The sequence below is a fragment of the Sinorhizobium sp. GQ132 genome (genome assembly GCF_059758575.1).
Genome location: NZ_JCAXDX010000001.1, coordinates 738871 through 905801, shown reverse-complemented (window position 1 = coordinate 905801; position 166931 = coordinate 738871). Strand labels below are relative to the sequence as shown.

Annotated in this window: 151 protein-coding genes, 1 riboswitch and 1 other annotated feature; of the genes, 72 read left to right on the top strand and 79 right to left on the bottom strand. The window is 63.0% G+C overall.

The window, feature by feature from the left end; translation table 11 throughout:
- Positions 1 to 249: 249 nt before the first annotated feature.
- A complete protein-coding gene (locus AC6CIG_RS04090) occupies positions 250 to 891 on the top strand; it encodes a hypothetical protein (RefSeq protein ID WP_498322416.1) in 642 nt (213 codons plus the stop codon).
- Between the two features lie 113 nt (positions 892 to 1004).
- Here AC6CIG_RS04090 and AC6CIG_RS04085 read toward each other — a convergent pair whose 3' ends face one another.
- On the bottom strand, positions 1005 to 2063 hold the full coding sequence (locus tag AC6CIG_RS04085; RefSeq protein WP_102763846.1) for a quinoprotein relay system zinc metallohydrolase 2: 1059 nt from the start codon (positions 2061 to 2063) through the stop codon (positions 1005 to 1007).
- A gap of 173 nt (positions 2064 to 2236) precedes the next feature.
- Here AC6CIG_RS04085 and AC6CIG_RS04080 point away from each other — a divergent pair, with 173 nt between their 5' ends.
- The gene (locus tag AC6CIG_RS04080; protein WP_498322414.1) at positions 2237 to 3049 is read left to right on the top strand and encodes a quinoprotein dehydrogenase-associated SoxYZ-like carrier; all 813 of its coding nucleotides are present in this window, start codon (positions 2237 to 2239) and stop codon (positions 3047 to 3049) included.
- A 72-nt stretch (positions 3050 to 3121) separates the two neighbouring features.
- Here AC6CIG_RS04080 and AC6CIG_RS04075 read toward each other — a convergent pair whose 3' ends face one another.
- The 8 genes from AC6CIG_RS04075 to AC6CIG_RS04040 form a co-directional block, all read right to left on the bottom strand.
- The gene (locus AC6CIG_RS04075) at positions 3122 to 3475 is read right to left on the bottom strand and encodes a hypothetical protein (RefSeq protein ID WP_018095879.1); all 354 of its coding nucleotides are present in this window, start codon (positions 3473 to 3475) and stop codon (positions 3122 to 3124) included.
- Positions 3472 to 4146 carry a hypothetical protein gene (locus AC6CIG_RS04070; RefSeq protein ID WP_018095880.1) on the bottom strand — a complete coding sequence of 225 codons (675 nt, stop codon included), beginning with the start codon at positions 4144 to 4146 and terminating at the stop codon, positions 3472 to 3474. The genes AC6CIG_RS04075 and AC6CIG_RS04070 overlap by 4 nt, the downstream gene beginning before the upstream one ends.
- Before the next feature lie 106 nt (positions 4147 to 4252).
- The gene (locus AC6CIG_RS04065) at positions 4253 to 6496 is read right to left on the bottom strand and encodes a PAS domain-containing hybrid sensor histidine kinase/response regulator (protein ID WP_498322413.1); all 2244 of its coding nucleotides are present in this window, start codon (positions 6494 to 6496) and stop codon (positions 4253 to 4255) included.
- Positions 6493 to 7662, bottom strand: coding sequence for an FIST N-terminal domain-containing protein (locus tag AC6CIG_RS04060; protein WP_498322412.1), 1170 nt, complete (start codon positions 7660 to 7662; stop codon positions 6493 to 6495). The genes AC6CIG_RS04065 and AC6CIG_RS04060 overlap by 4 nt, the downstream gene beginning before the upstream one ends.
- Before the next feature lie 43 nt (positions 7663 to 7705).
- Positions 7706 to 8395: a response regulator gene (locus AC6CIG_RS04055; RefSeq protein ID WP_498322410.1), complete on the bottom strand. Its 690-nt coding sequence runs from the start codon at positions 8393 to 8395 to the stop codon at positions 7706 to 7708.
- Positions 8396 to 8618: 223 nt separating this feature from the next.
- Positions 8619 to 8828 carry a hypothetical protein gene (locus tag AC6CIG_RS04050; RefSeq protein WP_498322409.1) on the bottom strand — a complete coding sequence of 70 codons (210 nt, stop codon included), beginning with the start codon at positions 8826 to 8828 and terminating at the stop codon, positions 8619 to 8621.
- 278 nt (positions 8829 to 9106) lie between these two features.
- Positions 9107 to 9961 carry a MurR/RpiR family transcriptional regulator gene (locus AC6CIG_RS04045; RefSeq protein ID WP_100670828.1) on the bottom strand — a complete coding sequence of 285 codons (855 nt, stop codon included), beginning with the start codon at positions 9959 to 9961 and terminating at the stop codon, positions 9107 to 9109.
- Between the two features lie 49 nt (positions 9962 to 10010).
- On the bottom strand, positions 10011 to 11036 hold the full coding sequence (locus AC6CIG_RS04040) for a polyamine ABC transporter substrate-binding protein (protein WP_498322437.1): 1026 nt from the start codon (positions 11034 to 11036) through the stop codon (positions 10011 to 10013).
- 199 nt (positions 11037 to 11235) lie between these two features.
- Here AC6CIG_RS04040 and AC6CIG_RS04035 point away from each other — a divergent pair, with 199 nt between their 5' ends.
- The 6 genes from AC6CIG_RS04035 to AC6CIG_RS04010 all read left to right on the top strand — a co-directional run bounded on the left by AC6CIG_RS04035 (position 11236) and on the right by AC6CIG_RS04010 (position 17296).
- On the top strand, positions 11236 to 12318 hold the full coding sequence (locus AC6CIG_RS04035) for an ABC transporter ATP-binding protein (protein ID WP_498322408.1): 1083 nt from the start codon (positions 11236 to 11238) through the stop codon (positions 12316 to 12318).
- 1 nt (position 12319) lies between these two features.
- Positions 12320 to 13222 (top strand): ABC transporter permease, encoded by a 903-nt coding sequence (locus tag AC6CIG_RS04030; protein ID WP_498322406.1) that lies wholly within the window; start codon positions 12320 to 12322, stop codon positions 13220 to 13222.
- A gap of 10 nt (positions 13223 to 13232) precedes the next feature.
- Positions 13233 to 14063, top strand: a complete 831-nt coding sequence (locus AC6CIG_RS04025; protein WP_498322404.1) for an ABC transporter permease — start codon at positions 13233 to 13235, stop codon at positions 14061 to 14063.
- 1 nt (position 14064) lies between these two features.
- On the top strand, positions 14065 to 15192 hold the full coding sequence (locus AC6CIG_RS04020) for a DmpA family aminopeptidase (RefSeq protein WP_498322403.1): 1128 nt from the start codon (positions 14065 to 14067) through the stop codon (positions 15190 to 15192).
- A gap of 367 nt (positions 15193 to 15559) precedes the next feature.
- Entirely contained in the window at positions 15560 to 16591 is a 1032-nt protein-coding gene (locus AC6CIG_RS04015) for a four-carbon acid sugar kinase family protein (RefSeq protein ID WP_498322401.1), read from the top strand.
- 3 nt (positions 16592 to 16594) lie between these two features.
- The gene (locus tag AC6CIG_RS04010) at positions 16595 to 17296 is read left to right on the top strand and encodes a FadR/GntR family transcriptional regulator (protein ID WP_003532059.1); all 702 of its coding nucleotides are present in this window, start codon (positions 16595 to 16597) and stop codon (positions 17294 to 17296) included.
- 59 nt (positions 17297 to 17355) lie between these two features.
- On the opposite strand, the gene AC6CIG_RS04005 is transcribed toward AC6CIG_RS04010, so the two are convergent.
- Genes AC6CIG_RS04005 through AC6CIG_RS03995 form a run of 3 tightly spaced genes read right to left on the bottom strand, consistent with a single transcriptional unit; the run spans position 17356 to position 20611 of the window.
- Complete coding sequence (locus AC6CIG_RS04005; RefSeq protein WP_498322399.1) at positions 17356 to 18462, bottom strand: iron-containing alcohol dehydrogenase family protein; 1107 nt, start codon at positions 18460 to 18462, stop codon at positions 17356 to 17358.
- Positions 18459 to 19424 (bottom strand): 4-hydroxythreonine-4-phosphate dehydrogenase PdxA, encoded by a 966-nt coding sequence (gene pdxA, locus AC6CIG_RS04000; RefSeq protein WP_102763839.1) that lies wholly within the window; start codon positions 19422 to 19424, stop codon positions 18459 to 18461. The genes AC6CIG_RS04005 and pdxA overlap by 4 nt, the downstream gene beginning before the upstream one ends.
- A complete protein-coding gene (locus AC6CIG_RS03995) occupies positions 19424 to 20611 on the bottom strand; it encodes a sialidase family protein (protein ID WP_498322398.1) in 1188 nt (395 codons plus the stop codon). The genes pdxA and AC6CIG_RS03995 overlap by 1 nt, the downstream gene beginning before the upstream one ends.
- A 316-nt stretch (positions 20612 to 20927) precedes the next feature.
- Between AC6CIG_RS03995 and AC6CIG_RS03990 the strand changes: the two genes are divergently transcribed.
- From AC6CIG_RS03990 to AC6CIG_RS03970, 5 genes are all read left to right on the top strand, one after another.
- A complete protein-coding gene (locus tag AC6CIG_RS03990; RefSeq protein WP_498322396.1) occupies positions 20928 to 22427 on the top strand; it encodes an ABC transporter substrate-binding protein in 1500 nt (499 codons plus the stop codon).
- 83 nt (positions 22428 to 22510) lie between these two features.
- Positions 22511 to 23425 (top strand): ABC transporter permease, encoded by a 915-nt coding sequence (locus tag AC6CIG_RS03985; protein ID WP_003532054.1) that lies wholly within the window; start codon positions 22511 to 22513, stop codon positions 23423 to 23425.
- A 14-nt stretch (positions 23426 to 23439) separates the two neighbouring features.
- On the top strand, positions 23440 to 24363 hold the full coding sequence (locus tag AC6CIG_RS03980) for an ABC transporter permease (RefSeq protein ID WP_018095901.1): 924 nt from the start codon (positions 23440 to 23442) through the stop codon (positions 24361 to 24363).
- Positions 24356 to 26002: an ABC transporter ATP-binding protein gene (locus tag AC6CIG_RS03975; protein WP_498322395.1), complete on the top strand. Its 1647-nt coding sequence runs from the start codon at positions 24356 to 24358 to the stop codon at positions 26000 to 26002. Before AC6CIG_RS03980 ends, AC6CIG_RS03975 begins: the two co-directional genes overlap by 8 nt.
- Positions 26002 to 26883 carry a dihydrodipicolinate synthase family protein gene (locus AC6CIG_RS03970; protein ID WP_498322394.1) on the top strand — a complete coding sequence of 294 codons (882 nt, stop codon included), beginning with the start codon at positions 26002 to 26004 and terminating at the stop codon, positions 26881 to 26883. Before AC6CIG_RS03975 ends, AC6CIG_RS03970 begins: the two co-directional genes overlap by 1 nt.
- Positions 26884 to 26898: 15 nt before the next feature.
- On the opposite strand, the gene AC6CIG_RS03965 is transcribed toward AC6CIG_RS03970, so the two are convergent.
- Positions 26899 to 27393, bottom strand: a complete 495-nt coding sequence (locus AC6CIG_RS03965) for a DUF2243 domain-containing protein (protein WP_498322393.1) — start codon at positions 27391 to 27393, stop codon at positions 26899 to 26901.
- Positions 27394 to 27704: 311 nt separating this feature from the next.
- On the opposite strand from AC6CIG_RS03965, the gene AC6CIG_RS03960 reads away from it, so the two are divergent.
- The 5 genes from AC6CIG_RS03960 to AC6CIG_RS03940 all read left to right on the top strand — a co-directional run bounded on the left by AC6CIG_RS03960 (position 27705) and on the right by AC6CIG_RS03940 (position 33259).
- Complete coding sequence (locus AC6CIG_RS03960) at positions 27705 to 28631, top strand: amidohydrolase family protein (RefSeq protein ID WP_018095905.1); 927 nt, start codon at positions 27705 to 27707, stop codon at positions 28629 to 28631.
- 39 nt (positions 28632 to 28670) lie between these two features.
- Entirely contained in the window at positions 28671 to 29612 is a 942-nt protein-coding gene (locus tag AC6CIG_RS03955; RefSeq protein ID WP_018095906.1) for an amidohydrolase family protein, read from the top strand.
- A 140-nt stretch (positions 29613 to 29752) separates the two neighbouring features.
- A complete protein-coding gene (locus AC6CIG_RS03950; RefSeq protein ID WP_498322391.1) occupies positions 29753 to 31126 on the top strand; it encodes a UbiD family decarboxylase in 1374 nt (457 codons plus the stop codon).
- A 30-nt stretch (positions 31127 to 31156) separates the two neighbouring features.
- Complete coding sequence (locus tag AC6CIG_RS03945) at positions 31157 to 31789, top strand: UbiX family flavin prenyltransferase (RefSeq protein ID WP_498322389.1); 633 nt, start codon at positions 31157 to 31159, stop codon at positions 31787 to 31789.
- A gap of 78 nt (positions 31790 to 31867) precedes the next feature.
- Positions 31868 to 33259 carry a nucleobase:cation symporter-2 family protein gene (locus AC6CIG_RS03940; protein WP_338284173.1) on the top strand — a complete coding sequence of 464 codons (1392 nt, stop codon included), beginning with the start codon at positions 31868 to 31870 and terminating at the stop codon, positions 33257 to 33259.
- 209 nt (positions 33260 to 33468) lie between these two features.
- Here the strand turns inward: AC6CIG_RS03940 and AC6CIG_RS03935 are convergent, their stop codons facing one another.
- From AC6CIG_RS03935 to AC6CIG_RS03915, 5 genes are read right to left on the bottom strand one after another with little or no spacing between them, the layout of a single operon-like run.
- Positions 33469 to 34518: a CobW family GTP-binding protein gene (locus tag AC6CIG_RS03935; RefSeq protein ID WP_127708450.1), complete on the bottom strand. Its 1050-nt coding sequence runs from the start codon at positions 34516 to 34518 to the stop codon at positions 33469 to 33471.
- On the bottom strand, positions 34518 to 36836 hold the full coding sequence (locus AC6CIG_RS03930) for a xanthine dehydrogenase family protein molybdopterin-binding subunit (RefSeq protein ID WP_498322387.1): 2319 nt from the start codon (positions 36834 to 36836) through the stop codon (positions 34518 to 34520). Before AC6CIG_RS03930 ends, AC6CIG_RS03935 begins: the two co-directional genes overlap by 1 nt.
- A complete protein-coding gene (locus tag AC6CIG_RS03925) occupies positions 36833 to 37318 on the bottom strand; it encodes a (2Fe-2S)-binding protein (protein ID WP_498322385.1) in 486 nt (161 codons plus the stop codon). The genes AC6CIG_RS03930 and AC6CIG_RS03925 overlap by 4 nt, the downstream gene beginning before the upstream one ends.
- Positions 37315 to 38178 (bottom strand): FAD binding domain-containing protein, encoded by an 864-nt coding sequence (locus tag AC6CIG_RS03920; RefSeq protein WP_498322383.1) that lies wholly within the window; start codon positions 38176 to 38178, stop codon positions 37315 to 37317. The genes AC6CIG_RS03925 and AC6CIG_RS03920 overlap by 4 nt, the downstream gene beginning before the upstream one ends.
- A 49-nt stretch (positions 38179 to 38227) precedes the next feature.
- The gene (locus AC6CIG_RS03915; protein ID WP_498322382.1) at positions 38228 to 39007 is read right to left on the bottom strand and encodes a GntR family transcriptional regulator; all 780 of its coding nucleotides are present in this window, start codon (positions 39005 to 39007) and stop codon (positions 38228 to 38230) included.
- 461 nt (positions 39008 to 39468) lie between these two features.
- Here AC6CIG_RS03915 and AC6CIG_RS03910 point away from each other — a divergent pair, with 461 nt between their 5' ends.
- The 11 genes from AC6CIG_RS03910 to AC6CIG_RS03860 all read left to right on the top strand — a co-directional run bounded on the left by AC6CIG_RS03910 (position 39469) and on the right by AC6CIG_RS03860 (position 53820).
- The gene (locus AC6CIG_RS03910) at positions 39469 to 40767 is read left to right on the top strand and encodes an amidohydrolase family protein (protein WP_498322381.1); all 1299 of its coding nucleotides are present in this window, start codon (positions 39469 to 39471) and stop codon (positions 40765 to 40767) included.
- 52 nt (positions 40768 to 40819) lie between these two features.
- Positions 40820 to 41803 (top strand): BMP family protein, encoded by a 984-nt coding sequence (locus AC6CIG_RS03905; RefSeq protein ID WP_437407424.1) that lies wholly within the window; start codon positions 40820 to 40822, stop codon positions 41801 to 41803.
- Positions 41804 to 41952: 149 nt separating this feature from the next.
- The gene (locus tag AC6CIG_RS03900; protein WP_498322379.1) at positions 41953 to 43050 is read left to right on the top strand and encodes an ABC transporter permease; all 1098 of its coding nucleotides are present in this window, start codon (positions 41953 to 41955) and stop codon (positions 43048 to 43050) included.
- An 8-nt stretch (positions 43051 to 43058) separates the two neighbouring features.
- Positions 43059 to 43991, top strand: a complete 933-nt coding sequence (locus AC6CIG_RS03895) for an ABC transporter permease (protein ID WP_102763827.1) — start codon at positions 43059 to 43061, stop codon at positions 43989 to 43991.
- Between the two features lie 9 nt (positions 43992 to 44000).
- Positions 44001 to 45527 (top strand): ABC transporter ATP-binding protein, encoded by a 1527-nt coding sequence (locus tag AC6CIG_RS03890; protein WP_498322378.1) that lies wholly within the window; start codon positions 44001 to 44003, stop codon positions 45525 to 45527.
- A gap of 121 nt (positions 45528 to 45648) precedes the next feature.
- Positions 45649 to 46545, top strand: coding sequence for a LysR family transcriptional regulator (locus tag AC6CIG_RS03885; RefSeq protein WP_013850166.1), 897 nt, complete (start codon positions 45649 to 45651; stop codon positions 46543 to 46545).
- A gap of 299 nt (positions 46546 to 46844) precedes the next feature.
- Complete coding sequence (locus AC6CIG_RS03880) at positions 46845 to 47945, top strand: glycosyltransferase family 4 protein (protein WP_437416595.1); 1101 nt, start codon at positions 46845 to 46847, stop codon at positions 47943 to 47945.
- 128 nt (positions 47946 to 48073) lie between these two features.
- Positions 48074 to 50278: an amylo-alpha-1,6-glucosidase gene (locus AC6CIG_RS03875; protein WP_498322376.1), complete on the top strand. Its 2205-nt coding sequence runs from the start codon at positions 48074 to 48076 to the stop codon at positions 50276 to 50278.
- A gap of 134 nt (positions 50279 to 50412) precedes the next feature.
- Positions 50413 to 52134 carry an L-arabinonate dehydratase gene (araD, locus tag AC6CIG_RS03870; RefSeq protein ID WP_026168690.1) on the top strand — a complete coding sequence of 574 codons (1722 nt, stop codon included), beginning with the start codon at positions 50413 to 50415 and terminating at the stop codon, positions 52132 to 52134.
- Positions 52135 to 52159: 25 nt separating this feature from the next.
- Positions 52160 to 52885, top strand: a complete 726-nt coding sequence (locus AC6CIG_RS03865; RefSeq protein WP_018095924.1) for a ribonuclease activity regulator RraA — start codon at positions 52160 to 52162, stop codon at positions 52883 to 52885.
- 2 nt (positions 52886 to 52887) lie between these two features.
- A complete protein-coding gene (locus tag AC6CIG_RS03860) occupies positions 52888 to 53820 on the top strand; it encodes a 2-hydroxyacid dehydrogenase (RefSeq protein ID WP_018095925.1) in 933 nt (310 codons plus the stop codon).
- An 82-nt stretch (positions 53821 to 53902) separates the two neighbouring features.
- Here the strand turns inward: AC6CIG_RS03860 and AC6CIG_RS03855 are convergent, their stop codons facing one another.
- The 7 genes from AC6CIG_RS03855 to AC6CIG_RS03825 all read right to left on the bottom strand — a co-directional run bounded on the left by AC6CIG_RS03855 (position 53903) and on the right by AC6CIG_RS03825 (position 61751).
- Positions 53903 to 54790, bottom strand: a complete 888-nt coding sequence (locus AC6CIG_RS03855; RefSeq protein WP_018095926.1) for a DMT family transporter — start codon at positions 54788 to 54790, stop codon at positions 53903 to 53905.
- Complete coding sequence (locus AC6CIG_RS03850; protein WP_018095927.1) at positions 54787 to 56427, bottom strand: ABC transporter ATP-binding protein; 1641 nt, start codon at positions 56425 to 56427, stop codon at positions 54787 to 54789. Before AC6CIG_RS03850 ends, AC6CIG_RS03855 begins: the two co-directional genes overlap by 4 nt.
- On the bottom strand, positions 56424 to 57356 hold the full coding sequence (locus AC6CIG_RS03845) for an ABC transporter permease (RefSeq protein WP_026168691.1): 933 nt from the start codon (positions 57354 to 57356) through the stop codon (positions 56424 to 56426). Before AC6CIG_RS03845 ends, AC6CIG_RS03850 begins: the two co-directional genes overlap by 4 nt.
- An 11-nt stretch (positions 57357 to 57367) precedes the next feature.
- The gene (locus AC6CIG_RS03840) at positions 57368 to 58291 is read right to left on the bottom strand and encodes an ABC transporter permease (RefSeq protein WP_498322372.1); all 924 of its coding nucleotides are present in this window, start codon (positions 58289 to 58291) and stop codon (positions 57368 to 57370) included.
- Between the two features lie 72 nt (positions 58292 to 58363).
- Positions 58364 to 59872: an ABC transporter substrate-binding protein gene (locus tag AC6CIG_RS03835; RefSeq protein WP_498322371.1), complete on the bottom strand. Its 1509-nt coding sequence runs from the start codon at positions 59870 to 59872 to the stop codon at positions 58364 to 58366.
- A gap of 123 nt (positions 59873 to 59995) precedes the next feature.
- Positions 59996 to 60967 carry a dihydrodipicolinate synthase family protein gene (locus AC6CIG_RS03830; RefSeq protein WP_164866749.1) on the bottom strand — a complete coding sequence of 324 codons (972 nt, stop codon included), beginning with the start codon at positions 60965 to 60967 and terminating at the stop codon, positions 59996 to 59998.
- Positions 60968 to 61019: 52 nt separating this feature from the next.
- Positions 61020 to 61751 carry a FadR/GntR family transcriptional regulator gene (locus AC6CIG_RS03825; RefSeq protein ID WP_100670902.1) on the bottom strand — a complete coding sequence of 244 codons (732 nt, stop codon included), beginning with the start codon at positions 61749 to 61751 and terminating at the stop codon, positions 61020 to 61022.
- Between the two features lie 103 nt (positions 61752 to 61854).
- Here AC6CIG_RS03825 and AC6CIG_RS03820 point away from each other — a divergent pair, with 103 nt between their 5' ends.
- Together AC6CIG_RS03820 and AC6CIG_RS03815 are read left to right on the top strand one after the other, a co-directional pair.
- Entirely contained in the window at positions 61855 to 62559 is a 705-nt protein-coding gene (locus AC6CIG_RS03820; protein ID WP_102761455.1) for a GntR family transcriptional regulator, read from the top strand.
- 100 nt (positions 62560 to 62659) lie between these two features.
- Positions 62660 to 63418: a sulfite exporter TauE/SafE family protein gene (locus AC6CIG_RS03815; RefSeq protein WP_102763862.1), complete on the top strand. Its 759-nt coding sequence runs from the start codon at positions 62660 to 62662 to the stop codon at positions 63416 to 63418.
- A 94-nt stretch (positions 63419 to 63512) separates the two neighbouring features.
- On the opposite strand, the gene AC6CIG_RS03810 is transcribed toward AC6CIG_RS03815, so the two are convergent.
- The 9 genes from AC6CIG_RS03810 to AC6CIG_RS03770 all read right to left on the bottom strand — a co-directional run bounded on the left by AC6CIG_RS03810 (position 63513) and on the right by AC6CIG_RS03770 (position 75523).
- On the bottom strand, positions 63513 to 65315 hold the full coding sequence (locus AC6CIG_RS03810; protein WP_498322370.1) for an NAD(P)/FAD-dependent oxidoreductase: 1803 nt from the start codon (positions 65313 to 65315) through the stop codon (positions 63513 to 63515).
- Between the two features lie 305 nt (positions 65316 to 65620).
- Positions 65621 to 67504, bottom strand: a complete 1884-nt coding sequence (locus tag AC6CIG_RS03805; RefSeq protein WP_498322368.1) for a sigma-54-dependent Fis family transcriptional regulator — start codon at positions 67502 to 67504, stop codon at positions 65621 to 65623.
- A gap of 87 nt (positions 67505 to 67591) precedes the next feature.
- A complete protein-coding gene (gene lhgD, locus AC6CIG_RS03800; protein WP_018095936.1) occupies positions 67592 to 68812 on the bottom strand; it encodes an L-2-hydroxyglutarate dehydrogenase in 1221 nt (406 codons plus the stop codon).
- A 106-nt stretch (positions 68813 to 68918) separates the two neighbouring features.
- Positions 68919 to 69890 carry a TIGR03885 family FMN-dependent LLM class oxidoreductase gene (locus tag AC6CIG_RS03795; RefSeq protein ID WP_018095937.1) on the bottom strand — a complete coding sequence of 324 codons (972 nt, stop codon included), beginning with the start codon at positions 69888 to 69890 and terminating at the stop codon, positions 68919 to 68921.
- Position 69891: 1 nt separating this feature from the next.
- Entirely contained in the window at positions 69892 to 71526 is a 1635-nt protein-coding gene (locus AC6CIG_RS03790) for an alpha-amylase family protein (RefSeq protein ID WP_018095938.1), read from the bottom strand.
- Positions 71523 to 71918: a sensory rhodopsin transducer gene (locus AC6CIG_RS03785; protein ID WP_018095939.1), complete on the bottom strand. Its 396-nt coding sequence runs from the start codon at positions 71916 to 71918 to the stop codon at positions 71523 to 71525. Before AC6CIG_RS03785 ends, AC6CIG_RS03790 begins: the two co-directional genes overlap by 4 nt.
- 102 nt (positions 71919 to 72020) lie before the next feature.
- Positions 72021 to 73250: a D-arabinono-1,4-lactone oxidase gene (locus AC6CIG_RS03780; protein ID WP_018095940.1), complete on the bottom strand. Its 1230-nt coding sequence runs from the start codon at positions 73248 to 73250 to the stop codon at positions 72021 to 72023.
- Position 73251: 1 nt separating this feature from the next.
- Positions 73252 to 73629, bottom strand: a complete 378-nt coding sequence (locus AC6CIG_RS03775) for a sensory rhodopsin transducer (protein WP_018095941.1) — start codon at positions 73627 to 73629, stop codon at positions 73252 to 73254.
- A gap of 76 nt (positions 73630 to 73705) precedes the next feature.
- Positions 73706 to 75523: a thiamine pyrophosphate-dependent enzyme gene (locus AC6CIG_RS03770; protein WP_498322365.1), complete on the bottom strand. Its 1818-nt coding sequence runs from the start codon at positions 75521 to 75523 to the stop codon at positions 73706 to 73708.
- Positions 75524 to 75667: 144 nt separating this feature from the next.
- Here AC6CIG_RS03770 and AC6CIG_RS03765 point away from each other — a divergent pair, with 144 nt between their 5' ends.
- The gene (locus AC6CIG_RS03765; protein WP_102763815.1) at positions 75668 to 77320 is read left to right on the top strand and encodes a phospholipase D-like domain-containing protein; all 1653 of its coding nucleotides are present in this window, start codon (positions 75668 to 75670) and stop codon (positions 77318 to 77320) included.
- On the opposite strand, the gene AC6CIG_RS03760 is transcribed toward AC6CIG_RS03765, so the two are convergent.
- Positions 77215 to 78156: a putative bifunctional lysylphosphatidylglycerol flippase/synthetase gene (locus AC6CIG_RS03760; protein WP_498322363.1), complete on the bottom strand. Its 942-nt coding sequence runs from the start codon at positions 78154 to 78156 to the stop codon at positions 77215 to 77217. The two genes, AC6CIG_RS03765 and AC6CIG_RS03760, sit on opposite strands and share 106 nt — an antisense overlap.
- 10 nt (positions 78157 to 78166) lie before the next feature.
- On the opposite strand from AC6CIG_RS03760, the gene AC6CIG_RS03755 reads away from it, so the two are divergent.
- On the top strand, positions 78167 to 78964 hold the full coding sequence (locus AC6CIG_RS03755; RefSeq protein WP_498322362.1) for an endonuclease/exonuclease/phosphatase family protein: 798 nt from the start codon (positions 78167 to 78169) through the stop codon (positions 78962 to 78964).
- 74 nt (positions 78965 to 79038) lie between these two features.
- Here the strand turns inward: AC6CIG_RS03755 and AC6CIG_RS03750 are convergent, their stop codons facing one another.
- Positions 79039 to 79545, bottom strand: a complete 507-nt coding sequence (locus tag AC6CIG_RS03750; RefSeq protein ID WP_100670916.1) for a ferritin-like domain-containing protein — start codon at positions 79543 to 79545, stop codon at positions 79039 to 79041.
- A gap of 175 nt (positions 79546 to 79720) precedes the next feature.
- Here AC6CIG_RS03750 and AC6CIG_RS03745 point away from each other — a divergent pair, with 175 nt between their 5' ends.
- Entirely contained in the window at positions 79721 to 79852 is a 132-nt protein-coding gene (locus AC6CIG_RS03745) for a hypothetical protein (RefSeq protein WP_280951567.1), read from the top strand.
- A 3-nt stretch (positions 79853 to 79855) separates the two neighbouring features.
- Entirely contained in the window at positions 79856 to 80179 is a 324-nt protein-coding gene (locus AC6CIG_RS03740; protein WP_018095948.1) for a hypothetical protein, read from the top strand.
- Positions 80180 to 80195: 16 nt separating this feature from the next.
- Here AC6CIG_RS03740 and AC6CIG_RS03735 read toward each other — a convergent pair whose 3' ends face one another.
- The 3 genes from AC6CIG_RS03735 to AC6CIG_RS03725 form a co-directional block, all read right to left on the bottom strand.
- A complete protein-coding gene (locus AC6CIG_RS03735) occupies positions 80196 to 82172 on the bottom strand; it encodes a protein-L-isoaspartate(D-aspartate) O-methyltransferase (protein WP_498322359.1) in 1977 nt (658 codons plus the stop codon).
- A 160-nt stretch (positions 82173 to 82332) separates the two neighbouring features.
- Complete coding sequence (locus tag AC6CIG_RS03730) at positions 82333 to 82938, bottom strand: hypothetical protein (protein WP_498322358.1); 606 nt, start codon at positions 82936 to 82938, stop codon at positions 82333 to 82335.
- A gap of 18 nt (positions 82939 to 82956) precedes the next feature.
- Positions 82957 to 83259, bottom strand: coding sequence for a PepSY domain-containing protein (locus tag AC6CIG_RS03725; protein ID WP_498322356.1), 303 nt, complete (start codon positions 83257 to 83259; stop codon positions 82957 to 82959).
- Between the two features lie 195 nt (positions 83260 to 83454).
- Between AC6CIG_RS03725 and AC6CIG_RS03720 the strand changes: the two genes are divergently transcribed.
- Entirely contained in the window at positions 83455 to 83601 is a 147-nt protein-coding gene (locus tag AC6CIG_RS03720) for a hypothetical protein (protein WP_100671595.1), read from the top strand.
- Between the two features lie 51 nt (positions 83602 to 83652).
- A complete protein-coding gene (locus tag AC6CIG_RS03715; protein ID WP_102761467.1) occupies positions 83653 to 83826 on the top strand; it encodes a DUF1328 domain-containing protein in 174 nt (57 codons plus the stop codon).
- Positions 83827 to 84153: 327 nt separating this feature from the next.
- On the opposite strand, the gene AC6CIG_RS03710 is transcribed toward AC6CIG_RS03715, so the two are convergent.
- Positions 84154 to 84393: a hypothetical protein gene (locus AC6CIG_RS03710; RefSeq protein WP_018095954.1), complete on the bottom strand. Its 240-nt coding sequence runs from the start codon at positions 84391 to 84393 to the stop codon at positions 84154 to 84156.
- Positions 84394 to 84600: 207 nt separating this feature from the next.
- On the opposite strand from AC6CIG_RS03710, the gene AC6CIG_RS03705 reads away from it, so the two are divergent.
- Both AC6CIG_RS03705 and AC6CIG_RS03700 read left to right on the top strand, forming a co-directional pair.
- Positions 84601 to 85503 carry a hypothetical protein gene (locus AC6CIG_RS03705; RefSeq protein ID WP_018095955.1) on the top strand — a complete coding sequence of 301 codons (903 nt, stop codon included), beginning with the start codon at positions 84601 to 84603 and terminating at the stop codon, positions 85501 to 85503.
- Positions 85500 to 86210: a metallophosphoesterase family protein gene (locus AC6CIG_RS03700; protein WP_018095956.1), complete on the top strand. Its 711-nt coding sequence runs from the start codon at positions 85500 to 85502 to the stop codon at positions 86208 to 86210. Before AC6CIG_RS03705 ends, AC6CIG_RS03700 begins: the two co-directional genes overlap by 4 nt.
- 73 nt (positions 86211 to 86283) lie before the next feature.
- On the opposite strand, the gene AC6CIG_RS03695 is transcribed toward AC6CIG_RS03700, so the two are convergent.
- Together AC6CIG_RS03695 and AC6CIG_RS03690 are read right to left on the bottom strand one after the other, a co-directional pair.
- A complete protein-coding gene (locus tag AC6CIG_RS03695) occupies positions 86284 to 87453 on the bottom strand; it encodes a zinc-dependent alcohol dehydrogenase (protein ID WP_275599586.1) in 1170 nt (389 codons plus the stop codon).
- A 112-nt stretch (positions 87454 to 87565) separates the two neighbouring features.
- Entirely contained in the window at positions 87566 to 90784 is a 3219-nt protein-coding gene (locus AC6CIG_RS03690) for a beta strand repeat-containing protein (protein ID WP_498322353.1), read from the bottom strand.
- 1019 nt (positions 90785 to 91803) lie between these two features.
- Between AC6CIG_RS03690 and AC6CIG_RS03685 the strand changes: the two genes are divergently transcribed.
- Positions 91804 to 91992 (top strand): hypothetical protein, encoded by a 189-nt coding sequence (locus AC6CIG_RS03685; RefSeq protein ID WP_018095960.1) that lies wholly within the window; start codon positions 91804 to 91806, stop codon positions 91990 to 91992.
- A gap of 246 nt (positions 91993 to 92238) precedes the next feature.
- On the opposite strand, the gene AC6CIG_RS03680 is transcribed toward AC6CIG_RS03685, so the two are convergent.
- From AC6CIG_RS03680 to AC6CIG_RS03660, 5 genes are all read right to left on the bottom strand, one after another.
- The gene (locus AC6CIG_RS03680) at positions 92239 to 92874 is read right to left on the bottom strand and encodes a response regulator (protein WP_018095961.1); all 636 of its coding nucleotides are present in this window, start codon (positions 92872 to 92874) and stop codon (positions 92239 to 92241) included.
- Positions 92874 to 94538 carry a sensor histidine kinase gene (locus AC6CIG_RS03675; protein WP_102761470.1) on the bottom strand — a complete coding sequence of 555 codons (1665 nt, stop codon included), beginning with the start codon at positions 94536 to 94538 and terminating at the stop codon, positions 92874 to 92876. Before AC6CIG_RS03675 ends, AC6CIG_RS03680 begins: the two co-directional genes overlap by 1 nt.
- Before the next feature lie 99 nt (positions 94539 to 94637).
- A complete protein-coding gene (locus AC6CIG_RS03670) occupies positions 94638 to 95654 on the bottom strand; it encodes an SDR family oxidoreductase (RefSeq protein WP_498322350.1) in 1017 nt (338 codons plus the stop codon).
- A 107-nt stretch (positions 95655 to 95761) separates the two neighbouring features.
- The gene (locus AC6CIG_RS03665) at positions 95762 to 95953 is read right to left on the bottom strand and encodes a hypothetical protein (protein WP_003532118.1); all 192 of its coding nucleotides are present in this window, start codon (positions 95951 to 95953) and stop codon (positions 95762 to 95764) included.
- 55 nt (positions 95954 to 96008) lie between these two features.
- Positions 96009 to 96251: a hypothetical protein gene (locus tag AC6CIG_RS03660; protein ID WP_498322349.1), complete on the bottom strand. Its 243-nt coding sequence runs from the start codon at positions 96249 to 96251 to the stop codon at positions 96009 to 96011.
- A gap of 195 nt (positions 96252 to 96446) precedes the next feature.
- Here AC6CIG_RS03660 and AC6CIG_RS03655 point away from each other — a divergent pair, with 195 nt between their 5' ends.
- From AC6CIG_RS03655 to AC6CIG_RS03640, 4 genes are all read left to right on the top strand, one after another.
- A complete protein-coding gene (locus AC6CIG_RS03655) occupies positions 96447 to 97304 on the top strand; it encodes an SDR family oxidoreductase (RefSeq protein WP_275599580.1) in 858 nt (285 codons plus the stop codon).
- A gap of 127 nt (positions 97305 to 97431) precedes the next feature.
- Positions 97432 to 98361: a substrate-binding domain-containing protein gene (locus AC6CIG_RS03650; RefSeq protein WP_498322347.1), complete on the top strand. Its 930-nt coding sequence runs from the start codon at positions 97432 to 97434 to the stop codon at positions 98359 to 98361.
- Positions 98362 to 98670: 309 nt separating this feature from the next.
- The gene (locus AC6CIG_RS03645; RefSeq protein WP_018095968.1) at positions 98671 to 99864 is read left to right on the top strand and encodes an MFS transporter; all 1194 of its coding nucleotides are present in this window, start codon (positions 98671 to 98673) and stop codon (positions 99862 to 99864) included.
- A gap of 94 nt (positions 99865 to 99958) precedes the next feature.
- Positions 99959 to 100014, top strand: a sequence feature (sul1 is cis-regulatory element that is thought to sense ions involved in sulfur or methionine metabolism; They are found in Alphaproteobacteria).
- A 67-nt stretch (positions 100015 to 100081) separates the two neighbouring features.
- Positions 100082 to 101569, top strand: coding sequence for a SulP family inorganic anion transporter (locus AC6CIG_RS03640; RefSeq protein ID WP_498322346.1), 1488 nt, complete (start codon positions 100082 to 100084; stop codon positions 101567 to 101569).
- Positions 101570 to 101713: 144 nt separating this feature from the next.
- Here AC6CIG_RS03640 and AC6CIG_RS03635 read toward each other — a convergent pair whose 3' ends face one another.
- Entirely contained in the window at positions 101714 to 102478 is a 765-nt protein-coding gene (locus AC6CIG_RS03635; protein ID WP_498322345.1) for an IclR family transcriptional regulator, read from the bottom strand.
- 243 nt (positions 102479 to 102721) lie between these two features.
- Here AC6CIG_RS03635 and AC6CIG_RS03630 point away from each other — a divergent pair, with 243 nt between their 5' ends.
- The 7 genes from AC6CIG_RS03630 (at position 102722) to AC6CIG_RS03600 (ending at position 111064) form a co-directional block, all read left to right on the top strand.
- A complete protein-coding gene (locus AC6CIG_RS03630) occupies positions 102722 to 103663 on the top strand; it encodes an ABC transporter permease (protein WP_498322344.1) in 942 nt (313 codons plus the stop codon).
- Positions 103660 to 104541, top strand: a complete 882-nt coding sequence (locus tag AC6CIG_RS03625; RefSeq protein ID WP_498322342.1) for an ABC transporter permease — start codon at positions 103660 to 103662, stop codon at positions 104539 to 104541. The genes AC6CIG_RS03630 and AC6CIG_RS03625 overlap by 4 nt, the downstream gene beginning before the upstream one ends.
- Positions 104541 to 106313, top strand: coding sequence for an ABC transporter ATP-binding protein (locus AC6CIG_RS03620; RefSeq protein ID WP_498322340.1), 1773 nt, complete (start codon positions 104541 to 104543; stop codon positions 106311 to 106313). The genes AC6CIG_RS03625 and AC6CIG_RS03620 overlap by 1 nt, the downstream gene beginning before the upstream one ends.
- 25 nt (positions 106314 to 106338) lie before the next feature.
- On the top strand, positions 106339 to 107706 hold the full coding sequence (locus AC6CIG_RS03615; protein ID WP_498322339.1) for an MmgE/PrpD family protein: 1368 nt from the start codon (positions 106339 to 106341) through the stop codon (positions 107704 to 107706).
- Positions 107703 to 109268 (top strand): ABC transporter substrate-binding protein, encoded by a 1566-nt coding sequence (locus AC6CIG_RS03610; RefSeq protein ID WP_338282254.1) that lies wholly within the window; start codon positions 107703 to 107705, stop codon positions 109266 to 109268. Before AC6CIG_RS03615 ends, AC6CIG_RS03610 begins: the two co-directional genes overlap by 4 nt.
- Positions 109269 to 109322: 54 nt before the next feature.
- Positions 109323 to 110618 carry an NAD(P)/FAD-dependent oxidoreductase gene (locus AC6CIG_RS03605; RefSeq protein ID WP_498322337.1) on the top strand — a complete coding sequence of 432 codons (1296 nt, stop codon included), beginning with the start codon at positions 109323 to 109325 and terminating at the stop codon, positions 110616 to 110618.
- Between the two features lie 77 nt (positions 110619 to 110695).
- The gene (locus tag AC6CIG_RS03600; protein WP_100670960.1) at positions 110696 to 111064 is read left to right on the top strand and encodes a RidA family protein; all 369 of its coding nucleotides are present in this window, start codon (positions 110696 to 110698) and stop codon (positions 111062 to 111064) included.
- A 60-nt stretch (positions 111065 to 111124) separates the two neighbouring features.
- Here the strand turns inward: AC6CIG_RS03600 and AC6CIG_RS03595 are convergent, their stop codons facing one another.
- Both AC6CIG_RS03595 and AC6CIG_RS03590 read right to left on the bottom strand, forming a co-directional pair.
- Positions 111125 to 112504: an alanine/glycine:cation symporter family protein gene (locus AC6CIG_RS03595; protein WP_102761481.1), complete on the bottom strand. Its 1380-nt coding sequence runs from the start codon at positions 112502 to 112504 to the stop codon at positions 111125 to 111127.
- Between the two features lie 522 nt (positions 112505 to 113026).
- Positions 113027 to 113236 carry a dodecin gene (locus AC6CIG_RS03590; RefSeq protein WP_018095980.1) on the bottom strand — a complete coding sequence of 70 codons (210 nt, stop codon included), beginning with the start codon at positions 113234 to 113236 and terminating at the stop codon, positions 113027 to 113029.
- A gap of 264 nt (positions 113237 to 113500) precedes the next feature.
- Between AC6CIG_RS03590 and AC6CIG_RS03585 the strand changes: the two genes are divergently transcribed.
- Positions 113501 to 114079, top strand: coding sequence for a dioxygenase family protein (locus AC6CIG_RS03585; protein WP_026168700.1), 579 nt, complete (start codon positions 113501 to 113503; stop codon positions 114077 to 114079).
- 103 nt (positions 114080 to 114182) lie between these two features.
- Entirely contained in the window at positions 114183 to 114629 is a 447-nt protein-coding gene (locus tag AC6CIG_RS03580) for a PPC domain-containing DNA-binding protein (protein WP_498322334.1), read from the top strand.
- Positions 114630 to 114816: 187 nt separating this feature from the next.
- On the opposite strand, the gene AC6CIG_RS03575 is transcribed toward AC6CIG_RS03580, so the two are convergent.
- Positions 114817 to 115215 carry a hypothetical protein gene (locus tag AC6CIG_RS03575; RefSeq protein ID WP_010974988.1) on the bottom strand — a complete coding sequence of 133 codons (399 nt, stop codon included), beginning with the start codon at positions 115213 to 115215 and terminating at the stop codon, positions 114817 to 114819.
- A gap of 423 nt (positions 115216 to 115638) precedes the next feature.
- Between AC6CIG_RS03575 and AC6CIG_RS03570 the strand changes: the two genes are divergently transcribed.
- A complete protein-coding gene (locus AC6CIG_RS03570; RefSeq protein WP_498322330.1) occupies positions 115639 to 115776 on the top strand; it encodes a hypothetical protein in 138 nt (45 codons plus the stop codon).
- On the opposite strand, the gene AC6CIG_RS03565 is transcribed toward AC6CIG_RS03570, so the two are convergent.
- The 9 genes from AC6CIG_RS03565 to AC6CIG_RS03525 all read right to left on the bottom strand — a co-directional run bounded on the left by AC6CIG_RS03565 (position 115768) and on the right by AC6CIG_RS03525 (position 125775).
- Positions 115768 to 116556, bottom strand: coding sequence for a class I SAM-dependent methyltransferase (locus AC6CIG_RS03565; RefSeq protein ID WP_498322329.1), 789 nt, complete (start codon positions 116554 to 116556; stop codon positions 115768 to 115770). The two genes, AC6CIG_RS03570 and AC6CIG_RS03565, sit on opposite strands and share 9 nt — an antisense overlap.
- Before the next feature lie 3 nt (positions 116557 to 116559).
- Positions 116560 to 117360, bottom strand: a complete 801-nt coding sequence (locus AC6CIG_RS03560) for an ABC transporter ATP-binding protein (RefSeq protein ID WP_324764401.1) — start codon at positions 117358 to 117360, stop codon at positions 116560 to 116562.
- Positions 117357 to 118400 (bottom strand): FecCD family ABC transporter permease, encoded by a 1044-nt coding sequence (locus AC6CIG_RS03555; RefSeq protein WP_498322327.1) that lies wholly within the window; start codon positions 118398 to 118400, stop codon positions 117357 to 117359. The genes AC6CIG_RS03560 and AC6CIG_RS03555 overlap by 4 nt, the downstream gene beginning before the upstream one ends.
- The gene (locus AC6CIG_RS03550; RefSeq protein ID WP_498322325.1) at positions 118397 to 119464 is read right to left on the bottom strand and encodes an ABC transporter substrate-binding protein; all 1068 of its coding nucleotides are present in this window, start codon (positions 119462 to 119464) and stop codon (positions 118397 to 118399) included. Before AC6CIG_RS03550 ends, AC6CIG_RS03555 begins: the two co-directional genes overlap by 4 nt.
- A gap of 169 nt (positions 119465 to 119633) precedes the next feature.
- Positions 119634 to 119863, bottom strand: a riboswitch (cobalamin riboswitch).
- A 162-nt stretch (positions 119864 to 120025) separates the two neighbouring features.
- On the bottom strand, positions 120026 to 120400 hold the full coding sequence (locus AC6CIG_RS03545; RefSeq protein WP_018095989.1) for a DUF1850 domain-containing protein: 375 nt from the start codon (positions 120398 to 120400) through the stop codon (positions 120026 to 120028).
- Positions 120397 to 122511, bottom strand: coding sequence for a TRAP transporter permease (locus AC6CIG_RS03540; RefSeq protein ID WP_498322324.1), 2115 nt, complete (start codon positions 122509 to 122511; stop codon positions 120397 to 120399). Before AC6CIG_RS03540 ends, AC6CIG_RS03545 begins: the two co-directional genes overlap by 4 nt.
- A gap of 111 nt (positions 122512 to 122622) precedes the next feature.
- Complete coding sequence (locus AC6CIG_RS03535) at positions 122623 to 123567, bottom strand: TAXI family TRAP transporter solute-binding subunit (RefSeq protein ID WP_018095991.1); 945 nt, start codon at positions 123565 to 123567, stop codon at positions 122623 to 122625.
- A 275-nt stretch (positions 123568 to 123842) separates the two neighbouring features.
- Positions 123843 to 124238, bottom strand: a complete 396-nt coding sequence (locus AC6CIG_RS03530; RefSeq protein WP_498322322.1) for a hypothetical protein — start codon at positions 124236 to 124238, stop codon at positions 123843 to 123845.
- Between the two features lie 547 nt (positions 124239 to 124785).
- Complete coding sequence (locus AC6CIG_RS03525) at positions 124786 to 125775, bottom strand: GlxA family transcriptional regulator (RefSeq protein WP_018095993.1); 990 nt, start codon at positions 125773 to 125775, stop codon at positions 124786 to 124788.
- A 148-nt stretch (positions 125776 to 125923) separates the two neighbouring features.
- On the opposite strand from AC6CIG_RS03525, the gene AC6CIG_RS03520 reads away from it, so the two are divergent.
- Together AC6CIG_RS03520 and AC6CIG_RS03515 are read left to right on the top strand one after the other, a co-directional pair.
- The gene (locus AC6CIG_RS03520; protein ID WP_102761748.1) at positions 125924 to 126751 is read left to right on the top strand and encodes an alpha/beta fold hydrolase; all 828 of its coding nucleotides are present in this window, start codon (positions 125924 to 125926) and stop codon (positions 126749 to 126751) included.
- Between the two features lie 77 nt (positions 126752 to 126828).
- Positions 126829 to 127356 (top strand): hypothetical protein, encoded by a 528-nt coding sequence (locus AC6CIG_RS03515; protein ID WP_498322320.1) that lies wholly within the window; start codon positions 126829 to 126831, stop codon positions 127354 to 127356.
- Positions 127357 to 127485: 129 nt separating this feature from the next.
- Here AC6CIG_RS03515 and AC6CIG_RS03510 read toward each other — a convergent pair whose 3' ends face one another.
- Both AC6CIG_RS03510 and hutC read right to left on the bottom strand, forming a co-directional pair.
- Complete coding sequence (locus tag AC6CIG_RS03510; RefSeq protein WP_498322318.1) at positions 127486 to 129447, bottom strand: elongation factor G; 1962 nt, start codon at positions 129445 to 129447, stop codon at positions 127486 to 127488.
- A gap of 118 nt (positions 129448 to 129565) precedes the next feature.
- A complete protein-coding gene (gene hutC / locus AC6CIG_RS03505) occupies positions 129566 to 130273 on the bottom strand; it encodes a histidine utilization transcriptional repressor HutC (protein ID WP_498322436.1) in 708 nt (235 codons plus the stop codon).
- A gap of 721 nt (positions 130274 to 130994) precedes the next feature.
- On the opposite strand from hutC, the gene AC6CIG_RS03500 reads away from it, so the two are divergent.
- The 3 genes from AC6CIG_RS03500 (at position 130995) to AC6CIG_RS03490 (ending at position 134327) form a co-directional block, all read left to right on the top strand.
- Positions 130995 to 132203 carry an MHYT domain-containing protein gene (locus AC6CIG_RS03500; RefSeq protein ID WP_498322316.1) on the top strand — a complete coding sequence of 403 codons (1209 nt, stop codon included), beginning with the start codon at positions 130995 to 130997 and terminating at the stop codon, positions 132201 to 132203.
- Positions 132204 to 132401: 198 nt separating this feature from the next.
- Entirely contained in the window at positions 132402 to 132764 is a 363-nt protein-coding gene (locus AC6CIG_RS03495) for a hypothetical protein (protein WP_498322315.1), read from the top strand.
- 828 nt (positions 132765 to 133592) lie between these two features.
- Positions 133593 to 134327 (top strand): helix-turn-helix domain-containing protein, encoded by a 735-nt coding sequence (locus AC6CIG_RS03490; protein ID WP_498322314.1) that lies wholly within the window; start codon positions 133593 to 133595, stop codon positions 134325 to 134327.
- 123 nt (positions 134328 to 134450) lie between these two features.
- On the opposite strand, the gene AC6CIG_RS03485 is transcribed toward AC6CIG_RS03490, so the two are convergent.
- Entirely contained in the window at positions 134451 to 134897 is a 447-nt protein-coding gene (locus AC6CIG_RS03485) for a hypothetical protein (protein WP_498322312.1), read from the bottom strand.
- A gap of 176 nt (positions 134898 to 135073) precedes the next feature.
- Here AC6CIG_RS03485 and AC6CIG_RS03480 point away from each other — a divergent pair, with 176 nt between their 5' ends.
- The 8 genes from AC6CIG_RS03480 (at position 135074) to repC (ending at position 146243) form a co-directional block, all read left to right on the top strand.
- Positions 135074 to 139759 carry a YadA-like family protein gene (locus tag AC6CIG_RS03480; RefSeq protein WP_498322311.1) on the top strand — a complete coding sequence of 1562 codons (4686 nt, stop codon included), beginning with the start codon at positions 135074 to 135076 and terminating at the stop codon, positions 139757 to 139759.
- A gap of 7 nt (positions 139760 to 139766) precedes the next feature.
- Positions 139767 to 140342: an invasion associated locus B family protein gene (locus tag AC6CIG_RS03475; protein WP_437405581.1), complete on the top strand. Its 576-nt coding sequence runs from the start codon at positions 139767 to 139769 to the stop codon at positions 140340 to 140342.
- Between the two features lie 15 nt (positions 140343 to 140357).
- Positions 140358 to 141035, top strand: coding sequence for a hypothetical protein (locus AC6CIG_RS03470; RefSeq protein ID WP_437407447.1), 678 nt, complete (start codon positions 140358 to 140360; stop codon positions 141033 to 141035).
- Between the two features lie 11 nt (positions 141036 to 141046).
- Positions 141047 to 141523, top strand: a complete 477-nt coding sequence (locus AC6CIG_RS03465) for a DUF4189 domain-containing protein (RefSeq protein ID WP_437407448.1) — start codon at positions 141047 to 141049, stop codon at positions 141521 to 141523.
- Positions 141520 to 142056 (top strand): invasion associated locus B family protein, encoded by a 537-nt coding sequence (locus tag AC6CIG_RS03460; RefSeq protein WP_018096007.1) that lies wholly within the window; start codon positions 141520 to 141522, stop codon positions 142054 to 142056. The genes AC6CIG_RS03465 and AC6CIG_RS03460 overlap by 4 nt, the downstream gene beginning before the upstream one ends.
- A 522-nt stretch (positions 142057 to 142578) precedes the next feature.
- Positions 142579 to 143772, top strand: a complete 1194-nt coding sequence (gene repA / locus AC6CIG_RS03455; RefSeq protein WP_498322434.1) for a plasmid partitioning protein RepA — start codon at positions 142579 to 142581, stop codon at positions 143770 to 143772.
- 3 nt (positions 143773 to 143775) lie between these two features.
- The gene (repB, locus tag AC6CIG_RS03450) at positions 143776 to 144780 is read left to right on the top strand and encodes a plasmid partitioning protein RepB (protein WP_498322309.1); all 1005 of its coding nucleotides are present in this window, start codon (positions 143776 to 143778) and stop codon (positions 144778 to 144780) included.
- Positions 144781 to 144935: 155 nt separating this feature from the next.
- Positions 144936 to 146243 (top strand): plasmid replication protein RepC, encoded by a 1308-nt coding sequence (repC, locus tag AC6CIG_RS03445; RefSeq protein WP_498322433.1) that lies wholly within the window; start codon positions 144936 to 144938, stop codon positions 146241 to 146243.
- 458 nt (positions 146244 to 146701) lie between these two features.
- Here repC and AC6CIG_RS03440 read toward each other — a convergent pair whose 3' ends face one another.
- Positions 146702 to 147541, bottom strand: coding sequence for a glycosyl transferase (locus AC6CIG_RS03440; RefSeq protein ID WP_102763785.1), 840 nt, complete (start codon positions 147539 to 147541; stop codon positions 146702 to 146704).
- A gap of 374 nt (positions 147542 to 147915) precedes the next feature.
- Between AC6CIG_RS03440 and AC6CIG_RS03435 the strand changes: the two genes are divergently transcribed.
- On the top strand, positions 147916 to 149073 hold the full coding sequence (locus tag AC6CIG_RS03435; RefSeq protein ID WP_498322307.1) for an RHE_PE00001 family protein: 1158 nt from the start codon (positions 147916 to 147918) through the stop codon (positions 149071 to 149073).
- 23 nt (positions 149074 to 149096) lie between these two features.
- Here the strand turns inward: AC6CIG_RS03435 and AC6CIG_RS03430 are convergent, their stop codons facing one another.
- Positions 149097 to 149627 carry a hypothetical protein gene (locus AC6CIG_RS03430; protein WP_411926443.1) on the bottom strand — a complete coding sequence of 177 codons (531 nt, stop codon included), beginning with the start codon at positions 149625 to 149627 and terminating at the stop codon, positions 149097 to 149099.
- Between the two features lie 188 nt (positions 149628 to 149815).
- Positions 149816 to 150676, bottom strand: a complete 861-nt coding sequence (locus tag AC6CIG_RS03425) for a DMT family transporter (RefSeq protein ID WP_498322305.1) — start codon at positions 150674 to 150676, stop codon at positions 149816 to 149818.
- A gap of 81 nt (positions 150677 to 150757) precedes the next feature.
- On the opposite strand from AC6CIG_RS03425, the gene AC6CIG_RS03420 reads away from it, so the two are divergent.
- Positions 150758 to 152182 (top strand): aminotransferase-like domain-containing protein, encoded by a 1425-nt coding sequence (locus AC6CIG_RS03420; RefSeq protein WP_498322304.1) that lies wholly within the window; start codon positions 150758 to 150760, stop codon positions 152180 to 152182.
- Between the two features lie 143 nt (positions 152183 to 152325).
- Here the strand turns inward: AC6CIG_RS03420 and AC6CIG_RS03415 are convergent, their stop codons facing one another.
- Together AC6CIG_RS03415 and AC6CIG_RS03410 are read right to left on the bottom strand one after the other, a co-directional pair.
- Positions 152326 to 153045, bottom strand: a complete 720-nt coding sequence (locus tag AC6CIG_RS03415) for a cytochrome c biogenesis CcdA family protein (protein ID WP_102761502.1) — start codon at positions 153043 to 153045, stop codon at positions 152326 to 152328.
- A 3-nt stretch (positions 153046 to 153048) separates the two neighbouring features.
- Positions 153049 to 153450, bottom strand: a complete 402-nt coding sequence (locus AC6CIG_RS03410) for a thioredoxin family protein (protein ID WP_245425066.1) — start codon at positions 153448 to 153450, stop codon at positions 153049 to 153051.
- A 211-nt stretch (positions 153451 to 153661) separates the two neighbouring features.
- On the opposite strand from AC6CIG_RS03410, the gene AC6CIG_RS03405 reads away from it, so the two are divergent.
- Positions 153662 to 154114: a YHS domain-containing (seleno)protein gene (locus tag AC6CIG_RS03405; RefSeq protein WP_102761504.1), complete on the top strand. Its 453-nt coding sequence runs from the start codon at positions 153662 to 153664 to the stop codon at positions 154112 to 154114.
- 15 nt (positions 154115 to 154129) lie between these two features.
- On the opposite strand, the gene AC6CIG_RS03400 is transcribed toward AC6CIG_RS03405, so the two are convergent.
- The 3 genes from AC6CIG_RS03400 to AC6CIG_RS03390 are packed head-to-tail and all read right to left on the bottom strand — an operon-like array spanning position 154130 to position 158189.
- Positions 154130 to 155413: a CaiB/BaiF CoA transferase family protein gene (locus AC6CIG_RS03400; RefSeq protein ID WP_018096018.1), complete on the bottom strand. Its 1284-nt coding sequence runs from the start codon at positions 155411 to 155413 to the stop codon at positions 154130 to 154132.
- A 9-nt stretch (positions 155414 to 155422) separates the two neighbouring features.
- On the bottom strand, positions 155423 to 156580 hold the full coding sequence (locus tag AC6CIG_RS03395; RefSeq protein WP_102761750.1) for an OpgC family protein: 1158 nt from the start codon (positions 156578 to 156580) through the stop codon (positions 155423 to 155425).
- Positions 156558 to 158189 carry a thiamine pyrophosphate-binding protein gene (locus AC6CIG_RS03390; RefSeq protein ID WP_102761505.1) on the bottom strand — a complete coding sequence of 544 codons (1632 nt, stop codon included), beginning with the start codon at positions 158187 to 158189 and terminating at the stop codon, positions 156558 to 156560. The genes AC6CIG_RS03395 and AC6CIG_RS03390 overlap by 23 nt, the downstream gene beginning before the upstream one ends.
- 100 nt (positions 158190 to 158289) lie before the next feature.
- Between AC6CIG_RS03390 and AC6CIG_RS03385 the strand changes: the two genes are divergently transcribed.
- Positions 158290 to 159087, top strand: a complete 798-nt coding sequence (locus AC6CIG_RS03385) for a CE1 family esterase (RefSeq protein ID WP_102761506.1) — start codon at positions 158290 to 158292, stop codon at positions 159085 to 159087.
- A 17-nt stretch (positions 159088 to 159104) separates the two neighbouring features.
- Here the strand turns inward: AC6CIG_RS03385 and AC6CIG_RS03380 are convergent, their stop codons facing one another.
- The 8 genes from AC6CIG_RS03380 to AC6CIG_RS03345 all read right to left on the bottom strand — a co-directional run bounded on the left by AC6CIG_RS03380 (position 159105) and on the right by AC6CIG_RS03345 (position 165932).
- The gene (locus AC6CIG_RS03380) at positions 159105 to 159584 is read right to left on the bottom strand and encodes a hypothetical protein (protein ID WP_180980711.1); all 480 of its coding nucleotides are present in this window, start codon (positions 159582 to 159584) and stop codon (positions 159105 to 159107) included.
- 65 nt (positions 159585 to 159649) lie between these two features.
- Positions 159650 to 160966, bottom strand: a complete 1317-nt coding sequence (locus AC6CIG_RS03375) for a tetratricopeptide repeat protein (RefSeq protein WP_102761507.1) — start codon at positions 160964 to 160966, stop codon at positions 159650 to 159652.
- The gene (locus AC6CIG_RS03370) at positions 160963 to 161214 is read right to left on the bottom strand and encodes a hypothetical protein (RefSeq protein WP_018096024.1); all 252 of its coding nucleotides are present in this window, start codon (positions 161212 to 161214) and stop codon (positions 160963 to 160965) included. Before AC6CIG_RS03370 ends, AC6CIG_RS03375 begins: the two co-directional genes overlap by 4 nt.
- 81 nt (positions 161215 to 161295) lie before the next feature.
- Positions 161296 to 161874: a sigma-70 family RNA polymerase sigma factor gene (locus AC6CIG_RS03365; RefSeq protein WP_180980705.1), complete on the bottom strand. Its 579-nt coding sequence runs from the start codon at positions 161872 to 161874 to the stop codon at positions 161296 to 161298.
- Positions 161875 to 162057: 183 nt separating this feature from the next.
- Positions 162058 to 162918 (bottom strand): shikimate dehydrogenase, encoded by an 861-nt coding sequence (locus tag AC6CIG_RS03360; protein WP_102761509.1) that lies wholly within the window; start codon positions 162916 to 162918, stop codon positions 162058 to 162060.
- Between the two features lie 82 nt (positions 162919 to 163000).
- On the bottom strand, positions 163001 to 164017 hold the full coding sequence (locus AC6CIG_RS03355; RefSeq protein ID WP_102761510.1) for a TRAP transporter substrate-binding protein: 1017 nt from the start codon (positions 164015 to 164017) through the stop codon (positions 163001 to 163003).
- Positions 164018 to 164077: 60 nt separating this feature from the next.
- Positions 164078 to 165358: a TRAP transporter large permease subunit gene (locus tag AC6CIG_RS03350; protein ID WP_102761511.1), complete on the bottom strand. Its 1281-nt coding sequence runs from the start codon at positions 165356 to 165358 to the stop codon at positions 164078 to 164080.
- Between the two features lie 10 nt (positions 165359 to 165368).
- Positions 165369 to 165932: a TRAP transporter small permease gene (locus AC6CIG_RS03345; RefSeq protein ID WP_102761512.1), complete on the bottom strand. Its 564-nt coding sequence runs from the start codon at positions 165930 to 165932 to the stop codon at positions 165369 to 165371.
- 296 nt (positions 165933 to 166228) lie between these two features.
- Between AC6CIG_RS03345 and AC6CIG_RS03340 the strand changes: the two genes are divergently transcribed.
- The gene (locus tag AC6CIG_RS03340) at positions 166229 to 166891 is read left to right on the top strand and encodes a TetR/AcrR family transcriptional regulator (protein ID WP_102761513.1); all 663 of its coding nucleotides are present in this window, start codon (positions 166229 to 166231) and stop codon (positions 166889 to 166891) included.
- Positions 166892 to 166931: the final 40 nt, after the last annotated feature.

The window sequence follows — 166931 nt, the reverse complement described above, 5'->3', positions numbered from 1 at the left end:
TCCGGGGGCCTTCGAGCTCGACTTCGGTCACGACAAGGGGTTTTCCGGCCTGAACGGCCAGAGCAGCGCGAGTGCGCATGGATTCCTCCGGTACTACGTTATGTAAGGGACCCTTATGAGGGCTTGTACACAGATTACAGACGGGCCAAAGCACAAAGACAATTGCGACCTTAGTGTGTAAAACGCGACCTTTGGCTTCGTCCCCGGTCACCCTATACTGGCGCCCGTGAGAACACGGAGACATCAAGAATGAGAGTCGCCTGTCACGCGCTTCGCCGGATGCGCGGCTTGCCGCTCAAGCTGGCGATCGGTCTGGCGCTTTGCCTGACGCAAGCCCCCGGCATCGCAGCAGCAATGGATTTTTCCGATCCCGACTGGCCCTGTATCCAGCGCAAGGTCGAGAACCTGTCGGCGAGCCTGATGTGGCCCGCGCCGGTGACCCGCACGCCTCTTTCGCCCGAAGCAAACGATCTCGTGGAAGCCTTATCGCTTCGCCGGGTCAGCCTGGACGAGGCCGACGCGCATGTCAGGGCCTTTGTGGAGCGGAACAAGCAGGTCGACGGTCAACTGCTCGGCAACATCTTCTACGGCGTGTTCGACAATATCGCCGCGACCCGCCAGCGGCTGATCACGGGGATAGCCCGCTATTCCCGCAGCCAAATCGCGCTCTCGTCCCGCATCGAGGAGGCGCGCGTCGAGATGGCGAAGCTTTCGCGGGAGAAAAGCCCCGACTTCGACCGTATCGACAAGCTGGAGGAACAGATCGACTGGGATGAGCGCATCTATCGCGATCGCTCGCAGGCGCTCACCTATGTGTGCGAAACACCGGTGCTTCTGGAAAAACGCGCCTATGCCATCGCACAGATGCTGCTGAAGCATATGCCGGACTGACGCCTGAACGCATCGGATCCGCGCATCGTGCCTTCCGAGAAGCGATTCCGCCTTTCTCACCCCACGCTTTGAATCTGGTCACTTCCGCCCTACGCACTTTTCCTGAGAGTGCTCTAAGGATCCCACTCCATCTCCGTATAGGCGGACGTGGCGTTTTGCGGGTTCAAGAGGTCGAACAGGCGCCATCGCTCCGATTCGCTTTGACCGATGACCTCGCTTGCTTCCCCGAGCGCCAGGCCGTCGTCGAGCGCTTTCTTCGTATCGGACTCCAGAACACGGAGATAGCGTTCGAGCGGCGCGGCGGCCTCAGGCCAGTCGAGCAGCGGCCCTCCATGGCCCGGTACGACCTTCCGCGCGCCCAGCCCCTTCATTTCGGAAAGAGCGGCGAGCCAGCCGCGCAGCGATCCGTCGAGGGCCGGCGCGTGCCTGTCGAACAGCAGATCGCCGGCGAAAAGAATGCCGGACGTCCGGTCGAAGACGGTGAGGTCGGTAGAGGTGTGCGCCGTCGGCCAGGTGCGCAGCTCCAGCACCCTGCCGCCGAGGTCGATCGCCTCCTGCTGCGCTATCGCCCGATCCGGTGCGACTATGCGGCTGCCCAGGAAAGCCGCCTCGCCGATCCGCCGGGCGTAGCTTGCGCGATAGTTTTCGGCGCGGTCGGCGAGCGCACGCGGCAAATTGGCCTGGCCAATCACTGCCGCTCCTGCCTCGCGGAGCGGCTCGGCGCCGAAGACGTGGTCCGGGTGCATGTGCGTCAGGATCAGGTGACTGATCGGCAGGCGACTTCGTTCGCGGATCGCCAGATAGATCTCTTCTCCGAGCTTGCGCGCGCCGCCGGAATCGATCACGGCAACGCTGCGCGACCCCACGACGAAGCCGAAGTTGGACATGTCGCCGCCGTTTTCCGCATCCGGCTCCGCCACCCGGCCGCGATGCAGGAAGACCCCTGGGGCCGCCTCGCTGAAGGAGAGGGCCGAGCTGGGCCTCGGGGCACAAAATGGCGGCTTCTCGGTCCAGTCGCCCGGCTTGCGCGTGACGGAATGCAGCGCATGCTCGCACCCCGCTTTCGTCTCCGCCGCAAAGCCGGGCAGCAGTGCCACCCGGCAGATCTCGCTCGGCGGCGCGTCAGGTGCTGCTGCAGCAAGGATGCACATCGTCACGAATGCTTCGAACACCTTGAGCCCCCGGCATTCTCGAAAAAGTGGGCGTTACCCAAACCCGGCAATCACCAAGATTGCGGCCGCCGGTCGCGTCAGACAACATATCCGAAAGGCTCGCTTCTGCTCCCGGGCATCTCGTTCTATGCTATAAGATACTCGCAGCCTGTCCAAAAAGGGGGCTTTGAACCATGAAGCTCATTCTCGCGCTTGTTCCCGCCATGCTATCGGCAAGCCTCGCACTTGCCGAGCCGGAGAAGCCGAACAACCCGCTAGCAGACGGCGCGACATGGCAAGATTTGAAGGGCGACGTCGTCGGCGAAGCGCCCATTCTCGACGGCGCCGCCCTGTTCTCCGTCACCGCGCCCTACCGCGCCAACGACGCCGCGACGGTGCCGATCACGATCGAGCAGACGGACGCCGCGGCGGATCCGATCGAATCCCTCAAGCTGGTGATCGACGAGAACCCGGCGCCGGTGGCCGCCGAAATCGTCTTCGGCCCCGCGATGGCACCGCTGAAATTCGAAACCCGCGTGCGCGTCAACCAATATTCCAACGTCCGGGCGATCGCCGATACGCCGCGGGGCATTTTCATGAATGGCCGCTTCGTCAAGGCATCCGGCGGCTGCTCGGCGCCCGCCACAAAGGACCCGGTCGCGGCGCTGAAGGATATGGGACAGATGCGGCTGAAGCTCTTCGACGGCAAGGGGGACGGACAGAAAGCCCGCCGCGAGGCGCAGATCATGATCCGCCATCCGAACTATTCCGGTCTCCAGCGCGACCAGATCACCCAGCTCTTCGTCGGTGCGAAATTCATCACGGAATTGGTCGTGAAGCAGGGAGACGAGCTTCTGTTCTCGCTCGACGGCGGGATATCGATCAGTGAAAATCCGGTGTTCCGCTTCAGCTATACCGATAATGGTGCCCCGGACTTCACGGTCCATGCGGTCGATACGGACGGCAATGTCTTCGACCGCGTCCTGCCGAAGACGCCGCCCGCCTGAATGCGTGCTGAATTAGCCTGAGGTCACGCACTTCCGGACGGAAAACCGTTACACACTTTTCCTGGAAGTGCTCTAGAAGCACAGCATCTCCGCCTCCGCCTGGGCGCGTCTCAGATCCGCGACCATGGTGCGTGGCACGACCGCCGACTTGAACATGGCCAGCTGTTCACCGCTCCCCTGCTGGAGAGACAGCACCGTTTCAGCCTGGACATATTTGTCATAGGGCAGGATCGATGCGATCACATCGATCGAGCAGGCGCATTTGCTCAAGACTTCCCGGCTCTGGCCGTTGGCGGCCATGCAGCCGAACACATAGTCCGCCCGGACCTCGGTGGGGTAATCGTTGAGGCGCTCGGACATGCTCTGTCCGCGTGCGGGGATTGCCGCCGTCGCGATTGCGAGCGCTGTCAGGGCGGCGCGCATCATGGCCGGCCGCCCTCCGCAGCTTCTTTCAAGGTGATCGCGTGGGAATAGCCGGCCTCGGCCCCGCCCGCCGCCGAAGGAACGGTGGCCACCAGCGCATAATACCAGCCGGGAATCTCTTCCGACACGGTGACGGCGAGCGACAACTGCGAGATCCGCCCCATTTGCGCGCGCGCCTTGTCGTGTTCGAACGGCCGGATCGTCACCTCGCGCGCGGCGATTTCACGGTCGTGATAGCGCAGCGATACCGGCTCGATCTGCGCATCCCGCAGCAGGGCTTCCTTGACGCGGTTGCGCATGTAGAAGGGACTGCCGCCGGATTGTGCCGCAAGATCGGAAAGCACGCTTTCGAGAAAATACATGATCAGCGGATTGCCGACCGAGGCTGGATAGTTGCCGAGCCCCCGGGACTGGCTGCCCTGATGGAGCGTCATCGCGACGTTGTCGCCAACCTTGAGGCCGATCGTGAAGCTGCCGGCTCTCTGCCCTGCATCGGCCCCCGACACGACCTTGTCGTAGAGGAGCGAACTCTGCTCGTCTCCGGAACCGTCCTTCGCCGCGGCGAGCCCTTTCAACGCCGCCGAATGGAAGAGGAGCTCGTAGGTCTCCGCAGCAGCCGCGGGTCCGTGCCCCTGCCCCAGCAGGAATAGAGCGATCAGGAGAAAAATACGCATCGCAGATCCACCGTCCGATTGTGGCCCGTTCCGAGGCTCCGTTTACCGGCTTCGAGCCTAGCAGCGGCCCCGGCAATGTCATCGGATACCTTTGTCTATGTTTGTCTCACGCCACGCGGGCCCGGGTCTTCCAGTCGATCAGCGCCCTGAGCCGCACCAGCTGCACCGGCTTGGTGAGCACGGCGAAGGACATTTCGTTACAGAGCTGCAGGAATTGCCGCTGCCGGTTGGCGGAAATGATGATCGCCGGTATTTCGGCTCCCGCGAGCGCGCGCAGCGTATGGATGGTTTCTATGCCGTTGTCCTCTTCGTCGAGCTGATAATCGACCAGCAAGATGTCGGGGGCCGTGCCGATTTCCTGCATCAGCGCCGCCGCATCTGCAGTCGAGTCCGCCGCCAGAACGCTGGCTCCCCAGCTTTCCAGAACCTGAGTCATCGCGTGCAGCTCGTCGGCATCGTTTTCGACGATCATCACGATCAGATCGAGGCTGCCGTCGAGCATCGGCTCCATCCTCGGATCCTCGCTGACGCTGGCATGGCCGGGCGCGGCCAGCGGCACTTCGATCGAGAAGACGGAGCCCCGGCCCGGCTGCGATGCCAGCCGGATGGGGTGATCGAGATGCCTGCATGCCCGCTCGACGATCGACAGACCAAGTCCCATGCCCGGACCTTTTGCCGCGCCGCTTGCCCGGGTGAACTCCTTGAATATCCGTGTCCGGTCTTCCTCGGATATTCCGAGGCCGGTGTCCCACACTTCTATTCGCACGGCATCGCCCGTCAGCCGGCAACCGACCAGGACACGGCCGCGCTCCGTGTATTGAATGGCGTTCACGACAAGGTTCTGGACGCAGCGCATCAGGTAGCGCTGATCGCTGCTGATCCAGCGTGAGGAAGGCACGATCCGAAGGTCGATCCCCCTTTCCGTTGCCAGGGGCGCCAGATCCTCGGCCACGCCCTGCAGCAGGTTGCCGAGATTGAACGAGGTGACGTTGAACTCGGCTCCCGAACTGTCGAGGCGCGAAATGTCGAGAAGCGCCTGCAGGAGCGACTCGATCGAGGTGAAGGATCGCTTCAGGCGCCTGACCACCTCCTCCGTGCCCGGCTGCCCCCCCTTGTCCGTCAGCATCGACAGATAGAGTTTCGCGGCGTTGATCGGCTGAAGGAGATCATGACTGGCAGCCGCCAGAAAGCGGGTCTTGGACGTGTGGGCTGCCTCGGCAGCCTCCTTGGCGTGCCGAAGCGCCGCCTCGATCTTGGTCTGCTCGTCGGCGTGTATCTGCAGCAGGCGATTGGCCTCGGTCAATTCGGCCGTGCGCTCCTGCACCCGTTGCTCCAGAAGCGCCGAGGCCTGCGTCTCTGCCGTCACGTCCATGATCGAAACGATGAAACCGTCATCGGGCAGGGAATGGATGCGGATGTCGAGGCTCATGCCGTCGCGCCGGCGGAAGCGCTCCTGCACCGCCTCGCCGCGGCGCACCGCCTTGAACCAGCCGGCGACCCTGGATCGGCGCCCTTCCCGGTCGAGAATCTCGTGGCGCTCGACATGTTCGACGATGCGCTGAAAGGGACTTCCCTTTTTCAGAAGCGCAAGCGGCACGCCGAGAAGCTCACCGAAGCGCTCGTTGCGTACCAGCAATTCGCCGCCTGACGAAAACGTGCAGACGCCGAGCGACATGTGATCGAAGGCCGCCTGCAGCAGATGGGACTGCTGGTCGATCAGGCGGTTCTTCTCGCGCCGGTTCTCCCGCACGATGTCGGTGATTTCGGTCTGAAGCACCGTGATATTGCCGGAACTGGTCTGCCGATAGGAAATCTGGAACCAGCGATCGTTCCGCAGCACCATCACGAAGGACGAAAAGCGCTGGCCGGATCCCTGCCCCTTCGCCACCGGCTGAGGCCGGCCCGCCAGGCCATTCTCCTCCCGGTTCAGATACTTGCTTGCGTTGACCGCTGCCAGATAGTCGTCGAAACCGAGGCCGGGCTTGATCAGCGGCTCCACGTCGGGCAGCAAATTGCGGAACTGCGCATTGCACGCCTGCAGTCGTTCCTCGGAAAAAAGTGCGAAGCCGTCCTCCATCGCCACCATGGCATCGGCGAGATTTCTCTGAATCCGCTCCTGCGCCTGGTAGGCGACCTCGAGCTCGCTCGAGGCCCGGTCGAGCGTATCGAGAGCCTTTTCGAGATCCTTGGTCTTTTCCCAGACCTCCGCCTGAAGGGCGATGGCGGATTCGAACAGCGAATAGGCGGAGCCCCCGACTTCGTGGCCGCGCTCGGCCCGGTTGACCAGCGCCTCGATGATCCTTGCCTGCTTGGCGATCTGAAGTTCGTAGGGCTCGTTCGGATCGATCATAGCGGCGCTCCCGCCTTCGGCCGGAAAAAGGCGACGCCGACAAAGGTCTGGTTCACGTGCACGCCGAGATGCTGTTCTCCATAGGTGTTGAAGCCGACGACCCGGCGCTGCCGCAACTGCTCGGAAACCTCGCTGTCCAGACCTTTGCGCTCGATCTCGAGCTTGCGCAGATAACAATCGAAACCGAGGATGAAATCCGGGGCCTCGCCGTCATGGCCATTGACCGCCAGCCCCGTCTCGAGCGTTCGGATGATTTCCTTGCCGCGGCCGAGGCGCAACAGCAGACCATCGTCGATCGCCGACAGGAAGGTGAGCCCGTGCTCGCCTTGAATCTGCTGGATCGCCCGCACGTGATAGAGATTGCCGTTGCGCACCAGTACCGGATTCTCGGCGAAGACCATCGGCGACAATTCGCCGACCGGCACCTTGACCAGCCGGGCATATTCCTCCGCGGCCGGCGAACCGTTGATCTCCAGGACCAGCCGTTCCTCGGGGACCGCGCGGGTAACCACCATGCGCTTGTCGGTGGGCTGAAAATGATCGAAGCCGAGACCGCTGAACTCCAGATCCGTTTCGAGCAGAAGGAGGAGCGCGGCATTGCTGTGGAATTCACCGTTGCGAAGCACTTGGGTGCGCTGGAACCGCAGCCCGTCGCCGGCCGAACCGCCAAAGACGGGAATGTCCTTCAGCCCTGCCTCCAGGGCCGCCACCAGAATATCCTCCTGCTTGGACAGTCCGTCGGCGAAGATCAGCGCCAGCCGCTTGCGGCCCGGCGTCACGCGGAACTGTGTGGCGAGCCGCTCCGTCTGCGAAACGACATCGGCAATAGAGACCGGGGAGATCGGTTGGAACAGGATCGAGGCCACCCGAAAATGATGCCGCTGGAAGGCGACCGCCAGCAGAGTATCGTTTTCATAGCCGCGCGGCGTGATCTGGCCGGCTGTTGTGCAGCCGAAGACGACCGTGTTCGGCAGCGACTTTCTGAGCGCAGCGGCGAGGTCTTCCGGCTGCAGCCGGTCAGGCACGAACAGAAAGATGAAGCTCGGCCTCGCCGTGGCGAGCTGCCGTCTGATTTCAGCGAGGGCGGTGAACGCATCATCGGCGCGTGATGTCGCGAGCCGCACCGCCTCGGCGGGTTTGCGGTCAAGATCGTCGACAGCCGTCATGCACCGTCACCCTCCAACTCCATCCCGGCAGGCCGGGCACACCTCACTGCAGGCTGTGGCGGATCGTTACTTCGCGTACCAGCATCGCCGCCTGGGTGCGATTGTGGACGCCCAACCGGCGCAGAAGCGCTGTGATATGCGCCTTGACGGTCGCCTCGGCCAGTTGCATTTCGTAGGCGATCAGCTTGTTCGGCATGCCTTCGCAGATCAGGCTCAGAATGCGGGTCTGCTGCTGCGACAGATGGGCGATCTTGCGCGAGATCGTCTCCACAGACTGGTCCGTCGCGGTCGCGCGCGCCGGCACCGCATAGCCCGGCGGCACATAGGTCTTGCCGTTCCAGATATCCTGCATCGCTTCCTGGAAATTATGACGGTCGATGTCCTTGGGGATGAACCCCGCGGCACCGGCGGCGATGACCGATTGAACCACGTCCTTCGACGTGAAGGCGGAGATCACGATGACCGGAATATCGGGCATCTTCTCCTTGATTTTCAGAAAACCGCTCAGGCCGGATGCATCGGGTAGGTTCAGATCCAGCATGATCAGATCGGGCGAGAAGCGCATCCTGAGCTGCTGCAACGCTTCGCTCAGCGACGTCGCCGTTCTGATACGGCGCGTATTGAAGGTGCTTTCCATCGTCGCGGCCAGAGCATCGCAATAGAGCGGATGATCATCGATCACCAGGGCCGACTTTATCGAAAGCGAATGAACGGGCAAGGCTGTCCGCGGCATGGCTCTCCTCCCGAGATACTTCCAAGCCAACAGAGCGACTCAAAGCCACTCCGAGTTCACCGAGAATATCTCTCTCCCAGGCCGTCGTACTCTCCCCAGCACGACGCGAATCGTTGTCGCACAGTTTTCCACCCCGGGCAATTCCGAGATTTGCCATGCGACGCTACACTGTCGGCGATACCCTTACGACATTCAAGCGCCTCGTTCCGGGGTGCCCAGGCACTCAGACGGGGCGACTCGCATCCGCAACCCTGCATCGCCACTTCTTGACGCGAAGCGCCGGATGCTGCTCGGACCATTCGGCGATGTACACCGCAGACTGGAACATGCATTGATTCAACGACGTCAGGTCCTGAAACTGCAGTGTTTCCTCGCGGCACTTTTCGGGTGCCGTTGCAAGGCATACGGTCAGTACGAGCGTCACCGGCTCCATGACTTCTCCCGTTCGGATGAAGTTTACGCACGGGCTAATATAACCGTCCACCCGTGAATGCGCCAGCTGCCGGCCACGCACGAGCGTGGCCAAGTCGCCGTGCCGAAGGCGATGATCCCGGGATTGGTCGAGTATGGCGCGCATGACCCTTGCGTTCGCCGGCAAAGACCGCCTCCTTCCTCACTCTCGCACCATCCGATTTTGCATACGCACGCAATATTGCACCCGTGTTCACAGTCAGGCCCGTTCAGCAATCGCAATCTTCTGATCATGCGCGCTCAATTCTCGAAATCGCCGAAGATGTCTTGCAGGCGGGTGAGCGTGTCGACCCGCTCGCTCACCTCCTCGCCGAGCACGACAATGACGTTGCTCAACATGAGGTCCATGACCGCGGTCATGGTCGCGGCGCCGTCCCAAAGCGGTCCGTGGGAACCGGGGACGACGAGACAGACATCGGAAACGTCCTTGCCCCAAGGGCAGAATTCGTCGGTCAGGAGGACAACCTTGACGCCGGCGCGGCGCGCTTCGAGGGCGAGCGGCTTCGCCTTTGAAGCGAAGCGGCGGACATCGTGGAGGAACAGCAAACGCCCCTCGACCGAGCCGTCCAGCAATTCGGCGTAGGTACCGTTGAGGCCGTCGACGAATTGCACGCGGGGCCGCGTGTACGAGAGCTGGCTCGCGAAATATTGTGCAATGCCGCGCACGTTCTGGTAGGCGGCGACATAGACCTCGCTGGCGCCGACAAGCGCCTCGATCGTCTGTTGCCATTCCGGCGCGCTGGTAAGTTCGTATATCTGACCGAGATTGTCGATCTGCTGCTGGATGAGGCGGGCAAGGAGTTTGCCCTCTCTCCGGTCCTCTTCCAACCGATCGACCTGCGCCTTGACCTGCCAGGCCGGGTTCGACCGGCCGCGGCGCAGCTCGCCCTTGAGCTCATCCAGCCCGTCGAAGCCCATGCGGCGCAGGTAACGGCCCACCGTCATGGGCGAGAGTTCCAGTCTCTGAGCAATCGAACGCGCTGTCTCGAAAGGCAGATCGGCGATGTTGCGCTCGATATAGTTGGCGATCAGCTTGTCGGATTTGGACCGTCTGAGGTCGTCGGACTGAACGAGCTTCAGAATTCGTTTCGACACGTCGCCCTCTTCCAAAGGACCGCCCGTCCAAAAACGGGCGGGTACGCCATCACTGCGCCGTCTTCACCCGCGTCCAGGCGCGATCGAACTGACGGAGCGCCGGCCCGAGATCCTCGAAAATCTGCAGGCGCGCCATCGTATCGGCCGGCGGATAGATTTCCTTGCTATTCTTGATCTGCTCGGGGGTCAATTGCCGCGCGGGGACATTGGCGGTGCCGTTGGTCTGCTGCGCCACGTTGAGCGCCGCCACCTCCGGGCGCGTGTAGAACTGGAGGAACTTGATGGCATTCTCCTTGTTCGGCGCGCTTTTCAGGACACAGACATCTTCCTGGTACATGGTCGCCCCTTCCTCGGGGATCACGTAGCCGAGGTCCTTCTGATTGCCGAAGACGTCGACCATGGCTCCGACGAAGAAATGACCGGCTGCGACGTCGCCGGATTGAACCATCGGCCGCGTGTCGTAGGTGAAGGCAGCCACATAAGGCTTCATTTCAATGATCGTGTCGGCCGCCTGCTGGAGCTGCGCCGGGTCGGCCGAGTTGACCTTGTGCCCGTTGAGCATGAGTCCTACCGCGAGCACCTCACACATGTCGTCGAGAAGTGTGAACTTCAGCCCTTTCTCCTTGACTGTGGCGATCAGGTCCTTCCAGCCGGTGATGTCCTTGCCGAGCACTTTGCGGTTGTAAAAAATGCCAACCGATCCCCAGGCATACGGCAGGCAGTATTCGCCGTCCGGATCGCTCTTGGCCCGCAGGAAGGAAGGATCGATATTCTTGAAGCCCTCGTAGCGGCCAATGTCCGTTTTCTCCAGGAGGTCGAGCTTGGCCATGATGTCGTGCATGTGCACGGAGGGAAAGACGATGTCGTAACCCGTCGCGCCGCCCTGGATTTTCGCGAGCATTTCCTCGTTGGAGGAATAGGTCGACAGGTTGACCTTGATCGAGGTCTCCTCCTCGAATTTCTTGAGCACCTCCGGATTGATGTACTCACCCCAGTTGTAGATGTTCAGTTCTGCGGCACATGCCAGGCCGGTCGTCGCCAGAAATGCGGCAAGGGAAAACACAGTGCCGCGCATCCATGCGCGGAGTCCGGATGTGCCGGCGCGATCATTCGTTGTCATCGAAATTCTCCTCTGAAGTTTCGGTGCGCCCGTGCGTTCCCTGCACCGGCTTTTCCCGCCACGACTTCTTCCGGCCGTTGACTTGGATGCACAAATGGTATCCATATATCCTAATCGCACAAGCGTTATTTTAATAACATTTTGGGGAACGATGATGCGAGAATCCATAGTCTGCCTGGAGAAGGCGGCGAAAACCTTCGCCGCGCCTGAAGGTCATAGCGTGACGGCGCTTGAGGCAATCGACCTCAGCGTCCGCCGGAACGAATTCCTCACTCTGCTCGGTCCCTCCGGTTGCGGAAAGACAACCCTTCTGCAGGCGATCAGCGGTTTCGTGGAACTCGATTCCGGCCGGATCATGATCGATGGTGACGATATGACGGAGCGGCCGCCCTATCGGCGCCCGGTCAACACCGTTTTCCAGAATTACGCGCTCTTTCCCCACATGAGCGTTGCGGAGAATACGGGCTACGCGCTCGAAGTGGCGGGGGTGGCGAAAGCGGAGCGCGCCAAGCGCGTGGCCGAGGCGCTGCACTTGGTTGGCCTGGAGGGTCTGGAACGCCGCATGCCACGCCAACTCTCCGGCGGCCAGCAACAGCGTGTGGCACTCGCCCGCGCCATCATCGCCCGCCCCAAGCTTCTCCTTCTCGACGAACCACTCTCCGCGCTCGACAAGAACCTGCGCCAGGCCATGCAGATCGAACTCAAGACATTACAGCACGAGCTCGGCATTTCCTTCATCTTCGTCACCCACGACCAGCAGGAAGCGCTCACCATGTCCGACCGCGTCGCCGTGCTTTCCGGCGGGCGCATCCAGCAGATCGATACGCCGCGCGCTGTCTACGACCGACCGAAGAGCAGCTTCGTGGCAACCTTCGTCGGCGCGAGCAACCTTTTCGAAGGACATGCAGACGGGGTGCAATTCGTGACCGATGACGGGATCGCCATTTCCCATGCGCTGCCGGGCTCCACGGGGCCGGCAACGGCACTTATACGGCCGGAACAGTTCTTCCTGGCAGGTCCCGGCGAAGGCTTCCCGAGTGTTGACGTTGACCTCGAACAGATCGTCTTCGTCGGCTCGGTGTTCGAAATCTTCGGCCGCACGCCGACCGGGCGGCGCGTCATCGCGGAAATTCCGGCCGCGCGCCGCAGTCTCATAGGCGAGATCGAACAATCGCGCCGCGCACGCCTCGCCTACGACCCCTCAGCCGTCCATCTGATCCCCGCCGAGGCGGCCTGACATGTCGTCGATCGCGCTGCGCCGCCGCACTCAGCTCGCCGTCCTGATCGGTCCGGTCTCGATTTTCCTCGCCGTCTTCTTCCTTGGGCCGCTTGGGATCATGATCGTCACGAGTTTCCTTGCGCCCGGCCTTTACGGCGGCGTGGAATGGACATGGTACCCGCACAACTACGGCCGCATTCTCGGATTCGCCGATCCGATGTTCGAAGATTTCGACCCGGTCTACATTTCCATCTTCTTTCGCTCCCTGAAGATCGCCGCGCTGACGGTGGTCGCGACACTTCTCGTCTGTTATCCGGCTGCCTTTTGCATCAGCCGGCTTTCGGAACGCTGGAAGAATTTCTGCCTCTTCCTGATCACCCTGCCCTTTTTCACCAGCCTTATCGTCCGGCTGTTCATCTGGGTGCTGATCCTGCGACAGACCGGCCTCGTCAACGGCGTACTGCTCGGCACGGGTGTCATTGCCCGGCCGCTGGACCTCATATATACCGACGGCGCGATCATCCTCGGCATGGTCTACATCTTCATTCCCTTCATGTTCATGCCGGTCTATGCGAGCGTGGAAAAGCTTGACTGGACGCTCGTCCGCGCCTCCCTCGATCTTGGTGCCGGGCCGGTCCGCACTTTCCTGCGCATCATCCTGCCGCTGACGGCGCCCGGGATCGCCGGCGGCGCGCTGATCGTCTTCATCCCGGCGCTCGGCAACTTCGTCGTTCCCGCGGTTCTCGGCGGGGCCAAGGTGATGATGCTGGGCAATCTCATCGAGCAACAGTTCCTTTCGGCGCGGAACTGGCCCTTCGGATCAGCGCTCGCGATGATGGTCATGAGCGTCATGCTCGCCCTGCTGTTCGTCCATGTGATCCTGTCCGGCCGCCGCGGGATCGATGCCGCGACCGGCCGCTGAAGGAGGTGCAATGAAAATCCTCGCTACCCTCGGACGCGGCAGCCTGATCGCATATACCGCGCTGTTCTTCGCCTTCATCTACATCCCGCTGGTCTTGATCGGCGTCTATTCGTTCAACTCCAACCCCGTGAACATGATGACGTGGACGGGGTTCACCACCGAGTGGTACGCACAGGTTCTCGGCTTCAAGACGACGGTCTCGGAGAACGCGCTCTATATCGAATCGACCGACCAGCTGGTTCAAGCCGTCTGGAACAGCCTGGTCATCGCCGCCTCGACGACGGCCATCGCCACGATCCTCGGAACCGCGATCGCGATCGGGCTCTACCGCTTCGATTTCTTCGGCCGGCGCCTCTACAGGGCCGTCATGTTCATGCCGATGCTGATGCCGGATATCGTGCTCGGCATTGCGCTCCTGATCTTTTTCGTGAATGCCGGCGCGAACCTCGGGCTGAAGACGATCATCATCGGTCAGTGCACCTTCCTGATCTCCTATGTCTTCATCGTCGTCTCTGCCCGCCTCGCCGGCATGGACCGCACGCTGGAGCATGCTTCGGCCGATCTCGGCGCGAAGGAATGGACGACCTTCCGGAAGGTGACATTCCCGCAGCTCCTGCCCGGCATCGTCGGCGGCGCTCTCCTCGCCTTCATCATCTCGATGGACGACCTGGTCATCACCTATTTTATCGCCGGCGTCGACGTGACGACGCTGCCAATGTTCATTTTCGCCATGCTCCGGCGCGGCATCAAGCCGGAGATAAACGCAATCGCCGTGATGATGCTGACCTTCTCCTTCGTCGTCGCCTCGCTCGGCCTCTACCTCCGTTCCCGGCAGAAGTAACATGAATCAGACTCCCAAGACCAAAGTCCGCGCTCGGGATCTCGGCCTGGCTTTCTTCGGACCTACGGGACCCAACAATGCCATTACCGACGTGGAAGGCGTCGCCGTAGGCTTCCGCACGATCCGCGAGGAGACGCCGCGGCCCGGCCGCAACCTGCCGGTGCGCACGGGTGTGACCGCGATCCTCCCGCATGCGCAAAGCGATACACCTGTCCCGGTCTATGCCGGCGTGCATCGCTTCAACGGCAATGGCGAGATGACCGGAACGCACTGGATCGAAGACGGCGGCACGTTCCTGGGGCCGGTGATGATCACCAACACCCACGCGGTCGGCATCACGCATCATACGACCGTCCGGTGGATGCTGGAGCGCTACGCCTCGACTTACGAAACCGGTGACTTCCTCTGGCTCATGCCGGTGATCGCGGAGACCTATGACGGGGTGCTGAACGACATCAACGGCATGCCGGTCTCTGAAGCGGATGTGCGTGCCGCCCTCGCGGCGCTTGCCCGCGGGCCCGTGGCCGAAGGGAATTGCGGCGGCGGGACCGGCATGATCGCTTACGGCTTCAAGGGCGGCACGGGCACGGCCTCGCGCATTCTCTCCTTCGGTGGCCGGGACTACACGATCGGCACGCTCGTGCAGGCAAATCATGGTCAGCGGGACTGGTTGACGATTTGCGGCGTGCCGGTCGGCAAGCATTTCCGGGACAACACGCCTCAAAGCCAGTTGCAGGAGCGCGGATCCATCATCGTCGTGATCGCCACGGACCTGCCCATGGCGCCTCACCAGCTCAAGCGGGTCGCACGCCGCGCCGCTATCGGCATCGGCCGCAATGGGACGCCTGGCGGCAACAATTCCGGAGATATCTTTCTCGCCTTCTCCACCGCCAATAAGCAGCCGATGCTTCATCGCGCGCCACCTTTGCTGCCCCTGCAGATTGTCAATGACGAACAACTCGACCCGATCTACGCGGCGACGGTGGACAGCGTCGAAGAAGCCGTCGTCAATGCAATGCTGGCGGCGGAGGACTGCGGCGGCACGCCACATGACCGTCTGAAGATCGACGCGATTCCTCATGACGCGCTGGTCGACCTGCTCGGACGGCACGGCCGCCTTGCAGTGTGAAGCCGCAGATCAACCTTTCCGGGCGGAGTGATTTCACAACGGTGAGAGCGCCGTGCCGTCCGTCGGTTCTCCCGAACTTAAGGTCACATGAGACGGGCTGCGTCCGAAGCCCGGCAGAACTCCTGAACCCGCGACAGATCGGCCACTGTCACGATCGAGACGCCGCCTCTCTCTGGTGTCGGAAGGCGAACATGCGCTACATCGTCGGCCGGCTCGTGGCCGTACGGGGCCACATAGCCTTCATCCCAGAAGGCAATCAGCAGCTTACGCGGCGGCATATTTGTAAATTTAAATTTGCAAATCCTTGCAATACATGTAGAAAATACGGCACGTAAGATAACAACAATCGGATTTGCAGCGTCTCCCCATGCTTGTCATTCTCGCCGATGATCTGACGGGTGCCCTTGATTCAGCTGCCCCGTTTGCGGGCCGCGGCCTTCATACGGAAGTCGCTCTCGCCCTGGACTCCGTGGATGCTGCACTGGCGGACGGACCGGACATCCTCGTCGTCAACGTGAAGTGCCGCGAGGTTTCCCCGGATGAGGCGCGCAAGGCGACATCCGACTTCCTGAAGCACGTCCCCGAAGATGCGCGGATTTTCAAGAAGGTCGACTCGAGGCTGAAGGGCAATATCGAGGCCGAACTCGACGCTACCCCTTTTTCGCGCGCCCTTGTCGCGCCGGCCATCCCCGATTTCGGCCGTATCGTGGTCGACGGCCAAGTCCGGGGGTTCGGTGTGGAGGCGCCTATCCCGGTCGCTCAGAGGCTCGGCCGGCATGCGGCTCGCGCATTGATCCCCGATACCATGTCGCGCAAGGACATGCTCGCCGCATTGGCGAGCGCCGAGACGGCCGGCTGCGATCTCATGATCGGCGCGAGAGGCCTTGCCGATGCACTTGCCCACCGGATGACGGATAGCGAAACGCTGCCGCTGATCCCGCTGCCCCGCAAGCCTATATTGATCGTCGTCGGATCGCGCGACCCGATCACCGTCGAGCAGGTCGACGTGCTGCGCGATAACCGCCCCGCCGAGTATATCCCGGCGGTCGGAGGCAGGGTGCTGAAGCCCGGCACCCCGGTGACCGGAGCGGTGACGATCATTCAGGCGGTCGAAGGCGAGACGCCGCTCAGCCCGGCCGAGGTCTCCGCCAACCTGGCCGACAGCGTCGTTCCGGCCTTCACCGGCGCGGCCACGACCCTGCTTCTTACCGGTGGCGCAACGGCCGAGGCCGTGCTGGCAAGAATGGGCGTTTCCCGTTTCCGCCTCCTCGGCGAATGCATGCCCGGAATGGCGCTGGCCTTCGCCGACGGCCGATATATCATCACCAAGTCCGGCGGCTTCGGCGGGCCGGATACGCTGAGCGACATCGCAAGGCAAATCACGGGGGAGGCGAGATAGACGATGGGACTGCAGGAAGGGACCCCCCGCAAGGGCCTGCCCGACATCGTGTTCGAAAGAATGCACCGCGCGATCAAGTCCGGCGCCTATAAGCCGGACGAGCGTCTGCCGACGGAGCATGAGCTGGCGACGGAGTTCGAGGTATCCCGGCCGATCGTCCGGGAGGCGCTGAAGCGCCTCAGGGACCAGGGGCTCATCTATTCCCGGCGTGGCGCGGGCAGTTTCGTGAGAGCCGTGGGCCTTCGCGAGCCGCTCGGTTTCGGCCAGCTCGAAAACGTCGCCGATCTCCTGAACTGCTATGAATTCCGGCTGACGCTGGAGCCTGCGGCTGCGGCCGCGGCAGCGCTCCGGCACGACGAGACGAGCCTCGCATCGATCCGCCGGGCACTCGAACTGCTGCGCGACGCCACCAACCGGCAATCCCACCGGGAGGATGCCGACTTCCAGTTCCATCTTGCGATCGCCCGTGCGGCCCAGAACAGCTACTTCTCGACCGCCATGGAGGCGCTGAAGGAGCACATCGCCGTGGGCATGAAGTTCCATGGCATCTCGGTGAAGCGAGAGGCCAGCGGCCTCTCCAGGGTTTTCGCCGAGCACGAGGCGATTGCCGATGCCATCGCCGCGGGCAGTGCGGAGGAGGCCCGCATGCTGATGCTGAAGCATCTGACCGGATCGCGCGACCGTCTGTTCCTGGCCTCACAGTAGAGGCAGAACCGGCCGGGGAAGGCGAAGGGAGAGAAGCATCTCCCCAGTCGCAACAGGCCTTAGAACGCCGCCCGATAGATCTCCAGCACATCCGCCTCGCTCATGTCGACCGGATTGTTGTCCATCAGCCGTCGGATCGCATGCGCATCGGCGGCAAAGCGCGGCAGGTCGGACTCCTTCGCGCCATTGGCGGCCAGAGACATCTCTATGCCGAGGCTGGCGCAGAAACCTTTCGCGGCCGAGAGCAGATCACGTTGCGAGAGATCTTTGCCAAGCCCCAGGGCATCCGCGACTTCCGCCGTCTTTGCCACGACGGCCGGCTGGTTGAAGGCGAGCACATGCGGAAAGATGATCGCATTGGCGAGGCCGTGCGGCAGATGCAGCAGCGTGCCGAGCGGATAGGATATGGCGTGCCCGGCTGCCGTGTTGACGGGACCGAGACATATGCCGCCGTAATAGGATGCCAGCATCATCCCCTCGCGCGCTTCGGTATCTTCGCCGTCGCGCACGGCACGGGCGAGATATTTGCCGACGAGGTTGAACCCCATGCGGGCGAAGCCGTCGATCATCGTATGGGCCTTGCGGTTGGTGAAAGCCTCGACGCAGTGGGCCATGGCATCCACGCCGGTCGCCGCGGTGACGGCAGGCGGCACGCTGTAGGTGAGTTGCGGATCGAGCACGGCGAGATCGGCGATCATGTGCGGACTTTCGACCGCGATCTTGATGCCCTTGTCCGGGTCGGTGATCAGCGAACGGATCCCGGCCTCAGAACCCGTGCCGGCGGTCGTCGCGACCTGCGCAAGGCGCGTGTTGCGGCCGGCCACGCGATTGGGCCCGGCGACATCGGCGAGCGATTGCCCGGAGTCCCAGAGCACCGCGACCAGCTTGGCGACATCCATCACCGAGCCGCCGCCAAGACCGACGATCAGGTCCGGGCGCGCTTTCCGCGCGGCATCCAGCGCCGCCTCGAGTGTCGCGATATCCGGTTCGCCGGGGATCGCGTCGAATAAGTCGACCTCGCCCGAGAGCTTCAGGCTGTCGGCAAATCCGGACGTGACCGGCGTCGCGATGACCAGGGTGGAGCCGACCTGACCGGCCCAGGCGCCGACTTCCCCGATGCTTCCGGCGCCGACGACGAGTCGGCGCGGCTGATGGATCGTGATCATGACGCTGCCTTTCTGCCTGCCTTGCCGGCCACGAGTTTGCGCGCATAGGCGATCGCGGAATTCAGGTTGCCGTGATTGGCGATACCCTTTCCGGCGATATCGAAGGCAGTCCCATGATCGACGGAGGTGCGGTCGATCGGAAGATCTACGGAAACATTGACCGCCGTATCGAAGGCGACCAGTTTGATCGGGATATGACCCTGGTCGTGATATTGCGCGACGACCAGATCGAAGCCTCCCGAATAGGCGCGATGGAACACGGTATCGGCGGAGATAGGCCCCTGCACATCGATGCCTTCTTCACGCGCGGCCGCCACTGCGGGCCCGATCTGATCATCGTCTTCCGTGCCGAACAGGCCGTTCTCGCCGCAATGGGGATTGATGCCGGCGACCGCGATGCGCGGGTGCTCGTAGCCGATGCGCTTCAGATGCGCGTTGCCGGCGCGGATCGTGGCAAGAACCCGCTCGGTGGTGGCGCGGCCGATCGCCTCCTTGAGCGACACATGGGTGGAGACGTGGATGACCTTGAGTCGCTCGGAGGCAAGCAGCATATAGGCGGCGCTCGATCCGGTCAGGCTGCGCAGCATGCCGGTATGGCCGTCGTAATGATGGCCCGCCATGTTAAGTGCTTCCTTGTTGATCGGCGCCGTGACGATGCAGCCGATGTCGCCTGCCTGGGCATCGCGGACCGCGCGCTCGATGAACCGGAAGGCTGCGTCGCCTGCCACTGCCGAAAGGCTTCCCCATGTGAGCGGCGCGCCCTCGACCGGAAGGTCGACGACATAGGGCTGAAGATCGACCGAGAGGCCAAGCGCCTCCCTTGCAGCCTCAAGCGTCGCAAGGTTGCCGTAGATGCGGGTCGCCTCCCGGTCCGCAGCCGACATCTCAGCAAGCGACCGGACCGTGATCTCCGGTCCGACGCCACAGGGATCGCCCATGGTGATGCCGATAATCTTGCTCATCAGTTTCTCCCCTCGTCGGCCCACCCGGGCGGCAGACGGACATATTTGATTGCGCGCCGATGGTAGGTGTAGGCGACGTGCAGACTGCCGTCGTCCCCTTCCAGGAGCCACGGATAGGACATTTCCTTGTTGTGTCCGTCGGTCGAATTGTTGGAAAGGCAGGTCCCCGGACCGTCCTCGATCACGATACGGTCGGGGAAGGTGCGCCCGCCGTCGGCCGACAGGCAGACGCTCACCGGCGCCCGCGGCACGCCCCAGATCGGCACGCATCCGCCTGAAGGATCGGCATCGGGCCGGCCGTCGTCGTCTCCGAGCTCGTCGTAAAGCGATGCGCGCCGGTCGGCCGAAAGGGCCGCATTCACCGGATTGCAGATCATCGCCAACCGGCCGTCCCCGAGCCGGACGACGGCGATCGAGGAATTGTTGTTGGGTACGTCGGTCGGCGCCGGGAGGCTCCACGTCCGCCCGCCGTCGACGCTCTCGACGCGGTAGACCTGGTCCGCCTGGCGGCGGCGGAAGAAAGCCGCGTAGCGGGTGTCGCCGACAGCCACCGGGCTCATGTGCACGCAACCGATCGAACCGGCGAGGTCGGCGAGTTGCCAGCTTCGGCCGCCATCGGTCGAAATGCCGACGGCCGCATTGTCGTGACTGCCGTTCCACTTCTGACCGGGGCGCTGGATGCAGCGAAAGATCGGCAGCAGCCAAGCCCCGTCATCTCTGATGACGAGCGGCGCGCGGATGAAGCAGCCGCGCGGCAGGTCGAGATAGCGCCCCTCGGAAGCGGCAAGCCTGGCCGGATCAGCGGCATCCCTCTCGATTGCGGCCATCCGGATGCGGCATTCGTCCTGATTGCCCGAGGGCTGCGACGTGTGGAAAAGCCAGAGCCGCCCGTCGGGCGCCGTGAACAGCACCGGGTTCTGCTCGGAGTGCTCGGCATCGAAACTCAGCCGCTGCGGCTCGCCCCAGTGCGCGGCGCCGGGGGCGAGCACCGACGCGAAGATCGAAATGTCGGATTTTCCCTCGAGCGTCCCGCCGAACCAGGCACAGACGAGACTTCCGTCCTCGAGCCTGTGCAGAAAGGCTGCGTGGTTCTGCACCATGGGCGAGGGCAGGAGCGATTCCAATCGCCCTCCCCCGGTCTCCCGGAGCTTGCCGGTCATTGCGTTTGCGATTTCGTCAGGCGTCATGAAAGCCTCCTCATACATCGGACAATCGCGGAATTTCGCAAGTTGTCAAGTTTTCTATTTTCGTATGGCGCTATCGAACTCGAGCATTGATGTCGATAAACATCTGTTTTTATGTGATATTTTCTGTTGTAAAATTTTTCATTTCAGGATGGAGGCGAAAACAATTTGACAAACTTGATAAGAAATCGGATGGTCTGGTCAATTCGGCGGCAGAAGGGCGCTTAGCGGCGAGGAGGCTGATTGCCGCAGCCTGCATGGAGAGAGGCGGACGAAGTCGCCGCGCCACACACGAGATCCTAGAGGGAGGAGAATGCAAATGAAAAGAACACTGATTATGGGAGCCCTGATGCTGGGCTCCGCGCTCGCCCCGGCCTTCGCGGCATCCGGGCCGGTCAAGATCGTTCTGCCGGAAGAGGCGGACCTGCTCGAACCCTGCATGGCTACGCGCTCCAATATCGGCCGCATCATCATGCAAAACGTCAGCGAGACCCTGACCGAGCTCGACCTTCGCGAGGGCAAGGGCCTGATGCCACGCCTTGCCGAGAGCTGGGAGCAGAAGGAGGATGGGAGCTGGCGCTTTCACCTGCGCAAGGGCGTGAAGTTCTCCGACGGCACCGACTTCAACGCCAAGGACGTCAAGTACAGCTTCGACCGCGTGATGAGCGACAAGAATGCCTGTGAGTCGCGCCGCTATTTCGGCGGCATGAACATCAAGATCGACGTCGTCGACGACACGACCGTCGATTTCACGGTCGATCCGGTTCAGCCGATCCTGCCGCTGCTCCTGTCGCTGCTGACGATCGTGCCGGAAGAGACGCCGATGGAATTCGTGCGCGAACCCGTCGGCACCGGCCCCTACAAGCTGACCGACTGGACGCCCGGACAGCAGATCGTGCTTTCCGCGCGCGACGACTACTGGGGCGAAAAGCCAGAGGTTACCGAGGCGACTTATCTGTTCCGCGCCGATCCTGCGGTCCGCGCCGCCATGGTCCAGACGGGTGAGGCCGATCTGTCGCCGTCCATCTCGCAGACCGAGGCGACCAACCCGGCCACCGACTTCTCCTATCTCGACAGCGAGACCGTCTATCTGCGCATCGACCATAATATCGAGCCGTTGAACGACGTCCGCATCCGTCGCGCTCTGAACCTTGCAATCGACCGCGAAGCCTTCCTCGGTACGCTGGTGCCCGACAGCGCCGTCCTCGCCACCGCGATCGTTCCGCCGCCGACGCTCGGCTGGAACCCCGACGTGAAGGTCTTCCCCTACGATCCGGAGCAGGCCAAGAAGCTCATCGAAGAGGCCAAGGCCGATGGCGTCAAGGTAGACACGCCGATCACCATCATCGCGCGCACCGCGAACTTCCCGAACGTGACCGAGATCATGGAGGCCATCCAGGCGCAGCTGCAGGAGGTCGGGCTCAAGGTCGAGCTCAAATTCGTAGAAGTCGCCGAGCACGAAGTCTATTATTCGAAGCCCTTCAAGGAAGGACGCGGTCCGCAGCTGGTTGCCGCGATGCACGACAACTCGAAGGGCGACCCCTCCTTCTCGATGTTCTTCAAATACGACTCCGAAGGCACGCAGTCGGGCTTTTCCGATCCGAAGGTCGACGACCTGATCGCCCGTGCCTCGGCTGCCGTCGGAGACGAACGCGCCAAGCTCTGGTCCGAGCTCATCGCCTACGTCCATGACGAGGTGGTGGCAGATGTGCTGCTGTTCCACATGGTCGGTTTCTCGCGGGTGTCCGAGCGACTGGACTTCAAGCCCACGATGGCGACGAATTCCATGCTGCAGCTCTCCGAGATCAAGATCAAATGATCTGAACCGCGGACGAGCGGCCATTCGAAATGAAACTTCCGGCGGCGGGACCCCCGCCGCCTCATGCAAAATCGAGGGCTGCCATGCTCAGATTCATCCGCCAACGTGCGCTCGCAAGCCTGATCTCGCTCATCGGCCTGATCGTCATGGTATTCTTCCTGTCCCGGATGACCGGCGACCCGGCAGCCCTGTTTCTGCCCGTCGAAGCATCCGCCGAGATGAAGGAGCAGTTCCGCGAGCTGCACGGACTGAACGATCCGATCCTCGTCCAGTTCGCCCGTTATGTGGGTGATGTCGTCACCGGCGATCTCGGCGAGTCCCTGCGCAAGGCCCGCCCGGCGCTCGATGTCGTCCTCGAAGCCTTCACCTGGACTCTCTGGCTTGCCGTCATCACGATGACGCTCGTCACGGGAGCGGCGATCGTCGTCGGCTCGCTGGGTGCCTTCCGCTCCGGCGGTTTCTTCGACCGGCTGTCGTCGATGGTCTCGCTCATCGGCGCGTCGGTTCCGGATTTCTGGCTGGCGATCGTCGCCATCGTCATCTTCTCGATCAACTTCGCGATCCTGCCGACATCCGGCACCGGATCGGTCGTGCACTGGATCCTGCCGATCGCGGTTCTCTTCGTCCGCCCCTTCGGCATCATCGTCCAGGTGGTGCGCGGCTCCATGGTCAGCGCGCTGTCCTCGGCCTATGTGAAGACCGCACGGGCAAAGGGCGTGAAGTCCGGGCCGATCATCTTCATCCACGCTCTGCGCAATGCGATGCTGCCCGTCATCACCGTGGTCGGAGACCAGGCGGCAAGCTTGCTTAACGGCGCGGTCGTGGTCGAGACGATCTTCGGCTTTCCCGGCGTCGGCAAGCTCATGATCGATTCCATCCTGCAGCGCGATTTCAACGTGGTGCTGGCGGCGATCCTCGTCACGGCCATTGCGATCTTCCTCATGAACGTGCTGATCGATCTCGCCTATGCGCTGCTCGATCCTCGCATCCGGCACTGAGGAGGCGACGGACCATGACCCTGGCAACCACCGACAATGTCATCGCCGCAGAGCCGTCCTTCCCGGTCCGCATGTTGCGCATGCTGCTGGCGGACAAGTTCGCGCTTTGCGCGGCGATCTTCCTTCTCGTCATCCTCGTCATAGCCGTCATCGGCCCGGCCTGGCTGGGCGACCTGGCGACGAAGCAGAACCTGCGCGGCCGCAATCTGCCGCCATTCGACTGGACCCGCGCCTGGGTCTGGTGGATGGGCGCCGACGCGCTCGGCCGTCCGCTCTTTGCCCGAATCATCGTTGCGGCCCAGAACACCCTGATGGTCGCCGCCGGCGCCGTGATCCTGTCCTCGGTGATCGGCACCGTTCTCGGCCTCATCGCCGGCTTTTCCTCGCCGCGCATGAGCCAGATCATCATGCGTCTCGCCGACGTGATCATGTCCTTCCCGTCTCTGCTGATCGCGGTGATTGTGCTCTATGTGCTCGGCTCCTCGATCCTCAACCTCATGCTGGTGCTCGCCATCACCCGCATTCCGGTCTATCTGCGCACCACGCGGGCCGAAGTGCTGGAGATCCGTGAGCGCATGTTCGTGCAGGCGGCACGGGTCATGGGCGCCTCCAGCAAGCGCATCCTCTTCCGCCACATCCTGCCGGTCGTGCTGCCGACGCTGACGACGCTCGCCACCCTCGATTTCGCCTATGTCATGCTGGCGGAGAGCGCGCTGTCCTTCCTCGGCATCGGCATCCAGCCGCCGGAAATCACCTGGGGCCTGATGATCTCGCAGGGCCGGCAATATCTCACCAATGCCTGGTGGCTCTCCTTCTGGCCCGGCCTGGCCATCATTCTCACCACCATGTCGCTCAACCTGCTGTCCAACTGGATGCGGATCGCGCTCGATCCGGTACAGCGCTGGCGTCTCGAAATGAAGGGCGGCAAAAATGGCTGAACATCTGCTCGAGGTCCGCAACCTCTCCGTCGAGTTCCACACCGCGACGGGCGTGGTCCATGCGGTGAAGTCGATCTCCTATCACCTCGACAAGGGAGAGACCCTCGCGATCCTCGGCGAAAGCGGTTCCGGCAAGTCCGTCTCCTCCTCGGCAATCATGAACCTCATCGACATGCCGCCGGGCCGCATCAGCGCCGGCGAAATCCTGCTCGACGGCAGGGACTTGCTGACAATGCCTGCCGAGGAACGGCGCGAGGTCAACGGCCGCCGGGTCGCCATGATCTTTCAGGATCCGCTCAGCCATCTCAATCCGGTCTACAGCGTCGGCTGGCAGATCTCGGAAGCCATGACCACGCACGGGCTCGCCCGCAGCAAGGCGCGCGAAGAGGCGCTGCGGCTCCTTCGCCGCGTCGGGATTCCCGAGCCCGAGCGGGCAATGCGCAAATATCCGCACGAATTCTCCGGCGGTCAGCGCCAGCGCGTCATGATCGCCATGGCGTTGGCGCTCCGGCCGGACCTCCTGATCGCCGACGAACCGACCACCGCGCTCGACGTGACCGTGCAGGCGGAAGTGCTGAAGCTTCTGAAGGAGCTGCAGCGCGAAACGGGCATGGCGGTGCTGATCATAACCCACGATCTCGGCGTCGTCTCCGAGATCGCCGACCGGGTCGTCGTGATGGAAAAGGGCGCCATCGTCGAAGCGGGAACCGTGCGCGAGATCTACAAGAACCCGCAGCATCCCTATACGCAGAAGCTCATCGCCGCCGCCCCCGGCAAGGGCGCGATGCACGAACCCGGCGCCCGCGCCGAACCCCTGCTCAGCGTGCGCGACGTGCGCAAGACCTACGGCTCCTTCGAAGCGTTGAAGGGCATCTCCTTCGATCTCATGCCCGGCGAGACAATGGCTGTCGTCGGCGAAAGCGGCTCCGGCAAATCGACGCTTGCCCGGGCCCTCTTGCGTCTCGACGAGCCGGATGGCGGCACGGCGCTTTGGAAGGGCCGCGACCTGTTCGCGCTTTCGCCGGCTGAGCTCTACAAGCTCAGGCGCGACCTCCAGATGGTGTTCCAGGACCCGACCCAATCGCTCAACCCGCGCATGACGGTCTACCAGCTGATCTCCGAGGCCTGGGTCATCCATCCGGACATCCTGCCCAAGGCGAAATGGCGTGAACGCGTGGCGGAGCTCCTGGTGCAGGTCGGCCTTTCGGCCGAACACATGAGCCGCTATCCGCACCAGTTTTCAGGCGGCCAGCGCCAGCGAATCGCCATTGCCCGGGCGCTTGCGCTCGAGCCGCAGCTGATCATCTGCGACGAGGCCGTTTCCGCGCTCGACGTCTCCGTCCAGGCGCAGGTGATCGAGCTTCTCGACAGGCTGCGCCGCGAGATGGGGATCGCCTTCATCTTCATCGCCCATGACCTGCCGGTCGTTCGCGATTTCGCCGATTACGTTATGGTCATGCAGCAGGGAGAGGTCGTCGAGCTCGGCACCGTCCGCGAGGTCTTTGATACCCCGCGGCAGGCCTATACCCGCGCCCTTCTCGCGGCCAGCCTCGATCCCGATCCGGATGCAAAGGCCGGCCACCTCGCATCGGTGCCGGCCGGGGCTGCCGACATTCCCATCCCGAAGCGGAGTCACTGATGTCCAAGAAAGCCTTCGTCGCCCTCGTCACCTGCTTCAACGAGGACGAGACCATCAACTACGAGGCGACCCGCGCCCAGGTGCGCCGTCAGGTCGCCGCCGGCAACAATATCATGTGCGCCGGCACCAATGGCGATTTCACTGCGCTCACGCACGCGGAGAAGATCCGGCTCACCGAGGAGGTGGTCGACGAGGTCGGCGGTCGCGTCGATGTCATCGTCAATGCCGGCATGCCCGCGACCTTCGAGACGCTGCAGCTCGCGCGCGCCTTCGACCGCATCGGCGTCAGCGGCATCGCCGTCATCACGCCCTTCTTCATCGCCTGTACGCAGGACGGCCTGATCCGGCACTTCTCGACGGTCGCCGATGCCGTAGAGACCCCCGTCTATCTCTATGACATTCCCTCCCGCACCCAGAACCATATCGAGCCGGAGACGGCTCTGAAGCTTGCCTCGCACGGCAATATCGCCGGGATCAAGGATTCCGGCGGTGCGCAGGATACGCTCGAGGCCTATCTGCAGGTGGCGCGCGAGGTCCCGGGCTTCGAAGTCTATTCCGGGCCCGACCATCTGGTTCTCTGGTCGCTGCAGAACGGTGCGGCCGGCTGTATTTCCGGCCTCGGCAATGCAATGCCGGAGGTGCTCGCCGGCATTCTCAGCGCGTTCAACAACGGGAACATTGCCGAGGCGGAACGCCAGCAGGCACTCTACACCGCCTTCCGCACCGAACTTTACGCCCTCGGCTTCCCGCCGGCCCTGGTCAAGCGCTCGCTTTACCTGCAGGATCGCTCCGTTGGGGCCTCCCGCCAGCCGGCGCTGCTTCCGAGCGAGGAGCAGGACGCAAGCATTCGGGAGATTCTGGTGCGGCACCGGCTGCTGTGAGGCGCCCCCTAGCCGTCATCTCGAAAGCTCTCGTTTACCGGACCTGTACAGGACCCATCCGGCAATCAGCATCAAGGCTCCCCAGAGCAGAAAGCCTGTGTCCCAGTAGACCCACTGGTGGCGCGGCACCGTCTCGTTGACGTGATGCAGGCCGAGGATCTGGTGGTTGACGGTGCCTTCGATCAGGTTGAAGGCACCAAACCCGATGAGGAAGGTACCGGCAACAAGCTTTGCCGACCAAAGCAGGGGCGTCCGCCGCCCACGGCGCCACAGGACGATCAGGCCCAGCACGACGAAGACGTATGTGGCCACATGGAAGAGGCCGTCGAAGAACGTATTCAATCTCAGATTTTCGAGGCTGTCGGGGGGAAAGCCTGCGCTGCTCAACATGTGATGCCACTGCAGCACCTGATGCAGAACGATGCCGTCGAAGAAGCCCCCGAGCCCCAGGCCCAGGAGTATCCCGGCCGCAGCGGGAAAATCTCCGTTTTCTTTTGCGGTGTCGTCCAATATTTGTACTCCGCTCAGCAACCACTCATAGAATGCATTCTTTCGAAATATTTATTAATTGATCAGTTTGATGAAATGTACTTTTCATTCCGCCTAAGCTGTCTTAATATTCTCCACGTCAGTAGAAGCGGTCAGCCGCGTTAGTATCTCACGATACAACATCCGGTCGGGAATTGCTGGCATGCGATCGCGCAGACCGCAGCCCGACGGATCTTTCTGACCTCGCCTTCAGCAAAGTTGACGTCGAACTCCGGGGCGCTTCGCTCACGGACAATCCGTGAATTGGATTGACGGCAACTTTGGAGAGACTGATGATTATCGACATTAGCTGCTACCCGACCAAGATTGTGGATCTGGCCTGGCGGCACGATGGCGAGCCTTTTACAGGTGAGCGCCTCCTCAAGATGATGGACGGCCCTTATTATGTGAACGGGAAGCCGCGCCGCATCGACAAAGCTTTCATCCAGCCCCCGCAGGGCAACACCATTTACACCGACGGCTACGGCGATCTGACCGGCAAGGCGGCGATCCGGGATTACATGTCCTACACCGTCGAGCTCGTTCAGAAATATCCGGACCGCTTCCTCGGCTGTTTCGTCTACAATCCGCGCTACGGCACCCAGAACGGCGCCGAAGAAATCGAGCACCACGCCAAGGAATACGGCTTCAAGATGGTGCAGCTTCAGGCGAACATGCACGCCTACCGCCCCGACCGGGCGCTCGACTGGCTGCGACCCGCGATGCGGAAATGCGCCGATCTCGGCCTCATCGTAAAGGTGCATACCGGCGACGGCCCCTACAGCATCCCGACCGAATTCTATCCGATCATTCGAGAGTTTCCGTCGGTCAATTTCGTCCTCGGGCACTTCGGCGTGCAAACGGGGGGCGTCTATGTCTTCGAGCCGTTCCAGATGGCGATGGATGCGCCGAACATCTATGTCGAATCCGGCTGGTGCCTGCAGTCGCGCATCGTCGAATTCGCCAAGGAGCTGCCGAAGCACAAGATCCTGTTCGGCACCGACACGCCCCCGAACGAGCCCGGAATGTGGCTGCGCCTTCTCGAGGTGCTGTGCCACGAACCGCCCCAGGGGCTGAACCTCGACGAGGATACGCTCGAGGACTACCTCGGCAACAACATCGCCCGGATGATCGGTCTCGATCCGACGCCGCCGCCGCGCAGCCTGGAGGAGGCACAGGCCCGCCTCAAGGGCACCCATGCCAGCCTTCAGCCGGCGTGAGCCTTCCGCACGCGCGTTTCATGAAATCGGAGAAATAGCATGATCATCGATACCCACCTCCACCCGACCAATCTGGTCGACGAGGCATGGCGCCACACCGGCACGCCGTTCACCGGCGAGCGCATGCTGAAACTGATGGACGGACCTTATATGATCAACGGCAAGCCTCGCCGGATCGACATGGGCTTCATCCAGCCGCCGCCCGGCAATACAGGCTATCGCGACGGCAACCGCATGGGCCGCGAAGGCATCCGCGATTACATGGCGTATATCGCCGAACTTTGCCAGAAATACCCGGACCGCTTCATCGGCAACTTCAACTACAATCCCCGCTGGGGGCCGGAAAACGGCGCGGCCGAGCTCGAATTCCATGTCAAGGAATACGGCTTCAAGATGCTGAAGCTGCATGCCAACATGCATGGTTACCGGCCCGACCGGGCCCTCGACTGGCTTCGCCCGGCGATGAAGAAGTGCGCGGAACTCGGAGTGGTCGTGCTCATCCACACCGGTGACGGGCCCTACACCATTCCGACGATGTTCTATCCGATCATTCGCGAGTTCCCGATGGTCAATTTCATCATCGGGCATTTCGGGATCCAGACCGGGGGCAACTACTCGTTCGAGTCTTTCTGGATGGCGATGGACACACCCAACGTCTACTGCGAGTCCGGTTGGTGCTTCCAATCCCGCATCGTCGAATTCGCGAAAGAGCTGCCGAAACACAAGATCGTCTTCGGTACGGACTCGCCGCCAAACGAACCCGGCATGTGGCTGCGCGAGCTCGAGGTTCTCTGCCACGAACCGCCCCACGGCCTCGGGCTTTCCGAGGACGATCTCGAGGGCTATCTCGGCAACAACATCGCCAAGCTCGTCGGCATCGACCCGACGCCTCCGCCACGCAATCTCGAGGAAGCCCAGGCGCGCCTGACCGATACATATGCGGGTCTGAGGCGAGAGGAGCGCCAGCCTACTCCTGCCTGATCGGCCTCGGTCGATCCCCAGTCAGAGCGGGATTCGAGCGGAACATCGCTCGCATTTTCCTCATCCCGCTCCAGGGCAGCGGCTCCCTCCAAGGCCGCTGCCCGCTCATGTGAAGTAACGACACCGCGAAGGGCAGTATTATGGAGTTCGGCAGCCAGGACGTCCGCTACTTTCTCCGGGAATACCAGAAGGCGCATCCCGAAGACGTACTCACCATCGAAGACCGTATCACGGACGACCAGGACGCATCGGCGTTCATCTGGAAGCTCAACCAGCAAGGCCGGGCGCCGCTCCTGCATTTCCGCAACGTCGAGGGCGTCGGCGGCGAAGTGATTGCCAACACCTTCGGATCGCGCGAGCGGATCGCCCGGATGTTCGGGACCTCCCAGGACCGGCTGCACGAAGCCTATCAGGCACGCTCGCGGCAAGCCCTGCCGCCGCGGCTGGCCGACAGCGGACCGGTCACCGAATGCGTGGAAGAGCAAGACATCGATCTAGGCACGCTGCCGATGCTGAAGCACTTCGCGACGGACAGAGCGAAATACATCACCAGCGGCATAATTATCGCCGAGCACCCCGAAACCGGCGCCGGCAATCTCAGCTACCACCGCGCCATGATCCATTCGAAGAACGAGCTGGCGACGAGCCTGCATTCGCGCGGACATCTGTGGCGGCTGCTCAACATGGCCAAGGACCGCGGCGAGAACCTGAAGGTCGCCATGGTCATCGGCGCGCATCCTCTCTTCATGATCGCAGCCTCGGCGCGCCTGGGGTTCGGTGAGGACGAGCGCGACGTCGCCGGCGGCCTAATGGGCGAGCCGCTCGAGGTGGTACGGACGCCGAAATACGGCATCCGGGTTCCGGCCTATGCCGAAATCGTACTGGAAGGGGTGATCGAGCCCGAAACGCAGGTTGCCGAAGGGCCCTTCGGAGAGTTCACGGGCTACTCGTCCGACCGATCGACGAACAATCTGTTTCGCGTCGAGACGTTGCTGCGCCGCAAGGACGCCATCCTTGTCAGCGTCGCCGGCGGCAACTCGTCCGAACATCTCAATCTCGGCCGTGTTCCGCGCGAGGCGGAGATGGTGGAAAAGCTGAAGCAGCGCTTCCCGAGCGTGACGGCAGTCCACTATCCGGCATCCGGCACGCATTTTCACGCCTATGTCGCCCTCAACCAGACGAGACCCGGCGAGGCCCGCCAGATCATGCTCGGACTGCTCGGCTGGGACGCTTATCTGAAGACCGTGATCGCCGTCGATGCCGACGTGGACATAACGCGGGATTCCGACGTGCTTTGGGCCATGTCTGCCCATTTCCAGCCGCACAAGAATGTCGTCATCATCGAAGGGCTGCCCGGCAACGCGCTCGACCCTTCGGCATCCGGTATCGGTACGACGTCCCGCATGGGCCTCGACGCGACCCGCGGGCCTGATTTTCACGGCGTGCTCGCCAGGATCGACGAGGCTGCCTTCGACCGCGCTTCGGCGATTCTCGCGAAATTCGGCCGTCCTTAGAGAAAATGGCGACGCTTGGAGGTGAGAGCGATGAAGGCGGACCGGGAACAGAGAAAGCGGATCATCGTCGGCATCAGCGGCGCCTCCGGCGTGATATACGGCATCCGGCTCCTGGAAATCCTGCGGGATCTGGACATCGAGACGCACCTCGTGATGAGCCGTGCCGCCCAGATCACGCTGGCGATGGAAACGGAATTCAAGGTCGCCGACGTCGAAGCCCTCGCCTGCTGCGTCCATTCCAACAAGGACATCGGCGCCTCGTGCTCCAGCGGTTCTTTCCGCACGCTGGGGATGATCGTTGCACCCTGCTCGATCAAGACCCTGTCGGAAATCGCGAGCGGCGTAACTTCCGGCTTACTGTCTCGGGCGGCGGATGTAACGCTGAAGGAACGCCGCCGGCTGGTTCTCATGCTGCGCGAAACGCCATTGCACATCGGCCATATTCGTTCGATGGCCCAGGCGACGGAGGCGGGGGCGATCATCTGTCCCCCCGTCCCGGCCTTCTATGCCCGTCCGCAGACGCTGGACGAGATGGTCAATCATACCGTGGCACGCGTCCTTGATCTGTTCGATATCGATACCGGGCTCGCACATCGCTGGAGCGGGCGGCGCGCTGCCGTCCCTTCCCGCCCACGTGAAGATATCGAGGTGAAGATGAGGTGAGGAATACCGCCCGTTCGCCGGCCGGAGGAGGGTCGGGGTTCGGCGTCAGGCTCTTGGAAAAATAATGGGAGGAGCGAAATGAATACGGACTCGAAGTGCGATGCTATCGAAGAAATGTTTCCCGCGCCGAAACTGGCGGCGCTCGGCCTGCAGCATGTCCTGGTGATGTATGCCGGTGCCATCGCGGTTCCCCTGATCATCGGCAGCGCGCTGAATCTCTCCAAGGATCAGATCGCCATGCTGATCAGCGCGGATCTCTTCTGCTGCGGCATCGTCACCCTCATCCAGTGTCTCGGCATCTGGAACGTCGGCGCGCGTCTGCCGATTATGATGGGCATCGGCTTTACCGCGGTTCCCCCGATCATCGCCACGGGCACGGATCCGGACCTCGGAATGCCCGGCGTTCTCGGTGCGGTCATCGCATCCGGCGTGTTCACGCTTCTGGCCGCCCCCTATTTCAGCCGCTGGGTTCGCTTCTTCCCGGCGGTGGTCACCGGCACGGTGATGCTGGTCATCGGCCTGTCCCTGATGCGGGTCGGAGTAAACTGGGCGGCGGGTGGTCAACCCATGATAAAGGGCCCGGACGGGCTCATTCCCAATCCGGCCTACGGTCAGCCCTTCGCTCTTGCGGTCGCTGCCATCGTGCTGGTTTCCATTCTCCTGATGACCCGCTTTCTCAAGGGATTTCTCGCGAACCTGGCCGTCCTGTTCGGCATAGGGATCGGATTTGCCATCGCTGTGGCTTTCGGAAAGGTGGATTTCCAAGGGGTTGCCGATGCGAGCTGGATCACGGTCGTGACGCCGTTCGCCTTCGGCATGCCGATATTCGACCTGTGGGCGACGGTTGCGCTCTGCACGGTCATGATCGTCATGATGATCGAAGCGACCGGCCAGATCCTGGCCGTCGGTGACATGGCAGGCCGCACGATCAGCGAAGCCGACCTGGCGCGCGGGCTGCGCACGGATGGTCTCGGCAACATTATCGGCGGGATATTCAACACCTTCACATACACCACATACGCCCAGAATGTGGGCCTGCTCCAGATCACCGGTGTGATGAGCCGCTGGGCGGTTGCAGCGGGCGGCGTGGTGCTGATCCTTCTCGGCTGCCTGCCGAAGATCGCATTCATCACCGCGTCGATACCGAGCTATGTCGTCGGGGGCGCCGCGATCGTGATGTTCGGCATGGTCTCGGCGACGGGCGTCAAGATTCTCGCCCGGGTCAACTTCGTGGACAACCGCCGCAACCTCTACATCGTCGCCGTCAGCGTCGGCCTCGCGATGATCCCGGTCGTCGCGGACAAGATCTTTGCCCAACTGCCGGAGTTCATCGACCGGTTCTTCCACAGCGGCGTTCTCGTCGGAACCTTCTCGGCGGTGCTGCTCAACCTGCTCTTCAACGGCGTTCCTCCGCGCGAGGAGGTGCAGCCGGATTTGGTCGGTGAGGGCGCCATGCGGCATCCCGGCTAGGCGCACCCGCAAGCGAATGCACGGCATGCACTGCCCCCGGCCATGGCCGGGGGCAGTGCGGTTTTATGCAATCAACGGCGGGTGAGGTTACCCCCTTCTGCCCTCGCCTTTCCGGCCGGCTGCGGCAAGTGGGATCCGCTGTTCCCGCTCAAACATGACAAATCCGCCGAAGCCTCCCGGCCTCGGCGGATTGGCGTCATTCCCCCGGATCAATTATCCGTACTGCCCGCCGAGGCAAGGCAAAGCTCCAGCCCTTTTTCCAGCGCCGCCCGGTCGAGGTTGCGGCCGATGAAGACCAGCTTCGTGTAAGGCATGTCCTTCCCCCAGACATGGTCCGGACGGAAGTCCATCAGCTTGTGCACCGCCTGCAGCACGAAGAAACGAGGATCGCCGGCAATCGCTATGATGCCTTTGGTCCGGAAGATGTCGTCGCCTTCCTCCCGAAGCAGGCCCGAGAGATAGTCCGTCAGGCGGCGCTGGTCGAAAGGCCGGTCGAAGACGAAGGATTCCGAGCTGACCGTCGCGTCATGCAGATGATGGTTATGGTGGTGATGATCGTGGTGGTGATGGTGATCGAGGTCGAGCAGCTTTGCGCGTTCGGCGACGTAGGACGGCGCGAAGCCGGAAATGCCGAGAATGCTCGACAGCTCCACCTTGCCGTAGCTCGAGCGTACGATTTCGGCCGTCTGGTTGAGCTTGCGCATGCCGCGCTCGAGCGGAGCGATCTCTCCTTCCGATACGAGGTCGATCTTGTTGATGATGATGCGGTCGGCGGCGACGATCTGGTCGACGGCCTGGTTGTCGCGTCCGTCCAGGACTGGATCGTCGATATGCTGCCCTATGTGCTTGGCATCGACCAGCGTCACGATGCCGTCCAGTGTTACGTGCTTGCCGATTTCATCATCGATGAAGAAAGCCGTCGCGACGGGGGTCGGATCGGCAAGCCCGCTGGTCTCGACCAGGATGTGGTCGAACTTGTCCTTTCGGGCAAGCAGCTTCTGCAGCACCTCTATCAAATCGTTGCGCACATCGACGAAGCAGCAAATGCAGCCGTTCTTCATCTGGTAGATCTCTTCCTCGGAGGCGAGCACGAGATCCGAGTCCACATCCACCTCGCCGAATTCGTTTTCGATCACCGCGATGCGGTGACCGTGTCGTTCCGTCAATATGTGGTTCAAAAGCGTTGTCTTTCCGGCACCGAGGAAGCCGGTCAGGATGGTGACGGGAATTTTGCTGTCCTGAAGGTGGTTGGTCTGCATCACTGCCTCGTTTCGTTGGCTTTGGACTTGAGGGCGTTCAACACTTGCTCCGGCGTTATCGGGTAGTGGTGGAAGCGGACGCCGATGGCGTCGTAGATAGCGTTGGCGATGGCCGGTCCGATCGCGATGATCGGATCCTCCCCGACGCCCTTGGCACCGTAGGGACCGCCGGGATCCGGCGCCGTTTCGAGGATGATGGTGCGGATCGACGGCATGTCCATCGACAAGGGCATCTTGTAATCGACGAAGCTCGGATTGAGGGAACGGCCATCGGTAAGGTCGATGACATAATCCTCGCTGAGGGTGTGGCCGATGCCCTGCTGAATGCCGCCCTCGATCTGTCCGGCCGCGGCGATCGGATGGATGACCCTGCCGATCTCGTGTACCGGCACGACCTCGATAACGGCGACCTCGCCGGTTTCGGTATCCACCTCGACTTCGGCGAAATGGGCGGCGAAGGAGTAGGACTTGGTCGGCATATAGGTGCCTACGCCGACCAGTTGCACCGCCGGCATTCCCCGTTGCGGCCCGACGGCCTCGCAAAGCCGGATGCTGCGGTTCGAGCCGTTGGTGACGACCACGAAACCGTCCCGGATCGCGAGATCCTCGGGCTCGGCCTTGAGCAGGGGCGCGGCGTGTTCGAGCACTTGTCTGCGCACGTCGGCGGCTGCGAGCTGAGCCGCCCGTCCGCCGAGATAGGTCGTGTGGCTGGCGAAGGCGCCGATATCCCAGGGGACGATATCGGTATCCCCTTGGACGACCGAGACGGCCTCGAAGGGCACGCCGAGTTCCTCGGCGACGATCTGCGACAACGCCGTATGCGCGCCGGTGCCGAGGCCGGCGGTGCCGGTGATCAGCGTCACCGTTCCGTCCTCGTTTATCTTCACGATTGCGTTGCCCTGTTCCTTGATACCCGGATAGGCACTGGATCCATGCATTTCGCAGCCGATCCCGATCCCGCGGCGCCTGACGCCTTCCGGCTTCTCTCGCATGCGCAAGTCGTGCCAGTTCGTCTCCTGCATGACGCGGCGGATGCAATCCCCGAGGCCATGTCCGACGATCGGGTGCCCGGAGGGTGCCATGTCGCCCTCGCGTACCGCGTTCATCAGCTTGAACTCGGCCGGATCGAAGCCGAGCTTCTCGGCCGCCTCGTCCATCATGAGGTCGAGCGCATAATATGTCTGAACGACGCCGTAGCCGCGAAAGGCGCCGGCAATCGGCGAATTGGTATAGATGCAGCGGCCTTCCAGCCGCACATTCTCGCAGCGGTAGAGCGAGGTCAGCGCTGCAGTGCCGACATTGGTGACGCCGGGACCGTGCGAGCCGTAGGCGCCGGAGTTGAAGGTGATCCTGGCTTCGCGTGCGACGATCCGGCCGTCTTTGGTGAAGCCCTGCTTCAGCCATATCTTGCCGGGGTGACGCGAGCGGCCGCCGAGGAAGGTTTCCTTGCGGCTGAACTCCATCTTGACCGGCCGCCCCGTCTGCCGCGCAAGCAGGGCGCAGAGGAATTCGTTCTGGAAAAGATCCTGCTTCGCGCCGAAGCCGCCGCCCATGTGATCGACGATAACGCGTACCTTGTTCAGCGGTACGCCGAGCACTTCGGCAAGCGTGCCGCGGACCATGAATGCGCTCTGGGTCGAGGTCCACATGGTGAGTTTGCCGTTGCCGTCCCACTGGCTGACACAGACATTGGGCTCCATATAGGCCGGTGTCGGGCGGCCGAGATCGTATTCGCGCTCGAGGATAAGATCCGCCTCGGCGAAACCCTTGTCGACGTCGCCGCGGGTGACGAAGACCGGCGGCAGCACATGGTTCCGGTCGAGACCGTTCTCATGGATCGGCGGAGCGCCGGGCTCAGATGCGGCTTCGATGGTGAAAAGGCCGGGCAAGGGCTCGTACTCGACCTCGATGAGCGCGACCGCGCGCTCGGCGATTTCCTCGCTGACGGCAGCGACGGCGGCGACGCCCTCGCCCCAGTATCGCACCCTGTCATCGAGAATGTACTGGTCCTTGGTAACGGATGCCGAGCGCGGATGCGGCGAGCCCGCATGCAGGACGCGCGGGACGTCCCGGTGCGTCAGCACCGCCCTGACTCCCTCGAGCGCCAGCGCCTTGCTCGTGTCAATGCTCCTGATGCGCGCATGCGCGATGTTGCTGCGCTTCATCTTGGCATGCAGCATGCCGGGCAAGGCGACGTCGCCTGCATATCTGGCCGTCCCCGTGACCTTCTCCAGCGTATCGGACCGCTTGACGCTCTTGCCCACGACGGTGAAGTCCCGGTCGGACAGGTCTCTGTCGATCCTTTCATAGGTGTTCATAGCGTCCCCGCCTTTCTCAGTTCCTCGGCCGTGGCCCGAACAGCATCGATGATCTTGGTGTAGCCGGTGCATCGGCAGATATTGCCGGCTAGAGCGAAGCGGATTTCGTCCTCGCTCGGGTCCGGGTTTTCGTCGAGCAGCGCCTTGGCCATCATGATGATGCCCGGCGTGCAGAAGCCGCACTGGGCACCGCCGTGCTCCATGAATTTCTGTTGCAGCAGGTGCGGCCGGTCGTAAGCCGGCTGCAGGCCTTCGATGGTCTCGATCGTCGCGCCTTCGGCCTCGACGGCGAGCACCAGACAGGCATTGACCGGCCTTCCGTCCATGATGACCGTGCAGGCACCGCAGTCTCCGACGTCGCAGCCTTTCTTGGTTCCGGTGAGACTGCCTTCGTTGCGCAGCGCGTCGAGCAGCGTACGGTTGGGAGCAACCGCGAGTTCACGGGCCTCGCCGTTGACCGTCATCGAAACGCGCCGGTTCATTGTGCACCTCCCATGGCGTAGCCGATCGCCCGGCGCGTAAGCACGCCGACCATGTCGCGGCGGTAGGCCGCGCTTGCGCGCACATTGCCGATGGGAGTGGCTTCCTGCATTGCGCTTTCCGCAGCCTCGGCCAGCAGCGCCGCGTCGATCGTCCGTCCCCTGAGAAGGTCCTCGGTCCTGCGGGCGCGGATCACGGTCGGCGCCACGGCGCCGAGCGCGATGCGGATGTCCGAGCAGTGCCCGGCGGCGTGTTCGATGCTGACGGCAACGCCGACGGTCGCGAGTTCCATCGCCTTGCGGCGGCCGTGCTTGATGTAGGCGCGGCCGCTCGTTGGGCGGGGCACCGGCAGGGATATGCCGGTGACGATATCTCCGGGCGAAAGAACAGTCCGGCCGGGACCGGTGAAGAAGTCCTCGAGCAGAACGGTCCGCTCGGTGCCTCCATTATAGACGGTCAGGCTGGCGCCGTCGGCGATCAGGGGCGGGATCGTATCCGCCGAGGGCGAGGCGCGACAGATGTTGCCGACCACGGTCGCCCGGTTGCGCACCTGCACCGAGCCGAGGAGGCTTACCGCCTTGGCGAGGTTCGGATAGTTGCCGATGACATGCGGCGAGGTCTCTATCTCCCGGACCGTCACCAGCGCGCCAAAGCGAAGCCCGGCGGCCGGATCATAGGTAAAATCCCTCAGGTTCTGGATCTTCTTGATGTTGACGACGTGAAGGACGCTGCGAAGCTCCTCCTTCATCTCGACCAGCAGATCGGTGCCGCCCGCGATGATGCTGGCATCCTTGCCCAGCCGCCTCAGCAGATCGCTGGCCTCCGCCAGGCTTGCCGGCTCGTAATATTCGAACGGTTTCATGCATTCCTCCTCCCAAAAAACAGCGGTCGCCGCCGCGTGCCGCACTGATTCAATCGAAACCGGGGTCGCCATCCTCCCCTCGTGCGGTTTCGCCGGACCCGGCGTTAGCCTGAACGGAGCGAAACGCCTGCATGGCCGCTGCTCGATCGGCCACCAGTTCACGTTCCAGGGCCCGCAGGTGCTCCGTGTTGAGGCGGGCGGCCCTTTCGCCATCTCCGCTTGCTATCGCTTCGACGATCTCGGAATGCGCGTGATTGCCGCAGAAGCGCGGCTCGGTGTCCGGCCTTGACCAGGAGAGCAGCGGCTGGCGGTTGATGAGGTCGCGTATCACCCCGGTCAGCACGTCGTTGCCGGCCATTTCCGCCAGAAGCATATGGAACCGCCGGGACAGATGCCGGGCTTCTTCCATGCGGCCCTCTTCATAGGCGTTGCGTTCGTCCTCCACGAACGACCGCAGGTGCGCACGCTCCGCCTCGCCGATCGTGCCGGCGAGCTTCTCGACCGTCGCTGTCTCGATCACGATTCGCGCGTCGAATATCTGCCGCGCTTCGTCGGGCGAGCACATGGCGATGGACGCTCCCTTGTTGGGACTGAGTTCCACCAGCCCGGCATGCGCCAGGCGCATGAGCCCGTTGCGTATGGCCGACCTGTTGGCGCCGGAGGCGATGGCCAGCTCGCGCTCGATCAGCCTAGCGCCGGGGGCCACCCGATGATGCATGATCGCCTCGACGATGACCTGGACGACACGCTGCTCGGCCTCCGGCCCGCTCATCGCGGCCCCCGCCGGGGGACGGTATCTTGCACTCCTGAGAAAGGGCGACGCGGCCATTCGAAACACTCCAGATTAGATTGTCAACAATCTATACTTGGATGACCGGATGTCAACGCTATGTATCATTCGGCCACATCGGCGCTAATATCCATGACGTTGGCGTATTTGCAGCGCATACATTGCGGGTTGCCCGCCATTTTCGCCGGTTTACCATGCATAAATGTGGCTCAATGAAATCACTTTCGGAATTTCATCGGTTCCTGCTCCGGAGAAAAACCTGTTTTATCCGATTGCAACTGACTTTTGGGGGATATAATGGCGACTTACATGCCGTTATCTTATTTTTTTTTCTTGCGAAGCCGTACGCTGCACTGAGCGATGCGGCGCTGCCGGATAATTCATAAGCAAATCGAAACAATATATATTTACTATGAAATTGCCTCAATAATCGCCGCTTCTTAGTCTCCATTCAGATCGAATGGGCCAGACGGAATGGGCCAGACGGAATGGAGTCACTGATGCATACGGTTCTCGGAACCCGTCATGGCGGCGCTCGCCGTGCACTTCTCCTGCGTGGCTGCCGGATTGCCGGTGAAGCCGCGGCAGGCGCTGAGCGCGATATCCTCATAGGGGAAGACGGGCGCATCGCCAGCATCGGCCATCGCCTGGAAGCAGGCCCGGATGTGATCGGCGTCGATCTCTGCGGCGCGCTCGTCTCGCCGGGCTTCGTCGACGTCCACCAGCATCTGGACAAGACTAGCGTCCTCAAGTTCACGCCCAATCCCTCGGGAACCTTGCAGGGAGCGCGGGAGGCATTCGCCAGATATGCCCGCCAGGCGCCGGAAGAAGACGTGACGCGACGTGCGGCACGAACCATGGAACGCTGCCTTGCCCGCGGCACCACGGCGATCCGCAGCCACATCAATGTCGACAAGGATGCCGGCTTCAACGGCATCAATGCCTTGGCACGGCTGAGATCGGGATGGGCGGACCGGCTGACGCTGCAACTCGTCGCGTTCATGACGCCGCATCCCAACCAGGATATCGAATGGCTGGAGAAGAACATCGATGCCGCAGTCGAACAGGCCGACGCGGTCGGGGGCACCCCGGCGGTCGCGGAGGACCCGATGCGGTATCTCGACATCCTCTTCGCCGCGGCCGAGCGGCATGGCCGGCCGGTCGATCTGCACCTTGACGAACACCTGAACCCCGAACGGCCGCTTTTCGACGCCGTGTTCGAGCGGGTCCGGAGATTTGGCCTGCAGGGTCGCACCCTCCTCGGGCACGCATCCGTCCTGAGCGCGCTGCCGAGGAAGGAGTTCGAGCGCATACGCGACCAGTTGGTCGATCTCGACATCGCCGTCGTGACACTGCCTGCGGCGAATCTCTACCTGCAGGGCCGCAGCCACGACATGTTGCCGCCCCGCGGTCTGACGCGCGTCGCCGAACTGATCCGTTCGGGGGTCGCCATCGCGACCGCATCCGACAATATCCAGGATCCGTTCGTGCCGACCGGCTCGGGCGACATGCTCGAGATCGCGCGCTGGACGCTGCTTGCCGGGCATCTGCGGGGCGACGAGCTTGCCACCGCCTATGACATGATCACCGCAATACCGGCACGCATGATGAATCTCGGCGCCGATTACGGCATCCGCGAGGGCGCCTGGGCGGACCTCGTCGTCACCGATTGCGAGGATGTCAGCGCGCTCGTCAGCGGGGGTCCCGACTGCATGCAGGTCCTCGCGAAAGGCCGGCCGGTTGCAGCACCCGCATCGCCTGCCATGGAGGCCATACGCGCATTGGAAGATGTCCCCTGAACGGCAACACGCCGTCGGACGGGCATGATGAGGAGAGGAAGGGAGGAGCATCATGATGATTACCAGAAGAGGCTGTTTGGCGTCGGCGGTCGCAATGGCCGCGCTCATTGCCGCCGGGCCGGCTTTCGCCGGGGGCGCATCGTTCAAGATGGGACTGCTGGTTCCCGGCAGCATTTCGGAAGAAGGATGGAACAGGATAGGCTTCAACGCGCTCAAGGGCGTGGAGAAGGAACTTGGTGCCGAGGTCAGCTATGTCGAGCTGCAGCAGAACCCTGCATCCTTCGAGAAGGCCTTCCGCGACTTCGCCAGCCAGGGCTACAACGTCATTCTCGGGCACGGCTTCGAGTTTCAGGATGCCGCTCTCGAGGTCGCGCCGGAATATCCCGATACGGTCTTTCTCATTTCCTCGAGCTACATATCCGAGGGAAATGTCATCGGCCTCAACACGGATACGAGCCAACCTTTCTACCTGATGGGCGTGATCGCGGCCAAGACGGGGAAGAAGGCGGGTCTCGTCGGAGGGATGGAGATCCCGCCGATAAAGGAGGCCTTCGAGGGTTTCACCAACGGCGTGCGAAGCGTCGCGCCGGACTTCCCCGTCAGCGAAGTCTATATCGGCAACTTCACCGACGCGACCGCGACCAAGGAGGCAAGCCTCAGCCTGATTTCGCAAGGGGCCGACTTCGTGCTGCCGAATGCTTCAGGGGCGACGGTGGGGGGATTCCAGGCAGCCGCGGAATCCGGTGCCGACGTCAAGACGTTCAGCATCTTCAGCGACTACACCTCGGTCGCTCCCAAGAACATCCTCGGGCTTTACGTCGCCGACTATGCCCGGGGCGTCATCCGCATCGTCGGGGACATCAAGAACGGCAAAATGCCGACGACCAATGTCGAATTCGGCCTGAAAGATGCCGACGTCATGAGCTTCACCTATAATGAGAAGGCTGCAAATCCGGTGACGGAGGACGTACGCAAATACGTCGATGAGGTGAAGGGCAAGATCGCAGCCGGTGAAATCAAGACCCGGCAGAAATAACGCCCGCAGGTACAAGAAGGATGGGGCACTGCCCGAAGGATCGGGCCGGCCCGGCCGTTCGCATGCGCCCCATCCGGCCACGATAACCGCTTCGATCGATTGTTCGATGGAAAGCTTCAGGCTTTTCCTAATCCGAAGGCAGCAAACTCATGGCAAACAGTGAAAGCGGACAGCCGCTGGCGGTTGTCCCCCAGGCCTATGGCGCCCTCTGGCGAGGCCTGCTCGGTCCTTTACGCACGATCATCCAGCCGGTCGCCGCTGTCGTTGTGGCTCTCGCATGCGGGGCGGCGCTTCTTGCCTTCAACGGCTACGAAGCACGCGCCGTGATCGACGTGATGGTACTTGGCGTCTTCCAGGACACCCGCTCGATCGCCGAAATTCTCCTGAAGGCGACGCCCCTGATCCTGATCGGCGTCGGCCTTTGCGCCGCCTTCCGCTGCAGCATCTGGAACATCGGCGCCGAGGGGCAATTCTATGCCGGCGCCATCGCCGCAACTGCCGTAGGCGTTTCCTTCGACGGGTTGAGCGCATGGGCCTATGTGCCGCTGGTCATGCTTGCAGGCGCTCTTGCCGGTGCGGCATGGGCGGCGATCGCCGGACTTCTGAAGGTCTATTTCCGGGCGAGCGAGATCGTGACGACGATCATGCTGAATTACATCGCCATCATCATGACGAGCTATCTCGTGACCGGCCCGTTGCGGGATGCGGCTGCGGCCTATCCGCAATCCGCCCGGCTGGTCCAGGAGGCGTGGATGCCGCGCATCCTGCCGCCGACCCGCCTCCACATCGGCATCCTCGTCGCCCTGGCGCTTGCCGTCGTGATGTATGTTTTCCTGTTTCGCAGCACCCGGGGCTATGCGCTGAGGGTGGTCGGCATCAGCCCGGACGCCGCGCGCTATGCCGGGATCAGCGTTCCCAGGAACATCATGCTGTCGATCTGCCTGAGCGGCACCATGGCCGGGCTCGCAGGTGCCTTCGAGATCGCCGGCGTCACCCGGCGGCTCTTTCAGTCGATCTCTCCGGGCTACGGCTTCGAAGGGATCGCCGTCGCTCTTCTCGCAAACAACAATCCGATCGGAGCGGTCTTCTCGGGCCTCCTGTTTGCAATCCTGCGAAGCGGCTCCGAGCTCATGCAGATCACGGCGCAGGTGCCTCAGGTTCTCGTGCTCGTGATCCAGGGCATCGTCATTCTCTCGGTCGTGGGATTTGCCGTGTTGCGGATCCCGTCGATGCGCCCTTCCGAATAGGTGGACCCATGGAAGATGTAGCAAGCCTGAGCTTTCTCGCCGCGACCATTGCAGCCTCATGGCGGCTGGCAGCGCCGCTGATGTTCGCATCAATCGGCGAAGTGTTTTCCGAGCGCGCCGGCGTCCTCAATATCGGCCTCGAAGGCGTGATGCTGGCGGGTGCCTTTGCCGGTTTCGCCGCCGCCTTCACCAGCGGAAGCATCCTGCTCGGAGTCGCCGCGGCGATCGCGGCAGGTGTTCTCGTCGGCCTGTTGTTTGCGTTCTTCACCATCACGATCAAGGCGGACCAGATCGTGGTGGGCGCTGCCATCAACCTGCTCGGCCTCGGCCTGACGGCTTTTCTGTTCCGCGCCTATTTTTCCTCGGCCGGCAAGGGCATCGAGATCGCCAGACCAATCAATCTGCCGTGGCTGAGCGATCTGCCGTTCTTCGGCGAAGCGTTCTTCCGGCAGAACGCCTTTGTCTACAGCACGCTTCCGGTGGCCGCGCTTGCCGTCTTCGTGCTCTACAGGACGTCGTTCGGCCTGACGCTTCGCGCCGTCGGCGAGCATCCCAGGGCTGTCGACGTTTCGGGGCGCAGCGTAGCTCTCTACCGCTACGGCGCGGTGCTCATCTGCTCGGCGCTCGCGGCGCTCGGCGGCGCCTTTCTGACGCTCGCCCACTCCAACCAGTTCGTCGAAGGCATTTCCTCAGGCCGCGGCTTCATCGCCCTTGCGGTGGTGGTCTTTGCGAGATGGTCGCCCATCGGCGCCTTCATCGTCTCGTTGCTCTTCGGGGTGTTCTATGCGCTGCAGCTGCAATTGCAGGCGCAGCCGGTGCTCTTCCTCCCCTATCAGCTCTTCCAGGCTCTGCCCTACGTCATGACGATCGCGGCGCTGATATTCGTCCGAAACCGGGTCGACACACCGAGCATGCTCGGCGTCGCCTACAAGAAAAGCTGAGGGGGAAAAATGACGGGCAAACAACTGCTTTTGATGGACGGCATCCATAAACGTTTCGGACCGCTCATCGTCAGCGCCGGCGTGACCCTCGACGTCGAGGAGAACGAGATTCACGCGCTGCTCGGCGAAAACGGCGCCGGCAAGACCGTTCTGATGAGCATTCTTTGCGGCGTTCTCTCACCCAATGAAGGGCAGATCGTCTTCAAGGGCCGGCCGCTCAAGCTGGGCTCTCCCCGCGAAGCGATCAATCATCGTATCGGCATGGTGCACCAGCACTTCATGCTGGTCCCCAACCTCACGGTCGCGGAAAACTACGTGCTGGGCCAGGGCTCGCCTTTCAGGGTGATCCGCGACATGAAGGCGGTCCATGCGCGTATTCTGGAGCTCAGCGACCGCTACGGTCTCGACGTCGCGCCCGACGCGCTCGTCTCCAGCCTGTCGGTTGGCGAACAGCAGCGGGTCGAGATACTCAAGGTGCTCTACCACGGCATCGAACTGTTGATCCTGGACGAGCCGACCGCGGTCCTGACGCCTCAGGAAACGGACCGTCTGCTGCATCTGCTTCGCCAACTCGTCGCGGACGGTAAGACGGTCATCTTCATTTCGCACAAGCTGGACGAGGTGATGCGCGTCAGCGATCGCGTCAGCGTCATGCGCGATGCCAAGGTGGTACGTACCGTGAAAACGTCCGAGACGAACGCGCGCGAACTGGCGCGCATGATGGTCGGCAGAGACGTCCTGATGGATTTGCCGCGCGCACCTCTCGAGCCCGGTCGTGTCGTGCTGTCGGTCGAGCATCTCAGCTGCGACGGCGAAGCCGGGCTTCCGGCACTGCGAGACGTATCTTTCGAGGTCAGAGCCAATGAAATCGTCGGGATCGCAGGCGTCTCCGGCAATGGCCAGAGCGAGCTGGCGCTGGCCCTGACGGGGCTCCTTCCGGTGGCGTCCGGCAGCGTCACGCTCGACGGGACCCAACTGGCGGGCCTGTCGTCCCACGAGATCAATCAATTGCCCATGGCGCATATCCCCGAGGACCGCCACAGGATGGGCATCGTGTTGCCGCTGCCACTGACGGAGAACCTGATTCTTCAGCGGTTCGACAAGCCGCCCTTCTCCTCTCGTGGATTGCTCGACCTGAACGAGATCACGAAGCAGACTCGTGATCTCATGCGGCGCTTCAAGGTCAAGGCGTCGGGACCGGGGGACCGCATCCGGAATTTGTCGGGCGGCAATCAGCAGAAGCTCGTCGTCGGGCGGGAGCTGGACCGCCGGTTCGATTTCCTGCTGATCAATCAGCTTACGCGCGGCATCGACATCGGCGCGACCGAGCTGGTGATGCACAAGATTCTCGAGCAGCGCAGCGCTGGCAAGGCCATTCTGCTGATATCCACGGAGCTCGAGGAACTGTTCACGCTCTCAGACCGCATCCTCGTCATGTATGAAGGCCGCCTCGTCGGCGAAATTCCGCCCGACCGCAGCCGTCTGGAAGAGATCGGGTTGCTGATGGCCGGCAAATCTCCGCTGTCGGCAGCTTGACGAACCGGTCCAAGGCGATCGCGGGTACATCCATTGTTTTTGCGCCAGAAAAAGGGGAACTTGGCTCAAGCGGAACGGGAACAGGCAGCGCTGCTGCCTGGCGCGAGGCAGAGAAGTACCGATGAATGTGACACTTCGCCAGTTGCAGGCCTTCATTGCCGTGGCCGAACTCGGGCGTTTCCATCTGGCGGCCGACCACCTCGGACTGACGCAGTCGGCGATCAGCATCCTGATCAAGGATCTGGAGGTTGCCCTCAAGCACCGGCTGTTCGACCGGCACACACGCATGGTCAGCCTTACGACGGCCGGAGCGGAATTTTTGCCCCAGGCCCGCAAGGTCATGTCGGATCTCGAGATCGCGGTTGCGAATGTGCACGAACTGGCAAGCCTGCAACGCGGCCGGGTCACGATCGCGGCGGCAATCGTGCTGGCCGCGACCTTGCTGCCGCCGGTCATTGCGCGCTTCGTCAAGCGTTATCCCGACATATCGGTACAGGTGCGGGACATGCCGGAGGAGGAGATCCGCTCCGCATTGAAGCGGAACGAGGCGGATCTCGGCATCGGCACCGTTTCCGCCGACGATCCGGAGATTCAGGCCAGCGTGCTGATGCGTGACCAGCTCACCTTGATCTGCCGCTCCGACCACAGGTTCGCGAAGGCGCGGCAGGTGAGCTGGGCAAGCCTCGCAGGCGAAGGCCTGATCGGACTGGCAAAGGACAACCCCCTGCGCGGGCTCGTCGATCGAGCGCTGATCGCCTCCGGTGTCGAGGTCAAGACGAGATACGAGGTGCGATTCTCGACGACGGCGATCAGCATGGTGGCGGAAGGCCTGGGTATAGCGATCCTTCCGGAAAACTCCCGCCAGCTCACGACCAATGTGGACGTCCGGATCGTCGAGCTGGTGGATCCTGTCATCAGCCGCAACATCTCCATTCTGCAATACCGCCAACCCATGCTCTCGCCGGCGGCGGCGAAAATGAAGGAATTTCTCATGGGAGCGAGCCGCAAACTCTCGTGATGCAGGCCACTTCCAGGAAAAGTGCTGAGCGACCTTCCGACCGGACGTGCGTGTGTGAGATCAACTGCCGACCGGTGCGGGGCGAAGACCTCGTCGAAGGTCGGCATGACGAGCCCGGCCGCGCGCCGGCCTGAGCCCCACGTCCATAAAGAACAGATCGGCGTCATCCGGCCGCGTCGGTTCGCCGTTGCTCTTGAAGCGCCCGGCGCATCGACTAGATCATAGATGTTGTCCGCCCCGGAGGTTCCCAACGGAGGCTCACAACGCTTCATGACATCCCGATCCAAGGAGCGTCGCTCATGAAGATAGCCCAGATCGCACCGCTGTTCGAACGTGTACCGCCGAAGCTCTACGGCGGGACCGAGCGCGTCGTTCACCACCTGACGGAAGAGCTCGTCCGGCAGGGCCATGAGGTCACCCTCTTTGCGAGCGGCGACTCGATGACCTCGGCAAAGCTCGTTCCCTGCTCGGATATGGCGCTGAGACTGAACCCTGCGGTTCTGGACCCGATTCCCTATCACATGCTGATGCTGGAGGAAGTGCGCCGGCAGGCGAACGGCTTCGACGTCCTGCACTTCCACATCGATCTCCTGCATTTTCCCCTCGTTCGCAACCTCGCCGGAAAGACGGTGACGACGCTGCACGGCCGCCTCGATCTGCCCGACCTCCAGCCCTTCTATGCCGCATTCCCGGATGTTCCCCTGATTTCGATCTCCGACGACCAGCGAAAGCCGATGCCGCCGGTCAATTGGATCGCCACGGTCCATCATGGTCTGGCTCCGGACGTCCTTCCCTTCACCGGCCAGCCGAGGGGCGATTATCTCGCCTTCCTTGGCCGCATCTCGCCCGAAAAGCGGCCCGACCGCGCGATCGAAATCGCTGCCCGGGTCGGCATGCCGCTGAAGATCGCCGCCAAGGTCGACAAAGCGGACGCGGCCTATTGGCTGAACGAGATCGAGCCGCTTGTCCGGCGCTATCCGAACGTCGAATTCATCGGCGAAATAGACGAAGGTCAGAAGGGCGAATTCCTTGGCAACGCACGTGCCCTTCTCTTCCCGATCGACTGGCCCGAACCGTTCGGGCTGGTGATGATCGAGGCGATGGCCTGCGGCACGCCGGTGGTCGCCTTCCGCTGCGGCTCGGTGCCGGAGGTCATCGACCACGGCGTGTCGGGCTTCATCGTCGACAGCATGGAGGAGGCCGTGAAGGCGGTCCACGAACTCGACCGGCTCGATCGCCACACGGTCCGGGCGACCTTCGACAGACGCTTCACCGCCCGACGCATGGCAGATGACTATCTGGATCTCTATCGCGCCCTGGCAGGCGGCGCTCAAAGGGTCCTGCCGATCCATGCGGCGAACGAAAGCGGGGCAGGCCCCGGCTCTACCAGGGTCGCCTGATACCGGATCACGGATGAGTTCTGATCGACCTGAACGCATCGTGATCTACTCGAGGAGCGAAGCGGGATGCGCGTGGAAAACGGCACGCACCTCCCTCATTCTGCTCGCACGCAACGGAGACCGATCCGATGGGAAGCAATCTCTCCGGGGGGCCGGCCCAAGCCGCTCCCGACGTGACATCTGCGGACGACCTGGGGCCTGCAGCGGTTTCGCGTTACGAGCGAAGCTCCAGATCCCTGAAGCACGGCGATACCTTCGCCGTGTTCGATCACAACGGCGACGCGTTTTCCTCTCCTTCCAATCCGGAGGGGATCTTCCACCGCGACACCCGCCATCTGTCGCAGTTCGTGCTGACGTTGAACGGCGCCCGGTCGCTGTTGCTGAGTTCCACGCTCAGGGACGACAATGCCACGCTCGACTGCGATCTCACCAATCCGGCTCTCGTGCTCGATCCCGGTGGCGAGGTGTTGAAGCATGACCTCATTCACGTGCGCCGTACCCGGTTCCTCTGGCAGGAGGCCTGCTACGAGCGCCTGGTCTTCCGAAACTTCGATGAAGTGCCGAGAAGGCTGCAGGTCGAATTGTCCTTCGCCGCCGACTTCGCCGACCTTTTCGAGGTGCGGGGCACCCCCAGGCGGCGCCGCGGCACCCATCACAGCGCGCTGGTCGGCAACGCCCTGGTCGTTCTGGCCTATGACGGCCTCGACGGCCAGACCCGCAGCACGACGCTCCGCTTCGATCCGGAACCGGAGAGGCTCACCGGACAGGAGGCGAGCTTTGTCGTCGAGCTCGCGCCGCACCAGGCGCAATCGATCTTCATCGAGATCGTCTGCAACAGTGTCCGGGACAACCCGCACCCGCCGTCCTTCAACTTCTTTCTAGCGTTGCGGGATGCCAGGAGGGCGCTGCGCTACTCGGCCTCGCGCGCCGCTGCGGTGGTCACCTCCAACGCCGTCTTCAACGAAGCCGTCAGGCGCAGCGTCGCCGATCTCTACATGCTGCTCACGGAAACACCCGAAGGTCCCTACCCTTACGCCGGAATTCCCTGGTTCAGCACCGTCTTCGGCCGCGACGCGCTCATCACCGCGCTCGAAACACTGTGGCTCGACCCGGCAATCGCGAAAGGCGTGCTCAGGCATCTCGCCGCCAACCAGGCGACCGATTTCGACCCCGCCGCCGATGCGGAGCCGGGCAAGATCCTGCATGAGATGCGCTACGGCGAAATGGCGGAACTCGGCGAGGTGCCCTTCCGGCGCTATTACGGCAGCATCGACTCGACCCCTCTCTTCATCATGCTTGCCGGCGCCTATCTCGATCGCACCGGCGATCTCGATACCGTGCGGGGCCTCTGGCCGAACGTGGTGGCGGCACTTGACTGGATCGACCGTTTCGGCGACCGCGATGGCGACGGCTTCGTCGAATATGGAAGCCGCACCGCAAAGGGCCTGGTGAACCAGTGCTGGAAGGACAGCCACGATTCGATCTTCCATGCCGGGGGCAATCTGGCCTCGGGGCCGATCGCGGCCGCCGAGGTACAGGCCTATGTCTTCGGCGCCTGGCAGGCGGCCGCCCGATTGTCGCGCAAGCTCGGCCATGCCGAGGATGCGCTGAGGCTCGAACGACGGGCCGAAGACCTGCGCATCCGGTTCGACACGGCCTTCTACGATGATGAGCTTGGAACCTATTCGCTGGCCCTCGACGGGGACAAGAACCCCTGCCGCGTGCGCTCTTCCAATGCGGGCCATGCCCTCTTCACCGGCATCGCCCTGCCGGAGCGCGCCGGCAGGGTGGTGTCGACGCTGATGGCGCAATCCTCCTTCTGCGGCTGGGGCGTGCGCACGATCGCGGCCTCGGAAGCGCGCTACAATCCGATGAGCTACCACAACGGCTCCGTCTGGCCACACGACAATGCGCTGATCGCGGCAGGCTTCGTGCGCTACGGCTTTCAAGCAGAGGCGGCGAGCATTTTCGAAGGGCTGTTCGCGGCCTCCACCTACACCGACCTCAGACGTCTGCCGGAGCTATTTTGCGGCTTCGCGCGCCAGCGCGCCCGCGGGCCCACCTTCTATCCGGTTTCCTGCGTGCCGCAGGCCTGGGCGGCGGCGGCGCCCCTCTATCTGCTCCAGTCGATGATCGGCCTCGGCTTCGATGCCGGGAGGATGCATGTGACCTTGCACGAACCGACGCTCCCGCCCTTCCTGGACGAGGTCGTGCTGAAACGGCTGCGAGTCGGTTCGGGGATGGTTGACATAGCCCTGAGACGGTCGAGATCCCAGGTCGTGGTCGACGTCCTGGACCGGAGAGGCGGAGTGAAGGTGCTGACGACGCATTGAGTTGGAACGTTGCGAGAGCACCGCAGGCTGCTCCCGGCCGGCCCGACCTACACTAATGCATTAGTGTATTGCGCCCCGTTTCCCGTCGTGCTACATCGGCGTGGAAGATCCACCTGTCGGGAATATCCAAGCCAATGACATCCACACTTCGAAGCGCACGGTGGTTTACCCCCGATGACCTGCGCTCTTCCGGTCACCGCTCCCGCCTGATGCAGATGGGCTACGACGCCAAGGACTGGGGCGAGAAGCCGATCATAGCCATCCTGAACACATGGTCGGATCTCAATCCGTGCCACGCTCATTTCAAGCACCGGATCGAGGACGTGAAACGCGGCGTGCTGCAGGCCGGCGGCTTCCCCGTCGAACTGCCGGTGCAGTCGCTCTCGGAAAGCTCGCTCAAGCCGACGACGATGCTCTATCGGAATTTCCTCGCCATGGAGGCCGAGGAATTGCTGCGCGGCCATCCGATCGACGGCGCCGTGCTGATGGGCGGGTGCGACAAGACCACGCCTGCCCTGGTCATGGGTGCCATCAGTGCCGGCCTCCCGATGATCTTCCTGCCGGCCGGCCCGATGCTGCGCGGGCACTACAAGGGCGAGTATCTCGGCTCCGGCTCGGATGCGTGGAAGTACTGGGACGAGCGCCGTGCGGGAACGATAACGGATGAGCAATGGATCGGCGTGGAGGAGGGGATCGCCCGCTCCTATGGCCATTGCATGACCTTCGGAACGGCAAGCACGATGACGGCGATCGCCGAGTCGCTCGGTTTGACGCTTCCCGGCGCGAGCTCCATCCCCGCAGCCGACGCCAACCACATCCGCATGAGCACGCGATGCGGCAGGCGGATCGTCGAAATGGTTCACGAGAAGCTGGGACCTGAGCAAATCATCACCGAAAAATCGGTCGCAAATGCGAGTGCCGTGGCAATGGCGACGGGCTGTTCGACCAATGCCGTGGTGCATCTCATCGCCATGGCGCGACGCGCCGGGGTGCCGCTGACGCTCGAAGATCTGGACCGGGTCAGCCGTACGACGCCGGTGATCGCCAATATCAGGCCCTCCGGCAAGCAGTACCTGATGGAGGATTTCTATTATGCCGGCGGGCTTCGCGCACTGATGGCCGAAATGAAGGACCTCCTGCATCTCGACGCGATGACGGTGAGCGGCTTTCCCTTGGGGGCGACGCTGGAGGGCGCGGAGGTCCACAATTCGGATGTCATCCGGCCGCTTTCCAACCCGATCTACCACGAAGGCTCGCTCGCCGTCCTGAAGGGCAATCTGGCGCCGGATGGCTGCGTCGTGAAGTCGTCCGCCTGCGAGGAGCGGCTGCGGGTCCATGAGGGGCCGGCGCTCGTCTTCGACAGCTATCCGGAGATGAAGGCCGCCATCGACGACGAGGATCTCGACGTCACGCCCGACCACGTGCTCATCCTCAGAAATGCGGGGCCCAAGGGCGGGCCCGGCATGCCGGAATGGGGCATGCTGCCGATCCCGAAAAAGATCCTGAAGCAGGGCTATCGCGACATGCTGCGCATCTCCGACGCCCGCATGAGCGGGACGAGCTACGGCGCCTGCATCCTGCACGTGGCGCCGGAGTCCCATGTCGGCGGCCCTCTTTCGCTCGTGAGGACCGGAGACATCATCCGCGTCGACGTCCCTAACCGGACGATCGACATGCTGGTCGACCAAGCGACCTTGGCGAAACGCCGCGCCGAGTGGACGCGGCCCGCCGACAGATACGAGCGCGGCTATGGCTGGATGTTCTCGAAGCACATCAAGCAGGCCAATGAGGGCTGCGATTTCGACTTTCTCGAAACCGCCTTCGGCGCCCCAGTGGGCGAGCCCGACATTTTCTGATTTCACGAACTTCCAGGGAGGAAACATGACCACCTATGTTCTGTCCGACGAGACACGCAGGAAATTCGAAGGCGTAAGCTGCGCCACCTTATGCACCGCCCTCTTCAAGCGCGGCCTGCGCAACCAGTTCATTCAGGACGTTTGTCCGGTCTCGCCGAAGGCGAAGAACATGGTCGGCCAGGCCTTTACCCTTCGATACATTCCGGCCCGCGAGGACCTGAACCAGCTTTCCGTCTTTCAAAATCCCGAACACCCGCAACGCGCGGCCGTGGAGAAGTGCCCACCCGGTTTCGTCATGGTGATGGATAGCCGGAAGGATCCGCGGGCGGCTTCCGCGGGCTCGATCCTGGTTTCGCGGCTGATGGTGCGCGGTGTCGCGGGTGTCGTCACCGACGGCGGCTTCCGGGACAGCCCGGAAATCGGCGAACTCGACATCCCCGCCTATCACAGCCGTCCCTCCGCGCCGACGAACCTGACGCTGCACCAGGCGCTCGACATCAACGTTCCGATCGGCTGCGGCGACGTCGCCGTCTGGCCGGGAGACGTCGTCGTCGGGGATCGCGAAGGCGTGGTCATCGTCCCCGCCCATCTCGCCGATGAGATCGCCGCCGAAGCCGTCGAGATGACGGCCTTCGAAGACTTCGTCACCGAGGAGGTCCTGAAGGGCCGCTCCATCATCGGCCTCTATCCCGCCACCAAGGATGAGACGAAGACGGAATTTGCCGCCTGGCGCCGGGCCAAGGGACGCTAGGCATGACGATGCTTAGGGACATCACCATCCTTCAGGCCGCCGAACTGCCGGAAAAGACCGATCTGGAACTGAAGGAAACCTTCAATACCGTCCGGCTGCCGAAGGATGCCTCGGCGATCGGGCCGTTTCTTTCCGAATACGGAGCGCGGATTCGCGGCATCGCCGTCAGGCACGCCCATATCGATGCGGCCATGCTCGACCGCCTGCCGGCGCTGGAGATCATCTCCAGCTACAGTGCCGGTCTCGACGGCATCGACGTCGAGACCGCGCATGCCCGTGGCGTCGTCGTCCGCAACACCTCGAAGATCCTTGCCGAGGATGTCGCCGATCTTGCGCTTGCACTAAGCATTTCGGCCACGCGCGGCCTCATGCGCGGCCACGATTTCGTGCGCGAGGGAAAGTGGGGCGAGAGTGCCTTCCCGCTCGGCCGCTCGCTGAGATCGATGAAGACGGGGATCGTCGGGCTTGGACATATCGGTTCGGCGGTCGCCGCCCGGCTGAGCGTGATGGGAGCGCCGACCGCCTATTACGGCCCGAGGCGAAAGCCTGTCGACCTTCCCTATTTCGACGGCATCGAGGCGCTCGCGGCCTGGGCCGATCTTCTGATCGTCACCTGTCCCGCCACTCCCGAGACGATCGGCCTCGTCAACGGCGCCGTGCTCGCGAGCCTCGGCCCGGAAGGCTATTTGGTAAACGTCTCGCGCGGCACGATCGTCGACGAACAGGCGCTCATCACGGCGCTCGCCGGAAACGGGATCGCCGGCGCGGCCCTCGACGTCTTCGAGAAGGAGCCCTTCGTCCCGGAAGCGCTCCGCACCGACCCGCGCGTCGTCCTCTCGCCGCACATGGGCAGCGGTACGCGCGAGACGCGGCAGCAGATGGGCGACAGCATGGTTGCCGCATTGGTGGAGCATTTCGAGAGCCGCCACGCGTGATCGTTCGCAAGAACCCCTCCCCACCCCCGCCCCACCTGTGAATGGGGAGGGGTCCGTTCCTTGCACGCTCGCGGCCCCGTCCCTATCCTCGCCTCCTCCCCTCGCGGTGAAAGAGCAATGCGATCGCCCCAAGGATGATCGCTCCGCCGATCACGACCTCCAGCCGGATCGGCTCGCCGAAAAGCACCAGGCCAAGAACGAGGGCGATCGGCAGCCGGATGAAGTCCACGATGACCAGCAGCGAAGCGTCGGCGAGCTTCATTGCCCTCGCGAAGGAGAGCTGGGCGAAAAGGCCGCCGATACCCTGCAGCGCCATGAGGGCGAGGCTGAACAGCGAAGGCGTCTGCCAGAAGGGCAGAGCCATGACGAAAGCCACGGGGACCGTCACGAGCAGGTTCAGCCAGGCGATACTGAGCGGGTCCTCGCGCTCGGCCGAAACCTTCATCAACAGCGCGACGATGGCGAGACCGACCGCCGACCCCAGCGCCCAGGCCGCGCCTGACTGGAAGGTTGCGGCGCCCGGCCTGACGACGATCAGAATGCCGGCGAAGCCGGCAACGAGGCTGAGGACCCGGGCGACCGAGAACCGCTCGCCGAGAAAAAGTACCGACCCGAGCGCAACGAAGAGGGGCATGGTGAAGGCGATCGCGGTCGCGGAGGCCAAAGGTATCTCGGTGACGGCAATGAAGGCCGCGACGAGCGCCAGAAGCTTGATGACGGCCCTGATCGCATGGACGGAGAAATGCATCGACCGGCCGCCGGATTGCGCGATGCCGAGCGGAAATCCGCGGCGGCACAGCATCAGATAGAGCGCGATGAGGCTGGCAAGGTTACGGAAGAAGACGATGCCGATCGGGTGGACCTCCCCGGCCACGAAGCGCACGATGACGCCGTCCATCGCCGCGACCAGGGAATTTGCCCCCATCAGCAGGGCTCCGGCGACGGCCGCAGGCAGGGCGATCTTCTTCATGCCGCGTCGGCGGCTGTCTGCCACTTCGGCTTCGGAGTCGCATTGATGAGCTGACGCGTATAGGCATGTTGCGGGTTGCGGAAGATCTCTTCCGTCGTCGCGTGCTCGACGATCTCGCCGCTCTTCATGACGATGATGCGATCGGCAAAGTGACGAACGATCGGCAGATCATGGGTTATGAAGATGTAGGCAAGGCCCAGCCGGTCACGCAATTCCGCCAGAAGGTCGATGACCTGCACCTGCACCGAGACGTCGAGCGCCGAGACGGCTTCGTCGCAGACGACGAGTTCCGGATCGCAGGCAAGCGCTCGGGCAATGGCGATGCGCTGCCGCTGGCCCCCTGAGAACTGGTGCGGATAGCGTTTGGCGTGCTCTGGATTTAAGCCGACGAGCCCCAGCAATTCGGTGACCCGGTCGCGCCAGCGCGCCTTCTCCAGAATGTCCTTGTGGATGCGCCACGGCTCCGAGACGATGTCGAACACCGTCATGCGCGGGTTCATCGAACTGTAGGGGTCCTGGAACACCATCTGCACCTTCCGGCGGAAGGCCAGCAGTTGCTTGCGGTCCATCTTCAGCACGTCGCGTCCGTGAAACAGCGCCTGGCCGCCGGAAGCCTCGTTCAGGCCCAGAAGCACGCGCGCGACGGTCGATTTGCCGGAGCCGCTCTCGCCGACGATCCCGATCGTCTCGCCGGCTGCGACGTCGAAGCTCAGGTTCTTGACTGCATGCAAGCGCGCCGGCTTCGCAAAAAGCCCGGACGAGAGCGTGTAGAACTTGTCGATGTTCTTCACTTCCAGGATCGGTTTCCCAGCCGGCCGCGGCGGCCTCGCCGGCGCTCCATCGTCGGCATGCGGGAGGGCATTGATCAGCGTCCGCGTGTAGCTGTGGGCGGGATTTTCGAAGACGGCGCGGGCTTCGCCCTCCTCCACGATGCGGCCGGCCTTCATGACGATCACCCGGTCGGCCATATTGGCGGCGACCTCGAGGTCATGTGTGATCATGATGATGGCAAGGCCCTCTTCGGCCTGCAGCTTCTTCAGAAGCTCGAGGATCTGCGCCTGCACGCTCACGTCGAGTGCCGTCGTCGGCTCGTCGGCAATCAGGATTTCCGGCTTGAGCGCGATCGCCATGCCGATCATGATGCGCTGGCGCTGGCCGCCGGAAAACTGGTGCGGATACTGGTCGATGCGCTTCTCCGGCTCCGGGATGCCCACGCGCCTCAATATGTCGACCGCCCTTTGCCGGGCCTCGGCACCGGTCGCAACGCCGTGGACACTGAACACCTCCTCCAGCTGCCAGCCGATCGTATAGACGGGGTTCAGATGGGAGAGCGGGTCCTGGAAGATCATCGCGATCCTGCGGCCGTTGAGGTCCCGCCGCTCACCCTCCGAAAACGAGGAGAGATCGCGCCCGCGATAGGCGACCGAACCCGCGCAGATATCGCCCGGAGGCGTGTCGATGAGCCCCATGATCGCACTGGCGCTGACCGACTTGCCGGAGCCGGACTCGCCCAGGATCACGAGCGTCTCGCCGGCGTCGACATGAAAGCTGACCCCGCTCGTCGCACGGAAGGCACCTCCGAGCGACAGGAAATCCACGGTCAGATCCTTGACCTCGAGGAGGTGTGGGCCGGTCATTTGCGTTTCTCCGGAATGCCCTTCTTCGAGCGGGCGAGTTCGATCCGCCACCGCTGCTGGGGATCGGCATAGGTGCGCCACCAGCTCGACAGGATATTGAGCGAAAGCGTCGTCAACAGGATCGCCAGGCCCGGCCAGAAGGCGATCCACCAGGCGGTCGAGAGATAGCCGCGGCCGGTCGCGACCATGGCACCCCAGGTGAATTCAGGCGCCTGGATGCCGAGGCCGAGGAAGCTCAGCGACGACTCGGCAAGAACGACGGTTGCGAAGTCGATGGCTCCGATCGTGACCAGCGTCGGCAGCACGATCGGGGCGATGTGACGGAAAAGGATGCGCGTGTGGTTGGCGCCGAGCGCGACGGCGGCGCTGACGAACATCCGCTCTCTCACCTCGAGCACTTCCGCACGCGTGGTGCGCAGATAGATCGGCACGCGGGTGATCGCCAGCACCAGAATGAGGTTGGTGACGGAAGGGCCCAGGCTGAAGAGGACGATCAGCGCCAGCAGCAGCGAAGGAAAGCTCATCACGATGTCAGCACCGCGCATGATCATCGTGCCGGCGGCGCCTCGCGAATAACCGGCAATCAAGCCGAGCATGCCGCCGATGACGACCGAGCAGAGCACCGCAAAGAACGCAATGCCGATCGTGTTCTGCGCACCCACCACGAGGCGCGCGAGAAGGCTGCGGCCGAGCGTGTCGGCGCCGAGCACATAGGTCCAACCCTGAGACAGGCTGAACGGCGCCATGTTTCGTGCGCGGAAATTCGGTTTGTCGATGAGGTCGCCCATCAGCCACGGCCCGAAAACGGCGCATGCGACCACGACCAGCAGGAAGATCACGGCGGCAAGCGCCAGCCAGTCCCGGCTGACGAGACGCAGTATCTGAAAACGCGAGACTTTCGTCTCGGGGGTATCGGCGGAAGTCGTCATGGCCGTCGCACTCATCTCGTTTCAAACCTTATGCGGGGATCGAGCCGCGCATAGACGAGGTCTATCGCGATGTTCAGGACGAAGATGGCAATCGCCGTCACCAGCACCGTCGCCTGGATGAGCGCGAAGTCGCGCCGTACGATCGCGTCGATCATGAGCTTGCCGATGCCCGGCCAGCCGAAGATGGTTTCCACGACGACGGCGCCGTTGACGAGGCTTGCAGCAAGGTCGCCGGCGACGGTGATGACCGGGAGGAGCGAGTTGCGCAGGGCGTGCCGGAAGACGATCCGGGACCGGTTCACGCCCTTGGCCCGCGCGGTCTTCACATAGGGCGAGGCAAGCGCACCCATCATCGTGCCGCGAACGACCTGGACCAGCAGGCCGAAGGGTCTGAGGGTCAGCACGAAGATCGGCATGATCCAATGCAGCGCCGTTCCCGTCCCGGAGGTCGGAAGCAGGCCCAGTCCGACGGAGAAGACAAGGATCGCCACGATCGCAACCCAGAAATCCGGGGCGCTGGCGCCCGCCAGCGACGCGGTGCTCGCGATCTTGTCGAACAGGCTGTTCGGGCGTGCCGCGGCAAGCGACCCGATCACGACGGCGAGACAGAGAGAAAGAACGATCGCGATCACGGCGAGCTTCAGCGTTTGCGGAAAGGCCTCGAGCGCTACTTCCATGGCCGGCCGGTTGCGGCTCAGCGCGTCCCCGAAATCGAAGCGCGCGAGATCGACCAGGTACCGGCCGAATTGCACGACCAGGGGATCGTTGAAGCCGTGCGCTTCCGAGAAGGCCTGACGCTGCGCTTCGGAAGAATCGAGCGGCAGATAGAGATAGGCCGGATCGCCGGTAAGCCTCGAGAGGAAGAAGACGAGCACCAGAAGTCCGATGACCGCGATCAGGCTCTGGCCGGCGCGTCTGAGAATGAAAGCGAACACGGCGTTTCCTTTCCACCGTAATCAAGGAGGGCGCCGCGACGTGAGACACGCCGCGGCGGCAGGTCGGGTTGGTCAGTCCTTGAAATGGATCTCGGAGAGCGCGATTTCGCTGTTCGTCTTGAGGTCCGGCTTCCAGTCGAGGCGCGAGCCGACACGGACATAGCCGATCATGTGGTACATCGGCACGTCTGCGACGATCTCGTCGTGCACCTTCGCGAAGACCTCCTGAAACAGCTTTTCACGCTCGTCGCCGGTCGCGGCCATCGCCTTTTTCAGCACGACGTCGAGGTCGGGATCGGCGATCGTCGAATATTGTCCCTCGCTCAGATACATGACCGGAGCGGTAAACCCGGCGTCGCCCGTGTTGTTGTCGTGCTGCTGCTGGAAGAGCGTCGGCCCGCGTCCCTCCGGGAAGGGCTTGTCGAGATAGCGCACCCAGTCGGCCGCTTCGAGCTGGCGTATGGAGACGTTGAGCCCGATCTCCTGCCACATGGACCGCATCGCTTCGAGGCTTTCGGCCGAGTTCGGGAAGAAACCGTTGCGCCCGATCAGCACGATCTCCTTGTCGACCGGAGCACCCTCGGCCTTGGCTTGCTCGACCAGCTTCATCGCCTCTTCGGGATTGTAGGTCCATGGCTTGATATCGGGGTTATGACCGCGAACGCCCGGGACGACCATTTGCGAAGCCCGCAGAACGTCCTTGCCGAACAGCGCTTCGCCCATGCCGTCCCAGTCGATGGCCATGTTCAGCGCCTTGCGGATGCGGACATCGTCGAGCGGCGGAATCTGCGCATCGATGCGCATGCGCGTCGTCTCTGAGTTCAGATAGGCAAAGTCCGACTCGGCATTGGTCGCGTCCTGCACGGCGATGGATGGGGTCATGTCCGCTTCGCCGGATTCGACCATGGCCGCCCGGATGGCCGACTCGCTGCGCCAGACATAGGTCGCGCGCGTGACGTCCGGCTTGGCGCCCCAGTAGGCATCGTGACGCTTCAGGACGATCTGCTCGTTGGACTTGCTTTCGACGACATAGGGTCCCGTGCCCACGGGATCGTTGCTTTCCTCGTCGAACGGCATGTTGGGGGAGACGATCTGCACGGTGCCGAGCAGCGTCGGCATGATCGGCACCGGGCTGTCGGAGGAGATCTCCACCGTCTGCGCATCGATCGCCTTCGGCGTCAGTTTGACGTCGCCGAATTTCGAGCGGCTGTCGCAGGTGAGGTCGGGGTTCATCAGGCGATTGATGGACTTGACCACCGCTTCGGCGTCGAATGCCGCGCCGTCCTGAAACTTGACGCCGCTCTTGAGATGCACACGCCAGGTCAGATCGTCCACCTGCTCCCATTTTTCCGCTAGCCAGGGGCCGACGGTGCCCTTCTCCGTGTCGATGACAGTCAGGGTCTCGGTAATGTTTGAATTGATGATGCGGCCGATATCCGACCTGATGGAGCGACAGGGATCGAGATTGGCCGGCTGCTCCGGCAACACGATCTTAACCTCGCCTTCGGCCGCCATCGCGACGCCCGAGAAGAGCGTCGCGGTCAAAAGCGCCACGGCGCGGGTACAATAGCGGATGGTCATTTCTTTCTCCTCCTCGATAAAGACCAGGACGTTGCGGCGGGCCGTTTTCGGCCTCGTAGTCCTCCGGCACCGCATCCGCACTAGCGCACTAATGTATTAGTGTGTCCACACGAAAGTGTCAACTCAGGCTGAAGCGGTCGCGGCTGCCTTTCCGGAGCGCCTCAGGCAGGCGGCTTCAGCCTGCTTCAAGCTCTCCACCGCTACGCCGACGGGGCCAAGCTTCGCAGCGCTCAGATTGGAGATCATCGGCATCAGCGGGCCCGTGTCGGCGATCCCTGCCAGCCGCATGCCGTCATGAAGCACCTGCAAACCGCCAAGGTCTGTGCGAACTCTCTCGAACTCCAGAAACGGCCGGCTGAGCTCCAACGCCTCGGCTCCGCGCCCGGCCTTGTAGAGCGTAAGGAGTTCCATCGCGGCCGAAGGGGCAATGCAGACCGCGCCCGAAGTATAGGTCGTCATTGCGCGGCGGCCGAGATGGTCGTGGATCGGCGTTTCGCCCATGCCACTCGCCATCCGGTCTTTCCCGATCGCCGCCATGACGGCGTCGAGATAAGCGTCCTGCGCCGGATCGGCCCGCTCCACCGCATATTTGACGAAATCGACCGCGCCTTCGGAGACGAGGCGGGCAAGCTCGTCCGGATCGACATAATTCTCCCGCTTCAGATAGAGCACCAGGCCATGGCCAAGGACCGCCGCGAGGCGGCGCACGCCATTGGCGACACCGGCGGAATCTGCCGGAAACTGCGTCGGGAGCAGCATCACGTTCTTGAAACCCAGATCGCGGGCGATCGGCACCTGCGCCAGGGCCTTGCCGAAGTCCGGACCGATCGACGTGACGAGAGCGGTCTGCGGTGCAGCGCCCGCAATCACCGCCTCCATGCCCGCGCGATAGTCGTCCAGGCCGAAATGATAAAGGTTGGCATTTCCGCCATAGAGGAGAATACGCACCCCGCCTGCCTCGATATGGCGAATGATCGCCACGTTGGCGTCGGCATTCACCGTCAGGTCCGCATTCAACGCGATGGGCGGGACCGCCACCACGGAAGCTGCGTAATCACGGGCGTCAAGTCGAGTTTGCATGAGAACCTCCTCCATAAGTCGGTTTTCATTACAACATGCCCGATGATTTGTAAAATATATTTACCTATCAGGAGTCGATCGTTCCGTCCGTCATCCTTCGGCGCGCCTTGATGATGTGCGTTTCCATCGCCACCCGTGCCCATACGGAATCTTTCGTGCGGATCGCTTCGACTATCTCGGCATGTTCGGCAATGACCCGACGGGCGCGTGCCTGCGATCCGGACCGGGTGAGAGCAAGCGAGACATTCATGAAGCTGGTCAGCGAAACCTCCGAACCTTCCAACGCCTTGGCGAAAAACTCGTTTCCTGTTCCCTCGCAGATCGCAAGATGGAAACGCCGGTCGCTTTCGGGAAGGAAAGCCCCGCGGCCCACCTCATGGGCGAAGGCCTCATGGGCTTCGAGGATGGCGGCAAGCTGCTTTTCCGTACGCCGCTCCGCTGCCAGTGCTGCCGCCTGGCCTTCCACGTAGAAGCGAAGCTCCTGATAGCGCAGGAAGCGCGAAATGTCCTCCAGGTCGGCCAGGTTCGGCAGATCTTGCGAGGGCCTGCTCAAGACATAGGTGCCGCTGCCGCGCCGCGCTTCCACGAGGCCGTCGACCCGCAGGCGCGCAAGCGCCTCGCGGACGACCGGGCGCGAGACGCCGAAGCGTTCGGCAAGTTCGTTCTCCGTCGGCAGCCGCGCGCCCGGTTGAAAGATGCCGTTCAATATGTCGTGCAGGATGCGCCCGTAGACCTGATCGGCATAGCTCGACGGGCGGGTTTCGGCTAGGCTTTCGAGGATGGGCGACTTCGCGGGCACGGCGATCCTTCCTGTCCTGCCGGGCCGGCCGGCGAGATCCACTTCACACTAACACATTAATGCATTATTACAGGATCTGGAACCGTCCTGGAGGATTAGATTTTTGATATCGGAAGCTCCGGCTGCCAAACACCGCAGCGGCCTTGACCGCACCCGGCAGATCGCGCCGCAAATCGTGGAATATCTTCGCGAGAGGATCCTCGCACTCGACCTCGCCCCCGGCACGGCGCTCTCGCGCGTCGAGTTGCAGAAACAGTTCGGTCTCAGCCAGACACCGGTGCGTGACGCGCTGATGCGCCTGGAGGAGGAAGGCCTCGTCACCGTCTATCCGCAATATGCGACGCTGGTGTCGAAAATCGATATCAATCTGGCACGCCAGACCCACCTCATGCGCCGCGCCGTCGAGCAGGAAGCCGTCTTCAATCTGGCGGAAAAGCCCGGCAGGCGGCAGATCGCAGACCGGCTGCGAGCGGCGAACACCAGGCTGAAAGCCCTCGCCTCCAAGGAACATGCGGAGTTTCTCGCGGCCGACCGTGCGTTCCACTTCATCATCTTCGAGGAAGCGGGGCTGGAGCATATCTGGCCGATCATCCGCCGCCACAGCGGCCATATTGATCGTCTGCGGCGTCTCAATCTCGTCAATGTCGGCACCAAACGTGTGGTGGACACCCACGACATGATCATCGAAAGCATCGAAAAGGGTGCGCCGGTCGAGGCAGCGCAGGCGATGAAGATCCACCTCTCCGGTACATTGTCGATGATCGACGACATTGCGGCGCGTTATCCGGACTACATAGAACTCGGCTAAAATGCCGGGAGCCGCGCGCGGCCACCTCATCGATAGGATCGCAGACGACGGTCCCGCGGATCTCCTTGTCTGATCCGGCTCGCCTGAGGGCATGTTCGACATGATGGATTATCTGCTCCTCGCCGCCTCGGGTTTCATCGCCTGGATCGTTTCGACGATCGGCGGCGGAGGCGGAGCCATGCTTCTCGTGCCGCTCATCGGCTACATCGCCGGTGCCCAGGCCGTCGCTCCCGTGGCCGCGGTCGCCACCGTCATTACGGGAGGCGGGCGCATCCTGGTGTTTTTCCGGGATATAGAATGGCGCGTCGTCGCCTGGGGTCTCCCCGGCGCGGCCCTCGGCGGCGTCCTCGGCGCCGCCGCCTTCTCCAACACCTCGGCGGAGTGGCTTCAGATCGTCGTCGGTCTGTTCCTGATCTCGACAATATTCCAGTACGGCTTCGGCCGGCGGGAAAGGGCCTTCGCGGCTGCAACCTGGTGGTTTTTCCCGGCACAATTGATCGTCGGATTTCTGTCCGGCCTGATCGGAGCCATGGGGCCGATCCTCAACACGCTCTATCTCAATGCCGGCATCACCAAGGAAAAGATGGTGGGGACCAAAACAGCAATCTCCCTACCCATGCATCTCGCCAAGATCGGCACCTATACGGCGTTCGGAGCATTGACAGGCAAGCTGCTCATGTTCGGCATCGCCGCCGGGCTGGGAGCGCTTCTGTCCAACTGGCTCGCCAAGCGCGTGCTGGCGAACATAAGCGAGCTGAATTTCCGCGCAATCGTGATCGGCTTCATGGCGCTGAGCGGAGCAGTGATGGTCTGGGAGCAGAGAGATACGCTCCTGCGGATTTTTCCGGGGAGCACTTGATCCGCCTATTCAGTGCGCTCGGGTTCCAATCAGGATCCGGCCCGCCCACCGGGCCGTCGGATGCCAGCCGGACTTCTCCGGCTGGCACTGCCGATCAGGATAGATGGTGCCGTTCCTGAAGGCCATAGACCGGCGTCGATATGCCTTCGCAGCGCGCTTTCAACTGCAGCGAAAGATATTGCGAATAATGCCGCGACTGATGCAGGTTGCCACCGTGGAACCAGAGCGCCTCCTGCTGCGTCGGCTTCCACATGTTGCGCTGCTCGCCCTCCCATGGACCCGGGTCTTTCGGCGTATCGGAGCCGAGGCCCCACACCTTGCCGACCTTGTCGGCGACCTCCTTCGAGATGAGGTCCGCTGCCCAGCCGTTCATCGAACCGTAGCCTGTGGCGTAGACGACGAGTTCGGCCGGGAGCACGGTGCCGTCCTTCAGCACCACGGCATCCTCGGTCAGGTGGCTGACGTCGGAACCGGACTTCAGTTTGATGCTGCCGTCGATGACGAGGTCGCAGGCGCCGACGTCGATATAATAGCCGGAGCCTCGGCGCAGATATTTCATGAACAGGCCGGAGCCGTCAGCGCCCCAGTCGAGCATGAAGCCAGCCTTTTCGAGATCGGCATAGAACCTGGCGTCCCGCTCGCGCATTTTCTCGTAAAGCGGAATCTGGAACTCGTGCATGATTCGGTAGGGCAGCGAAGCGAAGATCAGGTCGGCCTTGCGCGTCGTCACGCCCGCGGCAAGCGCCCGCTCGGAATAAAGATCGCCGAGCCCGATCTCCATCAGCGTGTCCGATCTGACGATGTGGGTCGACGATCGCTGCACCATGGTCACATCGGCGCCGCCCTCCCAAAGTGCGGCGCAGATATCATGCGCGGAATTGTTGGAGCCGATGACGACCACCTTCTTGCCGCGATAGGCGTCCGGACCGGGATGCTGCGACGAATGTTGCTGCTCGCCCTTGAATATGTCCTGGCCTTCGAGCTTCGGCACGTTCGGCTTGCCGGACATGCCGGTTGCGAGAACGAGCTGCTTCGGCCTGAGGACGACCTCCTCGCCATTGCGCTCGACGACCACCGTCCATTCCTTGGTCGCTTCGTCGTATCGGGCCGACTTGCAGGTTGTGGAACTCCAATAATTGAGTTCCATCACCCTGGTATACATCTCCAGCCAGTCGCCGATCTTGTCCTTCGGCGCAAAGACCGGCCAGTTTTCGGGGAAGGGGATATAGGGCAGATGGTCGTACCAGACCGGATCGTGCAGGCAGAGCGACTTGTAGCGCTTGCGCCAGCTGTCGCCCGGTCGTTCGTTCTTCTCGATGATGATCGTCGGCACGCCGAGCTGCCGCAAGCGCGCGCCGAGCGCGATCCCGCCCTGGCCGCCGCCGATGATGACGGCATAGGGCTGCATCGTGTAGCCAAGGTCGGCTGCTTCCGCTTCGCGCTTTTCCTTCCAGGTCCTGCGGTTCGGGTCATGACCGTGTTCGGCGCCGAGCGGCCGCCTGAGCCCCTTCGGCTCCTCGTGCCCCTTGAGCTCCGTCATCGTCGTCAGGAGCGTCCAGATCAGTCCGTTCTTGAGGCGGATATGGCCGTGGCCGCGCGCCACCTCGGTCTCGAACTCGAACCACCCTTCGGTGACGCCGTCGCCGGCGCTTGCCGGTTCGTTCTCGTCCTGGCGCAGGCGCGCCGGCTTGATCGCCGCGAGCTGCGTCGTCAGCATGTCGCGGATCTGGTCCTGCCCCTCCATCGTTTTGAGATTCCAGGTGAAGGCAACGAGGTCGCGCCAATAGCAGTCGGCTTGAAACAGATTGACGGCCGTATCGATGTCGCCCTGCTCGAGGGCTTTTCCGAGTTTGGCAAGCGCGGTATCGATGCGGGTGCCGGGACTTTCTTCAAGCATGGGTATCCTCCTCTTCGCTTGGATAACACACGGGCGGCTCCTCAACCGCCCGCAGACGCCAATCGTCGAACCACCTTCTGCAATGACCGTGCCAGGGCAGAAAACCACGTATTTTCAAGGAGCAGAGAGCATGGAGGTGTCGCATGAAGCGACGCGGCTGCAACATGTGTGGCGCCGCGCCTGTTGAACGGCAGCCACCGGGATTACGCGTCCCAACGGATTTACGCGTCGAGGACTGGCGGTAAGGTGTAACCGCCTCTGGCCGGCAGGCCTGGGGGTATCCCGGCTGCAGGGGGCGCCGCGCCTCAATGGCGGTGTGGCTTGAGGCGGTAGCGCTTGATCTGCCGGTGCACCGTCGAGCGATCGAGCCCCAGCCGGCGGGCAGCCTCGGAAATGTTCCAGTCGCAAGCGGCGAGCGTCAGGCTCAAGGCAGCGCTCGCCTCGCTTCCGCCGACAGTGTCCGCATTCGCCAGGAGGTGGTCCGGCAGGTCGCCGGGCTCCACGACGCCGTTCTCGGCAAGTGCCGCGGCGACGGCGATGACGTTGTCGAGTTCGCGGATGTTTCCCGGCCAATCATGAGCCTTGAGCGCAGCCAGGGCCGCCGCGGACAATATCAATTCGCCGTCACTGTGCCGCTTCAGGAGCCGCTCCAGCACCCAGTCGAAGTCCGGTCTGTCCCTGAGGGCCGGGAGCGAGAGGGTAGCGGCATTGAGCCGGTAATACAGATCCTCGCGGAATGCTCCTTGCGAGACGAGCGTCTTCAGCGACCGATGCGACGCCGAGACAACCCGGATACGCACCTTCCGCGGCGCCGTCCCGCCCACCGGCAGCACCTCGCCTTCGGCAAGCACGCGCAACAGCCGGCTTTGCAGGGAAAGCGGCATGTCGCCGATTTCGTCGAGGAAGAGCGTTCCGCCGTCCGCCTGCTCGATCAGGCCCTTGCGGCCCTTGGCCGAAGCACCGGTGAAAGCTCCCGGCAAGTAGCCGAAAAGCTCGCTTTCGATCAGCTGCTCCGGAATCGCGGCACAATTGATGGCGACGAACTGGCCCTTGAGACCGCTGCCCTCGTGGATGGCGCGCGCGAGATGTTCCTTGCCCGTCCCGGTCTCGCCCTGAATGAGGATCGGCAATCGCGTCCGTGCAAGCTTTGCCGCCTTTGCCTGGAGCGCCGCGATCACGGGCGCTTCGCCGCCGAGCCGCCGCAAGGCCGGTGGAATCTGTTCGTGCGAAGCGAGCGGTGCGCGGACCTTCGAGTGCGGCTCGATCGCATGGGCGAAGAGCGCATTTCCGTCCCGGGCAAAGACGAGCCGCTCCTGGGTCGGACGCCGGCGGGTAAGGTCGGACAGATCATCGATCTCGATGTCCAAGAAGCGCGACACCGGCTCGCCGATCAGTTGCCGTGGATCGCGCCAGTCGAGGCCCGTCGAGCGCGCTAGGATTTTCGCCCCAGCATGGGTCATGCCGGCGATCCGGCCAAGATCGTCGATCGAGATCGCCGCCTCCGGATCGACGTCGAGGAATTCGGGAGAGCGCGAGAACCGCAGGACCCATTGGTTGCGCGCCTGCGCCATGAGATTGGCAAGCTCGATGCGCCTTACGGTCGCCGTCACCAGATGCAGTGCAAGATTCTGGCTCGCCTTTAGGATTGGCGAACTCAGAAGCGAGATGTCGAGGACGGCGGAGAGTTCGCCCTGGATGTCGTAGATCGGCGCGGCCGTGCAGGAGAGCGGCGTGTGGGTGTTGTCGAAATGGTCGGTCTGGTGGATCGTCAGCGCCTCTCCCGTTTCCAGGCACGCGCCCACCGCACAGGTCCCGGCGCGCCATTCGGACCACTCCGAACCCAAATAGAGCCCCGCCTTGCGCAGGCTGTTGCCGAAGAGGGGATCGCCGAGGAACTCGACCGTCACGCCTTCGCGGTCGGAAAGCAGCAGCACGTAGTTCTGCCCCGCCACCTGGCGGAACAGGTTTTCGAGCCCCGAACGGGCGATGGCGATCAGATCCTCCGATTGCTGGCGGTGTTCCCTAAGTCGCGTTTCCGGGACGATATAGGCTTCACAACTCTGCGCCGGATCGAGCCGGTGATGCTCCAGGCAGCGCAGCCACGATTTCACGACCGTCTCGTCGCGGCGCACGGGAAGACCACGGCTGACGCGTTCGATTTCGCGGATATGCTCGGAATGTGAAACCATCGCCGCCTCCCAACGGACCGCGCTTGCTCCTCCGGCAGAGTGTGCGCATGACAGGTCCGAAAGTAAAGGAAGCGGCGGCTCGATGCACTACCGATGAAGTTGTCGTTCCGCCGTGGGAGGCCCCCCCTCGAGCAGGCGATCCACGATCATGCGGCCGATCGGAATTGCGGAGGTAGCAGCCGGCGATGGCGCGTTGCAGACGTGGAGCATCCTTTCGGTCTGTTTGAAGAGGAAGTCATGGACGAGGCTGCCGTCGGCCATGACCGCCTGCGCCCGGATGCCCGCCTGCGGGACCGCGAGATCGTCTATCGTGAGCGAGGGGCAGTATTTGCGGCACTCCCGCAGATAGCGGAACCGCGATGCCGAATTGGCGAATTCCGCGATCGCTGAACGCCAATTCTTCGCCGCCATTTTCCAGAAGCCGGGAAACGCCGCCATGTTCGCTACATCGGCCGCTTTGAAGCTGCCCTTTGGGTAGCCCTCTCGGGCAAAGCCCAGCACCGCATTGGGGCCGACGGTCATGCCTCCGCCGATCGTCCGGGTCAGGTGAATTCCCAGGAAAGGAAGGTTCGGGTCGGGAATGGGGTAGATGAGGCGCCGGGTCACGCCGGCCTTCGACGGCGGCAACACGTAATATTCGCCCCGGAACGGAACGATGCGGTGGTCAATGCTGAGCCCGGCCATCAAGGCGATGCGGTCGGACTGCAGGCCGGCGCAGGCGATCAGCTTGCGCGCTTCGATGCGGCCGGATGCACTTGCGATCCGCACGCCGCCATCCTCTTCGGCAATGGCAGTGGCCTCGATCCCGCGCCGGATGTCGCCGCCCCGGGTTTCGATGCGCTCGGCCATCGCCCGGCAAACGGCCGAATAATCGACAATCCCCGTCGTATGGACGAGAAGCGCACCGAGGCCGGCGATGTTAGGCTCGTCCGATCGCAGCTGCGACTTCGACAGGCGAGAGTATTCGATCCCATTCTGCTGTGCTCTTTCTTCCAGGCTCTCCATGCGCTCGATCTCGGCAGCGTTCGTCGCGACCAGCAATTTGCCGCAGGTTTCGAACGATATGCCGTTCCCGGTGCAGAACTCTTTGGTCGCCTCCGCTCCTTCACGGCACAGCTTCGCTTTCAGGGACCCCGGTGCATAGTAAATTCCGGCGTGAATCACGCCGCTGTTGTGGCCCGTCTGATGGCGCGCAAGCTCCCTCTCCTTTTCCAGAAGCACGATGTTGGCGCCCGGCACCCGTTCCTGCAGCGCCATAGCGGTCGCAAGGCCGACGATGCCGCCTCCGATGATACAATATTCGTACAAGCCGCAACCCCTCTTGCCCCCGGTCCTGCCGGCATGGGGAAGATAATGCACCGGACGTCAAGGTGGAAACCGGCGAGGTGGCTGTCGTCGCTTACTCGGTTGCCGATCAGGAAGCGCGCACGCGCGGCAGCACCGTGCCCCCGAAGACCTCGATGAATTCGAGCTGATTGCGCCCGACATTGTGGAGATAGATTTCGTCGAAGCCTGCCGCGACATCCTCTTCGATCCAGGCAAGGTGCCGCCCCGGATCGGAAGAAATCCGGACATAGGCGTCGAGGTCCTCCGGGCGGACGCCGCTCGTCGCCGTTTCTATGTCGCCCGGCGTCCTCAGGGTTTCCGATTGAAAGGCGCTGAGCGCATTGCTCCGCCACTGGTCGAAGGCGTTCCGTCGCGCCTCCTCGTCGCTTCGGGCATAGGAGACATGAACCTGAAGGCAGAGTGGCTTGCCGTCGCCGCCGCCGCGCTTGAACGCGTCGGCTATCGCCGCGAGCTTTTCCGGCGACTGATTGACCGTTATGAGACCGTCCGCCCATTCGCCGGCACCTTCCGCCGTTTCCGGCGTCAACGCCGCGGCAATCAGCGCAGGCGGACATTCGGGAAGCGTGTAAAGCCGGGCCTCGGAGACGGCAATGGGCGCGTCCCTCGTCACCGTTCGGCCGGCAAAAAGCTCGCGTATAACGTCAACCGCCTCGCGCAGCCTGGCGTTTCGTTCCGCCTTTCCCGGCCAGGCTCCGCCGACGACATGCTCGTTCAGCGCCTCGCCAGTGCCGAGCGCAAGCCAGGCAAGGCGGCGCGGAAACATCTGCGCAAGGGTTGCGGCGGCCTGGGCCGTTATCGCCGGGTGATAGCGCCAGCCGCAAGGTACCGTGACGAGACCGAAGCTCCGCTCGGTTGCCTGGAGGGCGGCGCCGAGCCACGCCCAGGCAAAGCCGCTTTGCCCCTGGCGTTCGCTCCAGGGCGCCAGATGGTCGGACGACATGGTGCAATCGAAGCCTGCCTGTTCTGCCGCCCGCGCCCAGTTCAGCAGGTCGAGCGGGGTGAACTGCTCATGCGATGCGTGATAGCCGATCCTCGCCATCTCAATCCTTCCTTCCCGAATGAAGCCACACGTAGCCGAAGGGACCCAGCCCTATCGCCAGACGCTGCCCGGAAAGCTCAACCTCACGTTCGCCGAGAATATCATTGAGCCTGGCGTCGATTGCGCCGGGCAGTTCGAGCTCCGCCCGCCGCTTGGCGTCCGAAAGATTGTGCAACACGACGAACAATTCGGTGCCGTCGGAATAGGCCACTGCGAACAGCGCCGGGTCTCCGGTGTGCAGCATGACCGGGCGTCCCCGGTTGAAGAGCTCGTGCCGGCGCCGCGCCAGGATCATCGCCCGCACGCGGTTCAGAAGCGACCCCGGATCGTCACGCTGAGCTTCGACATTGACCCGCTTGAAGGAGAATGGGCCATCTGTCACCGGCGGCTGGACGAGTTTGCCGCGCTGGGCCGTGGAGAAGCCTGCATTGGTACCCGCATTCCACTGCATGGGCACGCGAACCGGCTCGCGGCCGGGACGTGAAAGGTCCTCGCCGAGACCGATCTCGTCGCCGTAGAGAACGAGCGGCACGCCCGGCGAAGACAAAAGCAGACTGAAGGCGAGTTCCATTCTCGCCCGGTTTCCGTCCAGCATAGGCGCAAGGCGGCGCCTGATGCCGCGTCCGTAGATCCGCATCTGTTCATCCGGGGCGAAGACCGCAAAGGTTTCTTCCCGAATGTCTTCCGGCAGGCGATCGAGGTTCAGTTCGTCGAGATTGCGCAGGAAGTTCGCCCAGCCGCAATGGGGAGGCGGCTCCGGCATGATCGAAAGCGCCTGGCCGATGAGGTCGGCCTTCTGCCGCGCGAGGCTCGCGGCGAAGGCCCCGCACAGCACGAAGTTGAACAGGAGGTCGAGCTTTCCCTCGCCGAAATAGGAGCGCAGCTCTTCCGGCGCCAGGTCAGCTTCGCCGAGCAAAAGACCGTCCGGGCGCCGGCCGTCGATCAGCGCGCGCATTTCCCTGAGAAAGCCCTGGGGGTCTCTGGGGTCAGCGTGTTCTATGCCGGTTTCGCCGATCACGAATGGCGCGGCATCCACCCGAAATCCGTCGACGCCCAATGTCAGCCAGTAGTCCACCACCCGCAGCAACTCGTCGCGCACCGCCGGGTTGGCGATGTTCAGGTCCGGCTGGAAATGGCGGAACTTGTGGAAGTAATAGGCCTGGGCGACATCGTCAAACGTCCAGACGCTGCTTTCCTCGCCGGGAAACGCGGTCTCGTTATCCGGAGCGACCGGCGGCGGACTTTCCGACCAGACGTAATAGTCGCGAAAACGGCACCTCGCGTCGCGTCGCGCCGCCTGGAACCAGGGATGCTCACTGGAAGTGTGGTTGGCGACGAGATCGATGACGACGCGAATGCCCTGTTCGCCGGCGGCGTGCAGGAAATCCAGGAAGTCGTTCAGCGTTCCGAGAACGGGATCGATGGAATAGTAGTCGCTGACGTCGTAGCCGTTATCGGCGAAGGGGGACCTGAAGAAGGGCGAGAGCCAGACGCAGTCGATGCCGAGATAGTGCAGATAAGGCACGCGCTCTTTCAGACCTATGAAGTCGCCGATCCCGTCGCCATTTCCGTCCGAGAATCTGCGCACATCGATTCCATAGATGACCGAGTTCGAGAACCACGGCGCCTCTTTCATCGTCCGCTCCCTTGAAGGTTCCGCTCCGCATAGGCCGCGGTCGCGACCGCGCCGCGCGATGCTGTGCCGCTGTCGAGACGGGTAAATTGCACGACCACGGGAACATCCGCGTCGATGACTGCGCCGAAATCCTCGTCCAGCGGCAGCGCCTCGGGAAAGATCAGGTCGTTGAAGCGGACGCGGCGGACCCGCCTTGCGGCGACCTCCACCTCATAAGGTCCGACAGCCGGACGATTCGCATAATGGATATGAATGCGGAGCCTGGCCGGGCTGTCCGAGCAGTTGAGCACCGCGATCTCGTCGCGGCTCGTGAATTCGGGTTCCGGACCGTTGCTTTCAAGGGGAATATGCCCTCCGGCTATCGTCCATCGTCTCTTGCCGATCGCCTGCATGTATCCTCCTAGGTCACGATGTTCTCAGGTCGGGTCGACCTGAAGACATGAACGTGATCGATTCCGAGCGGAAAAACGCACTTCGCTTTTCCGCATCCCGCTCTAGCACCCGCAAAGCCCGCGCAGATAAGGCGTGAGAAAACGCCCGTCCGGGTCCATTTCCTGCCGGAGCGCGAGAAAGCGATCCCACATCGGGTAAAGCGGTCTGAGCTCGGCTGCGCGAAGGCTGTGCTTCTTCGCCCAGTGCGGCCGTCCGCCGTGATCGCGCATGATCGGTTCGAGATCGAGAAAGAAGTCCCAATAGGGGAGCGTCGCATTCTGGTGAAGCGATATGCTCACGGAATCCCGCCCATAGGCCTCGCTGAGCCAGCTGTCGTCTGCCTTGATGTAGCGATAAAGCAGACGCCAGCCGACCGAGCGGCGCCATCTTTCCTTGATCCGCGCGCGCAGCTTTCCGAGGCATTCCGGCCCCACTTCGGCGGGCATGGAATATTCCATCTCCTCGAAGCGATGGGGAAGGTCGCTGTGCTGGGGAATGACCTCGTGCGGCGGGCCGGTTTCGTCCTTTGCCAGCCGCGCGAAGGCGCTGTAATCCTTCTCCTCGCCGGGCGGGTTGAGGCAGCGGATCTTCACCTCGTCGGAGCGGGGATACCAGTAGAAATCGAAATTCCGATTTTCGCGGGAGAGCTTGTCGAACACCTCCATGCAGGCCTCGAAGGCAAGGCACCATTCCTGGCGGTGCAGATCGTGCAACGGCTCGAGCTTCAGAGTGATCCAGGTGAGAATGCCGAGCGTCCCGAAGGAGACGCGCAGAGCCCGCACGAAGTCCGGCTCCTCTTCCACGTCGAACGTCCTTATCTCACCCCTGGCGGTGACCAGGCGGCCGCCCACGAGCATCATCGACAGGTTTGGAAAATTCCGTCCGGACCCATGCGTTCCGGTTCCGATCGCACCGCCGACGGTCTGGGTCGCCACGTCGCCGAAATTGGAGAGCGTCAAGCCGGCCGCCTGCAGCTCCTTGCTGAGCTCGGTCAGCTGCGAGCCGGCGCCGACCGTGGCGCGACAGTGTTGTGCATCATGTTCGCGTAAGCCGCAGATAGCGGCCAGCGAGACGAGAATGTCGTCGGTCACGTAAACCTCGCTCGACGAATGGGCTGAGCCGACCGGCCGTATGCTGCGGCCCTGCCGCGCGGCTGCGCGCACGAGCGACGCCACGGTTTCCTCGTCCCCCGGCACCTCCAGCCGCGAAGGACGAAAGCGCAGGCCGCCCGACCAGTTGTGAAAATCCTGACCGAGGTTCTCAGAGGTAGCACTCCACGGTTTGTTCGGCATGCTACTCCTGGCAATAGGCGATTGTGCTCAACAGAGCGTGGGGCGGCTGCCGGGAATCGAGCCGCGTCTGCTGCACGACGATCGGCATGTCGGATTCGATCAGCGAGGCGTAGGGCGTGTCCCGCGGCACGCGCTCCGGATCGTCGAGATCGTTGAAACGCAGGTGGACCGTCCGGCGGGCCGCAACGGCAAGACGGTACGGGCCTGCTGGCTCCCGGTCGGAAAAGAACAGCGTGATCTCGACCTTGGCCGGCGTGTCACCGGTATTCAGGATGCAGGCGCTTTCATGGGAGGCAAGCTCCGGATCGTCGCTCGCGCTCGAAGAAGGGATGTAGCCGTCGGCGATTGCCCATCGCCTGCTGCCGATAGCATGCGTCATTCTCGGGTCCTCGAAGCCGATACTTCGGGTTCGAACCAAAGAAGGCATGCTTTGTTCCCGGCGGCGGGGTTGCGTTCTACGGAATTCCGGGCAATTCGCCGGTGTTCGCGTCCGGCGCCGCCTCATGCGGCGGCTGCGGCTCCTCGTCGGTTACCTTCCTGCCGGCAGAGGAGTTCTTGAGGTTTTCCTCGATCTTCTCGTGCCCGGGCGTTTCCGGCAGCGCGGCACGGAAGTTACGGGCGTAATCCTCCGGCATTTTCGGCGGCATCAGCGGCTCGTAGCGATCGACCAGCGCCTGGATGACCACCGGCCCATCCGCGGCGAAGGCCTGATCCATGATCCCGTCCAGTTCGCCGAAGGACTGGACGGTGAAGCCCCGGCCGCCCATGGCCTCCGCCGCCGCGGCGAAATCGATCGGCGGCAACTCGCAGCCGAATTGCGGATTGCCGAGAAACATCATCTGCTCCCAGGCGATCTGGTTCAGCATGTCGTTTCGGATCACCAAAAGCTTCAAAGGAATCCTGTAGCCGACGGCTGTTGCAAATTCGCCGAGCTGCATCGCCAGTCCGCCGTCGCCGACGATCGCATAGACCGGGCGGTCCGGCATGGCGATGCCCGCCGCGATAGCATAAGGCAGGCCCGAAGCCATCGAGGCGAGGGCGCCGGAGACCGCGAACATGTGGTCCGCTCCGAGATCGACATGACGGGCCGCAAGCTCGGTGTTCTGCCCGGAGTCGGTGACGACGATGCCGTTCTTCGCAATGCGCCGGCCGAAAGCCGCGACCGCCGCCTGTGGTTTAAGGGGAGAACTTCTGTCGCCTTCCATCGCCCGCAGTTCCCGGCGCCAGTTTCGCGTCTGCTCTTGCGCCCGCTCGAGGAACGACCTGTCCTGCTTGCGTTCGAGCCGCTTATTGAGCATGCGGAGGGTCTCGCCTGCCTCGCCGACAAGCCCGACCTCGACGGGGTAGCGCAGGCCGATGCGCTGCGGGTCATGGTCGATCTGGATTCCGGCTGCCGTGTTCGGCCTCGGATAGTATTCGATATAGGGGAAGGTCGAGCCGACGATGAGCAGCGTGTCGCATTGCTGCATGATTTCCTGCGACGGTGCGGTGCCGAGTATGCCGATGCCGCCGGTGGTCAGCGGGTCGTCGTCGGGCAGCACCGCTTTGCCGAGAAGAGCCTTTGCCACGGGCGCGCCCAGCAGTTCCGCCGTCTCGCGGAGAGCCTCCTTCGCCTCGAGTGCGCCGCGCCCCGCAAGAATTGCCACCTTCCTGCCCGCATTCAGGAGATCCGCCGCTCTCGAAAGATCGCTTTCGAGCGGCAAGAGCTTGCCGGCGAAATATCGGCTCGGCATGTGCCCCGGCCGGTTGCGGCGGGACCGCCCGCCATCGGCCGTCCGCTCCTGCACGTCATTGGCGATCGAAAGATGCGCCACGCCGCGCTTGGAGAGCGCCGACCGGCAGGCAAGGCTCGCGAGGTTTTCCATGTGGGCTGCGTCGTTCACCTGAGCGTTGTAGACGGCGACGTTTTCGAAGACGCGGGTGAGATCGACGTTGCGCTGGGAGAACGTCTCGATCAGGTCATGATACTGCATGCCGGTGATCGCGAGCACCGGCATCTGGTCAAGCTTCGCATCGTAGAGGCCGGTCAGCAGATTCGTGCCGCCTGGGCCCGATGTAGCGAGACAGACGCCGAGCCTGCCGGTGAATTTGGCATAGGCGCATGCCATGAAGGCGGCCGATTGCTCGTGGCGCACGGAAACGAACCGGATGCGATCCTGCCGCCTCCTGAGCGCCTCCATGATGCCGTTGATGCCGTCTCCGGGCAGGCCGAAGACGACGTCGACCTCCCATTCGATAAGTGTTTCGATGAGGATATCGGAAGCGTTCGGCATATTTGCCCCTCCTCCGGTCAGCGTAAGGTGATTGGCGGGTTCGATTGAAGGCTTGGAGCCTTCTAATCTCGTCCTGCCGGGAAATGTTCCGCCATGGCAAAGCTCCGCTGATCGGGTCGGCCGCAAAGGGTTTGTTCCACAACAATGCTGCTCCTGGAACAAATCACGGTTGAAAGGGATTCATTTCCAGTCGCCACACACGGGATAGGAAGCTTGGACTGGAAAAGCGCGTTCACCGGAAATCCGGCCGGCCGACGGCGTCGGACAAGCCGGCCGATAATAAAGGAGGCGGAGAATGTCTGGCGCAGCGCGCCCGCGCGGCATTTGTCCTTCCTGGTGGACGCAGCCGCCTATTATGCTTGTCTCGACAGTACGTTCGACCAGGCGGAAGAGCAGATCTGGATCACCGGATGGGACTTCGATCCGCGCATCAAGCTCAGACCCGACGACCCCCAAGCGGAATCGCTCGGTAGCAGGCTCGAGCGCCTCGCTGCACAAAAGCCGAAACTGAAGATCCGCATTCTCGTCTGGGCGATGGGACCGATCTATTCGGGAAAGTCGCTCAGGCTATTTCGCAAGCAGCAATGGGCGGCCCATCCGCAGATCGAACTTCGCTTCGCGAGCCATCGGGCGCTGCGCGGGTCGCATCACCAGAAGCTCGTCTGCATAGACGACAGCATCGCCTTTGCCGGGGGCATCGACCTGACGGCGCGCCGTTGGGACACGCCGGAGCACGCGGCCGAGAACGAGTTGCGGCGTGATCCGGACGGAAAACCCTATGATCCGGTGCATGACATCCAGGTGGCGCTCGACGGCGAGGCGAGCCGCGCCATCGGTGATCTCTGCAGATCTCGCTGGAAAGCCTCTACGGGCGAGGAAATCGAGGCGCCGCCCGCGAGGGCGCTTGCATGGCCGAACGGCGCGGTGCCGGTGCTCGAGGGTTGCCCGGTCGCAATCGCCCGCACGGAGCCGGGCTCCGGCAAAAGGCGCGGCCGCCAGGAGGCGCTGCGGCTGACCCTGGATGCCTTGCGCAGTGCGCGACGTCACATCTACATCGAAAACCAGTATTTCGCATCGGGAAGAATTGGACAGTTGCTCTGCGACCGGCTGCAGGAGCCTGACGGCCCGGAAGTGGTGGTCATCACCACCCGCAGCTCGCATGGGCTTCTGGAACGCATCGTCATGGGAGGAAACCGCGACCGCCTGGTTCGGCGGCTCAAGCGGGCCGACCGCTACGGCAGGCTCAGGGTCGCCTACCCGGTAGTTCCCGCGGCCGACGGATCCGAGCAGGAGGTGATTATCCATTCCAAAGTGGTCGCGATCGACGATCGTTTTTTCCGCGTCGGCTCGTCGAACTTCAACCACCGCTCGGCAAGCCTCGACACCGAATGCGACGTCGCCGTAGAAGCCGCCGACGAAGGACAGCGCGCCGCCATTGCCACTGTCCGCAACGGCCTGATCGCAGAACATCTCGACATCGAGGCGGACGACGTCGAGAAGGCACTAAGGGAAACGAACTCTCTCGTCGCCACCTTGGACAGGTTGAACACGCGCCGGCGCGGCATACGCGCCTTCGACGGAATCGATGACAACGGCGCGACCAACCTCGTCTGGGGCACGGAGATCGTCGATCCGCAGAGGCCGATCCGACCCTTTTACCGCACGCACAAGCTCGTGAGGCGCTGGATCGGTCAGCTTTTCGCCTTGCTCGCCAGGCTTTTTTCCTCATCTCGACGGGCGACGAACTCCGCGACCGAAAGCGAGATCAAGCCGAGCGGCAGCGGCAGGAAGAAATAGATCGCCCGAAAGGCGATCAGAGCGCCCAGGCTCGCCGAACCGCCAAGCAGAAATGCGATCGTCGCCTCGAGTACGCCGATGCCGCCGGGGACATGGCTGACGATCGCGGTCACGCCGGCCCCGACATAGGCCATGGCCGTATCGATGAAACTCACCTCCTGGAAGGCGCTGAGCAACTGATGCAACGCTGCGCTGACGCAGAGGAAGTTGGCGACTCCGACGACGACCTGCAAGGCGGCAATCCCCACCGTGGGCATTTCGAAAGTCCAGCGAAAGATGCGAACCGAGCCCCGCAGAAAATAAGCGAGCAGGACGTAACCAGCCGCGGCCGCGATGCAGGCAGTGCCTAACAGAAAAGCGCCGGTCGTGGAAAATCCGGTAAGGCGCGCGGCACCCGCCGGCACGATCAGAAAACAAAGCCCGGCCAGTGTGACAAGGCCGAGGCCGACGGTGACACCGCAGAAGAGAATGACCTTCGCCACCTCTTCGGCGCTCAACCCCCAGCGCGAGTAGAACCGGTAGCGGACGGCACCGCTGCTCAAGGCCGCACCGCCGACATTGTGGCCGATCGAAAGGCTGGTGAAGGAGGCGATGGCGATTTGCGGATAGGCGAGCTTCCGCCCGACATAGCGGATGGCGAGGGTGTCGAAGAGGGTCAGGCAGAAATAGGAAAGAAAGACGAAACCAATGCCCACCAAGAGATTCCGGGCCGGGATCCGCATGATCGAATCGACGATTTCATGAAAGCTATGTTGGCTGAGGGTCCGATAGATCAACCAGCCCGCCACGCAAATACCGGCAGCGATGAACAGCCTCGCTAGAATTTTTCTGGACATCGGCCCTCCCTTGCGCACCCACCGGAACGAAAAGCAGGTACTGCGTGTTCCGAAGGCGATGCGACAGCGGATACGTTTCCTCACCTACAACGTTCACAGCTGCTTCGGCACCGACCGCAGGCTCGATCCCGCGCGCATCGCCGCCGTCATCGCCGAGTGCCAGCCCGACGTCATCGCATTGCAGGAGGTCGACGTCGGCCGCGCCCGCACCGGCGGAATAGACCAAGCCCATATGATCGCCACGCATCTCAACATGGAAGCCGAGTTCCATCCGGCTCTCCACCTGGAGGACGAGAAATACGGAGACGCCGTTCTGACGGCCTTGCCTATGCGGCTGATCAAGGCAGCACCCCTCCCCTCGTCCGGCGAGCCGCGAGGCGCACTCTGGGTGGAGATCGACGTCGCCGAAGTCAAGCTTCAGGTGATCGTGACGCATCTCGGATTGCGCGGCGCCGAGCGCCTGCGCCAGGCGACCGCCCTTCTAGGCCCCGGCTGGCTCGGAGGAATGGCCCAGGGGGACGCTCACGTGGTCCTGGCAGGCGATCTCAACGCCACGGGGCGTTCGACCGCCTACAGGCTCCTGACCCGACAGCTCAGCGACGCGCAACTGCTGACCGGCGCCAAGCCGCGGCCGACCTTTCCATCGCGATTGCCGCTGCTGCGCATCGATCACGTGCTGATCGGCAAAGGCATAGAAGTGGCTTCCTGCAGGGTACACGGCAGCACGCTGGCGCGAAGCGCTTCGGATCATCTTCCGCTGCTTGCCGAGCTGGACGTAGTGACGCGAGACGAAAAGCAGGAGGCCTGAAACGACAGCGCCGCGCATCTTGTCGGAGGCGCGGCGCTGCCGGCAGGTCCCGCAGGATTCTCGGCTGAACGGTTTCAGTGTTTGGCCGTCACGTCCCGCTGGTCTCGCTCCAGGAATCTACGCGTGATCTCACCGGCGTTCTCAGCCAGCCACTCGGCCATCGCGATTTCCTGCTGCAGGATGCTCTCGCAGACCCGCTTCGTCTCCTGATCGCCCGCCTGTTCGGCTGCGGCGATGAGAATCCTGTAGCTGGCGATTTCCATATGCTCGAATGTATAGCTGGCCAGCGTGCCCTTGACGACTTCGTCACTGACGAAGAGGCCGCTCAGGCCTTGCCCGAAGGCAACGATCTTCCCGCTGATATCCTTGATGCTCGAGGTTCCGCCGTCGAGCCGTTCGAGGCAGCGCTCGAGCATGGCCGCCTGGTCCTTCGTCTCCTGCAGGTGGCGGTCGATCCTGGTCTTGAGTTCTGGATAGTTTTCCAGCCGGCTCGATTGGCTGGTGAGCATCGTGATCGCCTGCTCTTCCATCGCATGTGCATCCCTGAGCCAAGCCACAAGGTGTTCGTTCGCAGTAGCCATCGGATATCCCTTTCTTTTCGCGCGTCCTCCAACCGGCGATTTCCCGAAATGTTCCTGCAGAACGGCGCGTGATCGCGTCACCCTGCGGCTTCGGAACAATTCGACGCCTTGGTGATTGGAGGCCGGAAGACCGCAGGCTTCGCGGTTCGGTCTCGACAATCGTCGGAAGGTTCACATGTCCAAGATCCTGGCTGCAGCAGTGATCGTCGCCCTGGTGGTGATTGCGGCGCTCTGGATGATGTTTCCTCTCGACCAGTCGGCCGAATCGGGGCAACCGCCGCCGCATGCGATCGACCAGTCGGAGTAGCACATGCACGAAGAGCTCAAGATATACCGTCTGTCGCCGCTCGCCGAGCCCGACGATCCCAACTGGCAGAATGCCAGCTACCAGGGCGAGGTCGTGGTGGCGGCAAGGTCGAGCGGCGATGCCCGCATCGTCGCAAGCGAGGCGGAGCTCGATTTCCTCGAGATCGACGCCAAGCCGGCGGAAGGGGTGACGACCGACATGGCCAGCGCGTTTCGCAGCGAGAAGCTCTACACCGTGGTCGAGGAGGGGCCGGCCCCCGACGGCACGCAACGCGGCGTGCTGCGCGGCGAGGTGAGCGTCGCCAACATCATCTCGACGCAGCTTTAACGCACCAATTCACGAGTCACAGGCCGAACGGGAACGTATCCGGCACGCCCGCTTTTATGTGTTCCGCGCCGAGCGGTTCGACCGGTGCCGTCTGATCGAACCAGACGAAGGCGTCGAACTGCCGGGGCAGCGAGGCGTGGGCATAGTGGCTGAAGCGTTCCGTGTCCGGCCGGTAGATCACGCCGATGAAGCGCTCGAGCCTCGGCTTGAGGAGACCGTCGCGCAGACGCGCGTGGCGTGCGAAGTCGATGAGGAAGCGCTCGACCCCTGAGTCGTGCATCATGCGCTCGTAGCTTCCTTCGAGCGACGGCCGGATCGGCTTCACCTCCATTTCGCCGTCCCAATCGCTTGCGGCAGCCACATGACCACCATGCGTGCCGAAGCCGATCAGCGCTGCCTGATCGCCAAACCGCTCGCGGCAGAGCTGACCGATGTTCAACTCCTCGCGGGCCGTGCCCATGTCGGTATGGCGGGCATCGCCGATATGGGAATTGTGCGCCCACACCACCGCCTTCGAGCGAGCGCCGCGTGCATTCAACAGATGCTCGAGCGTCGCGAACATATGGGTGTCGCGCATGTTCCAGGAGTCGGCCCCGGCATAATACATGATGCGGTAATACCGCTCGGCCGAGGCAACGAGGCGCGCGTTCTGCACCGCGTCGAGAAGCTCGTCGCCGCTGTCGCGCCCGGCTTCGAGCTGCCTCTCCAGGAGTTCGCGGCATTGCTTGACGACGGCCTCTTCGCATTTGCGGAAGCCCGCGGTCATGGCCGCACGGCCATAGGTCGACGGCTCGTTCTGCCAGGGGGTCAGGCAACCGTAGCGCTCGCGGGCGACCGCGGCGGCCTCGGGATCGGTCTCATCGAGATACCGGAGAACCGCGGCAATGGAGCCGCGCATATTGTAGATGTCCAGGCCGTAGAAGCCGGCCCGGCCGGACAAGCCCCTGGGGCCGTTATGTTCGCGCATCCACTCGACGAAATCCATGACTTCGCGGTTGCGCCACATCCAGGTCGGGAACCGCTGGAACGGCGCGTCGAGACGCATGCCTTGCGTTCGATGTCGGACATAGCGGTCGACCGCCGCCGCATCCGGCCAATCCGCTTCCACCGCCACGATCGTGAACCCGTGTTCCTCGATCAGGCGACGCGTGATGGCTGCGCGGGCGCGGTAGAATTCCGACGTGCCGTGGCTTGCCTCTCCGAGCAGCACGACCCGCCACCCGGCAAAGCGATCGAACAGCCGCCCGAAGGCAGGATCGTCGAGATCGGGCAGCGGCTCGGCCGCCTCTGCAACCATCTCGGGCAGCGTGGGCGCCGGTCTGACCCCTGCCCGGGATTGAACCCGCTCCTCATGCCAGCCATATTCGCCGACGAGCGGCACGAATCTGACCCCGCCGAGGTCCTGCTCCTCGAATGTCGTGGCGTTGACGCGCGTGACCTTCAGCAGCCGCTGCTCCTCCGGGGGGCCGACGGGTATGACGAGATGGCCGCCGAGGTCGACCTGCTCCTTGAGCGCATGCGGTATCTCAGGACCTCCGGCAGCGACCAATATGGCGGTGAACGGTCCAGCCTCGGGCCAGCCGGCCGTGCCGTCGCCGACACGCACATCGATATTGCCGTAACCGAGCTCGGCAAATCGTCTCCGGGCGACCTCGGCGAGGCCGGCATGGCGCTCGATCGTATAGACATGTGCCGCGATCCGGCTCAGCACCGCCGCCGCATAACCGGATCCGGTCCCGATTTCGAGCACCGTATCGCCCGGCTGGACTTCGGCGCGTTCGATCATCAGCGCCACGATATAGGGCTGCGAGATGGTCTGGCCATGGCTGATCGAGAGGGCCGAATCCTCATAGGCGAATTCCTCGAAGCCCGGATCGACGAATGCCTCCCGCGGGACGACGCCCATCGCCTCGACGACGTATCTGTCCCTTATCCCCCGTCGCGAGAGATGCGACGTGATCATCCGTTCGCGGGCGCGGGAAAAATCAATCATGGCGGAAGCCTTCCTTGCGTTTCGTCGCAACCCGCCGCGCCAGATCGTGTCATTGTTTCGCCAAGGGGCGTGGTGACCTGGCTCCTTTCGGGCGGCCGGGTTGCTTTGCGGACCCTGACGGCAGCGTCAGCCGTGCCGCGGCAGCGGCACCTCCCTTTCGCTACAGCGCCGGTCGGCTGAGGCGTTCGCGTTCGCGCTCGATCTCGTCGAGGCTATAGGGACCGGAGGCGGTGTCGAACCGGGTCCAGCCATCCTCCGTATAGGCGCGGCGCCGGACCGATATGTCGACGGCAGCGCGATTTCTTAAAATCCCGTCCGCCTGCGCGACCAGGGGCTCCTCGGTCCTGACCACCACCAACGTACCGCCTCGGCGCACGCCCTCGGCGTAAAGATGCGCATCCTCCTCCTCGATCCCGGAATCGGTGAGCGAGCCGATGATGCCGCCGGCCGCACCTCCGGCGAGAGCGCCGGCCGCCGCGCCTGCGGCGGTCGACGCCAGCCACCCAGCCGCGACCACGGGTCCGACCCCAGGTATGGCCATCAGGCCCAGGCCGGTCAAAAGCCCCAGCGTGCCGCCGCCCAAGGCGCCCAGACCCGCACCTGCTTCGGCACCGCTCGCCGCACCGGAGCCGTCGCCCGAATAACGGTCGCCCGCATTGTTGGCGACGATGCTTATATCTTCGGAAGGAAACCCTGCCGCCTCCAGATCGCTCACGGCCCCTCGGGCTACCCCGTAATCGTCAAACAGCCCTGCCACGGTTCTCATCGTCTTCTTCCTTGATCTCTAAAGCGCGACTACGTTGCCCTGAAAATCGAGAGCGACGGAAACGGATTTGCCGTCCTTCATCGCGGTTGCCCGCCAGATACCCTTGTCGTCGAGCTTCAGCTCCTTGACGTCCGAGTAGCCCGCCTCCTGCATCCGTTCCAGTGCCTGGGCTTCGGTGAAGCTGTTCTTGCCGGGGACAGGTGCCGTCGGGTTCTGCGTGTCGGGAGTGGCAATGGCCGGGGTGTTGCCGGCCGTCTGCGCGAAGGCCGGTCCTGCGGCAGCGTTCAACAGTACCGCAACGCCGAAGACGATGTTCTTCATGGCCTTTCCTCTCGAGCCTCGACCGGCCAACCAAACCGTCCGGGCCGGATTTGGTTCCGCCGGCAGCCGCCGGCATTATGGGAAGGAAAGCGGGCCGGGCGCCCCGGCTTTGAAGGTCCGGACGGAACTTTTATCGCCCTTCCCCGGTTGCATCCGCTCTGCTGCCGGTTTCGGTACAGCGCTGGAGGATGCGAGATGGCTACGAACGTAAAGGACGGCAAGACCGCCAAGAGCTCGAAAGGGACGCATGGCGGGAATCGTGCAGGCGATCAGGCGAAGAAGGACGACGTCAAGAAAAGCAGCCAGGCGGCCGGCAAGGATCCGAACCGGGACAGCCGCTGAACGGCTGGGCCACGACGACCGCGAGGCAGGAACTGAACGGAAGGAGCGATTATGCTGAAGTGGGCACTGATTTTCTTCGTCATTTCACTGATAGCCGGGTTCCTCGGATTTTCCGGCGTCTCGGCCGCGACGGCGGGGATCGCGAAGATACTCTTCTACATTGCGGTTGTAATCTTCCTCGTATTCCTCGTACTGGCACTGGCCGTCGGAGGTGCCGTAACCTGAGCCTGTTGGGATTCGGCCACCCGCGGCGGCTTGTTTGATCGCCTCGTCCCTGTGCTCGTCACAGGGGTGCAGCCAGACCAAGTCCTTGGGCTGAAAGAACGCTTCCCGCGCCGCAGACGCGGCGCTGCTCTCATCTCTGTGACGAGCACGGAGATGAGGATGAGGAGAGGTTGCAGTCCTCTGAAAAGTTCCTGCAGCGCCGCGCATCTTCGGAGGTCGCTGTAGCACTCCGTCTCACGGCCGTCCGGAATGCGCGGTCTCAATTAAAAGGCGTTTCACTGCTTCAATGAAACAGTGAAACGCCTCGGGAACACAATACTGCTGCGGTCAGTGCAAGCTCTTGGAGTGACTGCGCAACATTGATCTTGCCTCCATCGCCGAACTCGGCCGCATGGCTGCAACATATTGCTCGGTCAGTTCCAACATGGCGAGCGCGATTTCCTGCCATGACCAGCCCGCTTCCTCGGCCAGCGCGGTAAAGACCAGGAACTCGTCCTCCATTGCGCGCTGACACTCAAGCTCCCGGCTGTTTTGCTGGGTGTGGATGGTGGGGCTGATGACAGGCATATGCTCCTCCCTCAGCGGCGCATCGATAGACACGCGCAGTCGCTGTAGCGCTTTGATTTACCTAATGTTTCCGCCCTTCGCTTGGCTTCGGGCGCTCATGCGGTAGCTGCCAGACAAACGCCATGACGTGGCCGGCGGTTCCATCACGTTCGCACCTTGGTGCTTCCCGGCTAAAATGGCGGACCCAAAGTGCGGGGGCGCGAGGGGATGCAATCCCACACCTTAGGGCAAGCGGAACTTCCGAAAGACTGGCGTGTTGTCAGGGAAGTCTCGTTCACTTGGATGACCAGCATGACGTCAATGCCCCCGCGCTCCCCTTCGGAACACCCGTCCGAGCCGCTCGCGCTGCCGCGTCTCGTCGACGAGGAGGCCGAAGCATTCGTTGCCGAGGCGATTGCCGAGCTAGGCCGGTCGCAAATTCCGTTCCTGATCGCGGGCACCTTCGCCGTCAGCGCCCATACCGGCATTTCGAGGCCAACCAAGGATCTCGACGTCTTCTGCAAGCCCGGCGATTACACCCGCATCCTCAATCATTTCAAGTCCCTCGGATACGCCGTCGAAATCGAGGACGATCGATGGCTAGGCAAGGTCTTCAAGGGGAAATCCTTCTTCGACGTCATCTTCTCCTCGCCTAACGGAACCATGATGGTCACCGACGCCTGGTTCGCCAATGCTCTGTTGACAGAGATCGGTGCCTCCACCTGTGCGATCGTCGCGCCGACGGAACTCGTCTGGTCCAAGTCCTTCATCCAGCTTCGCCACCGCTACGACGGCGCCGACGTCGCGCACCTGATCCTGAAGGCACATGACCGAATCGATTGGGCAAGATTGCTCGGATACATGGAAGCGCACTGGGAGGTCCTGCTCATCCACCTCCTGAACTTCCGATGGATCTATCCCTCCGAGCGCGACAAGGTCCCGCTCTGGCTGATGGACGAGCTCTTGAGCAGGCTGGCGGCGCAGAGAGACCTCCCAGTGCCCCTGACGAAGATCTGTCGCGGCCGGATGTACTCGCGGCCCGACTACGAAATCGATGTGAAGGAATGGGGTTTCGCCGATGTCGGAGGCGACGCCGACGTCAGCGCAGAAACTGAGGATACGGAGTCATGAGCAAGTTGAAGGTGGCCGCCGTGGCGGACCTGCATGTGAAGGAGGACCGATCGGTCTCCTATACCGACCTCTTTGCGGAAATCTCGCGCGCCGCGGACGTGCTCGTGATCGCCGGCGATCTGACGGATCTCGGCAAGCCTGCGGAGGCGGAGCTTCTCGCCGCCGACCTGAAGTCCTGCACGATCCCGGTCGTCGCCGTGCTCGGAAACCATGATCATCAATGCGATGCCGTGGAGGAGGTTTCGTCGATCCTCGTCAGGGCGGGTGTGCATCTTCTCGACGGTCAGAGCGTCGAAATTTCAGGCGTCGGCTTCTGCGGAACCAAGGGTTTCATCGGCGGCTTCGGCCGGTATATGCTGGGCGCCTTTGGCGAAGCGGCGATAAAGACCATGGTCGGAACCAGCGTCGACGAAGCCATCCGGCTGGAAAACGCCTTGAGGGCTACCAGGGCGGAGCGCGCGCTCGTCGTTCTGCATTATGCGCCGATCCCTGAAACCGTTGCCGGAGAACCGAAGGAAATCTATCCGTTTCTCGGGTCGTCGCGGCTCGCGGAGACGATTGACCGCTTCAAGGTGAGCGCCGTCGTTCACGGCCATGCGCATAAGGGCGCCTATCAGGGGCAGACGCCCGGCGGCGCCCCCGTCTTCAACGTCGCCGCCCATGTGGAGAAACCGACGGGCAGGCCCTACGCCATGCTCGAACTCTGAGGCGTTTCGGACCTTTTCAGGATAAGTGTGTAGCGGTTTTCGTCCGGAAGCGCGCAGCTTCAAAGGAGTCCTGTCACGGCCTCAGGACGACCTTGATGCAGCCGTCCTTTCTTTCCGCGAAGGTCTTGTAGAGTTCGGGGCCGTCGTCGAGCCCGCCGCGGTGGGTCACCACGAAGGACGGATCGATCTCGCCCTTCCGGATGCGGTCCAGGAGCAAAGGCAAGTAACGCTGAACGGGGGTCTGGGCCATCCGAAGCGTCAGGCCGCGGTTGATCGCCGAACCGAGCGGCACCTTGTCGAGATAACCGCCATAAACGCCGACGACGGAAACCGTGCCGAAATTCCTGCAGCAATGGATCGCCTGCCGCAATACATGCGGCCGGTCCGTTCCCATGAAGGTCGCCACCTTCACGCGGTCGACAAGCGAATCCAGGCTTGCCCGGCTGTCGGCCTCCGTTCCCACGGCGTCGATGCAGGCATCTGCGCCCCGGCCACGGGTGATCTCCATGATCCGGTCATAGATATCCTCCGCCATGTAGTCGAGGGTCATGGCGCCGGCGGACTCCGCAAGCCTCAGGCGCTCCGCGATCGTATCGATGGCGATGACCCGTTCGGCGCCGAGCAAAAAGGCTGACCGGATCGCCATCTGCCCGACTGGGCCGCAGCCCCAGATCGCAATCGTCTGCCCGGGCTCGATGTTGCAGAACTCCGCCGCCATGTATCCGGTGGGGAAAATATCGGAGAGGAAGAGCGCCTGCTCGTCCGTGAGTTCGTCGGGAACCTTGATGGGCCCGACATCGGCGTGCGGCACGCGCAGATACTCCGCCTGTCCGCCGCTATAGCCACCGAGGAGATGGGAGTAGCCAAAGAGGCCCGCGGGTGAATTGCCCCAGAGCTTCGCCGCCTTTTCCCGGTCGGGATTGGTTCGCTCGCAGGCGGAATAGAAGCCCTTCCGGCAGAAGAAGCACTCGCCGCAGGCGATGGTGAACGGAACGACCACCCGGTCGCCGACCTGCAGGCCGGTCGCGCCCTTGCCGACCTCCACGACCTCGCCCATGGTTTCATGGCCGAGGATGTCGCCATTTTCCATGGATGGAATGAGGCCGTGAAAAATATGAACGTCCGATCCGCAAATCGCACAGGCGGTGACCTTGATGACGGCATCGCGGTCATCCTCGATCTTCGGATCGGGCACGCTCTCGCAACGGATATCGCCTTTGCCGTGCCATGTCAGGGCTTTCACGTCGGAGCTCCTTTTCGATCGCTGGAAGAAAAAGAAAAGGACGGGCGCTGCTCGTCCTTTCATTTCCTCCAAACACGGAGCCCGGGCGGGTGTTCCCCTGGAGCCGGGGCGATCACGCGACGAGCACGAAATCGCCCGCGGTCAGGCCCGGCTGCGTCGAAAGCACGGCGAACTGCACGGCCCCATGACCGGAAAGGCTGCCATCGGCGTCGTAGTAGAGCGCACCGCTCGTCGTGTCGTAGATGATTTTCTGGTTCACGTTCTGCGCATCGGTTGCACCGGCCGCCGCGTAGAACTGCGTCGCCGCCAGCGTCCCGCCACTCAGCGTGGTGAAGACACTCTTCGAGAGGAAGAGCCTGTCTCCGGCGGTGAAATCCACGACCGTGTCGACATTCCCAGCGCCGAGAGCGAAGTCGAACTGGAAAATGTCCGCGCCCGCACCACCGAAGAGGGTGTCGCTTCCGCCGCCGCCCGAAAGAAGGTTCGCGTTCGCGTCGCCGCTCAGGCTGTCATTGCCGGTCCCGCCCCAGATGTTCTCGATGTTGCGGATCGTGTCCTCGGCCACGCCCCCGACCGTGACGGTCGTATAGCTGGCGCCGTCGAGTGCGACGGACACGGATGCGCTCTTGTCGCGGTAGCTCGCGGTATCGGAAGCCGCCCCGCCGTCGAGAATGTCCGCTCCGCCTCCGCCCGTAAGGACGTCCTTGCCGTCATTGCCGTTGAGGGTGTTGGCGAAGCCATCGCCCGTGAGCTTATCGTTGCCCTTGCCGCCGAACACATTCTCGATATTGCGAATGGTATCTTCGGCGACGCCGCCGACGAAGACGAAGCTGTCGCCGGCTCCCAAAAGCGCCACCTCGACAGACGCCGCCTTCTCACGGTAATCGGCAGTATCCACGCCTGCGCCGCCGTCTATGAAATCGGCGCCGAGAGCTCCCCGAAACATATTGTTCGCGGCGTCGCCGACAAGCGTGTCGTCACCGGACCCCGAGAGTATGTTTTCCACACCGCGGATGGTGTCTTCGGCTATGCCGCCCACGAAAACGACCGCACTCGCCGTGCCGTTCAGCGTGACGGAAATCGCATCGGTTTTCTCCAGGTAGTCGGCGGTGTCGACGCCATTGCCGCCGTCCAGCACGTCTTTGCCGAGACCCCCTCTCAGCGTGTCGGCGCCGTCATTGCCGATAAGAACATTGGCCAGACTGTCTCCGGTGAGCGTGTCGCCGGCGGAACCGCCGGAGATGTTCTCGAAATTGCTGATCGTGTCCTCGATCACGCCGCCCACCTTGACGGTCATGGGGTTGGCCCCATCGAGAGTAACGGAGACTGACTTGGTTTTGTCGCGATAATCGACCGTATCCACACCGGTGCCACCGTCCAGACGGTCGGCGCCCGCACCGCCGCGGATCGTATTGCTGTTGCCGTCGCCGGTCAGCACGTCAGCGCCGGCGCCGCCGAAGATGTTTTCGATGTTGCGGACCGTGTCCTCAGCCAGGCCGCCGACCGTCGCAATCGCGTTCGCCGCACCCGCCAGCGTCAGGACGATACCGGCCGTCTTGTCTCTGAAGTCGGCCGTATCGGACCCCGCGCCGCCGTCGATGGTATCCTGTCCACCACCGCCCTTGAGAATGTCGCCGCCGCCGCCGCCCAGGAGGACGTTGGCCTGCGAGTCGCCGGTCAGCACGTCCGCGACGGCGCTGCCCGTGACATTCTCGATATTGCGCAGCGTGTCCTCCGCAGCGTTGCCAACGATCAACTTCGCGTCGTTGGCGCCGTTGAGCGTCACCGCGATCCCCTTGGCTGAAGCCGAATAGTCGACCGTGTCGTTGCCCGCCCCGCCGTCGAAGAGGTTCTGGAACCCGTCGCCTGCGAACACGTCATTGCCCGAGCCGCCGATGACGTTCTCGATGTCGCGCAGAGTATCCTCCGCGACGCCGCCGACGAAGACCGTCACCGGGTTCGACCCGGCCAGTGTCACGACGACCGATGCCGTCTTGTCACTGAAGTCGGCCGTGTCGCTGCCGGCACCTCCGTCCAGAAGGTCGGCACCAAGGCCGCCGCGGAACGTATTCGCGGCGTCGTCACCGGTAAGCTGATCGTTGCCGGATCCGCCGTTGATGTTCTCGATGTTGCGAACCGTATCCTCGGCCGTCCCGCCGACGGTTGCAACGGCATCGGCCGCCCCGTTGAGGGCCAGCACGACCGATTGCGTCTTATCGCTGAAGTCTGCGGTGTCGCTGCCGTCCCCGCCGTCCAGCACGTCGGCACCGAGACCTCCGCGAAACGTATTGGCGGCCGCATCGCCGGTGATCATGTCATCTCCCGAGCCGCCGACGATGTTCTCGATCTTCGCGATCAGATCCTCGGCAACGCCGTCAACCGTTACCATGACCGGCTTGCTGCCGTTCAGCGTCACGGCGATTGCAGCGGTCTTGTCGCTATAGTCGGCGGTGTCGCTGTCTTCGCCGCCGTCCAGGGTGTCCGCGCCCTCTCCTCCCTTGAGCCAGTCGTTGCCCCGCGCGCCTGAGAACTTATTTCCCTCCGCATCGCCGATGAGCATGTCGTCCGTCGACCCGCCGACGAGGTTCTCGATATTGCGGATCGTGTCCTCCGCGACGCCGCCGACGAAGACCGTCGCTGCATTCGCGCCGTTGAGCTGCACGAAGACGGAGGACGTCTTTTCGCGGAGATCGAAGGTATCAACCCCGTTGCCACCGTCTGCTGTGTCGTTGCCGGCGCCCCCGAAAAGCGAGTCGTCGCCGTCGCCGCCGTTGAGAATGTCGTTCCCTGCTTCGCCGCGAAGCACGTTGTTCCGGTCGTCGCCGGTCAGCACGTCGTTGCCCGACCCGCCATAGACGTTTTCGAAATTGCTGATCGTGTCCTCGGCGATACCGTTCACGAAGACGGTGGCGGGTGTCGCGCCCATCAGGGTGACGACAACGGACTGGGTCTTGTCGGTATAGTCGGCCGTATCGTTGCCGGCGCCTCCGTCGAGGACGTCGTTTCCGCCGCCGCCTCGGAACAGGTTGTTTTGAGCGTCGCCCGTAATAGTGTCGTTGCCGGAGCCCCCGTAAACGTTCTCGATGTTGCTGAGAGTGTCCTCGGCCGCGCCATTGACGAAGACCGTCGCGGCGGTCGCACCGGTCAGGGTGACTACGACTGAAGTCGTCTTTTCGCGATAGTCGACCGTGTCGACGCCCGCGCCGCCGTTGATCACGTCGGCGCCTCCCAGTCCCTGGATGAGATCGTCACCGCCCAACCCGCTAATCACGTCGTCTAGATCAGTGCCGATGAGGACATTGTTTCCGGATGTGCCGGTAATGACTGCCATGGGAATTCCTCCCTAAAATCTCCCGGCGGGGCCTGTGTATTGCGCCCGACGCTTCGAGGATTGCTGACCTGGAGCATTGCCGCCCTTTGTCCAAGTTGCGGAAATGCTCTAACCCTTTGTGTTGCCGCAATTCCGGACGGAAAATTGCGGCACAGTTTTCCTGAGCTTCAGAAAGTCGCACGCTGTTTTACTAGTGCCATCGCGGGATGAAAGAATGCCGGGCTGTATCGTCCGCTTCCCGCTGGAAGTATCGCAATCAAGTGTGTTCTATGTTTTTGACCGCTCGGACCCAAGAAATCCGGACCCCAACGGCGCCTCTTCACAATCGCAAAATGGTCCCCTTGCCGGGTCCGGCGTGATCCTGTCCAGGCGAAGCAGACTACGACAGCTTGTACCCGTCACGCGGCACCCCTGTTTCGCCCCATCCTGTCGGGATGCGGTCTGTCTGCGGTCCCTGATGCTGCTGCCGCCGGCTCCAGACGACTTGCCGATCGCATTCGAGGTGAGGCCGGTGGAGAGCAGGACGGTGACCAGCGGCGGCGTCCAAACGGCAGAGCGGCCACAACTTTTCAGAAATTCGCGGCGATCCTCCTCGCAGTCTGCCCCGAGTTTTTCGGTTTGAACGGCATAATCGAAATTCCTGTGCGTTCAGCAATCACACCGGGCATTCATCAGGCTCGCAACGATCGCTGCCGCACTTCGGCTGCTGCATGTTTTTCCTTCGAAAGGAAACATGCAGTCGGGGATACTGGCACCGCCCGCTGCGGTTGGATATATAGGAAACCCTATAGTGAAGGTGGCAATCACGGCGGCCGACGAACCTTACGATCCAGAAGAATTCTGTCGTTTCGACCGTTTTCACGCCCAAGGAACAAAGCATATATCGTTCCATATATTTCGGCTTCGGCGGTTTGGTGTAATCATTCGTGCCGTGAAGTTGCGTTTACTTCGCCGGCCGAGAGCAGCACTGCTGCAGCGCGTCCGTAAAGTCTTCACCCTCTTAGAGGAAAGGGTTACCTATGCTTACACGTAGGAGAATTGTTTCCGTATGCGCGCTTGGAGTGTCCTTCCTAATGGTGCTCCCGCTTGTTTCAGTAACTGTATTTGACGGATCTTCCGACAAGGCCTTTGCAGACAGCCGCGATATCGGCCACAAGAAGGGCGACAAGGGCAAACAGGACAGCGGCACTGTCAACACAGGAGACTGATCGACGCCTGTGTCGTAATCTCCATGCAGCTCGGAGGCTCTAAGGGCCTCCTTTTTTTGAGGAACCCTACGCATTCGTTTTGGAATAACTTTAGTCCGTAGCATTCCCGGAAGGTTTGTGGTCGATGGTTCCGCCCGGAAGCGGTCGCTTCAAGGATGATACCCAAGCGTCTGAAGGTCAGCCCACCACCTGTGGAGCTCGCAAGGAGACTGACCTTACAGACGTCCATCTACCAGAAACGCACCACTAGGATTTCAATGGATTGGTGTACTGCACATGAAGCGCAGCAAGCGTGGCGCGATTGCTGATGTCCAATTTGCGGAAGATGTTGTGCAGGTGGATCCCCACCGTCCCTTCGGAGGTTCCGAGTCTCGCCGCGATCATGCGGTTGGAGAGACCGCCGCAGATCAGCGCTGCGATCTCGCGTTCGCGTGGCGTAAGCAGACTGAACCTCTCCAGCGTCGCGTCGTTACCGACCTGAGACGCATTTGCCAGCAGATCGGCCGGCAGCCACTTCCCGCCCATGGCGACCTGCCGCATGCAGTCGAGCAGCGCTTCGGGCGCATATTCCTTCAGGAGAAGACCGGAAAGCCCCATCTTCAGCGCTTCCGCGACCTGCGGGCCGCTGATCGTCGCAGTCAGGAAGATCACCCTCGGCAGACGCCGCGTGCCGCGGATCGCCCTCAGGATTTCCAATCCGCCCATGCCGGGCATGGCCACGTCGAGGACGGCAATGTCCGGCTGGAGGCGGGATATGAGCGAAATCGCTTCGACGCCGCTTGCCGTTGCGCCGACGACGTCGAAGTCCGGCGCTGCGGCGATGATGTCCTGCAATCCTCGCAGGAGCAACGGGTGATCGTCGACGAGCAGCACCGAATGCATCACCTGACCTCCAGCTTCAGCGGTAGCGCGATCTTGAGCCCTAGGCCAGGAGAATTCCGGCAGACCGCCAGCTTTCCGCCAAGCTCCGCCACCCGCTGCGACAGCGAGAGGGGCTTCATCTCGAGTTCACCCGATATTCCCGTGCCGTTATCGGTGATCTCCAGGTTCAGGAGCTCCGCGTTCCTGACAAAAGCTATCCGCAACAGCGTCGCCCGTCCGTGGCGCACCGCATTGCTCGCGGCTTCGGAGATCAACTGCATTATCTCGTAAAGCATCCATTTGGGCACCACGAGCGGCGCGGGTCCGTGTGACACGTCGATTGCGCAATTCCACTGCGTTCTCAACAGGTCGAGAAATTCCGGAAGTTCCTGCTCGATCCTGGCGAGATTACCTTCCTCTCCCGGTCGGTTCTCATCCACGAATTTGCGGACACATTGCTGCTGTTCGAGGATGAGCGAGCCCACCTCCGTCAGCTGCGTCTTTGCGCCATCCGGGATTCCTTCTCCGATCAGTTTCAGTTTGAGACGCGCCGCAGTGAGGTTCTGAAGCACGCTGTCATGCAAATCGCGGGCAAGGCGCATGCGCCCCTCGGAACGAGCGGCCTGGATAAGAGCGACACGCTCGAGCTCCGTCCCGACGCGGGTGGCGATGATCTGAGACAGATCTTTCGTGTCGTCGGCGGCGTTGGCGAAGCTGACCACGAAAACGCAGCCGCGATATCGAACACTGGAGAAGGTGGCGGAAAATACCTTGCGGTCCGATTGGTCGGTGTTTGCGCGGATCTGGGGCAGATCGGCGAACAGGCCATTCAGCGCCTCGCCGCTCTTGCGATCGCGTCCGTCGTAGTGATCGGGATCGTGACGACGCCAGAAGTCGGTGTCCCTGAGATCGGCCAATTGGAGCGTGCCGTTAGCCCAGTATGCGACGCATCCCGATTCGAATTCCTGCTCACGCCAGATGACGAGCAGATGCGCATCGCCAAGAACGCCGGAAGCATGTTCCAACAGGATGCTCAGCCAGGACACCCGGTCCTCGCCGATTGCGCCCGGCGGCCACTGCGCGAGTTGCGCCAGGCGCTGCCGGCTTCGTTCGCGATAGGCTCCGAAATAGCCGAGCGTCGCCGCGATGAGCACGAAATAGGTGGACCGCATAATGAAGACGTTGAGTTCCGCGTCGCCGTCGAGAAGGTCGGGAAGGCCGACCACGAGCTGGACGAGAAGGGCGATCAGTGCTCCGAGCGCGGCACCCTTCAAACCCCAGCGCATCGTCATCGCCAGGATGACGAACGGAAGAATCGAAAAGAACGGGCTCACCAGTTCGTTCGTCAGGAACGTCAGCCAGCCGACGACCGCCGCGTCGATACCATGGATCAGGAGGTGCACCGGACTGACGAACGAGTACCGCAGCGGAAAGATCACCAGCGCAGTTGCGAGGAGAAGGTAGAGGCAAAGAACGACGCGAGACTCGTATAGAAGCGAGTTCGGCCGAGTGGGATCGAGATAGATCGCCAGGATCGCGAAGGCTGCGGTGATAACGCGACCGAGGCAGATCAGGCGTTCCGGATCGGTGCGCAACAGCCACTCGCGCGCCCCCCCGGCAAATTCCTTGGCGGGGCGGTGAGCGCGCACAGGCGCGTCATTTCGGGTCGGCTGCGTGATCGCCATGCGCAACTCTGCCTTCGCGCGATCGCGGAAGTGAAAATTTATATTAGTATGTCGCGATCTTCACTGCGAATGGCGCGAAAGTCAACGATCCTGTGCCGTCTAAGCGCGCCTGAAGAGACGCGCGACGCTGGAGCGGCTTCGGCCGACCTTCGCGCGCGGCTTGCCGAGGACAAGCGCGGCGACGGCGATGCCCAGCACGCAGACAGCCGCCGTCGTTGCGACCGGAACGCGGCGGGACGAGCGCAGCCCGCCGTCTATGCCCCCGGGTTCGGCCGGTGCCCTGAACAGATTGCCATGGCTCCTCGCCACGCGCGGCGCGCGGCTCAGATAACGCGATGTCAGCTTCGCCATGAGCCGCGGGGTCATGTTCGGCGCGACGAAATGCGCAAACCGCGTCAGATCGGCGACGAGGCCGACGGTCAGCGAATTACGGGGGCGCTCCGCCAGGCGCACGATCGCCCGGGCAGCGCGGCGCGCATTGTAGACGGGCGGAGGAACGCTCAGCCTGCGACCGGTGTAATTGGCGCCGTGCTTGACCCCCGGTGTGTCCATGAAGGTCGGATAGACGTCGCAGATGTGAATGTCGCGCTCGTCCGCAAGCTCCGCCCGCAGAGCTTCCGAAAAGCCCCTCAGGCCGAATTTGCTGGCGCTGTAGGCCGCGGCAAAGGGTGCAGAGGCGAAGCCGCCGAGCGAGATCATATTGATGAAAATGCCATGCCGCTGTTTGCGGAAGATCGGGATCGCCGCATGCGCGTCGTTTAGATGGCCGATCAGGTTGGTGCGGATGACCTGTTCATGCGCTTCGATCGGCGTTTCCTCGAAGCGGCCGACGGCGCCGACGCCGACATTGCTGAACCAGACGTCTATCTTGCCGAAGCTCATCGCCTTCCTGGCCAGGTCCTTGACCGCATCGGCGTCCGTCACATCGGTCGGGGCGACGAGAACCTCCGCTCCGAGTTTACGGCAGGCTCTGGCGACCTCGTGAAGCGCGGCCGCATCGCGCGCCGCAAGCACGAGCTTCGACCCGCGCCGGGCAAAGGCCTCGGCGGTGGCCTGTCCAACCCCCGACGACGCCCCGGTGATGACGACCACTGCATCTTCGAGAGAATTCAACATATCGCTCCTCCATCTGCCGTCCGCACGCCGGCCGCAACCACATTACAAGCATGCCCCGCCGCCTGTGAACCGCGAGGGAGCGAAGATGTTCCGGCAGCGCCTGCCTGCTAACGCTTCGTCTTGCCGGCGTCCGAAACCTTGCCGCGATGCGGATCCTTCAGGTTCTCGCCGACGGCGTCCCGATCGCGTTCCGGATCATCCTTGGCGGGGAGATATCCTCTCGGGCGCGTCTCCTTCGGCCCTTCCCACCGCGGCGACTGCTCGGTGGTGCCGGGCGCACCTTCCTTTGGCGTTTTCATCGTCATTCTCCATCAAGCTGCAAGGCGAACCGAACACTGTGCATCCGGAACGCACTCATTCCTGGTCTTTCATGTCGGGCAGGGGATTGCGCTGGTCGGCATCCTCCAGGTCGGACTTGACGATGTATTCATCCCTCTTCAAACGCGCCGCCTCCCGCGCGGCCTTGGCGTTCGGGATCTCGTCCGGTTCGATCGGGGGTTTGTCGGCCTCCGGGCGCAGGTCGCTGTCATTCTCGACAGGCGGTTGCACGGTCTTCACATCAAGGGGGGCTGCCGATGGTCGCTTGGCTTTCTCCATCTCACTCTCCTGCTGTTTCATTGGGTCAGGAGGGCAACGTGAAGCCGTAGGCGAAGTTCCATCGGCGGTCTTCTCAAGGCCGCCATGGCCCGGAACAAAGCCAGTCTGCCCGAGTTAGGGCCGCGTACTCGCCGGAGGCAGCGCAGCGATGCCGATCGTCATTCCAGAAGGAGCCTTGCGAAGGAGTTCGTGACCATGGAAAAATTTCCGCACCCTCCCTTTCCCCGCCAAACCCAGGAAATGCCCGGCACCACCGATCGGATGCAGCCGCTGCCGGATCACGGGGAAAACTCCTACCAGGGTTCCGGACGCCTGAAGGACAAGAGAGCCATCATCACCGGCGGGGACAGCGGCATCGGCAGGGCCGTGGCGATCGCCTATGCGCGCGAGGGAGCGGACGTTCTCATCAGCTATCTGAGCGAACATGACGACGCGATGGCCACCAAGGCTCTGGTGGAGGAAGCCGGCCGCAAGGCCGTGCTTGCCGCCGGCGACATTCAGTCGTCCGACCATTGCCGCAGGATCGTCGAAACGGCCGTTCGGGAGCTCGGCGGCATCGACATCCTCGTCAACAATGCGGCACATCAGGCGACCTTCAAGAACATCGAGGACATCAGCGACGAGGAATGGGAGCTGACATTCCGCGTCAACATGCACGCGATGTTCTATCTGACCAAGGCAGCGGTGCCGCACATGAAGAAGGGCAGCGCCATCATCAACACCGCCTCCATCAATGCCGATGCTCCCAATCCGATCCTGCTTGCCTATGCGACCACCAAGGGCGCGATTCACAATTTCAGTGCCGGTCTCGCTCAGATGCTGGCCGAGCGGGGGATAAGGGTGAACGTCGTGGCTCCGGGACCGATCTGGACGCCGCTTATTCCCTCCACCATGCCCGAGGATACGGTCACGAATTTCGGCAAGCAGGTGCCGATGAAGCGTCCGGGGCAGCCCGTGGAGCTCGCCTCGGCCTATGTCATGCTCGCAGACCCCATGTCGAGCTACGTGTCCGGTGCGACGATCGCCGTGACCGGCGGCAAGCCGTTCCTCTGAGCGGCCGGCGGTCGGCGAACGGCTCGTCGATCGCGCCCGAATGAAATGTACATTTCATCTTGATTTTCTTCAGAATTCGTATTCCATTTCCTCCCGGCTTCACAGTCGCCCGAGAGAGGTACTTTTCATGAACCGCATATTGTCCGCTGCCGCACTGGCTCTCTTCGCCAGCGCGGCCAGCGCCGAAAACATCGGCATCACCATCGCCCGCTCCGACAGCGCATTCCTGACCATCCTGCGCGACGGCATGCAGGACCAGGCCGCCAAGCTCGACGGCATCACCGTCCAGGTCGAGGATGCGCAGAACGATCCGAGCCGGCAGCTCGATCAGGTGCAGAACTTCGTCTCCTCCGGCGTCGACGCAATCATCGTCATCGCCGTCGATGGGGACAGCACACCGGCGCTGACGAAGATGGCGAGCGATGCGGGCATCCCGATCGTCTACGCGAACCACCCGCCGGCCGATGTCGACAAGCTACCCGAAACGGCTGCCTTCGTCGGCTCCAACGAGGTCGATTCCGGCACCCTGGAAACGAAGGAAGTGTGCCGGCTGCTCGGTGGCAAGGGCGCGGCCTATGTCCTCATGGGACCGCTCAACAATCACTCCTCGCTCGTCCGAACGAAGGACATCCATGACGTGATCGCCACGGACGAGTGCCAGGGCATGAGCGTCATCGAGGAGCAGAGCGCCAATTGGGATCGTCTCGAAGCCGCCAACATCATGACCAACTGGCTTTCGACCGGCCGGGAATTCGATGCCGTGATCGCCAATAACGACGAGATGGCCATCGGCGCTATCCAGGCCATGAAGGCGGCGGGCGTCGACATGTCCAAGGTCGTCGTAGGCGGCATCGACGCAACGCCGGACGGCCTGGCCGCCATGGCCGCGGGCGATCTGGACGTCACCGTCTTTCAGAATGCGATCGCCCAAGGGGCTGCCGCCATGGACGCCGCCGTCGCCCTTTCGCGCGCCCAGAAGACCGAACGGCAGATCTGGGTTCCCTTCGAACTGGTGACGCCGCAGAACATGCAGGACTACGCCACGGCCAACCAGTAGGCCCTGGTTCCCAGGACCTCATCCAGTCCTCGTCCGCCGGCCGCTTTTCCCCTCGCACCGCCTGCAGGGAAAGCGGCCGGCAGGTCGGACGATTGTTTCGCCCGGCCTCGTCGCATCGTTTGACAGCGACGAGAGTCACTTCGGGGAAAACCGACCACCATTCGTGAATTTCATTCACAGGCATTGCGACTGGCGAGGTGCTTCTCGCAGCCGGTCGGCTGCAGCATATTGCACTGCGAAACGTCAACCATCGCCAACGTCTTCGAGTCCCGCTTCGCGACCGCGAATGGCGGGCGGAAAGGATTTGCCATGCCTTTGGCCATCTTCGCATTGACGATCGCGGCCTATGCGATCGGAACCACCGAATTCGTGATCGTCGGTCTGCTGCCGACGGTCGCCACCGACCTCGCAATTACGCTGCCGCTTGCCGGCCTCATCGTCAGCGTCTACGCGCTCGGCGTCACCTTCGGCGCGCCGGTCCTGACGGCGCTGACCGGGCGGATCGAACGCAAGCCGCTGCTTCTCGGGCTGATGGCGCTCTTCATTGCCGGGAATACGGCCGCGGCGCTCTCGCCGAACTACGAAGTGCTGCTCGTCGCACGGGTGCTTTCGGCCTTCGCCCACGGCGTCTTCTTCTCGGTCGGCTCGACGATCGCAGCCGATCTCGTACCGGAGAACCGCCGCGCTTCCGCGATCGCCATGATGTTCATGGGACTGACGGTCGCGATCGTCACCGGCGTCCCTATCGGCACCTATGTCGGCCAAATCTTCGGGTGGCGGGCGACGTTCTGGGGCGTTGCGGCGCTCGGTGTCGTCGCCTTTGCCGGCATCGCCGCCCTCCTTCCGGGCACGCTCACCAAAGCCGCGCCGGCGAGCCTTCTCGATCAAGTGCGGGTGCTCGGTTCCGGCCGTCTGCTCATCGTCTTCGCCATGACCGCGCTCGGCTATGGCGGCACCTTCGTCGCCTTCACCTTCCTGGCGCCGATCCTGCAAGAGGTCACCGGCTTCTCCGAACGGAGCGTCAGCCTGATCCTCGTGCTTTACGGCGTCGCCATTGCCATCGGCAACATCGCCGGCGGGCGGATCGCCAACACCAATCCGGTCAAGGCGCTCGTCGGGCTCTTCCTGCTGCAGGCGCTGGTGCTGGTGATCTTCTCGTTCACCGCCATCTCGCCGGTGCTGACGCTCGTGACGCTCGCCGCGCTCGGCTTCCTGTCCTTCGCAAACGTACCGGGTCTGCAGCTCTACGTGGTTCAGCTTGCCAAGGAGCACCGGCCCGGTGCCGTCGACGTCGCCTCGGCGCTGAACATCGCCGCCTTCAATCTGGGTATCGCGCTCGGCGCGTGGCTCGGCGGCTTGGTGGTCGCCTCTCCGCTCGGCCTCGCCGCCACGCCATGGGTCGGTGCCATTCTCGTTTCGGGCGCACTCCTGCTCACGCTCTGGAGCGGCGTTCTCGACCGCCGCGAAACGGTGTGCGGCGAGCCCGCCACCGTCACCGGCTGAGATTTGCGAAACATCGCGCTGCCGCCGGAATTGCGGCAGCGCACAATTCATCATTGCATCGGCAGCAGCCGGTCCGTATAAAGCCGGTACTCACCCCGGACCCGGTGAAACCCCGGGTGGCTCTTCTGGCCGCCGATCCGCCAGACAACGCAACAGCATCAAACCATGACGAGCCGGCCTCCCGCCGGCCTGGTGCGCTACTCTTGCGAAGAAAATCATGAAACTGACACTTGCCAGCTATAAACGCGAATGGTTCTCCAATATCCGCGACGACGTCCTTTCGGGCATCGTCGTGGCGCTTGCACTGATCCCGGAGGCTATCGGCTTCTCGGTCATCGCCGGCGTCGATCCGAAGGTCGGCCTCTTCGCCTCCTTCGCCATCGCCTGCGTCTCCGCCTTTACCGGCGGCCGCCCGGGGATGATCTCGGCGGCAACGGCCGCCACCGCCGTCCTGATGGTGACTCTCGTCAGGGATCACGGCCTCCAATATCTTTTTGCCGCCACCCTGCTGATGGGGCTCATCCAGATCGCAGCCGGCTTCCTGAAGCTCGGCCGGGTGATGCGCTTCGTCTCCCGTTCGGTCATCACCGGCTTCGTCAATGCGCTTGCGATTCTGATCTTCATGGCGCAGCTTCCGGAACTCATCGGCGTGCCGCACGTGACCTATGCGATGATCGCGGCGGGGCTCGCGATCATTTACCTGTTTCCTTACGTCACCAGGGCGGTTCCCTCGCCGCTCGTCGCCATCGCCGTTCTGACCGCGGTGGCCGTATGGACCGGCATGGACATTCGCACGGTCGGCGATCTCGGCGAACTGCCGTCGAGCCTGCCGATCTTCGCGCTGCCGCAGGTGCCGCTCACCTTCGAGACGCTGCAGATCATCTTCCCCTATTCCGTGGCGCTTGCCGCCGTCGGTCTGCTCGAATCCCTTCTGACCGCTCAGATCGTCGACGACATGACGGACACGACGAGCAACAAGAGTCAGGAATGCATCGGCCAGGGCGCCAGCAACATCGCCTCCGGTCTCATAGGCGGGATGGGCGGCTGCGCCATGATCGGCCAGTCGGTGATCAACGTGACCTCCGGCGGGCGCGGGCGGCTCTCGACCTTCGTCGCCGGCGCCTTCCTTCTCTTCCTCATACTCGTCCTCGACGACCTCGTCCGCATCATTCCGATGGCCGCACTGGTGGCTGTCATGATCATGGTCTCGGTCGGCACCTTCTCGTGGCGCTCCATCCTCGACCTGCGCCGCAATCCCCTGCCCTCCTCCGTGGTGATGCTGGCAACCGTCGTCACCACGGTCGGCACCCATGATCTCGCAAAGGGCGTTCTGGTCGGGGTGCTTCTGTCGGGGGTGTTCTTCGCCGGAAAGGTCGCCCGCCTCTTCCATGTCCGCTCGATGCTCGACGAGAGCGGCACGGTGCGCACCTACCATGTCGACGGCCAGATCTTCTTCGCCTCGACCGAGGGATTCATCGGCGCCTTCGACTTCGCCGAGCCGTTGGAAAAGGTCGTCATCGACGTCGGCGAGGCGCATCTGTGGGACATCACCGCAGTCGGCGCACTGGACAAGGTGGTGCTTAAATATCGCCGCCACGGCGTAACCGTCGAGGTGATCGGCCTCAACGAGGCGAGCGCTCATATGCTCGACCGCTTCGCCGTGCACGACAAGAGCGAAGGCGCGGCGCTCACCGCAACACACTGAATTCACGAGACCCCGAGTCGGATAGGATCAGCCCCGGGGTCTCCTCCACAGGGACACGGGTTGCCCTTCCGGCGAGCACGGCTGCCTGCGGCTTTTCATCTAAAGTCAGACGGAACTAAACCGAAAATACCCTGCGGCTCACGACTACAGCAGGCTACCGCCGAGACACTCCCGCAGGTTCTCTACTATCTCCGCGATCCAGACATCGTTCATCAGTTCCAGCGGCGCATTGAATGAAACCGCAACATTCACTTCGTATTGGCCACGTCGCGGGACCGGTAGGCCGATGCCGCCCTCGCCGGGCAGATAATAGCCCATATTGACCGCATAGCCGCGACCGCGCGCCTCGCTTACAAGTTTCGTCACGACACCGGCATCGACGTGTCGCAGCGCCGGGTGCGTTGCATAGCGCTCGGAATTCGCTTCGATGATCTGTGCCGCATTGTCCTCCGGCAGCATGGAAAGCAAGGCCACGCTTCCCGCGGCAACGCCCATGGGCACGCGCGCGCCCACGCCCATCGTGAACTGCCTGCGCGTGGATCGGCTGACCATTTCGGCGCAAACGGCATCCACGCCTGCCTGCACCATCAGATAGACGGTGAACCCGGTGCGCCGCGCGAATTCGGTCATGCCGGGCCGGATCAATTGGATCTGGGACTCCAGCCGCTCCTGCCGTTTGGCCAGCATTTGGATTGCCGGGCCCAGCCGGTAGTGCCCGTAGCGCCCCGCCGCCTCGGCAAAACCTTTCTGCAGCAGCGCGGCCACACTGCGGTGGGCGGCCGATTTCGCGCTCCCCGTCCTTCGGGCGATTTCGGCGAGACTCAATCCGTCCGGCCCTGCGTCCCCGAGGACGATCATTATCTCCAGTGCCCTCTCTGCGTTGAGGGAGGAGCCGACGCTTCCAGACATAATGCCACCTACGTTATATTCCTATAATTAGAACAATATAGGCGTTTTCATATCGATTAAAGGAATTTGTTGACATGGTGGACGATTGCCAGCATCGTGACCACCAAGGAAACGGAGTTTTCCGGACAGGAGAGGAGGCTGTCGCTCACCGGTTTCCTGCGCCCGATCGTCGGCGCAGGCGTCGGCCGGGTATGCTTTGTCAGGCGCCTCCGTCCTGCCCGGGGTCTGACAAAGGGCGAGTGTATGCTGCCATTTCTGATCAAGCGCCTGGGGTTCGCGATCCTGACCCTGTTCAGCGTGCTTACCCTGGTTTTTCTGATCGTGAGGGTTCTGCCGGGGGACCCGGCGCTCGTCATCCTCGGAGACCAGGCGAGTCCGGCCAGCATCGCTGCCCTGCATGCGCGGCTCGGCCTCGACCAGCCCGTTCTCGTGCAATACGGCCAGTTTCTCCTGCACGCGGTGCAGGGCGACCTCGGCAAGTCGATGGTGACCGGCCGGCCGGTTTCGGAAGAAATTCTCGCAGTTCTGCCCTATACGATGGAGCTGACTATCGCGGCACTCGCCCTCGGCGTGGTGCTGGGCGTTCCCGCCGGCGTCTGGGCTGCCGTAAGGCGCAATCGCCTCCCGGACTACCTTCTGCGTTTCATCTCACTGCTCGGCCTTTCGCTTCCGGCCTTTGTCGCGGCAATCGTACTGCTGATGGTTTTCGCGATCCAGTTCCGCTGGTTTCCCGTCATCAGCGCAGGCAGCGGTGAAACGATAGCCGACCGGCTTCGGCAAATGGCGCTGCCTACACTGGCGCTTGCACTGATCATGATGGCCTACATCACCCGCGTGACCCGCTCGGCCATGCTGGAGGTGCTCAATCAGGATTTCGTGCGCACGGCACGCGCCAAGGGTGCCACCCCCGCCGCCGTGATCTGGAGGCATGCTCTCGGAAACTGCATGATCCCGATCACCACGGTCGTCGGGCTCTATCTCGGCATTCTGATCGGCAATTCGGTTCTGACGGAGATCGTGTTCTCGCGCCCCGGCCTGGGCAAACTGATCCTCACGGCACTCACGCAGCGGGACTACACGCTGCTTCAAGGCATGATCGTCATCTACACGCTGATGGTCGTCGTCGTGAACCTGCTGACCGACCTGACCTATGGCTTTCTCGATCCGAGGGTGCAGTACAAATGACCGACGCCGCCGTTACACCCTCACGGCCGATCAGCCGCAGAAGCGCCTTTCGTGATTTTGCCGCACAATTGAACGCATCGACCTGGATCGGCATGCTCATCGTTCTGGCGCTGGTCCTGGCCGCGATCTTCGCGCCGCAGCTGGCGACGCACGATCCTGCAAGTCAGAACATCATGGACCAGCTGGCCGAGCCGGGCGCAAACTTCTGGCTGGGCGCTGACCAGTTCGGTCGAGACATCTGGTCGCGGATCCTCTACGGCGCACGATACTCGCTGACCATCGGGTTCTTCGCCATCCTGACGGCGCTGATCGTCGGCACGTTGATCGGCATGATCGCCGGCTATGTCGGCGGCCGCATAGACATCGTCTTCATGCAAATCATGGATGTGGTGCTGGCTTTTCCCTCGCTCATTCTCGGCCTCGCGCTCGTGGCGTTGATGGGCGCCACGCTGACCAACATCATCATCGCGATCGCATTCACGGCAACGCCGGCTTTCGCCCGCATCGCCCGTGCCGGCGTGATTACACAGCGCGACCGCGAATATGTACAGGCGTGCCAGGCAATGGGCTTCTCGGGACCGAGAATTCTGTTCAGGCACATCATGCCGGCGATCCTGCCGGAGGTGATGGTCATGGCCTCGCTGTGGATGGCCACTGCCGTGCGCACCGAAGCGTCTTTGGCGTTCATCGGTCTGGGGCTGGCGCCGCCGACACCGACCTGGGGCGGCATGGTGCGCGACGGGTTCGACAACATACTGAGCTCTTTCCATCTCGCACTCGTCCCCAGCGTGGCGATTCTGCTTCTGGTCCTTGCCTTCAACCTGATCGGCGATGGCCTGCGCGATGCCATCGACCCCCGCCTTAAGGATGCCTCGTGATGGAGAAGAAGCCTGTCATCTCGGTCCGCAATCTCAGCGTCTCCTTCGGTCGCACCACGGTTGTTCATGATCTCAGCTTCGACATCGCTGCGGGGAGCACTCTCGCGCTGGTCGGAGAATCCGGCTCCGGAAAATCGGTTACCTCGCTTGCCATCATGCGGCTCCTGCCCGAGCGCGTCGCACGAGCCGGAGGCTCGATCACGCTTGATGATCGTGACCTCCTGACACTGGCCGAACCGGAAATGCGGCAGGTGCGCGGCGGGCGGATCAGCATGATCTTCCAGGAGCCGATGACGTCGCTGAACCCGGTCCAGCGCGTGGGCGACCAGCTCGCCGAGGTGATCCGCATCCATAGGGGGCTCAAAGGTGCGGCGCTGAGGGAAGCCGTACTGGAGATGCTGCGGAAGGTGCGTATCCCCGACCCGGAAGCGCGCATGTACCAGTACCCGCACACCTTTTCCGGCGGAATGCGGCAGCGCGTGATGATCGCCATGGCTCTCGCCTGCGATCCCGCGCTGATCATCGCCGACGAGCCGACGACCGCACTCGACGTGACGGTTCAGGCTCAGACGCTGGCCCTGCTGAAAGACCTTCAGCGTGAGACCGGCGCTGCGGTTCTGTTCATCACGCACGACATGGGCGTCGTCGCCGAGCTGGCCGACAATGTGCTGGTCATGCGCCGGGGACGCGAAATCGAGAGCGGCACCGTCCATGAGGTCTTCTCCAATCCGAAGGACGCCTATACCCGCAGCCTGATAGAAGCCGCTCCCAGCCTCGTGGGAAAACTCAGCGAGATCAGCGTTCCTGCTCAGCCGGTGCAAGGCGTGCCGGCCTCGATCATCGGCGAAACGCCCGTACTCGACGTTACCGACCTCACCGTGCGCTTTCCCGTACGCAGTGGATTCTTCGGTCGCCTGACGGGAATGGTTCACGCGGTCGAACGTGCATCGCTCGCCATAACGAAAGGCGAAACGCTCGGTCTGGTGGGGGAGTCCGGCTCCGGCAAGTCGACGATCGGCAAGGCCGTCATAAACCTCGCGCCGATCGGTTCCGGCGATGTGCGGGTGTGCGGGCAGCGCGTGGACTATGACGATCCGCAGAGCCTCGCCCGTATGCGGCGCGACGTGCAGATGATATTCCAGGATCCCTACGGGTCGCTCGATGCCCGGCAGACGATCGGCTCTGCGATCATGGAGCCCATGCAGGTCCATGGGCTCGCCAGGGGCGCCGAAGCCTTCGAGAAGATGCAATGGCTGATGGAGCGGGTGGGCCTCGACCCGTCGCGCGCCTCGAGCCTGCCGCACGAATTCTCGGGCGGCCAACGGCAGCGCATCTGCATCGCGCGCGCTCTGGCGATGTCGCCGAAGCTCATCATCGCCGACGAAGCGGTCTCCGCGCTCGATGTGGCGATCAAAGCCCAGATCATCGACCTGATGATCGACCTGCAGAAGGAATTCGGCGTCTCCTATCTGTTCATCAGCCACGATATGGCCGCGGTAGAACGCATCTGCGATCGCGTGGCGGTCATGTATTTCGGCGAGATCGTCGAGATCGGCAAGACCGAGGACGTTATCGGCCGGCCGGGCCACGAATATACCAGGCGCCTGCTTTCGGCCATCCCGATCACCCATCCCGACCAGCGCGGACGGCGCCCGCCCCAGGGCGTGGACGTCACCCAGCCGCGCAGTCCCATCAAGCCACTCGCCTATCAGGCCCCGGCCCCCCGCTGGTCCATGGCCTCCGAAGGGCACTTCATCCGCAGTGCGACCTGACCTCCAACGCAGAAGGACTACCGACTTGCACACGATCGAAGAGCTTGCAGCCTTTGTCGCCGGCTGCCCGGCGGCAGACATAGGGGGGCAGGCGCGTGAAGCCGCGTCGCTTCTCTTGGCCGACCTGATGGCTGCGACGGCCGCCGGCCTGCACTCGCCTCTTGCGACGGCCGCCCGCGAAGCCGCCGTCGATCTGTACGGAACCGGACCGGCGGCAGTCTGGCTGACCGACATCAACCTTTCGCCCGCCGGGGCGGCCATGGCCAATGCCGCGGCGGCCAGCGCCCTCGACATCGACGACGGCCACCGCGGTGCCGCCGGTCACGCCGGAGCAGGCGTCATCCCCGCGGCCTTGGCCGTGGGGCAGGCGTCGGGCTCGAGCGACGAGCAGATCATGAGCGCGATCGTACTCGGTTACGACGTCGCGCTGCGCGTGGCGTCGTCTCGTCCCACCTCGACCATCGACACCTACAGCAGTGGCCGCTGGGTGGGCTACGGAGCTGCCGCTGCTGCCGGACGACTGCTCGGCTTGACCGCCGGACAGCTTGCAAATGCAATGGCCATTGCCGGCGCCGAGGGGCCCATAAGCTTCCCGACCGGCAGCTCGAAATATCAGGGAACCACCGTGAAGGAGGCGATCCCGCCGGCGGTGACGGCGGGGCTGACCGGCGCCTATCGCGCACGCGCCGGAGCGACCGGCCCCCTCGACCTTCTCGACAGGCCCTCGCATTTCGACCGCGAAGTCCTGACCGGCGGCCTCGGGCAGAGCTGGTGGCTGCAGCAGTGTTACCTCAAACCCTATGCCTGCTGCCGGTACATGCACGCTGCAATCGACGCGGTTGTCCAGTTGCGCCAGCCCGGCAAGGCGATCCGCAGCCTTCGGATCGAGACGTTTCCGCAGGGACTGAGGCTTTCGAACGCCCGCACGCCGAAATCGCTCGAAGCCGGGCAATACAGCTTCTACTTCAGCTGCGCTCTGGCAGCCTTGTACGGGCCATCGGCCCTGCAACCCGTCGATCCGGACCGGTTGCAGGATCCGGACGTGCTCGATCTCGCCGGCCGCATCGAGCTGGTAGCGCATGAGGACTTTGCCGGCTCGTTCCCCGGGGGCACGCCCTGCCGCGTGATCATCGATCAGGGTGAAGGTCCGCAGACCGCCACCGTCCTCCACCCGCTCGGCGACGTCGCCAATCCGATGTCGCGCGAACAGGTGAAAGAGAAATTCCGCAGGATCGGCGCGGCAAGCGTCGACTCCGGCTGGCTGAACGACATTCTCCCGGCACTCGACGGGATTCTGGACCATGGCTTTGGGCCGCTTTTCTCCGTGCTGAACCCTCGCCAATACAATCTGAACAAACGCAACATCATGCTAATCAAGGAGGTAGCGCAATGATGCAATTCAAGTTCCCGAGGGCTCTGGTCCTGGCGGCGATTATGGCTGGCAGCGCGCTCGCTCCCTTGCCGGCGATGGCCGCAAAGACGGAGCTCACTCTCGGCGCGGCAGCAGCCGACATCGGCAATCTCGATCCTCATTATTCGGCGAGCACCACCGACCGCACCCTGGTCGCCTGGATATTCGGCGGCCTGGTCCGCTTCGCTCCCGGCACGACAGACCCCGCCTCGATCGAACCGGACCTTGCCGAAAGCTGGGAATCCAGCCCCGACAAGCTGGTCTGGACCTTCAAACTGCGCAAGGGTGTCCAGTTCCACCACAACTATGGTGAAGTGACCGCCGAGGACGTCGTCTTCAGCCTGCAGAAGGCAGCGGATCCCGAGCGTTCGGCCTTCGCCACCGACTACGCCTCCTTCGACAAGATCGAGGCAGTCGATCCCTATACCGTACGCATCACGCTGAAGAACGCCATTCCGAGCGTGCTGGGTCCGTTGGCGAACTATGCCGGCGGCTTCATCGTCAGCAAGAAGGCCTACGAAGAACGGGCGGAGAGCTTCTCGCGCCGTCCGGTCGGTTTCGGTCCGTTCCAGCTCGACTCGATCGAGCCCGGCGTGGCCGTGCATTTCAGTGCCCACAAGGATTATTTCCGCGGCGCGCCGAAACTGACGAAGGTGACGTATCGCTTCCTCAATGCTGCGGCTGCACGCGATCTGGCGTTCCTCGCCGGTGAGGTCGACGCGGCCACAGGGCTTGCCGACCCGAATTGGCTGAAACGCACCCTGGCGGTCGACGGCACCACCGTGGACATCTTCGATCCAGCCGAATTGACCGTGCTGCACATCAACACCAAGAAGGCGCCGTTCGACGACATCCGGGTCCGTCGTGCCTTGGCCTACGCCGTGGATCCGAGCCGGGTCGCCGCCTATCGCGGAACCGAATTCACCCGCGTGGGAAAGTCGGTCATTCCCTCGAACAATCTCGGCTACACCGAGGACAACGGCCTGGTAACCTTCGATGCGGAAAAGGCCAAGGCACTGCTTGCCGAGGCAGGCCATCCGGACGGCATCACGGTCAAGATGATCTCGAGCCAGCTGCCGAGCTATGAATCCTCGAACCAGATCCTTCAGGCTCAGCTTCGAGAGGCAGGCTTCAATCTCGAGCTGCAACCGGTCGAGCACGCCACCTGGCACCAGATGATCCGCCAGGACCTGAGCCCGCTCGTGACCTATGGCGCGGCTCGCTTCCCGGTAGCGGATGTCTATCTCAGCCAGTTCTTCCATTCGAACAGCGCCATCGGATCGCCCGCTGCCGTGACGAACTTCAGCCATTGCGACGTGGCCGACAAGCAGATCGAGGCAGCTCGTGTCGAAACCGATCCGGAAAAGCAGCTGGAGCTGTGGCACGAAGCACAGCGGCTGATCATCGAGGCGGTCTGCGGGGTACCGATAACCGAGACCGCAGGTGTTTGGGCGCGGCGCAAGAACCTGGACTGGGGCTTCGACTTCAAGGGCTCGATGTCGCTCGGGCCGCTGGTGACCGAACTCACTCATTTCACGGAATAACAATCCACGGGCTGCGGGAAACCGCAGCCCAAATCATTGTGTGATGAACCCATTATGTCCAAAGAGATTTTCCCGATCTATTCCAGCCCATGCGGCTGGAACGCAATGCTCCCGAAGCGCACACCCCGCTCCCCGTTGCAGAGCGACCGTACCGTCGATTATGCCATCGTGGGTGCCGGCTACACCGGCCTGGCGATCGCGCGCCGGCTCCGTGAACTCGATCAGCAGGCAAGCATTGCCGTGTTCGAGGCATCATCCGTCGGAGAAGGATCTTCGGCCCGCAATTCCGGCTTCACCGGGTCTGAAGTGCTGCCTCGCACCGCCACCCTTGCCGGCGCCGAGAAAGCGCGGCGTCAAACGGCTCTGATGAGGGAAGCCTTCGACTGGCTCAAAGGCATGATTGCAGGTGCCGGCATCGAATGCGAGCTGCAGAAAGTCGGATCGATCCGCGCTGCGGCGACGGAAGCCGGCGAGGCCTCGCTGAGGCAGGTCGTCGAAGTCGCGAAAGCCAACGGAATAAGCCACACGGTGCTGGGGCGGAACGAAATAGCCGAGCGCATCGGATCGGATTATTACCGCTTCGGCCTCTACCTGAACGACACCTATTTGCTGCAACCGGCAGCCCTCATTCGCGGCCTGGCCGACTCCCTGCCGGACGGCATCGATCTTTACGAAGATACGGCGGTCCAACGATTGAAGCGGAACGGCGGGGGCTGGGAGCTCCTGACCGATGGCGGCGTCGTGCGCGCGCGAAGCGTCGCTCTCGCAAACAACGGGTTCATCCGGCGTTTCGGCTATCTCAAGCTCCGCATGACCACGATCTTTACCTATGCCGCGGTGACGTGCCCGGTCCCCGAGGCCGACCTCGGCCATCTCGGCCAGTCGCCGTCATGGGGTCTCCTGCCCTCTCATCGGCTTGGGACGACTTTGCGGCGTATCGGGCGCGACCGTCTCATGGTGCGCTCCCTTTATGCCCACGAGCACGAAGTGCCCGTGGAGGAGGCGTCGGCGAAGTTGCGCGACCGCTTTGTTCGGCGGTGGCCGGGCCTGGGCCATGTGGAACTGGAATATGTCTGGGGCGGCGCGACGGCGTTCACCATGAATGGCGCGCCGTGGTGGGGCAAGCTCGATGACGGCCTTTTCGCGTCCGGCGGCTGTAATGGCAGCGGGATAGCGAAAGGCACGATGCTCGGCCGGCATCTCGCCGAGCTGATGCTCGGCACCGGCGATCCGGCAAAGGTCAGCGGCGCGATGGGAACGGCCAGCCTGATCGCCCCCGAACCCTTCCGCAGCATCGGCTTCCAGATCGTCTCGGCGATCGAGAGCCGCAAAGCGGGCCTGGAAGCCTAGAAAGGTTGAACGACGCACTTCCGGACGGAAAGCCGATGCGCACTTTTCCTGGAAGTACTCTAAGGGAAGAACCGATCATGAAAGTGGAACGCTTTGACGTGAACGCACGCAGAAGCCGCCTCGTGAAATACAACGGCGTCTGTTACCTCTCCGGCCAGTTTTCCGACAATGCCGGTGACGTCGCCACCCAGACGCGGGAAACGCTGGCGAAAATCGACGAGTTGCTTGCACGCGCAGGCACGGACAAGTCACGCCTGCTGACCGCCGAAGTCTGGATCACCAGCATGGCCGATTTTGCCGCCATGGATGCAGTCTGGAAGGAATGGGTGGCGCCGCAGAATCCGCCAACCCGATGCTGCTGCGCCGTCGAGCTCGGCGACCCGGACATGCGGGTAGAGATCATGGTGACCGCAGCCTTCGGCGATGCGGAGGTGATGGAGCTTTAGAGCAAGCCAGCGCGCGTGCGGGAACGCTTTGCGAACCTTCCCGCACGCACGCTTGGCAAGCTAGCTCCGGCTGCGCGACGACGCTCCCGTGGCGGCGCCTTCTTCGGCAAAGTAGTCACGCGTCATTTGGGCGATGACCGGGGACAGGAGCAGCAACGAGATAAGGTTGGGAATAGCCATCAGTGCGTTCAGCGTGTCGGCCACCAGCCAGGCAAAGTCGAGGCTGAGGGTGGCGCCGAAGAACACCGCGACGGTCCACACGATGCGGAACGGTATCGCGCTCACGGTTCCGATCAGGTATTCCCAGCACTTCTCGGCATAATAGGCCCAGCCGAGGATCGTCGTGAAGGCGAACAATGCCAGCGAAATGGTCACGAGATAATTCCCATAGCCGGGCAGCGCCGCTTCGAAGGCCGCAGAACTCAGCACAGCTCCGGTTTCGCCCGAGGCCCAGACGCCCGACACCATGATCGCCAGACCTGTCAGGGTGCAGACGATGATCGTGTCGATGAACGTCCCCATCATGCCGATGACGCCGGAGAAAACGGGATTGGCGGTCGAGCCGGCAGCCTGTGCGATACCGGCGGTACCGAGGCCCGCCTCGTTCGAGAAGATGCCGCGCGCCACACCCATGCGGATCGCCATCAGTACAGTGGAGCCGAGGAAGCCGCCGGTGGCCGCCGTCGGACTGAATGCCTGGGTGAAGATGGTGGCGATGGCCTCGGGGATGTTGCCGGCAAAGACGATCAGGACGACGACCACACAGGTGAGATAGAAGATCGCCATAAAGGGCACGACCTTCTCGGCCACCGCGCCGATGCGTTTGATGCCGCCGAGAATCACCGCACCCGTCAAGACGGTCATCACGATGCCGCTGATCCAGGTCTCGATGCCGAAGGCGTTGTCGACCGCACTGGCGATACCGTTGGCCTGGACCATGTTGCCGATACCGAAACCCGCCAGTCCGCCGAAGATGGCAAAGGCGGTGCCCAGCCATTGCCAGTGCTTCCCGAGCCCATTCTTGATGGCGAACATCGGTCCGCCGGCGTGTTCGCCTTTGTCGTCGACCTCGCGGTATTTCACCGCTACGACGACCTCGGCGTATTTCGTCGCCATTCCGACGAAAGCGGTAATCCACATCCAGAACAGCGCACCGGGTCCGCCCACCGCGATAGCGGTAGCGACGCCGGCGATGTTGCCCGTGCCTATGGTGGCCGAGAGCGCCGTCATCAGCGCGGCGTAGGGCGTAATCTCGCCTTCGGCGGCCCTCCCCGGCCTGCGGCTTTTCAAGATCATGCGGAAGCCGTAGCCCACTTTGCGGATCGGCATGAAGCCCAGGCGAAGCTGAAGATACAGACCGGTGCCAATGATCAGCACGATCATTGGCACGCCCCAAACGATGCCGTTGAGCCAGTTAAAGAATTGGTTGAGTGCTTCCACGAGACTGCTCTCCTCCCTGGTGCCTGTCTTTCCGCGAGCCTGCGCACGCCTGCGGCCTGACTAACTTCACCGGCGAATATTGCAAGCCGTCTTGTTCATGGGCCACAGGCACCTTGATTCATTTCGATCGAAGACGCCTGGGTGTCCCCCGTCTGCGAACACGCAGGCGGTACCCGTGGAGCCGGTTCGTCAGGCGCGGTAGGTACATGCGGGCCCCTCGGGAGCCGCGATCATACATAGAAGTCGAGGTTGGTGAATTTCATAGTTCGAATGCTTCTATTTATGAAATTGATGATGGCCGGCAGATCGGCATGGGAAAGCCGCGCGGCCGGCTCGAAGTTGTCAGGACTCGGCGCGCGAACATACATACCCATCCGGTCAGCCGGCCTTCGCAGCGGCCACCACCCGGCATCGCCGGCTTCCTCATCGGTGCCGGCGTCTCTTCTCCAATCGCAGGCAGTTGAAACCCGCAGAACAAGTCAGGGCGGAACGTCGAATCCCGCTCTCGGCGCCGCGCGCGCTTCAATCGTCGATGCGGAAGCCCACCTTCATCACCACCTGGTAATGCGCGACCTTGCCATTCACGATCTGGCCGCGGACCTGGTCCACTTCGAACCAGTCGAGATTCCGGGTCGTTTTCGAAGCACGCGAAATCGCGCCTTCGATGGCCTCGTCTATCGAGTTCGGCGAACTGCCGATCAGCTCGATCTTCTTGTAGACGTGCTCGCTCACGGTTTCCTCCTGAAGCTTCTAGGTTTGATTCCAGGCTCGCCGGGTCTCCTTGTGGGGGCGGCAAGGGACGGCAGCGCGATCGCCGCCAGGGGCAATCATGCCCTCGTTCGGCGCGAACCGCCAGCGTTCGGGGAAAATCGGCCTGTGCCGCGCCAGGCGGCCGGCTGCCCTCGGAATGAAAAATACTCTATGCTCGTGTCACTGGCCATGTCCGAACGCGACGCCCCGCCAAGGACGCGCGAACGCTCCACGAAGGAGGCGACCATGCTGCCGACCCGACGTTCCCTGCTGAGGGCGTTTCTGGCCTTGCCCGCCCTGCCCGTCGCCGATCGCGCCGCGGCGCAGCGACCCGCATTGCCGCTCACGCCCGCCTGCGACGACGATGACGACCTGACGCCCGCGCTGACGGCGGGCCCTTTCTACAAGCCCGATGCGCCGCTCAGGCACGAACTTTCCGGCGACGCCCCGAACGGCGAACGCATCACCATTGCCGGCTACGTGCTCGACGGCAATTGCCGGCCGATTGCCGGCAGTCTCGTCGAAATCTGGCATGCGGACGAAACCGGCGCCTACGATACACGCGGCTACAGGCTGCGGGGTCACCACATGACCGACGAACGCGGGCGATGGTGGTTCAGCACCATCGTCCCGGCACTCTATCCCGGCCGCACCCGCCACTATCATTTTCGGGTGCGCCGTCCCGGCGCCGCGGTCCTGACGACGCAGCTCTTCTTCCCGAACGAACCTCAGAACGACCGTGACCACCTTTATACGCCGTCGCTGCTGCTTGACATTCGCGACACGGAGGACGGGAAGTTCGGGCGTTTCGATTTTGTAGCCTGACGCGCTCGCGGAGGTGACCGGCACGGGATGAACGATCCGGCGCTTCGCTGAATCCGGAACAGATCGCCGTCCTACAGGTTCGGGCGGAGACGAGGACGAATTGATGAAGCAGAAACTTTTGGCGCAAGACGCGAGCGAACGCACCTTCATTCTCATACTCGAGGAGGGCGACGAAGCATTCTCGGCCATTTCGGCCTTCGCAGCGCAGGCGGGCATCGCCGGCGCATCGGTGACGGCGATCGGCGCCTTCAGCAGCGCGACGGTGGGCTTCTTCCGTGTCGAAAGCAGAGATTACAGGAAGATCCCCGTAGCTGAGCAATCGGAAGTTCTGAGCGCGATCGGCGACATTGCCCGCGACGAAGCCGGCCGCCCGAGCCTGCATTTGCATGCGGTTCTGGGATTGGAAGACGGGTCGACCCGTGGCGGGCACCTTCTCGAAGGTCACGTCCGTCCGACCCTGGAGGTCATCATCCGCGAAAGCCCGACTGGATTGCGCCGGCGCAAGCGACCGGAACTCGGGATAGCGCTCATCGACCTCGACGCCGAATGAGACTCAGCTTTTCGCGCTCGAACTCGGGTTGCGCTTGTTTCTGGCCGGCACGCGCCGGCGACCTTCACGGCGACCGAAGGAGCGAGAAGCCGCTCGGTTCCTCGCAAAGCATGCCGCCGATCTCCCGATTGGCGGCAGCGCGCTCTTCCATGGACCGCACATTGTCTCGGCAGGACGGGTCCAATTTTCACCAGGGCCGCCAGCCGCTTGACCAATAACGGCCCTTCAGATCGCTCAGCCGGTCCTCGATATCGGCGATCAGGTCCTCGATGCGCGAGGAGCTTCGCGAATGCCAATAGGGCCGGCTGGTTCCTGCAATGAGCAGCCCCAGAAGACCGACCACGGCGAGCGCCGTCCAGGCGGGATGTTCCCTTGCCATCTCGCCGGCCCTGCGGCCCGTATCCGCGATGGCCCTGCCGGAATAGATGCCGAGATCGGAGAGCTTTTCGGTCAACGCATTGACCTGCTCGCGCAACGATCTGACTTCCTCTTCCATGCTTGCCTGGTCCGGAACGCCTACCGATCCGTTCTTCGTATCGACCACGCCGCGCGGTATGGTGGATCCGAGTCGCTTTTCCTGTGCCATATGCTCATCCTCCGTGTCTGGGTCCCAACTTGTCAGAGACAGCAACCCGGAAACGGCGGCCGGGGGCCGGGAGTTCCTTTTGAGGCTGAAATTGGCCGCACATCCCCGGTCCCCTCATTCCTGTGCACGTCACAGGAATGAGGGCGGAGAGGGTGCGGTCCCTCGGCGCGTTTCATTGCGTCACAGGTGGCCATCCCTCGCATATTCGCAAGCGAAAGTTGTAGGAGCCGCACATTCCGGCCCCTCATTCCTGTGCTTGTCACAGGAATCCAGCCAGACCAAGTCCTTGGGCTGAAAGAACTCTTCCCCCGCCGCAGACGCGGTGCTGCTCTCATCCCTGTGACGAGTACAGGGATGGGGGAGGAGAGATTGCAGCCCTCCGATAGGCCTCCTACAGCGCCGCGCGTCTTATGAGACGCGCAAATGTCGCTGCAGCACTTTGCAGCGGACGCTCGGTCGGTACTCATGGAATTCAAACCCATCGCCATGCGTGCCGACAAAACCGACCAGAGCTTCAACGCCATTATCCATCCCGCGGCAGCCGTCATAAACTCAAAATGAATCTCCCGAAGGCCGCGAGCAGACGAGAAAGAACCTGCGGTAGAAGAATGTCCTCAGCCTGTTCCTGAGATCGGCATTCCTGCGCTGGGCCGCCGCGATCGGGCGGCGGGACGGCAACTCTATGTTCTCGAATCCCGCCTCTTCGATCAAGGGAAGAAGTCTTTCGACGGTGAGGCCATCGCCAAAGGGCAGACGCTCCATGATCTTTGCGTGGCGTTCGCTCATGGCGCCGTCGTAATGCGGGTCATGGCCGATGATCCGCTCGAGGGCAGCCACCGCGACAGACGCCAGACGGCCGAGCGGCGACGGTTTCGACCAGTCCCCGTCGAAGACGAGCAGCCTTCCGCCCGGTTTCAGCAGGCGGAACCATTCGGCGAAAGCCTGCTCCGGCTCCGTCAGAGTCCAGACGAGATGCCGGCAGACCACGGCATCATAGGTCTCGTCCGGCTCCATCGTGTGCTCGGCATCGGCCAGAATGAAACGAACCCTGTCGTTCCCTGCGTGCTTGCGCCGCGCCACCGCGAGCATGGCCTCGGAGAAATCGAGCGCCGTCACTTCGTGGCCGAGCGAAAGGAGCACGTTGGTCACCTCCCCCGTCCCGCAGGCGAGTTCGAGAACCTTCAGCGGCCTCGCCCCGAGTGCGCCGCGCATCGCTGCCGCCCAGGCGTCGAGCTCCGGTCCCGGCGGGATGCGATGGCCGAAGGCGAGGTCGAACGTTTCCGACCGCTTCGACCAGTATTCGCGGATATCTTCCTTCAGGTGGTGGTTGCGCATGTCCATGGGTCAGGTTCCGACGGCGGAGATTGCGGCAAGCGGACGCGGGCGTCTGGCGCGATAGCGGATGGAGCAGCTTCCGTCGAAGTCGTGCTCGACCTCGACCTCGATCCCGAACACCGCGCGGATGCGCTCGACCGTCAGTACCTCCCGCGGGGGCCCGAGCGCCACCAGCCGGCCGGCCTGCATCACCGCGATCCGGTCGCAGAACATAGCGGCGTGGTTGAGATCGTGGAGCGCTGCGACCACCGTCAGGTCCTGGCGGCGAACGAGGTCGAGCAGGCTGATCTGATGACCGATGTCGAGATGGTTGGTCGGCTCGTCCAGAAGCAGGATCTTCGATTGCTGCGCCAGCGCCCGAGCAATGTGCAGCCTTTGCCGCTCGCCGCCGGAGAGCGTGTGCCACAGGCGATCGGCAAGATGCGCCATATCCACGTTTTCGAGCGCCGCCTCGACGATCGCATCGTCCTCCGGCGACCAGGGCGAAAGCGGCCCGAGATAGGGCGTGCGGCCGAGCTCGACCGCCTGGCGCGCGGTGATCCTCTCGCCGGTCTCGGCCTGCTGCTCGACCAGAGCGAGCCTTTGCGCGACCGTGCGGCGGCCGAGCGTCCCGATCGGGGAACCGTCCAGTAGCACCTCCCCCTTCTTCGGCTTGCGGATGCCCGATATGAGCGACATCAGGCTCGTCTTGCCGGAACCGTTCGGGCCGATGATGCCGAGGAACTCTCCCGTCTCGACCGTGAGGGAGACCTCCTTCAGTATGTCCACCCCGCCGGCCGACCATGAAACCCCGCGCGCCGAAAGCGTCATGCGCGGTCCCTCCTTTGTCCGAGTATCAATGCGAAGGCCGGAGCGCCGACGAGCGCCGTGATCACGCCGATCGGCAGGACCTGGCCGGGAATGAGAACGCGCGACAGTATGTCGGCGAGGATCATGAACACGGCGCCGATGAGCGCCGCTGCCGGCAGCAGGACACCGTGACGGACGCCGACGAGCATGCGGGCCGCATGGGGGATGACGAGGCCGACGAAACCGATCGACCCGACGATGGATACCATCACCGCCGTCATCATCGCCGAGACGCCGACGAGCGCGAAATAGGTTCGCCTGACCGAGATGCCGAGCGAGGCAGCCGATTCCGACCCGAAGGTAAACGCGTCGAGGGGACGGGCATGCCAGAGACAGACGACGAGACCGAGAAGCGTCGCCGGCACGGCGAGCCAGGCATCCGGCCAGCGCACGCCCGAAAGGTTGCCGAGCAGCCAGAACATGATGCCGCGCGCCTGCTCGGCCGTGGCCGCCTTGGTGACGATGAAAGAGGTCAGTGCGTTGAAGAGCTGTGACCCCGCCACACCTGCCAGGATGATCGCCGCGGTGCCGCGGCCGGCCTTCACCGCCAGCAGGCTCACCAGGAGGAAAGCGACCAGCGCGCCGATGAAGGCGCCGAGCGGCAGCGTCAGCATCCCGGCACCCACACCGAGGATGGCGACGCTGACCGCGCCTGTCGAGGCGCCGGCGGAGATGCCGAGAATATAGGGATCGGCGAGCGGATTGCGCAGCAGCGATTGCAGCACGGCGCCGGAGAGCGCAAGCGCCGCCCCGCAGGAAGCGGCCACGACCGCCCGGCTCAGTCGGTAGCTCCAGATGATGCCCTCGTCGATCGGGGCCAGCGGATAGCCGGCGTTCCACAGCCGATTCGCGACCGCCTGCGCAACGGTCTTGAACGGGATCGCCGTCTCGCCGATCGCAGCGCCCATCCAGAGCGCCGAGAACAGGATCACGAGCGCGGCGATAGCCGCGCCGACGCGTCCCGTCCCCGTTCGCCCGGCCAGAGTCAGCACGCGGCTCACTTGCCGAACCCACCCTTGGAAGCCGGCCCAGCCTTGGGGGCAAGTCCGGCTTCGACGATGGCATCCGCCAGCGCTTCGATGCCTTCGATCGTACGGATCGTCGGGTTCATCGCCTGCGCATCCATGTCGAACACATAGCCTTTGGCGACTGCCGGCATGAGGCTCGCCACGGGATCGGTCTTCAGGAATTCGAGTTTGGCGTCGAGGCTGTCGAGCGGATAGCGTCGACGCTCCATCGAGCCGGCAACGATCATGGTCGGCTCGGACTTGGCGATGGTTTCCCAGCCGACCGTCGGCCATTCGTCTTCAGTGTCGATGATGTTTTCGATGCCGAGGGCCGCCATTATGTAGCCGGGCGCGCCGTTCCTGCCGGCGACATAGGGGTCGGCATCGGCAGCGCTGGAGAACCAGAAGACCGCCGAGAGTTTGTCCCCGGCCGAGGCGACCTTGGCGCGCGCCGCCTCTTCTCGGCTTTTCAGCTCGGCCACGACCTTCTCGCCCTTGTCCTGAACATCGTAAATCTGCGCCAGCTCGCGAATTTCCCGATAGACGAGATCCATGGTGAAGACCTGCCGGCGCACGCCGTCGCTCGCCGCCGAATTCTCCTTGCCGGTGCAATCCGAAGGCGATGTGTAGACCGGAATGCCGAGCTCCTCGAACTGCTCCGGCCGCGCAACCACGCCTTCCGGGCCGACCTGCCACTGAAATTGCACCGCCACCATGTCCGGCTTCTTGGCAAGCACGCTTTCGAAGCTCGGATCGTTGTCTGCCAGGCGCTCGACCTTGGCGTTGACCTCCTCGTAACCTTCAAGGACGGGGCCGACCCAGAGGGCGGTGCCGGCGACCTTGTCCGCAAGGCCGAGCAGATAGAGGATCTCGGTGCTGCTCTGGCCGATCGAGACGGTGCGCGTCGGCGTCTTGTCGAAGGTGATCTGCCGTCCACAGTTCTCGAGTGTCAGCGGATAGATCGTCTCGGCAGCGAAGGCGGGACGGTCAAGAGCCGCTGCGCCTGCGGAAAAGGTGATGAGACCGACAATGAGCGGTCGTTTCCAAAAGCTGTTCATGAATGGTCCCCGAATGTGAGGCCGCTATGCGGCCGTGATCGTCAGTCTGCCGATCGGGTTCGATCGGACGTGTGACGGCTGGATCTCGGGGAAACTGACGAAAGCGTGCGCCGCAAGGCGCGAAAGATGGTCATGGCTTGCTCCTGTTCCGGGCATCCCCGCCCGTGACGTTGGATCTGATTTGACGGCAGGTCTCCTGGCTCACGGACAGAAATCGCTCATCTGCCTTCCCGCGCAACGCGCAGTGGCTGGCGCCTGGGCGCCACGAGGATGAACGACGATCCGCTTACAGTTGCGGGGGCAGCCACGGTTTTGGTCCCTCTTGGGTCGTCCGCACCGTGTTCCCTATTAATCCCCTCCACCTCACGGGTAGGGGAACCGTCAGGCTCAGTTAATTTAGAATGCAGCCTCCGGTCAAGGTGAAACGCGACGCCGCTGCACAGGGGTTCAATATGTTATGTTATTACGCTCGTCAACAAAAAGTTATGTAATAACATTTCATAAGCGCACCGGACCGTTCCGATGAGCCTTCAACCGGTGCCGCCAGATCGGCATCGGCCATTATGGCTTTGGGCCATCGCATGGCCGCAGGACGATTGGTTCCCGGCTTTGCGCCGCGAGTTCGCGGCAGCCGCCGGTGTCGCAAAGCGTCCAGCCGGAGACGGTCGCTCCGGAGGCGGCCAGGACCAGCTCGGGAAGCGGCGGCAGGTCGGGCTTCCAGACCCACCAGCGGCCCTGGCGACGGGCATTGTCTCCCGGCTCCATTCCCGCCCCCGAACCCTGCACGCGCGCCTCCTCGAGAACGAGACCCTCGGCCGTGACGGCCCAACGCTCCTGCCATTCGGTCTTCTCGACCGAATGGGTCCAGCCAAGGGTGAAGACGCCCGCAGCAACGGCGACAGCCTTGCCGCCGATGATGCAGGCCAGCGCGCTCATGCCGTTTTCGCCGTCTGCCGGCCAGCTTGGCGGGCGCGCCGCCAGGTCACGAAGGCGAAGACCGCGGAGAGTGCGAAGCCAACCTCATCGGTGATCGGCAGCGCCGCCAGCAACGTGAAGGCGGCCGCGGCCGCGAGCACCCGCTCGAAAACCCCGAGCCGGACTGCGGCGAAGCCCACCACGGCGGCACCCCAGAGCGCGATCGCCAGACCGGTCTTGACGACGATATAGGCGACGGCAACCGGATAGCCCACCGATGCGGCCATCGCGCCGCCATCCTGCAGCATCAGCGCCGGCGAATAAACGGCCATGAACGGGATGACGAACCCGGCCGCCGCCACCTTGATCGCCTGGATCGAGATCTTCAGCCCGCCTTCACGCGCGATCGGTGCTGCCGCGAAGCAGGCGAGCGCCACCGGAGGGGTCAGGTCGGCAAGAATCCCGAAATAGAAGACGAACATGTGGCTGACGATAAGCGGTACCCCGAGTTCCAGAAGCGCGGGCCCGGCGATCGACGAGGTGATGATGTAGTTCGGGATCGTCGGTATGCCCATGCCGAGCACGAGGCAGGTGACCATCGTCAGAAGCAGCGACAGAAACAGGCTTTTGCCCCCGACCGAGACGATGAACTGGCCGAAGGTATTGGCCGCTCCGGTCAGCGTCATCGTACCGATGATCACGCCGACGAGCGCGCAGGCGATCGCCACAGGAAGGGCCGTCTTCGCCCCTTCGGCAAGCGCGTCTCGACATATCACCAGGGTCTCCCGGCCGCCCTTCAGGAAGGCGTTGCCGGCAATCAGCAGCGCCAGCGCTGCGACGATCATGCCGATGCCGAACTGGAAGAAGGCGGCCGCCACCAGCCCGAGGCCGACCCAGAAGATGATGCGTATGACACCGGCGGGAAGGCCGAGCGCGAGCGAACTGCCGAGGATCAGAAGGCCGGTGAAGGCGAGGCCGACCGTACCGGCGAAAAGCGGCGTATAGCCGGAGAACAGCAGCCAGACGAGCGCGGCGAGCGGCAGGATCAGATGCCATTGTTCGAGGATTGCCGCCTTGGCCGAAGGCAGCTGGTCCTTGGGCAGGCCGAGCAGCCCGTACTTGCCGGCTTCGAGATGGACGATCCAGAAGGCCGACGCGAAATAGAGGATCGCCGGTATGACCGCCGCCTTGACGATCTCGTAATATTCGACGCCGAGCGTCTCGGCCATGATGAAGGCGACCGCGCCCATGACAGGCGGCATGATCTGCCCGCCCATCGAGGCCGTTGCCTCGACGCCGCCTGCAAAGGCCGCCCGATAGCCGAACTTTTTCATCAGCGGGATGGTGAACTGCCCGGTCGTGACGACATTCGCGACGCCGGAGCCCGAAATGGTGCCCATCAGGCCCGAAGAAATGATCGCCACCTTCGCGGCTCCGCCGCGCCTGTCGCCGACCAAACTCAACGAGACATCGTTGAAGAGCCGGATCATGCCGGCCTTTTCGAGGAAGGCGCCAAACAGGATGAAAAGGAAAATATAGGTCGAGGAGACGAAGGTCGGGATGCCGTAGATGCCTTCCGTGCCATAGGCCATATGGTCGATCACCTGCGAAAAGTCGTAGCCGCGGTGGTCGAACGGCGGCGGCAGATACTCACCCAAAAGGCAATAGGCCAGGAACACGCCGGAAATGATCGGCAGGGCCGGCCCCATCAGCGCCCAGGCCGCGGCAAAGACGACGGCGAGCGCGACGACCCCGAAGAAGATGTCGCGCGGCAGTGGATCGCCGGCACGCACCAAGAGTTCCGCATATTCGTAACACTGGTAAAAGGCGACCGCTGCACCGAGGAAAGCAAGACTCCAGGCGAAGATTTTTGCAACCGTGCCGCGGCCTGCGAGCGTCGCCAGCAGGGGAAAGACGAGAACCGTGACAAAGCCGACGTGCACCACGCGCACGATCTGGCTCGCGAAATCGACGAGATGCGCCGCGGTGGCGATCTGGAACACTGAAAAGGCAAGCGCGATGGCAAACAGGATCCGTCCGTCCCATGTCGCCGGAAACGCCCGGGTCAACGCGTCGTGCCGGTGCAGTTCGGCCGACGCAGTTGCGCTTTGTTCATTGGTATTTTGGATCATGATTCCTCCCCCGAATTCCTGAAGCCCGTCGCATTCAACCGAATTCCGCGACGCGCTTCAGGGTGTCTGCCTGTCGCCTTAAAACCGCTTTACGGTTTCGGGCGACATGGGTCAGAGCAGACCCTTTTCCTTATAGTAGCGCTCCGCCCCCGGATGCAGAGGAATAGGCATTCCCTTGAGCGCATCCTCGATGCGGATATTCTCCGCCGCCTTGTGAGCCGCCGTCAGGGCGGGGATGTTCTCGAAGAGCTGCTTCGTCATCTGATAGGCGGTTTCGTCGGAAACCTCCGAATGGGTGACGAGAAAGTTGACGACGGCGACCGTCTGCACATCGCTGTCCTGCCCCTGGTAGGTGCCGGCGGGGACGGTCGCGGCGATGTAAGGCGCGCCGAGCTTGGTGGCGATCTCTTCGGGGACGGCGACCATCTGCACGTCGAGCGAGGTCGCCAGGTCCTTGAACGAAGAGACGCCGAGGCCGGCCGACTGCAGCGTCGCATCGAGCTGCCGGTTCTTCATCAGCTCCACCGATTCGGCGAAGGGCAGGTATTCGGTCTTGCCGAGGTCGTCATAACTCATGCCTGCGGCGCCGAGGATCGCCCGGGCGTTCAATTCCGTGCCCGACTTCGGTGCGCCGACGGAAAGGCTCTTGCCCTTGAGATCGGCGACGGTCTTGATGCCCGACTCCTTCGACGCCATGATCTGGATATAGTTCGGATAGATGGCGGCGATACCGCGCAGCTTGTCGAGCGGTGCCTTGAAACCGGCATCCGTATTGCCTTCCCAGGCAAGCTTGACCGAATCGCCGAGCGAAAAGGCGATCTCGCCGCGCCCCTGCTGCAAGAGGTTGAGGTTCTCGACCGAAGCCTTGGTCGCCTGCACCTGCGTGCGTACGCCCTCGATCTTGTCGCCATAGATCTTCGAAAGCGCGACGCCGAGCGGGTAGTACACCCCGGAAGTGCCGCCAGTCAGGACGTTGATGAACTCGGCTGCGCCTGTCGAAGCCGCGGAAACGGCGATGGACGCACTTGCGATCGCCGCGATGGCGGCGCGTTTCAATGTTCGATTCACAGAGATTCCTCCCAATCATTCAAATCTGGCGCGGAAGACCGTTCCTCCGGAAAGGGGCCGCGGCGTTACACTAGCAAGAGATCGGCTAACTCTAAATGATTGATTTTGTGGAAGCGCAATCGAGAACTTCGCCGATGCGGGCGGATCTTGCCCGGTGCCCCGCAGCAATCGGCGACAATCCGCCTTTCGCTGGTTTCGGACAAATTCCTGCGCAAGCGCCCACGCGTCCGGCGACGCGCGGCGCTTGGCGTTTAGGTTCGATTTCAGCGGCGGCAGCTGTCGGCCGCGCGTCCCCTTGCGGCGGCGGCGATATTCGACCGAGCCGCTCCTCCCGTCAGGCCGCGTTTGCGTTGCAATGTCAGGCTCCAACCGTTTCCCCCGGCCTGCCAGCCTCCGGCGGCCGATTCCGAGCGGCCAACCGTGGCGTCCCGTCTTGCGGAGCGCGCCTTCAATCTAGATGCAATTTCTGCAAGAATCAGGATCACCAGCATGAAACCGATGGGCGCGAGCACGTATGGGGGAATGCCTGTCGGTACGCTCGCGAAAACGGCGATCGACACGGCGACGATAATGCAGATCAGGTTCGTCAACGGGTGGGTGAGCGTCCTGAAACAGGTTTCAGAGACAGTGTTGTTCCGTCCGTAATCCGACAATGCCATGGGAGAGATCCATCGTTGAGTTGTTCCCCTGCCGAGATCACGATGACTTTAGGCCCCGTCGACCCAAAATCATGGAACGTGATCGTGCAAGGAGCCAGAGCAGAAATGCCGGCGGCAGACCGCACACTGTTCCGCTCCAGGCTCCCGCGGCGCGAATGCTGCAATATGTACCCTGAGACTCAGCTGGCAACGGGCCTAGGACCTTTGCCCTTAGGGGGTCGGACCAAGGTCCTATAGATGGGCGCGGATGGCACTCTAGCTTCCTGGCTTCCCACCTATACAAGGACCTAGATCTTTTCAGCGACACTTGAGGCGGGGCCTCGCGCTTTGCGGGGTCCCGCTTGCGTCGTCAACCGGGGGCGGGCGGAATCGTTTCGCAGACATGCGAGTGCCCGCGCAGGGGACGACGCGGGCACTGCAACAGGTTGGGGTCCTGAATGTCGCTGGGGGACAGAAGCGACACCTGTTAATTCTTCAGAAGAAATTTTGTTCCGCAGCCGCGGGCGCGAAAAAAGCGACGCCGGCACGCCGCCGTCCTGCGCGCAGACTATCCGGCAGCCGCTACGGCGAAACGGTGCCGGTAGTCGCCCGGCGACAGCCCGACGATGCGATGGAACAGCTTGCGGAAAGCTGCCGCATCCTCATAGCCGACGGTCCAGGCGATCTGTTCGACCGAGCGTTTGGTGAACTCCAGGAGCTCACGCGCCTTGCCGACGCGCAGATGCTGCGCATATTCGATCGGCTTCATACCTGTCGCCGCCTTGAAACGGCGCAGGAACGTGCGCTCCTCCATCGCCACCACTTTGGCCATCTCCGCGACACTGACGGCGCGGGCCTCGCGCGCCTGCAGCCAATGCTGCACCTTGAGGATCGCCTCGTCGCCGTGATTGAGACGCGGCGAAAAGCTGGAATAGTGCCGCTGCTCGCGTCCGGCCGGATCGATGAGCAGGAAACGCCCGGTCTCGACCGTCACCGTCGGACCGAACAGGCGGTCCACGAGGCGCATGCCGAGGTCCGTCCACGCCATGAGGCCGCCGGCTGTGATGATGTCGCCGTCCTCGATGACGATCTTGTCCGGATCGAGCCGGACGTCGGGGAAACGATCGCGGAAGGCGTTGGCGAACAGCCAGTGCGTCGTCGCCGGGCGACCCTTGAGCAGGCCCGTCGCCGCAAGCACGAAAGTCCCGCCGCAAGTCGATGCCAGCGTCGCCCCCTGGGCATGCCGGTCGAGCAGCCAGCGCGCATAGGGCGCTGCCTCCTCTGCTTCCATCGGTCCCGTCAGCCGGCCGGGGACAAGCAGGATCTCCGGCGCCTCCCGGGACCCGAGTTCGGGATGGGTGTCGAAACATCGTGCAAGACAGCCGTCGTCCTGAAGCCGCCAGTGACTGACTCGCGCCACCGGTCCGCCGCGCTCGGCGGAGAATTGACCGGCTATGCCGATGAGATCCGTCATGCCGTGGACCATCGCCATCTGGCAACCCGGATAAAGCATGAGGCCGATCTCGGCTCTCGCTGGCAGTGCTCGTCCCTTCGCCATGTCGCCCCTCTTTGTCGGTTTCGGCCCGCCTAATGTCCGATCCGCCAATCCCGATCATTTCGCAATCGGCCTAAATCTTCAAGCACGGGGCGCGGCAAGTACGGCACCCCACCCGGCAGTCTTCCAACCCGCTGAAAGGATGAAGAAAATGGCTACGATCACCACCAGGGACGGCACCCGCATCTTCTACAAGGACTGGGGCTCGCGCAATGCTCAACCCGTCCTCTTCTCCCATGGCTGGCCGCTCACGGCCGACGTATGGGATGCGCAGATGGTCTTCTTTGCAAACAAGGGCTATCGCGTCATCGCCCACGACCGCCGCAGCCACGGCCGTTCGGACCAGGTGTGGGACAATAACACAATGGACCAGTACGCCGACGACCTTGCCGAACTGATCGAGGCGCTGGACTTGCGCAACGTGATCCTTGTCGGGCATTCGACAGGCGGCGGCGAGGTTACCCGCTACGTCGGCCGGCACGGCACCGGGCGCGTGGCGAAGGTGGCGCTGATCGGCGCGGTGCCGCCGCTCATGCTGAAAACCGAGGCCAACCCCGGCGGCCTGCCGATCGACGTCTTCGATGGCATTCGCAAGGGCACCTACGACGACCGCTCGCAATTCTTCAGGGATCTGACGATCCCCTTTTACGGCTACAATCGCGAGGGTGCCGCCATCTCGGAGGGAATCCGCGAGAGCTTCTGGCTGCAGGGCATGATGGGCGGCCTCAAGGGCCAGCTCGACAGCATCCGCGCCTTCTCGGAAAGCGACTTCAATGCCGACCTGGCGAAGTTCGACAAGCCGACCCTGGTCCTCCACGGCGACGACGACCAGATCGTGCCGATCGGCGCCTCGGCGCTTTCGACCGTCAAAATCGTCAAACATGCCGTGCTGAAGGTCTACGAGGGTGCCGATCATGGCCTGACGCAGACCTATCAGGACCGCTTCAACGCCGACCTGCTCGAATTCATCGAAGCTTGACTTCAACGCCGGCGAGGCGCGGCGGCGGTGCCGTCGCCCTCCCCCAGCTTCGTCCCCCTGCCTCCAGGAGATGCGCCATGATCCCCGGATTTTCCATCGAGACCCTTCTTGCCCTGCATGTCGCCGTCAGTCTGATTGGCATTGCGAGCGGCCTCGTCGCCCTGCCGGCGCTCGCCGCCGGCCGCTGGCTCGGCCATTGGCACGCAGTTTTCCTCGTCACCACCGCGGCCACCAGCATCACCGGCTTCCTCTTTCCCTTCAGCGGGATCACGCCCGCACTGGTGGTCGGGGCGATTTCCGTCCTCACCCTCGTCATCGCCTTTGCCGCGCTTTATGCCTTCACGCTCCGCGGCTGGGCGCGGCCGGCCTATGTGGTGAGCGCGACATTCGCGCTCTATCTCAACCTCTTCGTTCTTATCGTGCAGAGCTTCCTCAAGGTTCCGGTGCTGCAGCCGATGGCGCCGACGCAAACCGAGGCGCCCTTCGTCGCTGCGCAAGCCCTGTTGCTGGCGGCAAGCATGGTGCTCGGCGCAACGGCGGTCATCGGGTCGCGACGGGCGGCGTTGCCGCTGCCCATGCGCCCGAGGTCCAGGAAAAGTGCGTAGCGGTTTTCCGTCGGCAGTGCGTAGTTTCAAAACGTTGGAGCGTTCGGTGTTTCAGGAAACACTGCAACGCTCCAGGCAAGGAATGACCCAACACGCGCCGTATCGATACGGCGCGCTTCGTGCTGTCGGTCAATGCTCGTTGGCCGGCGTTCCGTGAGCGGTGACGATCGCCTGGGCTTCCTTGCCGTAGAGTTCCTCGAAATGATCGAAACTCTTGGAAAAATAGCCGATGCCCTGGGTGGCGGATCTGAGCGAGCGCGCCAGGTCGTCGAGCGCGCTGCCGGGCAGAAGGGCGCGGAAGATGTCCCAGCCTTTCGCCGCTTCGTCCCGATCGAAGCCCAGCACCTGGCCCTTCAACGAGGCAACGATCGGCACGAGACTGCCCGAATAGACCGACGGGACATGGATTTCGACGCGAAAGACCGGCTGCATCAGTACGGAGGCGGCCTGCGACAGCGCCTGCCGGACGCCAAGCTTGCCGGCCGTGCGGAACGCATATTCCGAGCTGTCGACCGAATGGTGCTGGCCGTCGGTGAGCAGCACGCCGACATCGATGACCTTGAAGCCCAGGGGTCCCTTCTCCATCGCCTCGCGTGCGCCCGCCTCGACCGCAGGGATGTAATTGCGCGGCACGGCACCGCCCTTGACCGTCTCGGCAAAGGAAAATCCGTCGCCTCGCCCGTTCGGATGGACGCTGAGCTTCACATCCGCGAATTGCCCGGCCCCGCCGGTCTGCTTGCGATGGCGGTAATGAACGTCCGAGGACTTCGAAACGGTCTCCCGGTAGATCGGGCTCGGCGGCCGGTCGCTCACCTCGACATGGAAAACGTCCGACAACGTCCTGCAGACCTCGCGCAGGTGCACCGGGCCTTGGGCGCAAACGAGCTGCGCCCCTGTCCCCTCCTCCTGCATCACCTTCAGGCCGCGATCTGTCTCGGCGAGTTTCGCAAGGGTCTCGGAGAGCTTGGTCTCGTCGCGTTCGCTCGCCGGCACCAGTATCCGCTCGAGCATGGGGTTCGGGGGGGTCGTCCAGTCGGGCGGAGCGAGGGCGGCACCGGCCGTCAACAGCGAGGGGACCGGCAGGTGGTCGGATTTGACCGCTCCGAAGAGCTGGCCCGCTTCGGTCACACCCGAGCCGATGGGCCGGCCGCTTGCGGGATCCTGCAGAGCGCCGAGACTTCCGCCGCCGAGCGTCGCTCCCTGCTTCACTCCGTTCTGGAGAGCGCGGGCAAGAACCGTCTTGCCGACGCTCTGGCGATAATGGGCATGGAAGCTGACCGCGAGGAGCGTCGCCTCGTCGACGCCGGCACCCGCGGCAAGGCGTTTTCTCAGCGCCTCAGCGCGCGGGGCCTCGTGGCGGAGCGCCTTCATCAGCCGCATCAGGCCGTTGCCGTGGCCGGCGGAGCCGAGGAGCACCGGAATGATCTTGTTTTCGTTCAGAACCCGTGTCGAGATCGAATAGATCGCGTCGCTGGCCGGCTCGCGGTCCTCGATGAGCTCTTCCAGCAGCCAATCGTCGAATTCCGAAAGGTGCTCGAGAAGCTCCGCGCGTGCCTCGTGTTCGCGCTCGACCGCGTTTTCGGGGATCTCGAAGAGAGAGGAAGGCTGTCCCTCGCGATAGCGCCAGGCCCGCTCCGAGATCAGATCGCAGCTGCCGATGATCCTGTCGCCGTCGCGGATGGGAATCTGCCGCAGGATGAGCGGGCGGCTGCAGAAATCCTGCAGGGCGGCGACGATGTCCCTTATGCGCCCTCGCGGCTCGTCCATGCGGTTGATGAAGAGGATGCAGGGCGTGCCGGACGCCTCGATCATGCGCAAGTAAGGGGCGGCGAGAACCGCCTCGTCCAGTATCGGCGAAACACAGAGAACACATGCGTCGCTCGCGAGCAGCGCATGCTGCGCATGCGCCAGGGCCTCGTTATTGCCGGGAACGTCGAGCGCGCACCAGGTCTCGCCGCCGAATTCGAATTCGGTGAGGCCCAGTCCATATGGCGTAACTGATTTTTTCGGCTCGCCTCCCAGCGAGCCCACCCTCTCCACGAGCGTGGATTTTCCGATCTGCGAAGGACCGAGTACAGTAAAGCAGCGCATCGGCGTTCCTCCCTCTGCCAGGATGACACTGCAGACAGGATGCCCTTCGACGAGCCAAAGCGCCAGAGATTGGTGCTTTTTCTTGCAAAAATTGCGCGTTAGCAGGAATTGACGCGGTCTATGCGGGCGCGCTCGGCGCGAACTCCGCGATGAGCTCGTGGCGATCTCCGGGATAGGTGAGCAGCACGCTGGTGACCGGTACGCCGCCGCTCCAGGTCCGTCGCTCGATGACGAGACAGGCCGCGCCGACCGCCACTTCGAGCGCCTGGGCCGTCGGGCGGCTCGCCGCGACGGCCCTGATGCGATGCTCCGCGGTGCTCCAGGGCACTTTACCGAGCAGCCACGAGCCCGGGGCAACGGTCTCGAAGGTCTCGGTCTCGGCTTCCGGCACCGCCGAAAGATTGATCAACCGCTCCTCGAGGCAGAAAACCCGGCCGCCGGCAAAATGGCGGCAGGTGATATCGAGAAGCCGGGACGAGAGAGGCAGATCGATGCGCCCCTCATCGCCGGCACGCATCTTGCGCACCGCTCGCTCGCCGAGGCGGTAGGCGTAGTCGAGCCCGAGGGACTGCACCTCCCGCTTGACGTCGTGGATTTCCATCACTGCGGATTGGACCTGCGGAAAGCTGACATAGCTTCCAGACTTGCGCCGCCGCTCGATCAGTCCCCGCTTCACGAGCTCGCTCAGGGCCTTGTTCACGGTCATTCGCGAACAGCCGTATTGCTCCGTGAGTTCGTGCTCGAAAGGAATGCGGTACCCCGGCGGCCAGTCGCCGGAAAGAATGTGGCCCTCGACCTCGCTCAGAATTTTCTGATGCAGCGACAGAGGCTGTTCCTGACGTTTTTCTTCGGTGTAGGCACGATTGCTGGAAATGGCGGGACCCTCGCTCGTAAACGACCCCGTACCTTACCCATTTCGCGCCAAGACGACAGCCCTCCCGCATGTTTCCCGACGCATCGTCGCTTCAAGAGAAGGACTTGCGGCAGAGACGTTTCAATAGAAGAGGTGCCACGGCGCCAGGAAGGCGCGAGCCCACTCCCGATCCCCTTCGCCGTCACCCGGCGCGTTCTCCCGGTCGGGACGGTCGTTCGCCGGCTCCTTGCTCGCCAAGGGTTTGCGGGCCGCGCTGAAGGTGGAACAGCCGCTTCTCCTTCAACAGTTCCTGGCGTGTTGCGCTAAACAGGCGCAACGATGTCCAGCCGTGATGCAGGCATGGGACAAAGCGCCGGGTGGCATGAGCGCTATCAGCTCGGCCTTGATGCGGGAGCCAGGCCGCCACCTCTTCCTTGTCCGCGTGATGTGTCGCGTTCAGCCGTCTTAGCGGGTCTCTTCGACACACGGTCTCCATTCATCTGCATCGCCTCAGACCGTCACACATCGGAAAGCTGTAACCGGAGCTTGGCTTCACTCTGAACCTGCTGGATGCTGCTCCTTCGGATTCAACTGACATCACCCGTCGCGCGTCTCGAGCCGTCAAATTGATCGTTGCAAATAGAGTGCAAGACCTTAAATTGATGCAAGGGACGTAGCACGGTCAGGCGGGAGAATGGTTGCAGGGCACGACCCCCTCCTGGTAGCGCTGTCGGTGGTGATCGCCATCCTGGGGGGATATACAGGGTTTGGGCTGGCGGCCCGTGTGCGCGGCACCGGCAGTGCGGACCGCAGGCTGTTGCTTGCCTGCGCGGCCTTCTTCCTTGCCGTCGGCGTCTGGACCATGCATTTCGTCGCTATGCTGGCAGCGCCAATTCCCCTTGATGCCACCTATCTTGTCCTGCCAACGGTCGTATCCTTTCTGATCTGCCTCCTTGTCATGGGCGTTTCGCTGTTCTTCGTCTCGCTCAGCGAGCCGTCGAATGCGCGGGTCGTCGTCTCGGCATTGCTGCTCGGCCTAGGCATTGCCTCGATGCACTATGTCGGCATACATGGACTAGCCGGCACCTTCCATATCGAGCATCAGCGCGCAATGATTATGGCTTCCGCTGTGATCGCCGTAGGCGCGGCCTATGGCGGCCTGCGTATCTTTCTGGCCCGGCATGGCGGCATGCGGCTCGCGCTAAGCGCCACGGCATTCGGTATCGCTGTCTCCGGCATGCATTTTACCGCCATGCACGGCATGCGCTTCGTGCACGGCCCCCCCTTCACCCACGGGGCGATCGGACTGGCCGTTTCCCGAGAGGCTCTAGCCCTGGTCGTATTGCCTTTGTGTTTTCTGATTATCTTCGGCTTCCTACTGCTCCTCGTACCCGAACCACGGTCCCGATCGCTGAATCCGGCGCCCGCCCAAGCCGATACAGACACCATAGATGCCCAGGCGACGGCTATTGACCGGAATGGTTTCGATTTCGACGACGCGCAGACACAGAAGATGCGGCTCACGCACCGCCCTGTTGGACATGCCGGTGTCGCCGCGGTGACGCGAGTGCCTGTCGAAGGGGCCGACGGAACCCGTTTCGTAGAGACCGGACGGATCCGCAGCATCAAGGCAAACGCCCACTATACACTTGTTCACGACGGAAGCCGGGAACGCATGTGTCCTTGGGCGATCTCGCAAGCCGAGGCGCGACTCGATCCCGACACGTTCATGCGCGTCCACCGCAGCCATATCGTGTCCATTCCCCTCGTCTCGTTGATCCGCAAGGAAGGCAATGGTGCCGTGGTCGAGCTGGACGGAGAGGTGCCGCATCTCGTTCCTGTAAGCCGCGTTAAAATTGCCGAACTCAGAGCGCGTCTAGGGCTGGCCAGCCGCGGCGCATAATTTCGAATCGCGGCACATAGGTCAGCATAGCTGACGCAATTCGTGCGCGCTTGGATGCGTTCCGTGGGTTTTCCGATGCTTCGTGCCACGGTTCGCCCCGGCCGTCTTGCGGGTTATTGGCTGTCAGGAACAGCTTGCCGCCGTTGTCTCCTGAAAAGAGTCGATCGCCAAGGATCCTACCAGGAAAGAAAGAATTGCATGACCTTGAAGTCATCCAGCTTGAGCGTCGCGCCGCCGGCCGAGCTGCTCGGTCTCAGCCGCAGTCAGGTGCATATTCTGCCGCAAGCCTATGACCGCATTGGCGCCGGCGGACTTGTCTCGAAGAAGCGAGGCCGGCTGAGCAACGGGCGCTACAGCGAGGATTTCCGGGCTTCGAAAATATCCAGGTATTTATGGGCCGACTACGGTTTGGATCAACGCCGGCCTACTGAGAAGTTTATTTTAGCTCATCTGAATTTTCCTGCTGTTCGTATGAAGGAGCTGTATATTAAAGAAATGTCTGCCCCGCGAGATGAAGTGCTGATATCGGAAAAAGTAATACTTATGGGTCGCAGGATTTAGCCATGACGAGGTTCTGCTTTGAAAGTCCGCCAACCGTCGATGCCGACGCGGTGTCATCCGAATGTGACCGCCAGTTGCGACACTTGATCGTTGAGATCGTAGAATCTGCGGCCGCGGTCGGGTGGCGACCAGAGGATATTCTTTTGTCGATGGTGGATATATCTTGGGAGATGTACGAGGAACGTCGAAGTAATCGAACTTAGTGGACCCTTTACTCCTGAAGTACCCCCGCCGGTATCGAGGGCGCCGTTTCACGCGAACTTGTGTGGCAAAAGGGCAACGTTTCTTATAACACATGAAGGCGCCGGAGTTTCCCAAAAAATCCGGGGTTTTCCAGAATACGTCCATCCACTAAAAATGCCCACCGTCAAACGATAATCAATCGGTCATTGTATTCGTGTTTTCGAGGGAGCGCTGAAAAACTCCGCGTATCTGCATGGCCACTTTGTTTGAACCTATGCCTCGTGGAGGGCGGAGCGACACGCGGGAATGATACGGCAGTAAGCGTTCGGTCACCAACAGGCAGTGCGGCGCAGCTTTTTTACTCACGAATTCCGCAAACGGGACCTAGGTCGATGCCACAAGCGGACTGTTTTGCCGGCGTTCTAAGGCAACAGTTCGACCGATAAACAATACTGAGGCAAAGTTGGGATGCAGCGAAGAAGTGAAGTCCCAAATTGCCGCTCTCTCATCGAGGGACGAAAAACAAGCGAGCACATCTTCGTTGAAATTCCGGAAAGCAGGGGGCCCCTCGTCATAACCGAGTGGGGTGCCGCTGCTCATGTTGTTCGGCCACCCGGATCGCATACGCTCAGGGCACGGGAGCATATGGTTGCGGTGATGCTCGCATCTTCGCCTGGGATAAAGGTGTCTTTCGACGATCACACCGTCCATGAATATGATGGCGATACCGGGACGATATCGGTTATTCCTGCGAACACCGAGCGCAACGTGACGTGGTCTTCCACTTGCGAGAAAGTGATCGTTACCGTGCCGCCGCCGCGCTTGCTGGAGCTGGCGACGCATGAGTTCGGGTCGGGTCAGGCGGTACTCCAAGCGCCCCCACTCGGTGTCATAGACCTTCGGGCGCTGCATCTCGCGGAAATGTTGAAGATGGAACTGGCACGCGAAGTTCCAAACAAGATTTATATCGAATCGCTGATCACCATCTTCGGCGTGCATATCGTCCGAAATTATACGGGCGTAGAAAAATTGCCGCCGAGCCGAAAGAGCGGGGGCGGCTTGTCGAATCGCAGTGCCCTGCGAGTCCGCGAGATGTTGGAATCAAGGTTTTCCAGCAAGATCACAGTGGCCGAGCTTGCGGCGGTCTCAGGTCTTTCGCCACGCCATTTCATCCAGGCGTTCACCAGGACCTTCGGCGAGCCTCCGCACAAATATGTTCTTCGGCTGCGCCTCAACTTTGCGGAAAAACTCCTCGTCGAGAGCGTTCTGTCGATCGCCGAAGTCGCCCATCTGAGCGGATTTTCAGATCAGAGCCACATGACGGCGACCATGTCGAAATATAGGAACAGGACGCCGAGACAGGTGAGGCAGCAACGGTGATATCCTATCGCCTCTGACCTTATGATCACGTGATAAATTAAACGATTGCGTCACAGAGACAATCCTCTCGCAGATTACCTGGCCATCTCTGCTCATCTCACTGACGATCGACGCTGATCGAGATTACGATCGTCGACGGGAATATCGGTTCACAGCTTGTGCGACAGAATGGTCGCAATTGCTGCAAAGCAGGCGCAGACCGGATTTTTCTAAAAAGAATCCGGAATTTTGCAAAATACGTGAATCGAGGGCTGTGCGTATCTTCGCGGCGACACAATCAGTTGGTGCGCCGTGAAAACTTGTGGCAATCATTCGGTGCGATGTATCGGGGACATTCAGTCCCCTGAAGCCGACGTCTTCGCCCCAAAGGTCGAAGCGGCCTGGAGTGCGCTGCAGAGCCAATACGCTGGTCGGATAACCGAGGCTGAGGTTGACCATCTCTTCGCTTGTTTTGTGATTGGGCTGACCACTCCGGACTACGCCGAGCAGGACCCCGCTCTCCATTTCGACCTCTGCCGTGCGCTTGTGGCGATCAAACTTCCGCCGGAGCGGGTGGAGGTTGTGCTTCATTCAGTTCCAGAACCTACGCAGCCTTGGGTTGAGGCCGCCCGTCAGTTCATCGAGAGCAAAGGCGTGAGCATGGGAAGCGAACTACGGCGGCATGCTCGCAACATTGAGGAACCCACGGGCGTAAATGTGAACTCCTCAGTCAGGGAACATTCGGGCAACAACGAGGGAAATGTACAATGATTGAATGCATCAGGAGTCAGGCTCAGCGCATGTTCCAGTTCGGTGTCCCCAACAACCGTATCGCGGGCAAAAGCGACCGCCGGTCACTTCGTCGGCGGTTGATGGCGGCTCTGAGGCTGGCGCACTGCGTGCTGGGTATGGGACGAAAGCGGCTGGGGCTCGGGACGCTGAGCGTTGGCGGGGCCCTGGCATTCGCGCTGGGCGCGATCGGCGGGATTGGATTGGTTTCGCCAGCATATGCGCAAGCGGTGAACTGCTCCGCGGCACCTTACAACTTCTATAACGGTACCGCCTCGTGCATGGGGTTATCGGCCACGGCTTCGGGGATCGGGGCAACCGCGCTGGGCTCTCTCGCACGCGCCGATGTCCTTGGCGCGCTCGCAGTAGGGTATAACTCCCATAGCGCCGGACAGAATGGCATTGCCCTGGGCTTCCAGGCTGAGGCCGTAGCCATCAACTCCATCTATCTGGGAGCCCGCACCGCCGCCGGGACAGGCGCGCTGGCTGCCGGCGCCATTGGAATTGGCACGGATGTGGCGGCTCAGAGCAACGCCGTTGCCATAGGCACCCAAACTCGAGCAACGGCGGTTAATTCTCTCGCGTTCGGCGTCAATGCTAACTCGAGCGGTGTGAATGCGCTGAGCATGATGGCAGGTTCCAGCGCGAGTGGCGGTCAAGCCATCGCAATTGGAACGAATAGCCAGGGCGTCGGCTCGAATGCGATCGCCTTCGGCGCGAGTACGCTGAGCAACGGCGCTAATTCCGTCGCCGTAGGGCCGGGCACGCAGGCCTTGGCCGACCACGCCATTACGGTGGGTAGCAACTCGAGAGCCACCGAGATCGGCGCCGCTTCCTTCGGGGGGTCGGCCGCCGCCACTGGCGTTGAATCCAGTGCATTTGGCCGGTTTGCGACAGCCTCGGCGAGTTTCGCGTCGGCCTACGGACGCAGCGCGACGGCATCGGGCGTGGCATCCACTGCGATGGGCGCCGGCAGCCAGGCGAGCGGGCTGCGCAGCGTCGCGGTTGGGAATCTAGCAACGGCGTCCGCAATAGATGCCGTTGCCCAAGGTAACGCCGCCAGCGCATCCGATCAGAATGCCGTTGCTATTGGCTTCCAGACGATCGCATCCGGCTACAACTCCATCTATCTCGGCTCGCGCACTGTCGGAGCAGGGGCCAGTGGACAGAGTTCCATCGGCATTGGCACAGATGTGATAGCATCCCAGGCTGACGCCATTGCGATGGGACGCGCTAGCCAGTCGACGGGCACGAGCGCCACGGCGATAGGTACTACAGCCAGGGCCTGGGGCAACCAGTCCATCGCCCTCGGCCTGGGCGCGATTGCAGGCGTTCAGGCCGACACGGCCATACCCAACAGCATCGCGATCGGCACCAATGCGGTCTCGTCTGGCGGTTTCGGGGTCGCGATCGGCCAGGCCACGCAGGCCACAGCCGATTTCGGCACAGCAATCGGCAATGGGGCCGTGTCGAGTGGAACGGGCTCTCTTGCGGCAGGTTCAGGAGCCCAGAGCACGGGCGTCTCCTCGGTGGCGCTCGGCAACAACGCCGCCGCGACCGCCGAGAACGCGATCGCGGCCGGACTCGGCGCCGTCGCGAACTCTGCCGACGCCGTCGCCATCGGCACCAGCGCAACCGCGACGGGCGGCAAGGCTGTCGCGATCGGCGCCGGCAACACCGCGTTCGGAGACGGCGCAGTCGCCATCGGCGATCCGAGTTATGCGAGCGGCACCGGCGCCTTCACCGGCGGCGCGAACAACATCGCCAATGCCGACGGCACCGCGAGCGCCACGGCGGCCAACCAGGCCAACGGCGCCGTGGCCATCGGCAACAACAACGTTGCGGTCGGTCAGGGCTCCGTGGCGCTCGGCAACTTCAGCCGTGCGGGAGCTGCGGGCGCGGTCGCCTTTGGTGACACGGCTGTTGCCAATTTCGCAGATGATGTGGCGTTAGGCTCCGGCTCGGTGACGGCGGCCGCGGTGGGTACGGCGAGCACGGTGATCGGCGGCACAACCTACAATTTCGCCGGCACAGCGCCGAACTCGACAATCAGCGTGGGCGCGGTCGGTGCGGAGCGCACGATCACCAATGTCGCGGCGGGCCGCCTCAGTGACAGCTCGACCGACGCGGTGAACGGCTCGCAGCTCTTCGCGACCAATCAGCAGGTCACGCAGAACACGACCGACATCACCAATCTCGGCAACACGATTACCGACATCAACACCGGCGCCGGCGTCAAATACTTCCATGCCAATTCGTTGCTGACCGACTCGCAGGCGATCGGGACCGACTCCGTCGCGATCGGCCCGAACGCGGTGGCCAACAACGCCGACGACGTCGCGATCGGCTCGGGCGCTGTGTCCGGCGCGACGACGGTGGTGTCGAACGCCGTCATCGGCGGCACGACCTACAACTTCGCGGGTGCGACGCCGGCCGGCGCCTTCTCGGTCGGCGCTCTGGGCGCCGAGCGCCAGATCCAGAACGTCGCCGCCGGCAGACTCTCGAACAGCTCGACGGACGCGGTGAACGGATCGCAGCTCTTCGCAACCAACCAGCAGGTCACGCAGAACACTACCGATCTCGCCAATCTCGGCGATACCATTAGTGATGTCGGCACCACGATCAACAATATTGCCGGCGATACATCGACGACTTTCACCGACGCAAATGGCGACGGCATCCGGTACGTGCGCACCAATGACAGAACGCTTGCTGTCAGCGATTCCTCCGCTCAAGGCATCGGTTCGACCGCGGTCGGCTATGACGCCACCGCCATTGCCGACAATTCGCTCGCGCTCGGCCGCGACAGCCAGGCGACGACCGTTGGCGGCGTAGCGCTTGGTTCCGGATCGGTTTCCGATCGTCCGCTGGCGCCGGCGACGGGCCAGATCGCAGCCGGCCCGACGAACTTCATCGAGTACAACACCACCGACAAGACGCTTCTGGGGGCGGTGTCGGTCGGCACGGACACGTCCTACCGTCAGATCACCAATGTCGCGGACGGCACGGGCGCTCAGGACGCGGTCACGGTACGGCAGCTCCAGGGGGCCATCGCCTCGGTTGCAGCGACGCCGAGCATGTATTTCCATGCCAATTCCGCGGCCGGCGATTCGCTCGCTGTCGGGGCGGAATCTATTGCCGTCGGCCCGACGACGGTGGTCAATGGCGACAACGGCATTGGCATCGGCAATGGCGCGATCGTCGACCAGGTGGCACCCGGCGGCACGGCGATCGGCCAGGGCGCTCATGTGATGCTGGCCGACGGTGTCGCCATCGGCACCCAGGCGACGGCCGCCGGCGTTCAGTCGGTAGCCCTCGGCTCAGGCGCCGAGAGCAACCACATCAACAGCGTGGCGCTGGGTGCTCAGTCCGTTACGACGATAGGCGCGCAAACCGGTTACACCGCCTTCGGACTGACGACCCCGCAGACATCGTTCGGCGAAGTCTCCATCGGCTCGGCCGGCTCCGAGCGCAAGCTGACGAATCTTGCGGCCGGTTCAGCGGAGACGGATGCCGTGAATGTCAGCCAGTTGAGAGGTCTCGGCACCCAGATCACCAACCAACTTGGCGGCGGCTCAACGGTTAACGGAGACGGCACGATCACCGGCCCGACCTACAACATCCAGGGCGGCAGCTATACGACCGTCTACGACGGCTTCACCGCCGTGGATGCGAGCCTCACCAGCCTAACCAATCAGATCAACGGCGGCGGCGGCATCAAATACTTCCATGCCAATTCCACCTTGGCCGACTCCTCTGCAACCGGCACCGACAGTGTTGCGATCGGTCCGGAAAGCGTAGCCAGCGGAACGGACAGCCTGGCTGCCGGCCACGGCGCAACCGCCGCCGGCCAGGGCGCCGTCGCTCTGGGTGAAGGAGCACAGGCAAACAACGCCAATGATGTCGCCCTCGGTTCGGGCTCCGTGACGGAGGCGGCCGTTGGTACGTCGGGGACCACAATTCGGGGGACCCGGTACGACTTTGCGGGGACCGCGCCGGTCGGGACCGTCAGTGTTGGCGCCGATGGCGCGGAAAGGACCGTGACAAACGTCGCGGCGGGGCGCATCTCCGCCGACAGCACCGACGCCATCAACGGTTCCCAACTTCATGCGACCAATACGGCAATCGAGGACCTGCAGGGCGGCATCGGAAGTATCAACGACAGCGCGGTCTTCTATGATCTCAACCCGGATGGCAGCAAGAAGAACAGCATCACTCTGCAAGGTGGCGACATAAACGCGCCGGTCGTCATCTCGAATGTCGGCAGGGGCGTCGCCAACACGGATGCGGTCAATGTCGCTCAATTGAACCAGAGCTTCACCGAGGCCAAGTCCTACACGGACAACCGTACGGCCTATGCCATCGAGACAGCCAACAACTATACCGACCAGAAGTTCAACCAATTGAATCGGGAGATGGGCAGCATCCGCTCAGAGGCCAGGGCAGCAGCCGCGATTGGACTTGCAGCGGCTTCCCTCCGCTATGATGATCGTCCAGGCAAGCTGAGTGTGGCGATGGGCGGCGGTTTTTGGAAGAGCGAAGGAGCGCTTGCCTTCGGTGCCGGTTACACCAGCGAAGACGGACGCGTTCGTGCCAACCTTTCCGGGACGGTCGCCGACGGGGATGTCGGTGTCGGCGCCGGTCTCAGCTTCACGCTGAATTGAGGTCTGCATGTTCAGGAGAGCGAGTTCTAGATCCTCGGTCTTCATCGCATGCCTTTTCCTGTCCGGCCCACCGGCGGCGGGACAGGAGGCAGCTTCCTCCGGTTACCGAATTAGACCGCCGGAGGTCGCGGTTCCTGATAGCGCAACTCTCGGCCAATATCAGAGGATGATTAGACCGTTCGAGAATTGGACTCTGATCTGCGACGAAAATCTGAAAGCTCGACAAAGGGTCTGCAACGTCACTCAAACAATCGAAAACCGGTCAGGACAGCTCGCATTCAGCTGGTCACTTGCGGCCACCCAGGAAGGCAAGCCGTACATGATCCTGCGGACCGCACCGATTGCCAACAGCGACGGCCTTGTCCTGATAAAATTCGAGGGCAGGAAAGAGCCGATAAAGGTTCAACTCGACGGATGCAATCAGGCGGTCTGCATAGGAATGCTGCCGGTCGGTCCCATCATGCGCGAGCAGATCTCGAAGAACGCGGCGTCGACGGTGTCCTATTCCATAAGAGATGGGAGAACCGTCAGCGTGACGGCAACCCTCAGGGGGCTTTCCAAAGCCGTTGAGGCGATCAATTAACGGAGGCATTTCACGATGAACCAGCAATCGATTCACGATCGGATAATGTCTCGCAAGAGCAGCGACGTTGTTCCGAACCAAGCGGATGATCGCCATAGACCGCGGCGAAACTGGCTGAAAACGACGGCCCTGTCGTTGGTCGGCATCGTCGTTGTCGGCGCCGCCGGTTACGTTGCAATGCGCTATGAGGCAGTAGCGAATTTCCTGTCGAAGCCGGCAGTGGCAGAAACGAATGAAACCGTTCCGGCGCCCGCCGATACGCCATTTCGTCAGCACGCCAAACAGGCAGGTTTGCAAGCTTGCGCCAACGTCTTTCCGGCCCTGGGAACACTGCTGACCAATGGTTCCCAATATGGCGTTCAATCGACGTGGAATAACGACCAGCCGGATGCGCATGCGGTGCAGGCACTGGTGGGCATGAATTATGCAACAGAAGGGTACAGCGGTCCTGCCGCAGGTGTCGTCGTCGCTGCGCCGACCGGGTCCCTTTGTGAAGGTTCGATGGTCCGGGTAGCACCGTTCTCGGCTTCATGTGCGGATATGCCGGTCATGCTTCCGAAAGGCAGCAAGCTTACCGACAATCTTGCACAGGTCAGCGTCTACGAACTTCCCGATAACGGTGGAAACGTGATGCTCCTGCCGACCGGCAACAGCTGCGTCGTCGTTTCCGTGGCGTCGGCGGCAGCACAATAAGGAGGTGAGGCATGAGATTGAGTTTTTCCCTTGGTGCGGTCGGCCTGATGTTGCTCTCCGCCGTGCGGTTGAGCGCGGCGGATCTGTCTGCGACGGCTGCGGATATACCGGTTCCGCCGCAGGAAGAGAAAGGAATCTGGGCGGCGATCGCCTATTCCAAGAGTGATGAGAAGCACGGTTTCTTTTGGGGCGCCGATAAGCGGCAGGAGGCAATGGACATTGCACTCAAACACTGCGAACGCGACGGGGGAAACGCTTGCGTCGTGGTAAGCGTGTTCCGCAATCATCGGCATTGGGATGACGACGACGAAACAGGCTTTCCGTACAATCATTGCGGCGCGCTCGCTGTAGGCGAGGAAACCGCCAGTCGCCTCGCGAGTTGGGGTTCAGAGACCGCGCAAACACGACGGGAGGCCGAAAACCTGGCACTGCAGGCTTGTGAGCGGGCCGGAGAGAAATGTAAAATCCGCGAGTGGGTGTGCACATGAAGTATCATTCCAAGCTCGTTTCCGCCTGCGGGGCATTCATATTCTCATTGCTCTCGCAAGCGACGGCACAGCAACAGCTAGCGGCTCTTCCGGGTGGAGCGTCATCCCTGCGCGAGGCATATCAGGATTGGAGTGTATCCTGCTCGGTTCGGGAGGACACCAAGAGCTGTTCGCTCTCACAGGACCAAGTACAGCAGAACGGCCAGAGGCTCCTCGCCGTAGAGGTGCAGAGGCGCGCGGATGGTTCGGCAACCGCTACGCTGCTTCTCCCGTTCGGAATATTGCTCGATCCAGGCGTTACGCCGCAGATCGACGATCAGCCGCCGCTACCCCCGTTGCGATTCAGGACCTGCGTGCCCACGGGATGCATCGCTATGTTCTCGATTGATCCGCCGACGCTTGGAAAGTTGAGAGAAGGCTCAGCCCTGAAGCTCAATGTCATGACCGCTGCGGAGACCCGGTTGACATTTCCGGTATCCCTCCGCGGCCTGACCGTAGCGCTCGATCGCATGGCTGCGCTGAGCGCACGCTGAGACGAGCCAAGCATCGAGCAGGTTGTACCCGCAGATTAAGTTTCCAGGGAAAGCCCGGCCAGTTGCGCCGGGCCTTCTTTTACGGGCATGAAGATTTTGTTGGGGTGTGCACGAATTGTTGCGGGAAGGGAGATGGCGTTGCGCACAATCCGGGGACCTGACGGACACTATTCCGGAGATTTCCGCTTCCTGATCCCGCATGCGGTTTCCGTCAATAGTCTACCAAATTTATGATCTATAGCGACCCCGTGTGGGTTGCACTGTCAGGAAGAGATTTGCGCGACCGCTCGGTTGCGCGACGCTTCGCCAACGCAAGTGTCGGCGGGATCGGTCCGGCTGGGCTGCCGGCGAGTTGTCCGCGGACAACCAATGAACTGCCGGATGACAAAACTGCAGCGCTCCGGCAGCACAACCGAGCTTTTTGTTAAGCGTTTGTAAAATGGCAACGAATCGGCGCATAGTATAACTGCGCAGATCAGCTCTCATTGGGGAATTTTGCGCAGTTTTTGGAGAATAGGAATGTTGCAACAGAGAATCCAGAGCCTTGAGGAGCAGGAGCATCTGCCGTCGCTCTTGTCTGCCGACGCTCAGGAACTCGCACACCAGTTGCAGGAGCATCAGAAGAAGATCTTTTCTCCGTCGGCGCAAAAGACGATGCGGCTCTTCAGTCCGGCAGAGGCAGCGGCCTTCATCGGAATCGGCGAAGGTTATCTGCGCCAGATCGCCTCAGAAGGCCATGGCCCGCAGCCGCTGTCAAACGGCCGCCGCATGTATGCGATGGAGGACATCGACCGTATCCGCCGAGTCCTCGACGAAGGCAGCAAGACCGGAAAATATATTCCGCATCGCCGACCAGGCGAGAAGCTGCAGGTCATCTCCGTCATGAATTTCAAAGGCGGTTCAGGCAAGACGACGACATCCGCTCACCTCGCGCAGTATCTCGCCTTGCGCGGCTATCGGGTGCTGGCGATCGATCTCGATCCGCAGGCCTCCCTCTCCGCCCTCTTCGGCCATCAGCCGGAACTGGACGTCGGCGAAGGGGAAACGCTCTACGGCGCCATACGCTACGAAGCCCCCCGGCCGGTCGCGGAGGTGGTTCGGTCGACCTATACCGCCAATCTTCACCTCATTCCGGGCAATCTCGAACTCATGGAATTCGAGCACGAGACTCCGAAGGCGATGATCGCGGGCTCCACCGAAACCATGTTCTTCGCGCGGATCGGCGAGGTGCTTTCCGAGATCGAGAGCTTCTACGACATCGTCGTCATCGACTGCCCGCCGCAGCTCGGCTTCCTGACCATGTCAGCGCTTTGCGCCGCGACCTCCGTGCTCATCACCGTGCACCCGCAGATGCTCGACGTCATGTCCATGTCCCAGTTCCTGTCGATGACAAGCGAGCTCATGGCCGTTGTCGAGAACGCCGGCGGGCGCACCAGCTATGACTGGATGCGCTATCTGGTCACGCGTTTCGAGCCGAACGACGGACCGCAGAGTCAGATGACCGGTTTCATGCGCGCGATCTTCGGTAACCGCATGCTGCAGAACGCGATGGTGAAATCGACCGCGATTTCCGACGCCGGCGTGACCAAGCAGACGCTCTATGAGGTGGAGCGCTCGCAATTCATACGCGGTACCTACGATCGGGCGATGGATTCGCTCTCCCTCGTCAATGCAGAGATCGAAGAGATGATCCGCAAGGTCTGGGGGAGGAAGTAACCGATGGCCCGCAAGAACCTGATCGGCATTTCCGACAGCCCCCTCACCTCCGAAGACGGGGAGCGTCCGGCCGTCGGTCGTCCGATCGCGGGTCTTGCGCCCGCCCAGCGCTCCAATGGCCTCGTCGGCGGCATCACCAGATCCCTTTCGAACATCACCCAGAAGGTCGAACGGGCGGAGGAATTGGAGCGCCAGCTTGCCGAGGGGCACGCGATCGTCGAACTGGACCCGGAGCTGATCGATTCCTCTTTCATCATCGATAGGCTGGGTGTCGCCCCCGAGGTTCAGGCCATGCTGGTTCAGCAGATCCGGGACCACGGACAACAGGTTCCGATCCTCGTACGGCCGCATCCGGCGGAAAGCGGCCGATATCAGGTCGCCTACGGCCACAGGCGGCTTGCGGCATTGCGCGAGATCGGCGCCAAGGTCAAGGCGGTCATCCGGAACCTGAACGACGAGCAGCTCGTCATTTCCCAGGGGCAGGAAAACAACGCCCGCACCGACCTCTCCTTCATAGAGCGGGCCTTATTCGCAACGCGTCTTGAAGATCGCGGCTTCTCGCGGGATACGATCATGTCGGCCCTCGGAGTCGACAAGGCGGCGCTCTCCAAGATGATCGCCGTCGTCCGCCGATTGCCGTTGGAGATCATCGAAGCCATCGGTGCCGCGCCGGGTTTCGGCAGGAGGCGGTGGATCGAACTCGCCGATCTCATCGACCGCGATGACTGGCGTCCGAAGGCATTGGATTTCATCGATGCGCCGGAGTTCAAGGCGCTGGAGAGCGATCAGCGTTTCGAAAAGCTGTTTGCCTTGCTGAGCCTCGCCAGGAAGCCCTCAAAGGCGGAAACCTGGATTGCTCCGGACAGGAGCCGCGCCGTGCGGATTCGTGAAACGGATGCGGAAACGACGCTGGCCTTCAGCAAGAAGGCGGCACCGGGCTTTGCAGAATTCGTGAGGAAGAGGCTTGAAGCGCTCTACCTCGAATATCAACGGGACACAGGAGACTAAACAGAGCAAAAGAAAAAGGCTTCCGAACGACTAGCGCTGCGGAAACCCTTCTCTCGTGTAGCAACTAGAGAATCCCATTTCCGCGAATCAGTGTCAAGCATTTTTGACGTCGTTTCGGCGAACGAATTTCTTTTGCCTTGGAAAAGGTGAAGAAAATGGAACGTGGAAGTGTGACGACGCCCTTTGGGCGGCGGGCGATGACGCTTGGCATGCTCGCAAGTCAGATCGCCGCCGGCAACGTCCCGCCGGACCGGTCGGTGGACAAGTGGAAATTGTTTCGTTCTCTCTGTGAAGCGAAGACGGTGATCGGCGTGTCCGATCGTTCGCTTGCGGTGTTGAACGCCCTTTTGAGCTTCTATCCGGGAGCCGAGCTCTCGGGCGAAAATGGCCTCGTCGTTTTCCCCTCCAATGCGCAGCTCTCGCTCCGAACCCACGGAATGGCGGGCACCACGCTCCGCCGGCATCTTGCATGCCTCGTGGAATCGGGTCTGATCCTGCGGCGCGACAGCCCGAATGGTAAGCGTTACGCTCGAAGGAACCGCAATGGTGCGGTAGGCGAAGCCTTCGGATTCGACCTCTCCCCACTCGTAGCCCGGGCCGATGAGTTCAAAACCGCCGCTGCCGAACTTGCCGCAGCCAACCAGTATCACCGTCAGATGCGCGAAAGGTTGAGCCTCTGCCGGCGCGACATCGCCAAGCTGCTCGAGCTCCTCCGTGAATCTGGCCTGCCAGGCGGCTGGGAGCAGCAGCAGCGGCGATATGAAGAATTGTCTGCGCCTCTCTCGCGCAAGGCATCGGTCAGCGACGTCGAGGCCCTTCACGACGCTATGGCGGAAATTCGTGCCGATCTGTCCAATCGATTGGAAAAACTACTTAATTCGGAAAAAATGGATGCCAATGATCGCCATAATGGGCAGCACATACAGAATTCACATCCAGACTCTCAATTTGAATCTGAACCTGGCTTGGGAAAAGGCTCGGGGAAATTTTCGGCAAGGGCCCAAAGCTGCAAGGCGGATCCTGTAACGCCGAAGGCGAAGCTGGAGGTCGCGACCCATGTCGATGTGCAGACCCCTGTCAGCCCGGCGCCTCCATCTCTGCCGATCTCCCGCCTCGCCCGGGAAGTTCCCCTGCCCGTCCTCCTATCCGCTTGCCCGCAGATCACCGATTACGGACCACAGGGCCGTATAACGACCTGGAAGGAACTGCTGACCGCTGCAATCGTCGTCAGGACCATGCTGAACGTAAGCACGGATGCTTATGACGATGCATGCACGGTCCTCGGCCAGGAAAATGCTGCGAGCGTCATCGCCTGCATCCTGGAGAGAGCCGATTGCATAAGTTCGCCCGGCGGCTATCTTCGGGTTCTTACCGCGAGAGCGCGGCGCCAGTCTTTCTCGGTTGCTCCGATGGTCGCTGCACTGAGGCGCGCGCGAGGGCCAAGCATGCCACCTGTCAGTTGACGCCGCTAAGCTCAGCGGACCTATTAGCAGGGTCAAGCGCACTGCAGGTTTTGTCTGTCGTAAGGTTGGGTCTGGCTTGCGACGCGGACCACTCGCGGTTGCCTTGACGCTCGAGATAGGGGAAACTCGCCTCAGTTGGGGATTCGCATTCGTTTTGATTTACCGCCTTGGTGTCTGTTTCTTAACAATTTTGCTTCTATCGTAAGGTATTGGCGAACAAAGCGATAAATCGGCAATGCGGAAGCTAAATCGCCAATAGGTTCCGTCACGCGGACGGCCTCCTTGCGGAGCTTGGTAACCGCAACGACGGCGGCCAACCACCTCCCCTATTCTCCAGTCGATTGAACGTCGTGCGGGCGGCCAACCAACTCAGAAGCATGGCAACCGGCCATATGCAGGTGTCGATCCCTGCTGCCGTTTCCCCAGTTGACAGCTGTCAACAATGCGAACTTTGCCGCTCACTCGCGCCAGTGTTCCGCGACCCATGGGCTCGGGAGAATATAGTGCCGGAGGTAGCGGAACGGGCTCTTTTCTCTTCTGTCTGGAGAGAAGAGCCCGCGAATATGATCGATCGGCGTCGCCACCCGCCCCTTGTAGCCGAACTGACCGTCTATCGCATGTTGCGGCAGCAGACCACGCGGAAAAATAACCACGCGTGCATCCGCTGGCAGCTGTGGCGGCAGGAAGTAGTTCAAGGGGAATGGCCGCCGACAATCCTGGCGGAAATGTAGAACGAAACGCCGCGGGAAGAATTTCGCACCTCCTGGCGCGTTGCGCGTCACGAAGCGTTGCTCGAATTCATATTCGTCCGCCACCTGTTGCGGGTCGGCGCGGAACTTCTCCTGCAATGGGACCAGCTTTCCGACGGGGAAGCGGAACAGCGACGTCTGCCCGAGACGCTCAAGCGGCGTCGTCTGATTGCGGGTCATCACGATATCGTTGGGACCGCCGATCTCGAAAAACGCGTCGAGCGATCCGACGACCACCAGATCGAGGTCGAGAAAGAGTACCGGTCCCTTGAGGCTGCCGAGTTCCGGGCCCCACAGGCGCGCCTTGGGCCAGATTCCCTTGGTATTCACCGGCATCTCGACATCGAGCGGCGGAAGGTCCTCGCAGAGTATTTCCGACCGAAGGCCTTCCCTATTGTCGGTAAAACAGGTGAAGGTGAAAGGCGGCGTGATGTTGCGGGCGACCATCGCGAAGAGGCGGTTCACGAAAGGCGCGCCGTATTTCGTTCCCCAATTTATACAGATTACCTGCTTGACGCCGCCGGAAGCGGCGAGAATATCGGATACCATAGACGCTTGCCTTTTCCTTGTGTCTAACGGCGCATCCGCACAGCGGAGCTTTGCCGAGGGGCGATTTCCTCCGGTCCGGAACTCTCCGGCTGTGTAGACAGCCGTACCTTTTGGAGTTCCGGGAGGCGTCGGGCGCCCCGAGATCAAGGGCGCTCCGCCATGCCGGCCTGGAGTTGACAGCTGTCAACTTCATCAAGTTGGTTGGCCTCAGGCCGGTCTTAAGATCAACGCCGCCGGCGCGCAAGCGTTCTCGTGGACAGCGTGCGGGGAACAGATGTGAGCGGAGCACAATAGGGGTGGAAAACCTTCGAATAGCTGTGCCGGAACGAAAGCGCGTGTTACCTTCCGTTTCACCGCAACGCTTTGCTTTCAAAATGAGATATGAGATCCCTGATCCGCTCGATCCGGCGCTGCTGCCGATCCTGATTGCCGCCGAAGACGGGCTCGCCCGGCTCGACGAGCGGGCAGGGCGTCATGCCGTCGCCGAGGGCTTTCGGGAGCGCGGCCAGTTTTTCGACGCGGCGGCGGCGCTTTGGGTCGCCGGTGAACTGGTCCATGTCGAGGACCTGGTTCTACACGATTCACATATGGACGCGCGCGCTCCGTCGCACGAGCTGACCATCGCGCACGCGGTTCTGAGGGCGCGGCGACGATTGGATTTGGCCGATGCCGACTGGGCCTTGTCGCCACCCGGGCTGATCGCGTTGCGCGGCGAGGGGGGCCCGGCCGTCAGGCATGACTCCCCCGACACTTCGGCTTTCCGGGACGATCCGGACAAAACGGATGCACCCGACATGGCGGACGGTCCGATGGACAGCTCCCTTTCCGACGCATTCGCCGAGATCGATGCGGCGATCGCCCGGTCCGCGCGGTTGCTGGACATTCATGCTGGAAGTGCGGCCATGGCAGAACAGCCCGCAATCGAAACGCAGTCGCAAAGAGTAGAGCCGACGGGCCAACTCGGCCTGCTCTTCGATGACGACTGGGATGAGGCCGCCCGGCTCGACGCGTGGCGCGCCGTGCTGCCGGTTGCCGACCAACTGCCCGCCGCGCTTGGGGCTGCCGTTCTTTTCGATGCATGGGAGCGCATCGAGCCGTTGCGCCGGCAGCACTGGCTCGGCTCGCTTCTCGTCGGCGCCTATCTTCGATTTCGCGGTAAGGTCGGTTCGCACGTGCTCGCCTATAATACCGGCCTGAAGACGATCCGCCACGAGCGTCGACGCTCAAAGGACCGGCTGACGCGTCTCACCGGTTTTCTGGAGGCGATGTCCGCGGCGGCCGAACTCGGCATGAAGGAACTCGACCGTCTGTCGCTCGCCAGGACGCAGATGGAAATGCGGATCAAAGACCGCCGATCGAACAGCAATCTCCCGGGCCTGATCGATCTCGTTCTGTCGCGGCCGATCGTCTCCGCACCTCTGATCGCGCGCCATCTCGGGGTCACGCCGCGCGGCGCCCTCAATCTGGTGCGCGAACTCGGGGTGCGCGAAATGACGGGCAGGGGACGCTACCGCGGCTGGGGCGTGCTCTGAAAGAGCGAGGGGAAACGGCCGCTTCAGCTCCGCCGCAGATTGAGCTCGCTCGTCACCACGCGTTTTCCTGTCGCCGGATCCACGTCGACAGTACTGAGGCGCATTCCGTTCTCCCCGCGTTTCTGCACGATGAGCGTCGCCCTGCGATCGCCGTTGACTTCCCTTGCCCAGGTGACGGTCAGATTGATGGCGTTGCCGCGGCGGCTCCCGGACAAGGCGGACCTTCCGCCTCTCGGGCCGACATAGATGCCGGTGTAGCGAGCGCCGTCGGACCTCAGATCCGCGCTGATCGAGCGCGACACCACGAGCAGGCCGCGGCAGGTGCCTCTCATGGCGAGGGCGGTGCCGGTCGCATCCGAGCTGAAATTGCACGAGACATTGATCGGTCCTCGGTCGATGCGAAGCAGCACCGTGCCGCCGCCGGTCCATCGACCCTCGAGCGAATTGAGAAAAGCCGCCTCGTCGGCGGGGGCAGCGCTCGTCTCCAAGGGAAGTATCCCCCCGACGAGCACGAGCCCTGCAAGCACGAACCGGGATATCTTCCGCCGCATCATCGTCATAGGCCTCCCGTTCTGGAGCGGAATGAGGAAAAGGCACGCGGTCTTCCGCAGACCCGTCGCGCGACCGGTCCGAATGAAACGGCGGATCGCCGCGAAGGTTCCGGCGTGCCGTTATCGCAACAGTATCACCGATCAATGGCTGCGGGCAGACGCCGGCTGACTTGAGGAACGGTCGCCGGAGCTCAGGCGAATTTTCTTGCGCCGGCAACGCAGGCGACGATGGCGGCCGTCGCGGCGAGCATGCCCCAGCTCACGGACTCGCCGAGCAATGTCGAAGCCAACGCAAGGCCGAAGAAGGGCTGCAGCAATTGCAACTGGCCGACCGCCACTATCCCTCCCAGCGCCAGGCCGCGATACCAGAAGATGAAGCCGATGAGCATACTGAAGACGGAAACGTATCCGAAGCCGAGCCAGGAAGCGACGCTCAAGCCCGCAAGACTCGACGGCATGGTGGCGAGCATCAGGGCCGTCATGATCGGAAGGGAGAGGACGAGGGCCCAGGAAATGACCTGCCAGCCGCCGAGCCTGCGCGACAGCTTCGCACCCTCCGCGTAACCGAGCCCGCAGGCGACGATGGCAGCGAGCATCAGGAGATCCCCGATCGGCGAGGCGGAAAAGCCCTGCCGTGCCGCGAAGCCGACGACGATCGCGCTGCCGAGGCCGGAGAACACCCAGAAGGCGGGGCGTGGACGCTCGCCGCCGCGAAGCACGCCGAAAATCGCGGTTGCAAGCGGCAGAAGGCCGATGAAGACGATGGAATGGGCGGAGGTCACGTGACGCAGCGCAAGCGCCGTCAGAAGCGGGAAACCGACGACGACACCGAGCGAGATCACGGCCAGCGATGCGAGGTCTCCGCGGGCAGGCCGTCTTTCTCGGAACGCGAAGAGCAGACAGAAGGCGAGCAGTCCGGCGATCGTCGCCCGTGCCACGGTCAGGAAGATGGGGTCGAAGTCCATCACTGCGACGCGGGTCGCCGGCAACAAACCGCTGAAGATCACGACGCCGATCAAACCACTCATCCAGCCGCTTGCTGCCTTGTTCATACCTATGCTCCTTTTTCTCCGGTATCGGGCTGGATCGCTGGCCGTTCCAGAGACAGTAGGGTACAGTTGATAAGAACTGTCATGGAGAAAGGGCCAGTACGGATGCAGCTGAAAGCGACGAGTGCCGCTGGCGAAAGCCTGATCACCAGGGTGATGGGCACGGTGAAGCACCGGATAGCCGCGCGGAGTTTGACGCCCGGCGCGAGGCTCCCGTCCATCCGTTCCTTCGCTTTGACGATGAAAGTCTCCAAGTCCACGGTGGTCGAGGCCTATGAGCGCCTTCAGGCCGAAGGTGTGATCCGCTCGCGGCCGGGCTCGGGCTTCTTCGTAGCGGCGCCGCTCGCGCCGCTCACGCTTGCCGAGATCGGCCCGCGCGTGGACCGGGCCGTCGATCCCCTGTGGATCTCGCGCCAGGCCCTTGAGCCGGGGGAGGGGGTACTGAGGCCCGGATGCGGCTGGCTGCCGCCGCATTGGATGCCGGAGGAAGGATTACGGCGGGCGTTGCGGGGCATCGCCCGCGGCGCCGCCGCCACGCTCGTCGACTATGGTTCGCCACTCGGATTGCTGCCGCTGCGTCAGCTTCTGGCACGGCGCGTGGCGCAGCACGGCATAGAGGCGTCGCCCGATCAGATATTGCTCACCGAATCCGGCACGCAGGCGATCGATCTGCTTTGCCGTTTCCTGCTGAAGCCGGGGGATGCGGTGCTCGTCGACGATCCGTGTTATTTCAATTTCCACGCACTCCTCAGGGCGCATCAGGCAAAAATCGTCGGCGTTCCCTATACGCCCGGCGGGCCGGACATCGGCCGCTTCGCCGAAGCGCTCGCAGAGCACAAGCCGCGGCTCTACATCACCAATTCCGCCATTCACAATCCGACCGGCGCAATGCTGTCGCCGCTCGTCGGCCATCGTCTGCTCAAGCTTGCAGAGCAGGCCGGGCTGACGATCATCGAGGACGATATCTTCGCCGATTTCGAAGAGACGCCGGCGCCGCGCCTTGCGGCTTTCGACGGGCTCGAAAGGGTGGTGCACATAGGCAGCTTCTCGAAAACGCTGTCGGCGGCGGTGCGCTGCGGCTTCATCGTGGCGCCTCGCGGATGGGTGGAGGCGTTGACCGACCTCAAGATCGCCACGTGCTTCGGCGCCGCCGGCTTCTCCTCCGAACTGGTGCTGACGCTCCTGAAAGACGGCAGCTATCGCAAGCACATGGAGACGGTGCGTCAGCGCCTGGCAGGGGCGATGGCCGAGACTGCCCGAAGACTCGCCCGGATCGGGATCACGCCATGGATCGAGCCGCAAGCGGGCATGTTTCTCTGGTGCCGGCTGCCGGACGGCATCGATGCCGCAAAGCTAGCGAGGCAAGCGCTCGCCAGAGGCATCGTGCTCGCGCCGGGCAATGTCTTCAGTCATACGCAGACGGCCAGCGGGTTCTTGCGCTTCAATGTCGCCCAGTCGGAAGACGAGCGGCTTTTTCGCGAGCTTGCAGCACTCCTGGCCGCTGCGTAGATCACGATCATTCCAGGCACGTTCTAAGGCCTGTTGCGTCTCGTAAGACGCGCGGCGCTGTAGGAAAGTTTTCGGAGGCCTGCAGCCTCTCCTCGTTCAGTGACAAGCCCATGCCTGAACCGGAGAAACCGTGCAGGCCCCTGTCAGAAACGCGTGGTCAGGCTCGTGAGCCAGGCCGGGGAAGCCTCGACCAGCGCGGCCTCCAGCTGCTTGTCCACGCCTGTCAGGATGGCGATCCCGATCACCAGCAACACGGCGCCGAATACGGCTTTTGCGACCTTGCCAAAGCCCAGCATCCGGTCCCGCCAGCGGTTGAGGACCTCACGCGACAGCTGGCCGAGGAGCAATAGCGGCGCGGCGGCCCCAAGACCGAAGGCGGCCATGGTCAGGAAGACCTGAGTGAGGTTCTCGCCCCGCGCTGCCATCAGTGACGCGGCGCCGAGGGTCGGACCGACGCAGGGGCTCCAGACGGTGCCGAGCAAAAGGCCGACGACGAATTGGCCTCTCCAGCCATCGCCATGTTGACCACCGAAGCGGCGCTCGGTCCAATTGCCGATCGGCCCCGCTGCCGTAGCGAACCGGAGCTGCATCGAGGGAAGGATGAGGACGACGCCGAGGCCGATCATCAGCAACGCGCCGAACGAGCGGAAAAAGTCGAGGTCGAGCCCGATACCGAAGCCGAGCAAGGCGACGAACATCCCGATCGCCACGAAGGAGCCGGCCAGCCCTGCCGCAAGTGCAAGATGGCCATAGCGGTGCTTGCCGATGGCGGTCGCGAGCACGATAGGTACCAGTGGAAGAACGCAGGGCGACAGGATGGAAAGCACCCCTGCGATCGTCGCGAAAATCAGCGTTGAAATCATCGTTCAATTCGTCAATGCCGATCTGAACAATGTCTCGATCGAGGCCGGGTCGGTATCGCCGACCGAGCGGGCCGTCTCGGAAGCTCCCTTGAAGGCGATCAGCGTCGATTGGCGCTGTGCACCGAGCGCCTGCACGACGTCCTTCTGCTTGTCGAAATCCACCTTGAAGACCGTTACGTCCGAGAAATCGGGCGATGCGGCCAGCTTTTCGACAATTGGTTCCTGGGCGGCGCAGGTCGGGCACCAGCTCGCCCAGATATCGACGACGATCGGGTTACCCGCCTGCTGCGCCGCCTCGAAAGCCGTGGTTTCGAAGGGTTTCAGTTCGCCCGCGAATGCGGTCGCCGCGGTCAGGGCGACGAATGCGGTACCGGCAAACGCTGCCATGCGTGTGAAAGCTCTCATCTTTGATCTCCTCTCATGAGCCGCTACCCACGAAGCGGCCGCTGCCGAGCGGCGGCTCGGGAGGGGGAATGCCCCGAAGCGCCGTTCAGTGGATTCGACAGGCCATGGCGGGGAAACGTTACGCTTTGTGGAACACAAGATCGTGATCGGCGGCGGCGAAACGGCAAGCGGCTTTCGTTGGTCTCATCCTCGGAATTTCAGGAGGATATGCATGACAAATTTCCACTGCACGCGCGCCGTTGCCGCCGCCTGCCTGTCGCTCGCCCTTGCCGCTGCTCCCGCAGCGGCCGGGGAAATCTTCGAGCTGAACGGCGTGGCCATCTCGGGCTACGATCCGGTCAGCTATTTCTCATCCGGCGGGCCAACCAAGGGCTCGCCCGAAATCAACGCTGCCTACAAGGGTGCGACTTTCCATTTCGCGACGGCGGGCAACCGCACGCTCTTCATAGCGGAACCGGAGAAGTACCTGCCGCAATACGGCGGCTACTGCGCCTACGGCACCGCGCGCGGCTACAAGGCGCCCACCGAGCCACATGCATTCACGATCGTCGGTGGGAAACTCTACCTGAACTACGACGCGGCTATTCAGGACACCTGGCGTGAGGACAAGGCGGGCTACATCTCCAAGGCGGACCAGAACTGGCCCGCGGTCAAGGATCAGTAGGCTGGAGGAGGGCTGTCAGGAGCCCGTTCGGCGATCCGGCTCGATATCGCGGGGATGCGGGCGCGGCCTCCCTTCGCGGATCATCCCCCGGTCGCAGTGGGCCACGTCGCTGCCTTCGACCAGTCCGATGATTTCGGCGCGATGCTGGTCGAGATGCGGCGGAGGGTGCTGATAGGCAACCGGGGTCGCGGAAAGCTTCAGCGGATTGCCGAGGAGACGCACCGGCCGCCCGTCCTCCTGCTCCATGGTGATGACCATGTCCCGTGCCAATGTGTGCGGGTCGGCGAGTACTTCGTCGACACCGGCGACCTGCCCGGCAGGAACGCCCGCCTTCAGAAGGCGCTCGACCCAGACGTCCGCACCATCCGCCCGGAGCGCTTCAGTTATTATCTTCGCCAGGTCGTTCCGGTTTTCGACACGGTCGCAGTTGGCGCGGAAGCGGGCGTCGCAGCCCAGTTCCGGCAGGCCGATGGCGCGGCAGAAGCGCTTGAACTGCTCGTCGTTCCCGACGGCCACCGCGAGGTCACGATCGGCCGTGGGGAATGTCTGGTAGGGAGCGATGTTCGGGTGGGCATTTCCGATCCGCTCGGGTCGTTTCCCCGATACCAGATGGTTGGTGGCGGCGTTGATGAGCCAGGCGACCTGCGTGTCGTAGAGGGAAAGATCGATATATTGGCCCTCTCCCGTCGTCTCCTTATGCCGGAGCGCCGCCAGAATTCCGATCGTGGCGTACATTCCGCACATGACGTCGGCGATGCCCACGCCGACCTTCGTGGGCTGCCCTCCCTCTTCGTCCGGGTGTCCGGTAATGCTCATCATCCCGCCCATTGCCTGGATCAGGAAGTCGTATCCGGTCCTGTCCCGATAGGGGCCGGTCTGGCCGAATCCGGATATGGAGCACCAGACGAGGTCGGGTTTGATGCGCGCCATGTCCTCGTAGCCGATGCCGCGGCGGGCGAGGTCTCCCGGCTTGTAGTTCTCGATCACGACGTCCGAGATCGCCACGAGTTTTTTCACGAGTTCGACCTGGGCCTTGTCGGTAATGTCGATGGCAATCGATTTCTTGTTGCGGTTGGCGGAAAGGAAATAGGCGCTGAGGTCGCTATCCGCTCCTTCCGCGCCGGGCACGAAGGGAGGCCCCCAGCGCCGGGTATCGTCGCCGAAAACCGGCCTCTCCACCTTGATGACCTCGGCGCCGAGATCGCCCAGCAACTGCGTCGCCGTAGGCCCGGCGAGAATCCGCGAAAGATCGAGGACCCGAATACCGGCGAGTGCGCCTTTTTTGCTCTGTTCCACCATAAAACTCCTTCACGCCGTCCAGGGCGCCCGCTTGAACCAGGCCGCCACGTGGGCTGTCGCCACCAGAATTGCGAAACCGGCGAGATTGGCAGTCGCGACCGCCAAGGCGCCCCGCCCGGAATGGTCAAGCGCGATGCCGATGAGTTGGGCGACCACCATGCCCGTCATGAAGACCGGAAGGGATTGCTGGCCGACCCTGATCAGGATCGCGGTCAGCGGCCGGACCGCCGGATGATGAAGCCGCGCCCCCTTTTCGCCGACGACCAGCATGGCGATCTGCGCAAGGGCCAGAAAATGGACCAGCCGCAGGATACCGAAATCGGTCTTGCTCGTGAGCGGGCCGATCGCCTGCGCTACCTCCCGGAAGAAGGGCGAAGCCGAAAGGATCACATGCCAGGCGAAGGGAACGGTGACGACGACAAAGGCGACCGAAGCGATCAACAGCTTGCGGCTCCCGACCGGCAGCTTCACCGTCCCGCGCATGAGGAAAAAGCCGAGGAAGAAAATGAGCTGCCAGCCGAACGGGTCGAAGAACCAGGGACGGTCGCTCCAGGGCTCGGCCTGGAGGTGAGCGAGGCCGAACTGAGCCGACAGCCACAACGCCGCCATCAGGAAGAAGGGCAGCCAGGCGGCGACGCGCTCGGCGATGAGCATGACCGGCATCAGCGCCAGGATCACCATGTACATCGGCAGGATGTCGAAGTAGTTCGGCACATAGGTGAGCGTCATCAGGCCGATGAGCAGTGGTCCGGGATCTTCGAAGAAGCGGACGAGGTTGAGGCTCTGGATATAGGAGGTGCCGTCAGGCTTGTGCCCCGCCGCCGCCATGATGGTTGCAACCGTCAGGAAGACGGCGATATGCGCCCAATAGATCTGCCAGCACCGGTGAACCACGCGCGCGGTCAGGAGCCCGAAACCTTTCCGGTCGAACAATCTGCCGAAGGCGATCGCCGAGGCCATGCCCGAGAGGAAGACGAACATCTCGGTCGCGTCGGAAAAGCCGAAGCGCGCCGGTATCCAGAGCGCCCAGGGGTCGTTCGGCACATGCGCAAGAAGGATGATCAGCATGCCGATGCCACGGAAGACATCGAGCCGCGGATCGCGGGCGCGCTTGCCCGCAATGCCTGAAGCCGGCAGCGTCAGTTCAGAAGGCGTCTTGGTAAGCATCCGCATCAAACCGGCAACTGATGAGAGTGAAGGTCGAGCGGCTTTCGGCCGCCCCGAGTTCGCGCTGCAGGGCAGGGGCATCGTCGACATTGACGCCGTAACCGCCGAACCCCTCGGCAATCCTCGCAAAATCGGTCTGGCCGAGCGCGACGCCGGCGGGCGCGAGCCCGCTTGCCCGCTGCTTCAGGGCTATCAGGGCAAGGCTGCAGTCCTGGAAGACGACGACCGTCAGGGGAAGCGCCAGATCCCGGAGCGTCGCCAGCTCGCCGAGCCCCATCTCCAGGCCGCCGTCTCCCATGACCGCTATGACGCGTTGCGACGGATCGGCCACCTTCGCGCCGATCGCCAGCGGCAGCGCGGCGGCCATGGTGCAGAACCCCGCCGACTGCAGGAGCGAAAGCGGGCGCCGGCAGACCCATTTCTGGGAAAGGAGTATGCGGTGGGCGCCACTGTCCACCGTCACGAGGGCGTCTGATCCGGCCATTTCGTTCAGCGTTTCGATGATCGCATGCGGCCCCCATGCGCGAGGCGCGAGAAAGATGCGCTTCAGTTCGTTCGCGGCCCTTGCGGGTTCCTGTTCGGGCCATGACGGGTGGCCGGCAACCGTCTCCGCGAGCACTTGCACCGTTGCTGCCGTATCCGCAACGAAACGGGAGCCGCAGTGATGCATGGCATGGTTGGGGGCCGCTGCCGTCAGCTCGACGATGCGGGCGGAATCAGCTGCATCGAGCCAGCCGAGACGCATTTCGATCGGATCGTAGCCGACCATCAGGACGAGGTCGGCCTCGTTGAAAAGGGCGAGCAGGACCCGGTCCGCGGCGGGCGAGAGCCCGGCCGCACCGAGCGAAAGCGGGTGCGTCTCATCGATCAGGCCCTTGCCCTTGTAGGTTGTGACCACGGGGGCCTCGATCTTCTCCGCCAGAAGGCGGATGGCCTCTCCGGCTCCCTCGCGGGCGGCTTCGAAGCCGGCGAGGATGATCGGTCTGCGGGCCGCATCCAGGCATCTGGCAAGGCTTGCGACAGCCCCGTCGTCGGCGCCGACCGAGGGGCGGCGGACGGTCGGCGGCCCGACGATGCGAGGGGCTGGATCGTCCATTGCCGCTACCGCCGGTGAGAGGTCGAGATGCACCGGTCCCATCGGTTCCGCCCTCGCGATGGCGAGTGCACGCGCAACCGTGGAAGCGGCGCTCTCCGGCTCGACTTCGAAGCTTGCCTTGACGATCGGTCGGAGGAGAGCGGCGTGGTCTATCACCTGATGGGTGTAGCGCGCCCGGGTGGAGCGATCGACGACACCCGAGAGTACGACCAGCGGAACGCGTTCCTGCAGGGCGTCCGCAATGCCGTTGACTGCATTCGCAAGGCCCGGGCCGACCGTGGTGACCAGGATGCCGGGCGCGCCCCTCGCAAGGCCGGCGCCGGCAGCCATCGAGGCTGCTGCCGTCTCGTGGCGGGCCAGTTGAAAGCGAATGCCGGCTCTTTCCAGCGCGTCGACAAGCGTCACCACCTCGCCGCCCGGCATGCCGAAAGCATGCCGGGCGCCATGCGCGTGCAGGGTTGCGGCAATGGTGTCGGCTACTCTTGGAACTGGTCTTTCGCGGCTTTCACTCATGGGGTCGAATACCTCTCGCGACGACGTGAGCGGACGTGAAATTGTTGGTTCGCGGAAAAGGCGCTATGTCTGCGGCTGTCCCGCCGACGGAGATCAACGCATGCGCATCGCTCCCCCGGCCGTTCTGGCCGCAATCTGCTTTCTTACGACGGGAACCGGCGCCGTCGCCTGCGGAGGCTCGGTCCCATGCCCCGTCGAAGGCGGTTCTTACCGGATCGAAATGCCCGAGGGCGGCAAGCCCAAGGGCGCTTATGTCTTCTTCCACGGCTATCGCAGCTCCGCGGAACTGCAGATGCGGCATCGGGCGCTGGTCGACACCGCGCGCCGGCACGGCCTGGCCTTCGTCGCGGTGGACGGGGTGCAGGGAACCTGGTCGCATCCGAATGCGCCGGGGCACTATCGCAATGAAGCAGCCTTCGTGCGCCGGGTTCTCGACGACCTCGACAAGCGTTTCGATTTCGACCGTTCCAACACGCTGGTCGGTGGCTTCTCGCAAGGCGCCTCCATGGCCTGGTACAGCCTCTGCCGTTCCGGCGACCGGCTCGCAGGTGCCGTCACCTTTTCCGGCGTCTTCTGGAACCCGCTTCCGAAACCTGAGGACTGCGTACCGGACCTGCCGCCGATCATCCACTTCCATGGACGGCAGGATGGAACCTTCCCTCTCGCCGGAAAAGCGATCGGGAGGAGGTTCCATCAGGGAGATACGTTCAAAACCGTCGCTTTCGCGCGTGAGGCCGCCCGGTGCGAGGGAGATGTCGAGGCTATCGAAGTCGCCGACCTTTCCTGCACCGTGACCGTCGGCTGCGTTCGCGGAGAGGTGACGCTCTGCCTCTACGACGGGGGACATCAGGTGAGGCCGGAATATCTCGACAGGGGCCTGACACGACTCGGATTCTGAACCTTGGGCGCTGGTGGTCATTTCCCGCTCTCGCGCCAGTCGACCACAAAGGCGACGACGACGCCGAAGAGGAGGTGGCCGGCGAGCGACACCCAGGTCAGCGGTATGAAGCCGAGGAAGGCGGGAAGTCCGGCGATGAGGTGCGCCATCACGTAGAGCGCGAATATCCAGAGGCCGGTCCCGAAGCCGAGCGCGGTCAGGATCAGGGGCAGTCCGGGCAGAATGAGCCGCTGAAGCGGACGCGCGATGAAGAGATAGCCGATCGGATAGAAGACGACGCCGACGACCGCATGGATGGCTTCCGCCAGGAAACGGTTCTGGAAGCCGAAGACGCTCTGGACGAGAGCCGCCGGCTCGAGCGGGCCGCCGACCAGCATCGGCGTGATGACGCGCGCCCAGAACTCCCAGGCGAGATCGGCGGCAAGGCCGGCGAGAACGATGGTGGGGAGCAATCTTGCGGAAACTGTCGGGAAAAGCGCCCCCCGCCGGGCAGTCATCGTGTGCATGTCGGTATCTCCGATACTGGTGGGGTGAACAGGCGTCCTGTGTCACGGCTCTCGTTTCACAGGGAGGCATGGGTCTCGATGGAGCCCAGCAGCCGGTCCTCGACTTTGAGGTGGCGGCGCACGCTGCAGATGCGCGAGAATGCGGCTCTGTCGCCATTGGCACCGGCGGCCTTGGCAAGGGCGAGAACGAAGAAGTCGCGTTGCGCATTGCTGCCGCCGATCTTGGGCAGGTCGGCGAGGATCGCGTCGAGCGAGCGGCGATCCCTGCCCGTCGACAACCCCGCGATGATGCGGGCAAGGGGCAGCCCGACATCGGCCGCGACGCGCGCCTGCTCGCCGGTGCCTCTGGCCTTCAAGGCGAGTTCCTCGACCATCTCTCGCACGCTGTCGGTTTCGCCGAGGGCGACCAGGGCCGCGAGCGTGTGCAGGGCGGCAAAGACGAGAGTCGTGTCGCGGCGCCGGCTCAGCGCCGTCTCCGCCAGGTCCGACCAGCGCGATCCGACATCGACACCCGTCTGGCCGAGGCGCCAAAGAAGCGAAACGGCATTGGCCATGTCGCGGAAATCGTCGGTCTGCCGCGGGCGAACCTCGTCGTCGTAGATTCTCAGGACCTGATCATGATCGCCTTGCTCCAGATGCAGAAGCGCCAGATGCCAGGCCATGTGGAAGGAGAAATTGTTGCACCGGGTCCAGGACGCCCGGCCGTGTTCCAGCCAGTTTATCCCCTTCGCCGCCTCTCCGCGCATCTCGTAGACGTGCGACACGGCGTGGCGACCCCAGGCATCATCGGGCTCCAGTCCGACCGCTTGCCGGCCGACCTCCTCGGCCGCATCGTAGAAGCCGAGCTCTTCGAGCGCGAAAGCGTGGCAGCCGAGCATGAATCCGGCAGCCGGCGTGTCCGTGCTCCACTGCTCCATGACACGGGAACTGGCCGACAGCATGCCGGCAGCATCCCCCAGCATGAACCGCAGCGCATGGGAGATCTTGAACGGCAGAAACGTTGTCGCCCGTTCGGAAAACCCGTCATCGAGCAGTCTCGCCGCCTCGGAGAAGGAGCCGCCGACCGCTCTGTCCAGAGACTCGACGAGAATTCGCTCGTCACGCGTGCCGCCGTCACGGCTGGTCATCGCGCGCCTTGCGGCGATCAGCGCCTGACCCGCCGGCGCGACGAGTTCCGATCGGGCAAGGATCAGGCTTGCAAATCCCTTGAGCGCAAGCGCCGCCACATGCCCGGGATCTGCCTGCAGTGCCGCGTCGAGGGCGGCACCCGTCGTCGGACGGTGGGCAGCCAGGCCGTAGACGGCTTGCTCGAACGCGGTCTGCGCCTCTTCGCTCGTCGTGCTGGTGGAAAGATTGAAGGCATCCAGTCTCATCGCTTCGGCTCCTGTGCAGGACCTTCGCGATCAGGTGCAGTCAGGCCGAGCTTCGCATAGAGATCGCCTGGAACGTCGTCGTCCAGGCTGGCTGCGGCAAGCCTCGTGACGATCTTCATGCCCCGCACATAAGTGCGGCAATTTCGGCACTGCAGGAGATGCAGGGCGACCAGCAGATTGGTCCGCTTCGAGCCGTCCCGGCTGACGAAGTCGCTGGCAAGATCCGGTATTTCCCTGCATTTCAGCATATTGCTCGTCTCACGATGAAGAACCTGATCGGGTCCTTCCCGTGAGACCGGCGAACTGGCCGGACGTTACAGGACAGGGGGTCACGCTTTCGTGAGCGCTGTCCGGTCGCCGGTCAACTGCGTCTCGATCTCGTCGCGGATGCGCGTACGTGCCCGATGCAAAAGGGTCCGCTGGTTCTCGGGAGTAAGGTCCAGGAGGCGGCAGGTTTCCGCAGCGTCTGCCCCTTCGACGTCGCGCATCACCAGGACCGCCTTCTGGGCTGGCGGCAAGCGATCGATCATCTGCCGCACATGCTCCCAGAGATGGCGCCCGGCGACGATCCGCTCCGGCGTGAGACCATCGAAGGAGACCGGCGCCTCGCTCCAATGGCCGCTTTCGTCGAATCGGCTGCGCAGCGTCTGCTCCGGATCCCGCCCCGAGTCTTCCCCCTTTCCCAATGCGGCATAGCGGCTCTCGCGCTTCGCGTGGTTCTTCGCCTTGTTCAGGAGGATGGAAATGATCCAGGTGGAAAGGGCCGATCTGCCTTCGAAGGACCCCAGGTTGGCGATGACGGCGAGCCAGGTTTCCTGGGCGACTTCCTCCGCGACGGCCCGGTTCCTGACAATGCTGTCCGCCAGCCTGACCAAAGCACCGTGGTGCCGTGCAATCAGCTCACTCATCGCCTTCTGGTCTCCCCTGCGGAGGAGGCTCAGAAAATGCTCGTCTATGCTGAACTTGACGGCGAACGCCGCCGCCGATAACCAGAATGTAAGCCCCATCACAACCGCCCGTTGCCCCGTGCCTCCTTGAATGACACGCTACACAAGCCGGTCGTCAAATGAAACCTGCGTGACCGGGCGCCTTCAGCCGGTCATCGCCCTGAAGTGGCCGAGCATCCGCGCCGCGTCGGGTTCGAGCCCGGTGAACAGCCGAAACGCGCCGACCGCCTGGAACACCGCCATGCCACCGCCGTCGAGCGTTTTGCAGCCACGCCGCCGGGCCTCCCCGAGAAGCGCCGTTTCCAGCGGAAAATAGACGATCTCGGCGACCCAATGGCTTCGCGAAAGAAGCTCCGCGTCGAGCGGCAATCCGGGATATTTCGCCATGCCGGTCGGCGTCGCGTGGATGAGGCCGGCGGCATTTCCCATTTCCGAGGGGAGGTCGGTGCCGGCCGCCACCTCGGCTTTCGGAAAGAGAGGGGAGAGCATGCGGGCGAGCGCCTGCGCGCGGCCGGCCTCGCGGTCGAACACGACCAGCCGCTGCAAGCCGAGCGAGAGCGCGGCATAGGCCGTGGCGACGCCTGCTCCGCCGGCGCCGAGCTGCACAGCGCAGGAGAGGTCGGCATCCGGCAGGCCGCGCCGGAAGCCTTCGGCAAAACCCCACCAGTCCGTATTGTGGCCGTAGCGCCGTCCGCTTCTGAGGACCACCGTGTTGACGGCGCCGAGTTGCCGTGCCTCGGGGGCGAGCTCGTCGAGATAAGGAATGACCGCCTGCTTGCAGGGATGGGTGATATTGAGCCCGGCAACCCCCCGCCGCTCGGCGTCGGCGAGCAGGCGCGGCAGGTCCTTCTCGCTCGCCCCCAGCACGTTGAGATCGATCAGCTCATAATCGTAGCGAATGCCCTGCGCCGCACCTTCCGCCATGTGCATCGCCGGCGTCAGCGATGCCTGGATGCCCGCGCCGATCAGGCCCGCCTTCAAGGATCTCACAAGCGTTTCGGTCATGCGTCGGGTTCCGGTTGTTTCGGTTTTCGGCCGCGGCCACGGCGCGCCGGCCCGTCCGGTTGCGGGCGAACCGGCATGACGATCACTGGCCGCGGGCGGTGCCGATTTCCTTGAAGAGCGCCTCGACCGTCTCCTGGCCGATATCGGCACTGAACTTCTCGATCATCGGCTTGACGGCATCGCGCAGCTTCTGCGTTTCCTCGGGGCTCAGTTCGCTGACCTCCATCCCCGTCTTGCGGATCTCTTCGAGTGCTGCGGCATCCTGCTCGCGCGAGACCTTGCGCTGGAAGTCGCGCGCTTCGACGGCTGCCTGTTGCAGCACGGCCTTCTCCTCGTCATTGAGGCCGTCCCAGAACTTCTTGCTGACGAGCACGATCTGCGGATTGTACTGATGACGGGTGAGCGTCATGTACTTCTGCACCTCGTAGAATTTTGCGTTGATGATGTTGGCGGACGGATTCTCCTGGCCGTCGACCGTTCCCGTCTCGAGCGCGGTATAGAGCTCGGTATAGGGGAGCGGCACCGCATTGGCGCCGAGCGCGTTGAAAAGCTCGACCGGGATCGGCGACTGAATGGTGCGGATCTTCAGGCCCTTGATGTCTTCGAGCTTGGTCACCGGATGCCGGTTGTTGGTCAGGTTGCGGAAACCGAGCTCCCAATAGGCGAGGCCTACGAGCCCGGTGTCGGGCAGGCGTTCCATCAGGCCGGTGCCGAAGGGACCGTCCATCACCTTGTCCGCCTCCTCGCCGCTGTCGAACAGGAAGGGGAGGTCGACCGCGCCGAACTCCTTGACGTTGCTCGCCAGAATGCCGGCGTTCAGCACCGTCATCTCGATGACGCCGCCCTGCAGCGCCGAAACGGTCTGGACGTCGCCGCCGAGCGTCCCACCGGGGAAGAGCTTCACCTCGATTTTGCCGCCGCTCTTCTCCTTCACGAGCTCGGCGAATTTCTCCATGCCGGTCACCTGCGGATGACCCTTGTTGTTCGCCGAGGCGAATTTGACCGTCTGATCGCGGATTTCCGCGAATGCCGGGCCCGCCGTCATGAGTGCCAGTGGCACGGCCAGGCCCAATGCCATTTTGGTCAGTCTGTCGAACATGTTTTCCTCCCAGGTTGGGCCGGTATCGTGCCGGCCTTGTTGACAGTCGAAAATCGCGCGTCAGCGTCCGAACCAGGAGACCGGAACGGTCACCAGTTCAGGGAACAGGACGAGCAGGAAAAGAACGATCAGTTCCGCGAAGAGGAAGGGCATCACGCCCTTCATCAGATTCTCCATCGAAAGCTTCGACACGCCGCAGATGACGTTCAGGACGGTGCCGACCGGAGGGGTGATCAGGCCGATCGAGTTGTTGATGATGAAGAGCACGCCGAAATAGACCGGATCGATGCCCGCCTGCTTGATGACCGGCATCAGCACCGGCGTCATGATCAGGATCGTCGGCGTCATGTCCATCGCGGTGCCGACGATCACGATCAAGACCATGATCGCGATAAGCAGAGCCGTCTGGTTGCCCATCAGGGGTTCGAGGAGTGCGGCGAGCGCGCCGGGAACGTCGGCAACGGTGATCAGCCAGGCCGAAACCGCCGCGCAGGCGACGAGGAACATCACCACGGCGCTGATCTTGGCGGCCGAGACGAAGACGTGGAAGAGTTGCGCCGGCGCCAGTTCGCGATAGACGACCATCGAAACGAAGAGCGAATAGACGGCGGCGATGACACCCGCCTCCGTCGGGGTGAAGACGCCGAACTTCAGACCGACGATGATGATGACGGGCAGGAAAAGCGCCCAGAGGCTGTCGACGAAGGCCCTGAGCCGCAGCCTGCCGCTCTGCCGCGGCGGCAGTTCGAATTGCTCCTTGCGGGCGACGATCAGCCAGGTGATCGAAAGCGCCGCGGCGATCATCAGTCCCGGGAATATGCCGGCGAGGAAGAGTTTGGTGATGGAGACGCCGCCGACCACGCCGAAGAGGATGAAGCCGATCGAGGGCGGTATGATCGGGCCGATGATCGAGGCGGAGGCGATGAGCCCGCCGGCGCGCGCCGGGTCGTGGCCGCTTTTCAGCATCATCGGCAGAAGCAGCGCGCCGAGTGCGGCCGCATCGGCGACCGCCGAACCGGAAAGACTGGAGAGAATGCAGGCCGCGAAGATCGCGACGAAGCCGAGCCCGCCGCGGATATGGCCGACCATGGCCATGGCCAGTGCGACGATGCGACGGGAGAGGCCGCCCGTATTCATGACCTCGCCGGCAAGCAGGAAGAAGGGAACGGCCATCAGCGGGAAGCTGTCGGCACCGTTCAGCACGTTCTGCGCCACGATCTGGGCGTCGAAGAGGCCGAGATAGAGCATCAGCGCCACGCCGCTCAGGATGAGGGCGAAGGCGATCGGCACGCCGAGCGCCATGGGTCCGAGAAGGGCGCCGAGGAAGATGGATACGGTCATCGCCGCCTCCTCAATGCTTCGCCGAAAGCGGACCGATTGCGGGGGAAGAAATGTCGTCGAGTGCTGCTTTGTCCTCGCTGTCGCGTACGAGATCGGTCGTGGTCACGTCGATGCGGCCGGTCGCGATCGCGAAGGCATCGGCGAGCAGGATCAGGAAGGCCGGAATGCCGAAGGCGAGGCCCGCTCCGTAGAAGAAGGCCATGGAGATGCCGGTCGCCGGCGCGCCGACATGGAGGTTGATCAGCGTCTGGGTCCAGCTGCCGCTGATCACCAGCCAGATTGCGAAGAGCATCAGCGCGTGGCCGCAGAGCACGGCCGCCTTCGCGGCGCGCGGCGGCAGGCGCTTGATGAGCGAGTCGACGCCGAGATGGCCGTGCTCGCGCATGGCGACCACGGCGCCGAGAAAGGTGAGCCAGACGAAAAACATCCGCGACAGCTCCTCCGACACCGTTATTCCCTGGTTGAAGGCATAGCGCAGCACGACATTGCCGAAGACGAGGACGACCATGCCGGCAAGCAGCAGCGCGATCGTCACCTTCAACGCGAAGAAATAGAAATCGATGATGCGGCTCATCCGCTCCTCCCAAGCGACAGGCGAGCGACAGCGCAAGGCGCAGACCTGTCGCAGGCTTCTCCTCCCAACCAGGCGGTCGCCCGGAGCCTTCCACCACGCTCCTTCGTGGCGTTCGGCATGTCTCGTTGCAAAATGTACTAACTAGTTCGGAAAATCAATCCCGCGAGGTTGAAAGGGCTCGGCAAGGTGATATGTCTTGATCCATCGTTCGGGAGGTCCGTGGTTCGACCGCCGCCTCGCTTCGGCAATTGGATCGGTAAACGGCTTGAGGGAGAGCGGGGGGCAGCGCGGTGAAAATGGCGGAGCGGCAGGCAAACGGCAGGAAGAACGATCCGCAGCGGACGCAGGACGACATCCTCGAAGTCGCGACGGAGGAATTCTCCACCCATGGCCTCGCAGGCGCGCGCGTCGATCAGATCGCCGAGCGCACCCGCACTTCGAAGCGGATGATCTATTATTACTTCGGCAGCAAGGAAGCGCTCTATCTCGCCGTCCTCGAGCGGTCCTATCGCAAGATCCGCACGCTGGAGGCCGACCTGGAGCTTGCGAACCTGCCCCCGGAAGAGGCGCTTCGCACGCTGATCGCGACCACCTTCGACCATGACGAGGCCAATCCGGACTTCGTCCGTCTGGTCAGCATCGAAAACATCCATCGCGCCGCCCACATGCTGCGCTCCGATGCGATCCGCGACCTCAACGTCTCGGTGATCCAGATGATCGACGCAATCATCGAGCGCGGCCTCGGCGACGGGACCTTCCGCCGCAAGGCCGACCCGATCGACGTGCACATGCTGATCAGCGCCTTCTGCTTCTTCCGCGTGTCGAACCGCTACACCTTCGGCACGATCTTCCGCCGCGACTTGTCGGAGCCCGAGACGATCGCGCGGCATCGCACGATGATCGCCGATGCCGTGGTGAGCTATCTGAAGGGCGACGAGCCCGGCGCGGCGCGTCGCTAGATCCTCTCCGATTTCATTTCTGCGACCAGCAGGGGAACGA

What these genes read in the sequence shown, in the direction of transcription:
- AC6CIG_RS03530 (WP_498322322.1), bottom strand. Translation starts at nt 124,238, where the DNA reads ATGGCATTGTCGGATTACGGACGGAACAACACTGTCTCTGAAACCTGT.
- AC6CIG_RS03565 (WP_498322329.1), bottom strand. Translation starts at nt 116,556, where the DNA reads ATGGACATGCGCAACCACCACCTGAAGGAAGATATCCGCGAATACTGG.
- AC6CIG_RS03400 (WP_018096018.1), bottom strand. Translation starts at nt 155,413, where the DNA reads ATGGTGGAACAGAGCAAAAAAGGCGCACTCGCCGGTATTCGGGTCCTC.
- AC6CIG_RS03875 (WP_498322376.1), top strand. Translation starts at nt 48,074, where the DNA reads ATGGGAAGCAATCTCTCCGGGGGGCCGGCCCAAGCCGCTCCCGACGTG.
- AC6CIG_RS03490 (WP_498322314.1), top strand. Translation starts at nt 133,593, where the DNA reads ATGGTTGCGGTGATGCTCGCATCTTCGCCTGGGATAAAGGTGTCTTTC.
- AC6CIG_RS03460 (WP_018096007.1), top strand. Translation starts at nt 141,520, where the DNA reads ATGAAGTATCATTCCAAGCTCGTTTCCGCCTGCGGGGCATTCATATTC.
- AC6CIG_RS03405 (WP_102761504.1), top strand. Translation starts at nt 153,662, where the DNA reads ATGACAAATTTCCACTGCACGCGCGCCGTTGCCGCCGCCTGCCTGTCG.
- AC6CIG_RS03630 (WP_498322344.1), top strand. Translation starts at nt 102,722, where the DNA reads ATGCTGCCATTTCTGATCAAGCGCCTGGGGTTCGCGATCCTGACCCTG.
- AC6CIG_RS03975 (WP_498322395.1), top strand. Translation starts at nt 24,356, where the DNA reads ATGGCTGAACATCTGCTCGAGGTCCGCAACCTCTCCGTCGAGTTCCAC.
- AC6CIG_RS04035 (WP_498322408.1), top strand. Translation starts at nt 11,236, where the DNA reads ATGCGAGAATCCATAGTCTGCCTGGAGAAGGCGGCGAAAACCTTCGCC.
- AC6CIG_RS03580 (WP_498322334.1), top strand. Translation starts at nt 114,183, where the DNA reads ATGAAGCAGAAACTTTTGGCGCAAGACGCGAGCGAACGCACCTTCATT.
- AC6CIG_RS03990 (WP_498322396.1), top strand. Translation starts at nt 20,928, where the DNA reads ATGAAAAGAACACTGATTATGGGAGCCCTGATGCTGGGCTCCGCGCTC.
- AC6CIG_RS03385 (WP_102761506.1), top strand. Translation starts at nt 158,290, where the DNA reads ATGCGCATCGCTCCCCCGGCCGTTCTGGCCGCAATCTGCTTTCTTACG.
- AC6CIG_RS03340 (WP_102761513.1), top strand. Translation starts at nt 166,229, where the DNA reads ATGGCGGAGCGGCAGGCAAACGGCAGGAAGAACGATCCGCAGCGGACG.
- AC6CIG_RS03935 (WP_127708450.1), bottom strand. Translation starts at nt 34,518, where the DNA reads ATGCAGACCAACCACCTTCAGGACAGCAAAATTCCCGTCACCATCCTG.
- repB (WP_498322309.1), top strand. Translation starts at nt 143,776, where the DNA reads ATGGCCCGCAAGAACCTGATCGGCATTTCCGACAGCCCCCTCACCTCC.
- AC6CIG_RS03440 (WP_102763785.1), bottom strand. Translation starts at nt 147,541, where the DNA reads ATGGTATCCGATATTCTCGCCGCTTCCGGCGGCGTCAAGCAGGTAATC.
- AC6CIG_RS03815 (WP_102763862.1), top strand. Translation starts at nt 62,660, where the DNA reads ATGATGGATTATCTGCTCCTCGCCGCCTCGGGTTTCATCGCCTGGATC.
- AC6CIG_RS03610 (WP_338282254.1), top strand. Translation starts at nt 107,703, where the DNA reads ATGATGCAATTCAAGTTCCCGAGGGCTCTGGTCCTGGCGGCGATTATG.
- AC6CIG_RS03880 (WP_437416595.1), top strand. Translation starts at nt 46,845, where the DNA reads ATGAAGATAGCCCAGATCGCACCGCTGTTCGAACGTGTACCGCCGAAG.
- AC6CIG_RS03860 (WP_018095925.1), top strand. Translation starts at nt 52,888, where the DNA reads ATGACGATGCTTAGGGACATCACCATCCTTCAGGCCGCCGAACTGCCG.
- AC6CIG_RS03550 (WP_498322325.1), bottom strand. Translation starts at nt 119,464, where the DNA reads ATGAACAGCTTTTGGAAACGACCGCTCATTGTCGGTCTCATCACCTTT.
- AC6CIG_RS03380 (WP_180980711.1), bottom strand. Translation starts at nt 159,584, where the DNA reads ATGACTGCCCGGCGGGGGGCGCTTTTCCCGACAGTTTCCGCAAGATTG.
- AC6CIG_RS03350 (WP_102761511.1), bottom strand. Translation starts at nt 165,358, where the DNA reads ATGACCGTATCCATCTTCCTCGGCGCCCTTCTCGGACCCATGGCGCTC.
- AC6CIG_RS03415 (WP_102761502.1), bottom strand. Translation starts at nt 153,045, where the DNA reads ATGATTTCAACGCTGATTTTCGCGACGATCGCAGGGGTGCTTTCCATC.
- AC6CIG_RS03780 (WP_018095940.1), bottom strand. Translation starts at nt 73,250, where the DNA reads ATGCCGAACAAACCGTGGAGTGCTACCTCTGAGAACCTCGGTCAGGAT.
- AC6CIG_RS04020 (WP_498322403.1), top strand. Translation starts at nt 14,065, where the DNA reads ATGAATCAGACTCCCAAGACCAAAGTCCGCGCTCGGGATCTCGGCCTG.
- AC6CIG_RS03930 (WP_498322387.1), bottom strand. Translation starts at nt 36,836, where the DNA reads ATGAACACCTATGAAAGGATCGACAGAGACCTGTCCGACCGGGACTTC.
- AC6CIG_RS03600 (WP_100670960.1), top strand. Translation starts at nt 110,696, where the DNA reads ATGAAAGTGGAACGCTTTGACGTGAACGCACGCAGAAGCCGCCTCGTG.
- AC6CIG_RS03945 (WP_498322389.1), top strand. Translation starts at nt 31,157, where the DNA reads ATGAAGGCGGACCGGGAACAGAGAAAGCGGATCATCGTCGGCATCAGC.
- AC6CIG_RS03700 (WP_018095956.1), top strand. Translation starts at nt 85,500, where the DNA reads ATGAGCAAGTTGAAGGTGGCCGCCGTGGCGGACCTGCATGTGAAGGAG.
- AC6CIG_RS03865 (WP_018095924.1), top strand. Translation starts at nt 52,160, where the DNA reads ATGACCACCTATGTTCTGTCCGACGAGACACGCAGGAAATTCGAAGGC.
- AC6CIG_RS03795 (WP_018095937.1), bottom strand. Translation starts at nt 69,890, where the DNA reads ATGGCGAGGATCGGCTATCACGCATCGCATGAGCAGTTCACCCCGCTC.
- AC6CIG_RS03495 (WP_498322315.1), top strand. Translation starts at nt 132,402, where the DNA reads ATGACCTTGAAGTCATCCAGCTTGAGCGTCGCGCCGCCGGCCGAGCTG.
- AC6CIG_RS04075 (WP_018095879.1), bottom strand. Translation starts at nt 3,475, where the DNA reads ATGATGCGCGCCGCCCTGACAGCGCTCGCAATCGCGACGGCGGCAATC.
- AC6CIG_RS03745 (WP_280951567.1), top strand. Translation starts at nt 79,721, where the DNA reads ATGTCCAAGATCCTGGCTGCAGCAGTGATCGTCGCCCTGGTGGTGATT.
- AC6CIG_RS03885 (WP_013850166.1), top strand. Translation starts at nt 45,649, where the DNA reads ATGAATGTGACACTTCGCCAGTTGCAGGCCTTCATTGCCGTGGCCGAA.
- AC6CIG_RS03740 (WP_018095948.1), top strand. Translation starts at nt 79,856, where the DNA reads ATGCACGAAGAGCTCAAGATATACCGTCTGTCGCCGCTCGCCGAGCCC.
- AC6CIG_RS03365 (WP_180980705.1), bottom strand. Translation starts at nt 161,874, where the DNA reads ATGAGTGAGCTGATTGCACGGCACCACGGTGCTTTGGTCAGGCTGGCG.
- AC6CIG_RS03655 (WP_275599580.1), top strand. Translation starts at nt 96,447, where the DNA reads ATGGAAAAATTTCCGCACCCTCCCTTTCCCCGCCAAACCCAGGAAATG.
- AC6CIG_RS03430 (WP_411926443.1), bottom strand. Translation starts at nt 149,627, where the DNA reads ATGATGCGGCGGAAGATATCCCGGTTCGTGCTTGCAGGGCTCGTGCTC.
- AC6CIG_RS03395 (WP_102761750.1), bottom strand. Translation starts at nt 156,580, where the DNA reads ATGCTTACCAAGACGCCTTCTGAACTGACGCTGCCGGCTTCAGGCATT.
- AC6CIG_RS04040 (WP_498322437.1), bottom strand. Translation starts at nt 11,036, where the DNA reads ATGCGCGGCACTGTGTTTTCCCTTGCCGCATTTCTGGCGACGACCGGC.
- AC6CIG_RS03785 (WP_018095939.1), bottom strand. Translation starts at nt 71,918, where the DNA reads ATGCAGGCGATCGGCAAGAGACGATGGACGATAGCCGGAGGGCATATT.
- AC6CIG_RS03895 (WP_102763827.1), top strand. Translation starts at nt 43,059, where the DNA reads ATGGAAGATGTAGCAAGCCTGAGCTTTCTCGCCGCGACCATTGCAGCC.
- pdxA (WP_102763839.1), bottom strand. Translation starts at nt 19,424, where the DNA reads ATGAGCAAGATTATCGGCATCACCATGGGCGATCCCTGTGGCGTCGGA.
- AC6CIG_RS03520 (WP_102761748.1), top strand. Translation starts at nt 125,924, where the DNA reads ATGGCTACGATCACCACCAGGGACGGCACCCGCATCTTCTACAAGGAC.
- AC6CIG_RS03640 (WP_498322346.1), top strand. Translation starts at nt 100,082, where the DNA reads ATGAAACTGACACTTGCCAGCTATAAACGCGAATGGTTCTCCAATATC.
- AC6CIG_RS03500 (WP_498322316.1), top strand. Translation starts at nt 130,995, where the DNA reads ATGGTTGCAGGGCACGACCCCCTCCTGGTAGCGCTGTCGGTGGTGATC.
- AC6CIG_RS03980 (WP_018095901.1), top strand. Translation starts at nt 23,440, where the DNA reads ATGACCCTGGCAACCACCGACAATGTCATCGCCGCAGAGCCGTCCTTC.
- AC6CIG_RS04030 (WP_498322406.1), top strand. Translation starts at nt 12,320, where the DNA reads ATGTCGTCGATCGCGCTGCGCCGCCGCACTCAGCTCGCCGTCCTGATC.
- AC6CIG_RS03675 (WP_102761470.1), bottom strand. Translation starts at nt 94,538, where the DNA reads ATGGCGATCACGCAGCCGACCCGAAATGACGCGCCTGTGCGCGCTCAC.
- AC6CIG_RS03355 (WP_102761510.1), bottom strand. Translation starts at nt 164,017, where the DNA reads ATGTTCGACAGACTGACCAAAATGGCATTGGGCCTGGCCGTGCCACTG.
- AC6CIG_RS03845 (WP_026168691.1), bottom strand. Translation starts at nt 57,356, where the DNA reads ATGACGACTTCCGCCGATACCCCCGAGACGAAAGTCTCGCGTTTTCAG.
- AC6CIG_RS03715 (WP_102761467.1), top strand. Translation starts at nt 83,653, where the DNA reads ATGCTGAAGTGGGCACTGATTTTCTTCGTCATTTCACTGATAGCCGGG.
- AC6CIG_RS03475 (WP_437405581.1), top strand. Translation starts at nt 139,767, where the DNA reads ATGTTCAGGAGAGCGAGTTCTAGATCCTCGGTCTTCATCGCATGCCTT.
- AC6CIG_RS04080 (WP_498322414.1), top strand. Translation starts at nt 2,237, where the DNA reads ATGAAGCTCATTCTCGCGCTTGTTCCCGCCATGCTATCGGCAAGCCTC.
- AC6CIG_RS03515 (WP_498322320.1), top strand. Translation starts at nt 126,829, where the DNA reads ATGATCCCCGGATTTTCCATCGAGACCCTTCTTGCCCTGCATGTCGCC.
- AC6CIG_RS03730 (WP_498322358.1), bottom strand. Translation starts at nt 82,938, where the DNA reads ATGAGAACCGTGGCAGGGCTGTTTGACGATTACGGGGTAGCCCGAGGG.
- AC6CIG_RS03425 (WP_498322305.1), bottom strand. Translation starts at nt 150,676, where the DNA reads ATGAACAAGGCAGCAAGCGGCTGGATGAGTGGTTTGATCGGCGTCGTG.
- AC6CIG_RS03835 (WP_498322371.1), bottom strand. Translation starts at nt 59,872, where the DNA reads ATGACCATCCGCTATTGTACCCGCGCCGTGGCGCTTTTGACCGCGACG.
- AC6CIG_RS03810 (WP_498322370.1), bottom strand. Translation starts at nt 65,315, where the DNA reads ATGCTTGAAGAAAGTCCCGGCACCCGCATCGATACCGCGCTTGCCAAA.
- AC6CIG_RS04060 (WP_498322412.1), bottom strand. Translation starts at nt 7,662, where the DNA reads ATGACGGCTGTCGACGATCTTGACCGCAAACCCGCCGAGGCGGTGCGG.
- AC6CIG_RS03710 (WP_018095954.1), bottom strand. Translation starts at nt 84,393, where the DNA reads ATGCCTGTCATCAGCCCCACCATCCACACCCAGCAAAACAGCCGGGAG.
- AC6CIG_RS04050 (WP_498322409.1), bottom strand. Translation starts at nt 8,828, where the DNA reads ATGGAGCCGGTGACGCTCGTACTGACCGTATGCCTTGCAACGGCACCC.
- AC6CIG_RS03545 (WP_018095989.1), bottom strand. Translation starts at nt 120,400, where the DNA reads ATGAGCGCGCTGGCCTGCATCATCGGCGGCAAGGCTGTCGCCGTTGCT.
- AC6CIG_RS03890 (WP_498322378.1), top strand. Translation starts at nt 44,001, where the DNA reads ATGACGGGCAAACAACTGCTTTTGATGGACGGCATCCATAAACGTTTC.
- AC6CIG_RS03910 (WP_498322381.1), top strand. Translation starts at nt 39,469, where the DNA reads ATGCATACGGTTCTCGGAACCCGTCATGGCGGCGCTCGCCGTGCACTT.
- AC6CIG_RS03660 (WP_498322349.1), bottom strand. Translation starts at nt 96,251, where the DNA reads ATGGAGAAAGCCAAGCGACCATCGGCAGCCCCCCTTGATGTGAAGACC.
- AC6CIG_RS03915 (WP_498322382.1), bottom strand. Translation starts at nt 39,007, where the DNA reads ATGGCCGCGTCGCCCTTTCTCAGGAGTGCAAGATACCGTCCCCCGGCG.
- AC6CIG_RS04025 (WP_498322404.1), top strand. Translation starts at nt 13,233, where the DNA reads ATGAAAATCCTCGCTACCCTCGGACGCGGCAGCCTGATCGCATATACC.
- AC6CIG_RS03805 (WP_498322368.1), bottom strand. Translation starts at nt 67,504, where the DNA reads ATGGTTTCACATTCCGAGCATATCCGCGAAATCGAACGCGTCAGCCGT.
- AC6CIG_RS03575 (WP_010974988.1), bottom strand. Translation starts at nt 115,215, where the DNA reads ATGGCACAGGAAAAGCGACTCGGATCCACCATACCGCGCGGCGTGGTC.
- AC6CIG_RS03830 (WP_164866749.1), bottom strand. Translation starts at nt 60,967, where the DNA reads ATGGAGGAGGTTCTCATGCAAACTCGACTTGACGCCCGTGATTACGCA.
- AC6CIG_RS03470 (WP_437407447.1), top strand. Translation starts at nt 140,358, where the DNA reads ATGAACCAGCAATCGATTCACGATCGGATAATGTCTCGCAAGAGCAGC.
- AC6CIG_RS03410 (WP_245425066.1), bottom strand. Translation starts at nt 153,450, where the DNA reads ATGAGAGCTTTCACACGCATGGCAGCGTTTGCCGGTACCGCATTCGTC.
- AC6CIG_RS03670 (WP_498322350.1), bottom strand. Translation starts at nt 95,654, where the DNA reads ATGTTGAATTCTCTCGAAGATGCAGTGGTCGTCATCACCGGGGCGTCG.
- AC6CIG_RS04065 (WP_498322413.1), bottom strand. Translation starts at nt 6,496, where the DNA reads ATGATCGATCCGAACGAGCCCTACGAACTTCAGATCGCCAAGCAGGCA.
- AC6CIG_RS03960 (WP_018095905.1), top strand. Translation starts at nt 27,705, where the DNA reads ATGATTATCGACATTAGCTGCTACCCGACCAAGATTGTGGATCTGGCC.
- AC6CIG_RS03720 (WP_100671595.1), top strand. Translation starts at nt 83,455, where the DNA reads ATGGCTACGAACGTAAAGGACGGCAAGACCGCCAAGAGCTCGAAAGGG.
- araD (WP_026168690.1), top strand. Translation starts at nt 50,413, where the DNA reads ATGACATCCACACTTCGAAGCGCACGGTGGTTTACCCCCGATGACCTG.
- AC6CIG_RS03690 (WP_498322353.1), bottom strand. Translation starts at nt 90,784, where the DNA reads ATGGCAGTCATTACCGGCACATCCGGAAACAATGTCCTCATCGGCACT.
- AC6CIG_RS04010 (WP_003532059.1), top strand. Translation starts at nt 16,595, where the DNA reads ATGGGACTGCAGGAAGGGACCCCCCGCAAGGGCCTGCCCGACATCGTG.
- AC6CIG_RS03650 (WP_498322347.1), top strand. Translation starts at nt 97,432, where the DNA reads ATGAACCGCATATTGTCCGCTGCCGCACTGGCTCTCTTCGCCAGCGCG.
- AC6CIG_RS03680 (WP_018095961.1), bottom strand. Translation starts at nt 92,874, where the DNA reads ATGCATTCGGTGCTGCTCGTCGACGATCACCCGTTGCTCCTGCGAGGA.
- AC6CIG_RS03685 (WP_018095960.1), top strand. Translation starts at nt 91,804, where the DNA reads ATGCTTACACGTAGGAGAATTGTTTCCGTATGCGCGCTTGGAGTGTCC.
- AC6CIG_RS03790 (WP_018095938.1), bottom strand. Translation starts at nt 71,526, where the DNA reads ATGAAAGAGGCGCCGTGGTTCTCGAACTCGGTCATCTATGGAATCGAT.
- AC6CIG_RS03850 (WP_018095927.1), bottom strand. Translation starts at nt 56,427, where the DNA reads ATGACCGGCCCACACCTCCTCGAGGTCAAGGATCTGACCGTGGATTTC.
- AC6CIG_RS03390 (WP_102761505.1), bottom strand. Translation starts at nt 158,189, where the DNA reads ATGAGTGAAAGCCGCGAAAGACCAGTTCCAAGAGTAGCCGACACCATT.
- AC6CIG_RS03525 (WP_018095993.1), bottom strand. Translation starts at nt 125,775, where the DNA reads ATGGCGAAGGGACGAGCACTGCCAGCGAGAGCCGAGATCGGCCTCATG.
- AC6CIG_RS03725 (WP_498322356.1), bottom strand. Translation starts at nt 83,259, where the DNA reads ATGAAGAACATCGTCTTCGGCGTTGCGGTACTGTTGAACGCTGCCGCA.
- AC6CIG_RS03955 (WP_018095906.1), top strand. Translation starts at nt 28,671, where the DNA reads ATGATCATCGATACCCACCTCCACCCGACCAATCTGGTCGACGAGGCA.
- AC6CIG_RS03585 (WP_026168700.1), top strand. Translation starts at nt 113,501, where the DNA reads ATGCTGCCGACCCGACGTTCCCTGCTGAGGGCGTTTCTGGCCTTGCCC.
- AC6CIG_RS03370 (WP_018096024.1), bottom strand. Translation starts at nt 161,214, where the DNA reads ATGCTGAAATGCAGGGAAATACCGGATCTTGCCAGCGACTTCGTCAGC.
- AC6CIG_RS03540 (WP_498322324.1), bottom strand. Translation starts at nt 122,511, where the DNA reads ATGATCCAAAATACCAATGAACAAAGCGCAACTGCGTCGGCCGAACTG.
- AC6CIG_RS03760 (WP_498322363.1), bottom strand. Translation starts at nt 78,156, where the DNA reads ATGTCCAGAAAAATTCTAGCGAGGCTGTTCATCGCTGCCGGTATTTGC.
- AC6CIG_RS03940 (WP_338284173.1), top strand. Translation starts at nt 31,868, where the DNA reads ATGAATACGGACTCGAAGTGCGATGCTATCGAAGAAATGTTTCCCGCG.
- AC6CIG_RS03480 (WP_498322311.1), top strand. Translation starts at nt 135,074, where the DNA reads ATGATTGAATGCATCAGGAGTCAGGCTCAGCGCATGTTCCAGTTCGGT.
- AC6CIG_RS03905 (WP_437407424.1), top strand. Translation starts at nt 40,820, where the DNA reads ATGATGATTACCAGAAGAGGCTGTTTGGCGTCGGCGGTCGCAATGGCC.
- AC6CIG_RS03705 (WP_018095955.1), top strand. Translation starts at nt 84,601, where the DNA reads ATGCAATCCCACACCTTAGGGCAAGCGGAACTTCCGAAAGACTGGCGT.
- AC6CIG_RS03635 (WP_498322345.1), bottom strand. Translation starts at nt 102,478, where the DNA reads ATGTCTGGAAGCGTCGGCTCCTCCCTCAACGCAGAGAGGGCACTGGAG.
- AC6CIG_RS03995 (WP_498322398.1), bottom strand. Translation starts at nt 20,611, where the DNA reads ATGACGCCTGACGAAATCGCAAACGCAATGACCGGCAAGCTCCGGGAG.
- AC6CIG_RS03950 (WP_498322391.1), top strand. Translation starts at nt 29,753, where the DNA reads ATGGAGTTCGGCAGCCAGGACGTCCGCTACTTTCTCCGGGAATACCAG.
- AC6CIG_RS03560 (WP_324764401.1), bottom strand. Translation starts at nt 117,360, where the DNA reads ATGACGCTTTCGGCGCGCGGGGTTTCATGGTCGGCCGGCGGGGTGGAC.
- AC6CIG_RS03900 (WP_498322379.1), top strand. Translation starts at nt 41,953, where the DNA reads ATGGCAAACAGTGAAAGCGGACAGCCGCTGGCGGTTGTCCCCCAGGCC.
- AC6CIG_RS03570 (WP_498322330.1), top strand. Translation starts at nt 115,639, where the DNA reads ATGTCGCTGCAGCACTTTGCAGCGGACGCTCGGTCGGTACTCATGGAA.
- AC6CIG_RS03920 (WP_498322383.1), bottom strand. Translation starts at nt 38,178, where the DNA reads ATGAAACCGTTCGAATATTACGAGCCGGCAAGCCTGGCGGAGGCCAGC.
- AC6CIG_RS03735 (WP_498322359.1), bottom strand. Translation starts at nt 82,172, where the DNA reads ATGATTGATTTTTCCCGCGCCCGCGAACGGATGATCACGTCGCATCTC.
- AC6CIG_RS03345 (WP_102761512.1), bottom strand. Translation starts at nt 165,932, where the DNA reads ATGAGCCGCATCATCGATTTCTATTTCTTCGCGTTGAAGGTGACGATC.
- AC6CIG_RS03770 (WP_498322365.1), bottom strand. Translation starts at nt 75,523, where the DNA reads ATGCCGAACGCTTCCGATATCCTCATCGAAACACTTATCGAATGGGAG.
- AC6CIG_RS04055 (WP_498322410.1), bottom strand. Translation starts at nt 8,395, where the DNA reads ATGCCGCGGACAGCCTTGCCCGTTCATTCGCTTTCGATAAAGTCGGCC.
- AC6CIG_RS03855 (WP_018095926.1), bottom strand. Translation starts at nt 54,790, where the DNA reads ATGAAGAAGATCGCCCTGCCTGCGGCCGTCGCCGGAGCCCTGCTGATG.
- AC6CIG_RS03645 (WP_018095968.1), top strand. Translation starts at nt 98,671, where the DNA reads ATGCCTTTGGCCATCTTCGCATTGACGATCGCGGCCTATGCGATCGGA.
- AC6CIG_RS03485 (WP_498322312.1), bottom strand. Translation starts at nt 134,897, where the DNA reads ATGAAGCACAACCTCCACCCGCTCCGGCGGAAGTTTGATCGCCACAAG.
- AC6CIG_RS03970 (WP_498322394.1), top strand. Translation starts at nt 26,002, where the DNA reads ATGTCCAAGAAAGCCTTCGTCGCCCTCGTCACCTGCTTCAACGAGGAC.
- AC6CIG_RS04090 (WP_498322416.1), top strand. Translation starts at nt 250, where the DNA reads ATGAGAGTCGCCTGTCACGCGCTTCGCCGGATGCGCGGCTTGCCGCTC.
- AC6CIG_RS03665 (WP_003532118.1), bottom strand. Translation starts at nt 95,953, where the DNA reads ATGAAAACGCCAAAGGAAGGTGCGCCCGGCACCACCGAGCAGTCGCCG.
- AC6CIG_RS03985 (WP_003532054.1), top strand. Translation starts at nt 22,511, where the DNA reads ATGCTCAGATTCATCCGCCAACGTGCGCTCGCAAGCCTGATCTCGCTC.
- AC6CIG_RS03510 (WP_498322318.1), bottom strand. Translation starts at nt 129,447, where the DNA reads ATGCGCTGCTTTACTGTACTCGGTCCTTCGCAGATCGGAAAATCCACG.
- AC6CIG_RS04015 (WP_498322401.1), top strand. Translation starts at nt 15,560, where the DNA reads ATGCTTGTCATTCTCGCCGATGATCTGACGGGTGCCCTTGATTCAGCT.
- repC (WP_498322433.1), top strand. Translation starts at nt 144,936, where the DNA reads ATGGAACGTGGAAGTGTGACGACGCCCTTTGGGCGGCGGGCGATGACG.
- AC6CIG_RS03360 (WP_102761509.1), bottom strand. Translation starts at nt 162,918, where the DNA reads ATGACCGAAACGCTTGTGAGATCCTTGAAGGCGGGCCTGATCGGCGCG.
- AC6CIG_RS03765 (WP_102763815.1), top strand. Translation starts at nt 75,668, where the DNA reads ATGCTGCTCCTGGAACAAATCACGGTTGAAAGGGATTCATTTCCAGTC.
- AC6CIG_RS03620 (WP_498322340.1), top strand. Translation starts at nt 104,541, where the DNA reads ATGGAGAAGAAGCCTGTCATCTCGGTCCGCAATCTCAGCGTCTCCTTC.
- AC6CIG_RS03925 (WP_498322385.1), bottom strand. Translation starts at nt 37,318, where the DNA reads ATGAACCGGCGCGTTTCGATGACGGTCAACGGCGAGGCCCGTGAACTC.
- AC6CIG_RS03420 (WP_498322304.1), top strand. Translation starts at nt 150,758, where the DNA reads ATGGAGAAAGGGCCAGTACGGATGCAGCTGAAAGCGACGAGTGCCGCT.
- AC6CIG_RS03435 (WP_498322307.1), top strand. Translation starts at nt 147,916, where the DNA reads ATGAGATATGAGATCCCTGATCCGCTCGATCCGGCGCTGCTGCCGATC.
- AC6CIG_RS03775 (WP_018095941.1), bottom strand. Translation starts at nt 73,629, where the DNA reads ATGACGCATGCTATCGGCAGCAGGCGATGGGCAATCGCCGACGGCTAC.
- AC6CIG_RS04070 (WP_018095880.1), bottom strand. Translation starts at nt 4,146, where the DNA reads ATGCGTATTTTTCTCCTGATCGCTCTATTCCTGCTGGGGCAGGGGCAC.
- AC6CIG_RS04005 (WP_498322399.1), bottom strand. Translation starts at nt 18,462, where the DNA reads ATGATCACGATCCATCAGCCGCGCCGACTCGTCGTCGGCGCCGGAAGC.
- AC6CIG_RS03605 (WP_498322337.1), top strand. Translation starts at nt 109,323, where the DNA reads ATGTCCAAAGAGATTTTCCCGATCTATTCCAGCCCATGCGGCTGGAAC.
- AC6CIG_RS03750 (WP_100670916.1), bottom strand. Translation starts at nt 79,545, where the DNA reads ATGGCTACTGCGAACGAACACCTTGTGGCTTGGCTCAGGGATGCACAT.
- AC6CIG_RS03625 (WP_498322342.1), top strand. Translation starts at nt 103,660, where the DNA reads ATGACCGACGCCGCCGTTACACCCTCACGGCCGATCAGCCGCAGAAGC.
- AC6CIG_RS03375 (WP_102761507.1), bottom strand. Translation starts at nt 160,966, where the DNA reads ATGAGACTGGATGCCTTCAATCTTTCCACCAGCACGACGAGCGAAGAG.
- AC6CIG_RS03465 (WP_437407448.1), top strand. Translation starts at nt 141,047, where the DNA reads ATGAGATTGAGTTTTTCCCTTGGTGCGGTCGGCCTGATGTTGCTCTCC.